Origin of the sequence: Lysobacter sp. CFH 32150 (assembly GCF_022758295.1) — a bacterium.
Lineage (GTDB): Bacteria > Pseudomonadota > Gammaproteobacteria > Xanthomonadales > Xanthomonadaceae > CFH-32150.
This window is the reverse complement of the sequence record NZ_JALDWJ010000001.1, coordinates 172516-399577: the sequence shown is the minus strand read 5'-3', so window position 1 is coordinate 399577 and position 227062 is coordinate 172516. Positions and strand designations below refer to the sequence as shown.

At 64.1% G+C, this 227062-nt stretch carries 215 protein-coding genes, 4 tRNA genes and 2 pseudogenes; 122 read left to right on the top strand and 99 right to left on the bottom strand.

Features of this window, described 5'->3' with window-relative positions; translation table 11 throughout:
• Positions 1-193: 193 nt before the first annotated feature.
• Together MO486_RS01835 and MO486_RS01830 are read left to right on the top strand one after the other, a co-directional pair.
• Complete coding sequence (locus tag MO486_RS01835) at positions 194-1015, top strand: alpha/beta hydrolase (RefSeq protein WP_242904119.1); 822 nt, start codon at positions 194-196, stop codon at positions 1013-1015.
• Between the two features lie 139 nt (positions 1016-1154).
• Complete coding sequence (locus MO486_RS01830) at positions 1155-1517, top strand: STAS/SEC14 domain-containing protein (RefSeq protein WP_242904118.1); 363 nt, start codon at positions 1155-1157, stop codon at positions 1515-1517.
• Positions 1518-1590: 73 nt separating this feature from the next.
• On the opposite strand, the gene MO486_RS01825 is transcribed toward MO486_RS01830, so the two are convergent.
• The 8 genes from MO486_RS01825 to MO486_RS01790 form a co-directional block, all read right to left on the bottom strand.
• Positions 1591-1905 carry a PilZ domain-containing protein gene (locus MO486_RS01825; RefSeq protein WP_242904117.1) on the bottom strand — a complete coding sequence of 105 codons (315 nt, stop codon included), beginning with the start codon at positions 1903-1905 and terminating at the stop codon, positions 1591-1593.
• A gap of 320 nt (positions 1906-2225) precedes the next feature.
• A complete protein-coding gene (locus MO486_RS01820) occupies positions 2226-2672 on the bottom strand; it encodes a carboxymuconolactone decarboxylase family protein (protein WP_242904116.1) in 447 nt (148 codons plus the stop codon).
• A 188-nt stretch (positions 2673-2860) separates the two neighbouring features.
• On the bottom strand, positions 2861-3736 hold the full coding sequence (locus tag MO486_RS01815) for an RNA polymerase sigma-70 factor (protein WP_242904114.1): 876 nt from the start codon (positions 3734-3736) through the stop codon (positions 2861-2863).
• A gap of 130 nt (positions 3737-3866) precedes the next feature.
• Entirely contained in the window at positions 3867-4220 is a 354-nt protein-coding gene (locus MO486_RS01810; protein WP_242904112.1) for a hypothetical protein, read from the bottom strand.
• 104 nt (positions 4221-4324) lie between these two features.
• On the bottom strand, positions 4325-4735 hold the full coding sequence (locus MO486_RS01805; RefSeq protein ID WP_242904110.1) for an SRPBCC family protein: 411 nt from the start codon (positions 4733-4735) through the stop codon (positions 4325-4327).
• Between the two features lie 245 nt (positions 4736-4980).
• Entirely contained in the window at positions 4981-5937 is a 957-nt protein-coding gene (locus MO486_RS01800; protein WP_242904108.1) for a GNAT family N-acetyltransferase, read from the bottom strand.
• A gap of 27 nt (positions 5938-5964) precedes the next feature.
• Entirely contained in the window at positions 5965-6579 is a 615-nt protein-coding gene (locus tag MO486_RS01795; RefSeq protein WP_242904106.1) for a TetR family transcriptional regulator, read from the bottom strand.
• Between the two features lie 7 nt (positions 6580-6586).
• Complete coding sequence (locus MO486_RS01790; RefSeq protein WP_242904104.1) at positions 6587-7009, bottom strand: ester cyclase; 423 nt, start codon at positions 7007-7009, stop codon at positions 6587-6589.
• A gap of 57 nt (positions 7010-7066) precedes the next feature.
• Between MO486_RS01790 and MO486_RS01785 the strand changes: the two genes are divergently transcribed.
• Positions 7067-7252 (top strand): hypothetical protein, encoded by a 186-nt coding sequence (locus MO486_RS01785; RefSeq protein WP_242904102.1) that lies wholly within the window; start codon positions 7067-7069, stop codon positions 7250-7252.
• A 67-nt stretch (positions 7253-7319) separates the two neighbouring features.
• Here the strand turns inward: MO486_RS01785 and MO486_RS01780 are convergent, their stop codons facing one another.
• The 5 genes from MO486_RS01780 to MO486_RS01760 all read right to left on the bottom strand — a co-directional run bounded on the left by MO486_RS01780 (position 7320) and on the right by MO486_RS01760 (position 9631).
• Entirely contained in the window at positions 7320-7736 is a 417-nt protein-coding gene (locus tag MO486_RS01780; protein WP_242904100.1) for a DUF1801 domain-containing protein, read from the bottom strand.
• Entirely contained in the window at positions 7733-7987 is a 255-nt protein-coding gene (locus tag MO486_RS01775; RefSeq protein ID WP_242904099.1) for a hypothetical protein, read from the bottom strand. Before MO486_RS01775 ends, MO486_RS01780 begins: the two co-directional genes overlap by 4 nt.
• A 151-nt stretch (positions 7988-8138) precedes the next feature.
• Positions 8139-8606 carry a DUF1801 domain-containing protein gene (locus MO486_RS01770; RefSeq protein ID WP_242904098.1) on the bottom strand — a complete coding sequence of 156 codons (468 nt, stop codon included), beginning with the start codon at positions 8604-8606 and terminating at the stop codon, positions 8139-8141.
• A gap of 42 nt (positions 8607-8648) precedes the next feature.
• Positions 8649-9059, bottom strand: coding sequence for a VOC family protein (locus MO486_RS01765; RefSeq protein WP_242904097.1), 411 nt, complete (start codon positions 9057-9059; stop codon positions 8649-8651).
• Between the two features lie 29 nt (positions 9060-9088).
• On the bottom strand, positions 9089-9631 hold the full coding sequence (locus MO486_RS01760) for a helix-turn-helix transcriptional regulator (protein WP_242904096.1): 543 nt from the start codon (positions 9629-9631) through the stop codon (positions 9089-9091).
• Between the two features lie 311 nt (positions 9632-9942).
• Here MO486_RS01760 and MO486_RS01755 point away from each other — a divergent pair, with 311 nt between their 5' ends.
• The 4 genes from MO486_RS01755 to MO486_RS01740 all read left to right on the top strand — a co-directional run bounded on the left by MO486_RS01755 (position 9943) and on the right by MO486_RS01740 (position 12927).
• A complete protein-coding gene (locus tag MO486_RS01755; protein WP_242904095.1) occupies positions 9943-10479 on the top strand; it encodes an SRPBCC family protein in 537 nt (178 codons plus the stop codon).
• Between the two features lie 20 nt (positions 10480-10499).
• Positions 10500-11075, top strand: a complete 576-nt coding sequence (locus MO486_RS01750) for a dihydrofolate reductase family protein (RefSeq protein WP_242904094.1) — start codon at positions 10500-10502, stop codon at positions 11073-11075.
• Positions 11076-11150: 75 nt separating this feature from the next.
• Positions 11151-11936, top strand: a complete 786-nt coding sequence (locus tag MO486_RS01745) for a hypothetical protein (RefSeq protein WP_242904093.1) — start codon at positions 11151-11153, stop codon at positions 11934-11936.
• Entirely contained in the window at positions 11923-12927 is a 1005-nt protein-coding gene (locus tag MO486_RS01740; protein ID WP_242904594.1) for an NAD(P)-dependent alcohol dehydrogenase, read from the top strand. The genes MO486_RS01745 and MO486_RS01740 overlap by 14 nt, the downstream gene beginning before the upstream one ends.
• A gap of 21 nt (positions 12928-12948) precedes the next feature.
• On the opposite strand, the gene MO486_RS01735 is transcribed toward MO486_RS01740, so the two are convergent.
• Positions 12949-14454: a serine hydrolase domain-containing protein gene (locus tag MO486_RS01735; protein ID WP_242904092.1), complete on the bottom strand. Its 1506-nt coding sequence runs from the start codon at positions 14452-14454 to the stop codon at positions 12949-12951.
• Positions 14455-14817: 363 nt separating this feature from the next.
• Between MO486_RS01735 and MO486_RS01730 the strand changes: the two genes are divergently transcribed.
• The 9 genes from MO486_RS01730 (at position 14818) to MO486_RS01690 (ending at position 28159) form a co-directional block, all read left to right on the top strand.
• Positions 14818-15207, top strand: a complete 390-nt coding sequence (locus tag MO486_RS01730; protein ID WP_242904091.1) for a BlaI/MecI/CopY family transcriptional regulator — start codon at positions 14818-14820, stop codon at positions 15205-15207.
• Entirely contained in the window at positions 15200-17224 is a 2025-nt protein-coding gene (locus MO486_RS01725; RefSeq protein ID WP_242904090.1) for a M56 family metallopeptidase, read from the top strand. The genes MO486_RS01730 and MO486_RS01725 overlap by 8 nt, the downstream gene beginning before the upstream one ends.
• 225 nt (positions 17225-17449) lie before the next feature.
• The gene (locus MO486_RS01720) at positions 17450-19360 is read left to right on the top strand and encodes a serine hydrolase domain-containing protein (protein WP_242904089.1); all 1911 of its coding nucleotides are present in this window, start codon (positions 17450-17452) and stop codon (positions 19358-19360) included.
• 121 nt (positions 19361-19481) lie between these two features.
• On the top strand, positions 19482-20417 hold the full coding sequence (locus MO486_RS01715; protein ID WP_242904593.1) for a M14 family metallocarboxypeptidase: 936 nt from the start codon (positions 19482-19484) through the stop codon (positions 20415-20417).
• Between the two features lie 123 nt (positions 20418-20540).
• Entirely contained in the window at positions 20541-21323 is a 783-nt protein-coding gene (locus MO486_RS01710) for a nuclear transport factor 2 family protein (RefSeq protein WP_242904592.1), read from the top strand.
• A 266-nt stretch (positions 21324-21589) separates the two neighbouring features.
• Complete coding sequence (locus tag MO486_RS01705; RefSeq protein WP_242904088.1) at positions 21590-22561, top strand: alpha/beta hydrolase-fold protein; 972 nt, start codon at positions 21590-21592, stop codon at positions 22559-22561.
• A 66-nt stretch (positions 22562-22627) separates the two neighbouring features.
• The gene (locus MO486_RS01700) at positions 22628-23863 is read left to right on the top strand and encodes a CapA family protein (RefSeq protein WP_242904087.1); all 1236 of its coding nucleotides are present in this window, start codon (positions 22628-22630) and stop codon (positions 23861-23863) included.
• 147 nt (positions 23864-24010) lie between these two features.
• On the top strand, positions 24011-25591 hold the full coding sequence (locus MO486_RS01695) for a PQQ-dependent sugar dehydrogenase (RefSeq protein ID WP_242904085.1): 1581 nt from the start codon (positions 24011-24013) through the stop codon (positions 25589-25591).
• Positions 25592-25831: 240 nt separating this feature from the next.
• Positions 25832-28159, top strand: coding sequence for an isoamylase (locus MO486_RS01690; protein ID WP_242904083.1), 2328 nt, complete (start codon positions 25832-25834; stop codon positions 28157-28159).
• A 25-nt stretch (positions 28160-28184) separates the two neighbouring features.
• On the opposite strand, the gene MO486_RS01685 is transcribed toward MO486_RS01690, so the two are convergent.
• Positions 28185-28682 carry an SRPBCC family protein gene (locus MO486_RS01685; RefSeq protein WP_242904082.1) on the bottom strand — a complete coding sequence of 166 codons (498 nt, stop codon included), beginning with the start codon at positions 28680-28682 and terminating at the stop codon, positions 28185-28187.
• A 78-nt stretch (positions 28683-28760) separates the two neighbouring features.
• Here MO486_RS01685 and MO486_RS01680 point away from each other — a divergent pair, with 78 nt between their 5' ends.
• From MO486_RS01680 to MO486_RS01665, 4 genes are all read left to right on the top strand, one after another.
• Entirely contained in the window at positions 28761-29150 is a 390-nt protein-coding gene (locus MO486_RS01680; RefSeq protein ID WP_242904081.1) for a cupin domain-containing protein, read from the top strand.
• 81 nt (positions 29151-29231) lie between these two features.
• Positions 29232-30872: a hypothetical protein gene (locus MO486_RS01675; RefSeq protein ID WP_242904080.1), complete on the top strand. Its 1641-nt coding sequence runs from the start codon at positions 29232-29234 to the stop codon at positions 30870-30872.
• A gap of 43 nt (positions 30873-30915) precedes the next feature.
• Positions 30916-31425, top strand: a complete 510-nt coding sequence (locus MO486_RS01670) for an MAPEG family protein (RefSeq protein WP_242904079.1) — start codon at positions 30916-30918, stop codon at positions 31423-31425.
• A gap of 140 nt (positions 31426-31565) precedes the next feature.
• Positions 31566-32321: a hypothetical protein gene (locus MO486_RS01665; protein WP_242904078.1), complete on the top strand. Its 756-nt coding sequence runs from the start codon at positions 31566-31568 to the stop codon at positions 32319-32321.
• Positions 32322-32379: 58 nt separating this feature from the next.
• On the opposite strand, the gene MO486_RS01660 is transcribed toward MO486_RS01665, so the two are convergent.
• The 3 genes from MO486_RS01660 to MO486_RS01650 all read right to left on the bottom strand — a co-directional run bounded on the left by MO486_RS01660 (position 32380) and on the right by MO486_RS01650 (position 34391).
• On the bottom strand, positions 32380-32886 hold the full coding sequence (locus MO486_RS01660) for a hypothetical protein (RefSeq protein WP_242904077.1): 507 nt from the start codon (positions 32884-32886) through the stop codon (positions 32380-32382).
• Between the two features lie 68 nt (positions 32887-32954).
• Positions 32955-33371 (bottom strand): hypothetical protein, encoded by a 417-nt coding sequence (locus tag MO486_RS01655; RefSeq protein ID WP_242904075.1) that lies wholly within the window; start codon positions 33369-33371, stop codon positions 32955-32957.
• Between the two features lie 42 nt (positions 33372-33413).
• Complete coding sequence (locus tag MO486_RS01650; protein WP_242904073.1) at positions 33414-34391, bottom strand: alpha/beta hydrolase; 978 nt, start codon at positions 34389-34391, stop codon at positions 33414-33416.
• 158 nt (positions 34392-34549) lie between these two features.
• Here MO486_RS01650 and MO486_RS01645 point away from each other — a divergent pair, with 158 nt between their 5' ends.
• On the top strand, positions 34550-35422 hold the full coding sequence (locus MO486_RS01645; protein WP_345779190.1) for a helix-turn-helix transcriptional regulator: 873 nt from the start codon (positions 34550-34552) through the stop codon (positions 35420-35422).
• Positions 35423-35461: 39 nt separating this feature from the next.
• Here MO486_RS01645 and MO486_RS01640 read toward each other — a convergent pair whose 3' ends face one another.
• A complete protein-coding gene (locus tag MO486_RS01640; RefSeq protein WP_242904071.1) occupies positions 35462-36124 on the bottom strand; it encodes a glutathione S-transferase family protein in 663 nt (220 codons plus the stop codon).
• Between the two features lie 124 nt (positions 36125-36248).
• On the opposite strand from MO486_RS01640, the gene MO486_RS01635 reads away from it, so the two are divergent.
• The 3 genes from MO486_RS01635 (at position 36249) to MO486_RS01625 (ending at position 39277) form a co-directional block, all read left to right on the top strand.
• The gene (locus MO486_RS01635) at positions 36249-37460 is read left to right on the top strand and encodes a serine hydrolase (protein WP_242904070.1); all 1212 of its coding nucleotides are present in this window, start codon (positions 36249-36251) and stop codon (positions 37458-37460) included.
• A 66-nt stretch (positions 37461-37526) separates the two neighbouring features.
• Positions 37527-38693: a glycoside hydrolase family 18 protein gene (locus MO486_RS01630; RefSeq protein WP_242904069.1), complete on the top strand. Its 1167-nt coding sequence runs from the start codon at positions 37527-37529 to the stop codon at positions 38691-38693.
• A gap of 71 nt (positions 38694-38764) precedes the next feature.
• Entirely contained in the window at positions 38765-39277 is a 513-nt protein-coding gene (locus MO486_RS01625) for a DUF1697 domain-containing protein (protein WP_242904068.1), read from the top strand.
• 2 nt (positions 39278-39279) lie between these two features.
• On the opposite strand, the gene MO486_RS01620 is transcribed toward MO486_RS01625, so the two are convergent.
• The 6 genes from MO486_RS01620 to MO486_RS01595 form a co-directional block, all read right to left on the bottom strand.
• Complete coding sequence (locus tag MO486_RS01620; protein ID WP_242904067.1) at positions 39280-40449, bottom strand: DUF418 domain-containing protein; 1170 nt, start codon at positions 40447-40449, stop codon at positions 39280-39282.
• 49 nt (positions 40450-40498) lie between these two features.
• On the bottom strand, positions 40499-42127 hold the full coding sequence (locus MO486_RS01615) for a DUF418 domain-containing protein (RefSeq protein ID WP_242904066.1): 1629 nt from the start codon (positions 42125-42127) through the stop codon (positions 40499-40501).
• A gap of 441 nt (positions 42128-42568) precedes the next feature.
• Complete coding sequence (locus MO486_RS01610; RefSeq protein WP_242904064.1) at positions 42569-43471, bottom strand: alpha/beta hydrolase; 903 nt, start codon at positions 43469-43471, stop codon at positions 42569-42571.
• A 60-nt stretch (positions 43472-43531) separates the two neighbouring features.
• The gene (pip, locus tag MO486_RS01605; RefSeq protein ID WP_242904062.1) at positions 43532-44485 is read right to left on the bottom strand and encodes a prolyl aminopeptidase; all 954 of its coding nucleotides are present in this window, start codon (positions 44483-44485) and stop codon (positions 43532-43534) included.
• 150 nt (positions 44486-44635) lie between these two features.
• Positions 44636-46399 carry an endonuclease gene (locus MO486_RS01600; RefSeq protein ID WP_242904060.1) on the bottom strand — a complete coding sequence of 588 codons (1764 nt, stop codon included), beginning with the start codon at positions 46397-46399 and terminating at the stop codon, positions 44636-44638.
• A gap of 69 nt (positions 46400-46468) precedes the next feature.
• Positions 46469-48349 carry a Calx-beta domain-containing protein gene (locus tag MO486_RS01595; protein ID WP_242904059.1) on the bottom strand — a complete coding sequence of 627 codons (1881 nt, stop codon included), beginning with the start codon at positions 48347-48349 and terminating at the stop codon, positions 46469-46471.
• 211 nt (positions 48350-48560) lie between these two features.
• Here MO486_RS01595 and MO486_RS01590 point away from each other — a divergent pair, with 211 nt between their 5' ends.
• On the top strand, positions 48561-49235 hold the full coding sequence (locus MO486_RS01590; RefSeq protein WP_242904058.1) for a hypothetical protein: 675 nt from the start codon (positions 48561-48563) through the stop codon (positions 49233-49235).
• Between the two features lie 124 nt (positions 49236-49359).
• Positions 49360-49725: a YciI family protein gene (locus MO486_RS01585; RefSeq protein WP_255745488.1), complete on the top strand. Its 366-nt coding sequence runs from the start codon at positions 49360-49362 to the stop codon at positions 49723-49725.
• 216 nt (positions 49726-49941) lie between these two features.
• On the opposite strand, the gene MO486_RS01580 is transcribed toward MO486_RS01585, so the two are convergent.
• The 8 genes from MO486_RS01580 to MO486_RS01545 all read right to left on the bottom strand — a co-directional run bounded on the left by MO486_RS01580 (position 49942) and on the right by MO486_RS01545 (position 60453).
• A complete protein-coding gene (locus MO486_RS01580; RefSeq protein ID WP_242904056.1) occupies positions 49942-52014 on the bottom strand; it encodes a response regulator in 2073 nt (690 codons plus the stop codon).
• The gene (cheB, locus tag MO486_RS01575; protein ID WP_242904055.1) at positions 52011-53072 is read right to left on the bottom strand and encodes a chemotaxis-specific protein-glutamate methyltransferase CheB; all 1062 of its coding nucleotides are present in this window, start codon (positions 53070-53072) and stop codon (positions 52011-52013) included. Before cheB ends, MO486_RS01580 begins: the two co-directional genes overlap by 4 nt.
• Positions 53069-55120, bottom strand: a complete 2052-nt coding sequence (locus MO486_RS01570) for a response regulator (RefSeq protein WP_242904053.1) — start codon at positions 55118-55120, stop codon at positions 53069-53071. The genes cheB and MO486_RS01570 overlap by 4 nt, the downstream gene beginning before the upstream one ends.
• Positions 55113-56597, bottom strand: a complete 1485-nt coding sequence (locus MO486_RS01565) for a methyl-accepting chemotaxis protein (protein ID WP_242904052.1) — start codon at positions 56595-56597, stop codon at positions 55113-55115. The genes MO486_RS01570 and MO486_RS01565 overlap by 8 nt, the downstream gene beginning before the upstream one ends.
• 3 nt (positions 56598-56600) lie before the next feature.
• On the bottom strand, positions 56601-57149 hold the full coding sequence (locus tag MO486_RS01560; RefSeq protein ID WP_242904051.1) for a chemotaxis protein CheW: 549 nt from the start codon (positions 57147-57149) through the stop codon (positions 56601-56603).
• Positions 57143-58672: a protein-glutamate O-methyltransferase CheR gene (locus MO486_RS01555; RefSeq protein WP_242904050.1), complete on the bottom strand. Its 1530-nt coding sequence runs from the start codon at positions 58670-58672 to the stop codon at positions 57143-57145. Before MO486_RS01555 ends, MO486_RS01560 begins: the two co-directional genes overlap by 7 nt.
• A complete protein-coding gene (locus MO486_RS01550) occupies positions 58669-59142 on the bottom strand; it encodes a chemotaxis protein CheW (RefSeq protein WP_242904049.1) in 474 nt (157 codons plus the stop codon). Before MO486_RS01550 ends, MO486_RS01555 begins: the two co-directional genes overlap by 4 nt.
• 588 nt (positions 59143-59730) lie before the next feature.
• Positions 59731-60453 carry an rRNA pseudouridine synthase gene (locus MO486_RS01545; RefSeq protein WP_242904048.1) on the bottom strand — a complete coding sequence of 241 codons (723 nt, stop codon included), beginning with the start codon at positions 60451-60453 and terminating at the stop codon, positions 59731-59733.
• A gap of 124 nt (positions 60454-60577) precedes the next feature.
• Here MO486_RS01545 and MO486_RS01540 point away from each other — a divergent pair, with 124 nt between their 5' ends.
• Both MO486_RS01540 and MO486_RS01535 read left to right on the top strand, forming a co-directional pair.
• Positions 60578-61432: a PA4780 family RIO1-like protein kinase gene (locus tag MO486_RS01540; protein WP_242904047.1), complete on the top strand. Its 855-nt coding sequence runs from the start codon at positions 60578-60580 to the stop codon at positions 61430-61432.
• Between the two features lie 106 nt (positions 61433-61538).
• Positions 61539-62795: an aminopeptidase gene (locus MO486_RS01535; protein WP_242904046.1), complete on the top strand. Its 1257-nt coding sequence runs from the start codon at positions 61539-61541 to the stop codon at positions 62793-62795.
• Positions 62796-62885: 90 nt separating this feature from the next.
• Here MO486_RS01535 and MO486_RS01530 read toward each other — a convergent pair whose 3' ends face one another.
• The 4 genes from MO486_RS01530 to MO486_RS01515 all read right to left on the bottom strand — a co-directional run bounded on the left by MO486_RS01530 (position 62886) and on the right by MO486_RS01515 (position 67339).
• Positions 62886-64154, bottom strand: a complete 1269-nt coding sequence (locus MO486_RS01530) for a hypothetical protein (RefSeq protein WP_242904044.1) — start codon at positions 64152-64154, stop codon at positions 62886-62888.
• Positions 64155-64353: 199 nt separating this feature from the next.
• The gene (locus tag MO486_RS01525; RefSeq protein WP_242904042.1) at positions 64354-65535 is read right to left on the bottom strand and encodes a beta-eliminating lyase-related protein; all 1182 of its coding nucleotides are present in this window, start codon (positions 65533-65535) and stop codon (positions 64354-64356) included.
• A 106-nt stretch (positions 65536-65641) separates the two neighbouring features.
• Complete coding sequence (locus MO486_RS01520) at positions 65642-66763, bottom strand: hypothetical protein (RefSeq protein WP_242904040.1); 1122 nt, start codon at positions 66761-66763, stop codon at positions 65642-65644.
• 105 nt (positions 66764-66868) lie between these two features.
• The gene (locus MO486_RS01515; protein WP_242904037.1) at positions 66869-67339 is read right to left on the bottom strand and encodes a VOC family protein; all 471 of its coding nucleotides are present in this window, start codon (positions 67337-67339) and stop codon (positions 66869-66871) included.
• A gap of 157 nt (positions 67340-67496) precedes the next feature.
• Here MO486_RS01515 and MO486_RS01510 point away from each other — a divergent pair, with 157 nt between their 5' ends.
• Both MO486_RS01510 and MO486_RS01505 read left to right on the top strand, forming a co-directional pair.
• Entirely contained in the window at positions 67497-68402 is a 906-nt protein-coding gene (locus MO486_RS01510; RefSeq protein ID WP_242904035.1) for a dienelactone hydrolase family protein, read from the top strand.
• A 91-nt stretch (positions 68403-68493) separates the two neighbouring features.
• Positions 68494-69957, top strand: a complete 1464-nt coding sequence (locus MO486_RS01505) for an MFS transporter (protein WP_242904033.1) — start codon at positions 68494-68496, stop codon at positions 69955-69957.
• Between the two features lie 32 nt (positions 69958-69989).
• Here MO486_RS01505 and MO486_RS01500 read toward each other — a convergent pair whose 3' ends face one another.
• Entirely contained in the window at positions 69990-70445 is a 456-nt protein-coding gene (locus MO486_RS01500) for a PaaI family thioesterase (protein WP_242904032.1), read from the bottom strand.
• A gap of 119 nt (positions 70446-70564) precedes the next feature.
• Between MO486_RS01500 and MO486_RS01495 the strand changes: the two genes are divergently transcribed.
• A complete protein-coding gene (locus MO486_RS01495; RefSeq protein WP_242904031.1) occupies positions 70565-70828 on the top strand; it encodes a DksA/TraR family C4-type zinc finger protein in 264 nt (87 codons plus the stop codon).
• A gap of 190 nt (positions 70829-71018) precedes the next feature.
• A complete protein-coding gene (locus MO486_RS01490) occupies positions 71019-71288 on the top strand; it encodes a hypothetical protein (protein WP_242904030.1) in 270 nt (89 codons plus the stop codon).
• A gap of 85 nt (positions 71289-71373) precedes the next feature.
• Here the strand turns inward: MO486_RS01490 and MO486_RS01485 are convergent, their stop codons facing one another.
• Positions 71374-71871: a VOC family protein gene (locus MO486_RS01485; protein WP_242904029.1), complete on the bottom strand. Its 498-nt coding sequence runs from the start codon at positions 71869-71871 to the stop codon at positions 71374-71376.
• Between the two features lie 212 nt (positions 71872-72083).
• Between MO486_RS01485 and MO486_RS01480 the strand changes: the two genes are divergently transcribed.
• Positions 72084-72725, top strand: coding sequence for a DUF998 domain-containing protein (locus MO486_RS01480; protein WP_242904028.1), 642 nt, complete (start codon positions 72084-72086; stop codon positions 72723-72725).
• A 260-nt stretch (positions 72726-72985) separates the two neighbouring features.
• Here MO486_RS01480 and MO486_RS01475 read toward each other — a convergent pair whose 3' ends face one another.
• Positions 72986-73462, bottom strand: a complete 477-nt coding sequence (locus tag MO486_RS01475; RefSeq protein ID WP_242904026.1) for a nuclear transport factor 2 family protein — start codon at positions 73460-73462, stop codon at positions 72986-72988.
• A gap of 211 nt (positions 73463-73673) precedes the next feature.
• Here MO486_RS01475 and MO486_RS01470 point away from each other — a divergent pair, with 211 nt between their 5' ends.
• Positions 73674-74324, top strand: coding sequence for a hypothetical protein (locus tag MO486_RS01470; RefSeq protein ID WP_242904024.1), 651 nt, complete (start codon positions 73674-73676; stop codon positions 74322-74324).
• Between the two features lie 66 nt (positions 74325-74390).
• Here MO486_RS01470 and MO486_RS01465 read toward each other — a convergent pair whose 3' ends face one another.
• The 4 genes from MO486_RS01465 to MO486_RS01450 all read right to left on the bottom strand — a co-directional run bounded on the left by MO486_RS01465 (position 74391) and on the right by MO486_RS01450 (position 77722).
• Positions 74391-76202, bottom strand: a complete 1812-nt coding sequence (locus tag MO486_RS01465; RefSeq protein WP_242904022.1) for a M56 family metallopeptidase — start codon at positions 76200-76202, stop codon at positions 74391-74393.
• The gene (locus MO486_RS01460) at positions 76195-76581 is read right to left on the bottom strand and encodes a BlaI/MecI/CopY family transcriptional regulator (RefSeq protein WP_242904020.1); all 387 of its coding nucleotides are present in this window, start codon (positions 76579-76581) and stop codon (positions 76195-76197) included. The genes MO486_RS01465 and MO486_RS01460 overlap by 8 nt, the downstream gene beginning before the upstream one ends.
• Before the next feature lie 98 nt (positions 76582-76679).
• On the bottom strand, positions 76680-77045 hold the full coding sequence (locus MO486_RS01455) for a YkgJ family cysteine cluster protein (protein ID WP_242904018.1): 366 nt from the start codon (positions 77043-77045) through the stop codon (positions 76680-76682).
• On the bottom strand, positions 77042-77722 hold the full coding sequence (locus tag MO486_RS01450; protein ID WP_242904016.1) for a protein N-lysine methyltransferase family protein: 681 nt from the start codon (positions 77720-77722) through the stop codon (positions 77042-77044). Before MO486_RS01450 ends, MO486_RS01455 begins: the two co-directional genes overlap by 4 nt.
• Positions 77723-77990: 268 nt before the next feature.
• On the opposite strand from MO486_RS01450, the gene MO486_RS01445 reads away from it, so the two are divergent.
• The 10 genes from MO486_RS01445 (at position 77991) to MO486_RS01400 (ending at position 87445) form a co-directional block, all read left to right on the top strand.
• Positions 77991-79025, top strand: a complete 1035-nt coding sequence (locus MO486_RS01445; protein WP_242904014.1) for a diguanylate cyclase — start codon at positions 77991-77993, stop codon at positions 79023-79025.
• Between the two features lie 152 nt (positions 79026-79177).
• Positions 79178-80464: a histidine kinase gene (locus tag MO486_RS01440; RefSeq protein WP_242904012.1), complete on the top strand. Its 1287-nt coding sequence runs from the start codon at positions 79178-79180 to the stop codon at positions 80462-80464.
• On the top strand, positions 80457-81221 hold the full coding sequence (locus MO486_RS01435; protein WP_242904011.1) for a LytTR family DNA-binding domain-containing protein: 765 nt from the start codon (positions 80457-80459) through the stop codon (positions 81219-81221). Before MO486_RS01440 ends, MO486_RS01435 begins: the two co-directional genes overlap by 8 nt.
• Positions 81222-81269: 48 nt before the next feature.
• Positions 81270-81635 carry a hypothetical protein gene (locus MO486_RS01430; protein ID WP_242904010.1) on the top strand — a complete coding sequence of 122 codons (366 nt, stop codon included), beginning with the start codon at positions 81270-81272 and terminating at the stop codon, positions 81633-81635.
• 174 nt (positions 81636-81809) lie between these two features.
• Positions 81810-82625, top strand: a complete 816-nt coding sequence (locus MO486_RS01425; RefSeq protein WP_242904009.1) for an SAM-dependent methyltransferase — start codon at positions 81810-81812, stop codon at positions 82623-82625.
• Between the two features lie 14 nt (positions 82626-82639).
• A complete protein-coding gene (locus tag MO486_RS01420) occupies positions 82640-82918 on the top strand; it encodes a hypothetical protein (protein WP_242904008.1) in 279 nt (92 codons plus the stop codon).
• Between the two features lie 31 nt (positions 82919-82949).
• Positions 82950-84740, top strand: coding sequence for a GGDEF domain-containing protein (locus MO486_RS01415; RefSeq protein ID WP_242904007.1), 1791 nt, complete (start codon positions 82950-82952; stop codon positions 84738-84740).
• Between the two features lie 46 nt (positions 84741-84786).
• A complete protein-coding gene (locus MO486_RS01410; RefSeq protein WP_242904005.1) occupies positions 84787-85398 on the top strand; it encodes a hypothetical protein in 612 nt (203 codons plus the stop codon).
• Between the two features lie 70 nt (positions 85399-85468).
• Positions 85469-86785: an aminotransferase class V-fold PLP-dependent enzyme gene (locus tag MO486_RS01405; RefSeq protein ID WP_242904003.1), complete on the top strand. Its 1317-nt coding sequence runs from the start codon at positions 85469-85471 to the stop codon at positions 86783-86785.
• A gap of 183 nt (positions 86786-86968) precedes the next feature.
• A complete protein-coding gene (locus MO486_RS01400) occupies positions 86969-87445 on the top strand; it encodes a YbhB/YbcL family Raf kinase inhibitor-like protein (RefSeq protein ID WP_242904001.1) in 477 nt (158 codons plus the stop codon).
• A gap of 12 nt (positions 87446-87457) precedes the next feature.
• On the opposite strand, the gene MO486_RS01395 is transcribed toward MO486_RS01400, so the two are convergent.
• A complete protein-coding gene (locus tag MO486_RS01395) occupies positions 87458-88165 on the bottom strand; it encodes a hypothetical protein (protein ID WP_242903999.1) in 708 nt (235 codons plus the stop codon).
• Positions 88166-88437: 272 nt separating this feature from the next.
• Here MO486_RS01395 and MO486_RS01390 point away from each other — a divergent pair, with 272 nt between their 5' ends.
• The 4 genes from MO486_RS01390 (at position 88438) to MO486_RS01375 (ending at position 92845) form a co-directional block, all read left to right on the top strand.
• On the top strand, positions 88438-89733 hold the full coding sequence (locus MO486_RS01390) for a hypothetical protein (protein ID WP_242903997.1): 1296 nt from the start codon (positions 88438-88440) through the stop codon (positions 89731-89733).
• Positions 89734-89883: 150 nt separating this feature from the next.
• Positions 89884-91635, top strand: a complete 1752-nt coding sequence (locus tag MO486_RS01385) for a M1 family metallopeptidase (protein ID WP_242903995.1) — start codon at positions 89884-89886, stop codon at positions 91633-91635.
• A 105-nt stretch (positions 91636-91740) separates the two neighbouring features.
• On the top strand, positions 91741-92580 hold the full coding sequence (locus tag MO486_RS01380) for a hypothetical protein (protein ID WP_242903993.1): 840 nt from the start codon (positions 91741-91743) through the stop codon (positions 92578-92580).
• Between the two features lie 55 nt (positions 92581-92635).
• Complete coding sequence (locus tag MO486_RS01375) at positions 92636-92845, top strand: hypothetical protein (RefSeq protein ID WP_242903991.1); 210 nt, start codon at positions 92636-92638, stop codon at positions 92843-92845.
• Positions 92846-92935: 90 nt separating this feature from the next.
• On the opposite strand, the gene MO486_RS01370 is transcribed toward MO486_RS01375, so the two are convergent.
• From MO486_RS01370 to MO486_RS01355, 4 genes are all read right to left on the bottom strand, one after another.
• A complete protein-coding gene (locus MO486_RS01370) occupies positions 92936-94408 on the bottom strand; it encodes a DUF1501 domain-containing protein (RefSeq protein ID WP_242903989.1) in 1473 nt (490 codons plus the stop codon).
• Positions 94409-94418: 10 nt separating this feature from the next.
• Complete coding sequence (locus MO486_RS01365; protein ID WP_242903987.1) at positions 94419-96185, bottom strand: DUF1800 domain-containing protein; 1767 nt, start codon at positions 96183-96185, stop codon at positions 94419-94421.
• Between the two features lie 461 nt (positions 96186-96646).
• Complete coding sequence (locus tag MO486_RS01360) at positions 96647-97222, bottom strand: hypothetical protein (protein ID WP_242903985.1); 576 nt, start codon at positions 97220-97222, stop codon at positions 96647-96649.
• A gap of 136 nt (positions 97223-97358) precedes the next feature.
• The gene (locus MO486_RS01355; protein WP_242903983.1) at positions 97359-98630 is read right to left on the bottom strand and encodes a TIGR03862 family flavoprotein; all 1272 of its coding nucleotides are present in this window, start codon (positions 98628-98630) and stop codon (positions 97359-97361) included.
• 104 nt (positions 98631-98734) lie between these two features.
• On the opposite strand from MO486_RS01355, the gene MO486_RS01350 reads away from it, so the two are divergent.
• Positions 98735-100207 (top strand): hypothetical protein, encoded by a 1473-nt coding sequence (locus tag MO486_RS01350; RefSeq protein ID WP_242903981.1) that lies wholly within the window; start codon positions 98735-98737, stop codon positions 100205-100207.
• 17 nt (positions 100208-100224) lie between these two features.
• Positions 100225-101001, top strand: coding sequence for an arginine deiminase-related protein (locus MO486_RS01345; protein ID WP_242903979.1), 777 nt, complete (start codon positions 100225-100227; stop codon positions 100999-101001).
• A 21-nt stretch (positions 101002-101022) separates the two neighbouring features.
• Here MO486_RS01345 and MO486_RS01340 read toward each other — a convergent pair whose 3' ends face one another.
• The 4 genes from MO486_RS01340 to MO486_RS01325 form a co-directional block, all read right to left on the bottom strand.
• Positions 101023-101370, bottom strand: a complete 348-nt coding sequence (locus MO486_RS01340; RefSeq protein ID WP_242903976.1) for a GFA family protein — start codon at positions 101368-101370, stop codon at positions 101023-101025.
• Positions 101371-101420: 50 nt separating this feature from the next.
• A complete protein-coding gene (locus MO486_RS01335; protein WP_242903974.1) occupies positions 101421-101972 on the bottom strand; it encodes an SRPBCC family protein in 552 nt (183 codons plus the stop codon).
• On the bottom strand, positions 101969-102343 hold the full coding sequence (locus MO486_RS01330; RefSeq protein WP_242903971.1) for a metalloregulator ArsR/SmtB family transcription factor: 375 nt from the start codon (positions 102341-102343) through the stop codon (positions 101969-101971). Before MO486_RS01330 ends, MO486_RS01335 begins: the two co-directional genes overlap by 4 nt.
• 110 nt (positions 102344-102453) lie before the next feature.
• Complete coding sequence (locus MO486_RS01325) at positions 102454-103641, bottom strand: serine hydrolase domain-containing protein (RefSeq protein WP_242903969.1); 1188 nt, start codon at positions 103639-103641, stop codon at positions 102454-102456.
• 106 nt (positions 103642-103747) lie between these two features.
• Between MO486_RS01325 and MO486_RS01320 the strand changes: the two genes are divergently transcribed.
• Complete coding sequence (locus MO486_RS01320; protein ID WP_242903967.1) at positions 103748-104494, top strand: sulfurtransferase; 747 nt, start codon at positions 103748-103750, stop codon at positions 104492-104494.
• A 30-nt stretch (positions 104495-104524) separates the two neighbouring features.
• Entirely contained in the window at positions 104525-104677 is a 153-nt protein-coding gene (locus MO486_RS01315) for a hypothetical protein (RefSeq protein WP_242903965.1), read from the top strand.
• Between the two features lie 7 nt (positions 104678-104684).
• Here MO486_RS01315 and MO486_RS01310 read toward each other — a convergent pair whose 3' ends face one another.
• From MO486_RS01310 to MO486_RS01300, 3 genes are all read right to left on the bottom strand, one after another.
• Entirely contained in the window at positions 104685-105602 is a 918-nt protein-coding gene (locus MO486_RS01310) for an amidohydrolase family protein (protein WP_242903963.1), read from the bottom strand.
• A gap of 75 nt (positions 105603-105677) precedes the next feature.
• Positions 105678-106862, bottom strand: coding sequence for an NAD(P)/FAD-dependent oxidoreductase (locus MO486_RS01305; protein WP_345779189.1), 1185 nt, complete (start codon positions 106860-106862; stop codon positions 105678-105680).
• Positions 106863-106877: 15 nt separating this feature from the next.
• A complete protein-coding gene (locus MO486_RS01300; RefSeq protein ID WP_242903960.1) occupies positions 106878-107432 on the bottom strand; it encodes a YaeQ family protein in 555 nt (184 codons plus the stop codon).
• Positions 107433-107528: 96 nt separating this feature from the next.
• Between MO486_RS01300 and MO486_RS01295 the strand changes: the two genes are divergently transcribed.
• Both MO486_RS01295 and MO486_RS01290 read left to right on the top strand, forming a co-directional pair.
• Positions 107529-108413, top strand: coding sequence for a pseudouridine synthase (locus tag MO486_RS01295; RefSeq protein ID WP_242903958.1), 885 nt, complete (start codon positions 107529-107531; stop codon positions 108411-108413).
• A gap of 60 nt (positions 108414-108473) precedes the next feature.
• Complete coding sequence (locus MO486_RS01290) at positions 108474-109121, top strand: DUF480 domain-containing protein (RefSeq protein ID WP_242903956.1); 648 nt, start codon at positions 108474-108476, stop codon at positions 109119-109121.
• Between the two features lie 6 nt (positions 109122-109127).
• On the opposite strand, the gene MO486_RS01285 is transcribed toward MO486_RS01290, so the two are convergent.
• The 3 genes from MO486_RS01285 to dbpA all read right to left on the bottom strand — a co-directional run bounded on the left by MO486_RS01285 (position 109128) and on the right by dbpA (position 111198).
• Complete coding sequence (locus MO486_RS01285) at positions 109128-109604, bottom strand: YaiI/YqxD family protein (RefSeq protein WP_242903954.1); 477 nt, start codon at positions 109602-109604, stop codon at positions 109128-109130.
• Complete coding sequence (locus MO486_RS01280; RefSeq protein ID WP_242903952.1) at positions 109601-109750, bottom strand: hypothetical protein; 150 nt, start codon at positions 109748-109750, stop codon at positions 109601-109603. Before MO486_RS01280 ends, MO486_RS01285 begins: the two co-directional genes overlap by 4 nt.
• Before the next feature lie 74 nt (positions 109751-109824).
• Positions 109825-111198 carry an ATP-dependent RNA helicase DbpA gene (gene dbpA / locus MO486_RS01275; RefSeq protein ID WP_242903950.1) on the bottom strand — a complete coding sequence of 458 codons (1374 nt, stop codon included), beginning with the start codon at positions 111196-111198 and terminating at the stop codon, positions 109825-109827.
• A gap of 57 nt (positions 111199-111255) precedes the next feature.
• On the opposite strand from dbpA, the gene MO486_RS01270 reads away from it, so the two are divergent.
• Positions 111256-112809, top strand: a complete 1554-nt coding sequence (locus tag MO486_RS01270; protein WP_242904590.1) for a protein adenylyltransferase SelO — start codon at positions 111256-111258, stop codon at positions 112807-112809.
• A 251-nt stretch (positions 112810-113060) separates the two neighbouring features.
• On the opposite strand, the gene MO486_RS01265 is transcribed toward MO486_RS01270, so the two are convergent.
• Positions 113061-115163 carry a S8 family serine peptidase gene (locus tag MO486_RS01265; protein WP_242903948.1) on the bottom strand — a complete coding sequence of 701 codons (2103 nt, stop codon included), beginning with the start codon at positions 115161-115163 and terminating at the stop codon, positions 113061-113063.
• A 150-nt stretch (positions 115164-115313) separates the two neighbouring features.
• Here MO486_RS01265 and MO486_RS01260 point away from each other — a divergent pair, with 150 nt between their 5' ends.
• On the top strand, positions 115314-117200 hold the full coding sequence (locus MO486_RS01260) for an ATP-binding cassette domain-containing protein (RefSeq protein WP_242903946.1): 1887 nt from the start codon (positions 115314-115316) through the stop codon (positions 117198-117200).
• Between the two features lie 190 nt (positions 117201-117390).
• Here MO486_RS01260 and MO486_RS01255 read toward each other — a convergent pair whose 3' ends face one another.
• Together MO486_RS01255 and MO486_RS01250 are read right to left on the bottom strand one after the other, a co-directional pair.
• The gene (locus MO486_RS01255; RefSeq protein WP_242903943.1) at positions 117391-117846 is read right to left on the bottom strand and encodes a barstar family protein; all 456 of its coding nucleotides are present in this window, start codon (positions 117844-117846) and stop codon (positions 117391-117393) included.
• Positions 117843-118166, bottom strand: a pseudogene (locus tag MO486_RS01250) (ribonuclease domain-containing protein); the annotation flags it as partial. The pseudogene MO486_RS01250 and the gene MO486_RS01255, both read right to left, overlap by 4 nt.
• Before the next feature lie 231 nt (positions 118167-118397).
• Between MO486_RS01250 and thpR the strand changes: the two are divergent.
• Positions 118398-118973 carry an RNA 2',3'-cyclic phosphodiesterase gene (thpR, locus tag MO486_RS01245; RefSeq protein WP_242903941.1) on the top strand — a complete coding sequence of 192 codons (576 nt, stop codon included), beginning with the start codon at positions 118398-118400 and terminating at the stop codon, positions 118971-118973.
• A gap of 167 nt (positions 118974-119140) precedes the next feature.
• Here the strand turns inward: thpR and MO486_RS01240 are convergent, their stop codons facing one another.
• Positions 119141-119377, bottom strand: a complete 237-nt coding sequence (locus tag MO486_RS01240) for a hypothetical protein (RefSeq protein ID WP_242903939.1) — start codon at positions 119375-119377, stop codon at positions 119141-119143.
• Positions 119378-119516: 139 nt separating this feature from the next.
• On the opposite strand from MO486_RS01240, the gene MO486_RS01235 reads away from it, so the two are divergent.
• Positions 119517-120122: a YdeI/OmpD-associated family protein gene (locus MO486_RS01235; RefSeq protein ID WP_242903936.1), complete on the top strand. Its 606-nt coding sequence runs from the start codon at positions 119517-119519 to the stop codon at positions 120120-120122.
• Between the two features lie 67 nt (positions 120123-120189).
• Here MO486_RS01235 and MO486_RS01230 read toward each other — a convergent pair whose 3' ends face one another.
• Complete coding sequence (locus tag MO486_RS01230; RefSeq protein ID WP_242903933.1) at positions 120190-121557, bottom strand: esterase-like activity of phytase family protein; 1368 nt, start codon at positions 121555-121557, stop codon at positions 120190-120192.
• A 236-nt stretch (positions 121558-121793) separates the two neighbouring features.
• Here MO486_RS01230 and MO486_RS01225 point away from each other — a divergent pair, with 236 nt between their 5' ends.
• The 5 genes from MO486_RS01225 (at position 121794) to MO486_RS01205 (ending at position 125123) form a co-directional block, all read left to right on the top strand.
• Complete coding sequence (locus tag MO486_RS01225) at positions 121794-122216, top strand: YciI family protein (protein ID WP_242903930.1); 423 nt, start codon at positions 121794-121796, stop codon at positions 122214-122216.
• A 140-nt stretch (positions 122217-122356) separates the two neighbouring features.
• Entirely contained in the window at positions 122357-122791 is a 435-nt protein-coding gene (locus tag MO486_RS01220) for a VOC family protein (RefSeq protein WP_242903927.1), read from the top strand.
• Positions 122788-123195: a VOC family protein gene (locus MO486_RS01215; protein ID WP_242903924.1), complete on the top strand. Its 408-nt coding sequence runs from the start codon at positions 122788-122790 to the stop codon at positions 123193-123195. Before MO486_RS01220 ends, MO486_RS01215 begins: the two co-directional genes overlap by 4 nt.
• A gap of 62 nt (positions 123196-123257) precedes the next feature.
• Positions 123258-124532, top strand: coding sequence for an RNA polymerase sigma factor (locus MO486_RS01210; RefSeq protein ID WP_242903922.1), 1275 nt, complete (start codon positions 123258-123260; stop codon positions 124530-124532).
• A 12-nt stretch (positions 124533-124544) separates the two neighbouring features.
• Positions 124545-125123 (top strand): HD domain-containing protein, encoded by a 579-nt coding sequence (locus MO486_RS01205; protein ID WP_242903920.1) that lies wholly within the window; start codon positions 124545-124547, stop codon positions 125121-125123.
• A 20-nt stretch (positions 125124-125143) separates the two neighbouring features.
• On the opposite strand, the gene MO486_RS01200 is transcribed toward MO486_RS01205, so the two are convergent.
• Positions 125144-125944 carry a YbaY family lipoprotein gene (locus MO486_RS01200; protein WP_242903918.1) on the bottom strand — a complete coding sequence of 267 codons (801 nt, stop codon included), beginning with the start codon at positions 125942-125944 and terminating at the stop codon, positions 125144-125146.
• A 75-nt stretch (positions 125945-126019) separates the two neighbouring features.
• On the opposite strand from MO486_RS01200, the gene MO486_RS01195 reads away from it, so the two are divergent.
• A complete protein-coding gene (locus MO486_RS01195; RefSeq protein WP_242903916.1) occupies positions 126020-126172 on the top strand; it encodes a hypothetical protein in 153 nt (50 codons plus the stop codon).
• Between the two features lie 11 nt (positions 126173-126183).
• Here the strand turns inward: MO486_RS01195 and MO486_RS01190 are convergent, their stop codons facing one another.
• A complete protein-coding gene (locus MO486_RS01190) occupies positions 126184-126930 on the bottom strand; it encodes a gamma-glutamyl-gamma-aminobutyrate hydrolase family protein (RefSeq protein ID WP_242903914.1) in 747 nt (248 codons plus the stop codon).
• A gap of 64 nt (positions 126931-126994) precedes the next feature.
• Here MO486_RS01190 and MO486_RS01185 point away from each other — a divergent pair, with 64 nt between their 5' ends.
• From MO486_RS01185 to MO486_RS01175, 3 genes are read left to right on the top strand one after another with little or no spacing between them, the layout of a single operon-like run.
• Positions 126995-127693, top strand: a complete 699-nt coding sequence (locus MO486_RS01185) for an alpha/beta family hydrolase (protein WP_242903912.1) — start codon at positions 126995-126997, stop codon at positions 127691-127693.
• Positions 127690-128370 carry a phosphoribosyltransferase gene (locus MO486_RS01180; RefSeq protein ID WP_242903910.1) on the top strand — a complete coding sequence of 227 codons (681 nt, stop codon included), beginning with the start codon at positions 127690-127692 and terminating at the stop codon, positions 128368-128370. Before MO486_RS01185 ends, MO486_RS01180 begins: the two co-directional genes overlap by 4 nt.
• Positions 128355-129677, top strand: coding sequence for an erythromycin esterase family protein (locus MO486_RS01175; RefSeq protein WP_242903908.1), 1323 nt, complete (start codon positions 128355-128357; stop codon positions 129675-129677). The genes MO486_RS01180 and MO486_RS01175 overlap by 16 nt, the downstream gene beginning before the upstream one ends.
• A 3-nt stretch (positions 129678-129680) precedes the next feature.
• Here the strand turns inward: MO486_RS01175 and MO486_RS01170 are convergent, their stop codons facing one another.
• Entirely contained in the window at positions 129681-131450 is a 1770-nt protein-coding gene (locus MO486_RS01170; protein ID WP_242903905.1) for a M14 family metallopeptidase, read from the bottom strand.
• Between the two features lie 143 nt (positions 131451-131593).
• On the opposite strand from MO486_RS01170, the gene MO486_RS01165 reads away from it, so the two are divergent.
• The 13 genes from MO486_RS01165 to MO486_RS01100 all read left to right on the top strand — a co-directional run bounded on the left by MO486_RS01165 (position 131594) and on the right by MO486_RS01100 (position 147046).
• The gene (locus MO486_RS01165) at positions 131594-132226 is read left to right on the top strand and encodes a glutathione S-transferase family protein (RefSeq protein ID WP_242903903.1); all 633 of its coding nucleotides are present in this window, start codon (positions 131594-131596) and stop codon (positions 132224-132226) included.
• A gap of 57 nt (positions 132227-132283) precedes the next feature.
• Complete coding sequence (locus MO486_RS01160) at positions 132284-133903, top strand: oligopeptide:H+ symporter (RefSeq protein WP_242903901.1); 1620 nt, start codon at positions 132284-132286, stop codon at positions 133901-133903.
• Positions 133904-133909: 6 nt separating this feature from the next.
• Positions 133910-134530, top strand: a complete 621-nt coding sequence (locus tag MO486_RS01155) for a rhomboid family intramembrane serine protease (RefSeq protein ID WP_242903899.1) — start codon at positions 133910-133912, stop codon at positions 134528-134530.
• Between the two features lie 25 nt (positions 134531-134555).
• The gene (locus MO486_RS01150) at positions 134556-136148 is read left to right on the top strand and encodes a DUF4034 domain-containing protein (protein ID WP_242903897.1); all 1593 of its coding nucleotides are present in this window, start codon (positions 134556-134558) and stop codon (positions 136146-136148) included.
• A 67-nt stretch (positions 136149-136215) separates the two neighbouring features.
• Positions 136216-136806 (top strand): hypothetical protein, encoded by a 591-nt coding sequence (locus MO486_RS16455; protein ID WP_345779188.1) that lies wholly within the window; start codon positions 136216-136218, stop codon positions 136804-136806.
• A 39-nt stretch (positions 136807-136845) separates the two neighbouring features.
• Positions 136846-137124, top strand: coding sequence for a GNAT family N-acetyltransferase (locus tag MO486_RS01135; RefSeq protein ID WP_242903893.1), 279 nt, complete (start codon positions 136846-136848; stop codon positions 137122-137124).
• A gap of 71 nt (positions 137125-137195) precedes the next feature.
• Positions 137196-137909: a pseudouridine synthase gene (locus MO486_RS01130; protein ID WP_242903891.1), complete on the top strand. Its 714-nt coding sequence runs from the start codon at positions 137196-137198 to the stop codon at positions 137907-137909.
• A gap of 216 nt (positions 137910-138125) precedes the next feature.
• Complete coding sequence (locus MO486_RS01125) at positions 138126-138335, top strand: cold-shock protein (protein ID WP_242903888.1); 210 nt, start codon at positions 138126-138128, stop codon at positions 138333-138335.
• 141 nt (positions 138336-138476) lie between these two features.
• Positions 138477-139286, top strand: coding sequence for a DUF3298 and DUF4163 domain-containing protein (locus MO486_RS01120; RefSeq protein ID WP_242903886.1), 810 nt, complete (start codon positions 138477-138479; stop codon positions 139284-139286).
• A gap of 286 nt (positions 139287-139572) precedes the next feature.
• Positions 139573-140694 carry a cyclopropane fatty acyl phospholipid synthase gene (gene cfa, locus MO486_RS01115; RefSeq protein ID WP_242903884.1) on the top strand — a complete coding sequence of 374 codons (1122 nt, stop codon included), beginning with the start codon at positions 139573-139575 and terminating at the stop codon, positions 140692-140694.
• Between the two features lie 116 nt (positions 140695-140810).
• Positions 140811-145145: a DEAD/DEAH box helicase gene (locus MO486_RS01110; RefSeq protein WP_242903882.1), complete on the top strand. Its 4335-nt coding sequence runs from the start codon at positions 140811-140813 to the stop codon at positions 145143-145145.
• A gap of 205 nt (positions 145146-145350) precedes the next feature.
• On the top strand, positions 145351-145653 hold the full coding sequence (locus MO486_RS01105) for a hypothetical protein (protein ID WP_242903880.1): 303 nt from the start codon (positions 145351-145353) through the stop codon (positions 145651-145653).
• Between the two features lie 106 nt (positions 145654-145759).
• Positions 145760-147046, top strand: a complete 1287-nt coding sequence (locus MO486_RS01100) for a glycerophosphodiester phosphodiesterase family protein (RefSeq protein WP_242903878.1) — start codon at positions 145760-145762, stop codon at positions 147044-147046.
• A gap of 69 nt (positions 147047-147115) precedes the next feature.
• On the opposite strand, the gene MO486_RS01095 is transcribed toward MO486_RS01100, so the two are convergent.
• Complete coding sequence (locus MO486_RS01095) at positions 147116-149347, bottom strand: M3 family metallopeptidase (RefSeq protein ID WP_242903876.1); 2232 nt, start codon at positions 149345-149347, stop codon at positions 147116-147118.
• Between the two features lie 170 nt (positions 149348-149517).
• Here MO486_RS01095 and MO486_RS01090 point away from each other — a divergent pair, with 170 nt between their 5' ends.
• The 4 genes from MO486_RS01090 (at position 149518) to MO486_RS01075 (ending at position 153972) form a co-directional block, all read left to right on the top strand.
• Positions 149518-149943 carry a CBS domain-containing protein gene (locus tag MO486_RS01090; protein ID WP_242903874.1) on the top strand — a complete coding sequence of 142 codons (426 nt, stop codon included), beginning with the start codon at positions 149518-149520 and terminating at the stop codon, positions 149941-149943.
• A 32-nt stretch (positions 149944-149975) separates the two neighbouring features.
• Positions 149976-150374, top strand: a complete 399-nt coding sequence (locus tag MO486_RS01085) for a VOC family protein (protein ID WP_242903872.1) — start codon at positions 149976-149978, stop codon at positions 150372-150374.
• A 51-nt stretch (positions 150375-150425) separates the two neighbouring features.
• On the top strand, positions 150426-150908 hold the full coding sequence (locus tag MO486_RS01080) for a glutathione peroxidase (protein WP_242903870.1): 483 nt from the start codon (positions 150426-150428) through the stop codon (positions 150906-150908).
• Positions 150909-150969: 61 nt separating this feature from the next.
• Positions 150970-153972 carry an EAL domain-containing protein gene (locus MO486_RS01075; RefSeq protein ID WP_242903868.1) on the top strand — a complete coding sequence of 1001 codons (3003 nt, stop codon included), beginning with the start codon at positions 150970-150972 and terminating at the stop codon, positions 153970-153972.
• On the opposite strand, the gene MO486_RS01070 is transcribed toward MO486_RS01075, so the two are convergent.
• Positions 153966-155168 (bottom strand): acyltransferase, encoded by a 1203-nt coding sequence (locus tag MO486_RS01070; RefSeq protein ID WP_242903851.1) that lies wholly within the window; start codon positions 155166-155168, stop codon positions 153966-153968. The two genes, MO486_RS01075 and MO486_RS01070, sit on opposite strands and share 7 nt — an antisense overlap.
• A gap of 162 nt (positions 155169-155330) precedes the next feature.
• Between MO486_RS01070 and MO486_RS01065 the strand changes: the two genes are divergently transcribed.
• The gene (locus MO486_RS01065; RefSeq protein ID WP_242903849.1) at positions 155331-156227 is read left to right on the top strand and encodes a LytTR family DNA-binding domain-containing protein; all 897 of its coding nucleotides are present in this window, start codon (positions 155331-155333) and stop codon (positions 156225-156227) included.
• An 8-nt stretch (positions 156228-156235) separates the two neighbouring features.
• Here the strand turns inward: MO486_RS01065 and MO486_RS01060 are convergent, their stop codons facing one another.
• The 7 genes from MO486_RS01060 to MO486_RS01030 form a co-directional block, all read right to left on the bottom strand.
• Positions 156236-159346 carry an error-prone DNA polymerase gene (locus MO486_RS01060; protein ID WP_305037354.1) on the bottom strand — a complete coding sequence of 1037 codons (3111 nt, stop codon included), beginning with the start codon at positions 159344-159346 and terminating at the stop codon, positions 156236-156238.
• Complete coding sequence (locus MO486_RS01055) at positions 159334-160752, bottom strand: DNA polymerase Y family protein (RefSeq protein ID WP_242903847.1); 1419 nt, start codon at positions 160750-160752, stop codon at positions 159334-159336. The genes MO486_RS01060 and MO486_RS01055 overlap by 13 nt, the downstream gene beginning before the upstream one ends.
• A gap of 15 nt (positions 160753-160767) precedes the next feature.
• Positions 160768-161385, bottom strand: a complete 618-nt coding sequence (gene imuA / locus MO486_RS01050; RefSeq protein WP_242903845.1) for a translesion DNA synthesis-associated protein ImuA — start codon at positions 161383-161385, stop codon at positions 160768-160770.
• Between the two features lie 2 nt (positions 161386-161387).
• Positions 161388-162008, bottom strand: coding sequence for a transcriptional repressor LexA (gene lexA, locus MO486_RS01045; protein ID WP_242903843.1), 621 nt, complete (start codon positions 162006-162008; stop codon positions 161388-161390).
• 119 nt (positions 162009-162127) lie between these two features.
• Positions 162128-164509 (bottom strand): penicillin-binding protein 1C, encoded by a 2382-nt coding sequence (gene pbpC, locus MO486_RS01040; protein ID WP_242903841.1) that lies wholly within the window; start codon positions 164507-164509, stop codon positions 162128-162130.
• The gene (locus tag MO486_RS01035; protein ID WP_242903838.1) at positions 164506-170328 is read right to left on the bottom strand and encodes an MG2 domain-containing protein; all 5823 of its coding nucleotides are present in this window, start codon (positions 170326-170328) and stop codon (positions 164506-164508) included. The genes pbpC and MO486_RS01035 overlap by 4 nt, the downstream gene beginning before the upstream one ends.
• A 241-nt stretch (positions 170329-170569) precedes the next feature.
• Complete coding sequence (locus MO486_RS01030) at positions 170570-171379, bottom strand: ferredoxin--NADP reductase (protein WP_242903836.1); 810 nt, start codon at positions 171377-171379, stop codon at positions 170570-170572.
• An 80-nt stretch (positions 171380-171459) separates the two neighbouring features.
• On the opposite strand from MO486_RS01030, the gene MO486_RS01025 reads away from it, so the two are divergent.
• Positions 171460-172014, top strand: coding sequence for a DUF488 domain-containing protein (locus tag MO486_RS01025; RefSeq protein ID WP_242903834.1), 555 nt, complete (start codon positions 171460-171462; stop codon positions 172012-172014).
• Positions 172015-172054: 40 nt separating this feature from the next.
• On the opposite strand, the gene MO486_RS01020 is transcribed toward MO486_RS01025, so the two are convergent.
• The 3 genes from MO486_RS01020 to MO486_RS01010 form a co-directional block, all read right to left on the bottom strand.
• A complete protein-coding gene (locus MO486_RS01020) occupies positions 172055-174511 on the bottom strand; it encodes a TonB-dependent receptor (RefSeq protein ID WP_242903832.1) in 2457 nt (818 codons plus the stop codon).
• Between the two features lie 67 nt (positions 174512-174578).
• A complete protein-coding gene (locus MO486_RS01015; protein ID WP_242903830.1) occupies positions 174579-175730 on the bottom strand; it encodes an SO2930 family diheme c-type cytochrome in 1152 nt (383 codons plus the stop codon).
• A complete protein-coding gene (locus tag MO486_RS01010) occupies positions 175727-176974 on the bottom strand; it encodes a parallel beta-helix domain-containing protein (protein WP_242903828.1) in 1248 nt (415 codons plus the stop codon). The genes MO486_RS01015 and MO486_RS01010 overlap by 4 nt, the downstream gene beginning before the upstream one ends.
• A gap of 113 nt (positions 176975-177087) precedes the next feature.
• Between MO486_RS01010 and MO486_RS01005 the strand changes: the two genes are divergently transcribed.
• Positions 177088-178176: an AraC family transcriptional regulator gene (locus MO486_RS01005; protein WP_242903826.1), complete on the top strand. Its 1089-nt coding sequence runs from the start codon at positions 177088-177090 to the stop codon at positions 178174-178176.
• On the opposite strand, the gene MO486_RS01000 is transcribed toward MO486_RS01005, so the two are convergent.
• The 5 genes from MO486_RS01000 to MO486_RS00980 all read right to left on the bottom strand — a co-directional run bounded on the left by MO486_RS01000 (position 178166) and on the right by MO486_RS00980 (position 183325).
• On the bottom strand, positions 178166-179338 hold the full coding sequence (locus tag MO486_RS01000; protein ID WP_242903824.1) for a PQQ-dependent sugar dehydrogenase: 1173 nt from the start codon (positions 179336-179338) through the stop codon (positions 178166-178168). The two genes, MO486_RS01005 and MO486_RS01000, sit on opposite strands and share 11 nt — an antisense overlap.
• Positions 179339-179349: 11 nt before the next feature.
• Entirely contained in the window at positions 179350-181239 is a 1890-nt protein-coding gene (locus tag MO486_RS00995; protein ID WP_242903822.1) for an ABC transporter ATP-binding protein, read from the bottom strand.
• 65 nt (positions 181240-181304) lie between these two features.
• Positions 181305-182207 carry a DUF4097 family beta strand repeat-containing protein gene (locus MO486_RS00990; RefSeq protein ID WP_242903820.1) on the bottom strand — a complete coding sequence of 301 codons (903 nt, stop codon included), beginning with the start codon at positions 182205-182207 and terminating at the stop codon, positions 181305-181307.
• Positions 182208-182237: 30 nt separating this feature from the next.
• Positions 182238-182735: a hypothetical protein gene (locus MO486_RS00985; RefSeq protein ID WP_242903818.1), complete on the bottom strand. Its 498-nt coding sequence runs from the start codon at positions 182733-182735 to the stop codon at positions 182238-182240.
• The gene (locus tag MO486_RS00980) at positions 182732-183325 is read right to left on the bottom strand and encodes a sigma-70 family RNA polymerase sigma factor (RefSeq protein ID WP_242903816.1); all 594 of its coding nucleotides are present in this window, start codon (positions 183323-183325) and stop codon (positions 182732-182734) included. Before MO486_RS00980 ends, MO486_RS00985 begins: the two co-directional genes overlap by 4 nt.
• A 131-nt stretch (positions 183326-183456) precedes the next feature.
• On the opposite strand from MO486_RS00980, the gene MO486_RS00975 reads away from it, so the two are divergent.
• Positions 183457-185253 carry an acyl-CoA dehydrogenase gene (locus MO486_RS00975; RefSeq protein WP_242903814.1) on the top strand — a complete coding sequence of 599 codons (1797 nt, stop codon included), beginning with the start codon at positions 183457-183459 and terminating at the stop codon, positions 185251-185253.
• Between the two features lie 117 nt (positions 185254-185370).
• Positions 185371-186888: a fumarate hydratase gene (locus tag MO486_RS00970; RefSeq protein ID WP_242903812.1), complete on the top strand. Its 1518-nt coding sequence runs from the start codon at positions 185371-185373 to the stop codon at positions 186886-186888.
• 10 nt (positions 186889-186898) lie between these two features.
• Here MO486_RS00970 and MO486_RS00965 read toward each other — a convergent pair whose 3' ends face one another.
• The 3 genes from MO486_RS00965 to MO486_RS00955 are packed head-to-tail and all read right to left on the bottom strand — an operon-like array spanning position 186899 to position 189842.
• Entirely contained in the window at positions 186899-188023 is a 1125-nt protein-coding gene (locus MO486_RS00965) for a phospholipase A (protein WP_242904584.1), read from the bottom strand.
• Between the two features lie 17 nt (positions 188024-188040).
• Positions 188041-189336, bottom strand: coding sequence for a mechanosensitive ion channel family protein (locus tag MO486_RS00960; protein WP_242903810.1), 1296 nt, complete (start codon positions 189334-189336; stop codon positions 188041-188043).
• Positions 189337-189356: 20 nt separating this feature from the next.
• A complete protein-coding gene (locus MO486_RS00955; protein ID WP_242903808.1) occupies positions 189357-189842 on the bottom strand; it encodes a DUF456 family protein in 486 nt (161 codons plus the stop codon).
• 219 nt (positions 189843-190061) lie between these two features.
• Here MO486_RS00955 and MO486_RS00950 point away from each other — a divergent pair, with 219 nt between their 5' ends.
• Positions 190062-190271: a cold-shock protein gene (locus MO486_RS00950; RefSeq protein WP_242903806.1), complete on the top strand. Its 210-nt coding sequence runs from the start codon at positions 190062-190064 to the stop codon at positions 190269-190271.
• Positions 190272-190378: 107 nt separating this feature from the next.
• Here MO486_RS00950 and MO486_RS00945 read toward each other — a convergent pair whose 3' ends face one another.
• The 5 genes from MO486_RS00945 to MO486_RS00925 form a co-directional block, all read right to left on the bottom strand.
• Entirely contained in the window at positions 190379-191476 is a 1098-nt protein-coding gene (locus MO486_RS00945; protein ID WP_242903803.1) for a M35 family metallo-endopeptidase, read from the bottom strand.
• A gap of 178 nt (positions 191477-191654) precedes the next feature.
• Positions 191655-192755, bottom strand: a complete 1101-nt coding sequence (locus MO486_RS00940; RefSeq protein ID WP_242903801.1) for a M35 family metallo-endopeptidase — start codon at positions 192753-192755, stop codon at positions 191655-191657.
• Between the two features lie 206 nt (positions 192756-192961).
• Positions 192962-193432 (bottom strand): glycine zipper 2TM domain-containing protein, encoded by a 471-nt coding sequence (locus tag MO486_RS00935; RefSeq protein ID WP_242903799.1) that lies wholly within the window; start codon positions 193430-193432, stop codon positions 192962-192964.
• Positions 193433-193535: 103 nt separating this feature from the next.
• Complete coding sequence (locus tag MO486_RS00930) at positions 193536-193994, bottom strand: glycine zipper 2TM domain-containing protein (RefSeq protein WP_242903797.1); 459 nt, start codon at positions 193992-193994, stop codon at positions 193536-193538.
• A 127-nt stretch (positions 193995-194121) separates the two neighbouring features.
• Positions 194122-194535 carry a cytochrome c gene (locus MO486_RS00925; protein ID WP_242903794.1) on the bottom strand — a complete coding sequence of 138 codons (414 nt, stop codon included), beginning with the start codon at positions 194533-194535 and terminating at the stop codon, positions 194122-194124.
• 76 nt (positions 194536-194611) lie between these two features.
• On the opposite strand from MO486_RS00925, the gene MO486_RS00920 reads away from it, so the two are divergent.
• The gene (locus MO486_RS00920; RefSeq protein ID WP_242903792.1) at positions 194612-195421 is read left to right on the top strand and encodes a tRNA threonylcarbamoyladenosine dehydratase; all 810 of its coding nucleotides are present in this window, start codon (positions 194612-194614) and stop codon (positions 195419-195421) included.
• A gap of 69 nt (positions 195422-195490) precedes the next feature.
• On the opposite strand, the gene MO486_RS00915 is transcribed toward MO486_RS00920, so the two are convergent.
• Positions 195491-196252: a TatD family hydrolase gene (locus MO486_RS00915; RefSeq protein WP_242903790.1), complete on the bottom strand. Its 762-nt coding sequence runs from the start codon at positions 196250-196252 to the stop codon at positions 195491-195493.
• Positions 196253-196258: 6 nt separating this feature from the next.
• Positions 196259-196483, bottom strand: coding sequence for a DUF6116 family protein (locus MO486_RS00910; protein ID WP_242903788.1), 225 nt, complete (start codon positions 196481-196483; stop codon positions 196259-196261).
• 173 nt (positions 196484-196656) lie between these two features.
• Here MO486_RS00910 and MO486_RS00905 point away from each other — a divergent pair, with 173 nt between their 5' ends.
• From MO486_RS00905 to MO486_RS00880, 6 genes are all read left to right on the top strand, one after another.
• Positions 196657-197463 carry a glycine zipper 2TM domain-containing protein gene (locus MO486_RS00905; protein ID WP_305037353.1) on the top strand — a complete coding sequence of 269 codons (807 nt, stop codon included), beginning with the start codon at positions 196657-196659 and terminating at the stop codon, positions 197461-197463.
• A gap of 128 nt (positions 197464-197591) precedes the next feature.
• Positions 197592-198755 carry an acyl-CoA dehydrogenase family protein gene (locus MO486_RS00900; protein ID WP_242903786.1) on the top strand — a complete coding sequence of 388 codons (1164 nt, stop codon included), beginning with the start codon at positions 197592-197594 and terminating at the stop codon, positions 198753-198755.
• A 23-nt stretch (positions 198756-198778) separates the two neighbouring features.
• A complete protein-coding gene (locus tag MO486_RS00895; RefSeq protein WP_242903784.1) occupies positions 198779-199546 on the top strand; it encodes a hypothetical protein in 768 nt (255 codons plus the stop codon).
• 49 nt (positions 199547-199595) lie between these two features.
• Positions 199596-200147: a GNAT family N-acetyltransferase gene (locus tag MO486_RS00890; protein ID WP_242903782.1), complete on the top strand. Its 552-nt coding sequence runs from the start codon at positions 199596-199598 to the stop codon at positions 200145-200147.
• On the top strand, positions 200144-200782 hold the full coding sequence (locus MO486_RS00885; protein WP_242903779.1) for a glutathione S-transferase family protein: 639 nt from the start codon (positions 200144-200146) through the stop codon (positions 200780-200782). Before MO486_RS00890 ends, MO486_RS00885 begins: the two co-directional genes overlap by 4 nt.
• Positions 200783-200828: 46 nt before the next feature.
• On the top strand, positions 200829-203099 hold the full coding sequence (locus MO486_RS00880) for a thiamine pyrophosphate-dependent enzyme (RefSeq protein ID WP_242903777.1): 2271 nt from the start codon (positions 200829-200831) through the stop codon (positions 203097-203099).
• Between the two features lie 95 nt (positions 203100-203194).
• Here the strand turns inward: MO486_RS00880 and MO486_RS00875 are convergent, their stop codons facing one another.
• Positions 203195-204067 carry a folate-binding protein gene (locus tag MO486_RS00875; protein WP_242903775.1) on the bottom strand — a complete coding sequence of 291 codons (873 nt, stop codon included), beginning with the start codon at positions 204065-204067 and terminating at the stop codon, positions 203195-203197.
• A 27-nt stretch (positions 204068-204094) separates the two neighbouring features.
• Between MO486_RS00875 and MO486_RS00870 the strand changes: the two genes are divergently transcribed.
• The 23 genes and pseudogenes from MO486_RS00870 to MO486_RS00760 all read left to right on the top strand — a co-directional run bounded on the left by MO486_RS00870 (position 204095) and on the right by MO486_RS00760 (position 223562).
• Positions 204095-204271 carry a DUF1674 domain-containing protein gene (locus MO486_RS00870; RefSeq protein ID WP_242903773.1) on the top strand — a complete coding sequence of 59 codons (177 nt, stop codon included), beginning with the start codon at positions 204095-204097 and terminating at the stop codon, positions 204269-204271.
• Between the two features lie 39 nt (positions 204272-204310).
• A complete protein-coding gene (gene sdhC, locus MO486_RS00865; RefSeq protein ID WP_242903771.1) occupies positions 204311-204700 on the top strand; it encodes a succinate dehydrogenase, cytochrome b556 subunit in 390 nt (129 codons plus the stop codon).
• Complete coding sequence (sdhD, locus tag MO486_RS00860; protein ID WP_242903769.1) at positions 204697-205095, top strand: succinate dehydrogenase, hydrophobic membrane anchor protein; 399 nt, start codon at positions 204697-204699, stop codon at positions 205093-205095. The genes sdhC and sdhD overlap by 4 nt, the downstream gene beginning before the upstream one ends.
• Positions 205096-205098: 3 nt before the next feature.
• Positions 205099-206889 carry a succinate dehydrogenase flavoprotein subunit gene (gene sdhA / locus MO486_RS00855; RefSeq protein ID WP_242903767.1) on the top strand — a complete coding sequence of 597 codons (1791 nt, stop codon included), beginning with the start codon at positions 205099-205101 and terminating at the stop codon, positions 206887-206889.
• A gap of 119 nt (positions 206890-207008) precedes the next feature.
• Positions 207009-207794, top strand: coding sequence for a succinate dehydrogenase iron-sulfur subunit (locus MO486_RS00850; protein WP_242903765.1), 786 nt, complete (start codon positions 207009-207011; stop codon positions 207792-207794).
• Positions 207795-207797: 3 nt separating this feature from the next.
• Positions 207798-208217, top strand: a complete 420-nt coding sequence (locus MO486_RS00845) for an MAPEG family protein (protein WP_242903762.1) — start codon at positions 207798-207800, stop codon at positions 208215-208217.
• Complete coding sequence (locus MO486_RS00840) at positions 208214-208462, top strand: succinate dehydrogenase assembly factor 2 (RefSeq protein WP_242903760.1); 249 nt, start codon at positions 208214-208216, stop codon at positions 208460-208462. The genes MO486_RS00845 and MO486_RS00840 overlap by 4 nt, the downstream gene beginning before the upstream one ends.
• Positions 208463-208508: 46 nt before the next feature.
• Positions 208509-208862, top strand: coding sequence for a hypothetical protein (locus MO486_RS00835; RefSeq protein ID WP_242903757.1), 354 nt, complete (start codon positions 208509-208511; stop codon positions 208860-208862).
• A gap of 5 nt (positions 208863-208867) precedes the next feature.
• Positions 208868-210109, top strand: coding sequence for a lipoprotein-releasing ABC transporter permease subunit (locus MO486_RS00830; RefSeq protein WP_242903755.1), 1242 nt, complete (start codon positions 208868-208870; stop codon positions 210107-210109).
• On the top strand, positions 210102-210812 hold the full coding sequence (gene lolD / locus MO486_RS00825) for a lipoprotein-releasing ABC transporter ATP-binding protein LolD (protein WP_242903753.1): 711 nt from the start codon (positions 210102-210104) through the stop codon (positions 210810-210812). The genes MO486_RS00830 and lolD overlap by 8 nt, the downstream gene beginning before the upstream one ends.
• A gap of 2 nt (positions 210813-210814) precedes the next feature.
• Positions 210815-213246, top strand: a pseudogene (locus MO486_RS00820) (DNA internalization-related competence protein ComEC/Rec2); the annotation flags it as partial.
• Complete coding sequence (locus MO486_RS00815) at positions 213212-213871, top strand: MotA/TolQ/ExbB proton channel family protein (protein WP_242903750.1); 660 nt, start codon at positions 213212-213214, stop codon at positions 213869-213871. The pseudogene MO486_RS00820 and the gene MO486_RS00815, both read left to right, overlap by 35 nt.
• A 10-nt stretch (positions 213872-213881) precedes the next feature.
• Positions 213882-214304, top strand: a complete 423-nt coding sequence (locus tag MO486_RS00810) for a biopolymer transporter ExbD (RefSeq protein WP_242903748.1) — start codon at positions 213882-213884, stop codon at positions 214302-214304.
• Positions 214301-216055 (top strand): lipid A export permease/ATP-binding protein MsbA, encoded by a 1755-nt coding sequence (gene msbA / locus MO486_RS00805; protein ID WP_242903745.1) that lies wholly within the window; start codon positions 214301-214303, stop codon positions 216053-216055. The genes MO486_RS00810 and msbA overlap by 4 nt, the downstream gene beginning before the upstream one ends.
• The gene (gene lpxK, locus MO486_RS00800; protein WP_242903741.1) at positions 216052-217026 is read left to right on the top strand and encodes a tetraacyldisaccharide 4'-kinase; all 975 of its coding nucleotides are present in this window, start codon (positions 216052-216054) and stop codon (positions 217024-217026) included. The genes msbA and lpxK overlap by 4 nt, the downstream gene beginning before the upstream one ends.
• Before the next feature lie 22 nt (positions 217027-217048).
• Positions 217049-217822: a 3-deoxy-manno-octulosonate cytidylyltransferase gene (kdsB, locus tag MO486_RS00795; RefSeq protein WP_242903738.1), complete on the top strand. Its 774-nt coding sequence runs from the start codon at positions 217049-217051 to the stop codon at positions 217820-217822.
• Positions 217823-217926: 104 nt separating this feature from the next.
• Entirely contained in the window at positions 217927-219345 is a 1419-nt protein-coding gene (locus MO486_RS00790) for a hypothetical protein (protein ID WP_242903735.1), read from the top strand.
• Between the two features lie 51 nt (positions 219346-219396).
• Positions 219397-221244: an excinuclease ABC subunit UvrC gene (uvrC, locus tag MO486_RS00785; protein ID WP_242903733.1), complete on the top strand. Its 1848-nt coding sequence runs from the start codon at positions 219397-219399 to the stop codon at positions 221242-221244.
• 10 nt (positions 221245-221254) lie between these two features.
• Positions 221255-221836 carry a CDP-diacylglycerol--glycerol-3-phosphate 3-phosphatidyltransferase gene (gene pgsA, locus MO486_RS00780; protein WP_242903731.1) on the top strand — a complete coding sequence of 194 codons (582 nt, stop codon included), beginning with the start codon at positions 221255-221257 and terminating at the stop codon, positions 221834-221836.
• Between the two features lie 26 nt (positions 221837-221862).
• Positions 221863-221938, top strand: a tRNA-Gly gene (locus MO486_RS00775).
• Between the two features lie 92 nt (positions 221939-222030).
• Positions 222031-222104, top strand: a tRNA-Cys gene (locus tag MO486_RS00770).
• Between the two features lie 74 nt (positions 222105-222178).
• Positions 222179-222265 (top strand) — tRNA-Leu (locus MO486_RS00765).
• 19 nt (positions 222266-222284) lie between these two features.
• A complete protein-coding gene (locus MO486_RS00760; protein ID WP_242903729.1) occupies positions 222285-223562 on the top strand; it encodes a nucleotide sugar dehydrogenase in 1278 nt (425 codons plus the stop codon).
• A gap of 15 nt (positions 223563-223577) precedes the next feature.
• Here the strand turns inward: MO486_RS00760 and arsC are convergent, their stop codons facing one another.
• Positions 223578-223931, bottom strand: coding sequence for an arsenate reductase (glutaredoxin) (arsC, locus tag MO486_RS00755; protein ID WP_242903727.1), 354 nt, complete (start codon positions 223929-223931; stop codon positions 223578-223580).
• A 78-nt stretch (positions 223932-224009) separates the two neighbouring features.
• Between arsC and MO486_RS00750 the strand changes: the two genes are divergently transcribed.
• Positions 224010-224084, top strand: a tRNA-Val gene (locus tag MO486_RS00750).
• A 46-nt stretch (positions 224085-224130) separates the two neighbouring features.
• On the opposite strand, the gene MO486_RS00745 is transcribed toward MO486_RS00750, so the two are convergent.
• Complete coding sequence (locus MO486_RS00745; RefSeq protein WP_242903725.1) at positions 224131-224982, bottom strand: hypothetical protein; 852 nt, start codon at positions 224980-224982, stop codon at positions 224131-224133.
• A 157-nt stretch (positions 224983-225139) separates the two neighbouring features.
• Here MO486_RS00745 and MO486_RS00740 point away from each other — a divergent pair, with 157 nt between their 5' ends.
• Positions 225140-225547: a hypothetical protein gene (locus tag MO486_RS00740; protein ID WP_242903723.1), complete on the top strand. Its 408-nt coding sequence runs from the start codon at positions 225140-225142 to the stop codon at positions 225545-225547.
• A gap of 312 nt (positions 225548-225859) precedes the next feature.
• Here the strand turns inward: MO486_RS00740 and MO486_RS00735 are convergent, their stop codons facing one another.
• Entirely contained in the window at positions 225860-226486 is a 627-nt protein-coding gene (locus MO486_RS00735) for a TetR/AcrR family transcriptional regulator (protein WP_242903721.1), read from the bottom strand.
• A 276-nt stretch (positions 226487-226762) separates the two neighbouring features.
• Complete coding sequence (locus tag MO486_RS00730; protein WP_242903719.1) at positions 226763-227020, bottom strand: acyl-CoA-binding protein; 258 nt, start codon at positions 227018-227020, stop codon at positions 226763-226765.
• Positions 227021-227062: the final 42 nt, after the last annotated feature.

Genomic DNA, 227062 nt, shown 5'->3' with positions numbered 1-227062 from the left:
GTCGGCCTTCTTCCGGTGGGCTGAAGCCCACCCTACGGAATTTTGCGCGTCGCTCAGTCGTCCGGATGCGCCCGGCCGTCGAAAAAGGGAGGCACTCTGATCCCAGTCACACAGGCATTCACGGTCCTCCAACGCAGCATTGACGAAGCTGGCATCACAGCGCACCCGCGCCACCTTCGAAGGAAGCGTCCCCATGTCTTCCACTGCATCCACCCGCGTCCGCCTGCACGTCGAAGACAGCGGTGGCAACGGCCGCCCCGTCGTGCTGATCCATGGTTGGCCGTTGTCCGCCGATTCCTGGAAAGCGCAGGTCGGGCCGTTCCGCGATGCGGGCTATCGCGTCATCGCGTACGACCGCCGCGGCTTTGGTCGCTCCGGGAAGCCCGATGACGGCTTCGATTACGACACGCTGACCGCAGACCTGGCCGGCCTGCTGGAAGAACGCGACCTGCGCGACGTCACCCTGGTCGGGTTCTCGATGGGCGGCGGCGAAGTCGCGCGTTACGGCACCAATCATGGCGAAGAACGGTTGCACAGCATTGTGTTCGCCGCCGCCGTGCCGCCGTGCCTGATGAAGTCCGACGACAACCCCGATGGTCCGCTCACCCAGGAGAAGGCCAAGGAGAAGGAAGCGGGACTGAAGGCGGACCGTGAAAAGTACTTCGATCAGTTCATGAAGAACTTCTTCTCCGCGAACGGCGTGTTGAAGGTCACCGAAGCGCAGCGGCAGGAAGCGCTGGCGGTGTGCCTGCAGTCGGGCGAGGCGGCTGCGCTGGGATGCATGCGGGCATTCGCCACCGCCGACTTCCGCGACGACCTGAAGAAGGTGCGCGTGCCGACGCTGGTGATTCATGGCGACAGCGACGCGACGGTGCCGTTCGAAGGCTCTGGCAAGCGGACGCACGCGATGATCGCCAGCAGCGAGTTGGTGCTGCTGCGTGATGCGCCGCATGGGTGCAACCTGAGCCACGCGGATGAGTTCAATGAGGCGTTGCTGAAGTTCCTGGCGAAATGACACGGGTTATGGCGGGTCAAGACCCGCCCTACGAGTTGAAATTCCTGGCGAGATGGCAATGCGCCGCGTTGATCGTCCGGCGACTTCCTGATCACGCACCAGCGCGTAAGGTTTGCGGAATGCGAAGGAGGACCTCGCCATGATGCAGTTGATCCCGGACCTGCCTGCGAACGTCATCGGCCTCGTTGCGTCGGGCCACATCACGGCAGAGGACTACGAGCGCGTCGCCATTCCCGCGGTCGAGGCGGCGCTGAAGACGCACGCCCGCATCCGCATGCTCTACCAGGTGACGTCGGACTTCGACGGGTTTGCGCCCGGTGCCGTGTGGGACGACATCAGGATGGGGATGGGTCATTTCACCGCATGGGAGAAGATCGCGGTGGTCACCGATGTCGACTGGATTCGCGCTTCGACCCGTTTCTTCGAGTTCCTGATGCCGTGCCCGGTGAAGCTGTTCGCCAACGCCGAGATCGCTGAGGCGACGAGCTGGATCGCTGCTTGAGAGCACGTCGGGTTGGAAACTTGGCGGCTTGTTCGCCAGTGTCATGTCGCCATCGAGCGACGCTCTGCGGTGATCAGCAATGACAAAGCACTTCCAGCAGATGCTCGATTTGCTCGTCCTGCTGGGGCGCGAACTCCAGCCCAAGATGATCGATCGCGACGCGTCTGACGCGCACCGCAAGCACGATCTCATGAGCGGTATCGGCGAAAAAGAACAACCGCAGGGTGGCGCCATCGGATGGAATCCAGTCGTCGGGCAAGCCCACACGCGCGCCCCCCAGCGAGACGTCCATCAGTTGGGCGCTGTGCTGGTGGCCATTGGGCGCGACCATGACGGCGCTGACGACGTTCTGGCGCGGATGCCGGCGTTTTTCGATGACCTGTTCCATGGTTTGTGTCCTCGACGTAGCGGACCCTGAGTCACTCGCCGTGGCTGGCTGTTCCGGCCACAGGAGATGGGATCTACGTGGGTGGTAACGACTAAAGGCGAGCAAAGGGGACGAGGGGGAAGCGCATCCGCTGGTAGGCCCTCAAGTCAGGGGGAAGAGCTCGCGACTTACGTCGCTCCCACAAGATCTGCTCCCACAAGGTCCGGGGGCATTCCGGTGATGGAATTTCATCACCGGAATGACGTTTGTCCGTGAATGCGTAGGCGGGCCCAGGCCCACCTTTGCGTCGACCTGAAAACTCCCTCGAAGCCGATTCGAGCCTACGCGGGCAACGCCTTCCCCAGCCCGACATTGAGCATGTTCCACGCCCGGATCGCGGCCACGGCGAAGCTCAGTTCGGACAGTTCGCGGTCGTCGAAGTGCTCGCGCACTGCGTCGAGCGCGCCGTGCGGCAGGGGCTGCGCACCGACGGCGTTCAGCGCTTCGGCCCAGGCCAGGGCGGCGCGCTCGCGGGCGTCGAACAGCGGCACCTCGCGCCAGGCGGCGATGGTGTCGAGCTTTCGCTGTGCGACGCCGACCTTGCGCAGCATGCTGGCGTGCATGTCCAGGCAGAAGGCGCAGCCGTTGATCTGCGAGATGCGCAGGGACACCAGTTCGATCAGGGTCGCGCCGAGGGGGCCCTTGTGCAGGGACTGACTGAGCTGCAACAGGTGCTGGAAGGCCTGCGGAGCGTAGGTGGTGTAGTCGAGGTGCGTGGTCGCGTTCATCGTTGTCCTTCCCATGACGGCCACCGTGGCCGTTTCAAAGGAAGGACGGGGCAGGTGGTCGTGGTGTGACACCTTCCGCGCGATGCCGCGTCATCGCTCGGTTGCGTATCGACATACGCATCCTCGCTCTTCCTTGCCTTGCACGCCCTCAGGCCCGGCGCGACCTGCTTGGATGGCGTTAACAGGCCCTAGAGTTCGGGCAGCTTGTCGGGATTGAGCACCGACAGGACCTGGGTGATGCGGTCGCCGTCGATGGCCACCGTGGTGACCGAATGCAGGTGGCCGTCGTGGAAGCGGAGCATCGCCAGCTCGCCGTTGACGTGGCCCAGGCGCAGTTCGACACGATCGGTGAGGTGGCGCGCGAGTGTCCAGAACAGCCGTGCGATGCGCTCGGCACCGTGCAGCGGCCGCAGCGTGGCAGTGACCTTGCCGCCGCCGTCCGACACCAGGCGCGCGTCGACGTCGAGCAGGTCAACGATGGCCTCGCGGTCGCCGCGTTGCACAGCGTGCATGAAGCGTTCGAGCAGACGGCGGTGCCGGTCGGGCGTCACCGCGAAGCGTGGGCGCTCGGCCTGCAGGCGCGTGCGCGCGCGGTGCACCATCTGTCGGCAGTTGGCCTCGGCGTGGCCGAGCAGCCCCGCGATCTGCGCGTAGTCGTAGTCGAAGATTTCCTTGAGCAGGAAGGCCGCGCGTTCCTCCGGTCCCAGCTTCTCCAGCAGGGAGAGGAAGGCCAGCGACACCTGGCTGGAGACGTCGGCCAGATCCTCGGGCGACGCGTCGACGGTGAGCGGCTCGGGCAGCCACGGCCCCGGATAGGCATTGCGTTCCGTGCGCACCGACCGCAACCGGTCGATGCCCAGACGCGTGGTGGCGGTGACCAACCAGCCCTCCACATCGCGGATCGCCGACCGGTCGGCCTGGTGCCAGCGCAACCACGCCTCCTGCAGCACGTCCTCGGCATCGCTGCGGCTGCCGAGCAGGCGATAGGCCAGGCCCATCAGGCGGGGGCGTACAGCCTCGAAAGGCTGCACCGGGTCGGTTGAATCTATGGATTGGGTGGTCATGTAGCCAGGACGGGCAGGGGCGCGCGGTTGTGACACGGGGAGACGCAGACTATCCGCCGCGGTGATTCGCGGGTGGGCCCTGGCCCACCGTGCAGGCAGCTGCGGCGTTGTAAGGCAGGCTTGAGTCCACCTACGGTTGCTTCGGCAGCGGTAGACACTCCATCACTTCGACGCTGTCGCCGGGGAAGAGGGTGAAGTGGGGATGGTCTTCGAACAGCTTTGCCGCGGCCTCGTGCGAGTCCGCCTGGACGATGGTGTAGCCGGTCATCGCGTTGTGGATATCGCTGATGCCATCGCGGGCGATGCGCTTGGTCTTGCCGAGGGGATTGCCGGTATCGACGATGACGGCGGCGTTGCGCTCGCCCCAGTCCATCCACGCCTGCATGCCTTGCTTTTCCTTCGCTTCGCGTTCGGCGGCGGGAAGCGACTTCCAGGATTCCAGCGCCGCGGGTGTGCCGATGTAGATTGCCAGGAACTTCTTCATGGGGGATGTCCTACTGCGTGTGCAAGTGCACGCGGGGATGAGGGGGTGGAACGGGCGTCAAGGTCGGGAGGGCGCAATGAAATTGCGCTATCCCAACGCCCGCTTCAGTTGTTTGCCTCGACGTATCGGCTGAAGTTGTCGAGGATGGACTGCCAGCCCGTGCGCTGGAGTTCGGCCGGGTTCTCCGACTCCGCATCGAACGTGGACTTCACCAGGACGCCGTCGGGTTGGTCGATGAACACGGATTGGACTTCCCGACCGTCGCTCATCCGGTATTCGATGGCCTGGTAGGGGACGACGCGGGTGTAGGTGCCCTCGAAGTCGAAACCGAAGCTGCCGTCCTTGGCCTCCATACGCGACAGAAACTTGCCGCCTTCGCGCAAGTCGACGGTGCTGTGCGTCGTGTGCCAGTCGTCCTGGGCGGTATTCCACTGCTTGATGTCTTCCGGGGTATTCCAGGCCTTCCAGACTTTGTCCAGCTCGGCGTTCACGACAGTCTCGACGGTGATCTTCATTGTCTTCTCCTTTGATTGGTGCCCGCGATGGACATTCACTATTACGTCGAACGGGGAGACGCCAGATCGACATGCTTGCGCAGATTTTTTCAAAGCCGCTTGATGCGGAAAGGGGACCGGAAAGGGGACGACCGGAAAGGGGACGGAGGCAATTAACGCGGGTTAATTGCCTCCGTCCCCTTTCCGGTCGGCCCTGCGGCGCTCGAAGCCAGCGGCCCGCCGTCGTCGCAGGTGCCGGGCAGGTGCTATCGCCAGTCGTCGATCACGAAGCAGTCGGCGCGGTTGTAGCCGGGTGCGTTTCCCAGTTGCATGGCCACGCCCTGCAGCATCGTCCTGAAGCCACGGCCAAGCATGAGCCGGTACGCATCGTGGCGGGACGTGTTTACGCCGGCCACCAGCTGCTCCATGCCGTGCGCGCAGGCCAGCGCTTCGCACGCGGAAAGCAACCGTTCGAAATGCATCGCCGCTCCGGGGCCTGGGCGCGCGGCACCGAACTTGATGTAGGCGGTGCTGCTGCCTGCTTCGCTGCCCTTGCCCAAGTGGCAGACCGCGAACGCGGCCAGCTCCACACCCTGGTACACGAGGACGGTGTCGCCGATGCCTTGTGTGATAACGGATTCGATTTCGCGGGTGAGATCCAGGCCGGGATAGATCGCATCGGTGAGGGCGCGGCAGGCGTCGAGGGATGCGGCGCGGGATCCGCCGTCCAGAGCGGAATAGTTCTGCCAGGAACCGGCATCCGTCACGGCGCCGACCGGCTTGGCCATCACAGGCGTCAGTTGCTGCGGCCAGAACCCGTGCGCCTGGTAGAGCCCGACATGCTTGGGGCTTTGCGGGAAAGTGAACAGCGCGACGTGGCGTGTGCCCCAGCGCTCGAACAGAGACAGGGTGGTCGTGAGCAGGCGGCGCGCGATGCCCTTGTCCCAGAGATCGGGATGCACGGTCAGCGGACCGAAGAACCCGAAACTGCCCCAGCGTGCCGCGAAGTTGGAACCGACCAGAGTGTCATTGACATACGCACCCATCGCGGCTTCCGGCGACGCGCGCCAGCGCGTGCCCACGAAATCGGTATCGCCGCCGAATGCGAGCGGCTCGGGCAGGCCGAGGAAGGTGCCGAACGCCAGGCGGAAGATGCGGTCGGCTTCAGGCAGGTCGGCTTCGCGCAGCGGGCCGATGTCGATGTGCGGGCGATCGATGTTCATGTGCGTGACCTTGTCATGAGAGGGAATTCAATCGGCAGCGGGCTGCCTGCGTGCCGCCTCGATCAGGGCGCGGATCGCCCAGCGCTTCACCTTGCGCGCCTCGGCGTCGTCGAGCTGCAGCACGTCCTTGCAGACCACCATGGCTTCGGTGCCGATGACCAGGGCGAGGGCATGCGTCAGGTGTTTCAGCGCGGCCGGCCTGAACTGCTTGCGCACTGGCGCCAGCGCGGCTTCGATCAGTGGCGAACGGCGGTTCTGGCGTGCGGGCAGGGCGTCCTCGTCGCCGCCGATACCGCGCTGCAGCGAATGCACCAGCATGGTCCGCAGCTGCGCCTCGTTGGCCAGGATCATGTCGTGCAGTGCATCGTCCACCCGTTCCACACGGGCGACGGCGTCGTCCTTGGGAGCGCGCTCGAACAGCGCGTCGGCTTTGGGAACAGCTACGTCGAGGGCCGCTTCCAGCAGCAGGGGTTCGAGCTTGGGGAAGTACCGGTACGCGGTGGCGCGCGAGACCATCGCTTCCTCGGCGATGTCTTCCAGGCTCGGCTTGCGACCCTGTCGCATCAGCCGCGTGGCGGCCTGCAACAGATCCTTGCGCGTGCGCCGGCGCTGGTTGGGTCGGCCCTGGGACGCGGTGTCCATCGCCGCCTCAGTCCTGCGGCAGCTGCTGGAGGATCGCAGCGAGATCCAGCCACACGTTCTCGCGCTTGATGTCGCCGTTGCTGGCGAACTCCATCACGTGCAGCAGTCGGAACTCGAGTGGTCGATCGCGGCCGTCGACGCCGAACGGTCTGCCCACGGCGCGGCCGCGCCAGAGCGATTCGTCGACGAGGAAGTCCTCGCCGTACAGGCGCCGCAGCGTTTCCACTTTGCCGTCGGCCAGGTCGGCGAACAGGTGTTCGTAGAAGCCGCGCGCGCTGTCGCGACCCTGCGTCGGGCCGGTGGGCGAGCCGACGATGTCGTGCTCGACATCCAGGGCAAGCGTGGTCAGCACACCCTCCACGTTGTCGCTGGCTTCGAAGCCGAAGTGTTCGTCGATCTTGCGGTCCATGTCGGCGCGGGAGAGGGCCATATCGGTATCCCAAGTGAGGTGGCGAGGAATAGTAATGAGACAAATATCTCATTAGCAATGATCCATCTCACTTTTCCGACGAACGGCACGGGCAACCATCCGCATACGTGGCAGCGCCCACTCGCCAAGGCGCTGCTCGGCGCCAACGTTCCAGAAGGCCGTGACGCTGGCGCTGAACTGGCGGCCGCAGGAGCGCTGCGCATTACCGGCGAAGTGCTGCGCATCGACAGCAGCCGTAACTAGTGGCGCCGGGGTGGCTGGATGCGCAGCAAATCGACGTGCAGGTGCAGCTGGGCGTGCGGGTGTACTTCTAGGTCGTGGACGTGTTCAGTGCCACGGCGGCGCGAATGAGCGCCTTCAACGCCTTTTCATCGATCTTGTCGCCTTCATGAAAATCGATGGCGCGTCGGGTGTTGCCTTCGAGGCTGGAATTGAAGAGGCCTGCAGGGTCGTTCAGCGAGGCGCCCTTGGCGAAGGTCATCTTCACGGCGTTCTTGTAGGTCTCGCCGGTGCAGATCATTCCGTCGTGGTACCACGTCGGAACCCCTCGCCATTTCCACTCCTCGACCACTTCGGGGTCGGCCTGCTTGATGAGCGCGCGGATCCGGGCCAGCGTCTCGCCCCGCCAATCACTCAGCTCATTGATCCGCGCATCGATCAGCCGAGAGGGAGTGTCTTCCCCCGAGCCGCCGTTCGTCTTCTTCGTGGGTGTGGTCGCTTTCTTCATGGTTGTTCTCGCTCGTCCGTCATTTGAGTATCGCTAGCGGTGCGTCGCCCATTGCGCCACCTGGTGACATACGGCAGCACGAACAGATACAGACCGGTCAACAGGAGCAGGGCGAGCGGGAGCAGCGGGACGTACGACACCCAGACGACAGGATTCTTCTGTGCCAGGGCGATGAAAGTGACGATGACGGTGGCCGTAAAGGCAATGGCCACCCAGCGGTGGAACTGCCGAATCCATGTGTTCCAGTTCATTGGGACCTCCATTGAAAGTCAGCAAACCCATGGCAGCGGCGACTGCCGCGCGGGGACGTTCAGCGGTTGCAGAGGTTGGTGGCGCTCGCGGACGGCTCAGCGCTGTCCGTTGATGCGGATGGTGACTGGGTGGAGAGCGGGGCTCACGAGCTCAGCGCGCCGCCTTCTTCACGAGCGCGCTGATCGTTTTCTCTGCGTCAGCGGTCAACTCATTCAGTGCGAAAGAGGTGGGCCACATGGCGCCGTCGTCGAGTTTCGCCTCGTCGTTGAAGCCGAACGTCGCGTACCTCGAGTTGAACTTCTGCGCGCTCTGGAAGAAGCAGACGATCTTGCCGTCCTTGGCATAAGCGGGCATCCCGTACCAGGTTTTCGGCAAGAGGGCTGGCGCGCTGGCTTTGATGATCGCGTGGAGCTTCTTGGCCATGGCGCGATCCGATCCCTGCATCTCGGCGATCTTCGCGAGCACGGCGCTTTCCCCGTCCGCCTTGGCCGCTTCCGCCTTCAACTCCTGGGCGCGCTCCTTCATCGCGGCTCGTTCCTCGTCCGTGAATCCCTTGGACTTCTTGTTGGTCGCGGGGGTGCTCTTCGCGGACTTCTGCGTGATCTTCTTCGCACTCATCGTTCGCTCCTGTTTAGGTGCAGCCGATCATGACCCGACAGCTCAGCGCTGCTCGTTGATGCGGATATGGTTGCCGGCGGGATCGCGGAAGGCGCAGTCGCGCACGCCGTACGGCTGATCGGTCGGCTCCTGGATCACTTCGGCGTCGCTGGCCTGCAGCTTCGCGAAGACGCTGTCGAGGTCCGCGGTCGCGAGGATGATCATGGCGTAGGTGCCCTTGGCCATCATCTCGGCGATGGTGCGGCGCTCGTCGTCGGTGAGGCCGGGGGTGGCGGCCGGCGGGTGCAGGACGATGGAGGTGCCGGGCTGGCCGACGGGACCGACCGTGATCCAGCGCATCCCTTTGTAGCCGACGTCCTTGCGGACTTCGAAGCCAAGGGTGTCGCGATAGAAGGCCAGGGAGGCGTCCGGGTCGTTGTGCGGGAGGAAGGTGGAATGAATGGCGATATCCATGGCAGTCATGCTCGGTGTGGGTCGGGCGGTCATGCTAGGTCCGGCTCGGGGGCCGGCGCTTCTCGATTCCTGATCGGTCTCGTGACTTGTTTCGCGACGCACGGTGGGATCCCCGCCGTTTCCTGCGCGGCCTCGCGCCGATAAACGCTGGGCGGCACACCGACCAGCTCGGTGAAGCGAGTGCTGAAGGTGCCCAGCGACGAGCAGCCGACCGTGAAGCAGATGTCCGTGACGCTGAGGTCGCCACAACGCAGCAACGCCATCGCGCGCTCGATGCGCCGCGTCATCAGATACGAGTAAGGCGATTCGCCGAAGGCGAGCCGGAACTGGCGGCTGAGGTGCCCGGCCGACATGTGCACGCCGCGGGCGAGCGCCTCGACGTCCAGCGGCTGTGCGTACTCGCGGTCGATCCGGTCGCGGACGCGGCGCAGTCGCGCGAGGTCGCGCAGGTGCAGTGCATCGACGGATGTGCTGGTCACCTGCGCGATCGTGCCACGTCGCGCCGGAGGGCTCAAATCCGTTGCCGTGGTCAGGCCGGTATGACCAAGGTCGATGCTTCCAGTGATGGTCATCGTCGTGTCGTGAGGGATCACACGAACCGCGCTACCGATACCGCACTTTTGCGGAGCCATTTTGGGAAGGGCCGGCGTCTGACAAAATAATTAAACCAAATGGTTGACATTCAAAAGGCCGGGCGCATATATTCAACCCAATGGTTGAATTTAAACCCCCGCTGGGTGCCGTCTTCCGCGCCCTCGATGACGCGCATGCATGGCTGAACCCCGAACGTTTCTGGATCGGCCGTCTGGATGTGCTCGAACGACTTCTCCGCGAGGAGGACGCACGCGCCTCCGCCCCCACACCCACTCTCAGGAGACTAGGCATGAACGACCTTGCGACCACCCCCGATGTCTACGGCGAACTGATCGAGCCCACCACGCTGAAGATCCAGCGCTTGCTGCCCGGTCCGATCGAGCGCGTGTGGGCATACCTGACCGAGAGCGAACTGCGCCGCAAGTGGATGGCGGCGGGCGAGATGGATCTGCAGGTCGGCGCGCCGTTCGAGCTGGTCTGGCGCAACGACGAGCTGACCGATCCCCCCGGCCAGCGGCCGGAAGGCTTCAGCGAAGAACACAGCATGCAGAGCCGCATCACCGAGCTCGATCCGCCCCGCAAGCTGGCCTTCACCTGGAGTAACACCGGCGACGTGTCCATCGAACTGGAACCGAAGGGCGACGACGTGTTGCTCACCGTGATCCACCGCAGCCTGCCAAGCCGCCAGTCGCTGCTGATGCATGCCGCCGGTTGGCACATTCACCTCGATGTTCTGGTTGCGCGTGCGACAGGACAGGCGCCGTCGACGTTCTGGGACGGTTGGGTCCGCCTGCACCAGGACTACGACCGGCGCGTGCCGGCCTGACGGACGATTTGGAGACTCACATGCGCAAGCTGATCGCTGGAATGAAGTTGTCTGTCGACGGGAAGATCGAAGGCTCCGAGGGTTACGCGGATTGGGTCGACGCGTGGTCCGATGACTACGGCGTGACGTCGCAGGTGGACGCGTGCCTGCTCGGAGGAGGGATGTATCCGGGCTACGAGCAGTACTGGACCGCGTTACAGAACGAGCCGGACAAGCCGCTGCCGATGACGGGCAAGTTGCCGACGCCGGCTGAGCTCGAATGGGCCCGCTTCAGTGCGCGCACTCCGCACTACGTGCTGTCGAGCACCCTGACATCGTCGCTCTGGCCGCAGACGCGCTTCGTCCGGGGACTCGAAGACGTCGCTGTCCTCAAGCAGCAACCCGGCAGGGATATCTATCTCGTCGGTGGTGCCCGGACGACGACGAGCCTGATCGATGCCGGGCTGGTGGATGAGCTCCGGTTGATCGTGTATCCGCTGGTCGCCGGTCATGGAAAAGCGCTCTTCGCAACGGCGGAACAGCGTCGTGGGCTCGACCTGCGGAAGGTGCAGCAACTTCCCGAGGGACGCCTCGGCCTGGTCTACGGAATCGACTAGCCGAGTCATTGCGATCGGCGGCAGACGATGCGCCGATCAACCCTTGGGACAACAGATCACGCCATAGGAGACGCCATGAAAATCAAATGGATCCTGGCCATCATCGGAACCAGTCTGATGGGTCTATCCACAGCGCTTGCCAATCAGGCGAGTGAAACCACCATCGAGCCAATGCCAGCCAAGCTCGAAACGCAGTTCGCATTGAGTGCCGTGCCGCCGGCGTTGCGGGACAAGGCCACTGTTTACCTGCTTGATCCGACGAAGGGCTATGCACTTTCCCGACAGGGAACCAGTGGGGTGGCGTGTCTCGTCGAGCGCACCGTGTGGGAGTGGGCCGACTTCCGCAACGATATCTATATCCCGCTCTGCTATGACGCTGTGGGTACCGAGGCGCATTTGAAAGTCATCATGGAGACGGCCGCGCTTCGCGCTCAAGGCATGGACGCCACGGCCTTGAAAGCTGAAATCGAAAATCGCTACAGGAACGGGACCTACCAAGCTCCGGATAGGGCAGGGTTGTCCTACATGGTCGCGCCGCTCATGCGCGCAGTGGGGCCACCGGACATGAAGGTGCACACCATGGCCATGCCGCACCTGATGTTCTACGCGCCGAACCTCACCAACGAAGACATCGGCGCAGTTCCGGATTTCAACGTGCATGCCAGCCTGCTGTATCCGTTCATCGACAAGCAGGGCAACGCCGAACAGAGTTACATGATCCAGCTCATCGGCGAGGCGGAGAAGGCGAGGATCCTGGCAGACGAGAAGGCGCTTCTCGATGACCTGTGCGCTTATCGTGATTTTCTTTGCCTGTCGCATGAGGCGCATGCCCAAGAGGCGCATGCACATGAGGCTCGTTAGGCTGCGAGCGCCGGGAGGCCTGGATAACCTCAAACTGGTCGAAGAAGATCCTCCCGAACCGAGATCAGGTGAATTGCTTGTCAGGATTCGGGCCTGCTCGTTGAATTACCGTGATGTTTTCATGGTGCATGGGCAAGCACCGTGCGCAGACGGCCGCGTGCCTTTGTCAGACGGCGCTGGAGAAGTCTTTGCGGTCGGTCACGATGTCGATGCGTTCAAGGTCGGGGATGCAGTCGTCAGCACCTTTTATCCCGATTGGTTGGGGGGCGAAATGACGCCCGCAAACAGGCGGGGCATACCGGGAGAAAGTGTCGACGGCTATGCCAGCCAGTACGTGTGCATGCCGGCGCACGCCTTCACGAAGGCGCCGGCAGCCTACACGCATACGGAGGCGGCAACGCTCACTTGCACGGGAGTGACCGCCTGGAGAGGCCTGGTGGTGTGCGGACAGGTCAAGCCCGGCGATACGGTGCTGGTCCTTGGGACCGGCAGCGTGTCGCTGTTCGCGCTGCAATTCGCGAAAGCGGCAGGCGCCCGGGTCATCGCTACGTCTTCCTCCGAGGAAAAGCTCGAGAAGCTCAAGCATCTCGGCGCCGACACCGTCATCAACTACAAGGCCGTGCAGGACTGGGGCCAGAAGGCAAAGGATGTGACAGACGGACGCGGCGTCGACCATGTGATCGAGGTCGGCGGACCCGCCACGTTGGCGCAGTCGATCACAGCCTGCAGGACCGGCGGGCATATCGCCCTGATCGGCGTCTTGACCGGGTTTGTCGGAGAAGTGGCGATCCCGGCCCTGTTTTCGAATCAGATTCGTATCAGCGGGATCTCCATTGGCAGCCGAGCCGATCAAGAGGACATGATCCGGGCGATCACAGTGAATCATTTGAAGCCCGTGATCGACCGCCGTTTTCCGCTGCAGGAAATTGGCGCTGCCTTCAGGCATTACGAATCCAAAAAGCACTTTGGCAAGGTTTGCCTCGAACTTTAGGATTTCCTCGACTCCGGAAATCTAGCGGGCCTTTTCGAACGTCATCCCATCGACGTCGATGGCCTCGACCTTGCGGTCCTTCACGACGAACGCGACAACCTCACCCGAATTGGGTGCGAACTCGACGCGTACGTGGTCCTGCTTGTCGTACCCGGTGGCGACGGCGGACAACTGACCCCAGCGCAGGATCAGCTGATCGTTGCCATTCAAGCCGACGGTCATGTCGCCTAGCAATGCGTTGGTGTATCGGCCGGCATACGCCTGACGCGGCAGGGACAGATGCCATGCGCGCCCGTTGATGCTCGCATGCTGTTGCGCTGCGGCTTTTTCCAACTGCTTGATGTCCTGCACCAACCCGTCGAACCGGGTCGATGCCTTGGCCTCGATATCGGACTCGTCCAGTGCGATGCCATAGGCGTAGTCGGCGATGAGGTTGGTCAGCCGGGCGCTCAGGATGTCCTCGTTGTTCAACACCACCAGGCCCACGTTGGCTTCCGGAATGAACGACAGATGGGCATGAAAACCTGCGAACGCACCGAAGTGGTGGAGCATCCGCTTGCCCTTGTATTCGCCGGTGTACCAGCCCCAGGCATAGCCGTCGCGCTTGAAATCCAGATAGCTGCTGTCCGTCCTGGCCTGGCGGTCATGCGACTGACTGATGATGGACGCCGGAAATATCTGCATGCCGTCCAGCTTGCCGTCGGCAAGTTGTGCGATCAGGAACTTCGCCAGATCCGGCGCGGTGGAGAGCAGGCCGCCCGCCGCATGCATGGTGGCGTCGGTCTTCCGCAGGTAAAGCGGAGTGTTGCGGTTGACGGCCACGAACGAGTACGGCTTGGCCAGCGTCCAGCCATTGCCTTCTGCCTGGCTGATGTAGGCCGTGGTGCGTGTCATTCCCAGCGGCGCGAAGATGCTAGCGGCAAGCTGGTCCTGCCACGGCGTCGCCAACGTCTGTTCCAGCCAGACGCTCGCGATGTTGTAGCCGACGTTGGTGTACTTGAATGTGCCCAGTGGCGCCTTGTCGTTGGGATAGGAATTGCCCACCAGTCGAAGGCGCGAGTCCGCGTTGTGGATTCCGCTGAAGGCCGTTGCCCAGACCAGCGATGGGTTGTCGACACCGGAGGTGTGGGTCAGCAGATTCTTGACGGTCAGAGCGGATGCGTCGAAGCCATTGAAGCGTGCGGCCGGAATCATCGCCTGCATCGACGTCCTGGTGTCGAGCTTTCCGCCGCTTTCCGCCAGCAACGTGTTCAGGGCGAGGAACGGTTTGGTGGTCGATGCGATGTAGAACGACGTGTTCCTGTCGATCGGTACCTTGGCATCGATGTCCGCGTAGCCGAAGTAACCTTCATAGACGACCTTGCCATTCTTCACCACGGCAACGGCCGTGCCCGTTGGATGCGCGGAGGCGTCCTTCACCCGCCGGATGGCACTGGCCAGGCCGTCGAAGTCGTGCGGCGTCACGGCCATCGCCTGCGACGACAGGAACGTCGTGGCGACAAGCAGATACTGCAAGGATGTTTTCATCAGCGTCAGCCATCGCATTGACGACGCAGGCTGCAGAGTCTGGTGGCGTGGTGCGGTAACAGACGCGGTATCCATTGCGATGGGCTGCCGAGGTGATGGTCCTCAGCAGATACGCTCGACCGACGAGAGGTTGCAGGGGCCGAACCGCGGGTCCATGCATGGTTTCAATCAGCAGATGCTGCGACGCAGCCCCCACGTGCGCAGGGGCGAAGGGTTCCAGGTTGTGCAGGCATTGCCGCCTACAAGGACAATTCCCGCGACACGCCATGCAACGCCATGACTTCAGTCATAGACAAATTAGTCTAGACAATTCGTTCTAGTTTGTTTACGATTGGCGTCCAATCGGAAGTCGCGACGCACCGCATGCCAAAGAAACCCGCCAAGCCACCCAGGCCCACTGCCGCCGAACTCGATCTGTTGCGGGTGATCTGGCGGCTCGGTCCGTCCACGGTGAAGGACGTGCACGCCGCGCGCCTGCGTGAGCGCCCCGACCTCACCTACGCCACCGCGCTGCGCCTGATGCAGGTGATGCACGGCAAGGGCCTGTTGATCCGCGACGAGAGCCAGCGCTCACACGTCTACGCCGCCGCGCATGCGCAGGACGCACTGCAGACCAACCTGCTCAAGGACCTCATCCACAAGGCCTTCGCCGGTTCCGGCAGGGATCTGGTGATTGCCGCGTTGAGCGAGCACGTCACCGACAAGGAACGCCAAGAGATCAAGCGCTTCCTCAAGGAGAACCCGGATGGCTGAGTTCCTGGCGACCTTGGTTCCTGCACTCGGTCACGCGCTGCTGCATTTCCTGTGGCAGGGCGCACTGATTGGCCTGCTCGCGGCGCTCGCGCTGCATGCCTTGCGTCACGCGCGGCCGCAGGCACGCTATGCCGTTGCCTGCCTCGCGCTGCTGGCCTGTGTGCTGGTGCCGCTCGTCACCGTGATCGCGCACCTTGTGGCGACATCGTCCGCGTCGCTTTACGCCGCGACGCCAGCGCCACTGCCGCGCATCAGCGCCAGCCTGCACGCATCAGGCGTGCTGCTCGGCTTCGCTCCGACGGCGCCATTCGACGCCTTCCTGCCCTGGATCGTCGCGTTGTGGGCTGCCGGCACCTGCGCCATGTCCTTGCGCATGGCGTTGGGCCTGGCGTGGATCCACCGCCTGCGCAGCACGCCACAGGGTGCAGCGCAGGCGGCGTGGCAGGTACGCCTCGATGCCTTGGCCATGCATTTCGACCTGCGCCGCAGTGTCGCGTTGCGTTTGGTCGATACCCTCGATTCGCCCGTCTCCGCGGGTTGGTGGCGCCCGGTCGTGTTGCTACCCACGGCGCTGCTCACTCGCATGCCGGCGGACTTGATCGAAGCTCTGCTCGCTCACGAACTCGCGCACATCCGCCGCCACGACTACCTCGTCAACCTGATGCAGAACGCGGTCGAAGCCGTTTTGTTCTACCACCCGGTCACTTGGTGGCTGTCGCATCGCATCCGCGTCGAACGCGAACAAATCGCCGACCAGCTCGCAGCCGAAGTGGTTTGCGCGCCACGCCGCCTCGCCCTCGCGTTGGCGGAACTGGCCGACCTTCAGTGCGTCCACCCGGCATTCCAACTTGCGCAAGCCGCCCGTGGAGGGCAGCTCATGTCGCGCATCGAACAACTCGTGCGTCCTGTCCGGCGCGCTCACCCCAGTGCGCGGATCGTCTTTCCATTACTAGGCCTTGCCGCCTTGTGCATCGCGTCCTACGCCTACGCGCAGATTGGCAAGTCCGTCCCGAATGCAATGCAGCCGGCGTCCCGCGCGGCGCAGACGTACCACACCTACAACGCGTCGGTCCGCGACTACGCGCAGATCGACAAGCCTGTCCCCAATGCGATGCAGCCGGCACCCCGTGCGACGCAGTCGAGCCGCACCCACAACGCACCGGCGCGCGATTACGCCCAGATCGACAAGCCTGTCCCTATTGCGATGCAGCCCGCCCGCGGCGCGACGCAGGTGAGCCGCGTGCACAACGCATCGGCGCGCGACACGTTTGCTCTGGTGCGCAAGGGTGGCAACGACATCCTGATCAGGGGCCCGAACGATGACATGACGACGATAGAAGCGGCGAAACTTGGCCTCGGCGGCGACTTGCTCTGGGCCTACCGCGGCGGCCAGGCTTATGTCGTCACCGATCCCTCGCTGTACGCTCGTGCTCGGCAGGCTTGGCGCAGAGCCGAAGTGCTGAGTCAGCAGTTGGAAACGTTGAGCAGCCAGATGGAAGCCCACCAGAGGAGGCGGGACGCGCTTGCCGCGCGCCAAGATGCGCTGCCGGTACAGCCGACCGAGGTGCGCGGCGCGCGGCGCGCAGCGCGGCTCGCAATGGATGACGTGGCGCGTCGGCAGCGCGAGCTCGAGCGTCGGCAGGGCGAGCTCGCCAGATTGCAGCGTGCGGCACGCAGTGAAACCGAGCACCAGCAACTCGCGCGTGAAAGGGACGCTCTAACGGCGAAGCAAGGCGAACTGGCGGATGCACTGGTGCGCCTGCACGAGCAGTATTCCGCAGCGATGGAGACCGAAGCCAGGAAGCAGGACGAACTGGAGAACGAACTGGTGCGCCTGCAAACCGAGGTGATGGACATCGAAACCAGTAGCGGCGAAATGCAGCAGCAATTTGCGACGCTCAGCCGTGAACGTAATCAAGCCGCGGACCAAGCCACGCGCGAAGTGCGAAACCTGATCAGCGAAGCGCTGGCGAAGGGCCTCGCAAAACCCGCCCCGACGCCTGTTCCAGCGCAGTAAATGCCCGCCGTTGTTTCGTCGGATCTGCGACGGCGGGCAGCATCGTGCCCAACGTTCTGTTGGAGGCAAGTTTCCACACGGACGTTGTTCATCCATTTCACCCCTCCATTCCATCTAGGGTTATCGATGAAATCTTCCTTGCCGCTGGCCTGTTGCCTGCTCGTCGTCTCCACGCCTGTACTGTCCGCGCTTGCTGACAAATCTCCGCGCCCGGCGACTCACTCGATGTCACCGACCGCCGGAGAGATATTGGCGGCCGACACGCCGCGCACCACGGTCGACGGTAACAATTTCGTCGCGCCAGCCGGGTGGTCGATCAAGACTGCGGGCTCGGCGGTGGTCCTGACCGCACCCGAAGGCGGCTCGCACATCGCGCTGGTCGATGTTGGGGCGGCCAAGGACGCGGATGCCGCGGTGGCGGCGGCCTGGGCGGCCTACGACCCCAAGGCCAAGTGGCCGCTCAAGCTGGCCGGCGATCGGCCGGTGCGCGATGGTTGGGAGCAGATCCGCGGTTACCAGTACGAAACCTCCGCCAACGATCAGCGTGGCGTGTCGGCGGGCGCGCGGCGGCGCGGCAATCGCTGGACAGTATCGATTTACGACATGGCCAATGCCGTCAGCGACAAGCGCGACGCGCAGATCGAGCTGATTGGCCGCCTGCTGCCCAAGGGCTACAGCCGCGAAACGTTCGCCGGCAAGGCCGCGCACAAGCTCGACGCAGCACGCATCGATGCGCTGAAGCAGTTCGTCGAAGACGCGCGCCAGCAGTTCGACGTGCCGGGGGTGGCCATCGGCCTCGTACAGGACGGCAACGTGGTGCTCGCCGAGGGCTTCGGCGTGCGCGAGCTGGGCAAGCCGGACAAAGTGGATGCCAACACGTTGTTCATGGTCGCTTCCAACACCAAGGCCCTGACCACTTTGATGCTGGCCAAGCTGGTCGAGGCGGGCAAGTTCACCTGGGACACGCCGGCCACCCAGGTGCTGCCGACGTTCAAGCTCGGCGATGCCGACACCACGCGGCAGGTGCTGATGAAGCACCTGGTCTGCGCCTGCACCGGACTGCCGCGGCAAGACATGGAGGGGATTTTCGAAGGCGAGCGCCTCACCCCGGCGTCGGTGATGGCGACGTTGGCCACGATGCAGCCAACCAGCCGGTTCGGCGAGCTGTACCAGTATTCCAATCCCCTGGCCTCCGCCGCCGGATTCGTCGGCGGTCATGCGCTGCACCCGCAGCTGGAGCTGGGCGCCGCCTACGACGCCGCCATGCAGACACTGGTGTTCGATCCGCTGGCCATGACATCGACTACCTTCGACTTCGCCCGCGCACAGCGTGGCAACCATGCCGCTCCGCATAGCGAGGACGTCGACGGCAAGACCGTGCCGGCCAGCATGGACCTCAACTACGTCGACATCCCATATCGCCCCAATGGCGGGGTGTGGAGCAATGTCAACGACATGCTGCGCTACGTGCAGATGGAACTCGACAAGGGGCTGCTGCCCGACGGCAAGCGCTACATCGCCGAAGCGCCGTTGCTGGCACGTCGCGTGCAGCAGGTGGCGACCGGTAACGATACGGGCTATGGCATGGGCCTGAAGATCGATCGCAGCATGGGCACGCCGCTGATGCAGCACGGCGGCGTCGCGTACGGATTCATTTCCAACATGCTGTGGTTGCCGGAACACAACGTCGGCGCAGTGATCCTGACCAATGCAGATGCCGGTGGCTCGGCTATCCGTTACCTGTTCCGGCGGCGCTGGCTGGAAGTGCTGTTCGATGGCAACTCGGAGGCTATCCCGAATATGCCCCTGGAAGCCAAGCGCATGAAAGAGAGCCTCGCGGCCAAGCGCAAACGCCTGACCGTACCAGCCGACCCGGCTGCAATAGGCAAGTTGGCCGCGCGCTATCGCAGCGCAGAACTCGGCGACATCGCCGTATCGCAAAAGGGTGAGACGACTTGGTTCGACTTCGGTGGCTGGAAGAGCGAGGTCGCTACGCTCCGCGACGACGATGGCACGGTCACGTTGGTGACCATCGCCCCGAGCGGTTTCGAGTTCATCGTCGCCGACAAGGACAACGAGCGGTCGCTGGTTCTGCGCGATGAGCAGCACGAGTACGTCTTCGTCGAAGCGAAATGAAGGGATCCAGCAAGCGACCGCACGTTGTCGCTGTCGGCGTCGTTCATTCCGGCAGTGCCCTCGGGCAGTCGGGTTCTGCTATGTTGCCGGCCGTCTTCGCATGCACCGGAAAATCCACATGATGACTGCGCCAGCACCGTATCCGATCGGCACGCCCGGAGTTCCGTGGACCGCGGCCGAAGTCGCGATCTGGCGGTCGCAACAGACGCGCAAGCGCGGTTACGAGGCGGACGTGCTGGGTGTGATCGAACGCCTGCGCTCGCGCTTCGATGTGGTGCAGTACGGCCGCCTGGATTACAGCGGGCTGGACGGCGGCAGCGACACCTACCCGCTGTTCGCGATCAGGAACCGCGACTGGCGCGACGATTTGCCTGTCGTGCTGGTCACGGGCGGCGTGCATGGTTACGAAACCAGCGGCGTGCATGGGGCCTTGCAGTTCGTCGATTTGCACGCGACGGACTATGCAGGTCGGGTCAATCTCCTAGTCGCGCCGTGCGTCAGCCCGTGGGCTTACGAGCGAATCCACCGTTGGAACCCGAATGCGATCGATCCGAACCGTTCGTTCCGCGAAGACAGTCCGGCTGAGGAGTCGGCGGCCCTCATGCGCCTGGTGGCGCCCATCCGCGATCGTGTGATCGTGCATATCGACCTGCACGAGACCACCGATACCGACGAGTCCGAGTTCCGTCCGGCGCTGGCCGCACGCGACGGCAAACCGTTCGAGCCCGAAGGGATTCCCGACGGGTTCTATCTGGTCGACGACAGCGAGCACCCGCAACCGGATTTCCAACAGACGATCATCAAGGCGGTGGCCAAGGTCACCCACATCGCCCCGGCCGACGAGAAGGGCGAGATCATCGGATCGCCCGTGGTCGCGCCGGGCGTGATCAATTACGCGCTCAAGCAGCTCGGTCTCTGTGCGGGTGTCACCGACGCTCCCTACAAGACGACCACCGAGGTGTACCCCGACAGCCCCCGTGCCACGCCGGAGCAATGCAACGCCGCACAGGCGGCCGCGGTGTGTGCGGCGATCGATTTCGCGTTGGCGCACCAATAAAGGCGAACTGATCGCCCATGTTGGCGTGGGAGAACAGGAGGGTAGCTTGTTGTAATTTGGTAGTCGTACCTACAAGGAATTGTGATGACGCATCATCCTGTGTGCAGGCGCCTCTTGATCCTCGTGGCATTCGCGGTGTGTGCCAGTGCCGCCGATGCCAGTACCGTTGACCACGCCCGGTCTGCGGGGTCCGCCGCGGTCCTGGCTGTAGCATCCGCCAGCACCGCCTCGAATGCTGTTGGGGAATCCGCGTCAACTGCCGCGATCGCCGAAACCCAGGCTTGGTGGCACGCGTTTGCCATCGGCGATCTGGCCTATCTGCGCGATCACACCGCGTCGCAGACGGTGCTGACCCTTGCCAGCGGCGCCAGCTTCGACCGCGACGGGCTGCTCGCGGAATCCGCCAGTTTCACTGCAGGCACCAGCACGCGCATGGAATGGGGTTCGCAGACCGTGCACTTCGTCTCGCCCGACATCGCGGTGGTGCACAGCGACTTGACCGAGACGGTGGGCCCGAATACCAGTAGGTATCGCTTCCTGACCTTGCTCGAGCGCAGCGATGGTCGGTGGCTGGTCTCCGGCGCGCAATCCACGCGAATTCCGTCGCTATCGCCGCGGGTGTCACTGGCGCAGGCCGGCGTGTTGATGGATTTCGTCGGCATTTACTTGACCCCCAAGGCCGGGCGACTGGAGGTCGCGCTGCGCGATGGTGCGCTCGTCATGGTGGACCCGGACGGGAAGCCCTATCCGTTAGAGCCGATCGGCCCGGGGCTGTTCGAATTCGGCCAAGTGTCCTCTGGCAAAGGAATAGTGCGCTTTGCGTTCACGCGCGACGCCAGCGGAAAGGTCGTCTCGCTGTCGCGCTTGCTTCCCAGTTCCCTGAGCACCTTCCCGCGCGCGCCCTGAGGGAAGGAACAACGGAGCCCATCTCTCTACCTTCATATCGCTGATCTACGGCCTTTACTACCGGAGCACGCAGGTCTTCTGGTACATCTCCGCTTTCGTCGGCATGAAGTCAGGAAGCGCGCGAGTGCAGGGCTTTCGCCAGCGTGTCCCTTCTGTTGTTCATCGGCACCTAAAAACTGCGACCGTTAAGCCCGGAACACGGCATCTACATCGTCGCTGTCACCTGCTATGTTACCGGCCCTCTCTACGCACCGGGCAGCCCACCCTTGCCACATCACGTTCTTGCGATCGCGTCGTTGCTTGCCATCGCCTTGCTGGGTTGCGTCCCCGCCTCGCTTTCTTCCGACAGCAGCAAAGCCGGCGACTCAGCCGCCAGCGTGACCGGGCCTGGGATCGCGCAACCGCCGGCGTACACGATCCCGGATACCGAGGTCGTCGAGCTCCGTTCGGCGCTCCTGCAACGCGACTACCAGCTGTTCGTTGCCCTGCCGGAGTCGTATCGCACGCAGCCGGATCGGCGGTATCCGGTGGTGTTCGTGACCGATGCCAACTACGCGTTTCCGTTGATCCGTGCCATCGGTGCGCGTGTTGGCGCCCATGGCAAGGGGGTGCAGGAGTTCATCCTGGTCGGCCTGTCCTATGCCAAGGGCGATACGCCGGCCTTCAGCCGGCGTCGCGATTACACCCCGACCACCGGTGCGCCGAAGGACGCGGAGCCCGATGCCTCGGGTCACCCGCCGGTGCATGGCGAGGCCGAACGCTATCGGCGTTTCATCGCGCAGGAAGTCTTTCCGCTGGTCGCCAGCAGCTATCGTTCCGATATGCAGCGGAAGATCTTCGCCGGGCATTCGTACGGCGCGTTGCTAGGTACCCACATTCTGTTCGCCGAGCCGACGATGTTCCAGCACTACATCCTCGGCAGTCCGTCGCTTTGGTTCGATCACGACGTGATGTTCGCACGGGAGCAACAGTACGCCGCGGCCCATTCCGATCTGCCTGCGGATGTCTACTTCGGTATCGGCGGCTATGAGCAGGCCAACGCAGCGTCGGACGATCCCCGCTTCAGCGCGGAAGGCGACATGGTCGGCGACATGCATCGGTTCGAACGCGCGTTGGCGTCGCGCCGGTATCCCCACCTGCGGATCGCCTCGGACGTGATCGACGGCGAAGACCACCTGACCGTCGCGCCGATCATCATCACGCGCGGGTTGCTGCGGGCATTGCCGCCGCAACGGTAGGCAATGCAGTCCGGCCGTCACCCTGTTTCTTCTTTTTCTTGACACCTGATCCGCTACCCTCGCCACATGCGAGGGCGTCGGCAGTTCCTGCGGCAGTTGGCCCGCATCGCGCTGGGTGCGGTGAGTGGCATGTTCGCGCGTGGCACGCGGGACAAGGCGCAGCGTTCCCTACGGCGAGGATCGAGCGAGTCCGGGGCCGACATGACCGTGACATTGTTCCTGTGCGGTGACGTCATGCTGGGTCGCGGCATCGACCAGATCCTGGCGCATCCGTCCGGTCCGGTGCTGCACGAGAGTTTCGTCCGCGATGCCCGTCGCTATCTTGCGTTGGCGGAAGCCGTCAGCGGACGCATTCCACGCAAGGTGGAAGCCAGCTATGTCTGGGGCGAGGCCTTGAAGCAGTGGCGGCTGCGCCGGCCGGATGCCCGCATCATCAATCTTGAAACCAGCATTACGCGCCATGACCAGCCTTGGTCCAAGGGCATCAACTACCGGATGCATCCAGAGAACATCGCCGTGCTCACGGCCGCGGACATCGATTGCTGCGTGCTGGCCAACAACCACGTGCTGGACTGGGGACGCGAAGGGTTGGCGGAGACGTTGGCGACGTTGCGTACCGCACGGATCGGTGTGGCGGGTGCCGGCTCGCGGTTGCGTGCAGCGCGTGCGCCTGCGGTGCTGCCGCTGGCCGGTCAGGGACGCGTACTGGTGTTCGCTGCGGCGACCGAAGATGCGGGCGTCCCGGAGTCCTGGGCAGCGGGTGAAGCGCGGTCCGGCGTGCATCGCCTGCCGGATCTCTCGCCCGCCACCGTGTCGCGGATCGCTTCCGATGTTCGCAAACACAAGCGCGCCGGCGACATCGTCGTGTTCTCCGCGCACTGGGGTGGCAACTGGGGCCATGCGATTGCACTGAAGCAACGTGCGTTCGCGCATGCGCTGATCGACGAGGCTGGCGTCGACCTCGTGCACGGCCACTCCTCGCATCATCCCAAAGCCGTCGAAGTCCATCGCGGGCATCTGATCCTGTACGGCTGCGGCGACTTCCTCAACGACTACGAAGGCATCGAAGGCCACGAGGAATTCCGCAGCGAGCTGGCCTTGATGTATTTCCCCCGCATCGATGCCGCGAATGGACATCTGCGTGACCTCACGCTGGTGCCCACGCGAGTCCACGGATTCCGTGTGGATCGGATGCCGGACGATGATCGGCGCTGGCTCCGCGAAGTATTGCGTCGCGAATACGGACGCATGGGGTGCGGTGTAGAGGAAGTGAAGGACGGCGCATTTGTTTTGAACTGGTGATCTTCGCTTTCCAGTCCCAATTCAGGTGAACCAGATCGGCGCGAACCATGCATTCACGTCATGTGCGCGAGTCGTCGTGCGAAACCCGACTGCCGCACTCTGCGACTTGTCGCAGCTCAAGTTCCAGCATCGTGCTGAGGTGAACCTATGAACATCGGTCTGTCTCGACCGCGTTCCGCGGTCAAAATCGCTTCTCTCCATGCTTGCGCTCTTGCGATCCTCCTCGCAGGGGGGTCCTTGCATGCCCAGGTGCCCGCCCCCGAGCTCGTCGACCAGAATCTGTCGGTGCGGACGGCCGTTGAAGGACTGACGACGCCCATCGGCATCGCCTTCCTCGGGACGGAGGACTGGCTGGTCATCGAAAAGAACACCGGGCAGGTGAAGCGCGTCGTCAATGGCGTCGTGAACTCGACCGTCCTGGATCTTGCGGTCAACAACGCTTCGGAGCGAGGCCTGCTCGGCATCGCATTGCATCCGCAGTTCGCGACGAACCATTTCGTCTATCTCTTCTGGAGTTGCCGCGCCGCACCGCCGCCTGCGGAGAATCCCTTCTTTCCGACGACCACCGAGTGTCCCGGCGTGCCTGAGCTTGGCGCCGACACGGATGAGGTTCTCGCCGCGCCATTGCTCGGCAATCGCGTGGACCGGTTCGTCTGGGACGGGACGACGCTCACGTTCGACACGAACCTGATCAAACTGCGTTCGTTCCAGAACGACAGCGCGCCCTTGCCTGCAGGCCAGGGAGACGAGACGCAGCCGCCGCGCGCAAACCACGATGGTGGCGTGATCCGTTTCGGTCCCGACGGCAAGCTCTACATCCAGTTCGGTGACGTCGGTCGTCGCGGCCAGCTCCAGAACTTGCCTTCGGGCCCGACGCTCACGGGCCTCGGTCCGACCGTTCCCGACGATCAGTTCGGTGGGCCAGCGCCGGACGACGCACACTTCACAGGCGCGATCATCCGCTTGAACGACGACGGCACCACGCCAAGCGACAACCCCTTCTTCGCGGCAGGCGCGGCGATGGGCGGCGAGGTCGGCGCCAACATCCAGAAGACGTTTGCCTACGGCTTGCGCAACGGATTCGGCATGGCGTTCGATCCTGTTTCCGGCCACCTCTGGGACCAGGAGAACGGTGAAGACGCGTTCGACGAGTTGAACCTGGTCGAGCCGGGTATGAACTCCGGCTGGATCCAGATCATGGGTCCTCCAGGCCGCGTCGGCGACTACAAGCAGATCGAAACCACATCGCTCCACCACGAGGATTTCCCGAACCTGCAGCAGTTCCGTTGGGGCCCGGAGCGGATCGCAGATTCCGGGGCCGAGGCACTTTCGCGACTCTTCGTGGTGCCCGGCTCGCATTACAGCGCGCCCGAGTTTTCCTGGAAGTACGTACTCGCACCGGCGGGCATCGGATTCCTGAACAGCGCGGCCCTCGGCCCACAGTATCGGGACGATCTGTTCGTCGGTTTTTCCACATTCGACACGCTCGGCGGGCCGCTGTTCCGGTTCAACCTGACGGGTAATCGCCGAAAGATAGCGGTGGACGACCCACTACTGGAGGATCGCGTCATGGACAACGCCACATTCCATGACATCGGCGAGGGCGAGACCCTTCTTTTCGGAATCAACTTCGGCATCGTCACCGACATCCAGACCGGTCCGAACGGAAATCTTTTCGTGGTGTCGCTTGCCGACGGGAATGTCTACGAGATCTTCAGAAACAAGTAAGCCGCTTCCTGGCTCGTAGGACGAGTCGCAGCGTGGGGCGCCATCCCGAGGAACTTCCTTCGGGATGGCGCCCTGCGACAGCGCTTGAGCCCGCCCTGCGGGACTGCAGTGATTGTTGCTACCGATCACAATGAATACGAATGCATAGGTGCGCTTTCCCGAATGGTGCACCTGCACACCGGGGCATAGTGCGTCGGCGCAGGGGGTGTTGCGCGCGTTCGACTTCCAGGGAGTGCTGCGATGCGAGACCTGATGCGTCTGTTCGGCAGTGTGGGTGGCCTGTTGCTGGTGTTCGTGTTCCTGTTCGCGCCGGCGCCTGCCGTGCGGGCGGCGATCAATGCCCAGAACCTCGGGGCGAAGTACGACGGGACCCAGAGCAACATCACCTTTCGGGTCTATTCCTCGCGCGCCACGCGCATCGAGGTATGGATCTACAAGACGCCCTCAGGCGCGCAGGAGCTGGTGCGCTACGTGCTGACCAAGGACGCCGCCACCAACGTCTGGTCGAAGACCGCATCGGTGGCGACGCTCCAGAACACCTACGGCATCACCGGCACCGTCTACTACGGTTATCGCGCCTGGGGCCCGAACTGGCCGTACAACAGCACCTGGACCAAAGGCAGCGGCATCGGCTTCATCACCGACATCGACGCCAGCGGCAATCGCTTCAACCCGAACAAACTGCTGATCGATCCGTACGCGGTTGAGATCAGCCAGGATCCGAACACCGCGGCCTGCGCCGACGGCACGATCTACGCCAGCGGTGCGACGCATCGCAACAAGAACAGCGGCACGTGTGCGCCCAAGGGCATCGTGCTGGCGCCGATCACCACCTCCAACGGCACCAAGCCCACGCGCGCGCTGAAGGACGACGTGGTGTACGAAGTGCATGTGCGCGGCCTGACCAAGGATGACACCGCGATGGCGTCGTCGTTGCGCGGCACCTATGCCGGCGCCGCACTCAAGGCGCCGTACCTCGCCAGCCTCGGTATCACCGCGGTCGAGTTCCTGCCGGTGCAGGAAACCCAGAACGACACCAACGACGTCGACCCGACCTCCACCACCGGAGACAACTACTGGGGCTACATGACGCTGAACTACTTCGCACCTGACCGCCGCTATTCGTCGGACAAGACGCCTGGCGGACCCACCCGTGAATGGAAGGCGATGGTGAAGGCCTTCCATGATGTCGGCATCAAGGTCTACATCGACGTGGTCTACAACCACTCCGGCGAAGGCGGGGCGTGGGGCGGTACCGATGGCCTCACGGTGTACAACCTGTTGTCATGGCGCGGCCTCGACAACCCGACCTATTACTCGCTCACCAACGACCTCCAGTACTCGTGGGACAACACCGGCGTCGGCGGCAACTACAACACCCGCAATTCCATCGCGCAGAACCTGATCGTCGATTCGCTCGCCTACTGGCGCGACACCCTCGGCGTCGACGGGTTCCGCTTCGACCTGGCATCGGTGCTGGGCAACACCTGCCAGCACGGCTGCTTCAACTTCGACAAGATGGATTCCGGCAATGCGCTTAACCGCATCGTGGCCGAACTGCCGCCGCGCGCTGCAGGTGGCGGCTCGGGCATCGACCTGATCGCCGAGCCGTGGGCGATCGGCGGCAACTCGTACCAGGTGGGTGGTTTCCCCTCCGGGTGGGCCGAGTGGAACGGCATCTATCGCGACTCGCTGCGCAAGAAGCAGAACAAGATGGGCGTGGAGGCGGTGCCGCCAGCGGAGCTCGCCAACCGTTTCGCCGGGTCTTCGGATCTTTACGGCGACGACGGCCGCAAGCCGTGGCACTCGGTCAACTTCATGGTCGCGCACGATGGCTTCACCTTGAATGACCTGTATGCCTACAACACCAAGCAGAACAACCAGCCGTGGCCTTACGGACCGTCCGATGGTGGCGAGGACAACAACATCAGCTGGGACCAGGGCGGCGTTGTCGTCGACCAACGCAAGGCCGCGCGCACGGGCCTGGCGTTCCTGATGCTGAGTGCCGGCATCCCGATGATCACCGGCGGCGACGAAGCGCTGCGCACGCAGTTCGGCAACAACAACGTCTACAACCTGGATTCGCCCGCCAACTGGCTCTTCTGGACCCGCGACACCATCGAGGCCAACCATGAGACCTACACCCAACGCCTGATCGCGTTCCGCAAGGCGCATCCGGCGCTGCGCCCGGCGAACTTCTACTCGGGCGCCGACAACAACGGCAACGTGATGGAGCAGCTGCGCTGGTTCAAACCCGACGGTGCGCAGGCCGACACTGCCTACTTCACCAACGCGAACAACCACGCCATCGCGTGGCGCATCGACGGCAGCGAGCTCGGCGATTCCGCCAGCGCGATCTACGTGGCCTACAACGGATGGTCCGGCAACGTGAACTTCACCTTGCCCTGGCCCGGCGCCGGCAAGCAGTGGTACCGCGTGACCGACACGGCTACCTGGAACGAAGGTCCGGACACGGTCGTCGTCCCCGGCTCCGAAGCGTTGATCGGAGGCGAGTACACGATCTATGGCGTGCAGGGCCGCTCGTTGTTGCTGTTGATCGCCAAGTGAGCAACCGGAGCAGGCGCCACGCCTGCTACGCAGCCTTCGCCAGGTACTTGTCGATCAGCTTGAGCTGCGCCTGCCAGCCACCCTCGTTGGAGGCGTAGGCCTCGGCGCGACGCGCGGGCGGGAGCTGGTCGAAGCCGGACTCGGTGATGGTAAGCAGCGTGCCGTCGGGGGCGTCCTCCAGTCCGAACTCGACCAGGGTGGTGGGCTCCTGCGAGTAGTCGAACTTCGGATCGGCCGCACCGGGATGCCAGCGGAACGACAACAGGTTCAGCGGCACGATCCGTTCGACGTCGACATTGAACGCGGTGCCGCGGTAGGGCTCCTGCATCCTGGCGATCTCGGGGTCCACAAGTGTCGGCTCGATGGTGCCGGTGATGTGGCCACCCGGGATGAAACGGTCATCGTCGAACTGGACGCCAAACCAGTGGCCGAATCGTGCCGGCTCGCTGATGGCCTGCCAGACGCGTACACGCGGGGCATGCAGCAGGGTTTGTTTCTCGATGCGATCGGTGTTGTCGGTCATCATGCACCTCCAGGAAGCGCCGACCATACTCCCGTCCACGTGACGCACGAGTGGTGGGAACAGACGGCTGGAGGGTGAATGAAGGAAACCATCAGAAGCATCGATGCCGGGGCGGAGTTCTACACACCCGAGCAGTGCTACATCATCGAGTTGTCCAACACGCCGGATGACCCGGAGGTATCGATCGCCAGGGCGCGCGTCGCGCCAAGTGTGACCACGCGGTGGCACCGGCTGGTGGGTACAACGGAGCGTTACGTCATCATCGAGGGCAGGGGCCGCGTCGAGGTCGGCAGCCTTCTGCCGCAGGAGGTGAGCGTGGGCGATGTAGTACTCATTCCACCGGCGTGCCCGCAACGGATCGCCAACATCGGCCAAGGGGATCTGGTCTTCCTCGCCATCTGCTCGCCGCGATTCAAGCAGGCGGCATACGAGGACCTCGATGGCGAGCCGTTGCCATTTAGGAGCTGAAGCGGTGGTCCTTGACCGCTGCTGTGTTGATCAGCCGTCATTTATGATGACTCGGTAGCCACCGAGGCCAGGGGAGGGCGGATGCGATCATTTTTCGCCGAGCTCAAACGCCGCAACGTCTTCGGCGCGATGGCCTTTTACCTGGCGGCCGGCTGGCTGCTGGTGCAGGTCGCTACGCAGGTCTTGCCGTTCTACGACGTCCCCGGCTGGGTGGTGCGACTGGTGATCGCCGCGGTGGTGATCGGATTCCCGTTCGCGTTGGTCCTGTCGTGGTTCTACGAGTGGACGCCGCGCGGCTGGCGACGCGAAATCGAAAACGATCGCTCCGAATCGAAGAAGTTTGTCGGTTCGATCGCCACCGACCAGTCGATCGCGGTCTTGCCGTTCGTCGACATGAGCGAGGACCAGGACCAGGAATATTTTTCCGACGGGCTGTCCGAGGAGCTGCTGAATCTGCTCGCGCAATTGCCGCAGCTGCGGGTGATCGCGCGCACCTCGTCATTCTCGTTCAAGGGCAAGGCCGCCGACGTCGCGACGATCGCCAGGGCGCTGAACGTCGCTACCGTGCTCGAGGGCAGCGTACGCAAATCCGGTAACACCTTGCGCATCACCGCCCAGTTGATCCGTGCCGTCGACAGTTCGCATCTGTGGTCGCAGACCTACGACCGCGAGCTGGTCGACGTGTTCCAGGTGCAGGACGGGATCGCCAACGCCGTGGTCGCAGCGCTCAAGGTGAAGCTGCTATCAAGCCAGCAGGTGACCAACGCGCATCGCACCGGCAACACCGAAGCCTACGACCAGTACCTGCTGGGGCAGAATGTCTTTCGCCGTGGACGCTACGACGACTACCAGCGTGCCCTCGTCGCGTTCGAACGCGCCACTGCGCTCGATCCGGGCTATGGCGCGGCGCAGGCGGCGCTCGCCAGCGCGCAAAGCGCCGTCGCCGATTTCGCTCCGGGCGCGGCTGCGCGGTCGGCTGGCAAGCTCGAAGCGCTGGCTACGGCGGAGAGGGCGATTACGTTGGCGCCCGACCTTGCCGACGGTTATGTGATCCGCGGGCGCCTGCGCATGGCCCAGTTCTGGGACTGGAACGGCGCCGAGGCGGATTTCCAGAAGGCGTTGGCGCTCGAGCCGAACAAGTCCGACGTGCTGATCATGCATGCGCTGGTGCTGAACAACCTGCAGCGTACCGACGAGGCGGTCGCGACACTCCGCCGGGCGATCGATGCCGATCCGCTGTCGTGGCTGGCGTGGATGTTGTGGGGCGCGGTCCTCGGGCGACTCGGATGTGCCGACGAAGGCCGCGTCGGATTCGAGCGCGCGCTGGAGATCAGTCCGGACTCGAGTTTCACCCGCCACGAATTTGGTTGCCTGGAACTCGTGCAGGGCCGGACCAAAGAGGCACTGGCGCATTTCCGCCTGGCCGGCGCTGCATTCAGCCAGTCCGGCATCGCCATGGCCGAGTACACGCTGGGCCACGAGCGCGAATCGCAGGCCGCACTCGCCGAACTCGAATCGAAATACGCCACCGGCTTCCTGTTCCAGATTGCCCAGGTGCATGCATGGCGTGGCGACAAGGATGCGGCCTTCGAATGGCTGGAGCGCGCCTGTGCGGAGCGCGACACTGGCATTGCGAGAATCCGCGGCGATCTGCTGCTGGATCGAATCAAGGACGATCCGCGTTACACCGCACTCGTGCGCAAGATCGGATTTCCGCAGTGAATGCGCATCGGGCCGACGATGCTGCTCCCGACCCGGCGATCACGTGTCCATCCGCCACATCGAAGCCGACTCCGGGATCGAAACCATGGACAAGCTGAACCTGCAGAACCCTTTGTTTGCCACTTACGTCATCGCGGCATCGCTGATGATCCTCAAGGCGGTGAGCATGTCCTGGCTGACCGTCGCGCGCATGATCCAGGTGAAAGGCGGCTTCCGCGCTCCGGAGGACCTGCGCAAGACACCGTTCAATCCGGACCCGAAGCCGGAGCAACTCGCACCCGACGATCGCGTCGAACGCATCCGCCGCATCCAGCAGAACGACCTCGAGAGCCTGCCTTTCTTCCTCGCCGCCGGGTTCCTGTTCGTTCTGACCGACCCATCGCTGTTGCTGGCGCGCGTGCTGCTTTACGGCTACGTGGTGTCGCGCCTGCTGCATTTCGCCGCGTATCTCACGGCCCGCAACCACGAAACCCGCGCCACGTTCTGGTCCGTGGGCTCACTGATCCTGGTCTTCATGACCTGTTGGACGCTAGTGGCGGCGTTGGGGCACTGATCCCACTCGGATCGCATCGGTTCGATCGCGAATGGCTGCTTCTACTGCGCAAATACGTATACGGTCTTGAGATGCCATCACTTCATGGCTGCATGATCAACGTGTTTCGCTCGATGACAACACCAGTACAAGGACAGCACATGACGCTGCACATCATCCGTTCTGGCTTGCCAGCGTGCGTAGTCGCCACAGTGATGCTTTCGGCCTGCACGCCCGACAAGGCGTCATCCGTCGATCCACCTGCTGCCGCAACTGCCCCGGTTCAACCGGATGAGGAAGTGCTCGACGCTTCTAGCTCCGCGTCGCTGGCCGGCGTCGAGTACGATCAGGATGCGACCCCAGCGGACCTGGCATCGGATCAAACCTATGTGTTGCCTGGGTTCTTCCACGGGTCGGTGACGCTCGACGATCTCCGCACGAGGTTCGGTGCGGCTCACGTCCAGGTGACTCAGATCGACGGTGCCGAGGGCGCAACCGGACAGGGCATCGTTCTGTTTGCCGATGACCCGAAGCGCCGTGCGGAACTGTTCCTGCGCGACGAAGCGGAACTGCGCGGCCTGGCGACGATGCGCGTGTCCGGCAAGGACTCGCGCTGGCACCTGGACAACGGTGTGCGGCTGGGCATGACGCTCGACGCACTGGTCGCATTGAACGGCAAACCCATCACATTCAGTGGCCTGGACTGGGATTACGGCGGCACGGTGGGCGACTGGCACCAGGGACGCCTGGCGCAGCGCGAAGGCGACCCCGTGTTCCGCGCCGTGTCGCTGGCGCACGACGCCGATCCGCCCGAGGGTGCGTATCCGTTGGGCGATGGCGAATATCGCAGCGACGATCCCCGCTACCCACGACAAGGCACGGTGCTTCATGTCGGGGCTTTGCAGGTGACGTTCTGAGAGCGGCACCATGCGCAGTGCCGAACTGATCGGCACTGCGTAATCGCGCAAGGCGGACTTAAGCGGTTGCGGCTTGCGCTCTCTGAGAAGTGGGCCGGAACCGACGTACTGCGAGGACGCCCAGTGCCACAAACAGCAACAACACTACGCCCTGCACGATGGCGAACGGCGGTTCCTGCTGCGTCGGTGCCAGTACGTGCAGTGCCGGCACTTTGGTGAACGACTGGACGATCAGCACGAACACGTTGAGGTACAGCGATACCACCGCGCCCACCACGTAGATCCAGCGCCACGAGCCGGCGAGGTGTCGTTCGTACAGGGCGATCAGGGTCAGGGCGAGTACTGCGGCGGATACAACGCCGACACCCAGTGCGGGAGTGAAGCCATGGAACGGGAACAAGAATCCTGTGACCGTGGTGGCCAACGTGGTGGAGAGGAATGCTGCGGTCCAGCCCGGCAGGCGCTGCGATTGCAGCAGGCCTTTCACCACCACCAGCCCGGCGACGATGCCGACCAGGCTCAATGCCACATGGAACAGCGTGAACGGCGTCATTCCCGACAGCATGTCGTGCGCTCCCTTGGGTCCCGGTGGGCAAAGCCTGCGCTGGTTCCGCCGCGGACACAACCCGAGGATCAACCGCGAGTGGCAATCACCCAGTCGCCCAGCTTCTTCGGAGCCAACACGCAATAGCTTGCGACAATCAGCTTTTCGACCTCGTCCCAATCGGTGTCAGCGTTGAGCACCATGCCGACGATATTCGGCCACCAGCCCGGCAGGAAATAGGGCGGCCGCGCGAAACGGGGCGTGTCACCGGCGGGGCGCGGCGATCGGAAGGTCAGCACGCAGAGTGGTCCTGTGGACTTGGCAACCCGGGCGTACGCCGGTGGCCAGCCCGCATCGATCATCACGACATGCGCAAAATTCTTCTTGCTGATGGACCAGCGCGTACCAGTCCATGCAGACTCCTCGCAGACTTCCGGCAAGTCGAGGCACACGAGCCTGAGTTTGTCGATGAACGCCTGAGGTGGAGCAGGGTGCCTGGCTGCCATGTCTTCGCCCGCTAATGCTCGTGCTTGAACCAGAATGCATCATCAAGCGACATCCCACAGTTGCCTTGCTTCCTCCGCGATCACATCCGGAAGCTCCTCGGGCCAGAATGCCTTGCTGTTGGCCAGCCGCCGCACGCCGCGCGAATTGCCGAAACTGCGATCCAGCCGATCTGGACTATCCGGCGAAAAGATCGTATCGGCCATGCCCCATACGATCCGGGTTGGCGCCTTGCAGCGCTTCAGCGCTGGCCCGATGCCTGCCAGCGGGTTGGGCTCGAAGCCGACCAAGGTCGCATCCACCAACGCCCTTTGTGCAAGCGAGCTGATCAACGGCGAGAAGTAGTAATCGATCGCTTCGTCGGTGAGGATCGCGGGATCGGCATAGACAGCACCGCCAAAGCCAACGCGGGCGGAGGCCTTGTCCGCCAGCCAGCCAGGAAAGACGTCGGTGGATTTTCCCGCACGCGCCAGAGCGAGGAGCGGCTTCAGGGTGGGCGGCGGGCTGTCGTGCTCCTCGTCGCCATTGGTCAGCAACAGGGTCCGCACGCGCTGCGGATGCCGGGCGGCGAGAAGCTGTGCCACGGCGTCGCCACTATCGTTGGCAACGATGTCGACGGTGGGGATGCCGAGCTTGTCCAGCAGCGCCATCAGCATCGCAGCCTGCGCAGCGGGGGCGACGCCCTGTTCCTCGGCGACGCGCGTGTACCCCAGCCCCAGGAAGTCGGGCGCGATGCATCGACGATGCTCCGACAGGCGATCGAGCGCGCCGCGCCATTGGAAACCGTTGAGCGGATGTGCGTGCAGGAACAGCGCGGCCGGGCCTGTTCCGCGTTCGACGTACGCGATATCGCCAAAGCGGGTCTTCGCGAAACGCCGCAAGGTGCGAAATTGTGCGACGTCCAGCGGCATGCTTGCCCCGGCGGCCGCGCTGTTGCCTGCGGCCGCGCGGGTGGCGTAGCCGCCCAGTACTCCGGCAGCCAACGCGCCGGCCGCCATGCCCATGAACTGTCTGCGCTGCATGCCCATCTCCTCGGTAGTAGAAGCGTTTCGACGGCGAGAAGCATGGGCGGGTGGAAAGAATGCGGGCAATAACGTCCCACGTCATATCCCGATGATTTCGAAGGCTATGTGCCACAGGTCATGTGTCATGCATCGATGGCCATCCATACAATTGATGCGTGATCTCTCTCCCGTCCCGTTCGCCAAGATCACCGAAACCGAGCGCCCATGTAGGCGCACTGCTGCGGGAGTGGCGTGCGGCGCGGCGCTGGAGCCAATTGGACTTTGCGCTCAACGCCGGCGTGTCGGCCCGCCACCTGAGCTACGTCGAAACCGGCAAGGCGCAACCCAGCCGCAACATGCTGCTACGGTTCGCCGATGCGCTGGACATGCCCTTGCAGGAGCGCAACACGCTGCTGACCGCCGCAGGTTTTGCGCCGGAGTATCCAGAGATCGCGCTGACCGCCCTTGAGCATGCCGGCATCCGGCGCGCCATCGACTACATCCTGGAGCAGCACGAGCCCTATCCGGCGTTCGTGGTCGACCGGCATTGGAATGTGCAGATGGCCAATCGTGGTGCGGAGCGGATTGGCGCCTTCATCATGGACGGTCGCCCCAGCGCACACCGGAACATCATCCACCAGGTCTTCGATCCCGACGATATGCGTGCGGGAGTCGCAAACTGGGAGGAACTGGCCGGCGAGTTGATCAGGCACTTGCACTGGGCGGTGGCGGCGACGCCTTCAGACCCGGTGCCACGCGCCCTGCTCGACGAAGCGCTGGCCTATCCCGGGGTGCCCCCGCAGTGGCGCACACGCGATCTCGACGTGCCGCCATCGCCGCTGTTGACCACGGTGTTTCGAAAGAATGGCCGGGAACTGCGTTTTTTCTCGACCTTCACCACATTCGGCTTCGCGCGGGATGTCAATCTCGAGGACCAGCACATCGAATGCTGCTTCCCGATGGACGATGTCACGGCGGCGTTCTGCCGCGAGCTGCGCGACGCTTCAAGCGCCGTGCAGCATCGGGTTGAAGGGCTTGTCAGCGCGTAGAACCGCATCGCTTTCGCTATTGCCCTGGCTTCCTTCCACTCAGTCCCGATCCGGCGCACCGAGCGGAAAGTATTTGCGGAACGGTCGTGCCTCGTCGACGGCGCGGGCGAAGGATGGGCGCGCCAATAATCGCTGCCGGTACGCGATGACGTTGGCGAATGCCGCGTCGATCGGATGTGTCCAGTCGGCATAGAACAGGAATGGCGCAGCCCCGCAGTCGGCGAGGCTGAAGCTCTCGCCCGCGGCCCATTCGCGGCCGGCCATCGTCTTGTCGAGCCATGCGTAGGCGGTATCGAGCATCGCGCGTGCTTCGGCCACACCATGCGGATCGCGGACGGCTTCCGGGCGGATGTAGTCGAACACGACCTTCTGCTGCGGCGTGGACACGTAATTGTCGAAGAAGCGGTCCATCATTCGCACTTCCACTGCCACGCTTGCGTCCTCGGGAATGAGCCGCACCGGGCCGGGGTGGTGGACGTCCAGGTGCTCGATGATGCTGGTGGCCTCGAAAACCGTGCGCCCAGCGTCCACGAGCACGGGAAAGCGCTTCATCGGCCACAGCGCCGTCAACTCTTCCATGGCGCCGGGGTCTTCAACCATGCGGTACTCGAAAGGCGTGCGGTTCTCGTACAACGCGATCAGCGCCTTCTGGCAGTAGGAGGAGAAGGGATGGGCGTAGAGCCTGGGTGCGGGGGTGGGCATCGGAGTCCTTGCGGTTGTTGTCTCAGGTACGACGAACGGGCGCTCGCTGGATCGACACCCCGGGTAGGAAATGTAGGATGCGGGAGCGCGCCATGAAGCCCTCGTCACTGGAAGACCAACCCGCATGAAAAAGCCGGCCAGGAAAATCCTCTACACCTTGCTCATCCTGGCCGGCGTGTTTGCTCTTGTCTGGCTTGGCGCGCACTTGTTCACCACCAACTCGCAGTGGGCGCGTGCCGTTGCGTGGATGGATTCCGATATCGACGACTACGAACGCTTTCCGATGCGCAAGGTCGCCAATGCCGCACCGCGGTTCGATTTCAAGCAACCTTCGGCAGCCATCCGCCAGCGTTACGCCCAGGCCTTCGCGACGGTCACATCCACGCACGGTGGAAAAACCAGCGGGCAAGGCCTGGATGAGTTCCTCGAGCAAAACGATACCGTTGCATTCCTGGTCATCCACCATGACACCTTGCTTTACGAAAAGTATTTCAACGGTTACGGCCACGACTCCACCGTGACTTCTTTCTCTACGGCGAAGTCCTTTGTTTCTGCGCTCGTAGGCATCGCCATTGCGGAAGGACGCATCGGTAGCGTGGAAGATCCTGTGACGAAATACGTGCCGGAATTGTTGCAGAAGGATCCGCGCTTTCAGCACATCACCCTGCGGCACTTGCTGACTATGGCGTCCGGAATCCAATACGAAGAGAACGGCACGCCCTGGGGAGACGATGCCCGCACCTACTATTCGCCCGACCTGCGTGCACAGGCGATTTCCAGCCCGGTTACCGGCAAGCCCGGACAAGAGTTCAACTACAACAACTACCACCCCCTGTTACTGGGCCTGGTGTTGGAGCGGGTCACCGGTGGGCCGGTGGCGAAGTACCTGGAAGAAAGAATCTGGAAGCCGTTGGGCATGGAAGCACCTGGCTCGTGGAGTCTCGATAGCGAGAAAAACGGTTTCGAGAAAATGGAAAGCGGCATTAATGGGCGCGCGATCGATTTCGCCAAATTCGGGCGGTTGTTCCTGAATGACGGTAACTGGAATGGCGCACAACTCGTCCCGGCCGGATGGGTGGAGGAGTCCACCCGTCTCGATGCCACTACCGATCCTGTTCCGTACTACCAGTACTTCTGGTGGGTGAATCCAGACGCCAGCGGCCATCATTTTTTCGCGTCCGGAAACCATGGGCAGAAGATCTACATCGTTCCCGAGAAAGACCTCATCTTCGTGCGCTTCGGCAAGTCGGACCCATACCGCCATTGGGAAGACTTGTTTGAGATCCTGGCCGATCGCATCACCGCTGTAGATGCATCGTTGCCGCGGAAGCACTGATTGATGAAAACCTGTGGCAGAGTGCAAACAGTCCGACAACACAAGGCGATGCGCGTGTTTCGACCAATGATCGCTGCGCTCCTGGTCGGCCTGGCTGCGAGTACTGCATGCGTGCCGGCCCGTGCGGCCGATGACGCCCGATCCGCTGCGAAGGTGGTCGGTGCTTACTTCCCGGGCCAGGCGGCTACCCGCTATCCGATCTCGCGGATTCCAGCAGACAAGCTCACGCATTTGTTCTATGCATTCGCCACCATCGAAGAGGGTCGCTGCGTCATCAAGGACGCCGACGCGGGCGCGAACTTCGCCGCACTTGCCGAGCTCAAGCGCAAGCATCCCCGGTTGCGGACGTTGATCTCGATCGGCGGCTGGACCGCGGGTGGATTTTCCGATGCCGCGTTGACCTCGCGATCGAGGCGGCGCTTCGTCGATTCCTGCATTGCGTTGTTCTTCGACGCCCATCGCGGCAGCTTCGATGGCGTCGACATCGATTGGGAGTACCCGGTCTATGGCGGGCCGTCGGAGATCGGTGCGCGTCCGCAGGACAGGCGCAACATGACATTGTTGGCGCGCGAGTTCCGTCGGCAGCTGGGCAGGATCGGCGAGAAGCGCGGACAAACATTCCTGCTCACCGCCGCGCTGCCTGCGGGACGCATGCAGTCGGCGGGTCCTTACGACCCTGCGCGCAGTTACGAGCTCGGCGAACTCGCCAAGGTGCTCGACTTCATCAACCTGATGACCTACGACATGGGCACCGCATTCACCATGGTGTCCTCATTCAACGCGCCGTTGCATGAAGTCGCCGAGGATCCGCTCGGACAGCCGATGCGACGCTGGAACAACGTGGCCGGCGCGATCGACTATTACCGCCAGCACGACGTACCCGCGGACAAGCTGGTGCTGGGCGTCCCGTTTTATGGCCGAGGCTATCTGGTGTCATCCGGGGCGAATCGCGGCCTGTACCAGCCCTACACCGCGGCGTTTGCCCCGGGTAATTGGCGCGACATCAAGGAGACGCTGTTGTCCGATCCGCAATGGGAGCAGCATTGGCATCCGGCCGCACAAACGCCATGGCTGTTCCATCGCGGCGAGCGGAAGTTCGTCAGTTACGAAGACCCGAAATCGATCGGCATCCGGGCGCAGCTTGCCAAAGATCGCGGCCTGCTTGGCGTCTTCATGTGGGAACTCACCGGCGACGACGAGCAGCACAACTTGTTGGAGGCCATGGCGCGCTGAAAGCGTCGGGAAGTGGTTTCGTTTGAACTGAGTTTTTCCTCTTCTTTCCTTTGCCCTGCGATCATGTGCCGATGAAGAAGACCTACATCGCTCTATTACGCGCTGTGAACGTGGGTGGCACCGGCAAGCTGCCGATGGCTGAGTTGCGCACCATGTGCGAGGCAGCCGGATTCCAGCGGGTGCGGACCTATATCGCCAGCGGCAACGTGTTGCTGGACAGTGCCGCTTCGGAGAAACAAGTGAAGGCGGCGTTGGAGACGCAACTGGAACGGTATGCCGGCAAGCCGGTGGGGGTGCTGGTGCGCACCGGTGACGAACTTGCGGCGGTGCTCGCCGCCAATCCGTTTCCGCAGGCTGCGCCCAATCGGACTGTGGCCATCTTCCTGGACAAGGCGCCTCCGGGCGATGCGCTGGAAACTGTCAGTGGCCGTAAGAACGAAGAAATCGCGCTGGGCAAACGCGAAATCTACGTGCACTACGGTGACGGCATGGCCGACTCCAAGCTCAAGATCGTCGCGGCCAAGACGGGCACCGCCCGTAACATCAACACCATTGCGAAGCTGGTCGAGTTGGCGGGGCAGTGACCTTAGACAGCCGCCTTCTCTCGCTTGATCGACGAAACGACAAAGCCATAACTCTGCTTCCTCCAGAGCCACTCGATGGGGCCATATCGGAAGTTCGACAGCCACCAGCGACTGACAAATACCTGGATGGCATAAACGCCGATCGCCAGCAGGAGATAGAACCAGTAAGGCATCGTGTTGAAGACCCCCAAACCGGCCCCGGAAAAAATCAGGGCGATCAGGATGCATTGGGTCATGTAGTTCGTCAGCGTCATGCGGCCCATGTACTGCAAATGCACCGACACGAATCCCAATCGACCGGAGTGGTATAGCCAGCAGATACCGGAGGCGATGGCGAGCATGGTGCTGATGATTCCCCAATACCCGAACCTGAAATATGTGAGTAGGGGTGCCTCGACTTCATTCAGGTACCAAAGTGCCGCATTCAGCACTACGGCCAGGGCCAGGCTGATCCAGAAGATCCGTTTGGCCAGATCCGGATGGGTGGCCAGTCGATGGGGAAAGTCGGATCGATGCGCCGCGACGCCAAGGAGCATGCACGCGAACATGACCAGGTGCACGGTGATGGCGTAGTGCGGGTTGAGTATCTCGGTGAAGAACGTCGTCTGCAGGTTGAACCAGAAGATATCCAGCCAGTTCTGGCTTTGGAAAGCCGGCAACAATGCGTCGGCTTCGGACTGGTAGCTGATCCCGAGGCTGCGTATGTACGCCGAAACGAAGGGAATGATCAGCATCAGGAGAATGCTTGTGCGAAAAACCGTCTTCGTCGGGACCCGATAGAACAGCAGCAATAGTATCCCCAGCAGCGCATAGTCCCGAAGGATGTCGCCGTAGAAGAAGAGGGAGTTGACGAAGGCAAGCGCCAGCAGCCAGAACATGCGCCTGAGGAAAAAAGAAACCGGCTTTCCCGTTTTCTCGACGATGCTTTTGATCAGGACGCTGAAGCCGTAGCCAAACAGGATGCTGAGCAAGGTCCAGGACTTTGCCGAGAAAAGATATTGCGTCACGTACTCCAGCATGGAGGGCAGCGCATCCTTTCCACGCTCGGATCCCAGGTAGTAGAACGCCGTGAAGTTTCCGATCGCCACCCCTAGCAAGGCCCAGCCCCGCAGAATATCGATGATGGGAGTTCGCTGATGAGGGAGTAGGGGTTGCGTCAGTGGCGTGGTCATGGCTGCTTGAAATAGTAATCGTGAAGGATTTCTGTGCCGACGGATGCCTTCACGCCGCAGCGAGACGCATCGATGGAAGTCGTGCGTAGGTGAACCATCGCCATAACCACTCCATCGGCCCGTAGCGGAACTTCGACAACCACCAACGGCTGAACAGTACCTGCAGCGCAAACACAACGAATACGAACACCACCTGCCATGCCCTGGCCATGCCCCAATGGCCGAGCCCATAGCCGTAGAAGAACAAGGTGCCGACGATGGATTGGCCGAGATAATTGGTCAGTGCCATCTGTCCTGCCGGTGCCAGCCACGACAACAGCCTAGCCCAGACGTCCTTTTGCAGCAGCAGGACGACAATGGCTATGTAGCCCAGCGACATCGGCAGGTTGCCCATCAAGCGCAGACTTTGCGCGAAGCCCCACGCCGTGTCGTTTTTTCCCGCTATGTGGCTCGTTGCGACCCAACTGCTGGCCAGCGCCAGTGCAATGCCGGTCGGTAACGCCACTCGAACCAGCTTGCGGAATACCTCCAGATGACTGTATGGCCGGACGATGACACCCGATTGCACGAACCAGCCGCCAATCAGGAACATCGACAGTGACCATATGACCTGCGCGGGATTTCCACCCAAGGCAAGGAACTGCCTGGAGCGTAGTTCCACGGCCTCCGCGTAGGTTCCAGAACTCATCACCCGCGTCTCGGTTGCGATGCGTTCCTGCCAGGCGGATTTTCCTTCTTTGATCTGTTGCTGCTGCGCGACTGTAGGTTGAGAATGATATTTGTCGGGCACCACTACCCGGACGACAGTGAAAAGCGTCAACCCCAACAGCGGAATCAGATACAGCGCGGCACCAGCGCGCCACAAACGCTTGCTGGCAGGATTGCGGTAGCGCCAAGCCATCCACGCAACTGCCGCCAACACCGCGCCACCCAACAGGAGTGCCGCAGCCTTGAGGACGGGCATGAAGGTCATGCCGATGCTGCCGACCAGCAGCAACAGAATCGCAGCGACAGCGGCTATCACACTGATCATCGGCCAATCCCGACTTGCCAGACGCAGGCTTCGCTCCCCGCGCAGGTACAGGCCGATCAGCCCTGCGAATACGACCAAAGCGACAAAGCCGGTGGCGGGAATCTTCAACGCCAGCACGGCGACCATCAACACGGTAAACAGCCCAAGGCCTTGCCACACGCGACCCAGCAGCGCGAGCAGCAGCGTTGCCGCTGCAAGTGCATAACTCAGGAGGATGTCGCCGCTCCAGATGAACACACCATGCAGCAGACCGAAGATCGCCAATGCAGCTGTGCGACGCAGATAGGGCGCGACAAACTCACGTCCCGCCGCCTTGGCTCGCAACCACATGATCGCGAATCCCATCCCGAATAGCATCGAGAACATCGTCCAGAACTTGCCGAAGACGAAGGTGTGGATAAGCCAGTCAACGGCGTGATCGATCGCGCTGGCGCCAATTGGCAATCCCGCGCCAAAACTGTAGAACGCGCGATTGAAATCCTCGACATTGATCAGGAATACGCCGAGCAACGCGACTCCGCGGAGCACGTCGAGCGTCAGGAGGCGCTCGCTGATTGTGGGTGGCTGCAGGGCAGCGATCGCTGGCTCTCGCATGTTCGCATCCTTGTGAAGCACCGAAATTGGCCATGCCCCGACGCGGATCATCGAGGGCTGGACGTCCTATCCAATGCCTGAGCGGATGAGCAGCGGCCACAGTTGCCTGGACGTAACGGAAACAAAGTTACTGAAGGACGAAGCCTGCAACGAGAACCAAAACAGATGCGCCCGAAGGAGCCATTCCGGATTTGCACTGCGTGATGTGCGGCGCGGCGCCCAGGCATTTGATTGCGTCAGTCCGTCGAGTCTTGACCTTTGGTCAATGGCAGCCGTCGTTGGTGCTGCGTTGTCGACGGAGAGGTTGTCCGCCCGCAAGTTGAAGTGTCCGAAGCAGATGCGTGACAACGAACGCTCCGCAGTGCTTCCGTCGCGGCAAGTTGAATCAACCGGGGCCATGCGGGGAAAGCTCGCGGCTGTAAGCCGCTCCTACGACAGCGCAATGCCCACGCACACTATTGGATCGCTTGCAGTCGCCAGCTAAGGGGCCTTCTAGGAGGATCGAACCAGTGCTCGCACAGCCTCCGCAAAGGCGTGTGGCGCCTCCTGGGGCAGATTGTGGCCGGCCGAGGGGATGATTCGACTTTCGAAGGTCGAGGTGAAGAAAGGCTGGTCATGCTCGGAGAGGGCTGGCGGCGTGACGGTGTCCGCAGCCCCGTGCAGCGTGATGGTGGGTACCGAAATGGGCGGTAACGAGGCGAGTCGAGCCTCTGTCGCTTCCAGTGTGGGGTCGCCCGGCACCAGACCAAAGCGATGGCGGTAGGAGTGGATGACGACCTCGACAAAATCGGGATTGTCGAAGGCCATCGCGGTGCAATCGAAGGTCGCCGCATCGAATTGCCACTGGGGAGACCATACCTCCCACAAGCGTTTGCAAAGTTCACGGCGGTAGGTTGTCAGGCCGGCCCGTCCTCGTTCGCCATGAAAGTAGAACTGGTACCAGTACCGGCATTCGACGTCCGGGGGTTGCGGCTCTGCCGACGTGGCGATCTGCTGAATGCTGTAGCCATCCGACACAAGTCCTTGCACCCGTTCTGGCCAGAGGGCCGCCACGATGCAGGCGGCGCGTCCGCCCCAGTCGAAACCCGCAAGGACGGCCGACGGGATTCCAAGCGCATCCATCAAGGCCAAGACGTCGTGCGCAAGCGCGGCTTGTTGTCCGGAGCGAAGGGTTTCGGGCTTCAAGAAGCGGGTGCCGCCAAACCCTCGGAGGTATGGCGTGATGACGCGGCAGCCCGCAGCGACCAGCAGGGACGTGACCTCGTCATAGGCATGAATGTCGTAGGGGAATCCATGCAGCAACACGACAGGCTTCCCGTCGGATGCGCCACTGTCCCGATAGGCAACGTTGAGAACGCCTGCTTCGACATGCTGCAACGGGGTTGAATTCAACATGGGCGTGCAATTCCTGGAAATAAGAACGGGATCACGCTGGCGCGATCTTGTTTCGTTTGCTCAGCAATAACGATCGGCCAACGCATCCGTGGCGCTCACCAGGACATCGACGATCGCCGGATCGGCCGCGCTATGGCCGGCCAGAACGATGTGGAAGTCCGCTTCGGGCCAGGCGCTCGCGAGGTCGTGCGCGCTTTTCACCGGGCAGATGATGTCGTAACGCCCGTGCACGATGGTCGCAGGGATGCGGCGGATGCGTTCGACGTCGCGCAGCAGCTGATCGGGCTCCAGGAACATGCCATGGCGGAAGTAATGCGCCTCGGCGCGCGCCACGCTGAGCGCCACCTGCGGGTCTTCGAAATTGCCTGGTTCGGCCGGATCGTGCAGCAAGGTAGTGCTGCCGCCTTCCCAGTAGCCCCAGGCTTGTGCAGCGGCCAGCCGGACCGCCTCGTCGTCGCTGTCCAGCCGACGCCAATAGGCCTCGATCATGTTGTCGCGTTCTTCCATCGGAATATGCGACTCATAGGTGGCCCAGCGCTCCGGAAAAATCCACGCCGCGCCGCCGTCCAGCTCGTTGAACCAACGTAGTTCAGGTGGTCGGGCGAGGAAGATGCCGCGCAGCACCAGACCGATCGTGCGCTCGGGATGTTGCTGCGCGTAGGCAAGCGCCAGCGTCGAGCCCCAGGAGCCGCCGAAGACCACCCAACGCTCGATGCCGAGGTGCTCGCGGATCGTTTCGATATCGGCGACCAGGTGCCACGTTGTGTTGTTGCGCAGCTCGGCGTGCGGCGTGGATTTTCCGGCGCCGCGTTGGTCGAACAGCACGATGCGGTAGCGCTCGGGATCGAAGAAGCGGCGATGGTAGGCGGAGAGGCCGGCGCCGGGGCCGCCGTGCAGAAAGACCACGGGCAGGCCATCCGGGTTGCCGCACTCTTCCACGTAGAGGTCGTGGATCTCGTCGACGGCAATGCGATGCGTACGGTAAGGCTCGATCTCGGGATACAGCTCGCGCATGGATTCGTTCCGTTGATTTTGCGCGAGCATAACCTCCTGTGCCGCTTGTCTCAGCTAGTCCACACTCAAGAGCGGTCGCCGGCATCGGCCTGACCTGGTAAGAAGAACGGGGTCACTCGCAGAGACCCCGCTCTACTTGATGCGCTCAGCTCAATTCAACTGGCATGTTGCTGGCTTCGCTGAGGTGAATAACCCGCTCGTCGCCCATTCCGGATGATCGATGAAAGGGTTGCGATTGCCCTGAAAGCTGTAGATCACCTCGTTGCGTTCGCGCTCGGCTGCATCGGGCGGATCGGCCTGGTGCCAGGCCAGCAACGTCGACAGTAGACCCATGTAGGCGGGCGAGGCCGAGGTGATGACGATCTTGCTGCGATCGTCGGTGAGCTCGAGGTCGGGCTCGCCCTGGTTGGTATTGATGTCGCGGCCACCTTCGTAGCGGATCGCCATGTACAGCACGGCGCGCGCGATGTCGCCCTTGCGGTGTCCCCAGGTTTCGAACGAGCCGCTGTTGCCATCGGGCCCCTTGAACCAGTTGCCGTTGCCTGGATAGGTGCCGCTGCCGCCGCCGAAACCGTTGTTCGCTTCGGTGGCGCGTTCACTGCAGCCCGACGATTGCGTGCAGGTCGCATACGGCTTGTTGCCGCGATCGGCGTTGTAGCCGGTATCGCTCAGATACAACATGTGGGTATCGGTGTAAGGCGAGTACGGCAGGCCGAGGTCGCCGGTGGTACTGCCGAAGCCCAGCGAGTTGGGCCAGGTGTGCTCGCGGTTGTAGGTGATGCCCGTGCCGGTGCCCGCGCGCTCGCTGCCCTTGGCGTAGCTGCGATTGCGATAGACGTCGAGGATGCGACCGGCATTGTTCGGATCCTCGTCGGCGATCTCGAGGATGGTCCAGGTGTTGGTGGTGCCGCCGCTGTACGGATAGGCGGTGTGGCCGCGGATGGTCTGATGCAGCGAGCAACGCAGCTGGCTGGCGCTGCTGGCGTTGACGTGGCTGTAGTAACCGCTGGTGCCGGCAGCGACGGTGAAGTCGACGACGGTGTTCTGTGCCGGGTGTGCGCCACCGCTGTCGGTGACTTTCGACGCGGTGATCGTCAGTGCGCAGGTCTCGCCGCCGTACAGGGCGGTGTTGGTCGAAATGGTGAAGCTGCTGCCGCTGCTTGCGTGGGTGAGCGGCACGGCGCCCGAGGTCGTGCATTGCAGGGCGAAAGCGCCGCTGCTGAGCGTCACGTTTTCGCTGAAACTCACACCGAGGTCGCTGGCAGCGGGAACATCGGTCGCGCCATCGGCTGGCGTGGTACCGGTGACGGTTGGCGGCGGGTTGGGCGCGTTGAACGTCTGGTTGCGATTGCAGGTGCCGAAGGTCTGGGTCGCCGAGGCATTCCAGCTGAAGTTGGCGTAGCTGCTGCCGCTGCCACCGAGCTGCAGCGAAGTGCCGGCCGGCGTGGAGCCGGTTTCCGACACGGCGAGGTTGGTGCTGGTGCGCCCGGCGGCAGGGCCGTTGGATGCCGTCACCGCGCCTTCGTAGCTCAGGAACTGCACGACGCTGCCGGCCGAATTCACCAGGGCGAATGCATCGTTTGCACCGTTCTGGATGCCGTTGCTCGGATAGCTCAGCGTCGCGACGCGGACCGTGCCGCCACAGGCGACGAGGCTGCCAGTCGGGACCAGGTCATTGTCGTAGTAGGTGGCCGCCGATGGCGTGCTGCCGTTGTAGAGATAGATGCGGTAACCGCTGAGGCTTTCACCGGCGGTGGCGACGATCTCGATGCGCTCGCCGGTGTCGCCGGCGGCCGTGGCGTCGTCGTAATGGAATTCATTGATGAAGACTTCGGCGCTGGCGATTGCGGGCACCAGTGCGGCCGCGGCCAGCAGGGCGGCGATGGATGGACGGATCGACTTCGACATCGGCATAAGCAGGGCTCCCCGGGAGGTCGTCGAAGTCTAGGCGGGCTTCATGTCAGTTTCTTGCAGTCGCATCGCTTACTTTGGCTCGTCCCGTTTGAAGAGCATCCGCAGCCATAGCAACGTCCTCGATCCCCGCTTGGACATCTGTGCGAGGCATCCGCGAATCGAGCCGCACGCACCGCCGCTGCCTTCCTCGGCTGTCGCGACCTGGACATTGCCTGGCATCGTGGTGGATCCCGTCGGCAAGGCAGGCAATGGCGTCGACATGACAGCCCTGTCGTCGCCGAGGATCGTCCCCTCCGCTTGACCATCGAGGATGGTCGCGCCGGTCGCCGCGCTGAGGTTGACGATGAATGTTTCGTTGGCTTCGACGCGATGGTCGCCGTTGATCGCGACGGCGAAAGTCCTGCTGGTTTGCCCGGATGCGATGGTCTGTCCCGTCAACGTGCGGCTGGCGTAGTCGATGCCGGCCAACGCCGTGCCGTTCGCAGTAGCGGCCGTGTAGGTGACGGCCGCGGTGGACGGATATGAAAGCCGGACGGTGAACACCAGCGACTTGGTGCCGCTGTTGCCCTCGCTGATCGCAGCGTCGCCGATCGACAGGGTGGGAGGAGGCGCGGCATTGACGGTCAACACCGTGGTCCTGGTGATGCCGGCGTAGGAAGCCGAGAGCGTGCCCGATGCCGTGGTACCGGAGGCCAGCGTAGTGATGGTGAACGTCGTGCTCGTCGCACCCTGTGGCACGGTGACGCTGGCCGGAACGGTGAACGACGCGCTGGCGCTGGCGAGTGCGACCACTGCTCCGCCAGCGGGTGCAGCGGTGGCGAGCGTGACGCTGCCGGTCGATGGTTGGCCGCCGTTGACGGGATTGGGCGAGGCGCTCACCGCGTTGAGCAACGGCGCCGCAGTGGGTTTCCAGCCGAGCTCGATGACTTCGAAGTCGCTGGCGCTGAGCGTGTGGAACGCCGAGTTGAGGTTGTCGTTGTCCCAGCGGACGTCGAAGGTGCCGGAGATGTACATGTCCGAACCGTTGTCGGCCACGATCAACCCGTACTTCTGCATCGCGCGGAAGATCTTGCGCGCGACCGGGTCGCTGGTACGCAGTGCCGGATCGGCACCGTTGACGTTGGTCTTCAGGCGCAGCCTTGCGCCCATCGGCAGCGCGCCCGCCGTGCCGCCGGCCGTATGTGAGGCAGGATAGACGTGGCCGTTGGTTGTGCGCACGGTGACGCGGAAGGCATGGTTGATTTCGGTCACCGCCGGGTTCGCCGCTTCGTCGTAACGGACCAGCCCTGGAAAAATCGCGAGGCCCGCCGCATCGGCCGATGTCCAGCCTTCCGGCCTGCGGTCGTTGCGATTCATGTCGAAGAATGCACCTGAGCCCGCGTACCAACGCTGCTCCGCGGTGGAGTAATAGACGTTGTAAAGCTCGTACAGGGTGCGGTTGGTGCAGTCGATCATCAGCAAGTGGCGATCGGAACTGCTGCGCTGGTCGACGTTGCCGGGTGCGCCACCTTCGATCCAGTGCGGCTGGGTGATGGCTTGCGTGGGAATGGGATAGAACGGGACGCCCTCACCAGTCGACTGGTCGACGCCATCGCTTTCGTCCCAATAGTCGAAGGTCACGGCCTGCTTGGTCTGCGATCCATCGACGATGGCATACGGGAACCCATAGATCTCAGTGCTGCCGGTCGACGCTTCACCACCGAAATCAGGATGCAGCCGGCGTGTGCCGCCGTTGTTGATGAAGGCGATGAAGTTGGCCGAGGCGGCATCGACCGCCGCCGAACTGATATCGGTGTTCCACCAGTTGTCGGCCGGGAACACCGGCAATGGTGCGGACACCGGCGCGCCTTGCACGGGGATGGCAGCCGGGCACTGCTGCGCCATCGCCATCGGTGCCGTCATCGCCATGGAACCGAGCAACAGCAGCAGGTATGTCGCAGAGCAGCGCATCGAGGTCCCTTCGCCCTGGTCAGGCTGGAGGGTCGACCTTGGGCCAGGGGCCGTCAATTGAGCTGCGCCGGCTCTGAAACAGGGGTCACAGTTTGCGTGGCAGGGAAGGGCGGGAGTCGCTCGTGAACGCATGGCGTGACCTCTGGCAGGTGGCGCGTGTGGTTCATGCCATCAGTCTGCGACGTCTGCTTGAAGGCAAACGGAGACTGACATGTTCGAGACGAGGACGCACCGCCTTGCAGCCGCCGCCGTCGCGGTGCTCTACATCGCGATCCAGTCGTTCCAGTGGTTCGTGTTTTCGCAGTTGCCGACGCCCGATGGGCCGGCGCAGGAACTGTTGCAAGGGCCGTTGCCGCTGAACCTGGCGCGGGCGACGTTGATGCTGCTCTCCTTCTTCGGATTGGCGTATCTCTATCTCGTCGCCTGCGTCCTGGTTTTTCAACGCAAGCCGCTCGCGGCCGTGGCGGCGTTCCTCGGGTTTTTTGTCTTCTGCCTGCTGGAACTGCAACTGCGATCGGTCGAGTTGTTCTACGTGTACCTCAAGCTGCCCGGCCTCTACGAGGCAGCCACGGCCGCGGCCGAGCAGGCACGCCTGCTGGAGATCCAGTCGATCTTCCAGTCGGTGCAATACGCGCTGTACTTCCCCTTGGGGCTCGCCCAGGTGTTGGGAAGCATTGCGCTGTGCGTGGCCCTTGGAGGTAACCGGTTCGACTGGCTGGCGAAGTTTGCTTTTGGCCTGAATGCCGTACGGCTTCTGCTCCGCATGCTGGACACATACGTGCTCGGTACGCGATTCGACGCGCTTTACTCGACCCTTTACCTGCCGCTCGTGTACGTCATCTTTGGCGCCATCGTCGCGTGGCTGTGCCTGCGGCGTGAAGACTGATAAAAAAATCGCCGGATGTGTCGATCCGACCGCTTCCCGTTCGTCGTCTGGATGAGATCAGGTTTCAGAAGCCTGTAATCGTCCGGCCCATCTGGGCCTCAAACACGACAAGGAGAACACTACGATGCGATTTCTTTCGATGGTCAGGATCAACGAGAACTCTGGCATGGAAGTCAGCGAACAGCTCATGGCCGACATGGGCAAGCTGATGGACGAGATGACGAAGGCCGGCGCGCTGATCTCGACCGCCGGGCTCCGGCCGACGTCGGAGGGCGTGCGGGTGAAGCTCTCCGGTGGCAAGACGACCGTGACGGATGGCCCCTTCACCGAAACGAAGGAAGTGGTCGGCGGCTACGCGATCCTCGAGGCGAAATCGAAGGAAGAGGCGATCGAACTGACGAAGCGTTTCCTGAAAGTCCACGGCGACGAGTGGGTCGTCGAGTGCGAAGTGCGCCAGTTGGAGGGGCCGGACTTCGGATGCGGGTCGTGACGGCCTAATCCGCGGTCGCTCCCCACCGGCAAATACCGCGATTGTCCCACCGGCATCTTCGCCAGCCCGCTCTTACCTAGTGCGATCTGCCGATGCGGGTGCGGCGGATCGCGACGACGTCCAGGCCGACCTGCCGATTGTCATTCCCTGCCATCGGTTTCAGGGCGCGGTTTGGTGTTCTGTACTCAAGGCTTCTCGTAAATCGCGAGTACTGGATTAGGCATCCGTCAGCGCCAGCGTGAACTTGCTGCCCTTGCCGTACTCGCTGTGGAAGGTGATCTGCCCGCCCAGCAGTTCGGCAAGTTTGCGGCTCAGGTGCAGTCCGAGGCCGGTGCCTTCCTGCCGCCGCCGTTCCGAGGTATTCACCTGGGCAAAGGCTTCAAACAGCTTCCCCTGATCCTCGGCGAGTATGCCCACTCCCGTATCCTCGACCGCAATCTCAATCACCCTGCTATCGCCGGTCACGCGCTCGTCGAGTTGCAGGCGTACGGTGCCTGCCTCGGTGAACTTGATCGCGTTGTTGACCAAATTGAGGATGATCTGGCTCAGGGCGCGCCGGTTGGTTCGCACGGTCAGCTCCTGCGGCGGCATCACGACTTCGAGGCGCAGTCCCTTGGACTCCGCCTGCAGCCTGAGCGAGGCAACCACCTCTTCGATCACGTCCTGGCACAACGTGACTTCGCGCTTGAGGTCCACCTTGCCCGCTTCAATTTTGGCCAGATCGAGCAGATCGTTGATTAGCGTAAGCAGGTGGTTGGCACTGCGCTGCACCGTCTTCAACTGCTTTTCCTGATCATCGTTGAGTGGACCGGGGAGCCTCATCAGCAGCATGCCGGTGAACCCGATCATGGCGTTCAAGGGCGTGCGTAATTCGTGGCTCATGCTGGCGAGGAAGTGGTCCTTCGCCAGAATGGCGTTCTCCAGTTCGACGTTCTTCCGTGCAATCTCGTCCTGTTGCTTCTGTAGCATCTCATTGACCGTCGCCAGATCGCGATTCTTCTGCTCGAGAATCGCAAGCAACTCGGCACGACTCTCTGCCAACTCGCGCGCGGCACGTGCTTCGGTCGCTTCGAGTTCCTTGTTCATCAACGCCGTGCGGATGCGGCGGCTCTCGTCCTCGAACTGCTTGCGGCGCAGTTGCGCACTCAACCGTGCCCTGAGCACATCCGGCTCGCTCGACTTCAGCACATAGTCGTCCGCGCCAGTACTGAGGCCCTCGATCATCGCGTCGCGATCCTCCATCGCGGTCAGCATGATCAGCGGGGTATCGCGTACCCCCGGTGACGCCTTGATCCTTCGGCACGTCTCGGTGCCGCCCAGGCCGGGCATGAGCCGATCGAGCAGGATGCAATCGACCGGCTGCGCCGCGAGCATCTCGAGTGCTTCCTCACCCGAACGCGCCAGGATCACGTCGTAGCCTTCGTCGCGCAGAATCTCGGCAAGCTCTTCCAGGTAGGTCGGGCTGTCGTCCACTGCGAGAATCTTCTTGGGGCCGGAAAGACCTGCGGCTTCACGTTCGGAAATGGTGCCACCCGCGCTGCGCAGTACCGCCGCGACACGCGCGAGGATCATGTCGATGTCTTCCTCTTTGCGCACGAACGCGTCGGCGCCGGAATCCAACGCGCGTAATTCCGCGCTCTGATCACCCGACCCGGTCAGAAGGATGCAGGGCGTGTGGCGGAGGACGGCATCCATGCGCAGCTTGCGCACGACAGTGGCGCCATCGATGCCCGGCAACATGCCGTCGACGATGACCGCGGTGGGCCGATGCATGGCGACGCTGCGCAGGCCTGCTTCGCCGGTCGATGCACTCAACACGCCGAACCCGTGTTCACGCAATGCGTCGCAGAGCTGCTCGCGGAAGGTGGCGCTGTCGTCGATCACCAACACGGTCGCCTTCGCTCCGGATTGCGAACCCCCGTCGCTGCTCAACAGTTGACGAGCGCGCGCCACGACGTGCTCCCGGTCGTAAGGTTTGCCGACGTAGTCGTTCGATCCCATCGTCAGGCCACGAATGCGATCGCGCACCTCTGCTTCCGTCGAGAGCATCAAGACCGGAATATCGGCGCCGCCGGGCGTGGCGCGGATCTCTTTGAGCAAGTCCACGCCGTCTGCATCCGGCAGCAACACGTCGAGGATGACGAGGCCGACGGCTTCCCTGGCGAGTGCCGCGCGCGCCTCCGCCGCGCTCGCACAGCCGACCGCTGACAAGCCTTCGGCGGCGAACGCCTCCATCAGGTCCTCGCGCACCGTGAGGCTGTCGTCAACGACGAGGATCGCGCCGTTCATGCTAGGCCCCCAGGTCTCGCGCCTTGTGCCAGGGCCGCCAGCGCCGGCCCGATCTGCGCCAGCGGTAGCACGCTTTGCGCCGCGCCGAGCAGCGCCGCCTCGCGCGGCATGCCATAGACGACCGAGGTGGCTTCGTCCTGTGCGATCGTCATGCCGCCGGCTTGGCGAATCGCCAGCAGGCCGCGCGCGCCGTCGTTTCCCATTCCGGTGAGCAGGCAGGCGGCGGTGGCTGCGCCGCATTCGGCCGCGATCGACTCGAACAGCACATCCACCGAGGGTCGACACGAATGCCGCTGCGGTCCATCGGACAGATGCAGCCTGTTTTTTTGTGCGACCAGATGGCGATCGGGAGGCGCGAGGAACACACCGGGGGCGGCAAGCGACTGCCCATCGGTGGCGAATCGCACGGCGTGCGCCGTCTGGCCGTCGAGCCATTCGGCAAAGGCCTCACCGAAGGGAGCGCCGATATGCACCACCAGCAACACCGGCAGCGGCAAGGTCGCCGGTAGCGCCTGCAGGACCTCGACCACGGCGCGTGGGCCGCCGGTGGACGCGCCGATAGCGATCAGCTCGCAGGCGCGGCCGCTCGGACGCGACGAGACGCGAACGGGAGCGGGTTCACGGCGCGCGTCCCGGAGGGCCCGCAGGTGCGTGATGACCTGCACGCGCGCGACGAGCTTCACCATCGACACGAAGCGCCGCTCCCAGTCGCCATCCATGTCGTCAGCCAGCGGCTTCTCCATGACCTCCACGGCGCCCGCGGCCAGGGCCTCGTAGGTCTTGAACAGTTCGCCGCGGTTGATCGACGAGGACACCACTAGGATCGGTGTCGGGCGGTGGGCCATGACGTATTCGGTCACCGCCAGTCCACTCATCACCGGCAACATCATGTCGAGGGTGATGACGTTGGGACGCAACGCCAGACACAGTTCGATCGCCAGCTTGCCATCCTCGGCTTCACCCACGACTTCGATGTCGGAGTCGGCGGCCAGGATCTCGCACAGGCGCATGCGCACCGTCAGCGAGTCTTCGACCACGAGTACGCGCAGCTTGCTCATGGGTGCACCAACCCGCTGACGCGCTCCAGGAATTCGACCTGATCGAATTCGTTCTTCACGATATGGGCGCAAGCGCCTGCGGCTTCGCCGCGACGCCGGTCTTCCTGCGAATCACGTGAGGTCACCAGAATGCAAGGCACCTCGCGTAGCGCAGGATCGGCGCGGGTGCGTTCGATGAAGCCGAAGCCGTCCATGCCCGGCATCTCGATATCGACCAGGAATAGTGCGTAGTGGTTGCGCCGCGCCATGTCGAGCGCTTCCTCGCCCGACGCCGCCAGCTCGACGGCAAAGCCCGCCGACTCGAGGATGCTGCTCTCGAGCATGCGCGTGGTGAGCGAGTCGTCGATGATGAGGATGGGGTGGGGCGCCGGCGTGGCGGCCGCTACCGCGAGCTGCGGAGCTCGCGTCGTCGCCAATACCGCGGGGTCCAGCACGATGCACGGGTTGCCATCGGCGTCGAGGTGCGTGCCCGACACGATGGCGTCGGCCGGCACCAGGGCCGGTAGCGGCCGCAACACGACCGTTTCGGTGCCGTGCAGATTGTCCACGGACACCGCCGTCGTCGCCCCAGCCGCGGTGACGATCACCGCCGGCATCGTCCGCGGCGGCGATTGGCGTTTGCCGTTACGCGGGGTACCGAGCCCGAGCCTAACCAGCGGGATCAGGATGCCCTCATGCACGATGGCGTCACCTTCGGGCGAGCGGGCCACGTCGTGTGGCGCGATACGCAGCGTGCGGCGCACGGCCTCCAGTGGGATCGCGGCGCGTTGTCCGTCCACTTCCACGGTCAGCACGTCAAGCAGGGCCAGCGACACCGGCACGCGTAGCTCGATCGTCGTACCGATCCCCGGGGCGGTATCGGCGACGACGTCGCCGCCCAGTTGCTGCATGGCCTCGCGCACCACATCGAGTCCGATGCCGCGGCCGGCCAGCTCGGTCACGTTGCTGGAAGTGGTAATGCCGCCCTTGAGCAGCATCGCGAGCAGATCCGCCGCGCTGAGTTGCTGAGTACTGTGGGCCGGCGTGCCCGTGCGTTGCACGGCGCGTCGCACGGCGTCGAGGTCCACACCGTGACCATCGTCCGAACAGCGAAAAGTGACGCGATAGCCGCGACGCTCCACCTCCAGCGACAGCCTGCCTACCGCCGGCTTGCCCGCGATCTGACGCTCGACTTCGGTTTCGATGCCGTGAGCCACCGCATTGCGTACCACCTGGATCAGCGCACTCCGCACCGTGTCCAACACCTGAGCATCAAGCCGAACGTCGCCGCCACTCGTCTCGAAACTCACGCGCTTGCCGAGGCTGTGGGCGGCGTCGCGCGCCGTGCGTTCGAGCGTACTGAACAAGCTGGCGGCCGGACTCAGCCGCAAGCGTTCGGCGGTGTCGCGCGCCTGGCGCAGTTCGCGATCGACCCGCTCGACGCCGGCACCCAGGCCGCGCTCTGCGGCAGCGACCAAGCTATGCATCTGTTCGCTCACCGACCGCAGCTTGGCGATTCTGGTCTCGTGCCCTGCGCCAACCAGTCCGCCCCCACGCAATGCGGCGAGTTGGTCGACTATCGACGCCGCCAGATCCCGCACGCGTTCCACCGACACGACGCTGTGCCGCAGGCCGGCGAGCTCGCTGCCGATCTCGCTCAAGCCCTCGAGCAGGCCATCCACTTCGGCGGCGTCTGTGCGCATCATCATGGGCACCCATGCTTCCGGCTCGGGCGCCGCGGCCTGCGCCGCCTCGGGCGTCGGCAGCTGGGCCAGCCTGGCGGAAATCGCATCGAGCAGGCCGAGGAAATCGTCCACGCTCTGGCGCCCCACCGGCAAGCTGCCGTCGCGGTGCGGCGCCAGCGCCGCTTCGAGCGCGTGGGCCAGCTCGGCGATCTCCCGCTGCTTGACTACGCGGGCCGCGCCCTTGAGCGTGTGTGCGTAACGCAGCAAGCGCAACGGCAGGCCTGCATCGGTGACGCCTTTTTCGAGATCGAGCACGCCGCTGCCGAGCTGGTCCAGTAGCTCGCGCGCCTCGATGCGGAAGTAGCGGTAGGGGTCTTTAGCCATGGGGTGCTGAAGCGGCTTGCGGCTGGATGAGCCGGCGCAGGTCGAGGGACAGGCCGGACAGCTGCGAGGCGGTTTGCAGCGTCTGGCTCGTACTCGCCTCGGACTCCTGCGTGGCTTGCGAGACATCGGTGACCGCGATGCGCACCTGTTCGGCAGCGGTCACTTGCTGCTTGGTCGACAGTTCGATCTCGCGCGCCGCGTCGGTCGTGGTCGCCACCAGCCCCGCGATCTGTTTGAACGAAGCCGCCACTTCGGCGAACTGTTTGCCCCCTGCTTCGACCGCCTTGGCGCCGCTCTCGGTCGCCATCACCGTGGTGTTCACGGCGCCGCGCACGTCGTCGACCTGGGTGCGGATCTGCTTGGTCGAGTTCGCCACCCGGTCGGCGAGCTTGCGGATCTCCTCGGCCACCACGGCAAAGCGCTTGCCGGCCTCGCCGGCACCGGTCGCCTCGATCGTGGCATTGATGGCGAGGATATTGGTCTGCTCGGCCAGTTCCGAAACAATGTCGAGCACCGCGCCGATCTCCTGCGATTTGCGGCCCAGGTCGAGCATGTGGGTGACCACCAGATCCACCTGCCGCCGTATCCCCGCTATCGATTCTTGCCCCTTCTCTACGGTGGTGTCGCCGCTGCGTGCCGCCACGGCGGTCTGCTCGGCGATCTGCGCCACCCGTTGCGCACTCTCGGCGATCTGCCGCGAGGTCACCGCCAGCTCGCTGATCGTGGTGGTGATCTCGCTCATCGCCGTGGCTTGTTCCCTGGCGCCGGACGCCTGCTGGGTCGCCGCCGCTTGAAGCTCGGTCGAAGAACTCTGCACATGGCCTACCGCCGCACCGATCTGGCGGCCCAATGTGCGCGACAGAATCGCTGCGATGACGATCGCAAACAGCACCGTCAGCACGGCGATCCCGATCACCAGCGCAATGGCGGTAGCGGCGGCGTCGCTCCCCGCCTGCTTCGCCTCTTCGAGCAGGCGCTCCTCCAGTGCGGTGAGGGCGCCGACCTGCTCGTCCAGCCGGTCGCGAGCCGGAAACAGCTTGTCCTCAAATGCGCTCTCGATGACCTCGGGTGTGGCCTGCCCGCGCGCCAGGCCGATGATCTGGTCTGCAACCTGTCGATACGCTTCCGCCGCCTGCTCCACGCCAGTCAGTAACCGGCGCTCGTCCTCGCTGGCCACCGCCGCCCGCAAGCGTGCGACGACCGCGCCAAAGTCAGTTCGGGCGATGCGCAAGTTGTCGAGCGATCGTTGTTCTTTCGCTATGAGATAGCCGCGGACGGACGAGCCTTGGCGCTCCGATAGGGCGTGCATCCGCTCGGCGTCGAGAAGGATCTGCGCGTTGACGCTGATCACGCGATCCTTGCTCGCCACCGTCGAGCGCAGAGCGAAAGCCGCGACCGTGCTGACCACGATCACCAGCACCACCATTACGGCATAGCCAGCGGCCAGCTTCTGCCCAAAGGCCCAGTTCCGTTTCATGATCTATCGCTCCTTCGTGGAACGGGCACTGTCGACCCGTTGTTGAACTTCCTCGATGACGGACTGCAACTGGATGATCGGACGCACCGCGTCGTCGGTGCGCATGGCCTCGAATATGTGCGCGCGAACCCCTCTGCCTGGCGACTCATCTTCCGGCGCATCGGCGGCCAACGACACGACCCGCTCCGGCGTCACCGCGAGGTGTGCGTCAAAGACATCGAAGGCCAATGCCACCGGGTGGCTAAACCGCACCAGGACCAGCCAGCGCGGCGCCGCCTGGCGCGGATAGCCGAGCAGGGCGGCCAGGTCGTACACGGGCGCGACCTGGCCGCGAAAGCCGGCCAGGCCGAGAAATTCGAAGATCGACGTCGGTACCGGCACGACGCGGCGGTCGACGAACAGGCCGCCGACTTCGTCGACGCGGATGGCATACGGATCGCCGCCGACGCGCACCGCCAGCAGGTTCTGCGGCGCCTCGGCCTCAGTGCGCCAGGCCGCGGCAAACGACAGGTCGAATTCGCGGCGCAGAGCAATGGCGGTTTCGTTCAGCATCGGATGCTCCTGCGTGATGAATGCTCTGCGGATGCCGCGCACTCGGCCCGGCACAGCGCGATGAGGGCCTCGCGCTGGAAGCCGCCACCGAACAACAGCAGGCGTGCGGGGTCTTCGCGTTGCAGCAGCGCTATCGCCTGTTGCAGCTCGCGCTGCGCCGTCTCGGGATCGCCGCGGCGCCGGGCCAAGAGGCCCAGGTGCAGGCGCGGCATCGCGAAGGCTGGATCCAGATAGACGGCGACCTGGTCGTGTTCGAACGCACCTTGCGCGTCGCCCGCACCCTCGCGGCACAGCGCGAGCACGTAATGCGCGCCGGCGTTCAGCTCATCGCATTCGAGCACCTCACGGCACACCGCTTCCGCCTTGTCCAGTGCTGCGCTGTGGCTAAGCGACACGGCCTTGAGCAGCAGGACGTCCGGGTCGCGCGCCTGCGCCGCCGGCAACGTGTCGAGTTGCTCGAGTGCCTGATCGAACTGATCGCGGTGCAAGTGCTCGAGCACGCGATTCAGATCAGGCGCATGCCGTGTGGCAGCCGACACCGACGTCGCGGTGGCTGGCGCCGGGGCGGGTACGAGCTCATGAATCCGATCGGCCGAACGCTGGATGATATCGACCCAGCTCGTATCGTTGATTGCCGCGGCCGGCTGCCACAGCTCGACCCGCTGCGATGCCGCCTCCCTGGTCGCCGATACACCTTCTTTGCGCTGGTAATAGAAGGTGTCGTGCGTGTGGCACAGATGGAAGTCGTTGGACAGCCCGCGCAGAGTTTCGGCGTGACCAAGAAACAGATAGCCACCGGGCGCCAACGCGCGCGCGATGCGCGCGACCGCAGCTTGTGCCTGGCTGGCCGTGAAGTACATGAGGACATTGCGGCAGAACACGATGTCGAACTGGCCTGGTCGCCAGAAGTCGGGGTCGTCCTGCGCGAGATTGCGTTGATGGAATGCCACCGCGCGGTGAATCGCGTCATCGAGCGCAAAAGCGCTGCCCTCCGGCGTGAACCACCTAGCCTGTAGATTCGCGGCTGCATCGCGCAGCGACCAGCTCGAATAACGCCCACGCGCGGCCTTTTCCAACATCGTCTGGTTGAGATCGAAGGCCGTGATCGCGACGCGGTCGGCGGCGTAGGGAAGCGCTTCGCGCACGGCGATCGCCAGCGAGTAAGGCTCGTCGCCCGAGGCACAACCGGCCGAGAGCACCCGCACGATGCCGCCTTCCCCGACCGCAGCCAAGCGGTCCGGCAATGCCGACTCGGTGAACGCGGCGAGCTGATCGGCGCCGCGGAAGAAAAACGTTTCCGTCACCGTCAGCTCGCGTGCCAGGGCTTGGAGGTCCTCGGTCGGGCAGCGATCGTCGGCAAGCCGGTTGAGATAAGCGGCACACGCGCCGCCGTTGACCGCCACGCGGCTGCGCAACACCTCGGCGAGGCTGCCGAGCCGCGACTCGTCGATGTGCAGCCCCAGGCGGTCGGCGACCAAGGCGCGGAACCGGGCGACTTCGTGCGAGTCGGGCAGCGTCATCATGACGAGGAGACCTCGACCTCGATATCGTCCCACACCGAATCGGGGATCAGGCGCGCCGCTTGCAACACCAGCACGAGCTCGGCATCGAGGAGCGTCACCGCTGAAATGACGTCGGGCGCTGCATCGCTCAACAGGGGTGGAACTTCATTCAACGACTCGATCGCGAGCACGCGCACACCGATCACGCCTTCCACCGCCAAGCCCACCTGGCGTCCGCCACCCAGCTTGAGCGTGACATAGCGTCCGGGCGGCGTCCGCGTGGTAGCTCCGATCAACATCGCCACGTCGACCACGGGCACCGCCACCGCGCGGATCACCGCAACGCCGAGCACCATCGGAGGCATGTCCGGAAAGGGTTCGACCGGAAGTGGCCGCATCGTCTCGGCCACGTGTTCGAGCGGCAGTCCGCACAGTCGCATTCCAGTGCGGCAGATCAGATAAGTGGCGGATGTCGGGTGCTCCGAGGCCATCGTCCATGTCTCCTTCAGCCCGTTGCTACTCTTCCTGCCTTGCGATGTAGGTATAGGTACGGAAGCTACCTGCCTTGGCTATCCCACTCAACAGCGACTTGAATGGAATAGCGAGGTTGCGCCGGGCTGCGTTGCGCTGCAACATTTCAGACATCCTGTGAGTGGCCCAACGCACCAATTAGCACGCGAGAAAGCGATGAACACGGTCATGCCAACCATGCGTGGCAACCGGAAAGGCGCTGATTTCCAGATATTGCGGCTTCCCCAAACCCGCGTGGCCTACGCAAGCTGACGTCCTCCGGGGTCCTGCTCATTGCAACCGCCAAAGGGCACGACTAGGCGCTCCCATCCCGAGCCGATAGTCAGCCCTGTATCACCGGCTCGGTGGCGAAGGCGTGAATGTGCTCGCTTTAGGGCACCTCGAATAACCCAAATCACTGCACCGTCATTCCCGCAAACGCGGTAAGCCGAAGGCGCACCGAATCCTGCGTACTTCTCCGGGGGCGAATCAGAATCCAGTTTTTGCCGGCCATTCGGACTTCGGATGCGAGTCGTGACGCCCTAATCCGGCGGGCTATCGCGCGGACATCAAAACCGCTCGCCCACCGGCAAATACCGCCATTGCCCTGCCGGCATCTTCGCCAGTGGGATCTTGCCGATGCGGAGGCGCCGGATCGCGACGACATCCAAGCCGACCTGCGCGCACATGTCGCGCAGTTGTCCACCCTGCGCACCCTTGATCGCGAAACGCAGTCGGATCTCGTTCTGCCAGCTGACCTTGCATGGCGGGAGTGTGCGGCCGTTGTAACTCAGGCCGTGGTTGAGCCGGATCAATCCGTAGGGTGCGATATCGCCGGCGACTTCGACCACGAATTCCTGTTCGATCTGGTCGCCATCCTCGGTGAGCCGGCGCCAGACGCGGCCGTCCTGGGTCAAGACCATCAAGCCGCTGGCATCGTTGTCGAGCGGGACCAGTGGCGTCAGCCGGTGGAAGTGGCGCTTGAGCAGTCGAACTCCGGAGGGATCGTCCGCCCAGCGCGTGGCGGGCGTCACCAGTGCCGCGGCGGGATTGCGACCGCTGATCGTGTCGAAGCCGGCAGGTTTGTGCAGCAGGATGGTCGCCGGTTCGGCGGCTTCCAGGCGCGCATCAGGGTCGATTTCGACGACTTCTGTCGACACCATGTGCTGCGGCGCTTCCACCACGCTGCCGTCGACCGAGACCCAGCCGTTCTGGATGTAGAGCTCGGCATCGGCACGTGAACAGCCCTTCAGGTCGGCCACGCGTTTGTCAAGGCGAATCGCGTCAGGCATGGGTGAAGCCAGTGATTCAGGACATGCAGTGTATCGATCAGGCACTCTAACGCCCCGGATTTCCACGGCTGCCGGCTAATCCTCCCGCCGCGCCGTTCTTTTCTTTTCTTTTCCCAGAGACACCATGAAAACCCCTGCTGGCCTGCAACCACTCATCGACGATGGCGTGATCGATGAGGTGATGCGGCCGCTCAAGAGCGGCAAGGAAGCCGCGGTGTACGTGGTGCGCGCGGGCGAAGAGATCCGTTGCGCCAAGGTCTACAAGGACATGGCCCAGCGCAGTTTCCAGCAGCGCGTGCAGTACCAGGAAGGCCGCAAGGTGCGCGGCAGCCGCGAAGCACGTGCGATCGCCAAGGCGAGCAAATACGGGCGCAAGCAGCAGGAAACCGCCTGGAAGAACACCGAGGTCGAGGCCCTGTACCAGCTGCGCGATGCCGGCGTGCGCGTGCCGGAGCCGCACGGATACTTCCATGGCGTGCTGGTGATGGAGCTGGTGGTCGATGCGGATGGCCATTCCGCGCCGCGGTTGGGCGAAGTCGAATTGGCACCCGACCAGGCGCGCGGGTTCCATCGCTTCCTGGTTCGTCAGGTCGTGAAGATGCTGTGCTCTGGCCTGATCCACGGCGATCTGTCGGAATACAACGTGCTGGTCGCGCCGGACGGCCCTGTGATCATCGATTTCCCGCAGGTAGTGAGTGCTGCCGGCAACAATGCCGCCCGCGCGATGCTGCTGCGCGACGTCAACAATCTCACCGCCAGTCTTGGCGCCTGGGCTCCGGAACTCCTGGATACCTGGTACGCGGAAGAAATGTGGGCGCTGTTCGAAGCCGGCGAACTGCATCCGGACAGCGAACTCACCGGGCTGTTCGAGCACGACGACTCGGTGGCCGACGTGGACAGCGTGCGCCACGCGATCAACGACGCGCGCGAGGAAGCGATGATCCGCCAGCAGGGAAGAGAGGCGGCGGAGGCCCTGTAACAGAACTGCGGCTGTTTCGACTGGTCCGACGGGCGGTGGCCGATACCTCATCCATGTGGCGTTGATCCGGGTGCCCAGCCCATCCGGGCTCGTGAGGATGCCTGCCATGAAACGTCAGCTCATCGCCGCGGCGATCGCGGCCGTCGTCTGTACTGCGCTGGGGGCCTGCCAGCGCTCGACTCCGCAGGATGCGACCACCGCTACGCCAGCCACGTCGGCACCGGCCGCCACTGCCGAGCCGGCCAAGCCCGCACTCACCGACCTCGAACAACTCGCCCAGCGCGTGGTCACCCAGAGCGCGGCGGTGAAGGAGGGCGAGATCGTTCTGATCACCGGTCGTGCGCACGACGCCGAGCTGCTGGAAGACATCGCTGTCAACGTGCGCAAGGTCGGCGGTTTCCCGTTGATCGCGTACAGCAGCGATCGCCTGGCCAAGCGCCTGTTCTTCGATGTGCCGGAGAAATACGACACCCAGACGGATGCTTTGGGCCGCAAGCTTGCCGACACCGTCGACGTGGCGATCGGCGTCGGCAACACCATGAGCGAGGACCTGTTCGAAGGCGCCGATCCCAAGCGCATGGCGGCGCGCGGCAAGGCCGACGAGCCGGTCGTGCAGGCCTTCATGAAGAACGTGCGCAACATCGAGCTCGGCAACAGCCTGTACCCGACTCCCTGGCGCGCCGAACGCTATGGCATGTCCGAGGACGAACTGGCGCGGACGTTCTGGAACGGCGTCAACGTCGACTACAGCGAGCTGCAAGCGCGCGGAGAGCAGGTCAAGGCCGTGCTTGCAGCCGGCAACGAAATGCACATCACCAATCCGAACGGCACCGACCTCAAGGTAAGCGTGAAGGGTCGGCAAGTGCTGGCCAGCGACGGCATCGTCACCGCCGAGGACATGAAGCAGGGCGGTGCGGCCGCGTCGGCGTACCTGCCGGCGGGCGAGGTGTATGCCACGCCGGTGCCCGGCACTGCCGAGGGGAAGGTCGTGCACACGCGCACCTTCTTCCGCGGCAAGCAGATCGACAACCTGACGTTGACGATCGCTGGGGGCAAGGTGACGGAGATGACCGGCTCGGGTCCCGGTTACGCCGACCTCAAGGCTGCGTACGACGCCGTGGAAGATCCTCGCAAGGATCTGTTCGGCTTCGTCGACTTAGGCATCAACCCGAACGTGAAGCTGCCGGCGACCAGCACGGTCGGCAACTGGGTTCCGGCCGGCACGGTGACCGTCGGTGTCGGCGGCAACACCTGGGCTGGTGGTGACAACTCGGTGCCTTTCGACCTGACCGTGTACCTGCCGGGTAGCACCGTCACGCTGGACGGCAAGCCGATCATCGAGAACGGCACGTTGAAGATCTGAGTCACCGCACGTGGCTCGAACCTCCTAGACCATGCAAACGACGACGCCCGGCTTTGAAGCCGGGCGTCGCGGTCGCAGTCCGGCGATCGATCAGCCGAAGGGTTGCAGGTTGAGGATCAACTGCAGCACCGATGTCAGGATGGAATAGTTGCCGTCGTCGTAGCGACCGTAGCGATAGGCGCGGCCGTAGCCATCTTCGTACCCGCGGCGGAAGCCCTGGCGGAAGTAGTAGTTGTACTCCTCCTGGCTGACGTAATACCCGTAGTAGCCGTAGTTGGCGTCGACGTACGCGTAGTTGTTGCGATAGTCGTAGCGCCAGCCATCGAGGCGGTCGGCCCTGCCGGCGCGCACACCCTGCTCGTAGCCATAGCGGATGGCCTGTTGCAGCAGGTCGGCGGCGTACCGGTTGATCTCGTAGTAGCGCCCGCTACGCTGATAGCGATAGCTCGCCGGTGTGTAGTAATACGGATCATTGAGGTAGCTGTAGTTGCGAGCTTGCCATTCCGCCTGCAGTGCGCGTTGGCGCTCCCAGTACAACTGCTGGTAGCGGTACTGCTGGATCCGGCGTTGCTCCTGCAGGGCGAGGATGCGCTGGCGCTCCGCGGCCTGGCGGGTCGCTACGTAGCGCTGATACTCGGCCGCACGCTGTCGCTGCAGTGAGATCAGGCGCTGCCGTTCCTGTTCGGACAGGCGTGCGCGCTGGCGGGCAGCATCCTGCTGGTCCCGGTCACGGCGCAGGTCGGTTCGGCGGTCAGTGTCGACGTCGACCTGGCGTTGCCGGTCCGGATCGAACTGGCGTGCGCGTTGGCGGGCTGCTGCCTCGGCCTGTCGCTGCTCGCGTATCGCCGCTGCGCGCTGTTGCTCACGGCGCTGATTGGTTCGGCGGTCAGTGTCGACGTCGACCTGGCGCTGTCTGTCCTGATCGGACTGGCGTGCGCGTTGGCGCGCTGCCGCCTCGGCCTGTCGCTGCTCGCGCATTGCCGCTTCGTGCTGTTGCTCACGGCGCTGATCGGTTTGACGTTCAACCTGCGCCCTACGGATCTCCGCCTGCTGTTGCTCGCGTGCACGCGCCTGCTCGGCCTGGCGTGCCGCGTTGCGGGCCTGGGCTTGTTCACGCTCGCGCATCTCCAGCGCGCGTGGATTCGGCCGGTCAGGAGCCTGAGCCTGGTCTACGCCATGCTGCTCTTGGGCCTTGGCCTTTGCCTTTGCCTTGCGCGCCTTCTCGCGATCCTGATCGCTCTCTTCGCGCTGCTGCTTGTGCTGCGGCTGGTCCTGCAATGCCTCGCGTGCAAGCACGGGACCGACAAAACTCACGGCCAGTACGGCCCCGATCATGCGAACCAGGATTTGCTTCTGCATCGTCTTCATTTCCCACCTCGGCGGGTGCAACCGACCCATTTGTCGATGTGGCCAGTTAGCAAGGAATGCGCTTAATGCTGTCTGAGAATCCGCATGACCTGGCGCCCGCATTCAGCCGGCGTAGTAGAAAGGGTGCCCGGAGCCCGAACAAAGTCGAGCGAGGCAAAGGGTCAAGAGCCGGGCTGCTGCTTCGAATCGATCAGCCTGCCGTGAACGCGGCAATCAACGCACCAACATCCTGCCTGAGCAACGTCTCGTTGATGTCCACCTGCACCCGGCCATCCCTCGGTTCACGCATATGGATGTCCGCGTTGCGCAATCGTTCACCCAGCCCCGCGGCACGCGCCGGGCTGACCTCCAGGAACGTGATGTTGCTGCCGTGTTCCACAGGTCGCAGGGTGTAGCCGCCTGCGGCGCTCAATCCGGCGAAGAGCTTTTCCGATACGCGCCGGGCTGCGGTGAAGCGTGCTTCGAATCCTTCCAGCGCTGACAGTGCCGGCAAAGCAGCGGGCCAGCCTTGGTAGATGGTGGAGCCGAACACGTGGCGCAGGTCGCGGATCTTGCCGATCGTCTCCTTGTCGCCTGCCAGGATCGCCCCGAACGGCGCGCGGAGGTATTTGTACAGCGACACATACACCGTATCGAACAGCGCGCTGTACGCCTTCGTGTCGAAACCCGGCAGGCCGCTCGCAAGCAGCAGGCGCGCGCCATCGAGATGCATCCCGATGCGCTTCGAACGCGCCAGGTCCGAGATCGATTTGGCGACATCGAACGGCACCATCGCGCCATCGGCCCTGCGCACCGGGCTTTCCAACGAGATCGCTCCCACGTTGAGCGGGTAGGGGCCGTGTTCGGCTTCATCGATCGCTGCCTGGACTTCATCGAGTGTTGGGCTCGCGCGTCCCTCCGCCAGCGGTACCAGGTGCAAGTTGTTGAGCGTGGAGGCTGCGTTGCTTTCGTCGAGATACAGATGGCTGTCGTGCTGAACCAATGCATGGCGGTTTTCGCCGCAAAGCACGCGCATGGCGAGGTTGTTGGCGAGCGTGCCCGTTGGCAGGAACGCCGCATCCGTCTTGCCGAGCAATGCCGCGAAGCGCGCCTCCAATTGCTCTACCGCACCGCCCCCGAGATAGGCATCGTTGGCCTCCGGCAGGCGCTCGACGAGTTGCAGCAGATGGCGCGCCCGCTCCACGGGCGGCATCGGGATCGCGTCCCCCATCAACATGACGCTGCGGTCGGTCAACTTCGGGCGAGGCCGTGGCGCAACGTTGGCGGGCGCCGCCATCGCGGCAACATCGAGCAGCATCAGGCTCGCCGGCACGGTGGCGGCAAGCAGGCGGCGGCGCGAGGGGCTGAGGCAGCTGTCGGCTTCGAAGGTCATGGCGATGAGCCCGGGTGCAGGTCGGGAGAGGGTAACCCCGCTTTCGAAACGGCGGGCGTGCTGCTTGGGCGACGGCGCGGCCGATCGGGTCGGCCGCCACGTCGTGTCATCGCTCCGCCAGCGCCAGCACGATCTCGAACACGATCAGCAGGACGATCGCCAGTTCGAGCAACTCGGCGCGTCGGCTCGAGGCTTCTTCGTACAGGGCGCCATAGGTGCCGCGGATGATGTCCAGTTTTCGATCCACGGCGGCACTGAGCTTGTGGGCGCGGAACAACTCCAACGCGGCACCGTACACACGCGCGAGATAAACGTCCTCGGTGACCTGGAGAGAGTTCTCCACCTTCTCGGTGAGTTCGGTCACTTCAGCCACCAGACCGTAGAGCCGGCGCGCGAGGCGCGCGGCACGGCGCGAGGCGATGAGGGACAGCCCGCCGCGGGCATTCGCGACCAGGTCATACATGGTCGAGAGTTCGCCATCGAGCAGCTCGTCGTAGTAACGCATCTCCAGTAGCTGCGCGTTGGCGACCTCGATGATGTCGATGACGTCGGAATCGCGGCGCGGCTCGAAGATGAAGGCGCGATCCCAGGTCACCACGACCAGGTCGTCGACGAAATAAGAGAACGATTGCGCGGTCAGTTCCGCGGTTTCCTGCGGTGACAGCGGCCGGGTCTCTCCGGACAGCAAGGCGGCCAGATCGGCACGCGCGCGAATGTCGGCGCCGGTCATGGGCTGCTCGAATCGGTGGACGGTTGCGAACAGGTAGTCCTCTTCCAGATGTTCGGAGGAAGGCCGATGCAGCGCTGGCCCGATCACGTCCAATACGCTGCGCAGCGTCTTTCGCCAGAACACCGATTCGGAGGCCGGGCCGGTTGCTCGGTCGAGCGCGTTACAGCGTTCGGCAAACGCGTCCCAGGAGAGATCCTCGATGTCCACGCGTAATGCGATCGCGACTGCGCCGAAGTCGTACAGGCGCACCGTCAGCCCGGCCGGCGTAGGGTGGCCGTCGATATCGATGGACGTCGTCGGCAACACGAGAAGCGCGGGAGGCACGTCGAAGGCCAACTCGTTCGCCGAGACCGTCGAAAGTCGCGTGCGCCGGCTCTCTCGACCCGCGTGGGAGAGCCACAGCGTTTCGGCCCGCGCCAAGTCGATCCCATCGGCTACGTCCAGCAACCGGTGGGCGATCAGGGCACCGGATCGGATATGCAGGCCAGCATCCGGCATGGCGAGGACTCCAGGCTGAGTCCTGTCAGTGAAAGCCTGGAGTCGTTACGGGGGCGTTACCGTGCGCCCACCGCCTGAATGTGTGTGTCGGAGGGAGATGGATCGTTACTGCTTCTTATGCGACTTGCTCCATTCTTCTCCGCGACGTTTCATCTCTTCGTCGCTGACGTCCTCGACATGCGTGCCGAGCATCCATTTGTGGCCGAACGGATCTTCGATCGTTCCGGCGCGATCGCCCCAGAACTGGTTCTTGACCGGCTCGATTATTTTGGCGCCCGCCTTCACAGCGCGATCGATGGCGGCGTCGGCGTCGGGCACGTAGATCATGAAACTGCCGGTCGCGCCGCCGCGCGATTTCGGGCTCAGCGCATCCCACTGCGGCATTTCGTCCGACAACATGAGACGCGAATCGCCGATCTGGATTTCGGCGTGACCTATCTTGTCGCCCATCGGGAGGCGATAGGTTTCCTTTGCGCCGAGCGCGTCGCGATAGAACTCCAGCGCCTTGGCGGCGTCGTCGACGACGACCGATGGGGTGATGCTGTGATAACCGGTGGGGGTGGGATTGACGGCCATTTCTGATCCTCCGTGTGGTCAAAACGTAAGCATGTTCCCGTCGGCGTTATGCGGCGATGACCGCGATGTTCAAGGATTGCTAGTCTGAATTGGACCAGAGGAAATCGATCATGCAGAGCGTTATGCTCGGCCGCTCGACGCCACCGAGGAAGCTCCCATGCCAAACGCTCCCCGCTCCAAGGCCAACGATTTCGATCCGGAAGTGCTGCGCCTCTTCGACCAGTACGTGCACGGCTTGATCGATCGCCGTGGTTTCCTCGCGGGCGCGGCGCGCTTTGCGGTCGGCGCGACGACGGCCGCGGGGTTGCTGGCTGCATTGAGCCCGCAATTCGCGCTCGCGCAGCAGATCAAGCCCGACGACAAGCGGCTGTCGGCGAAGTACATCGAGTTCAAATCGCCGAAGGGTTACGGCACCAGCCGCGGCTATCTGGTGAAGCCGGCGAAGGCGCGCGGTCCGCTGCCAGTGGTTCTGGTGGTGCACGAGAACCGCGGCCTCAATCCGCACATCGAGGACATCGCACGCCGGTTGTCGCTGGAAAACTTCATCGTCTTCGCGCCGGATGCGCTGTTCCCGCTCGGCGGGTATCCAGGCGACGAGGATGCGGCGCGCGCCTTGTTCGGCAAGCTCGACCAGGCGAAGACGAAGGAGGACTTCCTCGCGGCCGCGGACATGCTCAAGGGCATCGAGGGCGGCAACGGACGCATGGGCGTGGTCGGCTTCTGCTATGGCGGCGGCATGGCAAACTTCCTGGCGACACGGTTACCGGACCTCGCCGCCGCAGCACCGTTCTACGGCAACGCAGCGCCGTTGGAGGATGTGCCGAAGATCAAGGCGGAGCTGCTGGTCGTGCTTGCCGCGAACGACGAGCGCATCAACGCCGCATGGCCTGCGTACGAAGCGGCGCTCAAGGCGGCCGACGTGCGTTACACGCTGTACCAGCCCAAGGACACGCAGCACGGGTTCAACAACGACACCACGCCGCGTTACGACGAAGCGGCTGCCCGCGAGGCGTGGCGCCGCACAATTGCACTGTTCGATCGGACGCTGCGCAAACCTGCGTAGGGCCGGACGAGCGGGTGAATGAGGGGCGGACCATGTCGATCCGGCCGACTCTCGTTCGTCGTCCTGATAAGAACACAACGGAGACACCATCTTGACGAACCCACTGGATGCCAGGAAGCGCTGGCTTGCCCTGATCGTGCTTTGCCTCGGCGTGCTGATGATCGTGTTGGACACCACGATCGTGAACGTCGCGCTGCCGTCGATCCGCGAGGACCTGCAGTTCACCGAGACCTCGCTGGTCTGGGTGGTGAATGCCTACATGCTCACGTTCGGCGGCTTCCTGCTGCTGGGCGGACGGCTGGGCGATCTGTACGGACATCGCCGCCTGTTCCTGATCGGCATCACGCTGTTCACGGTTGCGTCGCTGGCCTGTGGCCTTGCCGGTTCGCAGGGCACGTTGGTCGCGGCGCGCGCGGTGCAGGGCCTGGGCGGTGCGGTGGTCACAGCCGTGGCGCTGTCGCTGATCATGACCCTGTTCACAGAGCCGGCAGAACGCGCCAAGGCGATGGGCGTCTACGGCTTCGTTTGCGCGGGCGGCGGCAGCATCGGTGTACTGCTCGGCGGCGTGCTTACCAGCACGCTCGGCTGGAACGCGATCTTCCTCGTCAACCTGCCGATCGGTGCTTTGGTGTTCGCGCTGTGCCTGAAGCTGATCCCGCTGGTGCGCGCGCCTGCGCATGCGCAGAAGTTGGATGTCGCGGGTGCGGTGACGGTGACCACATCGTTGATGCTCGCGGTGTACGCGATCGTCAACGGCAACGAGATCGGCTGGCGTTCGCCGCAGACGTTGGGCCTGCTGGCGGCTGCTGCGATGCTGATGGCGATCTTCCTGGCGATCGAAGCACGCGTGCGCGCGCCGCTCATGCCGCTGGGGATGTTCCGGTTGCGCAACATCGCCACCGCCAACGTGATCGGCGTGCTCTGGGCTGCGGCGATGTTCGCGTGGTTCTTCATCTCCGCGCTCTACATGCAGCTGGTGCTTGGTTACGACCCGATGCAGGTGGGGCTGGCATTCCTGCCTGCCAACCTGATCATGGCGGCGTTCTCGCTGGGACTATCGGCGAAGCTGGTGATGCGCTACGGCATCCGAGCGCCGATCGGCGTCGGATTGTTGCTGGCTGCTGCGGGTCTCGGGTTGTTCGCGCTGGCGCCGGTCGATGGCAACTTCACGGTCCACGTGCTGCCAGGCATGATGCTGCTCGGCTTCGGTGCAGGCATGGCGCTGAATCCGGTCCTGCTGGCGGCGATGAGCGATGTGGAGCCTGGTGAAGCGGGACTCGCGTCGGGCCTGGTCAACACCTCCTTCATGATGGGTGGGGCGTTGGGCCTGGCGATCCTCGCCAGTTTGGCCGCAGCGCGCACGCATGCGTTGGCCGAGTCCAGTGTCGCGCAGCTGGTCGCGCTCAACAGCGGTTATCGATTGGCATTCCTGTGCGGCGCGCTGTTCGCACTGGGCGCCGCGGTACTCGGCATGATGGTGCTTCGGCCCGGGAAACACGTCCACACGCACGAGCCGGAGGACGAAGCGCTACCGGACGCAGCGTCAGCGGATTGACGGCATGGGCGTCGCGATCAGGCCGGCATGAATCAGGCTTGCAGGAACTTCGCGACATCCACCTTCAGTCCCTTGCCGGGCAATGCCATCAACGTCGACGTGCCATGCGCGATCAGCTCGCCAGCCTCGTCGAACACGCTGGCCTCGGTGTAACTGATCTGGCGCCCGGCGCGCAGGCAGCGGCCTTCGGCGCGCAGGTGTCCGCGGGTCACGGTCTTGAGATAGTTGAGCTTGAGATCGACGTTCACCAGGCCCGCGTCTTCGGGCAGGCGCATGAAGCCGGCCCAGAAGGTGGCGGTGTCGATCAGCGTGGCCAGTACACCGCCGTGGACGATGCCGAAGGGTTGCATGTGGCGTTCGCCCAGTTCCAGCTCGATGCGACAGCTGTCGAAGTCCATGGCCGTGAGGGTCATGCCGATCAAGTGCGGATACGATGCGGTGCGTACGCTGTCCTTGAGGGCCTGGATGTAGGCGGGATTGGGTGTCATCGGTTTGCTGGTTCCGGAAAAACCCGAGTCTAACGCCGCGTATGCGCTGCCATCACATCGATTCAGCCCGCGGCCGTTATCCTTTATGCAACCTCTGATCCGCAATTCGGGAGACGCCCATGGCAACCGGCTGGGCTGGCGACGGCGCCGTACAAGACCAGATCGACGCGACCATCAAGGACGCGATCAAGCGGGCACGCAGCCAGCTGCCGCAGGGTCCAGGCCTGGAGCATTGCGAAGAATGCGATGCGGCCATCCCGGAAGCCCGACGCAAGGCAATGCCGGGCGTCCGCCTGTGCGTATCGTGCCAGGAAGCGCGCGACAAGGAGCAGGGCTTTGCCGGTTACAACCGTCGTGGCAGCAAGGACAGCCAGCTGCGCTGACGCTCATGCGTACGAGTCATGACGATCCCGAGCGGCGTGATGGCGGTGCTGGCACCCGTGCGAATCCCCCTTTGTGCCAAGGGGAATTGCATTCGATGGCCAAGGCCCTACCGAGTGGTATCAGGCTTCACGGCGATCACAGCGGCATGGAAGGCGCATACTCGGAGCCTCCAAGGGTCAGGCCGGGCGCATGAAACACCAGATCGCAATGTTCAAGTTCACCCTCGGTAACGGCCAGAGCATCAGTCCATCCGCGCTACAGGCCCTGTGGGTGCGCGCCAGCCAGTCGGTGCAGGTCAGTGTTGGCCGGCATGCGGGGCCTGGCGGCGGAGATGGCAGGCCCACGTACTCGTTGTATGCCTCGCAGCACCTGGAAAACCTGCCGCAAGTCGAACTGCGCCTGCGCAGGGTTCTGGAAGAGCGCAACCTATCGGCATCGCTGATCGCGCTGCACGATTGATCGCGGCAACAACGGGCTGCCGCTAAACGGTCGCGGTTTCCAAGGCAGCCCATCGCGTCGATCGCACTCGATGGCTGCACTTAGCTCACGCCGCCGCCTTCAATACCGTCTCGATGTCGATCTTCTTCATCTGCAGGATCGCTGCCATGGCGCGTTGTGCCGTGTCCGGGTTCGACTCGCTGAGCAGCTTGATCACTTGCGTCGGCGCGATCTGCCAGGAGAGGCCGTACTTGTCTTTCAGCCAGCCGCATTGCTGCGCCTTGGGATCGCCGCCTTCGGACAAGCGGATCCAGTAGTGGTCCACTTCCTGCTGAGATTCGCAATTGACGACGAGTGAAACCGATTCGTTGAACTTGAACTGGGGTCCGCCGTTCAACGCGGTGAACGCCTGTCCATCCAGTTCGAAGGCGACCACCATCACCGAGCCTTCCGGCCGGCCGGAGGCCTGGGCGCCTGCCTTGCCATAGCGCGAGATGGTTCCTACACGGGAATTGGGAAAAACCGAGGTGTAGAAGTTCACGGCCTCTTCGGCCTGGGTGTCGAACCAGAGGAATGGAGTGATGCGCTGGAACCTGGCTGGCATGGTGTTTTCTCCTCTAGTGATGTGCAGGGATGGCTGAACAGGGTCGCGGGGCCTGGTGGCCCGTCCCTGACTGTTAGACGAACAAGCGGCGGCAAAATCGACATCCAGGCAGGACGATTGGCTCCCTCCACTGATCTCGATGGCGTGTCTTCACAACGTAGCCGTGGCTGATAGCCTGTGGACCTGGACGTTCACTGCGAGTGCGATTGATCATGAATGACACCTTCAGCGTTGCCGGAAGCAACATCGCCCCGCGACTCGGCGCTGCCGCGCTCCTCAGCGTGGTCATGTTCGTCATTGCCTGTGTGGCGGTGCAATGGCTGCGCACGGATCTGGACTGGCGACAGGCCCCGTTGAGTTTTTACCTGATGGACGACTACGGCCTGTGGCTGCAGACGGCGTATTTCGTTCTCGGTGTCGCGCTGGTGCTGATTGGGCTTGGCTATTACTGGGCCTTGCCGCCCGCGGCACGCAGCGCCGCACCGCTGTTGCTGTTCGTTGGCGCCGGTTTCGCGCTGATGGTCACCGCTGTGGCGGACTCGTACCGCGTGCCTCGGGTGCCGACGTTCGAGAACTTCGTGCATGGCATCGCTGCGCAGACGACCTTCCTGTTCGTCACCACGGCGATGCTGCTGCAGTCGTTGCGCTTTCGCCGCACTCCCGGCTGGCACGCTCGCTTCATGCCGGGGTTTGCCCTTGGAGCGACGTGCTTCATCGCTCTGTGGGTTCATGCGCTTTGGCGCGGCATGCCGTCAGGTCTTTCGCAGAAGATCGTCGTCGCGCTGATCGTTTCGTGGCTGACGATGGCGGCAGTGTGGTTGTGGCAGCAACGTGCCGAGAATGTGGCCGGATAACCGCTAGCAATGCCCGAAGTCGCGCGATAGACCATTTCATCGCCTTCGGCGAGTTCGACCACCGCACCGCTGGCCCGGGTTAGCCGTTCGCACGCGTGGAGACCAGCGCAATCACGTCGCCGAGATCGAGTCCCAGCTTCACTTCATACCAGTCTCCCTAGGACTATGACGGCATCATGGTCCCGCGGGGACCCGTGGTGACGCAAAATCTGGCGTCGGGGGAGAGCGTCAGTGACGGTGGCGAAGCGTTGGTCCTCCGCTCATTTCTTCTGCGCGGAATACACCTTACTGGCGATCTTCCATTCGCCATCGACTTTCAGCAGGACAAAATAGTCGGTGAAGGTCACTGCCGGATAGTCGAGCGTGACGCGTGCCATCGCGGCGGTGCCGGAGATGTCGAGGGCATCGATGCGGCGCTGGCGCTGGGCTTCGTCTTCGGCGGGCTTGCCGCTGAAGCCGGCTGCGAACTCCTCGAGGGTGCGCGAAACGATCTTGCCGTCGCGAAGGCCCTCGATGCGTGCGGTCGGCAGGAAGGCGCGGCGGATATGCGCAGGATCGCCTGTGGCATGCCCTTGCATGTAAGCCTCAAGCGGCTTGCGGGCGAGTGCTTGCTCTTCCGTCGTTCTGGTGGGCACTGTGCTTTGTGGCTCGGCGGCAAAGACGTGGCCGGCCACGATGACGAGGCCGCTCAAAGCGACGGCGCGCCATGAACCCGAATGCAGCGGAATACCCTTCATAGCGAATCTCCATGGCTGTCAATGAGTCGAGCTTAGACCAGCGCATGATCGATATCGCTGTGGCTGAAGTCATGAATGGCGCCGTCGTTAATACGGCGTGAGTGCCATTACATCGTTTGAACACGAATAAGACCCTCGCGTCACGATGCATCGGCTATTGATGCGTCGATGAATTCGCAAAGCCGGGATGTGCCCGGCTGAGGAGGATGTAATGCGCAACACACAACTGCTCGTGTTATGCGGCGCGGCAATGCTCGCCTTGGTCGCGTGCAATCGCCAAGCTGCAGACACCGAAACCGCCGCGACCACACCAGCCGCACCGCCGGCTCCCGTCGTGACGCCGCCACCCCCGACGCCAACGGCGCTTACGCTGGCGACCGGCGGTGCGGGATCGTATGTCGCGGATAGCTCGGGTCGCGCGGTGTATGTGCTGGAAGGTGACGACACCGCCACCAAGTGCACCGGCGATTGCATCAAGGCATGGCCACCGGTGCTGGCCCCGCCGGCAGGTGCGCCTACCGCGGCGTCGCCGAGCGTGCAGACCGCGATGATCGGCACCATCCCGCGCGGTGATGGCTCGCAGCAGGTCACCTACAACGGCCATCCCCTGTACTACTACACCGAGGATGCCGGCCCGGGTACCACGAAGGGCCACGACATGGTCGACAAATGGGGCGAGTGGTACCTCGTCGGCCCAACGGGATTGGCGATGGAGGACAAGGATAGCGACGCGGCCGTGACTGGCGAGGCCGCTCCCGATGAACCAGCGACGGCACCTGCCACCGATACGGAGATGCCTGCCGACAAGGAGGCTGATACGAAGACCGATACCGAGGAAAAGGAGAGCACGTCGGAGTACTGAGTTCGTATGGATAGACGCACTCTCCGGAAAGCCGCGCACGCGGCTTTCCGGCTATCTGGAGTGCGATCAACGCGCGCGCACGTTGCCCGGTGCTGGCATCGCGAGGCCCTTGCCCTGAGCCTCTCTGATCAGCTCGCGGGTCTGGCGTTCGGCCTGGACGACCAGTTTTTCCTGCTGCTTGGCCAGCACTTGCATTTGTGCGCTGAGGGCTTCCATCGGTTTGCTGGCGACTTGCATTTCACGGCTTAGGGCTTCCATCGGTTTCCGGCTGGCGTCGAGGCGCCTGCTTTCGGCCTCCAGCACGCGCGACTGCTGCTCCATCTGCCGGGACAGCACTTCCTGCTGCGCGGACAGGGCGTCCATGTCGCGATCGAGCTTGTCTTCCTGCGATTCGCTGGCAGTCAGCGTGGCCTTGGCAAGCCGTTGCTGTTGATTGGCGAGTGCCTGCTGCTGTTCGGCCAACGCTTCCATTTTCCTGGTGGCTTCGCGCATGGCGGGGGTCTCGGCGTTGTGTTCGCCCAGCTGTTCCATCTTCTTTCCCAGGGCTTCCAGCTTTTTGCCATGGCCCTCCATCTGGTCGCCGAGCGCTTCCATCTGGCTACCCAGTTTGTCGGTCTCGCGCCATGCGGCGTGTGCGCGGGCGACGGTGGCTGGGTCGACGACGACATAGGCCTGGTCCGCACGGCGGAACCACAGGAAGTCGCCGTCGATGCTGCGGCGCGCCGAGTCGATGGCATTCATGTCGTTCGTAGTACCAGACATGGTGAAGTCCTTCTGCCCTTTGCGTATCAACGCATAGGCATCGCGCTTGCCGTTGTCATGGAGTTGCGTCACGTGGGAAACGGTCGCCTGTGGGGACGCGGGCGGGGCTTTACGCTGTGTGACCTGGGCGTGGGCATAGAACGCGATGCAAGCGGCAGCGAGGCCGAGCAATGGATAGGCGATCTTGCCTCCGGCGGCGCGGTGGCTTGGACGGACGAGTTGTTCGATGCGGGACATCAGTTGGCCTCCATGTGCGGCTTGTGCGAGGTGGAGTGGGACACTGCAGGAACGATTGAGGTCGGACAGTTCCGAGAGGGCGACGGCGAGGCGACGCGGTGCGCCGAGCATGTCCGCTGCGAGTTGGTCGGCGATGTGCTCGCGTTCGTTGCGGATCTCGCGCGAGAGCCACCACACGACGGGGTGATAGAACAGCAGCGCTTCGACCACGCCCTGCAACAGGTTGACGAGATAGTCGTGGCGACGGATATGGGCGAGTTCGTGTGCGAGCAGCGCTTCGATCAGGTCGGTCGGCATGCGCGCGATCAGCGCTGCGGGCAACAACACCACGGGACGCCACCATCCTGCCGACGCTGGCGAGTCGAGGCAGTCGACCACGCGCAGTGCGACGGCACGCTTCAATCCAAACCGCTGTGCGAGCGCGTCGAGGCGTGCTTGCCAGGCTGCGTTCGCGCGGCTCTGCGGGCCAGTGCGCAGGCGGCGGATCCACGCTACGCCCATCGTCATCCGCAGAGACAGCACACTGGCACCTGCCGCCCACATTGCGACGATCCAGGACAGCGACGTCTCGAGACGCGCGTGCCAGGTTCCGATATCGACCGTCGGCAGTCCGAGCGTCGTGGCATGGCGAGTATCCGCGGCCGTTACGGAAACGACGACATCGGGGGCATTCGTGAACAGCGCGATGACATTCGCCAGAGGCAACAGCACGCAAGCCAGTAAGGCCACGCATGCGACGGCATAACGGGCTTGCGGCCTGGCATCGCGCAACAGAAACAGTACGGAGGCCGCGATCAGCCCGATCGCCGCACCCTGCCATACGAAATGCAGCAGCGCCCGGCCGAGTACGGGGACCAGCGTTGCAAGGAACTCAGCCATCGGGATTCTCCTTGAGGAAGCGCTTGATCTCTTCGCGTTCCTTGTCGGTGACGTGTTCGCTCAACGCGGCGATCACCAGATCCCTGCCGGAACCAGCGAAGGCCTTGTGGATGAGGTCCTTGAGCAGGTTGGTCTGCAGCGCGTCCTGCGCATGCGCGGCGGCGTAGACGTGCGAGCGCTGGCTCTCGTCGCGGGTCAGCAGGCCCTTGCCGTGCATCACCTGCATCAGGCGCAGCGCGGTGGCGTAGGTAAGGTCGGGGCGTTCGCGCAGGCGTGCCGCATGCACATCCTTCACCGTGGACGGACCGAGACGCCAGATCACCCGCAACAAGTCGAGTTCGGCGGCGGTGGGCTTCGGCGGTTTGGTGGCCTTGGGCATTGCAGCTCGTCCGGAACGGTCGAGGCTGCACCGTAGAGCATGTAGAACGATTTGTCTAGACTATTTTGTCTAGGCAAGAAGTCATGGGTACGGCCTGCCTAAGTCCCGCCGTGCTGGATGACGGTGATCGGGATTTCGCGGTCGTTGCGATGGCCGTAGGCCTTGCGCTCGGCGCGGCAATACGCACTGCCCATGGCGAACTTGCGGCAGATGTCCGGGCGCTGGTCGTAGATGCTGCAGCACATCCGGGTGTGGTCGACGGCGACACACCAGCCGTCTTCGTCGTGGGCCATCACGTCGAGACCCTGCGCGGTGCGTTCGACCAGGTGGCGCGGCACAGTGTCTTCCGGCATCACCACCACGGTCAGGCGGCAGCAGACTGCGTCGCAAGCACTGCAGGAGACGGTTGGATCGACGATGTGGTCGTCGTCGCGGCTTTCGAAGCTGATGTGTTCGATGCTCATCGCGCGGCCTCGTTGGCTGCGAAGGCATGGCGCCGGTAATGCAACAGATGACCGCGATAGGGCGGGGTGTCGCCGGCATTCATCGGACAGCGTTCTTCTTCGACGCTGAAGCCTTGTGCAGCGAGTGCGCGCGTGAACGGCGCGCTGTTGCCGCGTCCGGGATCGGTGAACACCACTTCGGATCCGGCATGGGTGTGGCGGTCAACCAGGGCAGCGAGCAGCGAAGCGTGGTCGCGTTCGTACAGCACATCGCTGCCGATGACCACATCGAATCGGCCGAGGGTGGGCAGCGGCACATCCCAGCGCAGTTGGCGGTAGACCACGGCAGGCAGTTCGTTGAGCGCCGCGTTGTAGGCAAGGAAAGGCTCGGCGAGCGGATGCACGTCGCTGGCGATGACATCGGCCCCGCGTCGCTGCAGTACCAGGCTGGCGAGGCCCAGGCCGCAGCCGAGTTCGAGGATGCGTTTGCCGGCGATGTCGAACCGGCTCATCGCTTCGGCGAGCAGGCGGCCAGCCGGCCACACCTGACCAAACAGGCACCATTGGGCCGACGAGATGCCAAGACGTTCGGCATGACCATCGGGATCGGCGAATTGCTGCCGATCGCTGAGCGCGCGAATGCGGTAGTCGTGGTCGCCGAGGTGGATGACTTGCTGGCGGGTGGTGTAGCCCGGCATGGTGGCTCCCGTGAGAAGCGTCACCCCGCAACAGGGTGTTGACGCGTGAAGGGAGCGAAAACGGGCGCCGGAACGGCCGCGGGGAGTCGCGCGAAAGAGACGTGGTGCGTTTGCATCTTACGCTAGCGGCATCGCACGGCATTCACGCCGTGTCGGGTGCCAGTGAGCGCATCGCTGTTTGCTGGCTCAAGCGCGAGGTAAGCTCGGCCCGATGCTGTGGGTGAGGGCGGTCATGGAAGAGAGGCCAGGTTCAAAAACACCAGCAAGGTTGATCGAGCATCGGCGCTTCGTCGGGCGCATCTATCGCATGCGGATGCTGGGACTGGGAACTGGCGTCCTTGCCATCGCTGGCGTGCTCTACGAGAACGGCGCATCGCCGCTGACCTGGGCCGCACTGCTCGCGAACGGATATCTGTGGCCGCACGTGGCGTGCCTGCTCGCGAACCGCAGTCGCGATCCGGAGCGCGCCGAGTACCGCAACCTTGTGGTGGATTCGGCCTGCGGTGGGATCTGGATCGCCGTGATGCAGTTCAACCTGCTGCCCAGCACGTTGCTGGCGGTGATGCTGTCCGCCGACAAGATCGGCGTGGGTGGTTGGCGCTTCCTGGGTCGCACCGCTACGTTCCAGGGCATCGCCTGCTTGCTCACTGCCGCGGTACTTGGGTTTCCATTCCAGCCACAGACCACGATGCTCAGCATCGTGTGCAGCTTGCCTTTCATGTTCGCCTATCCGTTGGCGCTCAGTACCGCCGCTTACGCATTAGGGCGCAAGGTGGTGCGGCAGAACCGCATGCTCGTTCGCCTCAATCGCACCGATGCCCTGACCAGTCTTTGGAATCGCATGCATTGGGAGGAGGCAGCGCTCAATGAACTGACGCGTTGCGCTCGCACTGGCCGGCCGGCGGCGCTTCTATTGATGGACATCGATCACTTCAAGGACATCAACGATAACTATGGCCATCCGATCGGCGATGTCGTGTTGCGACGCATCGGCGCGATCTTGCAGGCGTCGGTTCGCGAGATCGACACCCCCGCGCGCTTTGGCGGCGACGAATTTGGCGTCGTGCTCGCTGAAGCCGGTCTTGCCGAGGCGCAGGAAGTCGCCGAGCGTATCCGCGTGGCGGTTGAAGGCACGCATTTCGATGGGGTGCCTGGACTGCATTGCACAGTCAGCATCGGCGTGGCGGTAGCCAACCCCCAACTGGGGGATGTAGCGACGTGGATCAGCCACGCTGACGCGGTGTTGTACCGCAGCAAGCAGATGGGGCGGAATCGGGTGGCCGTCGAAATCCCCGCTTGCTGAACGCGCGGTTGTCGTAAGAGTCACCGGTTGGAGACCAGTCTGCGCCGCCGGCGCTGCGTTTCGTCGCCCGTCCATGGGTTTCGTCGCGGCGTCGAACAAGTGGGCGCTGCTGATCGCTATGCTCCGCGGCAATCCAACTGCCCGGATTGAACGTGATCACCAGTTTGTTCTTCATCACCCGCCTTGCCGTGGCCTGGTTCCTGGCCTTCCTGCTGCTGGCCCTGTTCTGGTCCGCCATTCCCATGGCAGGGCAGGAGCCGCCCTGGCCGATCTTCCTGATCGGCTTCGTGATCATCGCCTTTGTCATCACCGGCGCGTTTTCGCACCTGCGACGCGTGCGCCTGCTCGCGGGCCACGCGGACGCAAGCACATTGGCCAACCGCCAGCGGCGCCAGATCGAGATTCCGTTTGAGGCTGGCGAGGCTTTCGACCTGCTCGATGCCGCCATCCGCGAATTGCCGCGCATCGAGGAGGTGGAAAGCGCGCGTGACAGCCTGCAGGTGCGCGCCAAGGTCAAGCACCTCGATCCTTATGGCCACAAGGCGCCCGGGCGCTTCAATCTGTTGACCTGGTTCGGCAACAAACGCGACGAACTCCTGGGCCTAGGCCACAAACGCAACCAGATCCTGGCGATCGTGACCCCGGGCGACGGCATCGGCAGCGTCACCCTGATCTGCGAACCCGAGAGCGGTGCATGGAGCGACTGGTTCCTGGTCGACGACGGTACCAACCTCGAGAACGCCGAGGCGATCACCCGCGCCATCACTCGTCGCGTGGCCGAACGTCGCCGCAGCGAGCAAGCCGCAGCCGCGCAGACAGTCACCGAGAAAGAGCTCACCGTCGCCAAGCTGAGCTTGCTGCACGCGCAGGTGGAACCGCACTTCCTCTACAACACGCTGGCCAGCGCGCAATACCTCACCCGCAGCGACCCACTACGTGCCGACGAGATGCTCGGTCACCTGATCCAGTACCTGCGCCATTCGCTGCCACGCACCGAGGATGCGTTGTCGACGCTGGGCGAGGAGCTGGAACGCGCACGCGCCTATCTGGAGATACTCAAGATCCGCATGGGGCCGCGTCTCGAACTGCAGATCGACGTCCCCGACGACCTAGGGGTCACGCCACTGCCGCCGATGATGCTGCAGACCCTGGTCGAGAACGCGATCAAGCACGGGCTCGAACCCAAGCCAGGCGGCGGTACGATCTGGATCCTTGCCCGCAGCAACGATGCCATCGTATCGGTGACCGTGGCCGACGATGGACAGGGGTTCAACGCTGAAAGCGTTGGCACCGGCATTGGCCTGAAGAACGTGCGCGAACGCTTGCGCCTGGTCTATGGCGAAAAGGCTGCCCTCGCTGTCGTCGCCAACTTCCCCAACGGCGTTGCTGCGACGATCACCGTGCCCGCCACGTTCGAACCGGACCGCCGCCATGGTTAAGTGCGTGGTCGCCGAGGATGAAGCGCTGTTGCGCAAAGCGCTCGTGGACTTGTTGGGCGAGGCCTGGCCGCAGCTGGAGATCGTCGCAGAATGCGAAGACGGGGCGAGCGCACTGGAGGCGATCGCCGAACTTCGGCCACAGGTCGCCTTCCTCGATATCCGCATGCCCGGCCTGACTGGGCTGGAAGTCGCGGCGGCGGCGGCGGAGGCCAGTCCGAACACGCAGATCGTATTTGTCACCGCCTACGATCAATATGCCATCGCCGCCTTCGACAGTGGCGCGATCGACTACCTGCTCAAGCCGATCGCACCGGAGCGCCTTGCCGCGACCGTGCAGCGCCTGCAGACGCGCACGGCCGCCGCACAAACCAACGCCGACGCATTCGCGGCGCTCGTCAAGCAACTCGGCGCCAACCTCCCCGGCGCGGAGCCGCCCTTGACCTGGATCACCGCCAGTGCCGGCCGGGAAACGCGGTTGATCCTGGTCGACGACGTTGCCTATTTCCAGGCCGACAACAAGTACACGACGGTGGTGACGGCCGAAGGCGAGGCGCTGTTGCGCAAGCCGATCCGCGAGTTGCTCGCCGTGCTCGATCCAGCGACGTTCAAACAGATCCATCGATCGACCATCGTCAACCTGAAGGCGATCGCCTCGATCGTGCGCGACGACACCGGCAAGGGCATCGTCCGGCTCAGGCAACGGCCGGAAACACTGACCGTGAGCCAGCCGTTCATGGCGCTGTTCCGGAACATGTAGGCGCGCGCGGTTTTTCGACATTCACCAATCACCAAACCGAGGTGGCTCATGCGCAACTTCATCGCCCTGGCGTATTTCCTGTTCGCCCTGGTGGGCTGCGACGGGTGGGGCGACAGCATCATCGTCATGCGCTCCGCCATCGACGGCGATTATCTGATTTACAGCAAGACCCGGATCGCGGCGGAGGTGGCGAAGTTCGAATGCATCAAGAGTGCGAGCGGGAATTGCCACTACCTGCTGTTCCGTGGCGACTGCAAGACCCATGGCGAAACCAGGGATGCATGCATGGACGTACCCTTCGAACAGTTCGCGCTCGCGGCGGGGACGACCCGGGAAATCGTGGGCTTGCCCTCGAGATTCAAGCAGTGCGTCAGTCATGAGGCGAAACTCACGACGCCTGATGTTTGTACGTGAGCAGCCCCTGGGTCAGTGATGCAAGCCGTGTTCGACGATACCTGCGGTAACCGGTCCAAATCGTGCAACCCCAAATCGTGGAGCCGATCTAGCGCCAACCCGTAACGTCCGGCACATGGCAATGCCAGGGTGGGGCCGGTAAATTTGCCGACTTGCTCACTATCGCGTGATTCCATGGCAAAGCACGGCAGCCTCGCCTGCGTCGGTTTGGGAATGATGCTTGGCGCACACGTCAGTCCCCGTTCGCGCAGCCATATCGAACAGGCGGAAGTCGTGTTCGCCCTCGTGTCTGATCCGCTGGTCGAACTCTGGTTGCAGGAGCTGCGCCCCGACGTCCGCAGCCTCCAGCCTTATTACGCAGAGGGCAAGTCGCGGCAGGTGACCTATCGGGAGATGGTCGAGGCGATGCTCGCCGAGGTGCGCGCCGGCCGCAGTGTGTGCGGTGTGTTCTACGGCCATCCGGGCGTGTTCGCCCTGGTCCCCCACCTGGCGATAGACCTGGCGCGCGGCGAGGGCTTCGATGCCCAGATGGAGCCGGGCATCTCGGCCGAAGACTGCCTGTATGCCGACCTGGGCATAGACCCGGGCACGTACGGCTGCCAGCACTACGAGGCCAGCCAGTTCATGTTCTACCAGCGCCGCATCGATCCTTCGGCCTATCTCGTGCTCTGGCAGATCGGTATCGCGGGCGACCGCTCGCTGCGCCGATTCGCCACTGGCTCGGCTTACCGAGGCCTGCTGGTTGACCTGCTCGCGCAGGATTACCCGTTGTCGCATGAAGTCATCGCTTACGAAGCTGCTACGCTCCCCATCACGGTGCCGCGGATGGAGCGGATGCCGCTGTCGGGGCTTGTGAATGCGGATCTTCGCCTGCAGACGACGCTGGTGATTCCGCCGGCCCGGCCGATGCAGCGCAATCAGGTGATGCTGGACCGCATCGCTGCGCTGGATCTCGAAGCAAGCTGTACAGAAACATCCGATCAACAATGAAGGGGGAAAACACTGTGTCGAACGTCATCCAGTTTCTTGAAACACTGGGCAACAACCCAGCAATGACCCGGCTGTCGGCTGCGGACTATGCGGCGGCTGTCGCGGCACTCGATGTCGACGATGCCCAGCGCCAGGCGCTGCTCAACCGCGACAATGCTGCGCTGAACGATTTGCTTGGTGGCCGCGAGAAGATGTTGTGCGTGGTGTGGCCGGCTGACGAGCCGGTGCGTAAGGACGACGACCAGCCCGGCGAGGATCAGCCTGCTGAAGAAACGCCGCCGGAGCAGGAATAAGCTGGAAATGGCGAGCCTGTAGGAAGCAAGCATGCTCGTGCGCATTCTCAGGCCATGGCTGATCGTAGCCAGCCTCTGCTTGATGCCGATGCTGGGCAGTGCCTCGACTCAGGTCGAGGCACTGCTGCAAGAGGCCGAGGGCGTGCGCAGCTCGAACCCAAAACGATTCCAGCAGCTGCTGTCGCAACTCAACGTGCAAAGACAACAGGCCACGTTGAAACAGCGGGAGCAACTGGACTTCCTCAATGCCTACGCGCAAGTCTTCGCCGGGCACTATGAGGTCGCGATCCAGGACTCACGCCGCTTGCTCGAGTCGTCTTCCGACGTCGAGATGCAGTTCCGCACGGGCGCGTTGATGGTGAACAGCTACGCGCTGCTTCGGCAGTTCGCCGAAGGACTGCGCCAGCTCGACCAGACCTTGTCGTTGATCGATCGTGTCAAGAATCCCGAGTTGCGCCAGAACGGGCTGGGCGTCGCGGCACTGCTGTACAACCAGATCGGGCAATACAAGCTCGGGTTGTATTACGCCGACCAGATACTGGCCCAGAAGGTGCCTGAGCGAACGCTGTGCTTCGCGGGGCAGGCCAGGCTCGAATCGTTGCAGAACCTCGATGCATTGCCGGCCGATTCCTCGATCATCCAGGTGATCGACAAGTGCGTGGAGCAGGGTGAGAAAGCGGTAGCCAACTTCGCCCGCGGCACGCTTGCGCGCAAATGGGAGGCGCAGGGGCAACGCGGCAAGGCGATCCTCATGCTCCAAAACCACTTGGCCGAAGTGCAGAGCACGCGCTACCCGCGCCTGATCGGCGAGATCGAGTCACTACTGGCGGAACTCATGCTCGCAGAAGGCGACATGGCCGGCGCCGAAGCGCATGCGCAGGCTGCGATCGCCGAACGCGCCAGCCTCGCGAATTCGCCACCACTGGTGATGGCGTACAAGACCATGTACGAACTCGCCGAGCGTCGCCACGACCCGGTGGCCGCACTCTCGCACTACCGCAACTTCGCCCGGGCCGATAAGGCTTATCTCAATGATGTCAAGGCGCGCGAACTGGCGTACCAGATCGTGCGCCACGAAACGCAACAAAAAACCCAGCAGATCGAACTGCTGAATCGCCAGAACCAGGTGTTGCAACTGCAACAGCGCGTGGACAGGCAGGCTACGCAGAACACCCGGTTGGTGGTTGTTCTGCTGGTCATGCTGCTGACCGTGATTGGCTACTGGGCGTACAGGATCAAGCGCAGGCAGTCGTCCCTTCGCCGCATGGCGGAAACGGATGCGCTGACCGGCATCTGCAACCGCCATTACTTCACGCTGCAATCCACGCAAACCTTGGCGCGATGCGCGCAGATTGGCGACCAGGCAGCACTCGTCATGTTCGACCTTGATCACTTCAAGGCGATCAACGACAGCTACGGCCACATCACGGGCGACTGGGTGCTCGAGCGCGTGGCCGACACGTGCAAGGCGCTTTGCCGCCGGGTCGACCACCTCGGGCGTCTCGGTGGTGAGGAGTTCGCGATCCTGATACATGGATACGACTCCGCGAGCGCCATGCGCCTGGCCGAGGACTGCCGCGTGAGAATCGCGAGCATCGACACTCGCGAAAGTGGCCATGTGTTCACTGTTACCGCGAGCTTCGGCGTCAGCGGAACCCCCTTGTCCGGATACGACCTGGCGAAGCTGCTGTCGCACGCCGACCAGATGCTCTATCGCGCCAAGCGGGAAGGCCGCAACCGGGTCTGTGCATTCACCGGCGAAGTGCCGCTCACGCCACAGCCAACGATAACGTCAGAGGCATTGGATACTTTGCATTCCTGACTTTGTCAGTCGTGGTCCGGAAGGTCACCAAATCCCGCGGAATCAAATGACGCCTGACGCGCCACTGGTACTCCCCCGCGAACAGCAGACCACGCTGGAAGCGGCTTATGCGACGCCACCACGCGCGTATCACAACTTCCAGCACGTGCAGGAAGTGCTGCGCCATTACGACGCCGTCACGGCAGGGCCAGGATGGACGCAACCGGCCGAGGTCTATCTGGCCGTGCTGTACCACGATGCGATCTATGAAGCAGGCCGTCGCGACAACGAGACGCGTTCGGCTGAACTTGCGGTCGACCACATCGCGCGCTGGCTGCCGGACCGAAGCCTCGATCCGGCACGTGTCGCGGAACTGATCCATCTCACTGCCCGACATGGCCAGTTCGCGCCCGGTGATGTCGACGGTGATGCGGCGCTGTTCCTCGATTGCGACATGGCGATTCTCGGCGCGGAGCCGGTGACATTCGATGCCTACGACCGCGGTATCGCCGCCGAGTACCGTGGCCACGTTCCCGGATGGTTGTTCAAGCTCAATCGCCGCCGTTTCCTCAAGGCCCTGTTGGCGCGGGAGCGCATCTTCCTCAGCGATTTCTTCCACGAACGCCTCGATGCACGGGCGCGCATCAACCTGCGTCGTGCGGTGACGGAGAAACGTTGAGTTGTCCGGCTGTCGCGCCTTCGGGCGTTCCCCTTGCTGAAGCCCTGCGGGGCACTGGGAGTAGGTGACCATGTCCATCACGCGACGCGAGTTCATGATTGTTCCGGCGGCCATCGCCGCTTCCGCCGTGGTCCCGCAAGGGTTGCTGGCCGCCGTCGCGGCGGAAACGCCTGTCCTGCCGGATCTTTCCAGTTGGGACAAAGTGCGCGCCCAGTTCGTGCTGGATCCGACGTATCTCCACTTCGCCAGCTTCTTCATCGCCAGCCATCCGGCGCCGGTGCGTGATGCGCTCGATGCCTACCGCCGCGCGATCGATCGCAATCCCTTCCTCGTGGTCGAAAAAGCGATGTTCGAGGATCCCGCACATACCCTGCCACTCCAGGTCCAGGCCGAAATCGCCGAATACCTGGGCGGACGCGCGGAAGACGTCTGCCTGACCCGCAGCACGACGGAAAGCCTCGCGCTGGTTTATCACGGGCTTCCGCTGCAGGCGGGCGACGAGGTGCTCGCAACGACGCACGACCACTATTCGCACCACGAATCGATCCGGCTGGCCACCGAACGCGCCGGCGCGAGCATGCGCAAGACCGCGTTGTTCGACGAGGCCGCCACTGCGACCACCGAGAGCATCATCGAACGCCTGCTCAAGGGCATTGGCCCCAAGACCCGCGTGGTCGGTCTGACATGGGTGCATTCCAGCACCGGCATCCGCCTGCCGATCCGCGAGATCAGTGCGGCCCTGCGGGCACGGGCAGGATCGTCGGTGCTGCTGGTGGTGGACGGCGTGCACGGCATCGGCGCCGCCGACGAGGCCATCGCCACCATGGGCTGCGACTACTTTTGCGCCGGTACGCATAAATGGATGTTCGCCCCGCGCGGCACGGGCCTGGTCTGGGCCAATGCCGACAACTGGGCCCGGTTGCGGCCCACCATTCCCAACTTCACCGACTTCGAAAGCTACGTCGCATGGACCCAGGACCGCGCGCCGGCCACGCCGAACAACGCCAATCGCGTGGCGCCGGGCGGATTCCACGCCTTCGAACACCAGTGGGCCACGGCCGCTGCATTCCGCATGCACAAGCAGATGGGACGCGCACGCGTCGCGGCCCGCATCCGCAGCCTCAACGATGAACTCAAGGCGGGCCTCGCGGATAACGCGAAGGTGAAAGTGCATACGCCGACGTCCGGCGACCTGTCTGCCGGCGTCGTCTCCTTCGAGGTCGCCGGCCTCAGACCGGAAGACGTGGTCAGGCAGTTGCTGGCAAAGCGCATCATCGCCAGCACCAGCCCGTACGCAATTACTTACGCCCGTCTCGCGCCAAGCCTGGTCAACACACCGGAAGAAGTGCAGCAGGCGCTGCGTGCAGTGCGGGAAATTTCGGGCTAACTTCCGGCGTAAACGGAGCGGAAACAACCAGCGGCGTACTATCGTGCCGGTTCGAAATTCGAGGTGGCCCGCATGGCGCCTGATCGATCCATATTTGGCGCGATGTTCCTCGCGATTGCGCTGTCTGCCTCATGCAGCAAGGGAGAGGAGGCAGCGGCCATCAGCAAAGGTAAGGAGGCGGTCATGCCCTTCACCCTGAGTTCGTCGGCTTTTGCTACGAACGCGCCGATTCCCACGCCGCATACCTGCGATGGCAAGGACGTGTCCCCGCCATTGCACTGGTCCGGCTTGCCCGCCGGTACCAAGAGTCTCGCTCTGATCGTGGATGACCCGGACGCCCCCGACCCAGCTGCGCCGCGCATGACCTGGGTGCACTGGGTGCTCTACAACCTGCCGGCTGGGACGGACGGATTGCCCGCAGGCGTGGACGCGGCACAGCTGCCCGCGGGGACGCGCGAAGGTATCAACGACTGGAAGCGCACGGGTTACGGCGGGCCTTGTCCACCCATCGGCCGGCATCGCTATTTCCACAAGCTCTATGCGCTCGACATCGTGCTGGCCGACCTCGGCCAACCGGACAAAGGGCAGCTGCTCAAGGCGATTGAAGGACATGTGCTTGCGCAGGCGGAATTGATCGGGACTTACCAGCGCGACAAGTGATGAGGCCTGCAGTTACTGGTTCGGCGTGGCATGGAACGTAAGCAGGTGCAGTTCGAAATAGGGTTGCCCTGACTGGCTGATCCGCAGTGTCCGGGGCCAGCGTACGCCGTCGGCTTCGATAGTGCCTTCGAAATCGAAGCGTTGCGCCACGCTGCCATCGCCGTCAGGGGCTGGAACGCTGTTGGTCAGATAGGCGAGGCGCCCATCGCCATGGAAGTACAGCTCTGCCGTCGGTGCGTGCGGATGCGAGACGCGCAGACCGTGCAAGCCATCCACGTCATCCGGTAACGCTTGCACATTGGCGCCGGCATCGCGCAGCGTCACCAGTCGCATCAATCCGTAGACAGCGTATTGCGCACGCTCGTGTCGCTGCATGGCGATAGGCATCGCAGTGCGTTGTTCGCCGCGCGTCATCCAGCCCTGGTTACCGTCTATTTCCAGGCTGCGCAGGGTGCTTCGACCTCGATCCCGCAGCCAGGTATCCGAGCGCGCCTGCGTGAAGGGTTCAACGCTGGTGTCGACGCCGAGTTCGATGCGTTGCCCATCAGCCACTACCACCGCTTCGCCAGTCCATGCCAGCACTTGCGCCTGCGATAACGCTGCTTCGCCTCCGGCGGCATCGATGGCCTGTTGCAACAACGCGTCCGCTGGAAGGGTCGACGGTGCATGTGCACAGCCTGCCATTGCGAATGCGATGAACAACCATCGTGCCCTGCGCATGTCTGCTCCCGCGCCTTTTGATCGAAGATTAATCGCGCTGCGCATGCGTCGCCAGTGCGCTGCATTGCCGCTGGTGATGTTGTCCGGAAACGGCGAGTAATCCGCATCGAATTGCGCGACGCTGAACGTGGAGGATCGAGCCTCCCTTCCACATTGAATGCAGGGAAGTAACAGCGGGTCCGAGCACTCGGACAGGCCGCGCGGGAGGTTGCATCCGCAAAAAACCGTTCCCTGGAGCGGTTATTTCCACAACCCATCTCAAGGAGAGTGCCATGCGTCAGATTCAACACGCCATGCTCGCCGTTGCGTGCGTTGCCTGTCTGATGGCCGCGCCGGCAGCGATCGCTGCGGACAGCCAACCCGTCTATCAGATCGACCACTTGCCTTTGCTCGACGGAACGAGCAGTGCGGGGAACAGCATCAACAATCGTGGCTGGATCACCGGTTTTTCCAGCGTGGAAGACGGGGCCGCCGTACACGCTACCTTGTGGAGGAATAGGGTGCCGACGGATCTCGGCACGCTCGGCGGCGCCAACAGCAACGTGGCCTGGCCGGTGAAGAACAACAGCGGCCTGATTTCAGGCTTTGCCGAAACCGACCAGGTCGATCCCCTGGGAGAAGCCTGGAGTTGCTCCGCTTTCTTCCCTTCAGTGACCGGAAACACCTGTCTCGGCTTCGTGTGGCAGGACAATGTGATGAAAGCGCTGCCGACGCTGGGCGGCAACAACGGCATTGCCACCGGTTCCAACAACCGTGGCCAGGTGGTCGGGTGGGCGGAAAACGCGGTGCACGATCCGACTTGCGTCGCGCCGCAGGTGCTGCAGTTCCAGGCCGTCATCTGGGGCCCGGAGGAAGGCAAGGTCAAACAGTTGCTGTCGCTGCCCTCGGATTCGACCAGTGCGGCCACCGCGATCAACGACAAGGGACAAGTCGTCGGCATCTCGGGAATCTGCGACCGCGCCGTCGGCAGGTTCAGTGCGAAGCACATGGTGCTCTGGGAAAACGACACGGTGACTGATCTCGGCAATATCGGCGGAGTCGCGTGGAATACGCCGATGTCGATCAACCAGCAAGGCGACGTGATCGGCTTCGCGAATTATCCGGGTGGTGCCACGCCGGGTTCATTCCGTGCGCACGCGTTCCTGTGGACGCGGGACTCCGGTATCCAGGATCTCGGTACGCTTCCAGGCCATGTGTATAGCCAGGCGCTGGGCATCAATGCGCGGCGCCAGGTGGTGGGCATGTCGTGCAGTGCGGGTTTCGCGATTTGCCATGCTTTCCTCTGGCAGGACGGGGTCATGACCGACCTCAACGATGCAGCGCCCGGTTATTCCGGTGAGCTGATCTTCGCCAACGACATCAATGACCTCGGGCAGATCACGGGTGGGGCGTTTGATGCCGGTACTGGCGAAAGCCCGGCGTTCGTGGCAGTCCCGGTGTCCGACGGCACGGCTGCTGCGTCAGCCGCACGCGCCAAGGGCACGCGAGCTACGCAGGCGTTGTCGAACGAGGCGCGGCAGGCACTGCTGAAACAGTTTGGCGTCCGCGAGGACGATCTTGATCTCTAAGATCGTTCCCAAGGCTGTCAGCAACAGGGCCCGAGAGATCGGGCCCTGTTGCTTCAAGGGCTTATGCCCAAATCGCGTGACTTCAGGCGGATGCCGGGCGCGACCGGGATATGTCATCGTTACAGGATTGCCCGTGTCTGGATCCCCGAAATGCGCCATGACCGCCTGCTTGCCGTCGCCTTGTCCTTGCTTGCCTTTGCCGCGCATGCGGAGCGGGGTGATCTGACCGAATTCACTTATGGCTCCGGTGCGCCACGGACGCCCGAGCAGGAAGCCGTCGTGTTCGAGCACGCCGACCTGCAATTCAAGGTGGAGCCCGCACAGAAGCGGTTGACCGGTGACGCTGCGCTCACCTTCCAGGCAACCAGGCCGATCGCGAAACTGGTGGTCGAACTCGATCGCAACTTTGCGATCGAATCAGTTTCGGTCGACGGGAAAAAGCTGCCTGCGAGCGCATGGACCAATCCCGAAGGCCGCATGAGCGTCACATTGCCGAAGCCGTTGGCCAGCGGCGAGCGCGCAGTGCTGCGCATCCGTTATGCAGGCAAACCACACGTGGCCAAGCGCGCGCCGTGGGATGGCGGTTTCGTCTGGAGCAAGGCGCCGACGGGTGAACCGTGGGTTGCCAGCGCGATCCAGGGGTCTGGCTGCGACCTGTTCTGGCCATGCATCGATCATCCGCTGGGCGAGCCGCTGCAGGTCGACCAGCACGTGACCGTGCCGGCTCCGCTGGTTGCCGCAGGTAACGGCATCGCGATGGGCATGGAAGAGAAGAACGGGTGGCGTACCTATCACTGGCGCACGAAGAACCCGAACACCTACGCGATCGCGCTCAACATCGGTCCGTATGAACTGCTGGAGGCGACCTACAAGAGCCGCTACGGCAACACCATCCCGTTGCGTTTCTGGCACCTGCGCGGCGATGCGGGCAAAGCGCGCGGGCTGTTCGCGGAGTTCGGGCCCATGCTCGATTTCTTCGAGAGCACGATCGGCCCGTATCCGTTTGCCGACGAGAAGATGGGCGTGGTCGAGACCCCGCACCTGGGCATGGAGCACCAGACCATCAATGCCTATGGCAACGAATACAAGAAAAGCGAGTACGGCTACGACTGGCTGCTGCAGCACGAATTCGCCCATGAATGGTTCGCCAACCAGCTGACCAACCGCGACTGGGACGACATGTGGCTGCATGAGGGCTTCGGCTCCTACATGCAACCCTTGTACATGCAGTGGCTGCGCGGCGACCAGGAGTACTACGCGCTACTGATGAAGCAACGCGCCGCGTTGCTCAACAAGCAGCCGATCGTCTCCGGCAAGACGATGCTCGAAGAAGAGGTCTACAGCGACGAACGCGGCCCCGGCCACGACATCTATTACAAGGCCTCGTTGGCCTTGCACACGCTGCGCAACCTGATCGGCGACGAAGCCTTCTTCGCCGCGACGAAGCAGGTGGTGTACGGCACCACCGACCCGCGCCCCGGCAACTTCAAGCCGCTGTACGCGAGCACGCCGGACTTCATCAAGGCAGTAAACCAGGCGACCGGCCGCGACTACCAATGGTTCTTCGACGTCTACCTGTATTCAGCCGCACTGCCGGAACTGGTGGCTACGCGCGACGCAGACGGCCTGGACCTGCGCTGGAAGACGCAGGGCGACAAGCCATTCCCGATGCCCGTGGAAGTACGCGTCAACGGCCGCGACAAGACATTGAAGATGGCCGATGGGCAGGGGCATGTCGACCTGCCCGCCGGCGCTGCCTACACGTTGGATCCGCATTCGAAACTGCTGCGCGAATTGCCGTACATCCGGGAATTCCAGGCTGACAAGGAAGCGCGGGAGAAAGCCGACAAGGCCGCGCGCGAAAAAGCCGCGGCCGACAAGGCGAAGGAAGCCGACCGGTAGGCAGGGCAGACGGGCCCTGGGTCGGGCCCGCTGAACTAAGTGCGGCACCGGCGGTCCAGTCTGCCGGGCAACATCACGCGCTATTTGTCCCACCCGGAGGTCACCATGCGTTACCCCGTTCTCGCCGCGCTCCTGCTCGCTTTCGCCGGCAACAGTCTCGCCGCGCAACCGCCCGAGGCTGTGTTCAAGCTGGAGCCTTACCGCAAGACAGTCGCGTTGCGCGCGGAGGTGAACGGGCACGCGGGTCTCTTCACGTTCGACACCGCAGGCGGCCTCACGCTGCTGTCCCCGACCTTCGCCAAGGCCTTCGGTTGCGAGCCGTGGGGCCGGTTGAGCGGCCACAGGATGATGGGTGATCGCCTCGATGCGCCGCGCTGCGACAACGTCACGTTCACCATCGAAGGCAAGCCGTTCACTGCACCCGTCACCGCGGTCTTCGACGTCGCGCCGCTTGTGGCGAAGGATGCAGCACCTGTCGAAGGCTCGATCGCACTGGACCTGTTCGCCGGGCGCACGATCACCATCGATTTCCCCAACCGGCAGCTGATCGTCGAGTCGGCCGACAGTGCACGCGAACGCGTGCGCACCGCGCACGAACTGCCGATGAAGCTCTCCCGCGAGATGCAGGGCCGCGCGCTGGCGGCCTCGGTGGGCGTGCCCACGAAGCAGGGCATGCTGTGGATGGAACTGGATTCCGGTAACGGCGGTACCGTCCTCGTGGCCGGGCCTTATGCGCGACTGCTGGGCTTGGATCCGGAACTCGATGGTCCGCAGCCGGTGGATTTCGCGCTGTCGCCCGACGTCCGCGTGCATGCCGACATGGGGTTCGCACCGGGCAAGATGATCCTCGACGGCAACATCGGTATGCCGTTCCTCAAGGACAAGGTGGTGACACTGGACCTGGCAACCGGACGGCTGTGGGTCGCTGCGCCAGCGAAACGTTGAGCGCTCAGCGCAGGCACAGCCACTTGATCGCGCCCAGTCCCGCGCGGTGGTGCCCGTGGAAGTACGCGTCAACGGCTGCGACAAGACTTTGAAGATGGCCGAAGGGCAGGGGCATGTCGACCTGCCCGCCGGCGCTGCCTACACGTTGGATCCGCATTCGAAACTGCTGCGCGAATTGCCGCATATCCGGGAATTCCAGGCCGACAAGGAAGCGCGGGAGAAAGCCGAGAAGGACAAGGCCGGCAAGGCAGCGAAGAAGCAGTAACGCCGGGTCGCGCCTCGATCAGGACATGTTCGATCAGGACATGCCAATCAGGACATGCCAATCAGGACATGCCAATCAGGACATGTCCAATCAGAACATGCGTTCGAAATCGCGAATCAGCCTGCGCAGCCAACCCCAGGGGTCGAACGCGTAGCGCTGCACGCGTACTTTCGTGCGGCGTTTGGCCTTGGTGGTCGTGGTGGTCAGTGGCGTTGCCACAAGGCTCGCTACCTGCGGCGTTGTGTCGGTGCCTTGCATGATCCCGAGCGGTGTATAGCCGCTGTAGCCCGGGAACACCGCGCTCAGGTTCGGGTTGCCCATGCGACGGATCAGCAATTCTGACAACACGCGCCGGTGATCGGTGGTCACTGGCAGATCGCCGAAGTAGGGCGAAAGGATTTCCGGATCCAGTCCCGGCCAGCTGCCGTAGAACTGGCGACCATTGACCGGTCCGCCGAGCACCAGCATCGGGTTGCCGTAGCCGTGGTCGGTGCCGCCGTTGGCGTTCTGCCGCACGCGGCGCCCGAATTCGGACTGCACCACCACGGTCACGCGATCCATGTGTCCGCTGGCGGCGAGTTCATTGAAGAACGCATACAGGGCCGACGACAACTCGGCGATCTTGTTCTGGTAGTAGTTCCAGCCGGCGCCGGCAGTGCCTTGGCCGTCGTGCGTATCCCAGCCGCCGAGATCGAGCGTCGCGTAATGCAGGCCAAGGTTGAAACGGATCGACTGCGCCACCGTCCACAGCTGCTGTGCGAAGGTTCCGGTCGGCCATGCCGCCGGTAATGCGGCATACGGTTGTTGCGCGATCATGCGCAGCGAACGATCTGCGCGCGCACCGGCGAATTCGAGCCCCGTGCTGCCGCCCCAGAGGCTGGCGAGGGTCTCGTTGACGCCGCGCAACCCCGCAGGTGAATCGGTGCGCGTCTTCTGCCACGCCCATGGGCCTGCATTGAGCGCGAAATCCGCAGGACTGCTCATGCACAACGCCTGTGTCGAGCCAAGCAGGCCCGCTGGTTGGTTCGCGCTGACGCCGAGTGCGGGCAACAGCTCGCTGCCGAGCGCGCCGGGATGCGTGTTCCATGCACGCGTGATCCAGCCGCTGCCGATGCCTTGTTGGCCCGGCGTGCCGAGATCGATGGACAACTGCGCATCGAAATGGCTGCGGGTCACGCTGGAGGCGAGGCCGCAGGCATGCACGATCGCCAGGTGGCCCGCATCCCACAAATCGCGCAGGCCGGTCGCAGACGGGTGCAGGCCAAAGCCAGTGCCGCTGCCGCCGCCCAGCGTCAGTGGCAGTGCGCCGTATGTACCGCTGGCAGCGATCATCAGGTCGGGTCGTGCCTGCTCGTAATGACCGCGATCGACGCCGGAAGTGGGCACGACCAGGTTGAGGCCATCGATGCCGCCGCGCAGGAACAAATGCACGATCGTGTCGTGCGTGTTAGCCGCTGCGTGGGCGGGATTCGAAAACAGCAAGGCCGGGCCGACAGCGCCGATCGCGGCGCTTGCAGCACAGCCCTTGAGGAATTCGCGGCGCGACAATTCCAGTGCGTTCATTCCATTCTCCTCACCGCGCCAGGAATTCGGGCGACATGAGCACCAGCGAGACCAGGCTGCACAGTCGTTCCTGGTTGTAGTGCTTCTTCAGATCGCTGCCGGACCAGGTGTTGGTGTCGGTGATCACGTAGCTGTTCGGGTCGCCGTTCTGCGCCATGAACGCGATCAGGGTTTGCAGCCGCGTCGCTTCAGGCAGGTAGCCGAGCAGGCGGATGCACCAGAATTCGGTGAGGTTGCGCGCTGTCCAGGTCGCTACGTGCGTGCGCGTGGTCGCGAGGATCGGCGCCAGCGGCACGCCGTTGTCGCTGGTCTCCGTCAGCCAGCCGAGCAGCTTCCAACTCATCGCCAGGCTGTTGGAACCGGACCATGCGGCGCTCGTGTCCGGGTAGCCGTTCGGGGCCGGCCACGCATAGGGCGCATGCCCGGTGAAACCCATGCGCCACATGAATTCGTCGCTCTGGGGATCGCCCGCTTTCGGGGTGAAGTCGCTGCCGAGTCCGCGCATCGCCGCCGCCACCGCTTCGAATGGCCGACGCTGCTTGTGTCCCCAGGTGTAGCGGAAGTCGTCCGACAGCAGGATGTGGCGGAGTACGCGCTCGATCTGGTCCGCGCTCTGCCAGTGTTGGCGGAACACCGCCGCGGCACTGTCGATCAGGCCCTGACGCGGCTTGTCGCTGATGAAACGGCGAATCAGCTTCTTGCAGATGAACTTCGCCACGCGCGGATGACTGGCCAGGCGATCGAGCACGTCGCGGCCATCCTTGAGGGCGGGCTGCTCCGGATACAGCAGCATGCCGAGCAGGAACTTCGGGCCGGCGTCATGCCAGGTCGATCGATAGGCGAAGGTGCCGTCGTCTTCGGTGGGGAATTCCCAGTGGCCGTCCTTGATCGACCAGCCGGTGAAGGCAGAGGCAGTCTCATAGACATCGATATCGGTGTAACCGGCCGGATAGTCCGGGTCTTCCGGCGCCGGCGGCACGTCGAATGGATCCATGAAGCCGAAGTAGTTCTCCGCACCGAACGTATGCAGCTCCAGCAGTTCCCGCGCGTAGTTTTCGTTCGGTCCGGCACGCGTGTTCGAGGCGTTGTCGAGGTAATAGAGCATCGCGGTGCTCCTCGCGACCGACTCGAGCATCGTGCGGAAGTTGCCGAAGGCATTGGCGCGCAGCACATCGCGGTCGAAATGCACGTAGACCGGGCCGACATCGCTGCCTCCTGCGGCCACGTTGAAATGGTCGTGCCAGAAACTGACCACGACCTCGCGCAACTGCCGCCGCGAATGTACGGCGCGCACCAGCGACGCACGTTCGATCTCGCGTGCCGGGCGCATCCGCACGTCCCACGCCGGATCATTGAGTACATGGTCGGCCCACAACTGTTGCAGGCTCTTGCCGAGGGTGGTGTAACCGGCTGCCGCCAGCCGGGCTTCGACTGCGCTGTCGTCGATGGCCGACCAGTCGAGCTGCCATTCGATGAAGTTGGCGAAGCGGTCGTCATCATTGGTGCCGAGTGCATTGAACTCGGCCAGGCTGGCCGCAGTCGGGCCGTAGGCCATGTTGCCGAGTACCCGCACCGCGAGTGGCGGCACCGGCAGCGTGAGCAGCGCTGCCGGTTGTGGGCCACTTTTGGTCATGCCACTGCCCGAGGTCGCGGCCGCAGTGCCCAAGGCAGCAGTCTTGGCGCGCCTGGTCAGCGATGTCGCCCATGCCGTGCCATAGCGTTGCGCCCACTGGCTCTGGATCGCGGCGCGCGCGGCGCCGATGCTCGATTGGTCCATGCGAGGTTCCCTCTGCGTAAACGCGAGCGTAGGTGCGAAAACGACCGCATGGCGTGACGTTGGTCACGCAGCGCCTACGCATTTCATGACAGGGGAACGAATGAAGATATGTGCTGCAGTTCAGCGAGCATCAACGAGTCGTTCGTCGCTTCGAGGTGCACGCCCCTGGTGCTTCTGATCGCTTCGGCGAGTGGGCGCTTCAATGCGAGAGGCGCCGCTTGATGGTTTGCGCGACGAGGGCAGCGGCCGTTGCGCGGATTGGCGAGGTCGACGCAGCGTTCGAGCATGGCCCGGCGCGAGGTCGAGGAGCAGTCGTGGTGCATTGATCAGACCGCCTTCGATGCCGGTCCGGTGACGACGTATTCGCCCTGCAGTGCATGCTCCACGCCACTGGCGTCGCTCCAGTGCGCGATCACCGGGTGGGACGGCGAAGGCATCCCGCGATGCCTTCGCCAGGCTGACTATGTGCCGCAGCGCTGCGCGCTGCCGACGCATGGGATTGCGCGCAGGTACTCGTAGATGGCGCGCTTGTCGCGCTCGGTCATGTGGCGGTACACCGGCCAGGGCATGACCTGTAGCAGGTCACCTTCGACTGAAGGCACAAAGGGCGGTATTCCCTTGACGTCGGTGCCGGTAGTCATGACGAACAGGAATTCGTCCAACGAGAGATTCGCAGGCCGCCCGAAGCGGTTCGGAGTCAGGTTGCGCGATACGAAGGGTCCGAACGCAGTACCACCGCCCAGGTAACCCGCCTGGTTGATGACTGTCGGTTCCCCGAGGAAGGGATCGCCTCCCGCGACGAAGGGCGGATTGGTGTGGCAATCCGAGCACCCGCCCTGGGCATTGACGATGTAGCTACCCAAGCCGACAAGGCCGATGTTCTTGCCAGCGAGATTCAAGGGCACGGGAGCAATGGAATAGCCCTTCTTGATCTTGGACGCCTCGTTCGCATCTTGCGCGCGGGTGTCCTGGCTGAATGCGGCGATGGCGCAGATGCCTGCCAAGGCAACGATAGTGAAAGGACGCGTGAGTTTCATGGACGTTTCTCCGGGGGGCAGAGGTCCCGTGGGGTACGGATTCCAACGTAGTGCCGGAATCCGCGGAGAGAGAAACGTGTGCCTGTGTGGCGGGCGGACAGCCGCTGGTCGGAAACGCGCGCCTGGCAAGTGCGTGTTACAGAACGCTCATTGACCCGGGAGGGCGGTGCTTGGTCAGCCATTGCACCGCCCCCAGTCCTGCGCGGCGACCGCTGGCGTAGCACGCGGTGAGCAGGTAACCGCCAGTCGGAGCTTCCCAATCGAGCATTTCGCCGGCGCAGAACACGCCGGGCATGGCAGCGAGCATCAGCGTGTCGTTCGTCGCTTCAAGGCGCACGCCGCCGGCGCTGCTGATTGCTTCAACGAGCGGGCGAGGGCGCTTCAATACGAGCGGCAGGCGCTTGATCGTCTGCGCGACGAGCTCCATGTCTTGCAGCTGCTCCTTGTCGAGCGTTTCGTACACCAACGCGGCTTTCGCGCCTTCGATGCCGGCCTGGCGACGCAGGTGTTCGCTGAGGCTGCGACCGTTGCGCGGTTTGGCGAGGTCGTTGCGCAGGCGTTCGAACGTACGACCCGGCGCGAGGTCGAGGTGCAATGTCGCATGGCCGTGCCGGGTGATGTTGTCGCGCAACGTGGCCGATAGTGCGTAGATCAAGCTGCCTTCGATGCCCGTCGCGGTGACGACGCATTCGCCTTGCAGTGCGTGCTCGACGCCTTTGGCATCGTGCCAGTGCGCGATCACGGGTTTCAGCGGTGCACCGGCATGCCGACTGGAGAAATGCTCGCTCCAGCCGATGTCGAAGCCGCAGTTGGAAGGCCGCAATGGCGCAATGTCGATGCCGCGCTCGCTCAACACGGCCTGCCACGCGCCGTCGGAACCGAGTTCTGGCCAGCTGCCGCCACCGAGCGCGAGCACGACCGCGCGCGCACGTACGCGATGCTCGCCTTCGGGTGTTGCGAAACGCAATGCGCCATCGCCATCCCAACCCAGCCAGCGGTGCTGCACGTGGAAGCGCACGCCGTCCTCGCGCAATCGCCGCACCCAGCCGCGCAGCAATGGCGCGGCCTTGCGGTCCATCGGGAAGATGCGGCCGGACGTGCCGACATAAGTCTCGATGCCGAAGCCTTGCGCCCATTCGCGCAACGCATCGGCATCGAAATCATCGAGCCAGGCGCCGACTTCGCGGCTGCGCGCGCCGTAACGAGCATCGAACAACGGACGTGGCTCGGAATGGGTGAGGTTGAGCCCGCCCTTGCCTGCGATCAGGAACTTGCGTCCCACCGAGCCCTTCGCCTCATACACATCGACTTCGATGCCCGCTGCGCGCGCGACTTCGGCGGCCATCAGGCCGGCCGGGCCGCCACCTATCACCACCAGACCGGGACTGGACTGCACTTCGGAAGCCATAGGACAAAGGAAGCACATGATTTCATGCCGCGGAGCCGAGCGCCGCAACCAATCCGGCCATCCACGTATCCCAGGCAGCACTGCCCGCCGAAACGGAATGCCTCATGCGTCGCCTGCTCCTGCTCCTGTTGTTGCTGATACCGCTGTCCGCGCTTGCTGCGACCCCGTGGGACGGCCAGCCCAACCACTATCGCGTGCGCATCGACGACCAGGCCATCCGTGCCGAGGTCGAAGCCGATCTCTGGCTCGGCGGAGACATGCTGTCGATGTTCAACGTCATGACGGTGCCGGGATTGCCAGATGGCCAAGCCGATCTGATCGAAGGTCTGCAGATCACCGATCTCGCTGGTCGCCCGCTGGTGCTGAAAAAACTGGGTGGCGGCGATTACCAGGTGCAGGGTGGGCAGCGCGTTCGCCTGCGTTATTCGGTTCGTCTCGAACACGATCGCCACCCTTGGCCTGCAGGGATGGAGGAGGTCGCCTATCACACCGACGAAGGCCTGATGATCACTGGCGCTACCTTGTTCTTCGCCGATGGCGGCGATGCGATGCAGGGGCCGATCACGGTCGAGTTCGAGCTGCCCGAGGATTGGCAGGCGCGCACACCGTGGACACCGGTGGGCGAGGGTAGGCGTTTCAGCGTCGCCTCGCGCCGCGAGCTGCTCAGCAATGCATTGTTCCTCGGTACCGCTGCGGCCGAAACCTTCGATGTCGGTGGCGTCGAGATGACATTGGTGCTGGGCAAGCGCTATGTCGCGAACAAACAGCTGTTCGTCGACCTGCTGCGCACGCAACTTGCCAGTTATGCAGCATTGTTCGGTGGCAAGCCGTTGTCGAGGCGTTACCTGATCATCATCAACGAACATGCCAGCGGCGATGGCGGCGCTTTCGCCAGCAGCTTCAGCCAGTTCATCCAGGGCGATGCCGATGCGCGCAACCGGGTGATCTGGGGTTACGTGATGGCGCACGAGCTGCTGCACTTCTGGAACGGGCTGTCGCTGGTGCCAGCCGATCATCGCGAGGAATGGTTCAAGGAAGGGGCGACCGACTACCTCACGATCGCCACGTTGGCGCAGAACGGCCTGATCGACGAAACCCTGCTGCTCAAGCGCCTGGAAAACGTGCCGCGCCGCTACCTGATCGCGCGCATGGTGCAGGGCCTGGGCATGAGCGTGCGCGAGGCCGGCAAGGACAAACAACCCAACCGCCAGCTCGTGTACGGCGGCGGCAGCCTCGCCGCTTTGGCGCTGGATGTGGAATTGCGCTTGCGTAGTGACGACGCGGTCGGCCTGCCGCAACTGCTACGCGCGCTGTATGCCGAGTTCGGTCAGCCCGGCAAGCGCTACACGCTCGATGACATCGCATGGACCGCGCAACGCCTGATCGGACACGACTTCGCGTCGTTCCTGGCGGGCGCCGTGGAAAGCGGCGACTACTTAGACATCCGCCCGAGCTACGCCGCGCTGGGGCTGCGCATGGACAGCTTCGTCGAGGAGATGTTCATCAGCCGCGAGCCAAATGCCACGGAGCAGCAGCGCGCGCGCTTCGCCGCGATCTTCGCACCAACGCAGCCCTGACCCTTACACTGCGGAGTATGTGGATCGCCATTACCCGTGATGTCAGCGGCAGCCTCGGTGGCTGCGAGCTCTCCTTCGTGCCGCGCACGGAGATCGATATCGGACTTGCCGCCAGGCAGCACCACGCCTATCGGCAAGCGTTGGAAGCGCTCGGCTGCCGGGTGCTGTCGCTGCCGGCGCAGGACGCGATGCCGGATGCCGTGTTCGTCGAGGATGTGGCCCTGGTGTTCGACGAGGTGGCGATCATGACCCGTCCTGGCGCGGAATCGCGGCGCGTGGAAGGCGCTTCGGTAGCGGACGTGCTTGCCGAATACCGGCCGCTGCGCGCAATAGATGCGCCGGGTACGCTCGATGGTGGCGACGTGTTACGCGTCGATCGCACCGTCTATGTCGGTCAGTCCGCCCGCAGCAACGCCGCGGCGATCGAACAACTGCGCGAATTGCTATCCGGTTACGGCTACACCGTGCAGGCCGTGCCGACTCGCGGCTGCCTGCATCTGAAATCGGCAGTGACCCAAGTCGCCGACGACACCTTGTTGGTGCAACCGGCGTGGGTCGACCCCGCAGTGTTTGCCGACTACAAGCTGATCGAAGTCGATCCCGCCGAGGAGCACGCCGCCAACGCCCTGCGTATCGGCGCCGGCGTGATTTATCCCGCGTGCTTCCCGCATACGCGGCAACGACTGGAGGCCGCGGGCATCGCAGTCACCGCCGTCGACTTGTCGGAACTGCAAAAGGCCGAGGGTGCGACGACCTGCTGCAGTCTGGTGTTCCGCGAGAACGCGTTGCGATAGCGGGTGCCGGCAGGCTCCGCCTCACAAGGCCCGGCCATCGAAGTGATGTACCGGAATGGCTGCGAGGTCGATGCCCTCGACACAGCGAAGGTTGATGGCCGCCACGCGGTTGCCCTTGGGGTCGATCCCCTCGCCATACGGATGGATGCCACAAGTTGGACAGAAGTGGTGTTGGATGACGTGCTTGTTGAATGTGTACGTGCTGGCAGCGTCTTCGGGTCCGAGCAAGGTCAGGTTCTCCCTGGGCACAAACCAAAGCAATGAGCCCTTGCGCGAGCAGATCGAGCAGTTGCATGACAGCGCGCTATCGATCTCTCCTTCGACTTCGAAGGCGACCTGCCCGCAATGGCAGCTTCCTTTGTATTTCATGGCATCACTCTCCTTGAGTATGGTCTCGAGTCGAAAACTGGGTGTTCCGGTCAGTCGCCGGGAATCAGCCGCGCATATTCCTGCTCGACTTGTTCATGTGTTTTCCAGAACGATTCGGGCACGCGATCGTTGAGGCGGTCGATCAGGACGCGAAGGTGCGAATGCCAGCCGCCGGAGACGCCGCGCACGTCGCCGCGCGTGGGGAGATGGCTGTGCGTCAGCACCAGCAGCACGTCGTTGCCTTGCGGCGTCAGTTCGAACGTGACTTCGGAGCTGCCGGTTTCGCCCCAGGTGTAGGCGAGTACGCGCGGCGGTTCGTAGCGGGTGATGCGGCCACGCATGGAGTGGCCTTCGTGGCGCTTGTAGCGCTCAGGGGCGGGCTGCTTGTCCGGCGACAGATCGCTGTGGTGCCAGGTGAGTTCGAATTCGCCGCCGACGCGCAGGTCCATGTCGCCGGTCGCGAGCCACTGGCCGCGCTTGTCGGATTCGGTGAGGTACGCCCAGACGCGCTCGATTGGGCCGGGGAGGACACGCTTGATCTGCACGGTATCGGGCGTGAGGACGCGGCCGAAGTCTTCGTTGAAGGCGAGCGTCTGGTTCATCGCGGTTTCCTTTTCTGTTTGGGCGCGGGTGCTGCGGTGATCCGGTCTTCGGCGCGCAGTGCGGCGTCGAGGGCATCGAGGCGCTGGTTCCAGAACTTCTCGTAGTAGCGCAGCCACTCCAGGCCAGTGTGCAGCGGCTGGGCTTCGAGGCGGCACAAGTGCGTGCGTCCCTGAACCGTGCGCCGGACCAAACCGGCGTGTTCCAGCACCTTGATGTGCTTGGACGCCGCTGCCAGCGTCATGTCGAACGGCGCAGCGAGTTCACCGACGCTGCGTTCGCCTGCCGCGAGGCTGCGCAGCATGTCGCGGCGGGTGCGGTCGGAGAGCGCACTGAAGATGTCGTCCAGTCGTTGCGATTGATTGTTTACCATGAGGTTGAATATATGCGCGCCCCAACTTATTGTCAACCAATAGGTAAAATTAAAAAGATGTCAGTGAGACGAGGCCGCAACGGCCGTTGTCGCAGTCGTTTTCGATAGGGTCAGGTGCGGGGGCGCATGGCTCCGCCAAGGCGTGGACCGCCCGCAGCAGCCACCGCTTCGAATATCGCGAAACTGAGCGCCATCGTTGGTGAGCCTTGGCCTGGACCTGGCGGACCGGCGGTGTTTCCGAGCACGACGACCACTGTCTCGCGATCGCGCGTTGCCCAGAACTGCGCGGCCATGCCCGGTCCGCCACCGGGATGCGCGTAGGCGATGTCGTTGCCGACCGGCATGACGATCGGCCCGAGGCCGTGGTTGCGGCGTCCGCCTTCGCCAGGCAGCGCGATCGGGGTCAGCAACTGCTTGGTTGCCTCCGCGCGCAACAATTTGTGACGTGCCAGCGCCTGCTGGAACTTGAGCAGGTCGCGTGCAGTGGCGTAGCCGCCACCGGCGGGGCCGCCGCGCCATTCGCGTTGTGATGTGTTGTCCTCGAAGCCGCTGCTGGCGAGGTAGCCGACCGCTACCCCCGCGGCCTTGCCTTCCACGTCGTAGTAGCCGCTGTCGCGCATGCCGGCGGGAGCGAACACATGCCGGCGGATGTAGTCGTAGTAGTCCTCGCCCGAGGCGATCTCGACCAGCCGCCCTAGCAGCATGAAGCCGGCGTTGCTATACGCCCAGTCGCTGCCGGGCGCGAACACCGGCACTTGCGTCGCGATCATCGGCAGGTGGTCGGCAACGCTGCGTAGCTGTTCGCGCCCATTCGCGAATTCCGGCAGGCCGAAGTAGCTACCGAGTCCTGAGGTGTGGGTCAGCAGCTGCCGCACCGTTGCTTCGCGCACCTGTGGCTGCGGCCAGTCGGGCAGATAACGACCGAGCGGTGCATCCAGCGCCAACTTGCCCCGTTCGACCAGTTGCAGAATCGCCACGGTGGTGAACAGCTTGCCGGTGGAGGCGAGGTTGAAACGCGTGTCGAGCGTGTTGGCGAGGTTGCGGTTGCGGTCTGCCTGGCCAATCGCGGCCTCGAACAGGATCTTGCCGCGTTCGGCGACCAGCACCACCCCGGAGAAGCCAGCGTCACCCGCCTTGTGCACCGCTCGGTCGAGCGCCGTGCGCAACGCTAGGGCGTCGATCTTCGCGGGCGTGGTGATGGCTGGCTGTGGCGTCTGCGCCGCTAGCGGCGTCGCAATGCCAAGGACAGCGGTGATGGCGAGGGCAAATGATGCAACGAGGAGAGATCGGGATGACATGCGGACTCCGCGGCAAGGTGGAAGGCTCCTGGCCATGGATGCGCGGGCTGGCAATACGGTCGCACTGGCCCGCGGGTTCGGTCGCGCTCAGCGGTAAAATGCGCAGATGATCCTGAATATCGCCGCCTACCACTTCACCGCGATCGACGATCCGGAAGCGCTGGCCACGGAACTGCGTGCGCGGGCCGAGGCCGGTGAACTGCGTGGCACCGTGCTGGTGGCGGAGGAGGGGATCAACCTGTTTCTGGCCGGCGTCGAGAGTGCGATCCGCATCTTTCTCGACCAGTTGCGCGCCGATCCCCGCTTCTCCGATCTGGTCGTCAAGGAAAGCCGCAGCCAGGCGCAACCCTTCGCGCGCCTCAAGGTGAAGCGCAAGCGCGAGATCATCGCGTTCCGTCGCGAAGGCACCGCGCCACTCGAACGACGTGCGCCGGCAGTAGCGCCGGATGTCCTCGCGCGCTGGATCGCGCAGGGCCACGACGACGACGGCCGCCGGCTGGTGCTGCTGGATACGCGCAACCGCGAGGAGGTCGGTTACGGCACCTTCGCCAATGCGCTCACGCTGCCGATCGACAACTTCACCGATCTGCCCGAAGCGCTCACGCCACACCGCACGGCGCTGGCCGATGCCACCGTGGTCAGTTTCTGCACCGGCGGCATCCGCTGCGAGAAGGCCGCGTTGTGGCTGCAGGCAGACGGCATGGACAACGTGCTGCAGCTCGATGGCGGCATCCTCGGCTACTTCGAACAGGTCGGTGGCTTCGGTTACGAGGGGCGCTGCTTCGTGTTCGACGAACGTGTTGCGCTGGATCCGGAGCTCAAACCGCTGGCCGATCGCGTCGCCGTCGCCTAAGCTCGACGCACTTCAACAAGGAGCGCGCGCATGAGCTGGTTGGGCATCGTCCTGGTGGTGATCGGCGTCTATCTGGCGCTGAAGGTCGTTGGCTTCGTGCTGAAGCTGGCGATGTGGGGGCTGGTGCTGTTTGGCGCGTACTGGTTCCTGGCGCCGTACCTGGGCTTGCCACAGCTGTTCTAGGCCGCTGCTACTTGGCCGCGTCTGCCTGCGGATCGACGCGCAGGAAACGTGCCGCGTTGTCGTAGAAGATCGCGCGCTTCTGCGCATCGCTCAGGAACTCGGCGCTGTCGATGCCTTCGATCGCCAGCGGGATCGATTCCGGCCAGACCATCTGGTCCGAACCGAACATCAGGCGATCGCCGAACCCGGCAGTAACCAGCGCACGCAAGTAATCGTGGAATTCCTCGCGCGGAAAGATCCAGTTGATCACCGCGAGGTCGACATGCACCTGCGGGTACATGTAGAGGATGGCCTTGGTTTCCTGCAGGTAGGGCCAGCCGGCGTGCATCAGCCACACACGCAGTTTCGGATGACGCTTGAGCATCGGTTCGAGCAGGATGGGATTGCCCAGCGCCACGCTGAACTTCGGGCAGCAGCCATAAGGCGACGCAGGTGGACCGAGTCCGGTGTGGATGCCGACCGGGATGTCGAGTTCCTCCGCCAGGGCGAGGTAAGGCTCGAACCAGGGATCGCTGGGATTCAGGCCGTTGTATTGCGCACCGATCTCGCCGAGCACGTGCAACTCGCCGGACGCGTACGCCTGGCGCAGGTCAGCGATCGGTGGAAGCGGGTGGCCGTAGTCGTCGAGCATGGCGCCGGCCCAGATGCGGTCCGGCGCTGCGGCACGCATGCGCGCCATGGCATCCATGGGGCCGCTGACCAACCCGAGCACGATGCGATGGCGTTGCATGTGTTCGAGCGTGAGCGATTGCCGTTCGGCATCGGTGTTCGCCGTGGTCGGCTTGCCGGTGGCCGGGTTGATGGCGCCTGGCGCGGCTTTGCCGGCGTGCAGGTGCACGTCGATGATCGGGCCGGTGTAGCGCTCGGCCATGGCGGGCGCCATGAACAGCAGCGCAAGCAACAGGACAACGAAAGTCTTCGGCATGAGCGTGGGCCGGGGAAGAATCTTTCCGGTTAACGCCAGTAGCGCGGGATTGCGGCCACCGCAGTTGCTTCGATTCTAGATTGCGATGCCAGCGGCATGGCCAGACGCCCACGCCCACTGGAAGTTGTAGCCGCCGAGCCAGCCGGTGACGTCGACGACTTCGCCGATGAAGTACAGGCCCGGTACGCGCCGCGATTGCATCGTCGTCGATGACAACTCATCGGTATCGACGCCGCCCAGTGTCACTTCCGCGGTGCGATAGCCTTCGGTGCCGCTGGCGATCAACGGCCAATTGGCCAGGACGTCCGTGATCTCGCGCAGTTGCGGATCATTGAACTGGCGCATGGGTCGATTCGGCAGCCACACCTCGCACAAGCGCTGCGCAAAGCGTTTTGGCAGCAGTTCGCCGAGTACGGTCTTCAGCTCCGCGGCCGGGCGGTCGGCTTGCAACTGCTTGAGCGTTGCGAGCGCATCCATGCCGGGCAGCAAGTCCAGGCGCAGTTCCTCGCCTGGCTGCCGGTACGACGAGATTTGCAGGATCGCCGGTCCGCTGATGCCACGGTGGGTGATCAGCATGTAATTGTGGAACGATTGATCGTTGCAGCTGGCCTCCACCGGGAACGCAACGCCGCTGAGATCCTGCAGGCGTTCCTGGTGTTTGCCGCTCAGCGTCAGCGGGACCAGCCCGGCGCGGATGGGCAACACCGTGTGCCCAAACTGACGTGCGAGCTCGTAACCAAAACCGCTGGCGCCCATGCTCGGGATCGACAGGCCGCCGCTGGCGATGACCAGTGCGGGTGCGCTGAACTCGCCCCTTGTTGTGTGCAAGCGGAATTCACTTGACTCGCCATGCAACACACGTTCGATGCTGCACGAAGTTTCGACTCGCACGCCGGCTGCGGCGCATTCGTCCAGCAACATCTTCACGATCAGCTTCGACGACTCGTCGCAGAACAGCTGCCCCAGTTCCTTCTCGTGGTAGGCGATGCCGTGGCGCTCGACCATGGCGATGAAGTCCCACGGCGTATAGCGTGCGAGCGCCGATTTGCAGAAGTGCGGGTTCGCGGAAAGATAGTTCGCCGGCGTCGTGCCGGTGTTGGTGAAATTGCAGCGTCCGCCGCCCGACATCAGGATCTTCTTGCCGACGCGGTTGGCATGTTCGACCACCATCACGCGCTTGCCGCGTTGGCCGGCGGTGATCGCGCACATCAGGCCGGCTGCGCCGCCGCCGATGATCAGGACGTCGAAAGCTTCCGCCACGTCACACCTACAGCATCATGCCTGTGCGCTGGACGCCATGCGCGTGGCTGGTGTCAACGCGATCGTCGCGGATTCGCTGATCAGCTGCAGCTCGCCGTCCTGGATCATGCAGGTCAGGCGCATGGTGCGTTCGGCCATCGCCGCCAGTGCTTCGACAGTGGAGGGTGCGATATCGAACACGGTGAGGTTGGCGTTGCGCGCGAGCGATGCGCCGATCTTCTCCCACCAGATATCGGAACTCCGGCCGCCGTAGTTCATCACGACCACCTGTCGGGCACGTCCGCAGGCTTTGCGGATGCGCGCTTCGTCGGGTTGGCCGAGTTCGATCCATTGCTCGATCTCGCCGGTGTAGTCGCGACGCCAGAGGTCGGGTTCGTCGTCTTCGCTCAGGCCCTTGCCGAATTCCAGCCGCTCGTCGGCGTGCAGCGCGAAGGCCAACAGGCGCACCATCAGGCGCTCGTCGGTTTCGGAGGGGTGTTGGGCCAGGGTCAGGGCATGGGTCGCGTAGTAGTGACGGTCCATGTCGCTGATCTGCAGCTCGGCTTTGTAGACGGTGGCCTTGAGCGCCATGGTGGTGCCTGGTCGAAACGGCACACATTGTAGGCGGCCAACCTCCCGGGTGCGGCATTCATGCCAAATCGCAGCGATGGGCTTCACACTGGGTGCATGCGCCAGCGCCCCGCCAACATCGATGGACTCAGCGCAAGCACGCTGCAGCTACCGCCTGGAGCGTGGCCCACGGTGCTCGATTGCCTGTGCGAGCGGTTTCCGGCGATCGAACGCGCACAGTGGCTCGATCGCATGGTCCGTATGCGGGTGATGGATGCCGGTGGACTACCGCTGACGCCGGAAACGCCCTACCGGGTGGGTCTAGAGGTTCATTACTACCGGGAAGTCCCCGACGAACCGTGGATCCCGTTCGAGGAGGCGGTGCTGCATGCCGATGCCGACCTGCTGGTGGCGGACAAGCCGCACTTCCTCCCCGTCACGCCCGCCGGCGGGCACGTGCATGAAACGCTACTCGGCAGGCTGATCCGGCGCACCGGGAACCATGCACTGGTGCCGCTGCACAGGATCGATCGCGACACCGCCGGGCTGGTGATGTTCTCGGCCAATCCTGACAGCCGCGGACACTACCAGGCCCTATTTCGCGAGCGCGGGATCGAAAAAGAGTACGAAGCGATCGCGCCGGCGCTGCCGGATGCCCCGTTCCCCTTCATCCGGACCAGCCGGATCGTCCCTGGGGAACCGTTCTTCCGCATGCAGGAGGTCGACGGCGTGGCGAACAGCCAAACCCGCATCGACGTGCTCGCACGCGGCGACAAGCATTGGCGGTATGCGCTGACGCCGGTCACTGGCAAGAAGCACCAGTTGCGCGTGCACATGGCCGCGCTGGGTACTCCGATCATGAACGATGCGACCTACCCGCAACTGGTCGAACGCGCCGCGGACGACTACTCGAAACCACTGCAATTGCTGGCGAAACGGCTGTCGTTCGTCGATCCGCTCAGCGGTGCCGCACGCTACTTCGAGAGCCATTTCCGGCTTTAGGGCGGTCGCCAGCGACGCGATCGGGCATCATGCGCGTCTGTTTTACGCGAGGAAATCGCAATGGAATCCGAATCTTCCGCTGCCACGCCCATCCTGAGCGAGATCGAAGCACGCATCCTCGGCAGCCTGATCGAGAAGGAAGCCACGACGCCCGAGAACTATCCGCTCACCGTCAATGCGGTGGTGCTGGCCTGCAACCAGAAGAACAATCGCGAACCGGTGATGGAGCTTCCGCTGGGTGAAGTCGGGCATGCACTGCGCGAACTGGACAACCGGCGGTTGGTGCGTTCGGTCGAAGGGGCGCGGGCGCAGCGCTATGAGCACCGGTTCGCGCAGGCGTATTCGGTGACCAAGCAGCAGCAGGCGCTGTTGTCGGTATTGCTGTTGCGCGGACCGCAGACCGCGGCCGAATTGCATGCGCGGTGCGAACGCCTGGCGACGTTCGGCGACCTCGAGCAGGTGCGGGACACGCTGGAGCGCCTGATCACCCGCACGCCGACGCTGGTGGTCAACCTGGGGCGTGGCGCTGGTCAACGCGAGGATCGTTACATGCACCTGTTGTGCGGGCCGGTGTCCGCGGAACAGTTCGCTGCCGCCGTGAAACCCGCGGCAGCGGCGTCGCGCAGCACCCTGGAAGCGCGCATCGAAGCATTGGAAGCCACGGTTGCTGCCTTGCAGGCCGAAGTGGCGCAGCTGCGCGACCGCTGACGTCGATCAGCGTCTGGCGAGCCAGCGATCGAGCTGGTTGGCGAAGGCTTGGCAGTCGCGGGCATGGAAGGCCGCCGGGCCACCGGTCTGCACGCCGCTGCCGCGCAATTCGTCCATGAAATTGCGCATCGACAGGCGCTCGGCCATGTTGTCGGGGGTGTAAAGCTCGCCGCGCGGATTCAGTGCGATGCCGCCTTTTTCGAGCACCAGTGCGGCGAGCGGGATGTCCTGGGTCACCACCAGGTCGCCACGTTGCACGCGTGCCACGATCTCGCTGTCGGCGACATCGAGGCCGCCCGATACCTGGATGGAACGGATGAAGCGCGAAGGTGGCGTGCGCAGCCACTGGTTCGCGACCAGCGTCACCGGCACCTTGGCGCGTTCGGCGGCGCGGAACAGGATGTCCTTGATCACGCCAGGACAGGCGTCGGCATCGACCCAGATCTGCGGGCCGACCTCAGCAGGCGTGGTGGTATCGCTCAACCGCGAGGATTGGAATTGCCGGTGTCCGGGGTCGTGGGGTTCGCGGCATCCTTCGCCGCCTGCTTCTTCGCCAGCTTCTCGTCCTGTTTCTTCTTCTTGGCGATTTCGCGCTGCTTCTTTTCGAACGAATAATTGGGCTTCGCCATGGGCGGGTCTCGGTGGGGAATGCGGTCAGTTTAGGTCAATCGGCCCGAATGGACGTTCAGGTTCGCATTTGCGGTCAAATCCGTCGTACCCGGAGATTGCGGCCCTTGATCTTCCCGGCCTGCAGCCGCGCCAGGGCCTTGTCGGCCTGGGTCCGCTGGATGGCGACGTAGCTGCGGGTGGCGAACACATCGATCTTGCCGATGGCCTCGAACGGCAGGCCGGCATCCCCGGTGATCGCGCCGACTATGTCGCCCGGGCGCAGTTTGTCGCCACGACCCGCATCGATGCGCAGGGTGGCCATGGGAGCTGCGGGCGCCTTGACGCCCTTCAGGTTGGCGAGGGTAGGGCGCGACCACCGCAATTGCGTGCCCAGTTGCTGTTCCAACTGGACTGCGCGCGGCGCCTCGCGCGGCGTGCAAAGACTGAGGGCGAGGCCACTGCGGCCGGCGCGACCGGTGCGGCCGATGCGGTGCACATAGACGTCGGGATCGGTCGGCAGTTCGTAATTGACCACGGCGCCAAGGTCGTGGATGTCGAGTCCCCGCGCGGCCACGTCGCTGGCGACCAGTACGTTGCAGCTGCGGTTCGCGAAGCGCACCAGCACCTCGTCGCGGTCGCGCTGTTCCATGTCGCCGTGCAGCGCCAAGGCCGAGAAACCTAAGTGCGCTAGGGATGCGGCGACATCGTCGGCATCGCGGCGCGTGTTGCAGAACACCACCGCCGAATCCGGGTTGTGTTCGAGCAACAGGCCGGCGAGCGCGGCCGGCTTCTGCGCAAGTTCGACCTCGTAGAAGCGCTGGTCGATCGATGCCTGTTCAGTGATGCCATCGACCGTCACCTCCAGCGGATCGCGCATCGCGTTGCGGGCGATGGCACGGATGGCATCGGGATACGTCGCCGAAAACAACAACGTCTGCCGGTCTTTCGGTGTCTTGCCGATGATTTCGCGGATCGGCTCCTCGAACCCCATGTCGAGCATGCGATCCGCCTCGTCCAGCACCAGGACGCGCACACCACGCAGGTCCAGCGCCTGTTTCCGCAGCAGTTCCTGTACCCGGCCGGGCGTGCCGACGACGACATGCGGCTCGTGCTCCAGCGAGGCCAGTTGAGGACCGAGTGGCATGCCGCCGGTCAGCGTCAACAGCTTCAGGTTGGGAATACCAGTCGCGAGCTTGCGCAGGTGCTTGCTGACCTGGTCGGCGAGTTCGCGGGTCGGGCACAACACCAGGGCCTGCAGACGGATCTGCATCGGATCGATCCGGTGCAGCAGGCCGAGGCCGAATGCCGCGGTCTTGCCGCTGCCGGTCGGCGCCTGCCCGATCAGGTCGCGGCCTTCGAGCAACGCCGGCAGGCTCCGCGCCTGCACGGGCGTCATCTGTACGTGGCCGAGGGCGTCGAGGCCTTGGAATAGAGCGGGATTAAGCGGGAGATCGGTGAACTCAGTCATACGCCATGATCGCATTAGTTGCGTGCACCGCTGCCGCGAGGTGGTTCAATGGCAGCCATGTTCGACTTCGACAACGCCTTCGTACGCGAGCTGCCGGGCGATCCGGAGGTCGGATCGCGACTGCGCCAGGTCGAAAGCGCGCTGTGGTCCAGCGTCATGCCGACGCCAGTGGCGGCACCGCGACTGGTGGCGTATTCGCGGGAAATGGCGGAGCGGTTGGAGCTCACCGAAGCCGATCTGAATGCGCCCGAGTTCGCCCAGGTTTTCGGCGGGAATGCCTTGCTTCCGGGGATGCAGCCTTTTGCGACCAACTACGGTGGCCACCAGTTCGGCCATTGGGCCGGTCAGCTGGGCGATGGCCGTGCGATCACGCTGGGTGAGGTCGTCAATGCCGCGGGCGAACGCTGGGAACTGCAGCTCAAGGGCGCGGGCCCGACTCCGTACTCGCGCAGCGCAGATGGTCGCGCGGTGTTGCGTTCCTCGATCCGCGAATTCCTGTGCAGCGAGGCCATGCATCACCTGGGCGTACCGACCACGCGCGCATTGAGCCTGGTCGCGACTGGCGAGGAAGTCGTGCGGGACATGTTTTACGACGGTCACCCGAAACCGGAGCCAGGCGCGATCGTGTGTCGTGTGGCGCCATCCTTCATCCGGTTTGGCAATTTTGAGCTGCCGTATTCGCGCAACGATGCACAGTTGTTGCGGCAGTTGGTGGAATTCACCATCCGCCGCGATTTCCCGGAACTGCAAGGCGAGGGCGAAGCGCTGATCGCCGAGTGGTTCGCAACGGTTTGCGAACGCACCGCGGTGATGGTGGCGCATTGGATGCGCGTCGGCTTCGTGCATGGGGTGATGAACACCGACAACATGTCGGTGCTCGGTCTGACCATCGACTACGGTCCCTACGGCTGGATCGACAACTACGATCCCGACTGGACCCCGAACACCACCGATGCCCAGGGACGACGCTACCGTTTCGGCTGGCAGCCGAAGATCGCGCACTGGAACCTGGTGCGGTTCGCGCAGGCGCTGACACCGTTGTTCGGCTCAGTCGAACCGCTGGAGGCGGGTTTGCAGCGCTTTGCCGACGCCTATACCGCCGCCGAACGCGACAACACCGCACGCAAGCTGGGCCTGGCCGAATGCCGCGACGAGGATGTCGAACTGATCGTGTTGCTGCACGGCCTGCTGCACGCGCATGAGGTCGACATGACGCTGTTCTTCCGCGCCTTGGCGGATGTGGACCTCACTGCACCGGCGCTGGCGCCACTGGCCACGGCGTTCTACGACGAGGCGAAGCGGCAGGCGGGAGAACCGGCTTTCCTTGGGTGGTTCGCGCAATACGCCGCGCGCGTGCGGGACGATCCACTCAGCGCCGATGAGCGCCGTGCCCGGATGTTGTCGGCCAATCCAAAATACGTGTTGCGCAATTACTTGGCGCAGCAGGCGATCGATCGCGCCGAGGCCGGCGATGAATCCGGCATCCACGAGCTGCTGGACGTGATGCGCCAGCCGTACGACGAGCAACCGGGTCGCGAGATCTTCGCCCAGAAGCGCCCGGACTGGGCGCGCGTCAAAGCCGGTTGCTCGATGCTGTCCTGCAGCTCGTAGCGGGCCCTACTCCGGCGCGAAGCCCTTGGTGGTCTTCTTGTCCTTCTTTTCGGCGCGCTTTTCCTTCAGCGTCTTGGTCGGTTTCTTCTTCTCTTGCTTCTTCTGGTCCATGCCCTTGCTCATGGCGCTTTCCTCGGGTTGGCTGGTGGCTGTGGCGCAAGGGTACAGCGTTCGCGGCATGGCGGCATGGCAACAAACGAAACGGCCGACGGGGAACCCCGCCGGCCGTTGTGCCACGCCTGAATGGCAACTCAGGGCGTGCTCACCACCGCACGGGTGAGCGTGCTTTCCAAGGTGTAATTGGCGACCAGCGTCGCATAGCCCTTGACCCGGTAGGTGTACGTGCCGGGCACGGCAACCGCGAACTCCAGCACTTCCGGATTGGCGAGGCTGGCACCGGAGGCGACCTCGTCGCCATTCGGATCGACCAGGGCGAAATCGATGTCGACGCCGCCGGTCCAGCTCAACTTGGCCTTGATGGTGGTGACATCGTTGCCGACCTCGAACGGGTACTCGTCGATCTCGAGGTTGTTCGCCGACGGCCCCATCACACCGGTGAAAGTCTGGGTTTCATCGACCAGCGTGGTGTTCACGTTGTGCAGTGGGCCGTCGACCAGCGCGCCGTCGAAGTACACCGCCCCCTGCACGCCGCGCAGCTCGACCTTGTGCAGCCCCGTGTCGAGCGTATTGAGGGCGTAGCGGTCGAAATCGCTGGTGGCGTTGTAGAAGCTGATGCGACGACGGTACACGCCATCGACATAGACGTCGGCCAAGCCGCCCTTGTTGTTGCGCGGATAGACCAGCTGCAGTGCATCGCCCTGGAAGGCGAAGGTCACGCGCGGTACCGACTTCTTGCTCACGGTGGCTTTCAGGTAGCTGCCGTCGGATGCGCCGGCAGCCGCGGTGCTCGTCCAGCTGCCGCCATAGGCGAGTTTGGCGGCGTTGTCGGCGATCCCGTTCCATTGGCCCTGGCTCGACCACGCCGTGACGCCATCGAGGAAGGCCAGACGATTGCCTTGGGTGCGCGAAGCCAGGTCGACCGCAGCCAGCACGTTGATGTAGCCGCCGCCGACGGCGTGGAAACCGTAGCTCGGCATCGGCGTTGCGGTCTGCATGAAGATCTGTTCGATCTGGTCGGGTGACAGCTCCGGATTGGCTTCCAGCAGCAGCGTAGTGGCGCCGGCGACAAACGGCGTGGCCATGCTGGTGCCGCTCATGCCGGCGTAGTAGGCGGTGTAGGTCGGGTGATCCGGATCGACCAGCGGGCCCAACTTGGGCAGGGCGGTATTGAGCGCATGCGTCGAATAGATATCCGAGCCCGGCGCCACCACGTCGATATGCTGGTAGAAATCGCCCTCGATGCCGCGGCTGGAGAAATCCGACAAGTCGCCGGACTTGGTGCCGGAACCGACGTTGATCACCCATGGCACTACGGCATACGGGTTGAGCGTATTGTCGCCGGGGCCGTCGTTGCCAGCGGCGAAGGTCACCACGATGCCGCGCTTGTAGGCCTCGTAACTGGCCTGGTTGACCGGATTGTTGGGATCGTAGGGGCCGGCTGCCGTGCCCCAGGAATTGGTGATGACGTCGATCCCATAGCGCTGCTGGTTGGCGAGCGCGTAGTCGAAGGCTTCCAGTGCGAACAGGATATTGATGCCTTCGCCGACACCAAGACCGACCAGGCTGACTTCAGGTGCGATACCGGCGTAATAGTTCGCGCGACGTTCGTCGCCTGCCGAATTCGCGCCGGTGCCGCCGACGATGCCGGCGACGTGGGTGCCGTGACCGCTGCTGGTATCGGTGGTCGGCAAGTTCTCGAGTGGCACGGTCGTGCCGCCCAGCAGGCCGAGGTCACCGAGGATCTTGACGTTCTGGATCGTCTTGCTGCCGTACTGCAGATCGGCATGGGTGCCGTCGACGCCGGAGTCGATGATGGCGACGGTCATGCCGTTGCCCTTCAGTTGCAATTGGTCGTGGACGGTGTGGCCGCCGGTGATTTCGCCGGCCTCGTAGTTGAAGTACTGCAGCGGCGCATTGAAATAGATGCTTTCGACGCCGTCCCACTGCGCCACCTGCTGGATCTGCGCACTGGTCAGGATGGCGCCGGCCATCGGCAACTGTTGCAACGGCTTGGCGGATGCCGTCAGTAGCGACAGACGCGACATCTGGGCGCGGTTGTTGAAAGTGACGATGACCTCATGGGTGGGCGATGTCAGCAGTCGCTGCTGCAGATCGGGGGAGATCAGTCCCGCAGCCTCCGCGTCGAAGGAGAGGGCGCCGAAGGAAAGCAGGCCGGAGGCAATGGCCAGGCCGAGGACGGTACGGGTCGTAGCAGAACGGGGCGAACGCGACATTGCAGGAACCTCCGGGAAGGAAGCTCGCACTGTCGGCACAGGCCAGCGATCGTGCTATCCGGAATATCCCCTGCAAAGATTGGGTAATAACCCCCGTTTACGCGCCTCGCGCCAAACCCTTCACGGTTTCGCGCCGCGTACACTGTACGGATGCCTTTGATCACCCTGACCAACGTCGACTACAGCGTCGGCGGCCCCCTGTTGCTGGAACACGTCGACCTCACGATCGAACCCGGCGAACGCATCGCCCTGATCGGCCGCAACGGCGCCGGCAAGTCCACGCTGTTGAAACTGCTGGCCGGCGAGCTCAAGCCCGACGATGGCGACATCCGCGTCGAAGGTGGCCGCCGGATCGCGCGACTGGAACAGGAAGTGCCACGCGAGGCCAGTGGCGACGTGTTCGACGTGGTCGCCGCCGGCCTGGGCGAACTCGGCGCGCTGCTGGCGCAGTTCCATCATCTAAGCCACGCCGAACACATCGACACCATGGCGATGGAGAAGGTGCAGACCAAAATCGAGGCCGCGCACGGCTGGTCGCTCGACCAACGCGTGAACGAGACCCTGGAACGCCTCGGCCTGGACGGCGACGCCGACTTCGCGCGCCTGTCGGGCGGCATGAAACGCCGCGTTTTGCTGGCGCGCGCCCTGGTGTCGGCGCCAGACCTGTTGTTGCTGGATGAACCGACCAACCATCTCGATATCGCTGCGATCGACTGGCTCGAGGGTTTCCTGAAGGGCTGGAATGGCGCGCTGGTGTTCGTCACCCATGACCGGCGTTTCCTGCGCGCGCTGGCGACGCGGATCGTCGAGATCGACCGCGGCCAGGTGACGAGTTGGCCCGGCGACTGGAACAACTACGTGCGTCGCCGCGAAGAACGCCTGAACGCCGAAGCGCAGGAAAACGCGCGGTTCGACAAGTTGCTGGCACAGGAAGAAGCGTGGATCCGGCAGGGCATCAAGGCCCGCCGGACCCGCGACGAAGGCCGCGTGCGCCGGCTCAAGGCGATGCGCAACGAGCGCGCCGCCCGGCGTGAGCTTGGCGGCAATGTCCGCATGGACCTGGCGCAGTCCGAATCATCCGGCAAGAAGGTGATCGAAGCGCGCGAGGTGTCGTTCGCGCACGGCGCGCAACAGATCGTGGGGGATTTCAGCACCACCATCCTGCGTGGCGACCGCATCGGCCTGATCGGACCCAACGGCAGCGGCAAGACCACGCTGCTGAAACTGTTGCTCGGCGAACTGCAGCCGGATTCGGGTGAAGTGCGCCTTGGTACCCAACTTCAGGTCGCTTACTTCGACCAGTACCGTGCCACGTTGCGCGAGGACTGGAACGCGATGGAGAACGTGGCAGGAGGCTCGGATTTCGTCGAGGTCGGCGGCAAGCGCAAGCACGTCCTTGGCTATCTGCAGGACTTCCTGTTCACGCCAGAGCGCGCGCGGGCTCCGATCACGCGCCTGTCCGGCGGCGAGCGCAACCGCCTGTTGCTGGCACGATTGTTCGCGCAGCCGTCGAACCTGCTGGTGATGGACGAACCGACCAACGATCTCGACGTGGAGACGTTGGAGCTGCTGGAAGACCTGCTCGCGGATTATCCCGGCACGCTGCTGCTGGTGAGTCACGACCGCGATTTCCTAGACAACGTCGTGACTTCGACCATCGTCATGCAGGATGACAGCGGGTCAGGCGATGGACAGGTCGGCGAATACATAGGCGGTTACACGGATTGGCTACGACAGCGACCGCAGTCCACACCTGCTTCGACGCCGGTATCGAAGGCGATGCCAAAAGCAGAGGTCACCGTGGCTCCGCCGGCAAAGCGCAAGCTCAGCTACAAGGACGCGCGCGAACTGGAACAGTTGCCGTCGCGCATCGAGGCACTGGAAACGAAACTGCATGCGCTGACCGAGCGCATGAACGACCCGGCGTTCTACCAGGGCGACAGTGCCGCGATCACGACCCACAACGCCGAACTCGCAGCGACGCAATCCGAACTCGATGCCTCGTACGCACGCTGGGCCGAGTTGGATAGCGCCTGAGCACGTGTCCTATACGTTGGTTCGACTAGGCTCGGTGTCCCCGGACAACCAGGCCGGCCGCGATGGCGACTACGAAGAAGAACACCGGCGGATGGAAGACCTGCAGCCGTGGGCACAAATATCGCGGCCCTGGTCCATGCCCCATCTGCTGGCCGAAAGGTGCTGTGCGCGGCAAGACTAAAGCCAGCGGCTAATTGCTCTTTTCGGCGGCGGCATCCATCTCGTCGAACGCCGATTGTGGCAGCGCCAGGAACGCCCAGAACGGCAATGCGCGCGCCGTCCAATCCATGGAGGCTTCGTCGAGGATGTCGAGCAAGGTGTCGAAGTCGGCTTCCTCGGCATCACGCAATTCGCCCGCCTGATCGAACAGCAATGCGTAACCGTCGCCCGGCATCCATTCCAGGTCGCGTAGGTTGTCCGACAGCGCATCCCAGTTGCGGCCGAATGTGCCGGGAAAATCCAGTGCGGTGGCGATGCGCAGCAGCAGCGTAGGCTTGTCGTCGCAGCCGGCGAGGTCGATCCGCCGCACTTGCAAGCCGGCATCGCGCGCGGCCATGCCGAGACTGTCGAGATCGTCGCTGGTGACGAAGTACACGCCGGCGCGCGTGGGGTCTGACAGGCCCAGGTCCAAACCGGATTCGGTCATTGAAGCTGTTCCTCGGGTACGGAGAAGGCGCGGAAACTGTCGTAGTGGTCGTCGCTGTAATACCAGGCTTCCGGCGGCTGGCCGCCGGTGACGATGCGCCGCGCACCGCGATGGTCCAGACCCGGCGTATCGACGGTGTATTCGCGGTAATAGCCGCGCGGCTTCTGCGGCAGACGCCCTTCGCGATTGCCGAACGTGCTGCCGTCCTGACGGTGCGGAAACGGACCATCGCGGTGGATCAATTCGATGGTCGCCAGTGCCTCCGGCGGCAGGAAGTCGGGAATGTCAGGCCTTGCCAGCGGTGCCGTCGTTGACACAGGCAGCGTGGCCAGCGGTGCGGATTCGTTCGAAGTCCGGATCGGTGGCGGTGCGGGCGTCGGTCCAGGCGACGACACCGGCCGGGGCCAAAACATCCAGAGCGCGAACAGCAACGCCGCCGCGATCCACACCCAGGGGTTGCGTAAATGTTTACGCATGGCGATCTCCGGAAGTCGCGACGATGGCACGATACTCCATCGACGCCACGAAGCGTGTGATCGATGGAGGCAGCCATGCGCCAATTGGGACTCAGCGGATTCGGCCCGCCTGTGCCTGCAGAAATCCATCGCCTGTTCTTCGCGCTGTTGCCGGACGAAGTCGCGCGCAGGCAGATGGCCGAAGTCGCGACCGCACTACGGACCGCGCATGCGCCTCGTGGTCGCTGGATCAACGACCAGCGCTATCACCTCACCCTGCAATTCCTCGGCGACTTCAACGCTTTGCCGCAGGATGACATCGCCGCCGCGAAACACGCCGCATCGCAAGTGCAGGCGCCTGCCTTCGACTTGCCGCTGGATCGCATTGGTGGCTTCCCTGCGAGCCATGTGTGGTGGCTTGGGTGCGCCACGATGCCGGATGGCCTGCAGCGGTTATGGACCGAACTGGGCCTCTCGCTCGCGAAGGCACGCGTGCGTACGCAACGGTCGCATACGCTCACACCGCACGTCACCGTGTTGCGCAACGCCGCCGCGATGTTGCCCCCGACGCCGATCGCACCCGTGCCGTGGCGGGTGCGCGAATTCGTGCTGATCCACAGCAACAACCCGAACCCTTACCAAGTGCTGGGGCGTTGGCCGTTGCCGGGTTAAGGCCTGCTAACGCTCTCCGAGCAGGTCGCGTTGCTCCCCAGTGGTCGCCAGAGCATGTCCCTGCGAAAACAGGGGTGGTGTGTTGCGTGCCGCAGTGCCTTGCCGGCTGCAATGTCAAGGCGCACCCTCAGGCCCGGCGCAACCTGCTCGGAGAGCGTTAACAGGCCCTAGTGACGAATGTCGATGTCCGGCGAGCGATCGATACTGCCGTCGGCGCGCAGCACGATGAAATCGGAATCGGTGGCGAACAACACCGGCATCGGATGGTCCAGGGCCTGGCGCACGAAGCCGAGTTTCCAACCCATGCTTTCCGACATGCGCAGCATGCGTTGCTGCTCCGTCGTCAGGTTGATGCAACGGCGAACGGCGATCCAGTGCACAGGCGTGCGTCTGTCGTAGGGCATGGCATGGTCCCCCTGCTTCCTTACCCTTACTAAGCAAAACGAGGCTGCAGGTGACCGACGGACGCCGTACATCGGTTCACTCGTAACGAATATCGAAAGCCGGGGCAAAATAAGTCGTCCACCCGCACCGGAGCCCGTGATGGCCAGCCGCGACGCGCGTATCGATGCCTACATCGCGAAGTCCGCCGAATTCGCGCGGCCGATCCTCACGCACCTGCGTGGGGCGGTGCACGCAGCTTGCCCGCAGGTGGAGGAAACCTTGAAGTGGAACGCGCCGGTTTTCATGTACGGCGGCAAGATCCTGTGCTCGATGGCGGCGTTCAAACAACACGCCGCGTTTGGCTTCTGGCAGGGCGCACAGGTGGTCGAGCACGACCCTAGAGCGGCGGAGGCAATGGGCCAGTTCGGCCGGATCACCAAGCTCGCGGATTTGCCGGGCAAGGCCGAGTTCACGCGCTACGCCAGACGCGCGATGAAACTGATCGACGAAGGAGTGAAGCCGCTGCCGACCAAGACCGGCAAGCCCAAGCCATCGCCAGCACCACCGGCCGATCTCGTGGCTGCATTGAAGAAGAACAACCAGGCGCAGGCCACCTTCGACGCATTTCCGCCCAGCCATCGGCGCGAATACGTCGAATGGATCACTGAGGCGAAGCGCGATGAGACACGGCAGAAGCGGCTTGCGCAGGCGATCGAATGGCTGTCCGAGGGCAAGCCGCGCAACTGGAAGTACATGAACTGTTGACGCCATCCAGCCGCACACAATGAAACGGGGCCTCGCGGCCCCGCTTGAGTATCAATCGCTGCAGCGGTCAGTGGCTGAAATCCACCGCGAAGCTGATCAGGGTCCCTGGAATGCGTTCCAGGCCTGCCGGGCAATCGTCATCCAGCGGCACATTCGACACGCGCTCGCCGGTGCCGCGATTGACGCAGACCTCGAACTGCTCGCCGGCGCCGCTCTGGGTGACGCTGTAATCGTTGTCGCTGCCGATGAGTATCAGATGACGGCCGTCGGCGAGGCGCGGACCGATCGCCAGGCCTTCGAGCTTTTCCGGGATGTCGGTTGCGCCAGCCGCATGCAACGCGGCAAGGATGTCGAGTTCCGGCGCCTTGCCCACCGCCACCACACCCGCAGGCAGGTCATTGCTGCCGGCCAGCGACACTGCACTCACGTCGCTCGCACCCGACAGCGAGATGCGGTACACGCGTTTGTGCAGCGGCGCGGCGGTGACTTCGACGCCGAGACCACGGTTGTCGCGTTCCAGCACCAGGAAGTCGGTGTCGCTGAGCGCATGGATCGCGCTCAGGCCGATGCTGCGACCCTGGTTGGTCGCCGAGAAATCGTCGGCCGTGCTTGGGTCGATCGCATTGAGCGCGCTGATTGGTTCCAGGCGATACACGTACTGCGCCGTGGCCGCACCGCTTTCAACATCGAACTCGACCACGCGCACGTTGCGGCTGCGGCGGCCATCGTTGCTGCCGCCTTCGTTGACCAGCGGATCCTGCATCACCGCGTACAACTTTTTGCCGCTGGCATTCAGCGTGATGCCCTCGAAGCCACGATTGTCCTGGCGGCCACGGACGATGGTCGGCCGGCCGTTGACGTAATCGAGCATGTTGTTCGCGGTGCGCGCGACCAGGTTGTTCGGTGTGGAGAAGGCGCGGATGAACTGGCCGCTCGATGTGAACTCGTACACGCTCGGGCCGTATTCGTCGGCCACATAGAAATGCCCGCCCTTGCCGACCGCGAGGCCTTCGGGATCGAAGCTGGCGCCAAGTGTCGCGACATCGCCATTGAGCCACAGCGGATTGAGGCCATTGAATGGCAGCTGGTCTTCGCCACTGAGCAGGATTGTCTTGTCGATTACCGGCTGACCGATCGCGCCGGTCGCAGCGTCGTAAGGAATACGCAATCGCTGCACCCGTGTCGCGTAGTCAATCAGCCCGCCACCCGGGCCGCGATCGGACAATGCATACCAGTAGCCGGTCTTCGCGTCGAACACCAGGTCGGAATAGAAGCCGAAGCGGTTGAGATTGGCAGCATCAGCCGTACCTTTCTTCAGGCGCGTTGCGTCGGATTGCGTGGCCGGCGTTTCGATCTTGCTGACCAGTGTCCAATCGGCGGCGAACGCCGGCGTGGCGAGGGCGAGTAGCACGGTGGCGGTGGCAGTGCGGATCATCGGCGATTTTCCGGTTCGGACCAGCCGCCGACGCTAGGGGTGAGGTGTTGCAGGGATGTGACCGGTGCCGGGAGCCGGGTCGCCACTCACGAAACAATCACGGCTGTGCAACGGTCCTGTCTTCAAAAAAAATCGCCGACGATGTCGATTCCGTGATTTTCAGTTCGTCGTACCAGTAAGAGCCAAGGTTCAGCCAGGTCCGAACCCCGGCTCCCAACCAACCAGGAGAATCTACGATGCGTGTCATGGTGATAGTCAAAGCGAGCAAGGACTCGGAAGCCGGTGTGATGCCGAGCGAGGAACTGCTAACCGAGATGGGCAAATTCAACGAGGAACTGGTCAAGGCTGGCGTGATGCTGGCGGGCGAGGGTCTGCATCCGAGTTCGAAGGGTGCGCGTATCCAGTTTTCGGGCACCAAGCGCACGGTGATCGAAGGGCCTTTCAGTGAAACCAATGAACTGGTCGCAGGCTTCTGGCTGTGGCAGGTGCGATCGATGGAAGAGGCGATCGAATGGGCCAAGCGCTGCCCGAATCCGCATCCAGGCGAGTCCGAGCTAGAAATCCGCCAAGTCTTCGAGGCCGAGGATTTCGGCGCCGAGCTCACGCCAGAGTTGAAGGCGCAGGAAGAACGGCTGCGCGCACAGGTCGCCAAGCATTGATCCCTGGCTGGCCGCCTGTCAGATACGCGGCTTGCGGCCAATCGCGTTGCAAAGATCGGCCGATGTGTCGATTCGGCCGTTCACCGTTCGTCATGGTTGTAGAGACGGGATTGCCGTCTCATGAAATTCAGGAGATAAGCATGCGAGTCGAGCCTTACCTGTTCTTCAATGGCCGTAGCGAGGAGGCCATCGAGTTCTACCGCCGTGCGCTCGGCGCCGAGGTGCTGATGCTGATGCGGTTCAAGGAAGCGCCGCCGGAACCGGCTGCCGAAGGCTGCCCACCGCCGTCGCCCGAGAACGCCGACAAGATCCTGCATGCCGCACTCCGCGTTGGTGCGACCACGGTCATGCTCTCCGATGGGAACAACGAAGGCGCGCTCGACTTCCGCGGCTTTGCCTTGTCGCTGGATGCGCGGGATCCCGCAGATGCCAAGCGCCTGTTCGATGCCCTGGCCGATGGCGGTACAACCGTGCTGCCGCTGGGACCGTCGTTCTTCTCGCCTAGCTTCGGCATGGTCACGGACCGCTTCGGCGTGATGTGGATGGTGATCGTCCCGCAGGAAGGCACGCCATGAGCACGCAGATCTTCGTCAACCTGCCGGTCAAGGACCTGGATCGCTCGGTCAAGTTCTTCACAGCGCTGGGTTACACGTTCAATCCGCAGTTCACCGATGAGAACGCCACGTGCATGATCATCGGCGAGAACATTTTCGCCATGCTGCTGGTCGGACGCTACTTCAAGACCTTCACTGGCAAGGCGTTGTGTGACACGCAGAAGAACGCGGAAGCCATCATTGCCCTGTCGGCAGACAACCGCGCCCAGGTCGACGAGATCGTCGGCAAGGCTGTAGCCGCCGGTGCAGCAACGCCGCGACCTGTGCAGGACCTCGGATTCATGTACCAGCACGGATTCGAGGACCTGGACGGACACCTTTGGGAATATTTCTACATGGACCCGAAGGGGCCACCGCAGGGTTGATTCACAGGCGGTAAACCTTCCGCCCTTGTGGCGGCGGAGCGAAGATGGTGTGATCGGTCGTCATGACGGCGACCGACACGCATACCCACATCCAACGCACCATCGATGCAGTCTGGCGGATCGAATCGGCCAAGCTCATCGCCAGCCTCGCGCGCATGCTGCGCGATGTTGGCCTGGCCGAAGAACTGGCGCAGGACGCACTCGTCGTGGCACTGGAGCAGTGGCCGCAATCGGGAGTTCCGGACAATCCGGGCGCATGGCTCATGACTACCGCGAAGCACCGGGCGATCGATCGGCTGCGTCGGAGCAAGCTGCTACAACGCAAGCACGAGGAAATCGCGCGAGAACTCGAGGCCGAGCAGGAAGAGGCTACCGTGTCGCTCGTCGATGCCCTTGACGACCACATCGGCGATGACCTGCTGCGCCTGGTGTTCGTTGCCTGCCACCCGGTGCTGTCCACCGAGGCGCGCGTCGCGCTGACGTTGCGCCTGCTTGGCGGTTTGACGACGGACGAGATCGCGCGTGCGTTCCTGGTGCCGGAACCGACCATCGCCCAACGCATCGTCCGTGCCAAGCGCACGCTCGCCGAAAAGAACATCCCGTTCGAAGTACCGACCAAGGAAGAGCTACCGGCGCGTTTGTCGTCGGTGCTGGAAGTGATCTACCTCGTCTTCAACGAGGGTTACTCGGCGACCGCCGGCGACGACTGGATGCGACCCGCATTGTGCGAGGACGCCCTGCGGCTCGGCCGCATCCTGGCCGAGCTCGTTCCGCTGGAATCCGAAGTCCATGGCCTCGTCGCGTTGATGGAGATCCAGGCCTCGCGCTCACGGGCGCGCGTCGGACCTACGGGCGAGCCCATCCTGCTGCTCGAACAGGACCGCGCACGCTGGGATCAGTTGCTCATTCGCCGCGGTTTCGCCGCACTCGATCGCGCCCAGGCGCTGGGTGGCGCACATGGTCCTTACGCGCTGCAGGCCGGAATCGCTGCCTGCCATGCCCGCGCGCTGACGGCAGAAGCCACCGATTGGCCGCGCATCGCCGCGCTTTACGAAGACCTGGCCAGGCTCCTGCAATCGCCAGTGGTGGAATTGAACCGTGCGGTCGCCGTCTCGATGGCACAAGGCCCGGCCGCAGGCCTGATCCTGGTCGATGCGCTGACGTCGGAGCCTACGTTGCAGCGTTATCACCTGTTGCCCAGCGTGAGAGGCGATCTGCTCGGCAAGCTCGGCCGCTTCGACGAGGCGCGGGCGGAGTTCGAGCGTGCAGCAACACTCACCCGCAATGCCCGCGAGCGTGAGTTGCTGCTTGCACGGGCTGCGGCGTGCTCAACCTGATCGTCCAGGCAAATGCAGCAGATCGTCGACTTCATCCTGGAACTGGACAAACTGAAAGGCGTGGCGCGCAAGGTCCGTCCGCTGGGCCTCGATCGCTATGAGAATTCCGCCGAACACAGTTGGCAGATCGCATTGCTGGCCGCGTCCCTGGCGCCCCATGCCGGGCCAGCAATCGATATCAATCGTGTGACCGCCATGCTGCTGGTGCACGACATTGGCGAGATCGATACCGGGGATACGATGGTGTTCGTCGAACACGGCTGGGAAGAACGCAAGGCGGCCGAACTGGCGGCAGTGAAGCGGATTTTCGGGATGCTGCCGGAACAGCAAAGAACCACGTTCCAGGCGCTCTGGCAGGAGTTCGAGGACGGTGACACGTCTGAAGCCCGCTTCGCCCATGCCGCGGATCGGGCGATGCCGATACTGCTGAACCTGGCCAATGAAGGTCAAAGCTGGCGCGAAAACGGCATCAGCCATGAGCGCGTGATCGGCCGCGTGGGCCCGCCGATCAAGGCGGGCTGCCCGGCCCTGTGGGACTACCTGGAAGTCCGCCTTGAAGAAGCTCGCCAAAAGGGCTGGTTCGGCGCCTGAGTGGCGTGAAGTAGGGATTCCTACTCGGACAGGAATCGCCCACAACCTCGATAGGTCCGGTCGCCGACAGTGAGTTCGGCCGAGGCAGGGTACGTCGCATCGCTCATGCCATCGCTGCAGGATTTACGCTCGATCACCAGGCGCACCTTGGCGCCGTCGTGCGCAGTGCCGGCATAACCAAGCAGGCCGGAGAGCGACTGCAGCGCGCCGACATCGACCATGCGTTCGCCATAATCGAGTTCAGCATGCAGCGAAGGAGCTTCGCCCATGCCAACTTCGGCAAACCATCCTGGTTCGTTGCCGACGGCGCGGAAGCCGATGCCGCGTGCCTTGGCGTCGTCCCAGGGTGAACTACCTTCATCGTCGCCACCGCCGGCCATGCGCATCGGCAATTCGACGGATTTGCCGTCGCCCGGTGACACCGGCACGCGCGTGTCGGTGACGAAGATCAATTCGCCGCTGACGTCATACATCGACGCATGCAGGCCGTACTGCCCATTCGCGCGCAGCTTGGCGGATTCGAAGGGCAGGGTGAATGGGATCGGAGAGCCATGATCGATGCCGGTGACGGTTGCTTCGGCAATCACGGCCTGTGGCGAGTCGGCCAGCAGGTTGTCGATCAATTGCACGCGCAGGCTAGCGCCGGGTGCCATCTTGATTTTTTCGCGATAGGTCGCGTTGCCGGTAATGACATTCTGGGTTGGCATGGCTTGCCCGCCTGCTGGCGTGCTGTCGGATTTTGGCGCGTTGTCGGCTTTCGGGCAGGCCGCCAGCGACATGCCGAGGGCGAGCAGAAAAAGTATGCGGGCAACGGTCGACATGGGCTTCTCCTCGCGACGATCTCGCGTTAACGACGATTGTGCGTCAATCGATGCCACCAATCGAGGGTCGTCGACATGATCCGCAAACTGCCATCGGGCGAATATCGCCTCTATTCGCGCAAAGCCGATCCCCGCACCGGTAAACGTCGCAATCTCGGCACGTTCGGTACCCGTGCCGCGGCCGAGAAACATGAACGCGAGGTGCAGTTCTTCAAGCGCCGCGCTTAGGCCTTGACCAGCTAGCGCGAGCCCAACATCACCCGCCGGGCCGGACGGCCGATCAGATCGAGGAAATTGTTGAACACCTCGTCGGCGCTGCGTTGCATCGCGCCGATATGCGTGAGCGTGTGCTCGCGGATGGCGTTCTCGTCGTGGCCGAGTCCGGCGTTGGCGAGTTCGTCGCGATAAACGGGGGTAGACAGCCACCGCTCGATGAGCGGCTGGTCCATTTCGAGATGGAACTGGAAACCGTAGGCGGACTCGCCCCAGCGGAAGGCCTGGTTCTCGCAGATCTCGGTACGTGCGAGATGGTGCGCGCCGTGCGGCAATTCGAAGGTGCGGCCATGCCACTGGAACACCGGCATGCGCGCGCCCAAAGGCGACAACACCGGATCGCCGCGACCGTGCTCGGTGGTGTGCAGGTCGTACCAGCCGATCTCGGGTTGCCGATGCCGGCGTACCGGTGCACCGAGCGCATGCGCCAGGAGCTGCGCACCGAGGCAGATGCCCAGGACCGGCTTGCCTTGTGCCAGGGCCTGTTCGATCACCGCCAATTCGGTTTTCAAATGCGGGTGCAGGTGCTGCTCGTCCACGTTCATCGGCCCACCGAGCACGATCAACCCGCGATAGCGGTCGATGCTCGGCACCGCGTCGGGATGGCGATGGAAATTGACGAAGCGGACGCGATGGCCGCGACGGCGGATCAGCGGATCGAGGGTTCCCAGCGGTTCGGCGGCGACGTGCTGGAAGACGAGGATGCGGGGCATGCGCGGATTCTATTGGATGTCGCATTTCGCGGCCCGCTCACTTCGTGGCGACTACAGTCGGGACATGGACAGGGCCGCGCCATCCGCCGTCGTCCGTACCAACGTGGTCATCGCGCTGGGCCCATTGCGGCTGCAAGGCATCCTCGACCAGCCCCACGCACCGCATGGCATCGTCCTGTTCGCACACGGGTCCGGCAGCGGTCGCTTGAGCCCGCGCAACCAGTTCGTGGCTTCGGTCCTGCAGCAGGATGGTTTCGCGACACTGCTGTTCGACCTGCTGACGGTCGATGAGGAGCACGCCGAGCGCTTTACGCGGCACCTGCGCTTCGATATTGCGTTGCTTGCCGATCGGCTGTCAGGGGCGACGCGCTGGGCAATCGAGCAGCCGGTATTGGCACCATTGCCGATCGGCTATCTGGGCGCGAGTACCGGTGCCGGCGCCGCGCTGGTCGCTGCCGCGGTTGCTGCTTGGTCGAATGTGTATGAAGTGGGCGCAGTCGTCTCGCGTGGTGGGCGTCCCGACCTTGCAGGCGCGGCGCTGCCGCGGGTCCACGCACCGACTTTGCTCATCGTCGGCGGCGACGATACGGAAGTCATCGCCTTGAACCGGCGGGCGCTGGCACAACTGCGCAGCGAAAAGGAACTGCGGATCGTGCCCGGGGCCGGCCACTTGTTCGAGGAGCCCGGCACGCTGGAGACCGCAGCGCGGCTCGCTGCTGACTGGTTCCAACGCCACCTGCACGCAACGAGGACGGCAGCATGAGATATCGCGACCGCCGGCAGGCCGGACGAGCGCTGGCCCTGCAACTAGCCGAGTACGTGGGACGCGACGACGTCGTGGTGCTGGCGCTGCCGCGTGGCGGCGTCCCGGTGGCCTTCGAGGTCGCACAGGCGCTGCACGCACCGTTGGACGTGTTCCTGGTGCGGAAACTGGGCGTGCCCTGGCACGAGGAACTGGCGATGGGTGCAATCGCCAGCGGTGGCGTGCGCGTACTGAACGACGAGGTCGTCAGCCAGCTCGGTATCGACGCAGGCACCATCGATAAGGTTGCGGCGCGCGAGCAGGCAGAGCTGCGTCGGCGCGAACAGGCCTATCGACAAGGGCGTCCCGACCTCGACCTCGATGGCAAGACGGCGATCGTGGTCGACGATGGCCTCGCAACGGGATCCACCATGCGTGCGGCGATCGTCGCGTTGCGCAAGCTCAGGCCGGCGCGGGTGATCGTTGCGGTGCCGGTCGCGGCGGCCGAGACCTGTCGCGAATTGCGCGCCATTGCCGATGCTGTCGTGTGCACGGTGACGCCGTATCCATTCGGCGGCGTTGGCGCCTGGTACGAGGATTTCAGCCAGACGGAAGACGACGAAGTCCGCCTGCTGCTGGCACAGGCTGGACGCAATGCCAGGCCAGGCGGGACCACGCCGACGTGGACGTCGCGCTGATTGCACGCCATGCCCTGGCGCTGAACGGTACGTCCGCTGACTATGACCCCTTGTTGGCGCGCATCGGTGACGCGACCCTGGTCCTGATCGGAGAAGCCTCGCACGGCACCCACGAGTTCTATCGCATTCGCGCCGAGATCACGCAGCGACTGATCGTCGAAAAGGGCTTCACCGCCGTCGCAGTCGAAGCTGATTGGCCGGATGCGTATCGCGTCAATCGTCATGTGCGCGGCGAAGGCGATGATCGCGATGCCAATGGCGCTTTGTCCGGCTTTCGACGCTTTCCGACGTGGATGTGGCGCAATGCCGAAGTGCGAGAGTTCGTGGACTGGCTCCGCGCGCTCAACAATCGTCTCGTCGAGGAAACGAGGGTCGGCTTCTATGGCCTGGACCTGTACAGCCTGCACACCTCGATCGCGGCGGTGCTCGATTACCTGCAACAGACCGACCCGGCAGCGGCACGGCGCGCGCGCTATCGCTATGCCTGCTTCGATCATTTCGGCGAGGACGTCCAGGCCTACGGCTACGCTGCGAGTTTCGGCCTGACCGAATCCTGCGAGGATGAAGTGATCGCGCAACTGCTGGAATTCCGCCGCGCCGCCGCACGTGCCGACGATCACAGCGACGATGCGTTGTTCTTCGCAGAGCAGAACGCCCGGCTGGTCCGCAACGCCGAGGCGTATTACCGCAGCATGTTCCGCGGCCGCGCCGAATCCTGGAACCTGCGCGACGGCCACATGATGGAGACGCTTCAAGCCTTGCTCGATCGCGGCACCAGTCGCGCGCATCCGGTCAAGATCGTGGTGTGGGCGCACAACTCGCACTTGGGCGATGCGCGCGCGACCGCGATGGGGCAGGGCGGGGAACTCAACCTCGGCCAACTGGTCCGCGAGCGGCATCACGATGCTGCGGTGCTGGTGGGCTTCAGCACGTATGAAGGTACGGTCACGGCAGCTTCGGATTGGGACGAGCCGGCCGAGTGCAAACGCATGCGACCGGGACTGCCGGGCAGTTACGAGGCGCTGTTCCATGAGATCGGGATCAAACAGGCCGGCCTCAATAGCTTCCAGCTCGACCTCGGCGATCCGACACTCGCCGCGGCATTACGCGGACCGCTGCTGCAGCGCGCGATCGGCGTGATCTACCGGCCGCAAACCGAACGCGTGAGCCATTACTTCCACGCCGAACTCAGCCGCCAGTTCGACTGGCTGCTGCACCTGGACCGCACCCGTGCCCTGGCACCGCTGGAGCGCGGCGAGCATTGGGATCATGGCGAACCGCCGGAAACCTATCCCAGCGGTTTCTAGGGGCTACTTCGGCGCCGCCGCCGTGCGCAGCACCGGATACAGGTTGTAGCGCTCGTCCCACGACGAATGCCGGCGAGCGAAGAACTCCAGTCGCGCAGCTGGATTCTTGGCGAACTCGGCGTCGCTCTTCAGCCGCTGCTCGAACTCGGCCTTCAGCGCCGGGTCTTTCGTCAGTTGTTCGCGCGCGACGTCCTCGGCGACGTAGGCTTCCATGTATTCCTTCTGCTCGAAGGCGTTGTTGAATTCGCCCCACGCAGCGAGCGCATCCGGTGCTTGCGGCTCCAGTAGTGCGATCACCAGTTGCGCCTTCGGTTGCGCAATCGGCACGAACAACGCGCCGGCGCCGACATCGCGAGATTCCGGCTTCCACGTGCCTTCCACATCCAGGCGCTGGTGGCCTTCGACCGAGCCCGTGCCGAACTTGGTCCTGGTTGCGCGGAACGCCTCGACTGCCGTTTTGCCAAGCGCGCGGTCGAGGACACGATAAGCGATGCCGTGCTGCTTGAGCTTCGCGCCGACCCACGCTGCGTGTTCCACCGGCACCAGATAGCCGGCCTTCGGGGCAGTGATGGTGAGCGCCGGCCGGATGTCGTCGCGCAACGGTGTCTTCCAGATGGCAGGTTTGCTTTCGTCGTAGCGGGTCATCAGCGCGCCGGAGATTTCGGACGGCGTTCGGGTGTATTCGTAGCCGCGGAAATCCACCGTCCGCACCTTGTCGCTGGCGGCGTAGGTGAGCGCAACCGGCTGGCCGCCCGATTTCGTTGCACGCGCATCCGCCTCACGCGCGATGCGCAGCCAGTCGCGGCCGTGCTGCGCGGTCTGCTCCGCCACTGAGACAACGATGTTGCGGGTGACTTTGACGCGGTGTGGGTAGTCGCGCCACGAATGGGTTTCGACCAGCATGGCGAAGCGGTTGCGCAACTGGAAATAGCCGGTGGAAAAGCGCGGCGGCGGGACGCCATCGACGAAACCCGAAAGCGGGTTGTCGAACTCGACGAACGAGGGATAGAACGACAGCGGCAGCGAACCTTGCCTTGCGATGTCGGCGATCACATCGTCGCGGAACGCACGCCCGGCTTTGCGCAGCTCGGCGTCGCCGGCATGGACCGGTTCGACCTGGATCGCGACGTCGTGCTCGAACTTGGCGCCATCGGTGACGTGCAGGTCGACGTAGGCGATGGGATCCCAGGTTTCGACCAGTTGCAGCATCGCCTGCATTTCAGGCGTGTCGGCCTTCAGGTAATCGCGGTTGAGGTTGTAGTTCTGCCCGGTGGTACGCCAGCCCATCTGTTCGGGACCACGCTGGTTGGGACGGTTCCAGGCACCGAAGCGTTCGTGGCCGTCGATGTTGAACACCGGCACGAACACGATGACCTGCTGTTCGAGCGCGCCCTTCGCGGCGTCTCCATCGAGCATCTGCCGCAGTGCGAGGAAGCCCGCATCCTTGCCGTCGATTTCACCCGCATGGATGCCGCCTTGCACCAGCAACACCGGCAGGCCGCGCCCGCGTGCGGCTTCGGCGGTCAACGCACCCGACTTCGATACGGCCAGAACCTTCATTGGCCGGCCTTCCGGCGTGGTTCCGAAATCGAAGCAGCGCACTGCGTCCGGATACGCCTTGGCGAAGGCGTCGCAAAGCGCGATGACTTCGTCGTAATGGCCGGTGCGGATGAAGCCGGAGCGTTCGGCCACGGTGGTCAGCGCGGGATCGGCCGCGGCCGCGTCCAGGACAGTGCAGGCGAGCAGGGCGGCGAGGAGCAGGGGACGGGGCATCGGGCGCGTCTCTCGAAAGGAGACGGAATGGTAGCCGAGCCCCGTACGCGGACCGCCATGACTATCGTCACGGGAATGGCACGACTTCGGCAGCCGGTGACCTGCGTGCGATCATGGCGGCTCCGTGCCAGGAGACGTGCCCGATGTATTCGCTCTACTACGCCCCCGGTGCCGCAAGCATGGTCGTGCATTGGCTGCTGCTTGAGCTCGATGTGCCGCATGAATTGCACCTGGTCGACACCGCGACTGGCGCGCAGAAGCGCCCGGAATACCTGGCGCTGAATCCGAATGGCGTGGTGCCGACGCTGGTTGTCGACGGCAAGCCGATGTTCGAGGCCGCGGCGTTGGTCATGACGCTGGCCGATCGCGATCCGCAAACGCGATTCGCACCCACGCCTGATGATCCATTGCGGCCGCACTACAACCAGTGGATGTTCCATCTGGCCAATGCGGTGCAGCCATTGTTCCGCTTGTGGTGGTATCCGCACGAAGCCGCGGGTGAGGCGCAATCCGACGCCGCCCGTGCGCACGTGCAACCACGCATCGAGGCTGCGTGGAGCCGGCTCGATGCGCAACTCGCTGCGCATGGCCCGTACCTGCTCGGCGATACGCTGTCCGCCGCCGACTTCTACCTGACGATGCTGATGCGCTGGTCGCGCAACATGCCGAAACCCGGGCACAGCTGGCCACACCTAGGGGCGCTAGCTGAACGGATGAAATCACGGCCGTCGTTCAAAAGGCTGTACGAGCGCGAGGGTCTCGCCGAGTGGGCATGAACGCCGCGCCAACCCTTGGGTTAGGCTTCCGCCCTTGCTGAACGAAGAGTGCCGTAGATGACGACTACCGCCGAAGCCATGCCGCAGGCTGCGAAGCTGCCGCGGCAGATTCCCTACATCATCGGCAACGAGGCGTGCGAACGCTTCAGCTTCTACGGGATGCGCAACATCCTGACGCCGTTCCTGGTGTCGACGATGCTGCTGTATGCGCCTGAAGCGGAACGCGCCGGCATCGCCAAGGACGTGTTCCACAGCTTCGTCATCGGCGTGTATTTCTTCCCGCTGCTCGGCGGCTGGCTGTCGGATCGGTTCTTCGGCAAATACAACACGGTGATGTGGTTCTCGCTGATCTACTGTGCGGGCCACGCCTGCCTGGCGGCATTCGACGACAACCGCACCGGCTTCTATACCGGCCTGTTCCTGATTGCGTTCGGGTCAGGAGGCATCAAACCGTTGGTCGTCTCATTCGTCGGCGACCAGTTCACGCAGGCGAACAAGCATCTCGCCAAGATCGTGTTCGACGCGTTCTATTGGACGATCAACTTCGGCTCGTTCTTCGCCTCTCTGCTGATGCCGATTTTCCTGCGCAACTATGGCCCGGCCGTGGCGTTTGGGATTCCCGGCATCCTGATGTTCATCGCGACGGTGATCTTCTGGATGGGGCGCAGGCAATACGTGCGCGTGCCGCCGACAAGGGGCCAGGATGCCGACTCGTTTTTCAATGTGGCCAGGACTGCACTCACCGCCAGGGTTTCCGGACAGGCAAGGCCTGGCTTCGTGGTGGCGGCCACGGGCGCGGCGCTGGCGATCGGCATCATGCTGTGCTGGGCGACCGCGCCGGCGTGGTGGCCGGGAGGCTTCGAGTTCGTCATCTCCGCCTGCCTGGCGCTGGGCGCGCTGATCGCCTTCGGTGGCATCGGTACCGCGATGCAGTTGGAGCGTGCGCGTGGCAGGCATCCGGACGAGGCCGTCGACAGCGTGCGTTCGGTGTTGCGCATCCTGATCGTGTTCGCGATCGTGACGCCGTTCTGGTCGCTCTTCGACCAGAAAGCTTCGACCTGGATCCTGCAGGGCAACGAGATGCGCGTCCCGCATGAGGCCTGGTGGTGGCCGAGCTGGCTGGTCAAGGAACCCGCGCAGATGCAGGCGCTGAACCCGCTGTTTGTGATGCTGATCATCCCGTTCAACAACATCGTGCTGTACCCGGTGTTGCGGCGCCTCGGCTTCGAACCGACTGCCTTGAAGCGCATGGGCTGGGGGATCGCGTTCTCCGGCATCGCATGGATCGCCGCCGGTGCGATTCAGTTGCACCTCGATAGCGGCGCGTCGACTTCGCTGGCATGGCAGACGTTGCCCTACATCCTGCTGACCTTCGGCGAAGTCCTGGTCTCGGCCACCGCGCTGGAATTTGCATATAGCCAGGCGTCGTTCGCGATGAAAGGCGTGATCATGGCGTTCTGGTACCTGTCGGTCACGTTTGGCAACCTGTGGGTCCTGCTCACCAATGCCGCGGTGCGCAACGAAGCAGTGATCGGTCGGATCGCGAACACGGGGCTCAGCGAGAACGCCTTCCTGATGTTCTTCTTCGCCGGTTTCGCGTTCCTGGCGGCGCTGGTGTTCGCGTGGTACGCAAAACGCTATCCGATGCAAGACAATTACCGCACCGTAGGCGCCTGACAATAGATGAATCTTTCCCTGACCTGGGTACTGATCGGCATCACCGTGCTGGTGTCGTGGCAGGCCTTCAACAACCCGCGCGTGCTCGATCGCCTGATCCTGTGGCCGCCGGCGATCGATCGCCAGAAGCAATACGACCGCCTACTGACGCATGGTTTCATCCATGCCGACTGGGGTCACCTGATCTTCAACATGATCACGCTGTACTTCTTCGGCAGCCTGGTCGAGCGCTGGTTCGTCCCATCGATTGGTCATGTCGGTTATGTGTTGTTCTACCTGTCGGCGATCGTGGTCGCGATCCTGCCGACCTACAGCACGCATCGGCACGATGCGCATTACCGCAGCCTCGGCGCATCAGGCGCGGTATCGGCAGTGTTGTTCACCTTCATCCTGATCCAGCCGTGGTCGCCGATCTACATCTTCTTCATCCCGATCGGCATCCCCGCGATCGTGTATGCCGTGCTCTACGTCGGCTACTCGATCTGGATGGACAAGCACGGCCAGGACAACGTCAACCACAGCGCGCACCTGTGGGGCGCGGGCTATGGCGTGATGTTCGCTTTGCTGGTGGAGCCGGAAGTGCTTGGTAGTTTTATCCAGGAACTGACGCATCCATCGTTCGGGTAGTTCATTCAAGACTGGGGACATTGAAATGGAAGTTCGGGGATCGGTCTGCTCGGCGTTGGTGCTTGCCTGCATGTTTGCTGCAGGGTCTGTTGTTGCGACCGATTTGCCTCCGATCCCCGACAAGTCCGAAGTCGAGCAGTTCAAGGATGTTCCTGCGCCGTGGCGCGAATACCTGATCAAGGCGCGTGCCGCAGAAGGTATCGCAGACCCATTGCAACGGTGCGTAGCCTTCCCGGACATTCCAGGCAACACGTGGCCAACGGGCCACTCGCGCGCGCATTGTGAATCGCATGCGCGAGTCTCCTTGCCGAGGGCAGAACTCGACCGAATGCTCGATGAGCGCCTGTACACGGAAGCGGAGCAACGACTGGATACCTTGCTGGCGCAGCATTTCCTCAAGGATGGTTTCAGCGAAGAGATCGACTTCGTGTTCGATGGATTCGCCGCCGGCAACGCGGTTACCGACGCACGCACCGCAGCGTGGCTGGTGGCACGGCCTGACAGTGCCTATGCGCACCTGGCCAGAGGGGTACATCTTGTAGAAGCCGGCATCGATGCGCGCGGCGGCAATTACGCGAGCAAGACACCGCAGGCGCAACTCGACCGCATGCATGCGTTGATCGGTGAGGGTATTCCCGAGCTGGAAGCAGCAGTGCGCATCGAGCCGCGCCTGATGCCGGCCCATGGTTGGTTGATCCGCGCTGCCATGTACGTTTCGCGCGGCGCGCTCGAAGACGCCACCTTCGAAGCGGCGCAGAAAATAGAGCCTGCCTGCCAGACCATCTATTTGCGGAGATTCAACGCATTGGAACCACGCTGGGGCGGTTCGTACGAGGAAATGCTGGCATTGGCGCAGGTGGTTGCACAGCATGTTGCGCAGCGACCGCAGCTGGCGATCTATCTCGCCGCGCCGTATGCGGATCGCGGTGACTGGCTCATCGTGGGTGGTCAGAAGAACCAGGAGACAGCCGAGATCCTCGACATCGCCGTACGGCTGGGCTCGGATGAGGGTGCGCTCAACGACGCGGCCGACGTTGCGCTCAATGCAAAAGACGAGGCCCGCAACTACTGGAAAGCGATCGCCTACCTGTTGCAGGAAACCCGTTTTCGCGACGGCAGAAGCTGGGCGCACCGGAACATCGCGAGCGCTTTCGTCCGCCAGGAACCGGCATGGGCCCTGCGCCATGCCCTGAAAGCCGTGGCGGACGACTCGAAGGATGAGTACGCGAACTACTATCTGGCAGCGAGCTATTACAACACCCGGCAATACGCGCTTGCCGAAAAGTATTACCTGGTCGCGATCGAGGACGAAGATACCGACAAGCGACAGGCCTCACTGCGCGAGCTCGTGAGCATGTGGACGTTCGATCCCGGACGGGAGCGTAAAGCTGGGGCCCAGAAGGCCAGGCCCTACCTGGACCGGTTATTGAAGGAATACCCGGAGGACGGTTATGGCTGGATGTTCAGGGTCGCCAGCGACAGCATGATCCATGGTTCGACGAGCGAAGAGGTGATCCGGAATTTCCTGCGCTACGCAGACCGGAACGATCCGAGGCAGGCGCAGCTGGTGGACGAACTCGAACGGGTGCGGAAGCATCCGGTGATACGGAGCAAGTAGCAACGCTCACTTCGGCTGAATGTCTGCCGTGTTATCTGATCCTTGCTGACCGGATCGGAGGCAGATCATGGCAACCGCGAAAAAAGCAGCGAAAAAAGCAGCGAAAAAGACAGCGAAGAAGGCCACGAAGCGCACTGCGGCCAAGCGTTCGGCGCGCAAGATCGTAGCGAAGAAAGCCGCGAAGAAGGCAGCCAAGAAGACTGCGCGCAAGGTGGTGAAAAAGGTTGCGGCGAAGAAGGCGTCGGCACGCAAGCCAGTGGCAAGGAAAGCGGCTCGCAAGGCGACCACGGCCGTTAAGAAAACAGTCAAGAAGGCTGCCAAGAAAGCGGTCGAGAAAGTTGTAAAGAAGGCTGCCACCAAGCCGGTCGCCAGGAAAACCGCGCGCAAGGCCGCCCCACGCAAACCGCGCAAGATCACTCCTGAGCAGGCCCTGGCCAACACCCGCGCCTTGCTCGAAGCCAAGCAGGCCCACGACCGCGAGACGCCGCCGTGGCAGGCGTTGGAGACGCAGGGTCACGTCCCGCAGCCGGGATTCCAGTCGGATGAAGCGCGGGCCAAGGCGGAGGAACTGCACGCCGGTGAGAGCCGGATGCAGGCGATTCAGGGCAGCATCGGCACGCAGGATCGGCATAATCAGGGCAAGCGCGATGCCAGATGACGATCGATCGCTGACCCTGTTTTGCGGCCTGGACCGATGATGACGCTCGATATCCACCACGATCCCGTCGCCCGGCGTTTTTATACTTTGGTCGAAGGCTCCGAGGCCGAAGTGACTTATTACTACGACGGCGCGACCATCCTGGTGATCAGCCACACTGGCGTGCCGCGACCGATCGCAGGCCGCGGCATCGCCTCGGAACTGGTCCGCTCGGTGTTCGAGTTCGCCAGGAGCGCCAACCTGAAGGTGCGCCCGGCCTGCTCCTACGCCGCGGCCTGGGTGCAGCGGCATACGCAATACGCGGACATCATTGTTTGAAGCCGCGTCGTCTGAAGCCGGATCGCCTGAAGCGTCGGCCAGGCCTTCCGGGCGCGTAGAATGCGCCCCCCATGCGCCTCAACAAACACATCAGCGACACCGGTTTCTGCTCACGCCGCGAGGCCGACCGCCTGGTCGCCGAAGGGCGGGTCACGGTCAATGGCCTGCGCGCGAGGATCGGCGCCGAGGTAGGCGAGGGCGACGAGGTCCGCATCGATGGCCAGCCGCTGCGCACCCGCGCCGCGGCGAAAGGCCAGCGCAAACACGTCTACATCGCGCTGAACAAACCTGTCGGGATCACCAGCACCACCGAGTCCTCCGTGAAGGACAACATCGTCGACTTCGTCGGCCATGAACAGCGGATCTTCCCGATCGGCCGCCTCGACAAGGACTCCGAAGGCCTGATCCTGCTGACCAGCAACGGCGACATCGTCAACGAGATCCTGCGCGCCGAGAACAAGCTGGAGAAGGAATACCTGGTGGCGATCAACCACGAGGTCACCCCCGAATTCCTGCGTGGCATGGCCAAGGGCGTGCCGATCCACGGCGAGCTGACCCTGCCGTGCAAGACCGGCAAGCTGGGGAAATTCGGCTTCCGCATCGTCCTGGTGCAGGGCCTGAACAGGCAGGTCCGGCTCATGGCCGCGCATTTCGGCCACCGGGTGAAGCAGCTGCTGCGGGTCCGGATCGGCAACGTGAAGCTCGGCCACCTCAAGCCCGGGCAGTGGCGGAATCTGACCGACGCCGAGCTCCGTGGCCTGCTGCCCCAGCGGACCGAATGGTGACGGGCATCGATTCGTAAGCCCCCCATTCACACTTTGGGGGAAAAGTAAGGTAAGGTGCGCCCACTGTTCCAAGCGGGATCACGGTACATCGTGGCCCGATGCGGTTGATCCATTACGATCCGCTACATCGCTCGCGTCATTACCCCTTGCTAGACAGTCCGGCCCGCGTGTTGCGTGCCGTGCAAACTTCAAAATCTGTTTCAAGGAGTAAGACAAATGTCGGATCGTCAGACTGGTACCGTCAAGTGGTTCAACGACGCTAAGGGCTTCGGCTTCATCACCCCGGAATCGGGCCCGGACCTCTTCGTGCACTTCCGTTCCATCCAGGGCAACGGCTTCAAGTCGCTGCAGGAAGGCCAGAAGGTCTCGTTCAAGGTTGTGCAGGGCCAGAAGGGCCTGCAGGCCGATGAAGTCCAGGCGATGTAATTCGCTTGGCTCTCACGAGCTACTAGCTCTTCGGAGCTAAGAAAACCCGGCTTCGGCCGGGTTTTTCTTTGTGTGTATGCCGGCGTCACGGCCGGCGCGATAATAATTTGCCTTCGTCGCCCCGAGCCAATGGATTGCCTCATGACGCGCCTGCTCCTGTTGTTTTTCTGTGTGTTGGTCTTGGTCGCCTGCAAACGCGAGGCGCCGGTCCCCGGTGGGACGACTGCGCCCGCGGATGCCCCGACACCGGCCACACCCGCCACCGGGCCGCTCCAGGATGTGGTCGAGGCGACGCCGCGCTACGTGATCGGCATCAGTTACCCCAAATCGGCGGCGAAATACCCCGGCCTCGCGGCTGCGCTGCAGTCCTATGCGGACGCCGCGCGCAAACAACTCATGGAAGCGGTCGACGGCCTCGGCAACGATGTCCCGACTGCACCCTACGACCTCACCTTGTCCTTCACTGAATTACTCGACTCGCCGCAACTGGTCGCGATCGCTGCCGACGGCAGTAGCTATACCGGCGGCGCGCACGGCGCACCCTTGATCGCACGGTTCGTCTGGCTGCCGCAGCAGCAGAAGCTGCTCACCGCGAACGACCTGGTGCCGACAGCGGCCGGCTGGCAGGCGATCTCCGATTTCGTACGGGAGCAGTTGCATACCGCGCTGTCGCAGCGCCTCGACGCCGACAGGGTCGATCCGGCCGATCGCGCGGAATTGAGCGAGAGCGCGAGCAAGGTCATCGACGAAGGCACCGAACCCAAGCCGGAGTCCTTCGCCGAGTTCGAACCGGTCGTCGACAGCAGTGGCCGCCTGGCGGCGTTGCGCTTCGTTTTCCCGCCCTACCAGGTGGGGTCGTATGCCGACGGTACGCAGACCGTGGAAGTCCCGGCCGAAGTGCTGCTGCCGCATGTCGCGCCGGCCTATCGCGGTTTGTTCCGGGGCGGCTGACTTAGAGCCTGTTCAATGCCTCCACATAGCCCGCGCCGGAATTGTGGGCCTGCGGGGCAAGGAAGAGTGAGGGAATGTATGTCGATACATGACCGAGCGATGACGCGGTCCCGCAGGCCCACAGTTCCGGCCCTTCGGGTTGCCCCGCGCAGGCCGCCATGCGGCGCCGCACGCCTTGACCTTGCAAATCAGCAAGGCGCTGCGGCGCGCAGCACCACCTGGCGGCCTGCGCGGGGCAACGCGGGCTATGTGGAGGCATTGAACAGGCTCTTGGGGTGACGTGGCGATGCTCGCGACTCATCCATTCCGACAACGCGTGATCGATCTGTTGGCCGCGGCCGACGTCAAACCGGACGGCCCGCGACCCTGGGATCCGCAAATACACGACAGCCGTTTCTACGCGCGCGTGCTCGCGCAGGGCTCGCTCGGCCTCGGCGAGTCGTACATGGATGGTTGCTGGGACGTCGCCTCGCTGGACGGCATGTTGTTCCGCGTGCTGCAGGCACGAGTGGATCAGCGTGCGCGCGGTTTCGTCGATCGCATCGATGACTTGCGCGCGCAGGTGCAGAACCTGCAGAGCCGCCGTCGCGCCTATGTCGTCGGCGAACGCCACTACGATCTCGGCAACGACCTCTATCGCGCGATGCTCGGTCGCCTGATGGTCTACAGCTGCGGCTACTGGCGCGAAGCCAACACGCTCGACGCCGCGCAGGAAGCCAAACTCGACCTGACCTGCCGCAAGCTCGGCCTGCGGGCGGGCATGCGCGTGCTCGACATCGGTTGCGGTTGGGGCGAGGCGCTGAAGTTCGCCGCCGAGCGCTATGGCGTGCGCGGCGTTGGCGTCACCATCTCGCGCGAACAGGCCGAGTATGCCCGCGAGCTCTGCGCCGGTCTGCCGATCGAAATCCGCCTGCAGGATTACCGTGAAGTCGACGAGCCGTTCGACCGTATCTTCTCGATCGGCATGTTCGAACATGTCGGCTTCAAGAACTACGAACGCTTCTTCGATGTGGCCCGCCGCTGCCTCGACGATGACGGCCTGCTGCTGCTGCACACCATCGCCAGCAATCGTTCGCGCACCCATACCGATCCCTGGATCGCGCGCTACATCTTCCCCAACTCGATGCTGCCGTCCGCGGCGCAGATCGCCAGTGCGGTCGAAGGACGCTTCGTCATCGAGGATTGGCACGGCTTCGGTACGGATTACGACCGCACCCTGCAGGCCTGGCGCGATAACATCGAACGGGCGTGGGATACGTTGCCGTCGCGTTACGACGAGTGCTTCCGCCGCATGTGGCGGTTCTACCTGGCCGGTTCGATGGCGAGCTTCCGGACGCGTCGCATCCAGCTGTGGCAGATCGTGTTGTCGCCGCGCGGTATACCGGGTGGCTACCCGGCGCCGCGTTGACCGTCTCAAGGCCTGCGACGCGGCCGCGCTAGCGTTGCGCGATGGCCGGGCAGATTCGAATCGACTTCAGTGGCGTCGTTCACGCACAGGACGTTGCCCGGCGGGATAATCCGGCAATGCCGCTGCAGGCCTTCCATCCAGCCGTTTCCGCGTGGTTCGGGCGTACTTTTCCGGCGCCTACCGAGGCCCAGGCGCAGGCGTGGCCGGCGATCCGTTCCGGCCGCAATACCCTGGTCGCGGCGCCGACTGGTTCCGGCAAGACGTTGACCGCGTTCCTGTCCGCGATCGATATGCTGGTGCGCGAAGGTCTCGATCACGGATTGCCCGACGCGACCCAGGTCATTTACGTCTCGCCGCTGAAGGCATTGTCGAACGACATCCATCTGAACCTGGAAGCGCCGCTGGAAGGCATCCGCGCCGAACTGGCACGCCAGGGGTTGCCGGACGTCGAAATCCGTACCGCGGTACGGACCGGCGACACGCCGCAATCCGAGCGAGCGCAGCTGCGCAAGACGCCGCCGCATATCCTGGTGACGACGCCGGAATCGTTGTACGTGCTGCTGGGCTCGGATTCCGGCCGCGCCATGCTCGCGAGCGCGCGCACGCTGATCGTCGATGAAATCCATGCTGTCGCCGGCAGCAAGCGCGGCAGCCATTTGTCGCTGTCGTTGGAGCGCCTGGAAGCGCTGTGTGGCCGCCGCCTGACGCGAATTGGCCTCTCGGCAACACAGAAGCCGATCGAAGAGGTGGCACGGTTCCTGGTCGGTGCGGCCGCGGTCGCCGCGGACGGGACCCCTGATTGCGCCATCGTCGACATCGGCTACGCCAAGCAACGCGACCTGGCGCTGGAGCTGCCGCCGGTGCCGCTGCAGGCGGTGATGTCGAACGAGCAATGGGACCTGGTCTACGCGCGCATTGCTGAGCTTGTCGAGCGGCACCGCACCACGCTGGTCTTCGTCAACACCCGGCGCATGGCCGAGCGCGCAGCGCGGCACCTGGGCGAGAAGCTCGGCAAGGAACACGTCGCGGCGCACCACGGCAGCCTGGCCAAGGAGTTGCGGCTGGATGCCGAGCAACGCCTGAAGAGCGGTTCGCTGAAAGTGCTGGTTGCGACGGCGTCGCTGGAACTCGGCATCGATATCGGCGATGTCGACCTGGTCTGCCAACTGGGCTCGCCGCGTTCCATCGCGGCCTTCCTGCAACGGGTCGGGCGTTCGGGCCACGAAGTCGGCGGCGTGCCGAAAGGCCGGTTGTTCCCGTCTTCGCGCGACGACCTGGCCGAATGCGCGGCGCTGCTCGATTGCGTGCGCCGTGGCGAACTCGACGCCCTGGTCATGCCGAAAGCGCCGCTGGACGTGCTCGCGCAGCAGATCGTCGCCGAAGTCTCGAGCACCGAGTGGGACGAGGACGCGCTGTACGACTGGTTCCGTCGCGCCTGGCCGTACGCGCAGCTGGCGCGCAACGACTTCGACGCGGTGGTGCGGATGCTGGCGGAAGGTTTCAGCACACGTCGTGGTACACGCGCCGGATACCTGCATCGCGACGCTGTGCACAAGCGACTGCGCGGACGCAAGGGCGGGCGCATGACCGCGGTGATGTCGGGCGGCACGATTCCGGATACCGCCGATTACGCGGTTATCCTCGAGCCGCAAGCGACGATGATCGGCAACGTCAACGAGGACTTCGCGATCGAAAGCCTCGCCGGCGACATCTTCCAGCTCGGCAACGCCAGCTACCGGATCATGCGTGTCGAACCCGGCAAGGTGCGTGTCGAGGATGCGCAAGGCGCGCCGCCCAGCATTCCGTTCTGGTTGGGTGAAGCGCCGGGTCGTACCGACGAGTTGTCCGTGGGCGTCTCCCGGTTGCGCAAGGAAATCGCCGCAATGCTGGAGCAGGGCGAGGAACGGGTAGTCGCGTGGCTGGTCGAGGATGTCGGCCTGGGTTTCGAAGCCGCACGCCAACTGGTCGATTACCTCGCCCGCCAGCAGACCTCGCTCGGGGCGATGCCCACGCAGCAGACGCTGGTGCTGGAGCGGTTCTTCGACGAATCCGGAGGCACCCAACTCGTCGTGCATTCGCCCTACGGCAGCCGCGTCAACCGCGCCTGGGGGCTGGCGCTGCGCAAGCGTTTCTGCCGCAAGTTCAATTTCGAACTGCAGGCGGCGGCGACCGAGGACGCGATTGTGTTGTCACTGTCGACCAGCCACAGCTTCCCGCTGATCGACGTCGCCCACTACCTGCATTCGAATTCCGCCTGCGATGTGTTGATCCAGGCATTGCTCGATGCGCCGCTGTTCGGCGTGCGCTGGCGCTGGAACGCGACCACGGCGCTCGCGCTGCCACGTTTCGTCGGTGGCAAGAAAGTCGCGCCGCAGTTGCAACGGATGAAGTCGGAAGACCTGTTGGCGACGGTCTTCCCGGACCAGGTCGCCTGTGCGGAAAACCTCGTCGGCGAACGCGAGGTTCCGGATCATCCGCTGGTCGCCCAGACGCTGCACGACTGCCTGCACGAAGCGATGGATGCCGATGGCTGGCTGGATCTGCTGCGCAAGATGGAAAGCGGCGAGGTTGAGATCATCGCGCGCGACCTGACCGCGCCATCGCCGTTCGCCGCCGAAGCCCTCAACGCGCGTCCTTACGCGTTCCTCGACGATGCACCGCTCGAAGAGCGCCGCACCCAGGCGGTGATGAGCCGCCGCTATGCCGATGCCGACAGTGCGGATGATCTCGGCCGACTCGATCCGGATGCGATCGCATCGGTGCGTGAAGAGGCCTGGCCGGAGGCGCGCAATACCGACGAGATGCACGAGGTCCTGATGGGGCTAGGCTGCGCAACGGCGCAGGAAGCGATGGCCAATGCCGGTTGGCCGGAGTTGCTGGCCAGGTTGGCGAAGGATCATCGCGCCACGCGGGTCGCCGTCGGCGCCAGCCTGTGGTTCGCGGCTGAACGGCTGCCACAGGCGCAGGTCCTGTATCCCGTGGCGTCGCATTCGCCTGCGATCGAGGCGCCGCCGGAATTCGCGCAGCAATCGTGGAGTCACGACGAAGCCCTGGTCGAACTGCTGCGCTCGCGCCTGACCGGCCTGGGGCCCACACCCGCAGGCATGCTCGCAGAAGCGCTGGCGTTGCCGCAGCTCGATATCGACATGGCCCTGGTCAAGCTGGAAAGCGAAGGCTACGTGATGCGCGGACGCTTCACACCCGCCGCCGAATCGGACGAGTGGTGCGAACGTCATCTACTCGCGCGCATCCATCGCTACACCATCGGTCGCCTGCGCCGCGAGATTGAACCCGTCGAACCGCGCGATTTCATGCGCTTCCTGTTCGACTGGCAACGCGTGTCGAAAACGACGCGCGTTAACGGGCCGGAAGCCCTGACTGGCGTGCTGTCGCAGCTGGAAGGTTTCGAGGCACCGGCAGCGGCCTGGGAAAGCGAACTGCTGCCGGCGCGCGTGAACGATTATTCGATTTCGTGGCTGGACGATCTGTGCACCGCGGGTCGCATCGCCTGGTCGCGTTTGCGTGGTGCCGCCTCCGAAACGGGTGGAACCCGTACCGCCCCGGTGCGCGCGACCCCGATCGTGCTGCTGCCACGACGCCAGCTCGCGCTGTGGACGTGGCTTGCCGCAGGACAGCGCGAGGACGAGCCGGCCTTGTCCTCACGGGCGGAACGCGTCGCCGAATACCTGCGCGAGCATGGCGCCTCATTCTTCGATGAATTGATGTCAGGCGCACACCTGCTCCGCACCGAGCTGGAGGATGCGCTGGCCGAATTGGTCGCGCGTGGCCGCGTGCATTGCGACAGCTTCGCGGGCTTGCGCGCCTTGCTGGTGCCCAGTTCGAAGCGGCCATCCCCATTCGCGCGCCGCGGCCGTCGCGCCGCGTTGTTCGGTATCGAGGATGCCGGCCGCTGGACATTGACGCGCCGCCATGCGACGCCAGCAACGAAACTCGAACCGGAAGCGATCGAGCACATCGCCCGCACGCTGCTGCGCCGCTACGGCGTCGTGTGCTGGCGCTTGCTCGACCGCGAGGCCGCGTGGTTGCCGCCGTGGCGCGAGCTATTGCGCGTCTACCATCGCCTGGAGGCGCGTGGCGAGATTCGCGGTGGCCGTTTCATCGCGGGATTGGTCGGCGAGCAGTTCGCGCTGCCGGAGGCGATCGGCGCATTGCGCCAGGTGCGCAAGCGTCCGCACGACGACGTACTGCTGAGCCTGTCTGCGCTCGATCCGCTGAACCTCATCGGCACCGTGTTGACCGGGAACAAGGTGCCGCGACTGCTCGGTGCGCGGGTGTTGTATCGCGATGGCCTGCCGATCGCGACACTCGTCGCCGGCGAAATCGAATTGCTGACGCCGCTCACACCTATGGACGAACGCGCGGCTCGCAAGGCGCTGCTCCGCGAGCCGGATTCGATGCCGGCGCCATTGCCGACAGCCACCACGCCCTAGCGCAGTGGTGGGTACTGCGGCAGCGTGATCCGGCGGCACGCGGGAGGCGTACGGAAACTTCGTCACCGACCCTTTCGCTGCTGCTCGAGGTTCGTGTGGCCTGAAGGATTAATGTCATTCATGGTGCTGAATGCGGGATCTTCACCCGTACTGAACAACTGAGCGGTGAACCTCCACGTCCCAAGGTGGAACCAGCCAGCCAGTCATGACCGTCATCATCCATCTCCCGGACCAGCAGCCAGCCAAGCCAGACCAGCTCGGTCATGCGCACGCGCGCGTGCTCGGAGAGCTTGCGACCAACCTCTATCCCGATCTCGATTGGAATCGCATCGAGCCTTTGATGGCCGCCGACTGGCACAAGGTACGCGAGCGCTCTTCGCTCGCGTGGGCCGATGTGCGCGATGAAGTGCATTCGGCATGGCAAATAGCGAAGCTGAGCAATGAGGGCCATCAGCTGGATAACGCTCCCGTGCTGGATTACGCACCTGTGTTGTTGCAAGCCGCGTAAACGCAAGCTGCATTGAATCCGTAAAACTCCCGCAACCTGCGCCGCCGACCATGCGTCGGCCGGCTAGGGGGAGTCGGCATCCCCCGACTCCCATGAGGTTGCCGCGATGAATCTGCGTTGTCCTATGCTGCTCGTGCGGGCGCTCGCCGCCTGCACCTTACTCGTTACCGGTTCTGCCGCCATCGCCAGCGATTCCGCCCCGGTCGAAAAAAACAACGGTCCGCACCAAGGGCTCATCGTGATCGGCCATCGCGGTGCGAGCGGTTATCGCCCTGAACATACGCTCGAGTCCTATCGCCTCGCGATCCGCCAAGGTGCCGATTTCATCGAGCCGGATCTGGTCGCGACCAGGGACGGCGTGCTGATCGCGCGCCACGAGAACGAAATCTCCGGTACCACGGACGTCGCCGAGCATCCGGAGTTCGCCAGCCGCAAGACCACCAAGATGATCGACGGCAAGCCGCTCACCGGCTGGTTCACCGAGGATTTCACCCTCGCCGAGATCAAGACGCTGCGCGCGAAGGAGCGCATCCCGGCGATTCGTCCGCAGAACACCAAGTACGACGGCCTGTTCGAAGTGCCGACGTTCGCGGAAGTGGTGCGACTGGCCGCGCGTGAAAGCCGCGGTGGTCGCGTGATCGGCGTGTATCCGGAAACCAAGCACCCGACGTATTTCGCCCGCGAAGGCCGTCGCCTCGACGGCACGCCGATTGCGACGTCGCTCGGCGCCAAACTCATCGAGACCCTGGTGGCTGAAGGGTTCACCGATCCGGACCGCGTCTTCATCCAGAGCTTCGAGGTCGAGAACCTGCTCGAACTGAAGTCGCAACTGATGCCCGCCGCTGGCGTCAGCTTCCCACTGGTGCAGCTGTATGACGACATCCATTCCACCAGACCTTACGACTTCACCTACAACATCGCGCACGGCGCCGATCTGGCGCAGGTATACGGCGGCCTGGCCGGGCAGGTCGATGGCGGTATCACCGCCAGCACGCTCTACAGCGGGCTCGCCACCGAGCCGGTGCTGCAATGGATGAAGGCGAACTACGCTTCGGGCATCGGCCCATGGAAGGTGAACCTGCTACCGCGCGCCGCGCTGAACCCGAAGGTCGACAACAACGGCGATGGCAAGGCCGAACTGGCGACGCGCAACCTCGCACTCGTGCATCCGATGCTCAGCTATGCGTTGAAAGCAGGCCTGCAGGTGCATCCGTACACGTTGCGTGCGGAAGAGAACTACCTCACGCAATCGCCGAATGGTGTCGTGCAATCGGTGATCGGCGAAGCGGTGGAGCTTTACAGCCTCGGCGTGCAGGGATTCTTCATCGACCAGCCGGACCAGGGTGTGGCGGCGCGCGAGATCTTTCTCGACGTCAACAAGCCGCTCAAGTAGGGGCACGCAGAAAGCAAAACGCCGCCCGGAGCGCTCCGGGCGGCGCTTTGCTTGCGCATTTCGAGCGAATCAACCTTCGGCCGGTGCCCCGGCCGGGACTTCCACCGCCGCTGGCACCGAGTCATCAGTCACCGGCGCCTCCAGGCCACGACGCTTGAGCAGCGGCTGGATATTCGGCTCGCGACCGGCGAATTCGCGGAACAGCTGCATGGCGTCCTTGCTTCCGCCACGCGACAACAACGTCGCGCGGAAGTGGTCGCCGTTCTTGCGGGTCAGGCCGCCGTTCTGCTTCATCCATTCGACGCTGTCGGCGTCGAGCACTTCCGACCAGATGTACGCGTAGTAGCCCGCCGAGTAGCCGCCCATGATGTGGCTGAAGTAGGACGTGCGGTAACGCGGCGGCACGGCGTAGAAGTCGATACCATCTTTCTTCAGGGCATCGGCTTCGAACGCCATCACGCCGTTCGCCGCGGGCACCTGGTCTGCGCTGAGCTGGTGCCAGCGCTGGTCGAGCATCGACGAAGCCAGGTACTCGGTCGTGGCGAAGCCCTGATTGAACTTGGACGTGGCCAGGACCTTGTCCAGGAGTTCCTTCGGCATCGGCGCGCCGGTCTGGTAGTGCTTGGCGTAGTTCGCCAGCACCGACGGCCAGTCGGCCCACATCTCGTTGACCTGCGACGGATACTCGACGAAGTCGCGGGGCACCGAGGTGCCGCTGAAGTACGGGTACTTCACGTCCGAGAACATGCCGTGCAGCGCATGGCCGAATTCGTGGAACATCGTGGTCACTTCATCCCACGTCATCAACGTCGGCTGGCCAGCAGGTGGCTTGGGGATATTGAGGTGATTGCCGACGACGGCCTGTTCACCGGCCAGCGACGATTGTGAGACGTACTCGTTCATCCATGCACCGCCACGCTTGGATTCGCGCGCGTAGAAATCGCCGATGAAGATCGCAAGTGGCTTGCCATCCTTGTCGAATACGTCCCACACGCGCACGTCCGCCTGATAGACCGGCAGGTCCTTGCGCTCCTTGAACGTCAGGCCGTAGAGCTGATTCGCGGCGTAGAACACGCCGTCGTTAAGCACCCGATCGAGTTCGAGGTAAGGCTTCAGTTGCGCGGCATCGAAGTTGTAGCGCGCCTTGCGCACCTTCTCGGTGTAGTAGGCCCAATCCCATGGTTCCAGCTTGAACGTCGGCTGGCCCTTGGCTTTCTGCTCGCTGTCGATCATCGCCTGCAGGTCGGCGGCTTCGCGCTTCGCATTCGCGACTGCGGCTGGTGCGAGTTGCGCAAGGCGCTTGTTGACGGCGTCCGGCGTGAGCGCGGTCTCGTCCTCGAGCACGTAGGCGGCATGGTTCGGATAGCCCAGCAGCTTGGCGAGTTCGGCCCGCAGCGTGGTGACCTTGGCAACGATCGTGGTGTTGTCGAACTTGTTGCCGCGGCTGCCGCGGGCGATCGATGCTTTATGGATGCGCTCGCGCAGTGCGCGGTTCTCGAGATAGGTGTTGGCCGGCTGTCCGGTGGTGTTGAGCAGCGCGATCACGTACTTGCCGTCGAGCTTGCGCGTCTTGGCAGCTTCGGCAGCGGCGGCGATCTGGTCTTCCGGCAAGCCCGCCAGTTCTTCCTTGCTGTCGACGACGATCGCCGAATCGTTGACTTCATCGAGCACGTTCTGGCTGAACTGCGTGCTTAGCGATGCGAGCTCGGCATTGATTGCCTTCACCTTGGCCTGGTCGGCCTCGGACAGCTTGGCGCCGGCGCGCACGTGCCGCGTGTGGTAGCGCTCGATCAGGCGCACGCTTTCCGCATCGAGGCCGAGCGTATCGCGGGCGTCGTAGATCGCCTGGATGCGCGCGAACAATTTCGGGTTCAGGCGAATGGCATCGCTATGCGCCGAAAACTTGGGTGCGTAGTCGGTGTCCAGTTGCTTGCGGGCCTCGTTGCTGTCGGCTCCGACCAGGTTGCTGAACACCGCTGTGGCACGCCGCAGCGTGCGCCCGGATTTCTCGAGTGCGACGATGGTGTTCTCGAATGTCGCCGGTTCCGGGTTGTTGGCGATGGCCTCGACTTCCTTCAGCTCCTCGGCCATGCCGCGATCGAAGGCCGGTGCGAAGTCGCTGTCCTTGATCTTGTCGAACGCGGGGTAATGCAACGGCAAGGTGCTATCGGCGAAGAACGGGTTGGTCTGCGACACGGCAGCTCCGGGGGTGGATGCGGCGGGCTGCGCGGTCTTGTCGTTGCAACCTACGGCGGTCGTGGCGATGGCCAGCGCGAGCGCGCAGGCGAGCGGATGTTTCATCGAGGGTGCCTCGGCGGACGGAAACCCTGAATCTACCCGACCCGGGCTGAGCCTACCCCTGACGAAAGGCATGCTGGGGTGGATATTGGCAGCAGTTCACGCGTACGAAACCCCCGTCGCGCCAAGCTTCCCATCCCCGACCGCACCGGCGGCCCACGATGGAGGACGCCATGACCAACGTGACCTCGTTAATGACGGCCAATCCCGCCTGCTGCAACGCCGACACCCCGTTGCGCGACGTGGCCCGGATGATGATCGACTATGACTGTGGACAGATCCCCGTCGTCGATGACAAAGGGGCACCGCTGGGCGTAGTCACCGACCGCGACATCGCCACCCGCATCGTCGCCGAAGGCCGCGACACCTTCAGCGCAACCGCTCGCGATGCGATGAGCGCGCCGGCACAGACCGTGCGCGAGGACAGCAGCCTGAAGGACGCCGTATGCCTGATGGAGGCATCGAAGATCCGCCGCATCCCCGTGGTCGATGCCTCCGGGAAACTGACCGGCATTGTCTCGATCGCCGACATCGCCCTCGCGGGCAAGGAAGCCGCTACGGCTGAGGTGGTCAAGGAAGTTTCCGAGCCCAGGCACTGAAGGCACCGCATCTCGCAGCGTGAACCGCGGTGATGTCCGCCGACGTCCCGCCGTTGCGCAATGTCGTGGCCATGCTGCACGTGGCCAGCGTTGCGCGTTCCGTCGCGTTCTATGCGCAGCTTGGGCTGGAAGTCTCCAACACCCATTACGAGCCCGGCGGCGGTATTGACCGCGGCGACGACCCCGTGTGGGCCTGGCTGCAGTCGCGACATGGTGCCAGCCTGATGCTGGCGCGGGCCGATGCTCCCGTCGATCCAGCCGCGCAGGCGGTGTTGTTCTATCTCTATTGCGACGACGTCGCCGCCATGCATGCCGCACTCGTTGCAGTAAGGGCACCCGTTGGCCCCATCGCCTATCCGTTCTACTGCCCGAGGGGCGAGTTCCGCCTGACCGATCCCGATGGCTATGTCTGCATGGTCACCCACACCTGATCCAGGAATGCAGGGGTAGACTGCCGTCAATCGAACTTGCGGAGAATGCCGATGACTACCGCCTACGACTTCAGTGCCACGGACATCGATGGCCAGGCGCGTCCGTTGTCCGATTACGCGGGCAAGGTGTTGTTGATCGTCAACGTCGCTTCGAAATGCGGGTTCACGCCGCAGTACACCGGATTGGAAAAGCTGTGGCAGGACTATCGCGATCGCGGTCTGGTGGTGCTCGGTTTTCCCTGTGATCAGTTCGGCCACCAGGAACCGGGCGACGAGGCCGAGATCAAGAATTTCTGCTCGCTGAACTACGACGTCGATTTTCCGCTGTACGCCAAGATCGATGTCAACGGCCGCAATGCGCATCCGCTGTGGAAGTGGCTGAAGGACGAGAAAGGCGGCCTGCTCGGCATCGATGCGATCAAGTGGAACTTCACCAAGTTCCTGGTCGGCCGCGACGGCAAGGTGGTCAAGCGCTACGCGCCGGCCGAAAAACCCGAGTCGCTGGTGCGCGATATCGAGGCCGCGCTCGGCTGAGACGGGGGAGCGCGTCGGGTTGCGCCGGCGCCATGTGGAAGCGCTAGACTGGCCCAATCGCATGGCTAGGCGCGCCCAGGAACCGGGACAGCGCAACGAGTTCGGCGCCGGGACCAGGGTCGAGCCGCAGGCCGATTTCGTGTCCGCGCTATTCAGTGCCGTCACGATCGACGAAATTGCCGAACTGGTCGTGCAAGAGGCGGAAAGCCGCTTCGGCTGCCGCTCCGCACGCCTGGTTTCGTTCCTGGGGGCTGCGGACGATCGGCAGCGGGTACGCCATTCTTACCCTGACATCCCCTTGAGCGCTGCCGACGTGGTCCAGATCGAGGCCGTGTCGAAGCAAGGCGGTGCGATCCTTGTGATCTCGCAGCACGCAGGTTGGGTGCGGATCGCAAGCGTCCTGAGTGCCCCGCAGACAGGCACTCCGCAGGCAGTGCTGATGGCCGATTGGCCTGTCACGGACTGCGTGCCACAGGTGTGTCCCCAGGCGTGGCGCGAGTTCATGGCCCTCGTCGCAGCCCGCCTCGCCGGCACCCTGGAGCTCGCCGACCAGCGTCTTGCGGTCGAACGTTTCGAGAAAACCGCGCAATTGCAGAGCGCGCTGTACGCGATCGCCGACCTCGCCAGCAGCGAGTTGGACATGCCCGAGATGTTGCGCCGCATCCATGCGGTGGTCGGTGGGTTGATGTATGCCGAGAACTTCTACATCGCGCTGCATAACGCCGAACGCGACAGCGTGCGCTTCATCTATTTCGCCGACGTAAAGGACAAGCGCGCGGTCGATCCAGATGAGGAATTCCCGGCGGAAGAGATCCGCAACAGCCTCACGCTGGCCCTGGTCCGTCATGGTCGTCCTGCGATGGGACCTTCCGCGCGACTGCAGGCGGAGTTCGGACTCGAGCGCGACCAGGAGGTATACGGCCCGGACAGTGCGGATTGGCTGGGCGTGCCAATGATCGCCTCGGGCGAAGTACGCGGTGCGGTAGTGGTGCAGAGTTACGACGAGGCAGAGCGTTACGACGAGGAGGATCGCGCGCTGCTCGCTTTCGTCGCCCAGCACATCCTCACCGCCCTGGTCCGCAAGCAGGCGCATGAAGAACTGGAGTGCCGCGTAGAAGAGCGGACCCACGAGCTGACAGTGGAAGTGCGCGAGCGCCAGCGCGGCGAAAAACTGCAAGCGGCGCTGTACAGCATCGCCGACCTGGCCAGCAGCGAACTGGACATGAGCGAGATGCTGCGCCGCATCCATGCGGTGGTTGACGAGCTGATGTACGCCAAGAATTTCTACATCGCGCTGTACAGCGCCGAGCGCAGCACCGTGCGTTTCATCTACTTCGCCGATGAAAAAGATCCCGCCATGTACGACCCGGAAGTGGAGATTCCTGTCGAACAGATGCGCAACAGCCTGACCTTGGGGCTGATTCGCTACGGCCGTTCAGTCATGGGATCAGCACGGAAAGTGGCGAGGTTGCTGGCCGTTCCGAGGGGCATCGGTCACGGCACCGCCGCCGAGGATTGGCTCGGCGTGCCGATGGTCGCCGAAGGCGAGGTGCGTGGCGTGGTGGCAGTGCAGAGCTACGACTGGTCGGTGCATTACACCGAGGAAGATCGCACCTTGCTCGCCTACGTAGCCCAACACATTCTGACCGCACTGGCGCGCAAACAGGCGCAAGCTGAACTCGAAAGCCGGGTCGAAGATCGCACGCGCCAGCTGGCCGACGCCGTACACGAATTGCGCGACCAGATCTCCGAACGCGAACGTGCCGAACAGCGGCTGGTGCATGAGACTCTGCACGACTCGCTCACCGGCTTGCCCAACCGCAGCTTCCTGTACGACGCGCTGGAGCGGGCACTGGCACGGTTGCGTCGCGACCCCAGCCACGGCTTCGCCGTGCTCTTCCTCGACCTGGACCGTTTCAAGGTAGTCAACGACAGCGTCGGCCACCTGGTGGGCGATGAGATGCTCAAGGAGGCGGGCGCACGACTCACCACCTGCGTGCGTTCCCCCGATGTCGTCGCGCGCCTCGGCGGCGACGAGTTCGCGCTGTTGCTCGAGGACACCCATGCCCCCGAGGACGCCTGCCACGTGGCGCAACGCGTGATCGCCGAGCTCAGCGAACCGATGCGTATCGCCGGCAAGGAATTGTTCACCTCGGCCAGCATCGGCATTGCCCTCAGCCACGAACGCTACCGCAGCGCCGAAGAGCTGCTGCGCGACGCCGACGTCGCCATGTACCGCGCCAAGGCGCACGGCCGGCAACGGTTCGAGATCTTCGACGAGCGCCTGCACCAGGAGGCGCTGCACCTGCTCAACCTGGAAAGCGATCTGCGCCGTGCCCTGCAGCGTTCTGAGTTCGAGCCGCACTTCCAGCCGATCGTGCGGCTGCGCGACCTGCATGTCGTCGGTTACGAAGCGCTGCTGCGCTGGCGCCATCCACGGCGCGGGTTGCTGCTGCCTGGTGATTTCCTCGGTGTGGCGGAGGAAAGCGGCAGCGTCGAACAGATCGACTGGCAAATGTTCGACAAGACCTGCCGTGAAATCCCGACGCTCGGGACCAACGGCAGCTACGTGACCATCAACGTCTCACCCCGGCATTTCCGTTCACCGGCGTTGGCAAAGCAGATGCTCGACCTGCTCGCCGCGCATCATCTGCCCGCGCACTGCATCCGGTTGGAAGTGACCGAAGGCGCGCTGCTCGACAACCCGGACCAGATGCTTGCCACGCTCGACACGCTCCGCGGTGCCGGCGTCTTGGCAGCGCTCGACGACTTCGGCACCGGGTATTCGTCGCTGAGCTACCTGCATCGCTTTCCGCTGCATGCGCTCAAGATCGATCGCTCGTTCGTCAGCGCGTTGCAACTCGGTGGCAGCGGAGGCAGCGGTGCCGTGGTGCGTGCCGTGCTGGCGCTGGCAGGTACCCTCGGCATGGAAGTCATCGCCGAGGGCATCGAAACCAGCGAACAGCGCGATTACCTGTTGGGAATCGGTTGCGAGCACGGACAGGGATTCCTGTTCTCGCATGCGCGCCCAGCGTCGGAATGGGCAGTTGCGAACGATCACTGATTCGGCTGCGGCACGGGAATTGCCCCGGCCTCCGTCCTCTCCTTGCGTTCATGCGCCATCACGCCACCCTTCAAGCCGAAGCAGGGGCGCAGCCAGCGATTGCGACGGATGACCGCGTGCAGCAGCCAGCAACCGGCAACGGTACCGACCAGTACCAGCAGCGGTTCGATCACCGGCCCGAGTTGCAGCGGCAATAGCCAGTAGGCGAGCAGCACGATCATGCTCTGGTGCAGCACGTACCACGGATACACCGCTTCGTTGGCCCATGGCAGCCAGCGGAATGGACGGTTCAAGGCGTGATGTGCCCAACCCAGGATGGCGCTCAACGCCGCCCAGATGTAGATGTTGCGCAGGATCCAGACCAGCGCCTGCTGCCAGTCCGGGAGTTCATCGGGCAGCACATTCACGAGCACGAGGTAGACCACGACCAGCGACAATGCGACGGTCAGCGACTGCCTGCGCAAGCGCACCAGTTCGGCCCAGATGCCGCTGTCGGTGCTGATCCAGTAGCCGTAAAGGAACACGGTGAAATAAATCGCGTGCCGGTACCAGTCGTTGATCAGGTCGCCGGTTTCCTCGAAGAGTGGTTGCAGGCCAATCGTTGCCAGTGCCAGTGGAATCGCCGGCAGGAGCAGCAGGCGCCAGCCACGCAAACCCGTCAGCAATGCCTTCAACCGCTGCCCGAACCGGCTGCGCAGCACCGGTAACAGCAGCGCGAGCGCCATCGTGTAGACCCACAGGTAGACCAGGTACCACAAGTGGTTCCAGGTGAAGCCGTACTCCCAACCGGTAAAAGCATCCGCCGGCCAGGTCTTGCCGCCGAAGTAATCGCCGAGGAAGCGCAGGTAGCCGGGCTCGACGGCGCCATTGGCCACGCCCTCGGCATAGGGCTGGATCGGCACGACCACCAGGCACCCGAAGACCAGTGGCAGCAGCAGCCGCCAACTGCGCTGTCCCACGAAGCGGCTGGTCGACATTCCCCGCAACAGGAAGGCCACCGACATGCCCGAGATCAGGAAGATCAGGTCCATCCGCCATCGGTTCACGATCAACATCGGAACCTGCAGCCATTCGGCCTGATAGGGGCTCTTGAGATGCCAGCCCCAGTCGAACACGTACAGCATGGCCCAGTGGTAGAGGATCAGCAGCGCGAAGGCGAGGGCGCGCAGGGCGTCGATGTCATGGCGGCGTTGCATGGGGCGGACTCCGATGGATTCGCAGCCACGGTGCGATGCCACGCCGCGGCCGGCGAGCGCGAAGTGACCGCAGGACGCGCGGTAGGGACGATTCGCGGAATCGCGGGACGAGTGGATATGGCTGGCAGGCGCATCGCAGCCCGTCTGCGCGAGAATGAGTCGATGAACGATGCCGCCCCCCTCCAGTCCCGTACCCCGCAGACCACCTGGGATCGTTACCAACCCTGGCGTCGAAGCGTCGAGATCGGGTTCTGGGTCGCGCTCTGCGTGATCGGTGCTGCCGCCAACAGCGTCACGGTGACGATGGACCTGCGCCGCAATGGACTGGAGTTCGCCGCATGGGAGCCTGCGGTGTGGGAATGGACCAGCCACCTGGTCGTGCTGGCCCTGGTGCCGGCCGTACTCTGGTTCACGCGCAAGTTCCCGCTGCACTTCGATACCTGGCGCCGGAACTTGCCTTGGCTGGCGCTCGGCAGCGTTGCCTGGTCGGTGCTGCACGTCGCCAGCATGGTGGCGCTGCGGAAGCTCGCCTATGCCACGCAGGGCGCGCATTACGATTTCGGCGACTGGCCGACGCAGTTCTTCTACGAATACGTCAAGGACGTGCGCGGCTTTGCCTCCATGGTGCTGGGCATCGAGGTCTACCGCCTGCTGCTGCGTCGCCTGCAAGGGGAGGCCAGCATGCTGGCTGCCCCTGACGATGCGCCCGCCAACGAGCCGATCGAGCGCCCCGAACGTTTCCTGGTCCGCAAGCTCGGCAAGGAATTCCTGATCGCCGCGGCCGAGGTCGAGTCGCTGCAGGCCGCCGGCAACTACGTGAACCTGCACGTCCGTGGCCGCGATTATCCGTTGCGCGCGACGATGGCGACGATCGAAACGCAACTCGATCCCTCGCGCTTCGTGCGCGTGCACCGTAGCTACATCGTCAACCTCGACTGCATCGCCGAAATCGAGCCGCTCGACACCGGCGATGCGCGCATCCTGATGCGCGACGGGAGCAGCATCCCGTGCAGTCGGCGTTATCGCGACGCATTACGGCTGGAACGACGCGCCGCCTGAACTGGGCTTCAGCGGAAATCGCGTGATGCCGTCGCCAGCCCTGACAGCAACGGTGTGAGGTTGTGCAGCCGCTGCGCGATCAGATGGCGCACGCCTTGTTCCGATTCCATGCGGCCTTCGACCGCGAGCAGGCTCGATTCCAACAATTCCCGGCGTTGACGTTCGGCCAGATCGTGCCAGACCACGACATTGACCATGCCTTGTTCGTCTTCGAGCGTGACGAAAGTGACGCCACTTGCGGTCTGCGGACGCTGGCGCATCAGCACCAGGCCGGCGAAGCGTGCGTGCCGGCCATTCGGCAGCGTGGCGAGTTCGGTGGAACGCTGGTAACGACGTTGCTGCAGTTGTCGACGAATCAATGACACGGGATGCGCATCGAGCGTCAGGCCGATGCTGGCGTAATCGGCATGGGTATTCTCGAATGCACTGGGCGGCGGGATCGCGATCTTCTGTTCTTCCGCTGCGGACATACCGGCGAACAGGGGCAACTGTTTCTCGGTGCCTGCACTGGCCCAGCGCGCACGGTGGCGATGGCCGGCCAGGCCGCGCAGCGCCGCGGCTTCGGCGAGCAGGTCGAGCGCGCTGCGATCGAGATCGGCGCGATGCACGAGGTCGTCGAGATCGCGAAAAGCCGCCAGCGTCCGTGCCGCGCTGATGCGCTCGGCCGTGTCCTGGCGCATGCCCCGCACCAGGCGCAAACCGAGCCGCAAGGCGAGCTGCCGTGGATCGTCCGCCGAAGGTTCGAGGGTGCAATCCCAATCGCTGTAACGCACGTCGACAGGGCGCACATCGATCCCGTGCCGGCGCGCATCGGCGACCAGTTGCGGCGGCTGGTAGAACCCCATCGGCAATGAATTCAGCAGCGCGCAGGCGAAGGCCGCCGGTTCGTGGCACTTGATCCAGCAGCTGACATAGGTGAGCAGGGCAAAGCTGGCCGCGTGCGATTCCGGGAAACCGTAATCGCCGAAGCCCTTGATCTGCTCGAAGATGCGCTCGGCGAATTCGCGCGGATAGCCGTTCTTTGCCATGCCCTCGAACAGCTTCTGGCGATGGCCTTCGAGTCCGCCATGGCGCTTCCATGCGGCCATGTCGCGACGCAGACGATCGGCATCGCCCGGCGTGTAATTGGCGGCCACCATGGCCAGGTGCATCACCTGTTCCTGGAACAGCGGCACGCCGAGCGTGCGCTCGAGGACAGGCCGCAATGCTTCCGAAGGGTAGTCGACGGCTTCCAGCCCCTGCCGACGGCGCAGGTAGGGATGCACCATGCCGCCCTGGATCGGGCCAGGCCGCACGATCGCCACTTCGATCACCAGGTCGTAGAACTTCGCGGGTTTGAGCCGCGGCAGCATCGCCATCTGCGCGCGCGATTCGATCTGGAAGACGCCGATCACGTCGCTGCGCTGGATCATTGCGTAGGTCTCTTCGTCTTCCGGCGGGATCGTCGCCGGCGTGTAATCGAGGCCGCGATGCAGGCGCAACAGGTCCAGGGCCTTGCGCACGCAGGTCAGCATGCCGAGGGCGAGCACGTCGACCTTCAGCAGCTTCATCGTGTCGAGGTCGTCCTTGTCCCATTGGATGATGGTGCGATCGGGCATGGCGGCGTTTTCGACCGGCACCAACGTGTGCAATGGCCGTTCCGAGATCACGAACCCGCCGACGTGCTGCGACAGGTGCCGCGGCTTGCCGAGCAATTCGCCGACCAGCATCACCAGTCGCCGTATCAATAGGCTGTCCGGATCGAAGCCGTATTCGCGCAGTCGTTCCAATGCCGGTGCATCGGTGCTCCAGGAACTCACGCTATGGCTGAGTTGGGCGAGCTGGTCTTCGGGCAGGCCCAGCACGCGCGCCACGTCGCGCACGGCGCTACGCGCACGATAGCGGATGACGGTCGCGGCAATCGCGGCGCGCTCGCGGCCATAGCGGTTGTAGACGTACTGGATGACTTCCTCGCGCCGTTCGTGCTCGAAGTCGACATCGATGTCGGGCGGCTCGTCGCGCTCCTTGGACAGGAAGCGCTCGAACAGCACCTTCATGCGGGCAGGGTCGACCTCGGTGATGCCCAATGCGTAGCACACCACCGAGTTCGCAGCCGAGCCGCGGCCCTGGCAGAGGATGTGCTGCTCGCGCGCGAAGCGGACTACGTCGTGCACGGTGAGGAAGAACGCCTCGTACTGCTTGTACTCGATGAGTGCGAGTTCCTTCTCGATCAGCTCACGCACCGCCGGACTCACGCCCTTGGGCCAGCGCCAACGGATGCCTTCTTCGGTGAGCTGGCGCAGCCAGGTCGTCGGCGTGTGGCCCGCAGGTACCAGCTCGTGTGGATACTCGTAGTGGAGTTGTTCCAGCGAGAACGTGCAGCGGTCCGCGATGCGCAAGGTTTCATCCAGCAGGTGCCGGGGATAGATCGCCGCCAATGCGCGACGTGTGCGCAGGTGGCGTTCGCCATTGGGAAACAGGCGCTGGCCGGCTTCGGCGATCGTGGTGCGATGGCGGATCGCGGTCATGGTGTCCTGCAACGCGCGTCGGCGGCGCACATGCATGTGCACGTCGCCGCTGGCGACGGCGGGAATGTCGAGCGCATCCGACAAAGCCAGCAGTTCGCGCAATCGTCGAGCATCGTCCGGACCGCGATGCAGTTCGATCGCCAGCCACAAACGATCTTCGAATAGTTCTCGCAGCCAAGCGCCATCAGTCAGCGACGGTTGTTCACCGGGCAGCCATAACACCAGCAGGCCCGGCAATCCGCTGGCAATGTCCTCGTGCGTGAGCCGGTATTCGCCCTTGGCCGACCGCCGGCGTCCCTGCGTGAGCAGCTGGCACAACGTTCCGTAGCCTTCGAGGTGCTCGACCAGCAACACCAGCTTCAGGCCGTCGAGTTGCACTTCGCTACCGACGATCAGCGGCACACCAGTGATGCGCGAAGCTTCCAGCGCGCGCACGATCCCGGCGAGCGAACATTCGTCGGTGATCGCGAGGGCGTGGTAGCCCTGTTGCTGCGCGCGTTCGAACAACTCTCCCGCGCTCGATGCGCCGCGGCTGAAGCTGAAGTCGGACAGGCAATGCAGTTCGGCGTAATCGGGCGCGGCACTGTGCAAAGGCAACATCATGCGAACCATCCGTGCAACATGAATGGACCGCCTGCTTCGCCCGCCGCACGAAACACCCAGGCGCGCTGGCCGCTTCCCGTTTCGATCACGTAGTAATCGCGGCGCACGTCGCCGCCATCCCACCAGCCGCTTTCCACGCGCTCCGGCCCGGCGAGGACGTGCTGCACGCGGTCGCGCAGCGGAATCGGGCGCGGCAGCAGCCAGGTTGGGCGCGGCGAGGTTCCCGGTGGTGACCTGGCGACGACCGGCAACGATGCGCGACGGAATCCACGCTCGGGACGATGGTCCTCTGCAGGCTCCAACGCATATACCGCCTCGTCGCCGAGCCGGGCCCGCAGTCGTTCCCGCAACGTGGTCCACGGCATCGCCTGCGCCGGGCGATCGTCGAACAGTTCGCGCCAGGCCGGCACGAAAGGCGGCAGTTCTTCAGCAACCAGGCGCATGCCGCGCACCGGTGCGGGAATGCCGGCCTGTTCGAGACGGCCTTTCGCGAGTTCGAACAGCAAGGCCGGATTGCGTTCCGCGGCCAGCATGCCGACCACGACTTCGGTATCGGCATGGCCTTCGTGTTCCAACCGCAATACGAAGCGCTGCACCCCGCCATCGCGGCCGGCGAGGTAGGCGGCGAGATCGCCAGTCAGGCGGCGTAGCGGGAACAACAACGCTTGCGAACTCTCGACGTCGAAGGCGAGTTCGATCCGCAAGTCGAATCGATCCGGTGGTTGGTACAGGGCGAATGGATCCGGCGTCCCCCGTAGGCGATCGATATGTTCAAGCAAGCCAGGGCCGAATCGTTTCGCCAGCGAATCGCGTGGCGCTGCGAACAACTGGCCCAGCCGGCGCAGACCCATCGCATGCAAGGCGTGCGCGGTTTTGTCGTCGAGTCGTGCACGTGCCACCGGGATGCGTGCAAGCGCGTTGGCAAGCGGTGCAACCTGCACGATTGCGAGGCCATCCTGCATGCCCGCAAGCAGCCATGCAGCACGCGCATTGGGCGCAACCGCGATGCGGTGGGTGAAACCGAGTTCGCGCAGGTCTTCGCGCAGCTGTCGTTCGAAATGCGGCCACGGCCCAAACAACCCTAGGCTGGCCTCGATCTCCAGGACGATGGCGTCTTCGAAACAGGTGGCGACCTGGGAGCTGTAGCGATACGCCCACGCAGCGAGGAAATCCCGCCAGCGCGCAATCTCGTCGGCGTCGTATTCGACCGTGGTGAAATCCGCCAGCAATGCATGCGCGGCCGCGAGCGCCTGGCCACGGTGCAGGCCGAAGCGCGCGGCGGCGGCATTGACCGCCACGAGCGTGCGTCGCTGCGCCGGTCCGGTAACGAGCGCGAGCGGTCGCTCAGGAGAAGGATGGCGACGCAGGACGCCGTCGAGCGCCAGTTGCGGCAGGAGTACGCAAGCCCAGAGCATGTTGGCGGGTCTGCATCAGTGGATGTGCGGAAAAGGAATGGCCTTGACCGGTGCCAGGCCACCGCGGCACTTCAGCACGCGTACTTGCGACGGCGTGCTGTCGAACATGATCCGCAATGCTGCCGGCGATGGATTGCACGCCGCGCGCGCATCGCGAAACGCAAAGCCCAGCGCTTGCCCGGTTTCCGACGCGACCTGCAGGCGCCGCAACGCACGATCATCAGCCTGCTGCGGCCAACACAGCACCGCCGATGCGCAGCCGGCGCGCAGGCATTGTTCCGTCGCCCACAAGGCATCGCGCGCCGAAGCGTCGATCATGTGCACGTAGGCGAAATCCACGCCGGCCTGGCGCCATCCAGCGGGGTAGGGCACATAGGGCGGTGCGACCAGCACGATGTCCTGTTTCGCTTGCGTGAGCCGCGCCAACGTCGGCAGCAGCAGGCGCAGTTCGCCGACGCCATCGGCCGGCAGCAGCAGTTCGGTGAGTGCCGACTCGGGCCATCCACCCATTGGCAAGGCATCGTCGAGCGCAGCCAGGCCGGTGGGCTGTGTCGTCGCCGGCAAGGCAACCGGTTGCCCGCGCCAGACCTTGCGGTCCGACAACAGCGCATCGAGCGCAACGACCTGGCCCATGCCTAGGCTTCCCGGATCAGGCCGCAGTACAGGCCTTCGATCGCGAAGTCCTGCCCGCGGCAGATCTCGATCGGTGCGTAGTCGGGATTGCGGGCAAGCAGGCGGATACGGTCGCGTTGCAGTTGCAATCGCTTGATGGTGACTTCGCCATCGACGCGCGCGACGACCACCTGGCCATCGCGTGCCTGCGTGGTGCGATGCACAGCGACGAGATCGCCATCGAGGATGCCGTCGTCGCGCATCGAATCGCCTTGTACCCGCAGCAGATAGTCGGGCTTGGGCGAGAACATCGCCGGATCGATCAGCAGATGTCGCTCGATCCCGACATCGGCACCAATCGGCGCACCCGCCGCGACACGGCCGAGGATGGGTAATTCGATTTGCGCGGCACGCACCGATTGTCCGGACGACGATCCCGGCAGACGAATCCCGCGCGCCTTGCCCGGCAGCAGCGTCAGGTAACCCTTGGCCGCCAGCGCCTGAAGATGTTTCTGCGCAGCGCGCGTCTGGCGGAAGCCGAACTCGCGTGCGATTTCCGCCCAGGTGGGCGGCAATCCATCCGCCGCGATGCGCTCGCGAACAAAATCGAGGATGGCCTGCTGGCGGTCGGTGAGGTCTGGCATGGTACTTATTTTAGTACCAATTCGACCAGGCAAGATCCCATCGGAATTCATGTCGACAATTCAACAGGTTGCGAGTCTCACTGCATGCGACGGATCAACTGAAAAACCAATCCCGCCGCTTACTGCACCAGCGCCACGTCGATCTCGCGTTCGTCCTGCCGGCCATGGTCGTCGACGACCAAGAGGCGGAAATGACCGGCGCGCTCGGGGTTCCAGCTCAGCGTGGCGCCAGGTTCGGCGTTGCCGATGTAGCTGTCGTCGACGAACCAGTACAGCCGCGAGACGTCGGCGTCGACGGTAGCGGCGAGGTCGAGCTCGACCTGTTCCGGATGAGACAGGCGCAGCGTGTAACGCGTAGCGCGATAGGGCGAGGTGATCTGCGGCGGCGAACCGAGCCAGGACTGCGCTTCGGCGCAATCGCTGCCGGGTGGTGGACGCCGGCGTGGGATGCCGGCCTGCGCGAACACGCGCGCGAGGTCGGACGGCCAGAACTCGAACACTTCCGTGCGCATCGTTTGCGGATCGAACGGGCCGCAGGCGACACGGCCACTGGCACGGTCGATCGCGACGGCGCGGTGTACGCGGCTGATGCGGATCGGCGATTTTCCCGGGATGAACCAGGTTTCGCCGCGCTGCGGGCAGTACGCATTCGGCAGGTCGCCGCTGGCGCGACAGATCTGCACGCGCTTGAGGTTCAGCGGCCACTGTCGCGGCGGTTCGGCAAGGTTCACGCCTGCGGCCTGCAGGCCATCGACGATGTCGAAGAACAACGGTGCCGCGGCTTCCACGCCGATCAATGCCGGGTTGCTGGAGCCATCGAAATTGCCAAGCCATACGATCAGCGCATACGGGCCCACGAGGCCTGCGCTCCACGCATCGCGGAAACCCCATGAGGTGCCTGTCTTCCAGTACACCGGCGGCATGCCCGTCGTGGTGAACGCGCCGGCATCGGGGCGTGGGTTCTGGCGCAGCATGTCGCGGGTGATGAATGCGGCTTCCGGGCTCAGCAGCGCCGTGCCCATTTCCTGCGGATCGTTCACGCGCCAACGCAACGAACGCATGCGGCCATCGTTGCCGAGCATCGCGTACAGGCGTGCGAGCTCCTCCATCGTGACTTCGCCGCCGCCGAGCACCAGGGCGAGGCCGTAATGGTCCTTGCTGGCGAGATCGCTGATGCCGGCGCGACGCAGGAATTCGTAGAAACTCGGCTGCGTGAGCTGCGCGGCAACGCCGACCGCGGGAATGTTGCGGCTGCGCACCAGGGCGTCGGTGGCGGTGACCGGGCCGAGGAAGCGGCCATCGAAATTCTCCGGTGTGTAGGGACCGAACGCTGTTGGCACATCGCGCAGCACCGTCGCCGGATGCAGTACGCCTTGATCGAGGGCCAGTGCGTAGATGAAAGGCTTGAGCGTCGACCCCGGTGAACGCTTGCCCGCAGAACCATTGACCTGGCCATCGATGCCCGGATCGAAATAATCCGCCGAACCGACCAGCGCACGCACGCCCATGTCGCGGGTGTCGACCAGCATCGCGGTGGCGTTGCGCAGGCCACGATCCCGCTCGCGCTGCAGGTGGTTGCGGACGCGTTCCTCGAGCAGGCGCTGCAGGCGCGCATCGAGCGTGGTGTCCAGGTCGGGACCGGCCAGCGGATGCCAGCTGCGTTCGGCGAGCACGCGATCGACCAGGTGCGGTGCCTTGAACGGCAGTTCCTGGGGGCTGCGCAGCCGCAGCGGCAGTTGCAGCAGGGCGTCCTGCGCGGGATCACTGCCGCGTTCTTCGCGCCATCGCTTATAGAGACGAGCGCGGGCAGCTTCCAGCCCGGCGCCGAGGTAAGTAGCACCGGCATCATCGCGTGCGCTCAACTTGCCACGCCGCGACGGCGCCTGCGGCAGTACAGCCAATGCCAGTGCCTCGGACAAGGTCAGCTGCGCGACTGGTTTCCGGAAATAGATCAGGCTTGCCGCAGCCACGCCTTCGATGTTGCCGCCGTAGGGCGCAAGGTTGAGATAGGCCTCGAGGATGTCGTCCTTGCTGTAGCACGCTTCCAGTTGCACGGCGCGCAGGATCTGCACCAGCTTGCCGCGCGCGTTGCGGGTGTCGAGTCGCCAGTGCAGGCGTGCGAGTTGCATGGTGATGGTGGAACCACCGATGCGCGCGTCGCGACTGACATACGTGCTCCACGCGCCACGCGTCAGGCTGATCGGATTGAAACCGGGATGGCGGCGGAACCACGCATCCTCATGCAGCAGCACCGCATCGATGAGCGTCGGCGAAACCTGATCCAGGGGTACCCACAGGCGATAGCGCTGGTCAGTGGCGGTGGTCAGTCGCAGCAGGCGGCCGTGCTGGTCGTAGACCGCTGTCGATACTGGCACCGACTGCGATAGCGGCGGCCGCGGCCACAGCCGCATCGCGATCAACGCGGTGGCGAGGATGGCGAGAACGACCAGCGCCACCCGCCGGCGACGCACCATCGTAGTGATGGCGCGTAACCGGATCATGGCCGCTTCGGTGCGGTCACCTGCAGCGTGCCCGCCGGACCGCCTTGCGCGTACACCGCCCGCTCGTACATGGATTCAGCGTAGATCGGCGGCACGATGAAACTGCCGCTGTTGTTCGCGCGTACCCGATAGCGGAATTCGCTGACCTGCGCACTGACGAAGCCGTACAACACGATCCGGTCTTCACGTTGTTCGACGTGCTGCGGCTGGAAGCTGGAGCCGGACAGGGCCAGGGTCGGCGCGGGCGGTGCGTCGCTGGGCTGCGCCGATTCTTCGCCTTCCTCCTCGCAGTCCTCGCATCCTTCGTATTCACTTTCATCGCTGGTTGTCGCCACTGCTTGCGCTGCGGCTTCCGGGTACTGCAGCACCGGCTCGAAACCGCCCGGCAGCAGGTCGACGATGGCGATGTCGCCGCGTGCAGTGGCACCGAGTGCGCGCACGCGCAGGCGCACGGTGACTTCGTCGCCTTGGGTGAGCGTGGTGACCGGCTTGCCGGCGCTGTCGAGATAGTCACGAATGACTTCGAGGCCATTGCTTTGCGCGGCCTTCGGCGCGACGCGGTCGTAACCGCTCTGGTTAAGCAGGTACCAGGCTGGCGTCTTGTCTGCCGGTGCCACCCACAACTGCGTGTCGCGTGCAGTGAACGTGCCGCGCGAGATCTGCCCGACCGTGACGCCGATGCTGCGTGCTTTCCCATCCTTGCCGGCTGCCTGCAGCATCGGCATCGGCGACTGGTTCCTGGCCGTGGCATAAGCATCCATCGCCAGCACGGTCAGCGCCGAGGAGAGCGTGTTGTAGCTGTTGTTGCGCAACGGATCGAGCAGGCGTTCCAGCGCGACCGCCTGCAGTTGCTTCGACATCGTCTGGAAATGCTTGTTGACCAGGTAGACGGTCCATGCGTGACCGATGCCGGGGTCGTAGAAATACGCATAGCCCGGGCCCGCCACCGGCTTGGCGCCGTTGGCGCGGACGATCGCCTTGCTGGCGAGTCCGCGTGCCGCCTTGTCCTGCTGCAGCAACTGATAACTCGCAGCGACGAACAATCCGGCGACATCGTTCTCCCAGGTCTTGGGTTGATCGCGCTTGAGCTGCTCGTGTACTGCACCGAGCAGGTTGCTTGCGGTACGGCCCTGCCGGATCAACAGATACACGGCGAGCGCGCGGCTGCGCAGTGCGGCGAGATCGTTGCCGGAACGGTTGGCGGCTTGCGCCTCCAGATAGCGGTTGAGCGCAGCCAGCACATCGTCTGGTACCGGCTTGCCACGTTCGCGCGCTTCCAGCAGATACAGGGCGGCATACCCGGAGACGAAGGGATCGGCGTCCGGGGTTGCCATCCACAATCCGAGTCCACCCTCGCTGTTCTGGCGCGAACGCAGCACATCGACCAGGTCCATGCGCGGCTGCGACGACGGCGCAGTCACGATCTTGCCGAACTCCGGATGCGCGCTCAGCACCAGCGCCGGCAATGCCTGGCTGAGCAACTGCTCGGTGCACATGTGCGGATAGCCGGCGAGATAGGCGGTGAGGCCGTCGATCGCCACCAATGGCGATACGGAAGCGGAGAGCTGCCGCGTCGCACGCTGGTCGAACATGCTGCGCAGGTCCTTCAGCACGACACGCCGGTCAGCGCGACCGACACGCAGGTCCTGGCGCGCGACGATGGCCGGGCGCAGCGACAGCTCGATCCGTCGTTGCGCGCGGTACTTGCCCGATTGCGCGATGACGACGATCGGCGCCGCACCCAATGCGTTACCCGCGCGCAGGCGGAAGCGCACCGTGGTTTCGCGCCCCGGCGTCAGCGACTGCGCGGGTGGCGCTGCACCGACCAGGGTCAGCGACGGCGGTAGTTGCAGCGTCGTCGCGACGGTAGCGGCGGACTTCCCACCTGCGATCGTATTGGTGATGCCGACCGGCAACTCAAACTCATCGCCCGGGGCGACATGCGTCGGGACGGTCGGTGTCAGCACGAAATCGCCGCGGATCACCGCCTTCGTTTCGGACAAGCCGATCCGTTCCGCCGTCACCGCAACCGCCACCACGCGCACCTGGCCGTTGAAGTGATCCGGCATGGCGAACTTGACCTGCTTCCTGCCGTCGACATCGAAGATGCCGGACCACCACACTGCCGGTTTCTCGGTTTTGCGCTTGAATGGATTGAGGTGCTTGGCGAGGTCGCCTTCGCTGTCGCCGCCGGGTGCGCTGAGTGCGGCGAGGCGGCTGAACTCGGGCAGCATCAGGTCGAGGATCTGCGCCGTGCGTACCTGCAGCATCTTCTTCTTGAAGAAATGATCGAGCGGATCGCCGACGCGGTAACGCGCGACCTGCAGGATGCCTTCGTCGACCACGAACAGCAGCACCCGCGCCTTGCCCTCGGTGGTGATGTCGGCCGTGACAGGGATGCCGGGTTTGGCCACCGCGGGTACCTTCACCTGCAGCGATTGCGTGCGTGCGGCACGATTCACTGCAAACGGCACCACGCCGAACGACAGCGGGCTCATGAAGATCTCGTCGGAATTCGGATCGCGCAGGAACTGCACGTTCACGTAGCCGTTGCCTTCGAAATCCGCCGGCACCTGGACCTTCTGCACGCTGCTGGTGGTGTCGGCGCGGAACCACACGTGCGCGTAGACACGATCGCGTTCGAGCGTGATCAGGCCGCTGCCGGGGTAGGGTGCGCGTACGCTGACTTCGATGGTCTCGCCCGGGCTGTAGCTCGGCTTGGACAGGTTCAGCGCGAGCTCGGCGTTGTGCTCGAGCGAGCGTGAGAGGTTGGCCGCACCCGTTACCGAGAAATTGATCTCGTTGAGCGGCTTGCTGGTGTCGCTGCCGCGCACTTCCAGCACGAATTCGCCGGGCTGGTCGGTCGGCAGTGTGACCGTCTGGCGGCCGCCGGCCAGTTGCAGCACCTGGTCCCTGCGGTCAAAGCGGCGCTCATGCGAGACGTAGCGGTAGAGGCCCGAGTCCTGCTTGGTCAGCACCGAGACGTAGCGCTTTTCCACGACCACCGCATGCAGGCCCGCGACCTGTTTCGGCTTGCCGTCCTGGCCGATCGTGAGCAGCTGCACGACACGCTTGTCGCCGCGCTTCACGTAGCCGAGATCGTCCTGTGCCTTGATGCCGACCAAGTGATCGTTGCTCGACACGAGTGCATTGGCCTGTGCGGCGACATTGCGACCGCTGCCGGGTTCGTAGGCGCGCGCCAGGAAGTTGAGCTGGTAGGTCGCACGTTCGTATTTCTTCAGGTCGATCGCGAACTTGGCGTGGCCATCGTTGTCGGTCGTCGCGTCGGTAAGCGTCTCGTCGTAGCCTTCCTTGGCGCGCTGCGGATCGAAGAAGCGGTAATCGGGATAGGCCGGGAAGCTCGGGAAGGCCGGCCGCAGCACCATGGTGGCTGCGACGCGGCGTTGCTGCGCCGGCGTGCCGAACAGATTCTCGACCGAGACCGTTGCCGACAGGTCTTCCGGCTTGATCCAGCCCTGTGGGTTCTCCGACGAGAACTGCGCGCGCACCCGCATCGTGTCCGGCGCGAATTCGCGCACCTGCACCGAGGTCGAGCCAATCGCCGTGCGGCGGTCGTCCTTGCCGATCAGGTAGAGATTCGCCTCCCAGGTCCCGCTGGGTGCGCTGTCGGACGGGGTGTAGTTGAAGCTCTCGAAGCCGACGCTGCCCAGCTTGATCCGCTGGCGCCGCGCCACGGTGCCGCGTGGATCGCTGAGCACCAGTTCCAGCGGCAGGCCGGTCAACGGCCGTTTCCAATCGGCTGCGCGCACGATTATGCCGAGGTTGATGGTGTCGCCGGGGCGGTACAGGCCGCGATCGGAAAACAGGAACGCATTCAGCGCACCGGCTTCGATGTCGTTCGGCTCGCCGCCGATGTCGAAGCGCGAGTAATCGAGCACGCGGCCGCTGTCGTCGATCGGCAGGAACGAGAAGTCGTCGCCCTGGGTGACGGTCAGCATCACCGGACGCTTTTCGCGCCTGAAATCGTCGAGCGAGGGCAAGCGCGCGCGGCCATTGCCGTCGCTGCCGGCTTCGACCAGGGTTTCGCCGTTGCGCGCGATCACCCGCACCTGCGCACCCGCGACGGGCGAGCCCTGCGCCAGCGATTGCACGAACACGTCGCGGCTGCCATCGAGCGATTTCTTGACGATGATGCCAAGGTCGGTGAGCACCACCAGCCGCTGGTCCTGCTCTTCGCCGGCATCGTCTGCCAGCGTTTCCGCGGACGGCCGCTCACTGTCGTTGTCGCTGAGCGTGCGCAGGCTGAGCATGAACACGCCACGGCGCGAAGGTTTCAGGAACTCGCCGAGATCGACGCCCTCGTAGTGCGCTTTTGCCGGATTCTCCGCCGGCAGGCGCATGCGCTTCTCGACGCGTTCGACCAGGCTGTCGGCTTCGATGCCTTCGAGGTAGGGCCGCGCATAGTCGCCCTGATTGGCAAAAGCGAGGTGCTGCAGTTGTTCCGGCAGGACGCGTGCAATTTCCAGCCGGGCGTTGGGCACGTTGCGCGACACGATGCTGATGCGGCGTTCGCCGCGGAGCGACAGCAGCGCACCGTCGCCGACGAAGCGGAGCAGTTGCGGGTACTCGGGGATCGTTGCGACTGTTGCGTGGTTCTTGCCGAGGATGAAGCCACCGAACGCCTTCAGGCCTTTGCCGACGCGAACGTACAACCGCCGTTTCGGTGGTGCACCGAATTTGAAGCTGTGCGCCTCGGTGTATTCGCGTTCCGTCGGCACGGGCGTCAGCGCCAGCAACGTCGACTGCTTCAACAGGGTTTCGTCGATCTCGCCTTCGGACCAGGGATAGTTCTCGCGCTGATCCTTGATGGGCAGCTTGGCGTTCTTCGACGGCAGCAGCCACACCTTCACCGCATTGGCGACCTCGGTGTCGCGCATGGCGTTGTTGAACTCGAGCACCAGCACCTGCTCGGGTTCGAAGCGTTCGTTGTCGACCAGCGTCGGGATGACGCCGGTGACATCCACGCTGTACAGCGATGGCAGGGTGACGGTGCCGTTGATTGCGTCCTTGGTGCCGTCGCCACCGAGCAGGCTGCTGACGCCCTGCGCCAGCACCAGTTTCAACGTGCCGCCGTTCTCCGGCAGTTGCAGCGGTTGCGAGTGGATCCAGGCTTTCAACCGGCGCTCGTCGTAAGTCACCGTATGGCTTGGCGCGGCCAGTTTGGTGCCGCCGCCATCGTTCAGGTGCAGGACGATGCGGCGCTCAAGTTGCGCGGCATCGACCGGGTGCGAGAACGCGAGTTCGTACACGCCTTTTTTCAGATTGGCGTCGACCGGGTCCTGGTAGAACTCGCTCTTGGCGAGGGTGGCGGTGAATGCCGCGGTGGAGAATTCGAACTCGTCTTCGGCCAGGTGCACCTTGGGCGCGATCGCGCGCTTGGCGTCGATCGTCAAGGTGTAGGTTTGACCGACCGGCCAGTCGCCGGCAGGGGTGAACACCAGCGTCTGATCATCGGTCCAGGACCAGGTGCCCTTGATCTCGGGTTGCAGCACGATGCCTTCCGGACTGCTGCCGACTTTTTCGATCGGCGCCGCGGAACCCGAGAAACTCACGCGCAGTGTGTCGATCGTCGCAGGGGTCTTGGTGTAATCGGTAAGGTCCGGCGCGTGCACGGAAACATCGAGAGCGCCAGGAATGACCGGTGTCGGTCGCGTCGCCAACCACCAGCCGAGTCCCGCGACGACGATCAGCGCCGCGAAACTGCCGAGGTATAGCCGTGGGCGAGTGCGAACTTTGGCGACCAATGCCGACAACCAACCCGGCGGCACCCAGTCGACCTGGCCGAAGATACGTTGCAAGAGCCCAGGTGCAGCACTGTCCGCACCGGTTTCCGTGGAAGCCGGTTGCGACGGCGTCGAATTCTGCGGCATAGATGGCCCGTTCCAGTCCGTGGTGGTGATGCCATTGCATCGGACCAAGCTGCTGGCCCGCCCCTCGAATCGACCGCATCGAATGCGTCGACCCGCAATGATTCTGGCACGCCTGCAAGGAACTTGTAGGGGCGTTTCGGCGCAACGGAATCCGGCTGTTTACCCGGCCTTACTTCTCCACGAACGCCCGTTCGAACACGTACTGCCCGGGCACGCCGATGCGCGGCGCGGCGGTGAAGCCGCGGCTGTCGAGGATGCGGCGGAAATCGGCCAGCATCTGCGGGCTGCCGCAGATCATGGCGCGGTCGAGGGCCGGATCGAGCGCTTCGATCCCAAGGTCGGCCATCATCCGGCCGCTCTCCATCAGTTCGGTGAGGCGGCCGCGGTGAGTGCGGCCGTCGAAGACGAAGTCCTCGCGCGTCGTCGCCGGGTAGTACCGGAGCTTCTGCGTGATCTGCTCGCCGAGGAATTCGTGGTGGGGCAACTCGTTGACGACGTAGTCCCGGTAGGCGAGGTCGGCGGCGTTGCGTACGCCGTGGCAGAGGATCACGCGTTCGAACCGTTCGTAGGTTTCCGGGTCTTTGACGATCGCCAGCCAGGGTGCAAAGCCGGTGCCGGTGCCGAGCAGGTAGAGGTTCCGGCCAGGGTGCAGGTCGTGGATCAGCAGTGTGCCGGTCGGCTTGCGCCCGATCAGCACGCGGTCGCCGGGCTTGATGTGCTGCAGGCGCGAAGTCAGCGGGCCATTGGCGACCTTGATGCTGAAGAACTCCAACTGCTCTTCCCAGTTGGCGCTGGCGATCGAATAGGCACGCAGGAGCGGACGGAGCGAGCCGTCCGGTTGCGGCACCTCCAGTCCGATCATCACGAACTGGCCGTTGTCGAAACGGAAACCGTCGTCGCGGGTGGTGGTGAAGCTGAAATAGGCGTCCGTCCAGTGACGGACATCCAGCACGGTCTCGGTGCCGAAAGCGGATGACATGTGGGGCGGGGGGAATGCGGAAATGTCCGCATATTCTAGGCGGCGCGCGTCGACTCCGCTCGGCCATGCACAATGGCGCGATGGCCGGGCATGGCGACACGTTGTGGACGATCGGACACTCGACCCGCGACTGGGACGTGTTCCTGGCGATGCTGCGCGAGGCCGGGATCGAAGTGCTGGCGGACGTACGCCGCTTCGCCGGTTCGCGGCGGCACCCGCAATTCTCGGGAGCGACGATGGCCGAAGCGCTGCCAGCGGCAGGCATCGCCTATCTGCCGTTGCCGGAACTGGGCGGGCGCCGTCCGCCGCGCCCGGATTCGCCGAACACGGCCTGGCGCAACGCCAGCTTCCGCGGCTACGCCGATTACATGGATACGGACGACTATCGTTCGGCGCGCGACCGGCTTATGGGCACTGCCCGTGCACGCCGCACTGCGGTCATGTGCGCTGAGGCGGTGTGGTGGCAGTGCCACCGCAGCCTGATCGCCGACGACTTCAAGGCGCACGGCTGGCAAGTCGCGCACCTGCTGGCGCCCGGGCGAAATGAGCCGCATCCGTACACCTCGGCGGCGCGCATCATCGATGGGCGACTCGACTATTCCCTGCCCGGGAACGGGCAGGGGGCGCTGTTCTGACTCAAGAGGACGTTGTGGCGCATGCACCACAACGACTTCGTCAATATTTCACCGTGATTTCCAGGCCGTAGGTGCGCGGCTCGCTGACCATCGCGCCGACCACGCCGAGCACGTCCTTGCCATAGGTGTTGAGACCGGTGACGTAGCGGTTGTCGAACACGTTGTTGCCGTACACCGCCCAGCCCCAGTGCCCGCGCGCCGACGTCCAGCCCACGCGCAGGTCGGTGCGTTCCTGCGCCTCGCCCAGGTCGAGTGCGGCGCTGACGCTGCAATCGCCCTGCAATTCGGAACCATCGTTGCAGCGGCGTTTCGCACGATAGGCGTGCCGCGCCGACAGGCGCAGGTCGCCGCCGTTGTCGCCGAGGTGGAAGACATAGTTCGCACCGAGCGATGCCGACAGGTTCGGCTCGCCAGTGGGCTGTCCGTCGAGGTTCACGCCTTCGGGAGTCGTGTACTTCTTGTAGGTGGAGTCGATCCATTCGGCCTGTACGTCGAAGCCGAACGCGTCGGTCACCTGCCAGCGGGCATCGAAATCCACGCCCCAGGCTTCAAGATCGCCGGTGTCGATCACGAAGCGCGGAATGTCGTTGGGATTGGTCGGGTCCGGGTCGATCAGGCGCACCGACTGGCGATTGTCGTAGTTGTAGTAGAACAACGACGCGTTGTACGCGAAGCGATTGGCGAAGGACTGCTTGATGCCGCCCTCGAAGTTCCAGACGTCCTCGTTGTCGAAGGACGGGCCGATCTGCAGCGCGTTGTAACCGCCGGCCTTGTAACCCTTGGCCAGCGAGGCAAAGACCATGCCCTTGTCGCTGAAGTGGTAATCGACGACAAAGCGCGGGCTGAAGTCGCTCCAGCTCTTGCGGGCGGAGTTGGTGACACCCTTGTTGGCCACCGCGGGCGGATCGATGAAGGCGATATCGAAAATGAACATCTCCTTCGGCACGCCGACGGCGTCGAAGAAGCCCAGGGCCTCCAGCGCATCGAGCGATGCATCCAGCCCCGGCGCGGTGCGCGGGTTGTTGAGCCAGCTGAACTCCTTCTCGTCGCGGGTGTAGCGCAGGCCCACGGTGACGTTGAGTTTGTCCGTGGCGTGCCAGATCACGTCGCCGAAGGCCGCGTAGGCGGTGGTGCCGAGCGTGTTCTGGAAGCGTTCGTTCCAGCTGTGCCCAAGCAATGACACCGGGATGCCGAAGGATTGCGCGACCTGGGTGAAGAAGCCATACAGACTGCCATCAGGCGTCGGCGCAATGCCGAGGTTGCGGACGATGTTGTCGACGGTGTCGGTGTTGGTGTTGACCTCGCTGGTCTGTTCGGCATCCTCCTTGAAGTAGCTGACGCCGGCCACCCAGTCCACGCTTGCATTGCTGCCGCCGAACTTGAACTCCTGGTAGAAGCTCTCGTTGCCCTCGGTGTTGGTCGAATCGATGTAGAGGTCGGCGCGGTTGGTGCCGTCTTCCTCGACCTGGTTGAGCGAGTCGTACTGCCGCCACGAAGTCGTCGAGGTCAGGTTGCCCCAGGCGAAGGAGTGATCGACGATCAGCGACACGCCGTCGAACGTGCGCCATTCCGCGCTGGTCTCCGCATCGCTGAACGTGCTTGCGTCGCGCGGATCGAAATAATCGCGCGGATTCGCTGGCGCCGGCGGACGTGCCGGCGCGGGCGGCAGCGGCACGATGCCGGTGGTGACGCGGCCGTTCTGATCGAGGCTCTCGTGGTCCCAGCTCAGGTAGGCGGTGGTGTTGTCGCCCATGCGTACCTGCCAGGCGGCGCGCGTGGCCCACGTGTTTTCGCCGCCGAGATCCGCGCCGGTGGCGCCATCCTGGACCCAGCCGTCGCTGTGGTTGATCAGCGCGTTGAGGCGGAAGGCCGAGTTGTCGCCGGTCGGGATGTTCCACATCGCTTCCGCGTACTGCTTGCCATAGTTGCCGATGCGCAGCTTGGCGCGCGCTTCCACATGATCCTGCTGCGGACGACGGGTGATCAACGAGATCGCGCCGGCGGCGGTGTTGCGGCCGAACAGCGTGCCCTGCGGCCCCTTCAGCACTTCGATGCGTTCGACGTCGATGAAGGGCAGCAGCACGCCACCACCGCGGCCGCCGTACACGCCATCGACGAAGATGCCGACGGCTGGATCGGTACCGATGCCGAAATCGTCGGTCTCGATGCCGCGCAACTTGATCGAGGGTTGCGTCGGCTGCACGCCGTTCACCACCAGGCCGGGGACGAACGAGTCGATGTCGCTGAGGTCTTCGGCGGCCACGTCGTCGAGCATCTGTTCGTCGAGAACCTGCAGCGCGATCGGCACGTCCTGGAGTTCCTGCTCGCGGCTTTGTGCCGTGACGACGATGGTGTCGAGGCTCGCCGCTTTCTGCTGCGGCGTTTCACTGGCGGCGGGTGCGTCCTGAGCGAGTGCCTGCGGCGCGGCCATGAGCGCGGCGCAACCGGACAAGGCGAGGGACAGCGAAACGGCGAGTCGGTTCTTACGTGGCGACATCAGGACACCCCCAAGGTTTCCGTAGTGAAGCGATGATGATTCCGAAGCCGCTTTGCGACCTCGGCTTTCATTCCCGTGATGCGACTGCGGCATTGCTGCAATTCCCCAGCCAGGCCGCGATCCAGTCGCGGATCAGGGCGACGCCTTCCTCATGCACGGTAGCGCGGCCGACCTCGGGCATCATCGCGCCGGGGTCGAGGCTATCCATGCGATAGACGAGGATCGAATCGTTCGGCCGGCCCGGCACGATGTCGAACATGTGATCGCCGGTCCCCTGGCCCGCCGCCACCGGCGGTTTGCACAGGCCGAGGCGGATGGGATCGCGCGTCGGCGCGTCGAGCCAGAGACCGGAAGTGTCGGCCGGGCCCTTCGCGCTGTGGCAGTGGCCGCAATTGACGTCGAGGTAGGCACGGGCGCGGTCTTCGACGGATGCATGGGCGTCGTCGAAACGCGCATTGCGGGGGATGTCCGATGCGGGCAGTCCGTCGAGGCGCCCCAGCTTCGCCATCCGCGCAAGTTGGTTCTCGCGCGGATGCCAGGGGTCGTCGCGATTGAGATGGCGCGCGCGCAGGCCGATCGGCTGGATCGCACGCGTGCTGTTGTCGGTGGCGTGGCAGCCGGCGCACTGGTTCACGTCGGGGACTTGATAGCCGATCGACTGCGCATCGCCTCCCGGCTCGCGCAGCTCCAGCGGCACGATGTCGCCCGCGCGCGCCAGCGTGGCTTCGGTCTGTTCGGCGTTCCAGACATATGGCAAGGCAATCCAGCCTTCCTTGCGGCGCACCAGCAGCCGGGTTTCGATCAGGCGCATCTTGCCCAGGTCCAGGCCTTCGCGACTCTCGCCGGATTGCTCGGCGACGCGCAACACCGCGTCGCTACCTTCGGCACGCGGGTAATAGAAGGTTTTGCTGATGATGGTGCCGACTGGGAAGTCGAAGGCTTCGTCGCGCGCGTATTGCGCTTTCGTTCCCGGTGGCAGCCAGAGCGTGCGCAGCTTGTGCGCGTAATCGCTGAACAGCGCGGTGTTGAGTGCGTACGGCTCGACGCCGGTGTTGAGGCGCAAACGTTTCCCGTCCGCGCTCACGACGTGCCAGTCGCTCAGTTTCGCTGGCTGGCCCTGCGCATGGAACTGGACTCCGGCCGGCGCAGTGCGTACGCAACCGCAAACCATCAGCGCCGCCAGCAACACCGCGCAGCCAGGAAACACCCCTCGCTTCATGCCGATGGTGCCTTTCCTTCATTGCCGTCGCCAGGCAGCGCGATCGCAGGCAAGCGCGGCAACGTGCAGCGCATGCGAGCGCCCATCAGGGCCGGGTTCTTGTACTTGTTCGGTCCATCGGCGTTGAGCACGCCGGACGCACCGTCGATGCAGATCTGCGGACCCAGCGCGCGCTTGTTGTTCGCGTAGCCGTCCCACAACACGTCGGGCAGACGGCCGTTCAACCCGAACATCGCCACTTTCAGCGCCTTCAGGTCGAACCCGTCCGGCGAATCGCCGCCGCCCTTGAAGCGGTTGCCGTGCACGTACACCTCTTCCGGGTACGGGTCGTAATCCTTCGACACGCCATATTTGTTCATGTAACCGGTGGACCAGTAACTCGACACGATCACGTTGGCGGTCTTGTTGCCACTGATGTCGTTGTCGAAGATCTCGACTTTGTCGGCGGAGTTGAGCACCACGCCCGAGCCTGCCGGCACGCTCGCCACCGCTGCACCCTTGCGTGCGAAGTTGTCGGTGTTGTTCTCGTTCACCTGGTTCTTGAACACGCGCGTGCTGTGGCCACGCCGCGGCAGGTTGGGCATGTCGAAGACGAGGATGCCGCCGGTGTTGTGCGTGGCGATGTTCTCGTACACGTCGGCATTGGTGCTGTTTTCGATCTCGATGCCGGCGACGTTGCGCTCCACCCGGTTGCGGCGAACGATGATGTTGTCCGACTGGCCGACATACAGGCCGGCATCGGACGCGCCGATGACCACGCAATCCTCGATCAGCACGTTCCTGGTCTGCACCGGATACAGGCCGTAGGCGCCGTTGTCCGTGTGCGGGCCGCGGGTCCATTCCACGCGCACGCCGCGGATGGTGATGTTCTCGCCTTCGTTGACCTTGAGGCCGTCGCCCTTGCTGTCCTCGATCGCGAGGTGCTCGATGGTGAAGTTGCCCGCGTTGACCAGCAGGCCCTCGGCGCCGCTTTTCTGGCCCTTGAAGCTGAGTACGGTCTTGTCCATGCCGGCGCCGCGCAGCGTCACGCCGTCCACGCGCAGGTTGAGGCTGCGGTCGAAGGCATAGACGCCGGCGGGGATGTCGATCACGTCGCCAGCCTTGGCATCGAGCAGTCGCTCGATCAGCACCTTCTGGTAGTCGTGGTCGACCGTGCGATGGGCTGCGTCCTGTCGCTGGCAACCGGCCAGCACGGCTGCCATGGCGACGCCGAGCATGGCTGTCTTCACTGCGTTCGGCCTCATCCGTACTCCGCCTTGACCCTGGAATGTTCACAAGTCTGTAACGAAACCCGCGCCTGGTTGGAGGGCAAAGGCGGCATACTCTGGGGGGCAAAACGGACAAGCGACGGTTGCGCATGCAGGATCAGGACACCATCAGTCTCGACATCGCCGCACTGGACACTGCCGCGCTCGACCCGCGCCTGAGCCAGGCCAATATCAAGAGCACCATCGTGGCAGGCCTGGTCGCGATGGCCCGCGAGCAGGGGGTGGCCTGCGACGCCTGGTTCGTCGGCCTGCGACTGGGACCAGCACAGTTTTCCGCCGATGCGCTGCCCTATCTGTCCTACCGCCAGGCCGCCCTGATCATCCGTCGCGCCCTGCGCAGCCTTCCGGGCAGCGGCCATGGCCTGGTGCTGGGCACGGGGCAGGATATCGGCAGCTTCGGCCTGCTAGGCCTCGCCATGCTGACGGCGCCGGATTTCGCGCAGGCGCTGCGCTGGGGCATCCACTACGCGCCAATCACCGGCGCGATGATGGAGCTCGCGCTGGAAGAGGACCGCGAGTCCGTCGCAGTGATCGCGCGCATGCGCGACCACGATCCCGATTTGGAGCCCTTCCTGTGCGAGGAATTGTTCGTCAGCTCGCTCGAACTGTGCCGCGGCCTGCTCGGCCCGGAGTTCCGGCCGCAACGCCTCGAACTGGCCTACGCCGCACCCGACTACGCCAGCGACTACGCCGCGGCGTTCAGTTGCGACGTGCGCTTCGGTTGCGCGCGCAACCGCGTACTGCTCGATTCCCGGTGGCTGGCGTCCACGATGCCCGCGCACAACGCGGCGAGCGCGCAACAGATCATCGCGTTGTGCGAGGCACAGATGCCGGGCACCCGCGCCAGCAGCGAAGTGGTCGCCGTGGTCGAGCGGTTGCTGCGCCAGCGCCTGGCCGACAACCCGCGGCTGGTCGACATCGCTGCCGAGCTGCACCTCACCGAACGCACCCTGCGCCGGCAGATGCAGGCCGCGCAGACCAGTTTCACCGCGCTCCACGATCGCGTGCGCAGCGAAGCGGCGCGCAGGCTCCTCGTCGATCCGCGCACGAGCATCGCGCAGGTCGGCATCGCCGTTGGATTCAAGGATGCGCGCGAATTCCGCCGCGCGTTCAAGCGCTGGACGGGTGTCGCACCGCGTGCGTTGCGGTCGGGACGGGGCGGGGCGGCTAGCGCCTAGCAGGCGGTTCCAACCGCAACAACTTGCCGTCGTCCGCATCCGTCAGCACATAGACATTGCCATCGCTGCCGACGCGCACATCGCGGATGCGTTCGCCGAGGTCGGTCAACAGGCGTTCTTCACCGACGATGCGGTCGCCTTCCAAGCGCAGACGGATGAGATTGCTTTCGGCGAGCGAACCGAGGAACAGGCTGTCGTTCCAGGGCGTGCCAGGACGGCCTGTATAGAACGCCATGCCACTGAGGCCGGGCGATTTCGCCCAGAAGTGGTGCGGTTGTTCCATGCCGGGCGCGGAAGTACCGACGGATTCGGAAATCTTGATGCCGGAATAGTCGATGCCGTGGGTAATGATCGGCCAGCCGTAGTTCTTGCCGGGCTGCGGCAGGTTGATCTCGTCGCCGCCGCGGGGACCGTGTTCGCTTTCCCAGAGCTTGCCGGTGCGCGGATCGAATGCGAGGCCCTGCATGTTGCGATGGCCATAGCTCCAGATCTCGGGACGCGCGTCCTTGCGGCCGACGAAGGGGTTGTCGCGCGGCACGCGACCGTCGAGATGCAGCCGCACCAGCTTGCCTTGCAGCATGTCGAGCTTCTGCGCGGTCGGACGATCGTTGCGTTCGCCCTGGCTGATGAAGATGTGGCCGGCCTTGTCGAAGGCGAAGCGCGAGCCGAAATGATTGCCGCCGCCGAGCTTCGGTTGTTGCCGGTAGATCACGCTGACAGCGCTGAGCGCGCCATCGCCGAGGGTGGCGCGTGCGACCGCGGTACCGGCGGTGTCGTCGTCGCCAGCTTCCGAATAGCTGAGGTAGATGCGCCTGGATGTCGCGAAGTCGGGTGCAAGTGCGACATCGAGCAAGCCGCCTTGGCCGTGAGCCCACACCGCAGGCACGCCGGCGATGGGGGCCGACAATGCGCCATTTGCGCCGACATGGCGCAGGCGGCCGGGACGTTCGGTGACCAGGAACCCACCATCGGGCAGCAGCGCCACGGACCAGGGATGGTCGAGGCCGGTGGCGATCTCGGTGATGCGGAAGTCGCCTTTGTCGCTGCCGGACGACTGCGCTGGCGCAGCGGTGCCGGTTGCGGTGGCGTCGGTCGATCCGTTCGCCGGCGACTGGCAGGCGACAAGGGCCAGGAGGGGGATTGCGAGCGAGATGCGGAACATGAAGATCTCCTTCAGCGATAACCGGCGGCTTGCAGTTCGAACAGTTCAGCGTAACGCCCGCCTTGTGCGAGCAGTTGTTCATGCGTGCCCGAGGCTTCCAGCCGGCCTTCGGCCAGGACAAGGATACGATCAGCCATGCGTACGCTCGAGAAGCGATGCGAGATCAGCACGGCGGTCTTGCCTTCGGACAGTTCCTTGAAGCGCTGGAATACCTCGAACTCCGCGCGCGCATCCAGTGCCGCGGTCGGTTCGTCGAGGATCATCACCTGTGCATCGCGCATGTAGGCGCGGGCGATCGCGATCTTCTGCCACTGGCCACCGGACAGGTCGACACCATCCTTGAAACGCCGGCCGATGACCTGTTTGTAACCGCGTGGCAGGCCGGCGACGACTTCGTCGGCCATCGAACGTCGCGCCGCTTCGCGAATCCGCACTTCGTCCTGCATCGCGTCGATCTGGCCGACGCCGATGTTCTCGCCGGCGGTGAGGTGGTAACGCACGAAGTCCTGGAAGATCACGCCGATGTTGGCGCGCAGGTCGTCGAGGTTGTATTCGCGCAGGTCACGGCCGTCGAGCAGGATGCGGCCTTCGTCCGGTTCGTACAGTCGTGCCAGCAGCTTTACCAGGGTGGTTTTGCCGGCCCCGTTTTCGCCGACGAGGGCAAGCACTTCGCCGGCGTGGAGTTCGAAGTTGAGGCCGCGCAGCGCCCATTTCTCCGCATCCGGATAGCGGAAACCGACGTTGTCGAACGTGAAGCCCTTGCGGATCGGTTGCGGCACCGGCATTGCATCGGGTTTCGATGCGATCTCCGGCACGATCTCGAAGAACGAGTACAGGTCGTCGAGGTAGAGCGCCTGTCCGGCGACTTGCGAGAACCCGATCAACAGGCTTTCCAGTAGCTGCCGCAGACGGCGGAAGCTGCCGGCGAGGAAGGTCAGGTCGCCGATGCTGAAGTCGCCTTTGACCGTGCGCCATGCGATGTAGGCGTAGGCAACGTAGTAGCCGAGCGTGCCCAGCGCGGCGAGCAGCGTGCCCCAGAACGCGCGCCGCCCTGCGAGTGCGCGGTTGGCGGCGTAGAACTTGTCGGACAGTTGGCGGAAACGGGTGATGAAGAAGCGGTTGAGGTTGAAGATCTTGACCTCTTTCGCCGTCTCCACGCTGGCGCCCATCTGCCGCAGGTATTCGAGTTGGCGCCGCTCCGGTGTCCATTGGAAATTGAGCGAATAGTTGAGCGCGTTGAAATGCGCCTCGCCGACGAAGGCGGGGATCAGCGCCACGGCCAGCAGCACCATCAGCCACGGTGCGTAGATCAGCAGCCCGGCGGCGAAGCCGACGACGGTGATCGCGTCCTGCGCCTGGCCGAACAACTGGCTCATCAGATTCATCCGCCCCATGGTCTGGCGGCGGGCGCGGTCGAGTTTGTCCTGAAGGTCCGGGTCTTCGAAGTCCTCGAGGTCGAGCGTGGCGGCGTGCTCCATCAGGCGCACGCTGGTGGCGTTGGTGAACAGTTCCGACAGCAGCGCGTCGGCGTAACTCACCAGGCGACCGAGCAGGTCGGACAGGATGGCGAGGGCGAATTCAATCGCAAGCAGGATCAGCAGGTGGTTCAACTGGCCGCTGCGCCAGGCTTCGCCCAAGGTCTCGAACACGAGGCCGAGTGAGACCAGCCTCACCGCTTCGTCGATGATCAGCTTGCCGATGTACAGCGTGATGATCGGCAGGAGTGCGCGGATCAGGCGCAGGCCGAGACTGGCGAACGTCAGGGGTTTGCTCGTCGCCCAGATTTCGCGCAGGAACGGCGGGATGTTGCGCAGGGCGCTGACCCGTTCGCGCAGGCTGGGATTGCTGCGCTTGCCGGAGTCGGGAGTAGGGCTGGTTGCTGCGGGGACTGGGCCGGGCATCCGCGGATGATGCCCGGGTTGGATCAGTAACGGGTGAAACGCCGGCAGCGCTTGCCGGCGTCACATCATTCGAGGATCAGTTCGGCATCGCCGGAGAAGGTTTCGATGCGGATCTCGCCGTTGCCGCTACCGTAGCGATGTTCGAGGCTGGAGCCGGGGCCGTACTTCGGCTTTTCAACTTGCGCACCAGGGGCGCTGATGTCGCCGCTGAAGCTTTCGGCCGACACCCGCGCCGACAGCGATTTCGGCAGTCGCAGTTGCACTTCGCCACTGACCGATTCGGCCTTGAAGGTACCGCCATCGGCGAGCGCGATTTGCGCCTCGGCGTCGCCGGAGACCGTGGAGGTGGAGACGCGATGGAGGCGCTGGCCCTTGCTGTCGATCAGGACGGTGCCAGACACACTTTCTGTATGCACTTCGCCATTGAGACGGCCCCTTAGCCGGATGTCGCCACTGACGGTCTCGACGCTGACGTCGGCGCTGTTGAGCGTGAGGTCCAGCTCGCCGCTGACGCTGTCGATGCTGGTTTGCTTCGGCGCGCCTGCGACGGCGACATCACCGCTGACGCTGTCGATGTCCAGTTCGCTCCCTGCGGTGCCGACGACGTCGACTTCGGCCGAGACCGATTCGATCTCGAGATCGGCGAATTGCGGCACGTTCAACAACAACTCGGTGGGTTCGCTCTTGTTGTCGCTGCCCCAGCCGGTGCGCTTCGGGTACTGCACGCGCACCACCAGGTGCTGGCGATCGCCCTCGATGACAAGTTTTTCCACGCCCTGGCCCAGGCTGCCGCTGATGTGGACTTCCTGTTTGTCCCAGACGCGCACCTGGATGCGGCCCTTGAGATTCTCGATCTCGACCTTGCCGCGTGCATCGAGCGGGCGAGTCTGGTTGATCGGCGTGGCGGCCCACGCCGCAGGTGCAGCGAAGCAGGCCAGGAGGGACAGGGTGAGCAGGCGACGGGTCATGGCGGTTCTCCGGTGAATCTATGTTGCGAGTTAGGTCAGCACCAGACGCTGGGTCAGCGCGAGGCGGCGGGCATAGGTGCGTTGCAGGCGTTCGAGCAGGAAGCGCGCATCGGGAGCGCGGGTCAGTGCCGTACGGATCTGGGCGGCGCTGCGATCGAGTTCGCGCAGGGCAGGGGTGGCTTTGTTGGCAGCAGTGCTGTCGAGTTCGTGCAAAGCGGCCTGGTATTCGCGGGTCATTGCATCGGCTTCCTGCGCGAGCAGGGCTGATGTGGGATCGGCCGCGCCTTGTTGCACCGGACGCAACTGCCAGACCACGCCGATGGCGAGTGCCAGCACGGCCGCGGTCGCCAACGGTGCGAAGCGGCGCCAGGCAGGTTGCGATGGCGCATTCCGCACTTGCGGCATGGTGGCGATGCGTTGCGCGATGGCCGGCCACAGATCGTGCTGCGGCTGTTCTTCGCGACGCAGGCCGCGCAGCGACCAGCGCAGGGTGTCCGGCATGTCGTTGTCGTGGTCGTGAGTGTTCATGCGTGACCTCCTAGGCGCGTGCGCAACAACCCACGCGCACGATGCAATTGTGCTTTCGAACTACCGACCGCCATGCCGAGTTCGGTGGCGATCTCTTCGTGTTTCCACCCTTCGACGTCGTGCAGTACCAGAACCGCGCGTGCCCGGGGCGGCAATGTCGCCACGGCGCGCTCGAGATCCATCGTCAGCGCGGTGACATGCCCGGCGGAATCGATACTGCCGATGCCGTCGAGCGCATCTTCGTCATCGCTGGCCTGCGGCCGGCTTCGGCGCGAGCGCAGTTCCATCAATGCCGTATTGACCGCCAGCCGGTGCAGCCAGGTGCTGAAGGCGCTTTCGAAGCGATACGCAGGCAACGCCTGCCAGGCACGGACGAAGGCTTCCTGGGTCAGGTCCTCCGCGCGGGCACCATGGCCCCCGACCAGTCGCGCAATGACGCCATGCACGCGGCCGCTATGGCGACGGTACAAGGCCTCGAATGCGGCGACATCGCCAGTCGAAGCCGAACGCGCGAGTACGCGGTCGGCATCCTCGGCGGGCGGACTCGGCGTCTCGGTCGGGGTCCAGTTGGTCACGGCGGCGGTCAGCATAACCAGTCCGATGCGCTCCCGAGGCGCAGGGTTTAAGCCGCGGGCCAGGCGCCGGCCGGCTCGCCGGGAATCAGTGACCTGCGCCGGTGGTGGCGTGGCATGATCGATCGCCGCATCCACCGTCGCCACCTATGTCCCTGCCACGCGCCGACCTCGACTTCATGCTGCACGACTGGCTCGATATCGACAGCCTCGTGCAACGTCCCCAGTACGCGCATCTCGACCGCGACAGCATGGATGCCATGCTCGACGCGGCGCTCGAACTGGCCGAGCACATGTTCGCGCCGCACGCCGCCAAGGCCGATGCCAACGAGCCGCACGTCGTCGATGGCAAGGTGGTGCTGATTTCTGAAATCGCGGCTGCGTTGGCGGCCTATCGCGAGGCAGGATTCTTCGGCCAGATGGCGCCGCTGAAAGAAGGCGGCCTGGCGCTGCCGTATACGCTGGCCTGCGCGATCGGCGGCAGCTTCAGCGCAGCGAATCCCAGCACCAACGGCTATCCATTCCTGACCCAGGCCGCAGCCGACCTGGTCCGCGCGTTCGGCAGCGACGAGCAGCGCGCACGTTTCCTGCCGCCGATGGTCGAGGGCCGTTGGTTCGGCACGATGTGCCTGTCCGAACCACATGCCGGCTCCAGCGTTGGCGATATCCGCACCAGCGCGACGCCGCAGACCGATGGCAGTTATCAACTGCGCGGCACGAAGATGTGGATTTCCGGCGGCGACCACGAACTGTCGGACAACATCGTCCACCTCGTCCTGGCGAAGATTCCCGGCGGTCCGCCCGGCACCAAGGGCATTTCGCTTTTCATCGTGCCGCGTCGCCATGTGACTGCGGACGGGCAGGTCGGCGAGCGCAACGGCATCGAACTGGCCGGCCTCAATCACAAGCTGGGTTTCCGCGGTACCACCAATTGCCTGCTCAACCTGGGCGAGCACGCGCCTTGCGTTGGGTATCTGATCGGTGAGCCGCACCAGGGCATGCGGCAGATGTTCCACATGATGAACGAGGCGCGCATCGGCGTCGGCATCGGCGCCGCGGTCATCGGTTACGCGGGCTATCAGGCCGCGCTGGCGTATGCGCGCGAGCGCACGCAAGGACGCGCACCGAGCCAGAACGACCCGAGCTTGCCGATGCGCCCGATCATCGAGCACGCGGACGTTCGCCGCATGCTGCTCAAGTCGAAGGCGCAGGTCGAGGGCGCGCTGGCCTTGTGCCTGTACGCCGCACGCTTGACCGACGAGTTGCACAGTGGCGACGAAGTCGCGGCGCGCGAGGCCAAGAGTCTGCTCGACCTGCTTACGCCGATCGTCAAGGCGTGGCCTTCGATCTATGCGCTGGAAGCCAACGATCTTGCGATCCAGGTGCTCGGCGGCGCGGGTTACACGCGCGATTTCCCAGTCGAGCGCATGTGGCGCGACAACCGACTCAATCCCATCCACGAAGGCACAACTGCGATTCAAGGATTGGACTTGCTTGGGCGGAAGATTCTTGCCGATCAAGGCCGCGCGTTGGGCCTGCTGTCGCAACGTATCGAACAAACCTTGCAACGTGCCGCGGCCGATCCCGAGCTGGCGCCGCTGGCGCAACAGGTTGGCGCTTGGTTGCCGGAGATCGCGAACAGCGTGCAAGCCGTGGCTGGTATCGCCGGCAAGGGTGATCTCGACGCGGCACTGGCCAACGCGACTTTGTTCCTCGACGCCTTCGGTCACGTGGTCATCGCCTGGCTGTGGCTGGAGCAGGCCCTCGTCGCCGGCCGTCGCCTCGACGAGGCGAACCTGCCGGAAAGCACACGCGATTTCCTGCGTGGGAAGCGCCTCGCGGCGCGTTACTTCATCGAGTGGGAGCTGCCAACCAAGCGCCATGCGCTAAAACTGGTGGCCCGCGGCGATCGTCTCGTGCTCGACAGCGACGCGAGCCTGCTGTAGGGCGGGCCTTGACCCGCCATCGCGCATTGACGTGCCGCGACAATCATCACATGGTGCGGCGGGTCAAGACCCGCCCTACGTTAGAATTGCGGCCCCGCGCCAGCCTTCGTAACGCACGTGACGAACATCAAGCAAGAAGACCTGATCCAGAGCGTCGCCGACGCCCTCCAATACATCTCGTATTACCACCCGGTCGACTACATCAAGAATCTCGCTGCTGCGTATGAGCGCGAGGAGTCCGTCGCGGCGAAGGATGCGATCGCACAGATCCTGATCAACTCGCGCATGTGCGCCGAAGGCCACCGACCGATCTGCCAGGACACGGGCATCGTCACCGTGTTCCTCGAGATCGGCATGGACGTGCGCTGGGACGACGCGACCATGGGCGTCGAGGACATGGTCAACGAAGGCGTGCGTCGCGCATACAACCATCCGGACAACAAACTGCGCGCGTCGGTGCTGGCCGATCCCGCCGGGAAACGCAGCAATACCAGGGACAACACGCCGGCCGTCGTCAACGTGAAGGTCGTGCCGGGCAACACCGTCGACGTGATCGTCGCGGCCAAGGGTGGCGGCTCGGAAGCGAAGTCGAAATTCGCGATGCTCAACCCGTCCGATTCCATCGTCGACTGGGTGCTCAAGACCGTGCCGACCATGGGCGCGGGCTGGTGCCCGCCGGGCATGCTCGGCATCGGCATCGGCGGCACCGCCGAAAAGGCGATGCTGCTGGCGAAGGAGGCGCTGATGGAGCCGATCGACATCACCGATCTGCAGGCGCGTGGGCCATCCAACCGCGCCGAAGAATTGCGCCTCGAGTTGTACGAGAAGGTCAACGCGCTCGGCATCGGTGCGCAAGGTCTTGGTGGCCTGACCACGGTGCTCGACATCAAGGTCAAGGATTACCCGACCCATGCGGCGAATTTGCCGGTGGCGATGATTCCGAATTGCGCGGCGACGCGGCATGCGCATTTCACGCTGGATGGCAGCGGCCCGGTGATGCTCGATCCGCCGTCGCTGGAAGACTGGCCGCAGCTGACCTACGACGCCAGCAAGGGTCGTCGCGTCGATCTGGATAACGTCACGCCCGAGGAAGTCGCCAGCTGGAAACCCGGCGAAGTGCTGCTGCTCAACGGCAAGCTGCTCACCGGTCGCGACGCCGCGCACAAGCGCATGGTCGACATGCTCAACAAGGGCGAGCCGCTGCCGGTCGACTTCAAGGGCCGTTTCATCTATTACGTCGGTCCAGTCGATCCGGTGCGCGATGAAGTCGTTGGCCCGGCGGGCCCGACCACGGCCACGCGCATGGACAAGTTCACCGAGCAGGTGCTGGCGCAGACCGGACTGCTCGGCATGGTGGGCAAGGCGGAACGCGGTCCCGTGGCCATCGACGCGATCAAGAAGCACAAGTCGGTCTACTTGATGGCGGTCGGTGGCGCGGCCTATCTCGTGTCGAAGGCGATCAAGGCTTCGAAGGTCGTCGGTTTCGCCGACCTCGGCATGGAAGCGATCTACGAATTCACCGTGCAGGACATGCCGGTGACCGTTGCGGTCGACAGCGTCGGCGAGTCGGTGCACAAGACGGGTCCGCGCGAGTGGCAGGCGCGGATCGGCAAGATTCCGGTGGTGGTCGAGTAACCACCTTCGATCAATACCATTCCAGCAGGGACACACCGAGCCCGAAGTAAGTGGCTCGGTGGTTGTAGTCGATCAGGCTTTCACCATAGCCGTCGAAAACCTGCACGTGTCCGCGCAACGCGCTGCTGATCGGGAAACCCCAGTCGAACTGGAAGGCGCCATGCGCGGCATCGCCGCTGCGCAACGAATGCCGGCCCATCAACGAAAATTCGTTGCGGCCGCGTCGATGCACCAGGGTCAGGTCTCCGCGCCCGACGTAGTTGCTGATGTCGGGGTTATCGTCGTCGCGACCGTCGGGGATGCGCCACCATGGCCGCAACATCAGTGCCCAGTCCTCGCGATCGAACCCGATGTTGACGACGAGTCGATTCCAGCTGCGCGACAGCGGATCGGGGCGGCCATTGGACTGGTGGTTGATGCCGACGCCGAACAACCGCCCGGCCCAGCCGCCGACGCGATAGTTCGTGCGAAATGCCAACAGCACTTCGGGTTCGTAATCGGTCTCGCGGAACGGTCGCGATTCGTCGCCGTTGTAGACCTGCCAGCGCGAACTCTGGGTGTAGGCCATCCACACATCGCCGTTGTCGCCGAAGATGTTCTCGATCGCCTTGGTCTTGAAGCTGAGCTGGAACTTGGCTTCGACGTCGGTCAGCGACTGTGGCGTGGTCACGGTGTTGCGCGGATTCGGGGAGTACGGCAATTCGTTCTGGTTGCTGCTCCAGAACGCCGGAAGCAGATAGACCGGCTTATAGGCGCGGAAATTGAACGTGCCTAGCTTGGAGTCCTTCGCCAGCTCCCAGCGGCTGTCGAGTAGCGAGCCCTTGCCGGCATTGGCGACGGCAACTGCGAGCGGATCGTCGTTGCGGTACAGGTCGCTCGCTGCGCGCTTGCGTGATCGCGTTCCGTTGGTATCTGCAGGTGCCTCGATCGCGTCGCCGAGCTCAAGATTCTCGCGGATCGCCTGGGCTTCCTTCGCGGCGATGTCGGCCTGCTGCGTATCTTTCGGCTTACGGCCGAGCACCTTGTCGTAGCAGGCCAGGCGCTCGGCATCGTTTTCGATCGCAAGACAGGCTTCTGCGGTACTGGGCTTGGCGGTTTGCGCGGCGCAGTAGCCGGAGACCGTGGCCAACGCCATCGCAAGCATCGCGCGGTTCATGGCGAGGTCCCTTTTGCGCTGCCATCGAGCAGGTTGGCGTCGTCACTGGCGCGCCTCGCGGCTGCCAGCTGCTGGTCGATGTCGCGATTGACGGATGTATCGACACGCGCAGCTTCGTCGTGCCCAGGCTCGCGTTTGCCATCTTCCGCTGGCGTGCGTTCGCTGATCACGTGATAGGTCGTACGCGGCGCTTCGATGCTCGCTTTGGCGAATGCGGCCTTGACCAGGCGGATCGCCTCGCTCCGCGTTTTGCCCAGGTCGCTCTGGTGCTGGTCGACCCAGCCGAAGAAACGCAACACGACACCGCTCGGCGTGTATTCGTGCAGCAGCCAGGATGGGCCGGGATCGTCGAGCACGCCGTCGAGCTTGCCGATTTCCGCGATCGCCAGCGCCTGTGCCCGGCGGATCGATTCACTGGCGTCGATGCTGATGTTGAAATCGAAGCGCCGCTTCGGGTTTTGCGAGTAGTTGAGGATCACCGACTTGAACACCAGTGCGTTCGGCAAACGCAGTTCGCTGCCGTCGAGCGTCATCAGCACGGTCGACCGCGAAGTCAGCGCGACGACCTTGCCTTCGCGGTTCTCGATCTGCACATGGTCGCCCGGCGAAAACGGCTGGCGCAGGCTCAGCAGGACACCGGCGATGTAGTTCTCGGCGATGTCCTTGAAGGCGAAACCCAGCACCAGGCCGACGACGCCCGCCGAGCCGAGGACTGCGCCGACCAGCGAAGTCGCACCGAGCAGGTCGAGCGCGACCAGGATGCCGGCGAGCAGGATCAATCCCTGCATGACTCGCCGTACCAGTCCATCCATGTAGGGATTCGGGCTGCGCAGCCGCTTCAACTGCATGCGTCGGGCCATGAAGCGACCGAACCACGATGCGAACAGGATGATCGCAGCCGCGACCAGCAACAGCGGCGACGCGGCCAGTAGTCGTAACAGCTTGTCGGCGACTTCGTCGAAGGCGGCCTGGAAGCGGTCGGTCAGCTTCGAACTGAGCTCGATGCGGTTTTCGACCTTGCGAACGCCATCCAGCTGGCCGGCGATCCGTTCGGCCAGCTTGCGATCTGCTTCGACGATCACCTGGCCATCGAGTCGGGCGATGCCGTCTTCGACAGTGGCGGTCACATCGCGCAAGGTTGCGATTGCACGCAGGCGTGAGTCGAGACGTTGGCCGATGGAGCGATCCGCAGCGATGGTCGTGGCGACGGCCGGTTGCGCCGCGAAGGCTTGGTTGCCAAGCAGGCACAACATGAAGACGTGGATCGCCAGGAATCGGATAGGTCGGGTCATGTTGTTCAAGGTCATGGCGCTCAGAATATCCACGCGAGGGTGAACACGCCGATCATCGCGAAGGCGAGAGTGAGTTTCAGCACCACCGCGAACACGATGCCGAGCCATGTGCCGAGGCCGACTTTCGCCGCCTGGTGCAGTTCGCGTCCATGCAGCAACTCGCCAGCCAGCGCGCCGACGAAGGGGCCGACGAACAAGCCAATGGGCATGAACAACAGGCCCGCAAACGTGCCCAGCACTGCGCCGATGATCGCCTTGCGGCTGGCGCCTACACGGCGCGCGCCATGGGCGGTCGCCCAGAAATCGATCGCGAACGAGAGCAGGGTCAGCAAGCCGAGCAGCACCACGACCCAGACGGGAATCTGCTGGAAGCCCCCGGCCCACGCCGCCAGCAGCATGCCGGCGAACACCAGCGGCAGACCGGGCAGGGCAGGCAGCACCGTGCCCACCAAACCGACGAGCACCAGAACCGCTGCCAACGCGTAATAAACCGCTTGAGGATCCATCGTTTCCGCCTTCAGTGATGAGCGTTTTCCATCGTCCGCCCTATCGTTGCATTTTCACAAATGCCGGGGTACTTTGCGGGCGCTGTGTTTACCAAGGTCACTGTGAATCGTGGCCTGATGCGGTCGATCCGTAGATGCACCTCGCTTCCTCCCTTGGAACCAGCACGCCGAACAAGAAACGCCGGCGGTCCAATCCAACCGTTCCAGGGAGCAACACCGATGTCGAACCGTGAAACCGGTACCGTCAAGTGGTTCAACGACGCCAAGGGCTTCGGCTTCATCAGTCGCGAGAATGGTGATGACGTGTTCGTGCACTTCCGCGCGATCCAGTCGCAGGGTTTCAAGAGCCTGAAGGAAGGGCAGCAGGTCAGCTTCGTCGTCGTGCAGGGGCAGAAAGGGCTGCAGGCGGATCAGGTCCAGCCGCTGTAATCCGACGGTCATGCGATTCGTGAGAAACCCGGCTTCGGCCGGGTTTTTCTTTGCGCAAGAAAAACGGCCCGCCGAAGCGGGCCGTTTGCGTTCAGCAGTACGCAGGATCAATTCTGCGATGGGTGGTTCTCGGCGAAGTATTCGTGGCTGTCGGCATTCTGGATTGCCTTGCTCGGATCGGAGATCGCCAGCTGCTTGGCGCCAGTCTGGCCATACACCACATCGTCGGTACCAGCGACGACATTGAAGTGACTCATTTCGTGGATCAGGGTGCCGGCCTTGGAGTCGGTGCCCGTGTTCGGGGCACTCCAGAACGCGCGGCAGACGAAAATCTCGTACGGCCGGGTCGGATAGACGTAGGCGTAATAGTTTTGGTTGCACCCGCAGTTGATCTTGATCTGGCCGCCGCTCTGGTCCATCGCCGAGTCAATATCGACGAAGTTCTGCTTGACCGTGGCGTAGCGCGAACTGTTGTAGGCACCGAACCAAGTGGTGTAGCGAGGGCCTTGCGTACCAGCGTTGAGATAGCCCTTGGCATCCTCGGAATACGCCCGTGCCGAAACCACAGCATTGCCCGCACCGCTGATCTGTGTGGTCGAGCAACCGACGTAGCTGACCCCGTTGACTACGGTACCGCCGGATCCTGGCTTGCCCTTGTTCGCAGTGCCGCTGCCCTTGGCGAGCTGGTCGCTACCGTCGACCCACAAGCGCAACGGTGCGCTCTGCGCCACCATCGGTAGTCCGTTGTTCTTCAGCATCTCGCCTGTGGACAGCGATGCGTGCTGTAACGGCGATGCGAACGTCACCACGTACTGACCACTCTTAGCCATGTCATAGGCGCCCGAGAGGTCGACCACGGTGCGATAGCTTTCGCCGGCGCGCAGGATTGCGAACTCATCGGCCCCCGGCACCCCTCGCTTGATCATCGGGCCTTCGTACTGCACTGGCTGGCCGTCGCGACTGACCTGGAACAACTTCGCCTCGATGAAGTCGGACGGCAGTTCCCACTTCGGCACGCGCACAGTGTGGCGGCTGGTGTTGATGATCGTGATTTCGACCGCGCCAAGGAAGTCGCCGGCTGTGGCGGCGACCATGCTGACGCGGAGCGGGTTGGTCTTGGCGGCGGGCGGCGCGGCGACGGCGGCAGCGATGGCGCCGGCGAGCACCGCGGTACAGGCCACGGTCTGGCTGAGCGAAAGCTTCATCAGAGTGAACCCCCAAACAAGTGTGACAAGGTCCGCGGTTGCGGACAGCCGACCCTAACCCGCCGATCCGTCGGCCGCAATTTGCATCGCGTCAATACGCAGCCGGACTCGTGAGGTCATAACGAAAAACAAACGGCCCGCCGAAGCGGGCCGTCTGGAAATCGCGAGTACGCCAGGATCAGTTCTGGAACGGGGTGTTTTCCGCGAAGTACTCGTGGTTGTCGGCGTTGTCGAGCGCGTTGTCCGGGTTGGAAATCGCCAGGCTCTTCGCGCCCGACTGACCGTACACGTGATCGTCGGTACCGGCCACGACGTTGAAGTGGCTCAGCTCGTGAACCAGGGTGCCGGCGCGCGAGTCGGTACCGGTGTTCGGTGCGGTCCAGAAGGCCTTGCACACGTAGATCTTGTACGGCTGGGTCGGGTAGACGTAAGCGTAATACGTCTTCTTGCAGCCGCAATTGATGACCAGCGGCTGGTTGTCAGCTGCGTCGTCGATGGCAACGAAGTGCTGCGAAGCGGTCGCGTAACGGCTGCTGGTGTAAGCACCGAACCAGGTGGTGTAGCGCGCACCCTGGGTCCCCGCGGCCAGATAGCCCTTGGCGTTTTCGGAATAGGTGCGAAGCGAGTTCACCGCAGTCACCAGCTGGCTCTGCTGGGTGGTGGTGCAGCGCTCATACCCGAGACTGCCGACCGTCTGCACGCCACCAGGAGCAACGGTGGTCGTCGTGCCGCCCTTGGCGAGCTGATCGCTACCATCCACCCACAAGCGCAGCGGCGCGCTCTGGGCGACCATCGGCAGGCCATTGGCGTACTTCAGCATTTCGCCGTTGGACAGTGAGGCGAACTGCAGCGGCGCCGCGTAGGTCACGACGTACTGGCCACTCTTGGCCATGTCATAGGAACCAGACAGGTCGACCGTGGTGCGGTAGCTCTCGCCAGCCTTGAGGATGAAGAAGTCGGACGCCTCGAAATGCTTGTCACTGCGCTTGGCCTGCAGGCCGGTGTACTGCACCGACTCGCCATCGCGGCTGACATTGAACAGCTTGGCTTCGGCATCGTCTGACGGCAGCTGCCATTTCGGCAGGCGCACGGTGTGACGGCTGGTGTTGGTGATCGTGATGTCGACCTTCCCGAGGAAGTCGCTGGCGCTGCCGGTGGCGGCAACCATGCTGACGCGGAGCGGGTTGGCCTTGTTTGCGGGAGGAGCAGCGACTGCGGCGGCAATGGCACCGGCGAGAACCGCCGAGCCCGCCAGGGTCTGGCTGAGCGAAAGCTTCATCTATGGAACCCCCGAATTGGAACTGGTCACAAAGGTCCGCGAATGCGGACGGCGGACCTTAACCGGCATGAAAGTTGCTTGCATTTTGCAGCGCAGCAGATAACGGTTTCAGCGCCGCATCCGAGCATGCATGTTTCGCGCTTGTCGGGGTTGAACAGGAAAAGGCCGCCATAAGGCGGCCTTTCGCTTGGTGTCCCAACCACTTATTAGCGCAGAGAAGCGCGGCCGTTGTACACGCGGACGTAGGAGCCCTCGCGGATGCCACCGAGGTCGGACTGGGTCACCGTGACGACCCGGCCATCGTTCATGCGGACATAAACGTTATAGACCCCGCGGTTCTTCTGGATGGCGTTGCCAGCCAATGCGCCAGCTGCCGCACCGGCAACCGTAGCGACGTTCTGGTTGCCCTTGCTGCCGCCGGTGTGTGCCGAAATCTCGTGGCCGGCCACAGCACCGACAATCCCGCCAAGCACGGCGCCGGTCGCAGAGGGGGCCTTGCTGCCCTGCACGACCTCCTCGACGCGTGTCACCGTGCCGCAGTCATAACACGCGTTGCTGCTCGCCGGCGCCGGGGCGGATCCGTAGCCGCCGTAACCGCTGTTATTTGGCGATGTGGTAGCACAGCCGGCCAGTGCTAAGCTGGCGATGGCCGCGGCGCCGATCAGACGAATGTTCATGTGCCTTCCTTTTGTGGAATGGAAACGTCGTGGCGCACCTCACCACGTGCGGGTCAACCTAGGCCAGGCATCATGAACATGCGATCAACCGGGTCCTGCACACTCAGCGCAACCACGCTCGACCGTCGTAGACGCGGACGTAGGAACCTTCGCGGATGCCGCCGAGATCGGTCTGGGTGACGGTGATGATGCGGCCGTCGTTCATGCGGACCTGCACGTTGTAGCTGGTTCCGCCGCCGCTCATGTTGCGCTGGATCGCGCTGCCGGCGACGGCGCCGGCCACAGCGCCCGCGACAGTCGCGGTGTTCTGGCGGCCCTTGCTCTCGTCGTCGGCCAATTCGCGGCCCGCGGCGGCACCGACGATGCCGCCGATCACAGCGCCGGTTGCGCCGCTGCGTGGGGTGCCGACGGTATCGATGCGTTGCACCGTGCCGCAGTCGTAGCAGGCCGCGGAACTGGAAGGCGGCGGTGAACCGTAACCGCCGTAACTCGGGGAAGTGGTAGCGCAACCGGCCAGCGCCAGGCTGGCGATCGCGGCTGTACTGATCAGACGGATGTTCATGCGACTCTCCTCCTGCTGGAAGATGCCGTGGCCCTCACCACGTGCACCCAACCTAGGGCGAGGGTCGTGAACATGCGATCAACCACGCTGCGCGCGTTCAGCGCGCAGCGGGATTCGCAAAGCGGGCTTAGCGGAAGTCCTGGTGGCAGGCTTTGCAGGCCTGGCGGATGTTGCCCAGCGTAGTGCCGACGCTCTCGCAGCTCAGCGGAGGCGTGCTCGATGCGGCGTCGAGGACACCACGCAATTCGCTGGCTGCCTTCTTGAAGCGTTCGTCATCGCGCAGGTCGGGGAAAGCCGCTTCGATATCGTTGGAAGTCATCCGCAGCGCCTGCAGGTGCGGCAGGGTGTCGGTGGCGTTGCAACGGTTCTGGTCGAGATTGCCCTTGAGGTGGTCCACGTGCCATTGCTGCACGTGCATCAGGCTGTCGTGGAAATGGTCCCGCCGCGCATCCCAGGCGCGCATCGCCATCACCGTGCCGATCGCGCCGGCCATGAGGCCGATCAGGAGGAAGAAGAAGTAACGCGCGCCGGTCCCCGCCATGATTGCCACCCCGTCTGGAAATTCGCCGCACGATAGCAGAAGGGGGCTACGCGCAGACGAGCAGTACAATTGCGCGATGCGACAGGACTTGCGCGATCGTTTCGCCGGCATCGACCGGCTCTATGGCCGCGGCGCGGTCGAACAACTTACGCAGCGTCACGTCGCGGTGATCGGCGTGGGCGGCGTCGGATCGTGGGCCGTTGAAGCGCTGGCACGCACCGCGCTCGGCAGGCTCACTCTGATCGATGCCGACGACCTCTGCGTCTCCAACACCAATCGTCAGTTGCCGGCCGTGGCGGGCCAGTACGGTCGCGGCAAGGTCGAGGCGATGGCCGAGCGCTGCCGCACGATCAATCCGCTGATCGAGATCGAACCTGTGGCGGCATTCCTCACTCCGTCCAACCTCGACGACATCCTCGGTGGAAGCCCGGGTCGCGGCTTCGACCTGGTGATCGACGCCTGTGACAGTTTCCGCAGCAAGGTCGAGGCGATCGCCTGGTGCCGGCGCCGCAAGCAGCCGGTCCTCACCGTCGGTTCTGCCGGCGGTCGCACAGATCCCACCCAGGTGCGCGTACGCGACCTGTCGCGCACCGAACACGATGCGATGCTGTCGCTGATCCGCAAGAAGCTGCGCGGCGAATTCAACTTCCCAAAGAACGCCGACCGCTATTTCGGCGTGCCGGCGGTGTATTCGCTGGAGAACGTGAAGTATCCGCAGGCCGATGGCAGTGTCTGCGGCGTGCGCCCGCAGCTGGGCAAGGACGCGGCGCTGAAGCTCGATTGCGGCGCGGGGCTCGGCGCGGCGACGCATATCACTGGGGCGTTTGCGTTCGCCGCGGTCGGCAAAGCGCTGGAAATCCTGTTGAAGCCGAAACCTGCGGCATAGATACGTAGGAGCGGCTTATAGCCGCGAGCTCTCGCTCTGGACGAAAAAGCTCGCGGCTATAAGCCGCTCCTACGAAAGGTCGAACAGCCGCTCGGCGTTTCGCGTGGTGGCTTGCGCGATCAGGGCCGGATCTTCGTTGCGCAGTTGCGCGATCGTTTCGAGCACTGTCACCAGCCGCGCCGGTTCGTTGCGCTCACCACGAATGCCAGCGTCTGGCTGGTCCGGCGCATCGGTTTCCAGCAACAAACACTCGATCGGGATGGTCGCGGCGAGCTTGCGCAGGCGATTGGCGCGATCGTAAGTCACTGGGCCGCCCAGTCCGACCAAGAACCCGAATTGCCACAGCTGCCGCGCCTGTTCGGCGCTGCCTGAAAAACTGTGCACGACGCCACGCAGGTGACCGATGCGCTTGACCGCCGCGATCACTGCATCGACCGCACGTCGTGCGTGCACGATCACGGGCAGGTCGAAGTCCCGTGCCAGCACCAACTGTCCTTCGAAGTAGTGTTGTTGCGCTTCGACATCCAGGCCTTCGACGAAGTAATCCAATCCGCATTCACCCACTGCGACCGGGCGTTCGCGTTCGATCCAAGCGCGCAGTTCGAGCAAGTGCTGTGGCCGGTGTGCGTCCAGGTACATCGGATGCAAGCCATAGGCGGGGAACAGCCCTGCACCCGTGGCGCAGATGTGGCGCAACTTCGGCCAACCGGCGGCATCGACCGCCGGCACGATCTGCCTGTACACGCCTGCCGCGCGCGCGCGCGCGATCACCACTTCGCGGTCGGCATCGAATTCCGCGGCGTCGAGATGACAATGGCTGTCGACCAGCATGCCTGCTTAACGAGGCACGTCGCGTGTTGCATCGATCGGGCCTGGCGTTTTGCGCTTTTTCCAGTTGGCTAGCAGTAACGTGCCGAGGCCGAGCAGTACCTCGTCGGCCAGCGGAATCACATCTGGAATCACCAGGTCGATTGCGAACAGGGCGGCGGTCAGCGCGAACAGGCGCGGATAGCTGAGCCGACCGAGAAAGCGCATGAAGGGAGCGAGTAGAGGACTGGCCATCAAGGTCTCCGCGAGATTGTCCGGATAGCCGCAAACGCTAGCACGCGCCTGCTTGGAGCGTGCCGTGATTCACGCTTTCGTCAGTTTCATCGGGGCAATCGGTGCCCGTTCAGGTTCACCATGATGCAATCCACTCGGACAACAAACGCGGGAATTCCCCCGCCGGAGGCAGCATGAAGAACAACACTCTTGCCATTGCTTTGGCTGCGCTGCTTGTAGGCGGCGTCGCCACAGCTGCGTTCATGAATAACCGCGACAAGTCGGATATCGCAACAGCTGCGCCGGCGGACTCCAGCCTCGCGCTGGGCGCCGACGCTGCCGTCGATAGCAGCATCCCGGCCAGCGGTCGCGTCGAATACGCCGAAGTGCTCGACGTCAAACCAATCACCGAACAGGAAAAGTTGTATGCGACCGTGATCGGTACCGACCCGGTCCGCGAAACCAGCACCACCTCGACCCCGCGCGAAGTGTGCGAGGACGTGGTCGTGCAGGAGCGCGCCCCGGAGCGTGATGGCAACGTCGGCGGCACCGTCGCTGGTGCGGTCATCGGTGGCTTGATCGGCAATCAGGTCGGCGGTGGCAACGGCCGCAAGGCCGCGACCGTGGCTGGTGCAGTCGCCGGTGGCTTCGCTGGTCGCGAGATCGACAAGCGCCACGTCGGTGGCCAGGTCGTGAACCGTACCGATCGCCAGTGCCGCACCGTTCAGTCGACGTCGCAGTCCTCGCGGGTCGTGGGCTACAACGTGACCTACCGCAATCCGGACGGCACCACCGGCACCATGCGCACCGGCAGCAAGCCGGGTAGCCGCATCGCGCTGGGCACCGAGGACAAAACCATCGGTTATGACGTGACCTATCGCTACGAAGGCGAGAACCACACCATCCGCATGGATGAGAAGCCGGGTGAACGCCTGCCGGTGATCGACGGCCAGGTCGTCACCCAGGTCGCTGCGGTCGAGTCCGAAACCGCGCGCCAGTAAGCTTCAGCAGCTACGAAGCACGCGGGGCCGGAGCGATCCGGCCCCGCTGTTTTTGGGGCGCGCGGGGGTGCCGCGCTGCAGCATAGGCCGATACAATGGCGGACTTTCCCACCCGCCGAGTTCGCGCAATGGCCCTGCACCCGTACGACCTGTTCGACGTCCGCTCCCTGCTTAGCGAAGAGGAGTGCGCCGTACAGGACACCGTGGCGCGATTCACCAATGAGCGCGTACTGCCGATCATCGGCGACGCTTTCGACCAGGCCCGTTTCCCGAAGGAGCTGGTGCCGGAGATCGCCGAACTCGGCCTGCTCGGCTCCTCGTTGCCGGAAAAGTACGGTTGCGCCGGACTCAACGCCGTCAGCTACGGCCTGATCTGCCAGGAGCTCGAGCGCGGCGACAGCGGCATCCGCAGCTTCGTCAGCGTGCAGAGCTCCCTCTGCATGTACCCGATCTACGCCTACGGCAGCGAAGAGCAGCGCCTGCGCTGGTTGCCGGGCATGGCCGCGGGCAAGGTGATCGGCTGCTTCGGCCTGACCGAGCCGCACGGCGGTTCCGATCCGGCCAACATGAAGACGAATGCCAGGAAGGACGGCGGCGACTGGATCCTCAACGGCTCCAAGATGTGGATCACCAACGGCAACGTCGCCGACATCGCCATCGTCTGGGCGCAGACGGATGAGGGCATCCAAGGCTTCGTCGTCGAAAAGGGCATGCCCGGCTTCGCTGCGCAGGAAATCAAGCACAAGATGAGCCTCCGCGCGTCCGTCACGTCGTCGCTGTTCTTCGACAACGTGCGCGTGCCGGAAGCCAATCGCCTACCGAACGTGAAGGGACTCAAAGGGCCGCTCGGCTGTCTGACGCAGGCGCGTTACGGCATCACCTGGGGCCCGATCGGCGCGGCGATCGCCTGTCTCGACGAAGTCCTGCACTACACCAAGGAACGCATCCTGTTCGACCGCCCGGTGGCGGCCACGCAGAGCGCGCAGATCAAGATGGCCGAGATGGCGCGCCGCATCACGCTGGCGCAGTTGCTGGTCGTGCAGCTCGGACGCCTCAAGGATGCCGGCAAGATGGCGCCTGCGCAGGTTTCGCTGGCGAAGTGGAACAACTGCCGCATGGCCATCGACATCGCCCGCGAATGCCGCGACCTGCTCGGCGGCGCCGGCATCACCACCGAGCACAGCGCGATCCGTCATGCGCTCAACCTCGAGTCGGTCATCACCTACGAAGGCACCGAAACCGTGCACCAGTTGGTGATCGGGCGTGAGTTGACCGGAATTAATGCATTTTGACCAACAGCCGACGAGCGCGCCCAGTGAAATCCTCTTTGCTGATTGCCTTTTTACTGGCGCTCATCGCGGCGCCAGCTGCGGGAAAATCAAACATTCCGCCAACCGACGCCGGACAGATTGTCCTTTTGGTCAATGCGCTGGAACCAGAACTGACCCATACACATTTGGGTGTGACAGCCTTTACAAACTACGAAAACAAGATCCCAAACGATTGGAAACTTTCCGCGACCATTGAAGGTCGCGCGCGCGAGTTGCTCACGGGCACCGGATATCGCGTTGTAGTCGCATCCGTACCCGATGAACAGCTGCAGATGATCCGGAGTCGCCGTCACGTCAAGATGGGATGGTCCAGTGCACGTCCCAGCCCCGACTTCGCGAAATGGCTGGAAGCCGAGATGTCGGCACAAGGCGCGACGGTAGCGATCATCCTCGGCACTTACCGGCGCAAATTCGCATTCAACGTGCCTGTGTCATATGAGGGCTACGGGGTAATGTCCATGCACGGAAAGACGCCGAAGCACGCCTACCTATTTGCGAACGTCTACGCGTCGGTATTTTCCGGGGAGCCATTGGGTATTGCAGAGGGAGCCAGTTTCAACGAGTCGGATTGCCGGGCAATACTGAAACCCAACGAAATCGCAGTCGATTCTTTTGAGAGTCTTTCGGCAGACTTGCTCGCGCCTTATCGCCAAACCATCGAGGCTCTGGCGGGGCAGAGACTGAAGCAGGATCTGACAGCCTCTGGTCTGATTGCTGGAGAGGTCGAAAAATGCACCGTGCCGATCAGCTGATCGCAAAAGCGATATGGCGTATGAGTGATGCGTTGGGCAATGCACATTCATGAAACTTTCCGAGATTCAACTTGAAACGGATCGCCTGACCCTGCGCGTACAACGCGCCGAGGATTTCGAGGGCTTTGCGGAATTGCTCGGCGATGAGGAGGCCTGCCGCTACATCGGTGGGCACATGCCGCGCGCCGCGGCGTGGCGCAAGTTCCTGCAGATGCCGGGCGCGTGGTTGATCCAGGGGTTCGGCATGTTCGCCGTGATCGAGAAGGCGAGCGGCGAGTGGGTCGGCAACATCGGTCCCTGGCAGCCGGAGGGCTGGCCGGGTACGGAAGTCGGCTGGGCATTGCGGCGCATGGCCTGGGGCAAGGGCTATGCGCTGGAAGCGGCGACGGCCGCGATCGATTGGTCGTTCGACAATCTCGGCTGGACCGACGTGATCCATTCGATCGACCACGACAATCAAGCTTCGCAATTGCTGGCGCAGCGCCTCGGTTCGCGCAATCGCGGGCCAGGCCGATTGCCGGCGCCGTTTGACGAAGTTGAGGTCGACATCTGGGGCCAGACCCGCGAGGAATGGCGCGCGCGCCGAAAGGCCTCGGCATGATCACCGTTTACGGTTTCTCGCCTTCCGGCAATTGCCACAAGGTACGTCTGCTGCTGGAACAGTTGGGGCAGGAGTACCGCTGGATCGAGGTCGACAGCAGCAAGGGCGAAACCCGCACGCCGGAATTCCTTGCGAAGAATCCCAACGGCAGGGTGCCGATCATCGAACTCGACGACGGCCGTGTGCTGGCGGAATCGAACGCGATCCTTTGCTGGCTTGCCGAAAACACACCGTACCTTCCGGATGATGCCTGGCAACGCGCCCAGGCATTGAGCTGGATGTTCTTCGAGCAGTACAGCCACGAACCGTACATCGCCGTCGCGCGCTTCATCTGCGGCTGGACGCCGCTGGATTCGCCGCGCCGCGCCGATCTGCCGCGCCTGCGCGAGCGCGGACACCAGGCGCTGGTGGTGATGGAGCGGCACTTGTCGGCGCGGCCGTGGTTTACCGGCGACCGTTACGGGATCGCCGATATCGCCCTGTTCGCCTACACCTGCGTTGCGGACCACGGCGGCATCGCCCTCGCGTCGTATCCCGCCGTGCGTGACTGGTTGGCGCGGGTGGCACGGACACCAGGCTTCGTGGCGCTGCCCGATCCGGATGCCACCGCTGCCGCATTGATCGCGCAATCCTGATTTTCCATTTTCGTGTCTTCTCATAAGTGAGAAGCGGAGTTCACTGATGTCCGCCTTGCCGAATCCGATCCCAGCGCGCATGAAAGGCGTCAACCGCGCCGAGATCTGCGACGTCAATTTCCAGGAATTCGTACGCAACTGGGGCGGCCACGCCGACGCCAAGCCATCGCCGGACGAGGCGATCGTCGATGGCAGCGCACTGGATGCGCGCGGTTTCCGTGACCTGTTCGCGTCGCAGCTGATTTCGCGACACCTTGACCTGATGGCGCGCGTGCTGCGGGTGCAGAACAAGGTCTTCTACACCATCGGTTCCAGCGGCCATGAAGGCAACGCGATGGTCGCGCGCCTGACGCGGCACACCGATCCGGCGTTCCTGCATTACCGCAGCGGCGGCTTCATGGCCGAACGTTTCCGCAAGTTGCCGGGCATGGATCCGATCATGGATTCGGCGCTGTCGTTCGCCGCGAGCAAGGACGATCCGGCCAGCGGCGGCCGCCACAAGGTCTGGGGCTCCAAGCCGCTGTGGGTGTTGCCGCAGACGTCGACCATCGCCTCGCACCTGCCGAAGGCGCTGGGCACCGCGATCGCGATCGAACAGGCGCGCCGCATCGGCCACCAGTTGCCGATTCCGGACGACAGCATCGCCATCTGCTCCTTCGGCGACGCGAGTTCGAATCACGCCACCGCGCAGACCGCGTTCAACGCCGCCGCCTGGACCGCGTACCAGAAGCTTCCGGCACCAGTGCTGTTCGTGTGCGAGGACAATGGCATCGGCATCTCGGTGAAGACCCCGACCGGCTGGGTCGCGCAGAACTTCCGCGACCGCAAGGACCTCGATTACTTCTACGCCGACGGACTCGACCTCGCCGAAGGCTACGGCCAGGTGCAGGCAGCGGTCGAACACTGCCGTCGCACGCGGCGCCCGACCTTCCTGCATCTGCGCACGACCCGGATCATGGGCCACGCCGGTACCGACTTCGAGATCGAATGGCGTTCGATCGAGGAGCTGTGTGCGGTCGAAGCCAGCGATCCACTGTTGCGCTCGGCGGCGATCGCGCTCGAATCCGGCCTGATGTCGAAGGACGAAATCCTGGCGTTGTACGAGGACACCCGGAAGAAATGCTTCGCCGCGGCCGAAGACGCCGACAGCCGTCCGCGCCTGGATTCGCTCAAGGACGTGATGGCGCCGCTGGCACCGTACACGCCGGACAAGGTGCTGGCGGAAGCCACGCGTTACGACTACGCCGACAAGCGCGTCGCCGCGTTCGGCAGCGAAGCCAAACTGCCTGAGAAACAACCAGCAAAGCATCTCGCCATCCAGATCAACCAGGCGTTGCACGATCTGTTCTGCAAGTATCCGGAAGCGCTGCTGTTCGGCGAAGACGTGGCGCAGAAGGGCGGCGTCTACACGGTTACCAAAGGCCTGCATAAGGCCTTCGGCAACAAGCGCGTGTTCAACACGTTGCTCGACGAGACCATCATCCTTGGCCTGGCCCAAGGCTACGCCAACATGGGCATGCTGCCGCTGCCCGAGATCCAATACCTGGCCTATTTCCATAACGCCTGCGACCAGATCCGTGGCGAGGCGGCGTCCCTGCAGTTCTTTTCGAACAACCAGTACCGCAACCCGATGCTGATGCGCATCGCCTCGCTCGGTTACCAGCGCGGTTTTGGCGGACATTTCCACAACGACAACTCGATCACTGCCTTGCGCGATATCCCGGGCCTCGTGGTGGGTTGCCCGTCGCGCGGCGACGACGCTGCCACGATGCTGCGCACGCTCGCAGCGCTGGCCAAGGTCGATGGCCGCGTTTGCGCCTTCCTCGAGCCGATCGCGCTGTACATGACCAAGGACCTGTACGAAGCCGGCGACGGCCAGTGGCTGACCGAATACCCGACGCCGGACCAGGCGATGACGATCGGCGAAGGCCGCGTCTATGGCGAAGGCGACGATCTCGTCATCTTCACTTTCGGCAACGGCGTGCCGATGAGCCTGCGTGCCGCGCGTGCGGTCGAGAAGAAGCACGGCTGGAAAGTGCGCGTCGTCGACTTGCGCTGGCTGGTACCGCTCAACGATGCCTTCATCCGTGAGCAGGCGAAGAACGCCAAGCACATCCTGATCGTCGACGAAGGTCGCCGCAGCGCCGGAGTGGGCGAGGGCATCATCACCGCGATCGTCGAGGGCGGTTATGGTGCGCGGCCGTTCAAGCGCGTGGTCGGCGCGGACACGTTCACGCCGCTCGCCGGTGCGGCGTTCCTCGTGATTCCGTCGGACGAGGAAATCATCGCGGCTGCGGACGAGTTGGCGAAGGCCTAGCCTTTATTGTGGGTGCGGCTATTGTGGGAGCGACGTAAGTCGCGATCGGCCCCTCAAGATCGCGACTTACGTCGCTCCCACAGTCGTTCTCAGAGTCAGCGGGCGAGGCCGCCGAGTAGCGGCTTTTTGCGCAAAGCGATGCCGTCGACGGACAGCGCCGCAGCCTCGTGTTCCAGCGGTAGTACCGCCAATGCGCAATGTTCGCCTGCGTTCGAGCCCGCGCTGATGACCGTGCCGAGTGCGCGCTCGCCATCGCGCACTTCACTGCCGACTGTGATGGCGGCATCTCCTTCAAACAACCCCAGCCCACGCTTCACCTGACCGAGGAAATGCGTACGGGCAACGATCTCCTGCCCCGGATAGCAGCCTTTCTTGACGCTGTACCCGCGCAGCCGATCGAGCGACAACATCTGTGGCGTCCATTGCTCGGCCTGCGAGGACGGCAGGCGAGGTAGCCCATGATCGAGGTCGAAGAGGGTCCAGCGGGCGAGGGCGGCGTCATTCGCCACAGCCCCGGCGCTGACAGCGATACGCAAAGTACGCGGGCCACCGTCGCCACCGAAATCCAGTTCCCGGCCCTCATCCGCTGTACCAGCAAATTGAGCGCCAGAAGCCTGCGTGGGCGTTTCAAACGCACCGCTGACATGCAGGTCGTCGCGCACAGCGAGGGTCACCTTGCTGCGGAACACAAACCGCTGCAGCTTCGGCCCCAATTCGGCCGGATCGACATCCGGCAGCAGCAGCCATAGCGTGCCTTCAGCCACTTTCAGCAGCGCGAACAGCGCAATCACGCGGCCTTTTGGCGTCAACCAGCCGTTCCACTGCCAGGTTCCGGGCATGAGCGACTTCACGTCGTTCATGAACTGCGCCTGCGCAAACGCAACGGCATCGCGGCCTTCAAGGCTCAGGACGCGGTGGTCCGGCAGGGCAAAACAGGCGCCGGAAACAGGCTGCGGGTTGTCGTGCATGGGTGCGGGACTTAAACTTCACCGGTTGTGAATCCCAAGATGATAGGCGAAACCGCTCCCACTCCCGAGCCGAACACGGCCTCCGTTCCGACTCCGGAACCGGCTGCCTCGGCGTCCGAGCCGAAAGAGATCGGCGGCCGCGACGGCCTCGATCCCACCCGTTACGGCGATTGGGAAAAGAACGGCCGCTGCATTGATTTCTGAAGTCCAAGCAATACCAACGCATTGAAGGACGAGCTGCCGATGGCGACCCGCGAACGTCCCCTGTCACCGCATCTGCAGGTTTATCGCTGGCAGATCACGATGACGATGTCGATCCTGCATCGTGTCACCGGCGTCGGCCTCGTTGCCGGCGCATTCGGCCTGGCCTGGTGGCTGCTCGCCGTTGCGGCAGGCGGTGAGCAGTACGCCCGCGCCGCCGCCTGCCTGGCTTCGCCCGTGGGCAAGTTCCTGCTGTTTGGTTTCTCGCTGGCGCTGGTCTACCACCTGCTCAATGGCCTGCGTCACCTGCTCTGGGATATCGGCTGGGGCTTCGAGATTCCCGAGGTCTACAAGTCCGGCTACATCGTCGCCGTCCTGACCGTGGTACTGACCGCGGTGATCTGGTTCGTGGCGTTGGGAGGTGCGGCATGAGCAATCTGCCTGCTCGTGATTTGAGAACCCCGATTGCCCGCGCACGCGGACTGGGCTCCGGCAAGACCGGTACGGAACATTTCTGGATCCAGCGCGTCACCGCGGTGGCGTTGGCGCTCCTGGTGCCATGGCTGATCGGCCTGCTGGTGTCGATGGTCGGCGCCGACCTCGACAGCGTGCGTGCGGCGATCGCGCGGCCATGGAACGCGATCTTCCTGTCGGTCTTCGCGGTCGCGCTGTTCTGGCACGCCAAGCTTGGCATCCAGGTGGTGATCGAGGACTACGTCCACACCCGTGGCACCGAGATCACGCTGCATCTCGCCAACACCTTCCTTTGCGCAGTCGGCGCGCTCGCGTCGCTGTACGCGATCGGCCGCATCGCGCTGCTGGGCTGAAACATGACGACCGCATACAAGATCACTGAACACAAGTACGACATGATCGTGGTCGGCGCTGGCGGCGCCGGATTGCGCGCCACGTTCGGCCTCGCCCAGAAGGGCCTGCAGACCGCGTGCATCACCAAGGTGTTCCCGACCCGCTCGCATACCGTCGCGGCGCAGGGCGGTATCTCGGCCGCGCTCGGCAACATGGGTGAGGACGACTGGCGCTTCCACTTCTACGACACCATCAAGGGCTCGGACTGGCTGGGCGACCAGGACGCGATCGAGTACATGTGCCGCGAGGCGATCCCCGCGATCATCGAGCTCGAACACCAGGGCGTCCCGTTCTCGCGCACCGACGACGGCAAGATCTACCAGCGTCCGTTCGGCGGCATGACCACGCATTACGGCAAGGGCATCGCCCAGCGCACCTGCGCCGCCGCCGACCGCACCGGCCACGCCATCCTGCACACGCTGTACCAGCAGTCGCTGGCGCACGACGCGCGCTTCTTCATTGAATACTTCGCACTCGACCTGATCATGGACGAGGAGGGCGCCTGCCGCGGCGTGCTCGCACTCGACATGGCCGAGGGCACGCTGCATCTGTTCCGTGCCCAGGGCGTCGTCCTGGCCACCGGCGGTTACGGCCGCGCCTATTTCTCCGCGACCTCGGCGCATACCTGCACCGGCGATGGTGGCGGCATGGCACTGCGTGCAGGCCTCGGCATGCAGGACATGGAATTCGTGCAGTTCCACCCGACCGGCATCTACGGTGCCGGGTGCCTGATCACCGAGGGCGTCCGCGGCGAAGGCGGCATCCTGCGCAACAGCAATGGCGAGCGCTTCATGGAGCGTTATGCGCCGAATGCGAAGGATCTCGCGTCCCGCGATGTCGTTTCCCGTTCGATGACCATCGAGATCCGCGAAGGCCGCGGCGTCGGCGAGCACAAGGACCATATCCACCTGGACCTGACGCACCTCGATCCGAAGGACATCCACGAGAAGCTGCCGGGTATCGCCGAAAGTGCGCGCATCTTCGCCGGCGTGGACGTCGAGAAGCAGCCGATCCCGGTGATCCCGACCGTGCACTACAACATGGGCGGTATCCCGACCAACTACCACGGCGAAGTGGTGCAGCTGCATAACGGCGATCCGGATACCGTAGTGCCGGGCCTGTATGCGATCGGCGAGGCCGCGTGCGTGTCGGTGCATGGCGCCAACCGGCTCGGTTCGAACTCGCTGCTCGACCTCGTCGTGTTCGGCCGCGCGGTCGCCAACCGCTGTGCCGAGACGATCAAGCCGAACGCGCCGCACAAGCCGTTGCCGGCCTCGGCCTGCGATGCATCGCTGGCCAACCTCGACAAGTTGCGCAATGCGCACGGTTCGATGTCGACCGCCGAGATCCGCAACAACATGCAGCGTGCGATGCAGAACGATGCCGCGGTGTTCCGTACCGGCGAAACGCTGGCCGAAGGCGTCAGGAAGATCCGCGAGATCAATGCTTCGTTCGCCGACGTCAAGGTCAGCGACCGTTCGCTGGTGTGGAATTCCGACCTGATCGAAACCTTCGAGCTGCAGAACCTGCTCGGCCAGGCGCTGACGACGATCGTTTCGGCCGAGAACCGCACCGAGTCGCGCGGTGCGCATGCGCGCGAGGATTTCCCGGAACGCGACGACGCCAACTGGCACAAGCACACCGTGTGCTGGGTCGACGATGCAGGCAACACCCGCATCGATTACCGCCCGGTGCACATGTACACGCTCAGCGGCGACGTCGACGTCGTTCCGCCGAAGCCGCGCGTCTATTGATCCTGTAGGCGGGGCTAACTCCCGCTAGCAATTTAACCCTTACTGTAAAAATAAAAAAGCTCGCGGCTGAAAGCCGCTCCTACAAAAGCCGCCATGTCGGCGAGGTTAGGAAGACACAAATGGCTGAATTCACCCTCCCGAAGAACTCCAAGATCCAGAAGGGCAAGCACTTCCCGGCGCCCGCGTCGGCGAAGCAGGTGCGCACCTTCAAGGTCTATCGCTGGAACCCCGACGACGGCTTGAACCCGCGCGTCGACACCTACGACGTCGACCTGGCCAGCTGTGGGCCGATGGTTCTCGACGCGTTGATCAAGATCAAGAACGAGATCGATCCGACGCTGACGTTCCGCCGGTCCTGCCGCGAGGGCATCTGCGGTTCGTGCGCGATGAACATCGATGGCACCAATACTCTGGCCTGTACACGCGCTATTTCGGATTGCACCAAGGCCGAAGTGCCAATCTATCCGCTGCCGCACATGCCGGTGGTCAAGGATCTGGTCCCGGACCTGACTCACTTCTACGCGCAGTACGCGTCGATCAAGCCGTGGATTCGCACCCAGACGCCAGCGCCGCCGGACCGCGAGCGGCTGCAGTCGAAGGAAGACCGCGCCAAGCTCGACGGCCTGTACGAGTGCATCCTGTGCGCGTGCTGCTCGACGTCCTGCCCAAGCTACTGGTGGAACGGCGACCGTTACCTCGGCCCGGCCGTGTTGCTGCAGGCTTATCGCTGGATCATCGATTCGCGAGACGAGGACACCGGCGCACGCCTGGACGATCTCGAAGACCCGTTCAAGCTGTACCGCTGCCACACCATCATGAACTGCGCGCGGACCTGCCCGAAGGGCCTGAATCCGGCCAAGGCGATCGGCGAGATCAAACAGTTGATGTTGGCGCGTCGCGGCTAAGGGATGCAGCACGCCATCTTCCTGCCGGCGTTGGCGATGGTCGTGTTGACCTTCGCCGTGTGGTGGCGGATGTATTTCATCCGCATCGGGGAAATGCGGCGAGAACGCATCCATCCGCAATCCGTGGCCACCTCGACGCAGATGGCGGCGCGTCTCGTCGATACGCGTGCCGCCGACAACTTCCGCAACCTGTTCGAGCTGCCGGTGCTGTTCTACCTCGCGCTGGTGGTCGCGGCCCTGACCGCGCAAGTCAACGCCATCACGCTTGCGCTCGCCTGGTTGTTCGTGGTGCTGCGGGTCGCGCACAGCTGGATTCAGTGCGGGTACAACACGGTCATGCACCGCTTCGCGGCTTATGTGGCCGGTGGTTTGGTGTTGTGGACGCTGTGGGGCGTGCTTGCATTCGGTCTACTACACGGATGAACGACGACGCTGAGCTCCGCCGCCTGCGCTGGCGCTGTCGCCGTGGCATGCGCGAGCTGGATCAGCTGTTCGAACGTTACCTCGACCTGCGCTGGGCGCAGGCTTCCGAGCACGAGCGCGGTGTTTTCCTACGGCTGCTGGCCTGCGAAGACGATAGGCTCTGGCGCTGGTTCCTTGGTTACGACCCTGCCGATGATGCAGAACTCCAATCGCTGGTCGATCTCATCCGCACCCTGCCGGCTTGAGTGGCGCGCGTCGCGCTGGGTGATCAGCGTGCTTTTGATGTTGGGAATGTCCGGCGCCATATCCGTATTGGCGTCCGGGATGCCGCGCGTATTCGCGTGGCCACTGGCCTTGCTCGTGACCGGCTATGGCGTTTTTCTCGCACGAAGTGCAGCACGTAGACCTTCGCGCCAGCTGGTTTGGCCACAGGACGGTCCAATCACGCTGGACGGCGATGCGCTTGCCGATGTGGACCTGCAATGGCGCGGGCCGCTGGCTTTCCTGTGCTGGCGTGGAGCGGACAACCGCAGCCGTCGCCTGAGCTGGTGGCCGGACACGCTACCTGCCGGGCCGCGACGTGAACTGCGTCTGGCCGCCATGCAGCGCTCGCCCGCGCGGCCCGCCCGTTCGATGGCAACATAACCCGCATGTTCAAACCCATCCCCGTCGCCATCGGCCTGCGCTACCTGCGCGCGAAGCGCCGCAACGGCTTCATTTCCTTCATTTCGCTAGCCTCCATCCTTGGCATTGCACTTGGCGTCACTGCGCTAATTACCACGCTGGCAGTAATGAGCGGCTTCCAGCGTGAGATCCGGGACCGCATGCTGCAGATGGCCGCGCATGCGACGGTTAGCGGTTATGGCGAGCCGCTGCAGGATTGGCCTCGCGCGGTCGATGAGGCGCGCAAGGATCCACGCGTGGCAGGCGCCGCGCCCTATATCGAAACTGAAGCGCTGTTGCGCGGCGCACGCAACCAGCCGGCGATCGTACGCGGCGTGTTGCCGGCCGAAGAAGGTAAGGTCTCGGTGTTGGGCGACAAGCTGGTCGCTGGCAAGCTCGATTCATTGCAGGCAGGCAAGTTCAACATCGTGCTCGGCAAGGAATTGGCGCTGTGGCTTGGCGTCGGCATCGGCGACAGCGTGATCGTCACCACCGATTTCCAGACCACGCCAATGGGCGCAATCCCGCAACTCAAACGCTTCACCGTCAGCGGCATCTTCGAGGCCGGCTACAACGAATACGACGCGCACCTGGCCGTGGTGAACCTGGAGGACGCGCAACGGTTGCTGCGGATGAGCGAGGGCGTCACCGGCGTACGCCTGAAGCTCCACGACATGGATCTTGCCTGGGACGTGGCGCGCGAACTGAGCGAACGCCTGCGCGGGCCGTACCGGGTCAGCGACTGGAGCAGCGAGAACGCCAACATGTTCCGTGCGCTGAAGATGGAGAAGACGATCATGGCGATCCTGCTCTCGCTGCTGATTGCCATGGGCGCGTTCAACCTGGTCTCGTCCCAGGTGATGCTGGTGACCGACAAACAGGCCGACATCGCGATCATGCGCACGCTTGGCCTGACGCCGCGCGGCGTGATGCAGGTATTCATGGTGCAGGGCACACTGATTGGTGTAATCGGCACCGTGCTGGGGGTGGTCGGAGGCATTCTGCTGACGTTGAACCTCGAGCACATCCTTGGTGCGATCGAACGCCTCTTCAACGTGCAGTTGTTGCCTGAGGATGTCTATTACATCACCGGCCTGCCGACGGACATGCAGACCAGCGATGTGATCATCATCGCCGCGGTCGCGTTGCTGATGGCGTTCTTCGCGACCTTGTATCCCGCCTGGCGCGCATCGCGCACGCCGCCGGCAGAGGCGCTGCGCTATGAATGAGGTTTCGATGGGCAGTGCGGTGATTCATTGCGAGGGCCTCGCCAAGACCTATAGCGAGGGCAAGCTGCGGACACCGGTGTTCGACGGCCTGGATCTGGCCGTGCACGCCGGGGAAACCGTTGCCATCCTCGGTGCGTCTGGCGCCGGGAAAAGTACGCTGCTGCACCTGCTCGGTGGTCTCGATGTGCCGAGTGCGGGTGAGGTCTATGTCGCTGGGCAGAAGATGTCGGCGCTGTCGGATGCCGCGCGTGGGCTCCTGCGCAATCGTGCGCTTGGCTTCGTCTACCAGTTCCACCACCTGCTGCCGGAATTCACCGCGCTGGAAAACGTGATGCTGCCAGTGCTGCTCAATGGCGCGCCGATCCCGGACGCCCGCAAGCGCGCGCAAACCTTGCTTGAAGCTGTCGGCCTGGGCCATCGCCTCGAACACAAGCCGGGTGAGTTGTCCGGTGGCGAACGCCAGCGCGCAGCGGTAGCGCGCGCCCTGGTCAACCAGCCCGCCTGCGTGCTCGGCGACGAGCCGACCGGAAACCTCGACGAGAAAACCGCGGCTAATGTGTTTGCGCAGATGCTCGAACTCAACCGTGCCCAACGCACCAGCCTGGTGCTGGTGACTCACGACCGCGACCTGGCGCGCAAGCTCGATCGAGTGCTGGAGCTGCACGAGGGCAAACTCAGGGAGCTCGCACCAAGCGAGGTGTGAACATGCAAGCAGCGGCAAGGACGCCGCCATTCGGAATCGCAGTCGCAGTGGCGCTGCTGGCAGGTGTCGGCGGTTGCCTCATGCTGCCAAGATTGCTGCCGTGGCCATTGCTGGCGGCGGCTTTCGCTGTCGGTTTCGGCTCATGGTTGCAACGCGATGGTTGGAAGCGGATTGCCGGCGCGTTGCTGCTGGGCTTCGGCCTGGCCGGGTTGCATGCGGCAGCCACGTTGGCGCGACAACTTCCCGCTGCGTTCGAACAACGCGATGCTGTGATCAGCGGGCGCGTCGTGGAACTACCGGTCGCCGAGCCACGGCGCACGCGGTTCTTGTTCCGCGTCGATGCCGACGCCAAGCAGTCACTACCATTGCGCGGGCGCTTGCTGCGGCTGTCCTGGTACGAAGACGATGCTGCGGCACGAATCCCCATCGAATCCGGCAGCCGTTGGCTGCTGCAGGTGCGCTTGCGCGCTCCTCGTGGGTTGCGCAATCCCGGCGGCAACGATGGCGAGATGTACGCGCTGGCGCAGCGGATCGCATCGAGCGGCTATGTGCGCAACCCGGAACTGGCAAGGCGACTGGCGCCGCCGCGCGGGATCGATGCCTGGCGCGAGCGCATGTCGACACGAATTGCAGCCTTGGTACCGCAACCTTCCTCACGTTTCGTACGCGCATTGGCGCTCGGTGACACACGTGGGCTCGACGATCGCGATTGGGAACTGTTGCGCGCGAACGGGCTGACCCATTTGATCGCGATCTCCGGCTTCCATGTCGGCCTGGTTGCCGGCTTCTTCGCTCTGCTTGCAGCGGTGGCATGGCGATTGGCACCCATGCTGGGGCGGCGATTGCCAAGGCCGCAGGCAGCCGCGATCGCGGCTCTGTGCGGCGCGATCATCTATACCGCCGTCGCCGGGTTCGCGTTGCCGACCATGCGCACCACGTCGATGATCGCGGTGGTGGTCGCAGCCAAATTATGGCGACGACCGCAGCGTGCCTCCGAAGCCTTGGCGTTGGCGGCGATCGCGCTCCTGGTGCTCGATCCTTTGGCGATCCTCGGCGCCGGTTTCTGGCTCAGCTTCCTCGGCGTGGCCTGGCTGCTGTGGTGCCTGCCGCATCCAGCAGGGCGGCCATCGCGTGCTGCCGTCATCAGGGATTTCCTGTCGGCTCAGGGCGTGGCAACGCTTGGGCTGCTGCCGCTGACGGTGGTCCTGTTCGGCCAGGCTTCCCTGGCCGGGCCATTCGCGAATCTGCTTGCAGTGCCATGGTGGAGCCTGGTCGTGGTGCCACTGGCTTTGCTCGGCATCGCTTGCGAAGTCGTGCATGCCGGCGCTGGTGCCGGGGCATGGAAGTTCGCGGCGCAGGCGTTCGACCTGACCTGGCCATTGTTCGAGTCGCTGGGCGAAAGCGGACTCGCATTATGGTGGCTTCCGGAATCACGCTGGTTCGCGCTGCCATTGGCGCTATTCGGTGCGTTCTGGTTGTTGCTGCCGCGCGGCGTTGTTGGCAAACCGCTGGCGCTGCTGCTGTGGTTGCCGCTGTTGTGGCCGCAACGCGATTTACCGCGAACCGGTGAGGCTGAATTGTCGGTGATCGATGTTGGGCAGGGCTTGTCGGTGCTGGTGCGCACCGCCCATCACAATCTGTTGTACGACATGGGTCCTGCGGTGCGCGATGGCTTCGATGCAGGCGAGCGCGCGGTGGTGCCGACACTACACGCGCTCGGCGTGCGCCGCCTCGATGCAGCCGTGGTCAGTCACGGCGACAACGACCATGCCGGTGGTTGGCCTGCGGTGCAGCGTGTGTTTCCGGTGATGAGTGCATTCGCCCCCGAAGGCAGCCCGACACCGGCGACGCGTCCCTGCCGCGCTGGCGAAACCTGGTTGTGGGATGGCGTCCGTTTCCGCTTCCTGCATCCCACTGCGCATTTTCCTTATCTAGGTAACGAAGCGAGTTGCGTATTACGGGTGGAAAGCGCCCATGGCGCAGCGCTACTGACCGCGGATATCGGCGAGGTGATCGAACATGCGCTGATCCGGCGTGAACGCGCCTCCCTGCGTGCCGAGGTGGTGCTGGTGCCGCATCACGGCAGCGGCGGCTCGTCCGATGCCGAATTCATCGCCGCCACCGGGGCACGCCACGCACTGGTGTCCTCCGGAGCGGGGAACCGCTTCGGCCATCCCAAGCCGCAGGTGGTCGCGCGCTGGTGCCGGGTTGGTGCGGAGGTCGTCGATACGGCGGATTCAGGTGCGCTGCGTATCCATCTGGCGGCGGCTGGCATTGCGCTGGAGCAACGTCGGCGCACGCATCCACGGCTCTGGGACGCCGCGCAACGGTCCGGGGAGGCGGCTGGGCTATGCTATCGCCAGGATTTGCGACGGCCAGAAGTGCCGGAGGATTGACGCGTGCTGGAACTGGTACGGGCGGGCGGTTGGCCGATGATCCCGCTGTTGCTGTTGTCTGCGATCGCCCTGGCGATCATCGTCGAGCGTTTCTGGAGCTTGCGCCGCAAGGTCGTGCTGCCACCCGGACTGGGCGGCGAGGTGCGCGCCTGGGCGGGACGCGGCAAGCTCGATCCAGCGCATGTCGATTCGCTGCGGAAGAATTCGCCGCTTGGTGCGTTGCTCGCCGCGGCGCTCGACGTGCGCCATCGCCCGCGCGAGGAGATCCGCGAACGCGTCGAGGACGTCGGTCGCCACCTCGTGCATCGGATGGAACGATTCCTCAACACGCTCGGCACGATTGCTGCCGCAGGCCCGTTGCTCGGACTGTTCGGCACCGTGGTCGGCATGATCCAGATGTTCCTGGTGATCGGCGACCAGGGGATCGGCGATGCCAACCAGCTCGCCAGCGGTATCGGCAAGGCGCTGGTGTGCACGGCGACCGGCATGATTGTGGCGATCCCCGCACTGGCCTTCCACCGTTATTTCCGCGGCCGTATCGCCGCATACATCGTGGACATGGAGCACGAAGCGTTCCAGTTGATGGATGCGATGGATCCACGCGCCGTCGCCGCGCAACGCGTCGCCCCCGCCGCGCCGCCAGTCCGCACCAGCGTCGAGTAGGGCCAGCTGCATGCGTATCCGCGACCACCGCGCCGACGACGAGCCGGAAATCAATCTGATCCCGCTGATCGATGTCGTGCTGTGCCTGATCTTCTTCTTCGTGGTCACCACGACCTTCGATGCGCGCTCGGTGCTGAAGCTGCAGCTGCCACAGGCCAGCGGCGAACCAGCCGAGGCGCAGTCGAAGGCATTGAGCGTGCTGGTCAACGCCGACGGCCGCTACTTCGTCGACGATCGCGAAGCGCTGCGTACCGATGTCGAATCGCTGAAGCAGACGCTGCGCGACGTCGCCGGCGATGACCGCGAACGTCCGGTACTCCTTCGTGCCGATGCGAGGACCCCGCATCAGGCCGTGGTGACGGCGCTCGACGCGCTGGGACAGCTGGGCTTTTCACGCGTGTCGATTGCGACCGCGCCGGAGCAGCGGCGGTGAGCGAACAGAGCGGCCCTTGGCCGACCTACAAGCGCCTGCTTGCTTATGCGCGGCCATACCGGTCGTTGTTGGTGCTTGCCGCATTCGGCATGATCGTTGAAGCGGCAGCAGGTACCGGCTTCACGCTGATGATGAAGCCAATCATCGACGAGACCTTTATCGCGGAGAACACCAGCGTCAGTCTTACGCTGCCATTGGCTATCATCGCCCTGTTCCTCGCACGCGGTGTCGCTGGCTTGGTGACCGATTACGGCATGGCGCGGGCTGGTCGCAGTGTTGCCCGGGATCTGCGCTTGTTGTTGCTTGGCAAGTATCTGCGTCAGCCAGGCTCGCGTTTCGACAACGAATCAGTGCCGTCAATGCTGACCCGACTTGGCGCCGACACCGAGCAGGTAGCGCAGGCGGCGGTCGATGCCTCGAAGGTGATGATCAGCCAAGGCCTGCAGGTCGTCGGCATGTTTGGCGCCATGCTCTATACGAGCTGGCGGGTGACGATCGCGATCGTGCTGCTGGGACCGATCCTGGCGTGGGTGATGGACAGGGTCGGACGTCGTTACCGCAGCATCAACCATCGCATCCTGGAAGGCTCGGCCTCCATGCTGCAATCGGCGGGCGAGGCGCTCAACGGCCAGCAGGAAGTGAAAGTGTACGGCGCGCAGCCTTCGGAACTGCAGCGCTATGGCGCGCAGGTGGAGCGCAATCTCAAGCTGAGCATGAAGGTTGAAGTCACTCGCGCTTCGGCATCGCTGCTGGTGCAGCTGATGGGGGCCGTAGGCGTGGCGGCCTTGCTGCTGATCGCCGGGCACGAGGCCATCCGAGGTCGCCTCAGCGCCGGTGAGTTCATGGTGTTGATGACGTCAATGATCGCGATCATCACCCCGTTGCGGCAGCTGACCAACGTGCAAGGTGTACTGCAGCGTGGCGTGTCCTCGGCACAGCGCCTGTTCGATGTGCTCGACAGCCCGGACGAACGCGACGAGGGCACGCGCCCGCTGGAGCGCGCCAAGGGCATGATCGAGTTCTGCGATGTCAGTGCCCGTTACCCGGGACAGGCCCAACCGGCGATCGCAGGCATCAGTTTCACTGCACGTCCCGGTACCGTGACCGCCATCGTTGGCCGCTCGGGCAGCGGCAAGACCACGCTGGTGCGGCTGATTCCGCGTTTCTATGAACTGGAATCCGGCCAAATCCTGCTCGATGGCCATTCGCTTGACGAGTACAAGCTTGCCGACCTGCGCCGGCAGATTGCCCTGGTCAGCCAGCGGGTGATGTTGTTCGATGCAAGCATTGCGGCCAACGTCGCCTACGGCGAATTGCGCGATGCCGATGAGGAGCGGATTGAGCGTGCGGTGCGTGGCGCCAACGCGATGGAATTCGTCGAGCGCCTGCCGCAAGGCCTGGCGACGCCGATTGGCGAGAACGGCGGGCGCCTGTCCGGCGGCCAGCGCCAGCGCCTCGCCATTGCGCGGGCGATGCTCAAGGACGCCCCGATCCTGATCCTCGACGAAGCCACCGCCGCGCTCGACACCGAATCCGAGCGCCTGGTCCAGGATGCGCTCGATCATCTGATGCCGGATCGCACCACGCTGGTGATCGCGCATCGATTGTCCACGATCGAGCACGCCGACCAGGTCCTGGTGCTCGACCAGGGCCGATTGGTGGAGCAGGGCACGCACGCTGAACTGCTCGCGCGAGGGGGCTTGTACGCCCATCTGCACCGCATGCAGTTCCGGGAGCCGAGCGAGGCATGACCGCCCGCCGTCCGCCGGGCTATTGGTTCGGCGATGCGCCGGTACCGGCGGTTTCCCGCATGCTGGCATCGGTCTATGCCGGTGCGATCGCGATGCGTCGCCGCCTGTATGCCAAGGGCATCCTGCCGTCGCGGCGCGTACCCGTGCCGGTGATCGTGGTCGGCAACATCGCCGTGGGCGGCACTGGCAAGACGCCGCTCACGATCGCGCTGGTCGAACGATTGCGCGCGGAGGGTTGGAATCCGGGTGTCGCCAGTCGCGGTTATGGGCGGGGCGATGAAGCCCAAGCCCTATGGGCCGAACGCGATAGCGATCCTGCGGTCGCCGGCGACGAGCCTGTACTGATCGCATACCGCAGCGGCGCGAAGGTACGGGTCGACCGCGACCGCATCAAGGCTGCGCAGGCGTTGATCGCGGCCGGCTGCGACCTCGTGGTCTGCGACGACGGCCTGCAGCATTACCGCCTCGCGCGCGACGTCGAGATCGAAGTGATCGACGGGCAGCGCCGTTACGGCAATCACCGCCTGTTGCCTGCCGGACCGTTGCGCGAGCCGGCCACGCGCGCCGCGGAGTGCGATTTTCGGGTCGTGAACGGTGGCGAGGCTGGTTTCGGCGAGTGGTCGATGCAATTGCAGGTTGGCGATGCGCAGCCCCTGCAAGGTGGTCGTGCGCGGCCGTTGTCGACGTTCGCTGGACAGCGCGTGCATGCCGTCGCTGGCATCGGCAATCCGGAACGTTTTTTCGCCACGCTGCGTGAGCATGGCATCGCCGTGGTCCCGCACGCCTTCGCCGACCACCATCGTTACATCGCCGCCGATTTCGAGTTCGGCAGCCAGTTGCCGGTGTTGATGACGGAGAAGGATGCGGTGAAGTGCGTGGCGTTCGATGACCCCCAGCACTACAGCGTGCCGGTACGCGCGGAGTTGCCGGAGGCATTCTGGGTGTCGCTGTTGGACAAACTCAATCGATAACAGCCGTGTAATGATGGAAGTCATGACCGAAGTCCCTGAATTCGTCGTCGCCATCCCCGCCCGATACTCGGCTTCACGCCTGCCGGGCAAGCCATTGCGCTTGCTGGGTGGCGAACCATTGGTGTTGCACGTGGCACGCCGTGCGCTGGCCGCGGGTGCGCGCCAGGTCTGGGTCGCGGCCGACGATGCCCGGATCGGTGCGGCCTTGGCCGGTAGCGGCGTGCAAGTGGCGATGACTTCGCCGATGCATGCTTCAGGCACCGACCGCCTGGCCGAATGCGCGGCGCAGGCCGGTTGGAGCGACGACACCATCGTGGTGAACCTGCAGGGCGACGAACCGTTCGCGCCAGCGTCGGGGATCCGTGCCGTGGCGGCGGCACTCGCCGTTTCCGACGCTGAGATGGCGACGCTGGCGACGCCGATTCTGGATGTCGAAACGCTGTTCGATCCGAATGCAGTCAAATTGGTTCGCGGTGAGAATGGCGATGCGCTGTATTTCAGCCGTGCGCCGATCCCCTGGCCGCGCGATGCCTTCGCACGCGACCGCAACACCCTGCCCGAAGGGCAGCACTGGCTGAGGCATATCGGACTGTACGCATACCGCGCCGGGTTTCTACGCCGTTTCGCGGCGTTGTCGCCGGGGTGGCTGGAACGCGTCGAATCGCTGGAACAGCTGCGCGTGCTCGAGGCGGGCTTCCGGATCGCGGTGGCATTGGCGCCGGAGGAATTCCCGCCCGGTGTGGACACGCCCGAAGATCTTGCCCGCGCCGAGGCACGGCTAGCTGCGTCGGCATGATCCGGCCGGACGGCATCGCTATGGCGATTGTCGGAACGCCAGGTCGAAGCTGCCGCACGGCTTGCGGCGCATAATCCCGCGCATATCGCCATGAAGTCCGCGCCATGCCTTTAACGCTCGCCCCGGACCTGCCCGATTCGCTGCAATGGCTCAATACCGCGCCACATGCGGTCGCACAGCATGGTTGGCTGACCGCGCTCGCCTTCGTCAACGCCGGTTCGACCTGGTCGCTGCAGAAGCTGCACGACCTGCAACTGCTGTGCGCCAAGCATCCACAACGCCTGCGCGCGCTGGCCGTGCACATGCCACGTTTCGACCACGAACGCGATCCTCAGCGCGTGCAGCGACGACTGCAGCGCCACGGCATCAAGCTGCCCGTGGCGGTCGATGCCGACTGGGTGGCATGGCAGCACTATGGCATCCAGACATGGCCCAGCGTGTTGCTGGTCGACGGTGCCGGCCGGGTGCAAGCAGTGCTGTATGGCGATGGCCCAGTCACCGAACTGGATGCGCATGTGCAGGCGTTCGAAAGTGAATTGCTGCCGGATTTCGACGACGAAATGGCCGAGCCCGCGCCGCGTGTCCGGGAAGCCGATCTGCCGCTGTGCTTCCCGACCGGGTTGGTCGTCACACCGCAGCTTTTGTACGTCGCCGACAGCGGACATCACCGCATCCTCGAGTGCAACCACGCAGGCCGCATCCTCCGCCAGTTCGGCAGCGGCGATCGCGACTTCGTCGATGGGACGATGGGCGCGGCTGCGTTCCGTCGCCCGCATGGCATCTGCCTGCTGCGCGACGTGCTGTACGTCGCCGATACGGGCAACCATGCGGTTCGGCGGATCAACCTGCGCAGTGGCGATGTCGATACCCTGTGCGGTAATGGCCGCGTCGGCACCCCGGTGGAAGGACCGGTCAGCGACCCGCGTGCCGTATCGCTCGATGGGCCACGCGCAGTGGCAGCGGTTCACGACCAATTATTCATTGCACTCTCCGGTGACAACCGCATCTGGAGTTACGACCTCGGTCGCGCGCGGCTCACCTATCGCGCCGGCTCTGGTGAGCTGAAGGTGCGCGATGGCACCAGTACCTACGCGGCGTTCGCCCAGCCGGTGGCGCTGACGGCGGTGCAACAGACGCTGTACGTGTGCGATGCGGTTGGCTCGGCGATCCGCTCGTTGCAGTTGCGCGACGATTCGGTACAGACACTGGTCGGACAGGGCCCGTGGCAGTTCGGCCATGCCGACGGTGCACGGACGATCGCACAGTTGCAGGACCCGCAGGCCATCGCACTCGACCCCGACGCCCCGTTGCTGTGGATCGCCGATGCCGGCAACGACCGTCTGCGCAGCCTGCGACTGGGCGGCGGTGACCTGACCAGCCTTGAGCTGTCGCAACCGTTGCACGCCCCGGCTGGAATCGCGGTCGGCGAAGGGTCGGTATGGATCGCCGATACCGATGCGCATGCAGTGCTGCGCGTGGATCCGCAGACCGGCAAGGTCCAGCACCTGCCCATTGGCGAGTGAGGGTCGGCTTCCGCTCACAAACTGGCGCCGTCCACGCCCGATAATGGGCGCATGAGTCAGCGCCCGATTCCAGAATTCGACGGCAAGGCCTTTGCCCGTGGCCTCGGCATGGTGCCGGGGGTGTACCGCATGCACGCCGCCGACGACAGCGTGCTCTACGTCGGCAAGGCGCGTGCCCTGCGTAATCGTGTCGCCAGCTACTTCAACGCCACGCCGAAGGCGACGCGGACGATGGCAATGCTGGCGCAGGTCGCGCGCATGGAAGTCACGGTCACCCGTACCGAGGCCGAAGCGCTATTGCTGGAAAACCAGCTGATCAAATCCCTGCTGCCGCGCTACAACGTGCTGTTGCGCGACGACAAGAGCTACCCCTACGTGCTGCTGACCCAGGAGGCGTGGCCCCGGATTGCCTTCCACCGGGGCCCGCGTGCCATTTCGGGGCGCTATTTCGGACCGTATCCGAGCGCCGTCGCGGTGCGCGAGACGCTCAACCTGATGCACAAGCTCTTCAAGCTGCGCAGCTGCGAGGACAGCGTCTTCCGCAACCGTTCGCGTCCCTGCCTGCAATACCAGATTGGCCGCTGCAGCGCGCCTTGCGTCGGCCTGGTGCCGGCGCGGGAATACGCCGACTCGGTGCGGCGTTCCTCGCTGTTCCTCGACGGCCGCAGCGACGAGCTCAGCGACGAACTCAGCACGGCGATGGAAGCCGCCAGCACGCGACTGGATTTCGAGGAAGCAGCGCGACTGCGCGACCTGATCACGACGATCCGCAAACTGCAGGCGCGACAATACGTCGACGGCCGGGCAGCCGATCTCGACGTGCTTGCCTGCGCGATGCAGGGCGGATCGGCCTGCGTGCTGCTGCTGGCGTTCCGCGATGGCCGCAATCTCGGCACGCGTGCCTTTTTTCCGAAAACCAACGGCGCCAGCGCCGAGGAGGTGCTGGGTGCGTTCGTCTCGCAGTACTACGTCGAGCAGCCCCCACCGCGCGAGATCGTGCTCGATCGCGACATCCCGGATTGCGACCTGATCGAACAGGCGTTGACCGATGCCAGCGGCCGCAAGGTGCAGGTCAAGGTCAACGTGCGCGGTGAACGCGCCGGCTATATCGATCTGGTTCGTCGCAACGCCGAACTGGCGCTCGCCACCGAGCTTTCGAGCCATGCCGCGCAAAGCGCTCGGCTGGAGGCTCTGCGCGAATTGCTTGGCCTGGCTGAGTCGCCACGCCGAATCGAATGTTTCGACATCAGCCACACGATGGGCGAGGCGACGGTGGCGTCGTGTGTGGTGTTCGATGGCGATGGTCCGGTGCGCGGCCAGTATCGGCGTTACAACATTGCCGGTATCGAGCCGGGCGACGATTACGCCGCGATGCACCAGGCGCTGGAGCGTCGCTTCCGCCGAGCGATGGAAGAGGGTGGTGTGCTGCCGGATGTATTGCTGATCGACGGCGGTGCTGGGCAGGTGGCGCAGGCGCGTGCGGTGCTGGCCGACCTCGGCGTCCAGGACGTGACGCTGGTCGGCGTGGCCAAGGGTGAGGAGCGTCGTGCCGGACACGAGGCCCTGTTGCTACCGGATGGGCGCGAAGTGCGTCCGGGGCCGGAATCGCCGGCGTTGCAGTTGATCCAGCAGGTGCGCGACGAGGCCCACCGTTTCGCGATCACCGGCCATCGCGGCCGTCGGCAGAAATTGCGTGCCACCAGCCGGCTCGAGGATATTCCCGGCATCGGTCCGCGCCGACGCGCTAATCTGTTGCGGCATTTCGGCGGCCTCGCCGGGCTGAAGCAGGCGGGTGCGGAGGAGATCGCCCGGGTCGAGGGCATCAACGCCGCGCTCGCCGAACGGATATATGCCACCCTGCACGGGCTGCCGATGCCGACGACAGCGGACAATGGATGAAAAAGCACGGATGAAGATGACGGTGCCGACCATGCTGACCCTGCTGCGGATCGTGTTGATCCCGGTGCTAGTGGTCGTGTTCTACCTGCCTTACAAGTGGACGAACTTCGCTGCCGCGTTCGTTTTCGCGTTCGCTTCGATCACGGACTGGCTCGATGGATGGATCGCGCGCCGCTACAACCAGTATTCGGCGTTTGGAGCCTTCCTGGATCCGGTCGCCGACAAGCTGATGGTCGCCACGGCGCTGTTCCTGATCGTGCAGAGCCATCCGACCAAGTGGATGGCGTTGTGGGCAGCGGTGATCGTCGGCCGCGAAATCGCCGTGTCGGCGTTGCGCGAATGGATGGCCGAAATCGGCCAGCGCGCGAAGGTCGCGGTCGCCACGGTGGGCAAGTTCAAGACCATCGTGCAGATGGTGGCGCTGACGATGCTGCTGTACCAGGTGCCGTGGCTGGGCCTGCCGATTTTCACCATCGGCGAATGGCTGCTGGCCGCGGCGGCCCTGCTGACGCTGTGGTCCGGCTACGAATATCTGCGCGCGGCATGGCCATCGCTAAAAGAACAGGCCGTCTCAGGTGTTGACAGCCATTAGTTCGCAGGTAAAATGACGGGCTCACCGCGGGAATAGCTCAGTTGGTAGAGCACGACCTTGCCAAGGTCGGGGTCGCGAGTTCGAGTCTCGTTTCCCGCTCCAGATTTCTACGAAGCCCCGTTCGCGGGGCTTCGTATTTTCCGCCCTCCGGATTTTTCATCGGAGGCTGGATATGAAAGAATCCAAACGTCACCGGCCGGGTGGCAGAGTGGTTATGCAGCGGACTGCAAATCCGCGTACGCCGGTTCAATTCCGACCTCGGCCTCCATATCAGAGATGAACAAAACCCCGGCTTCGGCCGGGATTTTTGTTTCTGCCGCGCTTCGGGCAACATGCCGGCATGCCCGGATGGCGAAACTGGTATACGCAAGGGACTTAAAATCCCTCGGCCGCAAGGCCATGTCGGTTCGATCCCGACTCCGGGCACCAGCACACAAAGGGGAAACCTATGCGGGATCTGGCCAATGCGCGCATCGGCGTGATCGGACTCGGCTATGTTGGTCTGCCGCTGGCGGTGGAGTTCGGCAGGCATTACGACACTCTGGGATTCGACATCAACGCCGCACGCATCGCCGAGTTGTGCGATGGCGGCGACCACAACCGCGAAGTCGATAGCGAAGAGCTCGCTGCCGCGACGCGATTGCGGCTCAGTGCAGCGCTCGACGATTTGCGCGATCGCAACATCTTTATCGTCACCGTGCCCACGCCGATCGACGAGCACAAGCGCCCCGACTTCAGCCCGCTCATCAGCGCCAGCCGCAGCATCGGCAGTGTGCTCAAACGTGGCGACGTGGTGATCTACGAGTCGACCGTTTATCCCGGTGCGACCGAGGAAATCTGCGTGCCCGAGCTCGAACGCTCATCCGGATTGCACTTCAATACCGATTTCACTGTCGGCTACAGCCCGGAGCGGATCAATCCGGGCGATCGCCAGCGACGCCTCACGAACATTCCCAAGGTCACCTCCGGTTCGACGCCGGAGGCCGCCGACTTCATCGATGCGCTCTACCGCAGCATCATCACTGCCGGCACTCACAAGGCATCGAGCCTGATGGTGGCAGAGGCATCGAAAGTCATCGAAAACACCCAACGCGACGTCAATATCGCGCTCGTCAACGAGTTCGCGCTGATCTTCCACCGTCTCGGCATCGATACCACCGAAGTGCTGGAGGCGGCGATGACCAAGTGGAACTTCCTGCCGTTTCGACCAGGCCTCGTGGGTGGGCACTGCATCGGCGTCGATCCGTATTACCTGATCCAGAAGGCACAGGCGGCGGGCTATTACCCGGACATCCTGCTCGCGTGCCGGCGTATCAACGATGCGATGGGCCAGCACGTCGCCGCGGAAGTAATCAAGTTGATGGTCCAGCGCGGCATCACCGTGGCCGGTGCGCGCATTCTGATTCTCGGTATTACCTTCAAGGAAAACTGCCCGGACCTGCGCAATACGCGCGTCATCGATCTCGCCCGCGAGTTCGAGGAATACCGCGCCTCGGTCGAGATCTACGACCCTTGGGCCGACCGGCATGTCGCCGCGCACGAATACGGTGTGCAACTGGCGGAAGCGCCAGAAGCCGGTGCCTACGACGCGATCGTGGTAGCGGTAGCGCACGATGAGTTCCGCGCGCTCGGCATCGATGGCCTGCGTCGCTTCGGCAACGAGCATGCCGTGATCTACGACATCAAGGGCATGTTCCCGAAGGACATGGTCGACGCTCGGCTTTGATCCATTGCGTCGCAGTCAATCGAGAAGTTCGAGGACGCGCTCTGGCGGACGCCCGATCACGGCACGGCCGTTATGGACAAAGATCGGGCGTTCGATCAGGCGCGGGTGCGCGCTCATCGCCGCGATCAGGGCCTTGTCGGACAGGGTTGGATCGTTCAGCCCGAGGTCGTTGTATTCCGATTCGCCGGTGCGCAGCAGCCCCCGCGCGTCGATGCCGAGCAGCTGCAGCAGGGCGCGCAATTCGGCAGGCGAGGGCGGTTGTTCGAGGTAGGGCACGATTGCAGGTTCGATTCCGCGTTCGCGCAGCAGTTCTAGCGCCCCGCGGGATTTCGAGCAGCGTGGGTTGTGGAAGAGGCGGCCGTGGTCCATGCCGGCAGTCTAGCGGTTGGTTTGACCCGAGCGGGCCGGTCCACGTATTATTTGCGGCCCGATTCACCCCTGAATTCCGGGCGGTTAGCTCAGCGGTAGAGCATTGCCTTCACACGGCAAGGGTCGCAGGTTCGATCCCTGCACCGCCCACCAAATACTGAAGCAAAGGCCGGCGCAAGCCGGCCTTTGCCGTTTCCGGTTATTCGATCTGCGACTTGGCGAATTCAGCGTCCAGCTTCTCCATTGCATCCTTCGGTTTGCACTTGGAGGCCTTTTCGTAGGCTGTCGCGGCCGCGTCCTCCTCTTTCTCGCCGTGGAGCAACAACAGCACGTTGCCATGCTCGACATGCGCGATCGGCGAATCCGGGGTCAGCTTGAGGGCAGTCTTGATGTGCGACTCGGCCTCGGAGCCCTTGGCGCCATAGGTCAATCCACCGATCATCGCGCCGATCTTGCCGATGATCTCAGCGTGGTACAGCGCGAGCGCGGTATGCGCTTCGGCGTGCTTGGGCGCCAGTTCCAGGGCGGTGTCGAGCGATTCGCGCACTTTGCCAGCGATGCCTTGCTTGAGCGCTTTCACGATCGACAATCCCTGGCTATAGCGGCCGAGGGCGAATGCGTGGCGGTAATGGCTGTTGGCTTCGTCTGGCAGGGTCTTGATCGCGGCTTCGGCCAGTTTGGCCGCCTGTTCGAAACGCTTCAGTTTTTCGACGTCGTCGTCGACCAGGTAGGTGGCGTGGATGCCAATCGCTTTTGTTGCGACCGAGGCGCCGATCGGGCCGAGTTTCTCGCCAACCTCGAACGCGGCCTTGAAGTCGCCACTGTGGAAGGCGCGCCAAGCGTCCTGCAATGCGGAAGCGAGTGCGTCGGCGTCGAGTTTGGGCGCGGCCTTGCCGGCGGCCTTCAGTAGTGCGGCAGCGTGTTTCGAGTCGGGAAACGGCTCGCAATCGCCGGCATGCAATTGCGGCCATGCTTTCTTCAAGGCGTCGCCGGCGTAGGCGTAGCCCTTGGCGTCGTGCGGGAATGCAGCCCAGGCGGATTTCGCAGCCATACAGAAGTCCTTTTGGCGGGTAATTGGCGGAGCATCACGCTGACGGGATCAGCTGGCAAGGGCTAGTGTGATTGCTCGATCCATCGGCGGCAGGCTAGCCATGTCGGAGTCGGCCATCACGGCCGGCCGGCACCAATTCTCGAATCAGGGAGCCGCCATGGCTGTCACGAAAAAGAAGTCCACTGCCGCCAACGAAACCAACCTGCGACACGTATGGCTGGCGGGTCTCGGCTTGCTCGCGCTCACGCGTCGTGAAGCCCTCGCCACCGTGCGGCGAGCGATCGGCGGGGTCGATGCGTTGAAGCAGCGTGCCGAACGCACCGTGACCGAAGCGCAGGCCAATGTCCGCGACGGGATCGAAACCGTGCGGGGACAGGTCGAACCGAAGGTCGCGCAGTTCAGTGCCGAGGTGGAATCGCGCTTGGCGCCCGTGCTGGTCAAGCTCGGCCTGAAGCCGCGCGTCAAGGCGCAGCGCAAGACGCACAAGACCACCACGAAGAAGGCCATTCGCCGTACCCCCGCGCGCAAGCCGGCCAAGCGTGCCACGCGCAAGGCGCGCAGTTGAAAACCGCTTCACCTGGTTGGTGAAACAAGCGCCCCGCGAAAGCGGGGCGTTTGTTTTTACGGGAGCGTTATTGGCCCGGGAGGCTGCTGAATTGCTCCACGTCCTGCGAAACGCCACTGCCGTTGGTAACCGCCCAGACGACTGCGGCAAGCAAAACGAACGCGAGCAAGCCCCTGACCACACGCTCGACCCGATCGGACCGGGCCGGCTTATCTGCATTCATGACAAATCCCCCCTGTTGCGGGGTAATCAGACGCCTGGTTGCGCCGAAAGTCTGCGAAACCGATCACAGGGCGCGCAGCCGACCTGCCGTTAGTCCAGATAGGCCTGGGTCAGCGTGTTGAGATGGACGCGTTCGGCATCGCGCAGGAACGGCGCCAGCAGCATCATGACCTGGACGATGCCGTCGCGGATCGAGGCCTGCTCGTCCTTGTCGCCGCGGGCGGCGGCGTAGTTCATCCAGAACGTGGCGATCACCAGCACGTTGGTGGCGGCGGCATCCAGTTCGCGGGCCGAGGCGCGCATCACCCCGGCCTGCGACAAGCCACGCATCACCAGGTGGGCCTGGTCGTCGGCGCGCTTGAGGATGCGGGCGAAGCGGATGCGCAGACGACGATTGCGGCTGAGGATGTCGACCAGGTCGCGGTAGAGGAAGCGATAGTCCCAGATGCACTCGAACACGAGGTGCAACTGCAGCCAGACATCCTCCAGCCCCGGCAAGCGGCCGCTGGGCGGGCTGAGCGCGGCATCGATGCGCTCTTCGTAGCGGCCGAAGAGGTGCTCGATGATGTCGTCCTTGTTGCGGAAGTGGTAGTACAGGTTGCCCGGGCTGATCTCCAACTCGTCGGCGATGTGGTTGGTGGTGACGTTCGGCTCGCCCTGCGTGTTGAACATCGCAAGCGACGCATCGAGGATGCGCTGACGGGTGTGCCGGGCCACTAGGGTCTGTTAACACATATGGAATGGGTCGCGCCGCGCCTGAGGGCGTGCGACGCAAGGAAGAGCGAGGGCGCGTATGTCGATACGCAACCGAGCGATGACACGGCATCGCGCGTCCTCAGGCCCGGCCCTTCGGGTTGCTTCTCAATGGCCGCCATGCGGCGTCGCGCCGCTTGACCTTGCAGGCAGCAAGGCGCTGCGCGACGCGACACCACCTGACGGCCATTGAGAAGCAACGCGACCCATTCCATATGTGTTAACAGACCCTACCGGCGCTCAGGTCGTCAGTTTCTTGACGAGGTCGATGTATTTCTTCATCGCCTCGTCCGAACTGGTGCCCTTGAGCTTGGCCCAGGCTTCGTACTTGGCCGTGCCGACGAAGTCGAAGAACCCCGGCTTGGGCCCGCTCACGTCGCCCTCGGCGCCCTGTTTGTACAGCGCGTACAGGCGCAGCAGGGTGTCGTTGTCCGGCCGTTCGGGTAGGGACTGGATGTCCTTAGTGGCCTGTTCGAAGCGGCTCTTCAAGTCGGACATGACAGGAACTCCAGTTGGATGAGGCATCACACCACGCGTCCC

Excerpts from the sequence above, each read along its gene's own strand:
- MO486_RS01835 (WP_242904119.1), top strand. The coding sequence starts at position 194 with ATGTCTTCCACTGCATCCACCCGCGTCCGCCTGCACGTCGAAGACAGC.
- MO486_RS01830 (WP_242904118.1), top strand. The coding sequence starts at position 1,155 with ATGATGCAGTTGATCCCGGACCTGCCTGCGAACGTCATCGGCCTCGTT.
- MO486_RS01825 (WP_242904117.1), bottom strand. The coding sequence starts at position 1,905 with ATGGAACAGGTCATCGAAAAACGCCGGCATCCGCGCCAGAACGTCGTC.
- MO486_RS01820 (WP_242904116.1), bottom strand. The coding sequence starts at position 2,672 with ATGAACGCGACCACGCACCTCGACTACACCACCTACGCTCCGCAGGCC.
- MO486_RS01815 (WP_242904114.1), bottom strand. The coding sequence starts at position 3,736 with ATGACCACCCAATCCATAGATTCAACCGACCCGGTGCAGCCTTTCGAG.
- MO486_RS01810 (WP_242904112.1), bottom strand. The coding sequence starts at position 4,220 with ATGAAGAAGTTCCTGGCAATCTACATCGGCACACCCGCGGCGCTGGAA.
- MO486_RS01805 (WP_242904110.1), bottom strand. The coding sequence starts at position 4,735 with ATGAAGATCACCGTCGAGACTGTCGTGAACGCCGAGCTGGACAAAGTC.
- MO486_RS01800 (WP_242904108.1), bottom strand. The coding sequence starts at position 5,937 with ATGAACATCGATCGCCCGCACATCGACATCGGCCCGCTGCGCGAAGCC.
- MO486_RS01795 (WP_242904106.1), bottom strand. The coding sequence starts at position 6,579 with ATGGACACCGCGTCCCAGGGCCGACCCAACCAGCGCCGGCGCACGCGC.
- MO486_RS01790 (WP_242904104.1), bottom strand. The coding sequence starts at position 7,009 with ATGGCCCTCTCCCGCGCCGACATGGACCGCAAGATCGACGAACACTTC.
- MO486_RS01785 (WP_242904102.1), top strand. The coding sequence starts at position 7,067 with ATGATCCATCTCACTTTTCCGACGAACGGCACGGGCAACCATCCGCAT.
- MO486_RS01780 (WP_242904100.1), bottom strand. The coding sequence starts at position 7,736 with ATGAAGAAAGCGACCACACCCACGAAGAAGACGAACGGCGGCTCGGGG.
- MO486_RS01775 (WP_242904099.1), bottom strand. The coding sequence starts at position 7,987 with ATGAACTGGAACACATGGATTCGGCAGTTCCACCGCTGGGTGGCCATT.
- MO486_RS01770 (WP_242904098.1), bottom strand. The coding sequence starts at position 8,606 with ATGAGTGCGAAGAAGATCACGCAGAAGTCCGCGAAGAGCACCCCCGCG.
- MO486_RS01765 (WP_242904097.1), bottom strand. The coding sequence starts at position 9,059 with ATGGATATCGCCATTCATTCCACCTTCCTCCCGCACAACGACCCGGAC.
- MO486_RS01760 (WP_242904096.1), bottom strand. The coding sequence starts at position 9,631 with ATGACCATCACTGGAAGCATCGACCTTGGTCATACCGGCCTGACCACG.
- MO486_RS01755 (WP_242904095.1), top strand. The coding sequence starts at position 9,943 with ATGAACGACCTTGCGACCACCCCCGATGTCTACGGCGAACTGATCGAG.
- MO486_RS01750 (WP_242904094.1), top strand. The coding sequence starts at position 10,500 with ATGCGCAAGCTGATCGCTGGAATGAAGTTGTCTGTCGACGGGAAGATC.
- MO486_RS01745 (WP_242904093.1), top strand. The coding sequence starts at position 11,151 with ATGAAAATCAAATGGATCCTGGCCATCATCGGAACCAGTCTGATGGGT.
- MO486_RS01740 (WP_242904594.1), top strand. The coding sequence starts at position 11,923 with ATGAGGCTCGTTAGGCTGCGAGCGCCGGGAGGCCTGGATAACCTCAAA.
- MO486_RS01735 (WP_242904092.1), bottom strand. The coding sequence starts at position 14,454 with ATGAAAACATCCTTGCAGTATCTGCTTGTCGCCACGACGTTCCTGTCG.
- MO486_RS01730 (WP_242904091.1), top strand. The coding sequence starts at position 14,818 with ATGCCAAAGAAACCCGCCAAGCCACCCAGGCCCACTGCCGCCGAACTC.
- MO486_RS01725 (WP_242904090.1), top strand. The coding sequence starts at position 15,200 with ATGGCTGAGTTCCTGGCGACCTTGGTTCCTGCACTCGGTCACGCGCTG.
- MO486_RS01720 (WP_242904089.1), top strand. The coding sequence starts at position 17,450 with ATGTCACCGACCGCCGGAGAGATATTGGCGGCCGACACGCCGCGCACC.
- MO486_RS01715 (WP_242904593.1), top strand. The coding sequence starts at position 19,482 with ATGACTGCGCCAGCACCGTATCCGATCGGCACGCCCGGAGTTCCGTGG.
- MO486_RS01700 (WP_242904087.1), top strand. The coding sequence starts at position 22,628 with ATGCGAGGGCGTCGGCAGTTCCTGCGGCAGTTGGCCCGCATCGCGCTG.
- MO486_RS01695 (WP_242904085.1), top strand. The coding sequence starts at position 24,011 with ATGAACATCGGTCTGTCTCGACCGCGTTCCGCGGTCAAAATCGCTTCT.
- MO486_RS01690 (WP_242904083.1), top strand. The coding sequence starts at position 25,832 with ATGCGAGACCTGATGCGTCTGTTCGGCAGTGTGGGTGGCCTGTTGCTG.
- MO486_RS01685 (WP_242904082.1), bottom strand. The coding sequence starts at position 28,682 with ATGACCGACAACACCGATCGCATCGAGAAACAAACCCTGCTGCATGCC.
- MO486_RS01680 (WP_242904081.1), top strand. The coding sequence starts at position 28,761 with ATGAAGGAAACCATCAGAAGCATCGATGCCGGGGCGGAGTTCTACACA.
- MO486_RS01675 (WP_242904080.1), top strand. The coding sequence starts at position 29,232 with ATGCGATCATTTTTCGCCGAGCTCAAACGCCGCAACGTCTTCGGCGCG.
- MO486_RS01665 (WP_242904078.1), top strand. The coding sequence starts at position 31,566 with ATGACGCTGCACATCATCCGTTCTGGCTTGCCAGCGTGCGTAGTCGCC.
- MO486_RS01660 (WP_242904077.1), bottom strand. The coding sequence starts at position 32,886 with ATGCTGTCGGGAATGACGCCGTTCACGCTGTTCCATGTGGCATTGAGC.
- MO486_RS01655 (WP_242904075.1), bottom strand. The coding sequence starts at position 33,371 with ATGGCAGCCAGGCACCCTGCTCCACCTCAGGCGTTCATCGACAAACTC.
- MO486_RS01650 (WP_242904073.1), bottom strand. The coding sequence starts at position 34,391 with ATGCAGCGCAGACAGTTCATGGGCATGGCGGCCGGCGCGTTGGCTGCC.
- MO486_RS01640 (WP_242904071.1), bottom strand. The coding sequence starts at position 36,124 with ATGCCCACCCCCGCACCCAGGCTCTACGCCCATCCCTTCTCCTCCTAC.
- MO486_RS01635 (WP_242904070.1), top strand. The coding sequence starts at position 36,249 with ATGAAAAAGCCGGCCAGGAAAATCCTCTACACCTTGCTCATCCTGGCC.
- MO486_RS01630 (WP_242904069.1), top strand. The coding sequence starts at position 37,527 with ATGATCGCTGCGCTCCTGGTCGGCCTGGCTGCGAGTACTGCATGCGTG.
- MO486_RS01625 (WP_242904068.1), top strand. The coding sequence starts at position 38,765 with ATGAAGAAGACCTACATCGCTCTATTACGCGCTGTGAACGTGGGTGGC.
- MO486_RS01620 (WP_242904067.1), bottom strand. The coding sequence starts at position 40,449 with ATGACCACGCCACTGACGCAACCCCTACTCCCTCATCAGCGAACTCCC.
- MO486_RS01615 (WP_242904066.1), bottom strand. The coding sequence starts at position 42,127 with ATGATCCGCGTCGGGGCATGGCCAATTTCGGTGCTTCACAAGGATGCG.
- MO486_RS01610 (WP_242904064.1), bottom strand. The coding sequence starts at position 43,471 with ATGTTGAATTCAACCCCGTTGCAGCATGTCGAAGCAGGCGTTCTCAAC.
- pip (WP_242904062.1), bottom strand. The coding sequence starts at position 44,485 with ATGCGCGAGCTGTATCCCGAGATCGAGCCTTACCGTACGCATCGCATT.
- MO486_RS01600 (WP_242904060.1), bottom strand. The coding sequence starts at position 46,399 with ATGCCGATGTCGAAGTCGATCCGTCCATCCATCGCCGCCCTGCTGGCC.
- MO486_RS01595 (WP_242904059.1), bottom strand. The coding sequence starts at position 48,349 with ATGCGCTGCTCTGCGACATACCTGCTGCTGTTGCTCGGTTCCATGGCG.
- MO486_RS01590 (WP_242904058.1), top strand. The coding sequence starts at position 48,561 with ATGTTCGAGACGAGGACGCACCGCCTTGCAGCCGCCGCCGTCGCGGTG.
- MO486_RS01585 (WP_255745488.1), top strand. The coding sequence starts at position 49,360 with ATGCGATTTCTTTCGATGGTCAGGATCAACGAGAACTCTGGCATGGAA.
- MO486_RS01580 (WP_242904056.1), bottom strand. The coding sequence starts at position 52,014 with ATGAACGGCGCGATCCTCGTCGTTGACGACAGCCTCACGGTGCGCGAG.
- cheB (WP_242904055.1), bottom strand. The coding sequence starts at position 53,072 with ATGAGCAAGCTGCGCGTACTCGTGGTCGAAGACTCGCTGACGGTGCGC.
- MO486_RS01570 (WP_242904053.1), bottom strand. The coding sequence starts at position 55,120 with ATGGCTAAAGACCCCTACCGCTACTTCCGCATCGAGGCGCGCGAGCTA.
- MO486_RS01565 (WP_242904052.1), bottom strand. The coding sequence starts at position 56,597 with ATGAAACGGAACTGGGCCTTTGGGCAGAAGCTGGCCGCTGGCTATGCC.
- MO486_RS01560 (WP_242904051.1), bottom strand. The coding sequence starts at position 57,149 with ATGCTGAACGAAACCGCCATTGCTCTGCGCCGCGAATTCGACCTGTCG.
- MO486_RS01555 (WP_242904050.1), bottom strand. The coding sequence starts at position 58,672 with ATGATGACGCTGCCCGACTCGCACGAAGTCGCCCGGTTCCGCGCCTTG.
- MO486_RS01550 (WP_242904049.1), bottom strand. The coding sequence starts at position 59,142 with ATGGCCTCGGAGCACCCGACATCCGCCACTTATCTGATCTGCCGCACT.
- MO486_RS01545 (WP_242904048.1), bottom strand. The coding sequence starts at position 60,453 with ATGCCTGACGCGATTCGCCTTGACAAACGCGTGGCCGACCTGAAGGGC.
- MO486_RS01540 (WP_242904047.1), top strand. The coding sequence starts at position 60,578 with ATGAAAACCCCTGCTGGCCTGCAACCACTCATCGACGATGGCGTGATC.
- MO486_RS01535 (WP_242904046.1), top strand. The coding sequence starts at position 61,539 with ATGAAACGTCAGCTCATCGCCGCGGCGATCGCGGCCGTCGTCTGTACT.
- MO486_RS01530 (WP_242904044.1), bottom strand. The coding sequence starts at position 64,154 with ATGCAGAAGCAAATCCTGGTTCGCATGATCGGGGCCGTACTGGCCGTG.
- MO486_RS01525 (WP_242904042.1), bottom strand. The coding sequence starts at position 65,535 with ATGACCTTCGAAGCCGACAGCTGCCTCAGCCCCTCGCGCCGCCGCCTG.
- MO486_RS01520 (WP_242904040.1), bottom strand. The coding sequence starts at position 66,763 with ATGCCGGATGCTGGCCTGCATATCCGATCCGGTGCCCTGATCGCCCAC.
- MO486_RS01515 (WP_242904037.1), bottom strand. The coding sequence starts at position 67,339 with ATGGCCGTCAATCCCACCCCCACCGGTTATCACAGCATCACCCCATCG.
- MO486_RS01510 (WP_242904035.1), top strand. The coding sequence starts at position 67,497 with ATGCCAAACGCTCCCCGCTCCAAGGCCAACGATTTCGATCCGGAAGTG.
- MO486_RS01500 (WP_242904032.1), bottom strand. The coding sequence starts at position 70,445 with ATGACACCCAATCCCGCCTACATCCAGGCCCTCAAGGACAGCGTACGC.
- MO486_RS01495 (WP_242904031.1), top strand. The coding sequence starts at position 70,565 with ATGGCAACCGGCTGGGCTGGCGACGGCGCCGTACAAGACCAGATCGAC.
- MO486_RS01490 (WP_242904030.1), top strand. The coding sequence starts at position 71,019 with ATGAAACACCAGATCGCAATGTTCAAGTTCACCCTCGGTAACGGCCAG.
- MO486_RS01485 (WP_242904029.1), bottom strand. The coding sequence starts at position 71,871 with ATGCCAGCCAGGTTCCAGCGCATCACTCCATTCCTCTGGTTCGACACC.
- MO486_RS01480 (WP_242904028.1), top strand. The coding sequence starts at position 72,084 with ATGAATGACACCTTCAGCGTTGCCGGAAGCAACATCGCCCCGCGACTC.
- MO486_RS01475 (WP_242904026.1), bottom strand. The coding sequence starts at position 73,462 with ATGAAGGGTATTCCGCTGCATTCGGGTTCATGGCGCGCCGTCGCTTTG.
- MO486_RS01470 (WP_242904024.1), top strand. The coding sequence starts at position 73,674 with ATGCGCAACACACAACTGCTCGTGTTATGCGGCGCGGCAATGCTCGCC.
- MO486_RS01465 (WP_242904022.1), bottom strand. The coding sequence starts at position 76,202 with ATGGCTGAGTTCCTTGCAACGCTGGTCCCCGTACTCGGCCGGGCGCTG.
- MO486_RS01460 (WP_242904020.1), bottom strand. The coding sequence starts at position 76,581 with ATGCCCAAGGCCACCAAACCGCCGAAGCCCACCGCCGCCGAACTCGAC.
- MO486_RS01455 (WP_242904018.1), bottom strand. The coding sequence starts at position 77,045 with ATGAGCATCGAACACATCAGCTTCGAAAGCCGCGACGACGACCACATC.
- MO486_RS01450 (WP_242904016.1), bottom strand. The coding sequence starts at position 77,722 with ATGCCGGGCTACACCACCCGCCAGCAAGTCATCCACCTCGGCGACCAC.
- MO486_RS01435 (WP_242904011.1), top strand. The coding sequence starts at position 80,457 with ATGGTTAAGTGCGTGGTCGCCGAGGATGAAGCGCTGTTGCGCAAAGCG.
- MO486_RS01430 (WP_242904010.1), top strand. The coding sequence starts at position 81,270 with ATGCGCAACTTCATCGCCCTGGCGTATTTCCTGTTCGCCCTGGTGGGC.
- MO486_RS01425 (WP_242904009.1), top strand. The coding sequence starts at position 81,810 with ATGGCAAAGCACGGCAGCCTCGCCTGCGTCGGTTTGGGAATGATGCTT.
- MO486_RS01415 (WP_242904007.1), top strand. The coding sequence starts at position 82,950 with ATGCTCGTGCGCATTCTCAGGCCATGGCTGATCGTAGCCAGCCTCTGC.
- MO486_RS01410 (WP_242904005.1), top strand. The coding sequence starts at position 84,787 with ATGACGCCTGACGCGCCACTGGTACTCCCCCGCGAACAGCAGACCACG.
- MO486_RS01405 (WP_242904003.1), top strand. The coding sequence starts at position 85,469 with ATGTCCATCACGCGACGCGAGTTCATGATTGTTCCGGCGGCCATCGCC.
- MO486_RS01400 (WP_242904001.1), top strand. The coding sequence starts at position 86,969 with ATGCCCTTCACCCTGAGTTCGTCGGCTTTTGCTACGAACGCGCCGATT.
- MO486_RS01395 (WP_242903999.1), bottom strand. The coding sequence starts at position 88,165 with ATGCGCAGGGCACGATGGTTGTTCATCGCATTCGCAATGGCAGGCTGT.
- MO486_RS01390 (WP_242903997.1), top strand. The coding sequence starts at position 88,438 with ATGCGTCAGATTCAACACGCCATGCTCGCCGTTGCGTGCGTTGCCTGT.
- MO486_RS01385 (WP_242903995.1), top strand. The coding sequence starts at position 89,884 with ATGCGCCATGACCGCCTGCTTGCCGTCGCCTTGTCCTTGCTTGCCTTT.
- MO486_RS01380 (WP_242903993.1), top strand. The coding sequence starts at position 91,741 with ATGCGTTACCCCGTTCTCGCCGCGCTCCTGCTCGCTTTCGCCGGCAAC.
- MO486_RS01370 (WP_242903989.1), bottom strand. The coding sequence starts at position 94,408 with ATGAACGCACTGGAATTGTCGCGCCGCGAATTCCTCAAGGGCTGTGCT.
- MO486_RS01365 (WP_242903987.1), bottom strand. The coding sequence starts at position 96,185 with ATGGACCAATCGAGCATCGGCGCCGCGCGCGCCGCGATCCAGAGCCAG.
- MO486_RS01360 (WP_242903985.1), bottom strand. The coding sequence starts at position 97,222 with ATGAAACTCACGCGTCCTTTCACTATCGTTGCCTTGGCAGGCATCTGC.
- MO486_RS01355 (WP_242903983.1), bottom strand. The coding sequence starts at position 98,630 with ATGGCTTCCGAAGTGCAGTCCAGTCCCGGTCTGGTGGTGATAGGTGGC.
- MO486_RS01350 (WP_242903981.1), top strand. The coding sequence starts at position 98,735 with ATGCGTCGCCTGCTCCTGCTCCTGTTGTTGCTGATACCGCTGTCCGCG.
- MO486_RS01345 (WP_242903979.1), top strand. The coding sequence starts at position 100,225 with ATGTGGATCGCCATTACCCGTGATGTCAGCGGCAGCCTCGGTGGCTGC.
- MO486_RS01340 (WP_242903976.1), bottom strand. The coding sequence starts at position 101,370 with ATGAAATACAAAGGAAGCTGCCATTGCGGGCAGGTCGCCTTCGAAGTC.
- MO486_RS01335 (WP_242903974.1), bottom strand. The coding sequence starts at position 101,972 with ATGAACCAGACGCTCGCCTTCAACGAAGACTTCGGCCGCGTCCTCACG.
- MO486_RS01330 (WP_242903971.1), bottom strand. The coding sequence starts at position 102,343 with ATGGTAAACAATCAATCGCAACGACTGGACGACATCTTCAGTGCGCTC.
- MO486_RS01325 (WP_242903969.1), bottom strand. The coding sequence starts at position 103,641 with ATGTCATCCCGATCTCTCCTCGTTGCATCATTTGCCCTCGCCATCACC.
- MO486_RS01320 (WP_242903967.1), top strand. The coding sequence starts at position 103,748 with ATGATCCTGAATATCGCCGCCTACCACTTCACCGCGATCGACGATCCG.
- MO486_RS01315 (WP_242903965.1), top strand. The coding sequence starts at position 104,525 with ATGAGCTGGTTGGGCATCGTCCTGGTGGTGATCGGCGTCTATCTGGCG.
- MO486_RS01310 (WP_242903963.1), bottom strand. The coding sequence starts at position 105,602 with ATGCCGAAGACTTTCGTTGTCCTGTTGCTTGCGCTGCTGTTCATGGCG.
- MO486_RS01300 (WP_242903960.1), bottom strand. The coding sequence starts at position 107,432 with ATGGCGCTCAAGGCCACCGTCTACAAAGCCGAGCTGCAGATCAGCGAC.
- MO486_RS01295 (WP_242903958.1), top strand. The coding sequence starts at position 107,529 with ATGCGCCAGCGCCCCGCCAACATCGATGGACTCAGCGCAAGCACGCTG.
- MO486_RS01290 (WP_242903956.1), top strand. The coding sequence starts at position 108,474 with ATGGAATCCGAATCTTCCGCTGCCACGCCCATCCTGAGCGAGATCGAA.
- MO486_RS01280 (WP_242903952.1), bottom strand. The coding sequence starts at position 109,750 with ATGGCGAAGCCCAATTATTCGTTCGAAAAGAAGCAGCGCGAAATCGCC.
- dbpA (WP_242903950.1), bottom strand. The coding sequence starts at position 111,198 with ATGACTGAGTTCACCGATCTCCCGCTTAATCCCGCTCTATTCCAAGGC.
- MO486_RS01270 (WP_242904590.1), top strand. The coding sequence starts at position 111,256 with ATGTTCGACTTCGACAACGCCTTCGTACGCGAGCTGCCGGGCGATCCG.
- MO486_RS01265 (WP_242903948.1), bottom strand. The coding sequence starts at position 115,163 with ATGTCGCGTTCGCCCCGTTCTGCTACGACCCGTACCGTCCTCGGCCTG.
- MO486_RS01260 (WP_242903946.1), top strand. The coding sequence starts at position 115,314 with ATGCCTTTGATCACCCTGACCAACGTCGACTACAGCGTCGGCGGCCCC.
- MO486_RS01255 (WP_242903943.1), bottom strand. The coding sequence starts at position 117,846 with ATGACCGAATCCGGTTTGGACCTGGGCCTGTCAGACCCCACGCGCGCC.
- thpR (WP_242903941.1), top strand. The coding sequence starts at position 118,398 with ATGCGCCAATTGGGACTCAGCGGATTCGGCCCGCCTGTGCCTGCAGAA.
- MO486_RS01240 (WP_242903939.1), bottom strand. The coding sequence starts at position 119,377 with ATGCCCTACGACAGACGCACGCCTGTGCACTGGATCGCCGTTCGCCGT.
- MO486_RS01235 (WP_242903936.1), top strand. The coding sequence starts at position 119,517 with ATGGCCAGCCGCGACGCGCGTATCGATGCCTACATCGCGAAGTCCGCC.
- MO486_RS01230 (WP_242903933.1), bottom strand. The coding sequence starts at position 121,557 with ATGATCCGCACTGCCACCGCCACCGTGCTACTCGCCCTCGCCACGCCG.
- MO486_RS01225 (WP_242903930.1), top strand. The coding sequence starts at position 121,794 with ATGCGTGTCATGGTGATAGTCAAAGCGAGCAAGGACTCGGAAGCCGGT.
- MO486_RS01220 (WP_242903927.1), top strand. The coding sequence starts at position 122,357 with ATGCGAGTCGAGCCTTACCTGTTCTTCAATGGCCGTAGCGAGGAGGCC.
- MO486_RS01215 (WP_242903924.1), top strand. The coding sequence starts at position 122,788 with ATGAGCACGCAGATCTTCGTCAACCTGCCGGTCAAGGACCTGGATCGC.
- MO486_RS01210 (WP_242903922.1), top strand. The coding sequence starts at position 123,258 with ATGACGGCGACCGACACGCATACCCACATCCAACGCACCATCGATGCA.
- MO486_RS01205 (WP_242903920.1), top strand. The coding sequence starts at position 124,545 with ATGCAGCAGATCGTCGACTTCATCCTGGAACTGGACAAACTGAAAGGC.
- MO486_RS01200 (WP_242903918.1), bottom strand. The coding sequence starts at position 125,944 with ATGTCGACCGTTGCCCGCATACTTTTTCTGCTCGCCCTCGGCATGTCG.
- MO486_RS01195 (WP_242903916.1), top strand. The coding sequence starts at position 126,020 with ATGATCCGCAAACTGCCATCGGGCGAATATCGCCTCTATTCGCGCAAA.
- MO486_RS01190 (WP_242903914.1), bottom strand. The coding sequence starts at position 126,930 with ATGCCCCGCATCCTCGTCTTCCAGCACGTCGCCGCCGAACCGCTGGGA.
- MO486_RS01185 (WP_242903912.1), top strand. The coding sequence starts at position 126,995 with ATGGACAGGGCCGCGCCATCCGCCGTCGTCCGTACCAACGTGGTCATC.
- MO486_RS01180 (WP_242903910.1), top strand. The coding sequence starts at position 127,690 with ATGAGATATCGCGACCGCCGGCAGGCCGGACGAGCGCTGGCCCTGCAA.
- MO486_RS01170 (WP_242903905.1), bottom strand. The coding sequence starts at position 131,450 with ATGCCCCGTCCCCTGCTCCTCGCCGCCCTGCTCGCCTGCACTGTCCTG.
- MO486_RS01165 (WP_242903903.1), top strand. The coding sequence starts at position 131,594 with ATGTATTCGCTCTACTACGCCCCCGGTGCCGCAAGCATGGTCGTGCAT.
- MO486_RS01160 (WP_242903901.1), top strand. The coding sequence starts at position 132,284 with ATGACGACTACCGCCGAAGCCATGCCGCAGGCTGCGAAGCTGCCGCGG.
- MO486_RS01155 (WP_242903899.1), top strand. The coding sequence starts at position 133,910 with ATGAATCTTTCCCTGACCTGGGTACTGATCGGCATCACCGTGCTGGTG.
- MO486_RS01150 (WP_242903897.1), top strand. The coding sequence starts at position 134,556 with ATGGAAGTTCGGGGATCGGTCTGCTCGGCGTTGGTGCTTGCCTGCATG.
- MO486_RS16455 (WP_345779188.1), top strand. The coding sequence starts at position 136,216 with ATGGCAACCGCGAAAAAAGCAGCGAAAAAAGCAGCGAAAAAGACAGCG.
- MO486_RS01135 (WP_242903893.1), top strand. The coding sequence starts at position 136,846 with ATGACGCTCGATATCCACCACGATCCCGTCGCCCGGCGTTTTTATACT.
- MO486_RS01130 (WP_242903891.1), top strand. The coding sequence starts at position 137,196 with ATGCGCCTCAACAAACACATCAGCGACACCGGTTTCTGCTCACGCCGC.
- MO486_RS01125 (WP_242903888.1), top strand. The coding sequence starts at position 138,126 with ATGTCGGATCGTCAGACTGGTACCGTCAAGTGGTTCAACGACGCTAAG.
- MO486_RS01120 (WP_242903886.1), top strand. The coding sequence starts at position 138,477 with ATGACGCGCCTGCTCCTGTTGTTTTTCTGTGTGTTGGTCTTGGTCGCC.
- cfa (WP_242903884.1), top strand. The coding sequence starts at position 139,573 with ATGCTCGCGACTCATCCATTCCGACAACGCGTGATCGATCTGTTGGCC.
- MO486_RS01110 (WP_242903882.1), top strand. The coding sequence starts at position 140,811 with ATGCCGCTGCAGGCCTTCCATCCAGCCGTTTCCGCGTGGTTCGGGCGT.
- MO486_RS01105 (WP_242903880.1), top strand. The coding sequence starts at position 145,351 with ATGACCGTCATCATCCATCTCCCGGACCAGCAGCCAGCCAAGCCAGAC.
- MO486_RS01100 (WP_242903878.1), top strand. The coding sequence starts at position 145,760 with ATGAATCTGCGTTGTCCTATGCTGCTCGTGCGGGCGCTCGCCGCCTGC.
- MO486_RS01095 (WP_242903876.1), bottom strand. The coding sequence starts at position 149,347 with ATGAAACATCCGCTCGCCTGCGCGCTCGCGCTGGCCATCGCCACGACC.
- MO486_RS01090 (WP_242903874.1), top strand. The coding sequence starts at position 149,518 with ATGACCAACGTGACCTCGTTAATGACGGCCAATCCCGCCTGCTGCAAC.
- MO486_RS01085 (WP_242903872.1), top strand. The coding sequence starts at position 149,976 with ATGTCCGCCGACGTCCCGCCGTTGCGCAATGTCGTGGCCATGCTGCAC.
- MO486_RS01080 (WP_242903870.1), top strand. The coding sequence starts at position 150,426 with ATGACTACCGCCTACGACTTCAGTGCCACGGACATCGATGGCCAGGCG.
- MO486_RS01075 (WP_242903868.1), top strand. The coding sequence starts at position 150,970 with ATGGCTAGGCGCGCCCAGGAACCGGGACAGCGCAACGAGTTCGGCGCC.
- MO486_RS01070 (WP_242903851.1), bottom strand. The coding sequence starts at position 155,168 with ATGCAACGCCGCCATGACATCGACGCCCTGCGCGCCCTCGCCTTCGCG.
- MO486_RS01065 (WP_242903849.1), top strand. The coding sequence starts at position 155,331 with ATGAACGATGCCGCCCCCCTCCAGTCCCGTACCCCGCAGACCACCTGG.
- MO486_RS01060 (WP_305037354.1), bottom strand. The coding sequence starts at position 159,346 with ATGGTTCGCATGATGTTGCCTTTGCACAGTGCCGCGCCCGATTACGCC.
- MO486_RS01055 (WP_242903847.1), bottom strand. The coding sequence starts at position 160,752 with ATGCTCTGGGCTTGCGTACTCCTGCCGCAACTGGCGCTCGACGGCGTC.
- imuA (WP_242903845.1), bottom strand. The coding sequence starts at position 161,385 with ATGGGCCAGGTCGTTGCGCTCGATGCGCTGTTGTCGGACCGCAAGGTC.
- lexA (WP_242903843.1), bottom strand. The coding sequence starts at position 162,008 with ATGCCAGACCTCACCGACCGCCAGCAGGCCATCCTCGATTTTGTTCGC.
- pbpC (WP_242903841.1), bottom strand. The coding sequence starts at position 164,509 with ATGATCCGGTTACGCGCCATCACTACGATGGTGCGTCGCCGGCGGGTG.
- MO486_RS01030 (WP_242903836.1), bottom strand. The coding sequence starts at position 171,379 with ATGTCATCCGCTTTCGGCACCGAGACCGTGCTGGATGTCCGTCACTGG.
- MO486_RS01025 (WP_242903834.1), top strand. The coding sequence starts at position 171,460 with ATGGCCGGGCATGGCGACACGTTGTGGACGATCGGACACTCGACCCGC.
- MO486_RS01020 (WP_242903832.1), bottom strand. The coding sequence starts at position 174,511 with ATGTCGCCACGTAAGAACCGACTCGCCGTTTCGCTGTCCCTCGCCTTG.
- MO486_RS01015 (WP_242903830.1), bottom strand. The coding sequence starts at position 175,730 with ATGAAGCGAGGGGTGTTTCCTGGCTGCGCGGTGTTGCTGGCGGCGCTG.
- MO486_RS01010 (WP_242903828.1), bottom strand. The coding sequence starts at position 176,974 with ATGAGGCCGAACGCAGTGAAGACAGCCATGCTCGGCGTCGCCATGGCA.
- MO486_RS01005 (WP_242903826.1), top strand. The coding sequence starts at position 177,088 with ATGCAGGATCAGGACACCATCAGTCTCGACATCGCCGCACTGGACACT.
- MO486_RS01000 (WP_242903824.1), bottom strand. The coding sequence starts at position 179,338 with ATGTTCCGCATCTCGCTCGCAATCCCCCTCCTGGCCCTTGTCGCCTGC.
- MO486_RS00995 (WP_242903822.1), bottom strand. The coding sequence starts at position 181,239 with ATGCCCGGCCCAGTCCCCGCAGCAACCAGCCCTACTCCCGACTCCGGC.
- MO486_RS00990 (WP_242903820.1), bottom strand. The coding sequence starts at position 182,207 with ATGACCCGTCGCCTGCTCACCCTGTCCCTCCTGGCCTGCTTCGCTGCA.
- MO486_RS00985 (WP_242903818.1), bottom strand. The coding sequence starts at position 182,735 with ATGAACACTCACGACCACGACAACGACATGCCGGACACCCTGCGCTGG.
- MO486_RS00980 (WP_242903816.1), bottom strand. The coding sequence starts at position 183,325 with ATGCTGACCGCCGCCGTGACCAACTGGACCCCGACCGAGACGCCGAGT.
- MO486_RS00975 (WP_242903814.1), top strand. The coding sequence starts at position 183,457 with ATGTCCCTGCCACGCGCCGACCTCGACTTCATGCTGCACGACTGGCTC.
- MO486_RS00965 (WP_242904584.1), bottom strand. The coding sequence starts at position 188,023 with ATGGCGTTGGCCACGGTCTCCGGCTACTGCGCCGCGCAAACCGCCAAG.
- MO486_RS00960 (WP_242903810.1), bottom strand. The coding sequence starts at position 189,336 with ATGACCCGACCTATCCGATTCCTGGCGATCCACGTCTTCATGTTGTGC.
- MO486_RS00955 (WP_242903808.1), bottom strand. The coding sequence starts at position 189,842 with ATGGATCCTCAAGCGGTTTATTACGCGTTGGCAGCGGTTCTGGTGCTC.
- MO486_RS00950 (WP_242903806.1), top strand. The coding sequence starts at position 190,062 with ATGTCGAACCGTGAAACCGGTACCGTCAAGTGGTTCAACGACGCCAAG.
- MO486_RS00945 (WP_242903803.1), bottom strand. The coding sequence starts at position 191,476 with ATGAAGCTTTCGCTCAGCCAGACCGTGGCCTGTACCGCGGTGCTCGCC.
- MO486_RS00940 (WP_242903801.1), bottom strand. The coding sequence starts at position 192,755 with ATGAAGCTTTCGCTCAGCCAGACCCTGGCGGGCTCGGCGGTTCTCGCC.
- MO486_RS00935 (WP_242903799.1), bottom strand. The coding sequence starts at position 193,432 with ATGAACATTCGTCTGATCGGCGCCGCGGCCATCGCCAGCTTAGCACTG.
- MO486_RS00930 (WP_242903797.1), bottom strand. The coding sequence starts at position 193,994 with ATGAACATCCGTCTGATCAGTACAGCCGCGATCGCCAGCCTGGCGCTG.
- MO486_RS00925 (WP_242903794.1), bottom strand. The coding sequence starts at position 194,535 with ATGGCGGGGACCGGCGCGCGTTACTTCTTCTTCCTCCTGATCGGCCTC.
- MO486_RS00920 (WP_242903792.1), top strand. The coding sequence starts at position 194,612 with ATGCGACAGGACTTGCGCGATCGTTTCGCCGGCATCGACCGGCTCTAT.
- MO486_RS00915 (WP_242903790.1), bottom strand. The coding sequence starts at position 196,252 with ATGCTGGTCGACAGCCATTGTCATCTCGACGCCGCGGAATTCGATGCC.
- MO486_RS00910 (WP_242903788.1), bottom strand. The coding sequence starts at position 196,483 with ATGGCCAGTCCTCTACTCGCTCCCTTCATGCGCTTTCTCGGTCGGCTC.
- MO486_RS00905 (WP_305037353.1), top strand. The coding sequence starts at position 196,657 with ATGAAGAACAACACTCTTGCCATTGCTTTGGCTGCGCTGCTTGTAGGC.
- MO486_RS00900 (WP_242903786.1), top strand. The coding sequence starts at position 197,592 with ATGGCCCTGCACCCGTACGACCTGTTCGACGTCCGCTCCCTGCTTAGC.
- MO486_RS00890 (WP_242903782.1), top strand. The coding sequence starts at position 199,596 with ATGAAACTTTCCGAGATTCAACTTGAAACGGATCGCCTGACCCTGCGC.
- MO486_RS00885 (WP_242903779.1), top strand. The coding sequence starts at position 200,144 with ATGATCACCGTTTACGGTTTCTCGCCTTCCGGCAATTGCCACAAGGTA.
- MO486_RS00880 (WP_242903777.1), top strand. The coding sequence starts at position 200,829 with ATGTCCGCCTTGCCGAATCCGATCCCAGCGCGCATGAAAGGCGTCAAC.
- MO486_RS00875 (WP_242903775.1), bottom strand. The coding sequence starts at position 204,067 with ATGCACGACAACCCGCAGCCTGTTTCCGGCGCCTGTTTTGCCCTGCCG.
- sdhC (WP_242903771.1), top strand. The coding sequence starts at position 204,311 with ATGGCGACCCGCGAACGTCCCCTGTCACCGCATCTGCAGGTTTATCGC.
- sdhD (WP_242903769.1), top strand. The coding sequence starts at position 204,697 with ATGAGCAATCTGCCTGCTCGTGATTTGAGAACCCCGATTGCCCGCGCA.
- sdhA (WP_242903767.1), top strand. The coding sequence starts at position 205,099 with ATGACGACCGCATACAAGATCACTGAACACAAGTACGACATGATCGTG.
- MO486_RS00850 (WP_242903765.1), top strand. The coding sequence starts at position 207,009 with ATGGCTGAATTCACCCTCCCGAAGAACTCCAAGATCCAGAAGGGCAAG.
- MO486_RS00845 (WP_242903762.1), top strand. The coding sequence starts at position 207,798 with ATGCAGCACGCCATCTTCCTGCCGGCGTTGGCGATGGTCGTGTTGACC.
- MO486_RS00840 (WP_242903760.1), top strand. The coding sequence starts at position 208,214 with ATGAACGACGACGCTGAGCTCCGCCGCCTGCGCTGGCGCTGTCGCCGT.
- MO486_RS00835 (WP_242903757.1), top strand. The coding sequence starts at position 208,509 with ATGTCCGGCGCCATATCCGTATTGGCGTCCGGGATGCCGCGCGTATTC.
- MO486_RS00830 (WP_242903755.1), top strand. The coding sequence starts at position 208,868 with ATGTTCAAACCCATCCCCGTCGCCATCGGCCTGCGCTACCTGCGCGCG.
- lolD (WP_242903753.1), top strand. The coding sequence starts at position 210,102 with ATGAATGAGGTTTCGATGGGCAGTGCGGTGATTCATTGCGAGGGCCTC.
- MO486_RS00810 (WP_242903748.1), top strand. The coding sequence starts at position 213,882 with ATGCGTATCCGCGACCACCGCGCCGACGACGAGCCGGAAATCAATCTG.
- lpxK (WP_242903741.1), top strand. The coding sequence starts at position 216,052 with ATGACCGCCCGCCGTCCGCCGGGCTATTGGTTCGGCGATGCGCCGGTA.
- kdsB (WP_242903738.1), top strand. The coding sequence starts at position 217,049 with ATGACCGAAGTCCCTGAATTCGTCGTCGCCATCCCCGCCCGATACTCG.
- MO486_RS00790 (WP_242903735.1), top strand. The coding sequence starts at position 217,927 with ATGCCTTTAACGCTCGCCCCGGACCTGCCCGATTCGCTGCAATGGCTC.
- uvrC (WP_242903733.1), top strand. The coding sequence starts at position 219,397 with ATGAGTCAGCGCCCGATTCCAGAATTCGACGGCAAGGCCTTTGCCCGT.
- pgsA (WP_242903731.1), top strand. The coding sequence starts at position 221,255 with ATGAAGATGACGGTGCCGACCATGCTGACCCTGCTGCGGATCGTGTTG.
- MO486_RS00760 (WP_242903729.1), top strand. The coding sequence starts at position 222,285 with ATGCGGGATCTGGCCAATGCGCGCATCGGCGTGATCGGACTCGGCTAT.
- arsC (WP_242903727.1), bottom strand. The coding sequence starts at position 223,931 with ATGGACCACGGCCGCCTCTTCCACAACCCACGCTGCTCGAAATCCCGC.
- MO486_RS00745 (WP_242903725.1), bottom strand. The coding sequence starts at position 224,982 with ATGGCTGCGAAATCCGCCTGGGCTGCATTCCCGCACGACGCCAAGGGC.
- MO486_RS00740 (WP_242903723.1), top strand. The coding sequence starts at position 225,140 with ATGGCTGTCACGAAAAAGAAGTCCACTGCCGCCAACGAAACCAACCTG.
- MO486_RS00730 (WP_242903719.1), bottom strand. The coding sequence starts at position 227,020 with ATGTCCGACTTGAAGAGCCGCTTCGAACAGGCCACTAAGGACATCCAG.